The 230,045-nt window shown below is 69.7% G+C and carries 207 protein-coding genes, 4 tRNA genes and 1 other RNA gene (2 of these 212 cut by a window edge); 134 read left to right on the top strand and 78 right to left on the bottom strand.

All coding sequences use genetic code 11. The features are described 5' to 3' along the window. The 3 genes in view from EPO52_RS02825 to EPO52_RS02815 are tightly spaced (each overlapping or abutting the next) and all read right to left on the bottom strand, a layout consistent with a single transcriptional unit that may run on beyond the window. Positions 1-450, bottom strand: partial view of a P-loop NTPase gene (locus EPO52_RS02825; RefSeq protein ID WP_290801589.1) — the 5' end (the start) only. The gene continues 714 nt to the left of window position 1, outside the view; only the first 450 of its 1,164 coding nucleotides appear in the window; its start codon is at positions 448-450; the stop codon falls past the left edge of the window. Continuing rightward, a complete protein-coding gene (locus EPO52_RS02820) occupies positions 437-961 on the bottom strand; it encodes a DUF1003 domain-containing protein (protein ID WP_290801586.1) in 525 nt (174 codons plus the stop codon). The genes EPO52_RS02825 and EPO52_RS02820 overlap by 14 nt, the downstream gene beginning before the upstream one ends. Then, positions 948-2,288 carry a CBS domain-containing protein gene (locus EPO52_RS02815; protein ID WP_290801582.1) on the bottom strand — a complete coding sequence of 447 codons (1,341 nt, stop codon included), beginning with the start codon at positions 2,286-2,288 and terminating at the stop codon, positions 948-950. The genes EPO52_RS02820 and EPO52_RS02815 overlap by 14 nt, the downstream gene beginning before the upstream one ends. 72 nt (positions 2,289-2,360) lie before the next feature. On the opposite strand from EPO52_RS02815, the gene EPO52_RS02810 reads away from it, so the two are divergent. Beyond that, complete coding sequence (locus EPO52_RS02810) at positions 2,361-2,858, top strand: general stress protein (RefSeq protein ID WP_290801580.1); 498 nt, start codon at positions 2,361-2,363, stop codon at positions 2,856-2,858. Between the two features lie 24 nt (positions 2,859-2,882). Here the strand turns inward: EPO52_RS02810 and EPO52_RS02805 are convergent, their stop codons facing one another. Continuing rightward, positions 2,883-4,355 (bottom strand): aminopeptidase P family protein, encoded by a 1,473-nt coding sequence (locus EPO52_RS02805; protein WP_290801578.1) that lies wholly within the window; start codon positions 4,353-4,355, stop codon positions 2,883-2,885. A 67-nt stretch (positions 4,356-4,422) separates the two neighbouring features. On the opposite strand from EPO52_RS02805, the gene EPO52_RS02800 reads away from it, so the two are divergent. Further along, positions 4,423-5,298, top strand: a complete 876-nt coding sequence (locus tag EPO52_RS02800) for a PHP domain-containing protein (protein ID WP_290801576.1) — start codon at positions 4,423-4,425, stop codon at positions 5,296-5,298. A 102-nt stretch (positions 5,299-5,400) separates the two neighbouring features. Here the strand turns inward: EPO52_RS02800 and EPO52_RS02795 are convergent, their stop codons facing one another. Continuing rightward, positions 5,401-6,933 (bottom strand): DEAD/DEAH box helicase, encoded by a 1,533-nt coding sequence (locus tag EPO52_RS02795; protein WP_290801574.1) that lies wholly within the window; start codon positions 6,931-6,933, stop codon positions 5,401-5,403. Positions 6,934-7,119: 186 nt separating this feature from the next. On the opposite strand from EPO52_RS02795, the gene EPO52_RS02790 reads away from it, so the two are divergent. Beyond that, the gene (locus EPO52_RS02790) at positions 7,120-7,842 is read left to right on the top strand and encodes a ferritin-like fold-containing protein (RefSeq protein WP_290801571.1); all 723 of its coding nucleotides are present in this window, start codon (positions 7,120-7,122) and stop codon (positions 7,840-7,842) included. Between the two features lie 64 nt (positions 7,843-7,906). Here EPO52_RS02790 and EPO52_RS02785 read toward each other — a convergent pair whose 3' ends face one another. After that, the gene (locus EPO52_RS02785) at positions 7,907-8,215 is read right to left on the bottom strand and encodes a hypothetical protein (RefSeq protein ID WP_290801569.1); all 309 of its coding nucleotides are present in this window, start codon (positions 8,213-8,215) and stop codon (positions 7,907-7,909) included. Between the two features lie 9 nt (positions 8,216-8,224). After that, entirely contained in the window at positions 8,225-8,449 is a 225-nt protein-coding gene (locus EPO52_RS02780; protein WP_290801566.1) for a DUF3107 domain-containing protein, read from the bottom strand. Between the two features lie 159 nt (positions 8,450-8,608). On the opposite strand from EPO52_RS02780, the gene EPO52_RS02775 reads away from it, so the two are divergent. Continuing rightward, complete coding sequence (locus EPO52_RS02775) at positions 8,609-11,863, top strand: ATP-dependent DNA helicase (RefSeq protein ID WP_290801563.1); 3,255 nt, start codon at positions 8,609-8,611, stop codon at positions 11,861-11,863. After that, positions 11,860-15,288 carry an ATP-dependent DNA helicase gene (locus EPO52_RS02770; RefSeq protein WP_290801560.1) on the top strand — a complete coding sequence of 1,143 codons (3,429 nt, stop codon included), beginning with the start codon at positions 11,860-11,862 and terminating at the stop codon, positions 15,286-15,288. Before EPO52_RS02775 ends, EPO52_RS02770 begins: the two co-directional genes overlap by 4 nt. Before the next feature lie 296 nt (positions 15,289-15,584). Here EPO52_RS02770 and EPO52_RS02765 read toward each other — a convergent pair whose 3' ends face one another. Beyond that, the gene (locus tag EPO52_RS02765) at positions 15,585-16,631 is read right to left on the bottom strand and encodes a phosphotransferase (RefSeq protein WP_290801557.1); all 1,047 of its coding nucleotides are present in this window, start codon (positions 16,629-16,631) and stop codon (positions 15,585-15,587) included. Positions 16,632-16,691: 60 nt separating this feature from the next. Between EPO52_RS02765 and nudC the strand changes: the two genes are divergently transcribed. Then, complete coding sequence (nudC, locus tag EPO52_RS02760) at positions 16,692-17,684, top strand: NAD(+) diphosphatase (RefSeq protein WP_290801554.1); 993 nt, start codon at positions 16,692-16,694, stop codon at positions 17,682-17,684. After that, positions 17,681-19,435, top strand: coding sequence for an ATP-dependent helicase (locus EPO52_RS02755; protein ID WP_290801552.1), 1,755 nt, complete (start codon positions 17,681-17,683; stop codon positions 19,433-19,435). The genes nudC and EPO52_RS02755 overlap by 4 nt, the downstream gene beginning before the upstream one ends. 957 nt (positions 19,436-20,392) lie before the next feature. Here the strand turns inward: EPO52_RS02755 and EPO52_RS02750 are convergent. Next, positions 20,393-21,118, bottom strand: a complete 726-nt coding sequence (locus tag EPO52_RS02750; RefSeq protein ID WP_290801549.1) for an SDR family oxidoreductase — start codon at positions 21,116-21,118, stop codon at positions 20,393-20,395. A gap of 119 nt (positions 21,119-21,237) precedes the next feature. Here EPO52_RS02750 and EPO52_RS02745 point away from each other — a divergent pair, with 119 nt between their 5' ends. Further along, on the top strand, positions 21,238-21,651 hold the full coding sequence (locus tag EPO52_RS02745) for a MerR family transcriptional regulator (RefSeq protein ID WP_290801548.1): 414 nt from the start codon (positions 21,238-21,240) through the stop codon (positions 21,649-21,651). A 260-nt stretch (positions 21,652-21,911) separates the two neighbouring features. Here EPO52_RS02745 and EPO52_RS02740 read toward each other — a convergent pair whose 3' ends face one another. Then, the gene (locus tag EPO52_RS02740; protein ID WP_290801546.1) at positions 21,912-23,261 is read right to left on the bottom strand and encodes a zinc-dependent metalloprotease; all 1,350 of its coding nucleotides are present in this window, start codon (positions 23,259-23,261) and stop codon (positions 21,912-21,914) included. A 193-nt stretch (positions 23,262-23,454) separates the two neighbouring features. Between EPO52_RS02740 and EPO52_RS02735 the strand changes: the two genes are divergently transcribed. Beyond that, positions 23,455-24,597, top strand: a complete 1,143-nt coding sequence (locus tag EPO52_RS02735) for a PDZ domain-containing protein (protein WP_290801543.1) — start codon at positions 23,455-23,457, stop codon at positions 24,595-24,597. Positions 24,598-24,623: 26 nt separating this feature from the next. Here EPO52_RS02735 and EPO52_RS02730 read toward each other — a convergent pair whose 3' ends face one another. Next, a complete protein-coding gene (locus EPO52_RS02730; RefSeq protein ID WP_290801541.1) occupies positions 24,624-26,216 on the bottom strand; it encodes an amidohydrolase in 1,593 nt (530 codons plus the stop codon). Between the two features lie 148 nt (positions 26,217-26,364). On the opposite strand from EPO52_RS02730, the gene EPO52_RS02725 reads away from it, so the two are divergent. The 4 genes from EPO52_RS02725 to EPO52_RS02710 all read left to right on the top strand — a co-directional run bounded on the left by EPO52_RS02725 (position 26,365) and on the right by EPO52_RS02710 (position 33,420). Next, a complete protein-coding gene (locus EPO52_RS02725; protein ID WP_290801539.1) occupies positions 26,365-29,292 on the top strand; it encodes a UPF0182 family protein in 2,928 nt (975 codons plus the stop codon). Positions 29,293-29,391: 99 nt separating this feature from the next. Further along, positions 29,392-29,465 (top strand) — tRNA-Met (locus EPO52_RS02720). 203 nt (positions 29,466-29,668) lie between these two features. Beyond that, positions 29,669-31,870 (top strand): glycosyltransferase family 2 protein, encoded by a 2,202-nt coding sequence (locus tag EPO52_RS02715; RefSeq protein WP_290801536.1) that lies wholly within the window; start codon positions 29,669-29,671, stop codon positions 31,868-31,870. Beyond that, positions 31,867-33,420, top strand: coding sequence for a carbohydrate-binding protein (locus EPO52_RS02710; protein WP_290801533.1), 1,554 nt, complete (start codon positions 31,867-31,869; stop codon positions 33,418-33,420). The genes EPO52_RS02715 and EPO52_RS02710 overlap by 4 nt, the downstream gene beginning before the upstream one ends. On the opposite strand, the gene EPO52_RS02705 is transcribed toward EPO52_RS02710, so the two are convergent. Both EPO52_RS02705 and EPO52_RS02700 read right to left on the bottom strand, forming a co-directional pair. Further along, positions 33,387-35,549, bottom strand: coding sequence for a hypothetical protein (locus EPO52_RS02705; RefSeq protein ID WP_290801531.1), 2,163 nt, complete (start codon positions 35,547-35,549; stop codon positions 33,387-33,389). The genes EPO52_RS02710 and EPO52_RS02705 overlap by 34 nt on opposite strands. 3 nt (positions 35,550-35,552) lie before the next feature. Then, a complete protein-coding gene (locus EPO52_RS02700; protein ID WP_290801528.1) occupies positions 35,553-36,194 on the bottom strand; it encodes a response regulator transcription factor in 642 nt (213 codons plus the stop codon). A 304-nt stretch (positions 36,195-36,498) separates the two neighbouring features. Here EPO52_RS02700 and EPO52_RS02695 point away from each other — a divergent pair. Next, positions 36,499-36,575, top strand: a tRNA-Met gene (locus EPO52_RS02695). 48 nt (positions 36,576-36,623) lie between these two features. On the opposite strand, the gene EPO52_RS02690 is transcribed toward EPO52_RS02695, so the two are convergent. Beyond that, on the bottom strand, positions 36,624-37,484 hold the full coding sequence (locus EPO52_RS02690; protein ID WP_290801525.1) for an NAD(P)H-binding protein: 861 nt from the start codon (positions 37,482-37,484) through the stop codon (positions 36,624-36,626). 86 nt (positions 37,485-37,570) lie between these two features. Between EPO52_RS02690 and EPO52_RS02685 the strand changes: the two genes are divergently transcribed. Next, positions 37,571-38,275, top strand: a complete 705-nt coding sequence (locus EPO52_RS02685) for a TetR/AcrR family transcriptional regulator (RefSeq protein WP_290801523.1) — start codon at positions 37,571-37,573, stop codon at positions 38,273-38,275. Between the two features lie 25 nt (positions 38,276-38,300). On the opposite strand, the gene EPO52_RS02680 is transcribed toward EPO52_RS02685, so the two are convergent. Further along, positions 38,301-38,876: a TetR/AcrR family transcriptional regulator gene (locus EPO52_RS02680; RefSeq protein ID WP_290801521.1), complete on the bottom strand. Its 576-nt coding sequence runs from the start codon at positions 38,874-38,876 to the stop codon at positions 38,301-38,303. Between the two features lie 123 nt (positions 38,877-38,999). Between EPO52_RS02680 and EPO52_RS02675 the strand changes: the two genes are divergently transcribed. Next, entirely contained in the window at positions 39,000-40,193 is a 1,194-nt protein-coding gene (locus tag EPO52_RS02675) for an epoxide hydrolase family protein (RefSeq protein WP_290801518.1), read from the top strand. Positions 40,194-40,242: 49 nt separating this feature from the next. Here the strand turns inward: EPO52_RS02675 and EPO52_RS02670 are convergent, their stop codons facing one another. Beyond that, a complete protein-coding gene (locus EPO52_RS02670) occupies positions 40,243-40,779 on the bottom strand; it encodes a hypothetical protein (RefSeq protein WP_290801515.1) in 537 nt (178 codons plus the stop codon). A 146-nt stretch (positions 40,780-40,925) separates the two neighbouring features. Here EPO52_RS02670 and EPO52_RS02665 point away from each other — a divergent pair, with 146 nt between their 5' ends. Together EPO52_RS02665 and EPO52_RS02660 are read left to right on the top strand one after the other, a co-directional pair. Then, positions 40,926-41,594: a response regulator transcription factor gene (locus tag EPO52_RS02665; protein WP_290801512.1), complete on the top strand. Its 669-nt coding sequence runs from the start codon at positions 40,926-40,928 to the stop codon at positions 41,592-41,594. Further along, positions 41,587-42,669, top strand: coding sequence for an ATP-binding protein (locus tag EPO52_RS02660; RefSeq protein ID WP_290801509.1), 1,083 nt, complete (start codon positions 41,587-41,589; stop codon positions 42,667-42,669). Before EPO52_RS02665 ends, EPO52_RS02660 begins: the two co-directional genes overlap by 8 nt. On the opposite strand, the gene EPO52_RS02655 is transcribed toward EPO52_RS02660, so the two are convergent. From EPO52_RS02655 to EPO52_RS02635, 5 genes are read right to left on the bottom strand one after another with little or no spacing between them, the layout of a single operon-like run. Further along, complete coding sequence (locus EPO52_RS02655; protein WP_290801506.1) at positions 42,629-43,927, bottom strand: HAMP domain-containing sensor histidine kinase; 1,299 nt, start codon at positions 43,925-43,927, stop codon at positions 42,629-42,631. The two genes, EPO52_RS02660 and EPO52_RS02655, sit on opposite strands and share 41 nt — an antisense overlap. Next, positions 43,924-44,592, bottom strand: coding sequence for a response regulator transcription factor (locus EPO52_RS02650; RefSeq protein ID WP_290801503.1), 669 nt, complete (start codon positions 44,590-44,592; stop codon positions 43,924-43,926). The genes EPO52_RS02655 and EPO52_RS02650 overlap by 4 nt, the downstream gene beginning before the upstream one ends. Before the next feature lie 29 nt (positions 44,593-44,621). After that, a complete protein-coding gene (locus EPO52_RS02645) occupies positions 44,622-45,383 on the bottom strand; it encodes an FAD:protein FMN transferase (protein ID WP_290801500.1) in 762 nt (253 codons plus the stop codon). A 2-nt stretch (positions 45,384-45,385) separates the two neighbouring features. Continuing rightward, positions 45,386-45,934 carry an FMN-binding protein gene (locus EPO52_RS02640; RefSeq protein WP_290801497.1) on the bottom strand — a complete coding sequence of 183 codons (549 nt, stop codon included), beginning with the start codon at positions 45,932-45,934 and terminating at the stop codon, positions 45,386-45,388. Beyond that, the gene (locus EPO52_RS02635; protein ID WP_290801494.1) at positions 45,931-47,355 is read right to left on the bottom strand and encodes a ferredoxin reductase family protein; all 1,425 of its coding nucleotides are present in this window, start codon (positions 47,353-47,355) and stop codon (positions 45,931-45,933) included. Before EPO52_RS02635 ends, EPO52_RS02640 begins: the two co-directional genes overlap by 4 nt. A 141-nt stretch (positions 47,356-47,496) precedes the next feature. On the opposite strand from EPO52_RS02635, the gene EPO52_RS02630 reads away from it, so the two are divergent. From EPO52_RS02630 to EPO52_RS02610, 5 genes are all read left to right on the top strand, one after another. Further along, positions 47,497-48,225 carry a VIT family protein gene (locus tag EPO52_RS02630; RefSeq protein WP_290801492.1) on the top strand — a complete coding sequence of 243 codons (729 nt, stop codon included), beginning with the start codon at positions 47,497-47,499 and terminating at the stop codon, positions 48,223-48,225. Positions 48,226-48,249: 24 nt separating this feature from the next. Further along, entirely contained in the window at positions 48,250-48,891 is a 642-nt protein-coding gene (locus EPO52_RS02625; protein WP_290801489.1) for a response regulator transcription factor, read from the top strand. Then, positions 48,888-50,639, top strand: coding sequence for a hypothetical protein (locus EPO52_RS02620; protein WP_290801486.1), 1,752 nt, complete (start codon positions 48,888-48,890; stop codon positions 50,637-50,639). The genes EPO52_RS02625 and EPO52_RS02620 overlap by 4 nt, the downstream gene beginning before the upstream one ends. Before the next feature lie 110 nt (positions 50,640-50,749). Then, a complete protein-coding gene (locus EPO52_RS02615) occupies positions 50,750-51,424 on the top strand; it encodes a GAP family protein (protein WP_290801484.1) in 675 nt (224 codons plus the stop codon). A gap of 25 nt (positions 51,425-51,449) precedes the next feature. Then, positions 51,450-53,015 (top strand): carboxylesterase/lipase family protein, encoded by a 1,566-nt coding sequence (locus EPO52_RS02610; protein ID WP_290801481.1) that lies wholly within the window; start codon positions 51,450-51,452, stop codon positions 53,013-53,015. An 87-nt stretch (positions 53,016-53,102) separates the two neighbouring features. On the opposite strand, the gene EPO52_RS02605 is transcribed toward EPO52_RS02610, so the two are convergent. The 3 genes from EPO52_RS02605 to EPO52_RS02595 form a co-directional block, all read right to left on the bottom strand. After that, on the bottom strand, positions 53,103-54,071 hold the full coding sequence (locus tag EPO52_RS02605) for a septum formation family protein (RefSeq protein ID WP_290801478.1): 969 nt from the start codon (positions 54,069-54,071) through the stop codon (positions 53,103-53,105). 172 nt (positions 54,072-54,243) lie between these two features. Then, positions 54,244-54,633: a hypothetical protein gene (locus EPO52_RS02600; RefSeq protein ID WP_290801475.1), complete on the bottom strand. Its 390-nt coding sequence runs from the start codon at positions 54,631-54,633 to the stop codon at positions 54,244-54,246. 261 nt (positions 54,634-54,894) lie between these two features. Continuing rightward, complete coding sequence (locus EPO52_RS02595) at positions 54,895-55,470, bottom strand: YdeI/OmpD-associated family protein (RefSeq protein WP_290801473.1); 576 nt, start codon at positions 55,468-55,470, stop codon at positions 54,895-54,897. Between the two features lie 128 nt (positions 55,471-55,598). Here EPO52_RS02595 and EPO52_RS02590 point away from each other — a divergent pair, with 128 nt between their 5' ends. Further along, the gene (locus tag EPO52_RS02590; RefSeq protein ID WP_290801470.1) at positions 55,599-56,360 is read left to right on the top strand and encodes a hypothetical protein; all 762 of its coding nucleotides are present in this window, start codon (positions 55,599-55,601) and stop codon (positions 56,358-56,360) included. 3 nt (positions 56,361-56,363) lie between these two features. On the opposite strand, the gene EPO52_RS02585 is transcribed toward EPO52_RS02590, so the two are convergent. Continuing rightward, positions 56,364-57,686, bottom strand: coding sequence for an NAD(P)/FAD-dependent oxidoreductase (locus EPO52_RS02585; RefSeq protein WP_290801468.1), 1,323 nt, complete (start codon positions 57,684-57,686; stop codon positions 56,364-56,366). 419 nt (positions 57,687-58,105) lie between these two features. On the opposite strand from EPO52_RS02585, the gene EPO52_RS02580 reads away from it, so the two are divergent. From EPO52_RS02580 to EPO52_RS02570, 3 genes are all read left to right on the top strand, one after another. Further along, the gene (locus EPO52_RS02580) at positions 58,106-59,434 is read left to right on the top strand and encodes a cysteine desulfurase (protein WP_290801805.1); all 1,329 of its coding nucleotides are present in this window, start codon (positions 58,106-58,108) and stop codon (positions 59,432-59,434) included. After that, complete coding sequence (sufU, locus tag EPO52_RS02575) at positions 59,434-59,877, top strand: Fe-S cluster assembly sulfur transfer protein SufU (protein ID WP_290801466.1); 444 nt, start codon at positions 59,434-59,436, stop codon at positions 59,875-59,877. Before EPO52_RS02580 ends, sufU begins: the two co-directional genes overlap by 1 nt. Positions 59,878-60,034: 157 nt before the next feature. Beyond that, positions 60,035-62,695: a glucosidase gene (locus tag EPO52_RS02570; RefSeq protein WP_290801463.1), complete on the top strand. Its 2,661-nt coding sequence runs from the start codon at positions 60,035-60,037 to the stop codon at positions 62,693-62,695. Here the strand turns inward: EPO52_RS02570 and EPO52_RS02565 are convergent. Together EPO52_RS02565 and EPO52_RS02560 are read right to left on the bottom strand one after the other, a co-directional pair. Further along, complete coding sequence (locus tag EPO52_RS02565) at positions 62,670-63,653, bottom strand: EamA family transporter (RefSeq protein WP_290801461.1); 984 nt, start codon at positions 63,651-63,653, stop codon at positions 62,670-62,672. The genes EPO52_RS02570 and EPO52_RS02565 overlap by 26 nt on opposite strands. A 39-nt stretch (positions 63,654-63,692) precedes the next feature. Continuing rightward, positions 63,693-64,016 (bottom strand): hypothetical protein, encoded by a 324-nt coding sequence (locus EPO52_RS02560; protein ID WP_290801458.1) that lies wholly within the window; start codon positions 64,014-64,016, stop codon positions 63,693-63,695. A gap of 106 nt (positions 64,017-64,122) precedes the next feature. Here EPO52_RS02560 and EPO52_RS02555 point away from each other — a divergent pair, with 106 nt between their 5' ends. Together EPO52_RS02555 and EPO52_RS02550 are read left to right on the top strand one after the other, a co-directional pair. Further along, a complete protein-coding gene (locus tag EPO52_RS02555) occupies positions 64,123-65,805 on the top strand; it encodes a M20/M25/M40 family metallo-hydrolase (protein ID WP_290801455.1) in 1,683 nt (560 codons plus the stop codon). Between the two features lie 50 nt (positions 65,806-65,855). Continuing rightward, positions 65,856-67,409 carry a family 14 glycosylhydrolase gene (locus EPO52_RS02550; RefSeq protein ID WP_290801453.1) on the top strand — a complete coding sequence of 518 codons (1,554 nt, stop codon included), beginning with the start codon at positions 65,856-65,858 and terminating at the stop codon, positions 67,407-67,409. A 48-nt stretch (positions 67,410-67,457) separates the two neighbouring features. Here EPO52_RS02550 and EPO52_RS02545 read toward each other — a convergent pair whose 3' ends face one another. Beyond that, entirely contained in the window at positions 67,458-68,249 is a 792-nt protein-coding gene (locus EPO52_RS02545; protein WP_290801451.1) for a GAP family protein, read from the bottom strand. An 84-nt stretch (positions 68,250-68,333) separates the two neighbouring features. Here EPO52_RS02545 and EPO52_RS02540 point away from each other — a divergent pair, with 84 nt between their 5' ends. From EPO52_RS02540 to EPO52_RS02520, 5 genes are read left to right on the top strand one after another with little or no spacing between them, the layout of a single operon-like run. Beyond that, entirely contained in the window at positions 68,334-69,734 is a 1,401-nt protein-coding gene (locus EPO52_RS02540) for a F390 synthetase-related protein (protein WP_290801448.1), read from the top strand. Further along, positions 69,731-70,825 carry an NAD(P)-dependent oxidoreductase gene (locus EPO52_RS02535; protein WP_290801446.1) on the top strand — a complete coding sequence of 365 codons (1,095 nt, stop codon included), beginning with the start codon at positions 69,731-69,733 and terminating at the stop codon, positions 70,823-70,825. Before EPO52_RS02540 ends, EPO52_RS02535 begins: the two co-directional genes overlap by 4 nt. A gap of 7 nt (positions 70,826-70,832) precedes the next feature. Next, on the top strand, positions 70,833-71,873 hold the full coding sequence (locus EPO52_RS02530) for a 3-oxoacyl-[acyl-carrier-protein] synthase III C-terminal domain-containing protein (RefSeq protein ID WP_290801443.1): 1,041 nt from the start codon (positions 70,833-70,835) through the stop codon (positions 71,871-71,873). Continuing rightward, positions 71,870-73,060, top strand: coding sequence for a cytochrome P450 (locus tag EPO52_RS02525; RefSeq protein WP_290801441.1), 1,191 nt, complete (start codon positions 71,870-71,872; stop codon positions 73,058-73,060). The genes EPO52_RS02530 and EPO52_RS02525 overlap by 4 nt, the downstream gene beginning before the upstream one ends. Positions 73,061-73,089: 29 nt before the next feature. Continuing rightward, positions 73,090-73,938 carry a carbon-nitrogen hydrolase family protein gene (locus EPO52_RS02520; RefSeq protein WP_290801437.1) on the top strand — a complete coding sequence of 283 codons (849 nt, stop codon included), beginning with the start codon at positions 73,090-73,092 and terminating at the stop codon, positions 73,936-73,938. 68 nt (positions 73,939-74,006) lie between these two features. Here EPO52_RS02520 and EPO52_RS02515 read toward each other — a convergent pair whose 3' ends face one another. Further along, positions 74,007-75,203 (bottom strand): pyridoxal phosphate-dependent aminotransferase, encoded by a 1,197-nt coding sequence (locus EPO52_RS02515; RefSeq protein WP_290801799.1) that lies wholly within the window; start codon positions 75,201-75,203, stop codon positions 74,007-74,009. Between the two features lie 195 nt (positions 75,204-75,398). Here EPO52_RS02515 and EPO52_RS02510 point away from each other — a divergent pair, with 195 nt between their 5' ends. Next, positions 75,399-77,168 (top strand): trypsin-like peptidase domain-containing protein, encoded by a 1,770-nt coding sequence (locus EPO52_RS02510; protein ID WP_290801435.1) that lies wholly within the window; start codon positions 75,399-75,401, stop codon positions 77,166-77,168. Between the two features lie 151 nt (positions 77,169-77,319). After that, a complete protein-coding gene (locus EPO52_RS02505; protein ID WP_290801432.1) occupies positions 77,320-78,600 on the top strand; it encodes a CDP-glycerol glycerophosphotransferase family protein in 1,281 nt (426 codons plus the stop codon). A gap of 32 nt (positions 78,601-78,632) precedes the next feature. Here EPO52_RS02505 and EPO52_RS02500 read toward each other — a convergent pair whose 3' ends face one another. Further along, the gene (locus EPO52_RS02500; protein ID WP_290801429.1) at positions 78,633-78,866 is read right to left on the bottom strand and encodes a hypothetical protein; all 234 of its coding nucleotides are present in this window, start codon (positions 78,864-78,866) and stop codon (positions 78,633-78,635) included. Between the two features lie 89 nt (positions 78,867-78,955). Then, on the bottom strand, positions 78,956-79,810 hold the full coding sequence (locus EPO52_RS02495) for a hypothetical protein (protein WP_290801427.1): 855 nt from the start codon (positions 79,808-79,810) through the stop codon (positions 78,956-78,958). A 50-nt stretch (positions 79,811-79,860) separates the two neighbouring features. Here EPO52_RS02495 and EPO52_RS02490 point away from each other — a divergent pair, with 50 nt between their 5' ends. The 3 genes from EPO52_RS02490 to EPO52_RS02480 all read left to right on the top strand — a co-directional run bounded on the left by EPO52_RS02490 (position 79,861) and on the right by EPO52_RS02480 (position 82,264). Continuing rightward, positions 79,861-80,628, top strand: a complete 768-nt coding sequence (locus EPO52_RS02490; RefSeq protein WP_290801425.1) for an acetolactate decarboxylase — start codon at positions 79,861-79,863, stop codon at positions 80,626-80,628. Between the two features lie 9 nt (positions 80,629-80,637). Further along, positions 80,638-81,186, top strand: a complete 549-nt coding sequence (locus EPO52_RS02485) for an MOSC domain-containing protein (protein ID WP_290801423.1) — start codon at positions 80,638-80,640, stop codon at positions 81,184-81,186. Between the two features lie 106 nt (positions 81,187-81,292). Then, a complete protein-coding gene (locus EPO52_RS02480) occupies positions 81,293-82,264 on the top strand; it encodes an LLM class F420-dependent oxidoreductase (RefSeq protein WP_290801422.1) in 972 nt (323 codons plus the stop codon). A 95-nt stretch (positions 82,265-82,359) separates the two neighbouring features. Here EPO52_RS02480 and EPO52_RS02475 read toward each other — a convergent pair whose 3' ends face one another. Continuing rightward, positions 82,360-83,214: an SDR family oxidoreductase gene (locus EPO52_RS02475; protein ID WP_290801419.1), complete on the bottom strand. Its 855-nt coding sequence runs from the start codon at positions 83,212-83,214 to the stop codon at positions 82,360-82,362. A gap of 113 nt (positions 83,215-83,327) precedes the next feature. On the opposite strand from EPO52_RS02475, the gene EPO52_RS02470 reads away from it, so the two are divergent. Next, positions 83,328-83,720, top strand: a complete 393-nt coding sequence (locus EPO52_RS02470) for a helix-turn-helix domain-containing protein (RefSeq protein ID WP_290801415.1) — start codon at positions 83,328-83,330, stop codon at positions 83,718-83,720. A gap of 74 nt (positions 83,721-83,794) precedes the next feature. Here EPO52_RS02470 and EPO52_RS02465 read toward each other — a convergent pair whose 3' ends face one another. Further along, positions 83,795-84,700, bottom strand: coding sequence for an aminodeoxychorismate lyase (locus EPO52_RS02465; protein WP_290801412.1), 906 nt, complete (start codon positions 84,698-84,700; stop codon positions 83,795-83,797). Between the two features lie 109 nt (positions 84,701-84,809). On the opposite strand from EPO52_RS02465, the gene EPO52_RS02460 reads away from it, so the two are divergent. Then, positions 84,810-86,657: a CYTH and CHAD domain-containing protein gene (locus tag EPO52_RS02460; RefSeq protein ID WP_290801410.1), complete on the top strand. Its 1,848-nt coding sequence runs from the start codon at positions 84,810-84,812 to the stop codon at positions 86,655-86,657. A 72-nt stretch (positions 86,658-86,729) separates the two neighbouring features. Next, complete coding sequence (locus tag EPO52_RS02455) at positions 86,730-89,063, top strand: acyltransferase family protein (protein WP_290801407.1); 2,334 nt, start codon at positions 86,730-86,732, stop codon at positions 89,061-89,063. 150 nt (positions 89,064-89,213) lie between these two features. Here EPO52_RS02455 and EPO52_RS02450 read toward each other — a convergent pair whose 3' ends face one another. The 3 genes from EPO52_RS02450 to EPO52_RS02440 are packed head-to-tail and all read right to left on the bottom strand — an operon-like array spanning position 89,214 to position 92,113. Then, positions 89,214-89,837, bottom strand: a complete 624-nt coding sequence (locus tag EPO52_RS02450) for a DUF1992 domain-containing protein (protein WP_290801404.1) — start codon at positions 89,835-89,837, stop codon at positions 89,214-89,216. Positions 89,838-89,885: 48 nt separating this feature from the next. Beyond that, a complete protein-coding gene (locus EPO52_RS02445) occupies positions 89,886-90,665 on the bottom strand; it encodes a 3-hydroxybutyrate dehydrogenase (RefSeq protein ID WP_290801401.1) in 780 nt (259 codons plus the stop codon). After that, positions 90,662-92,113 carry an MFS transporter gene (locus EPO52_RS02440; protein WP_290801398.1) on the bottom strand — a complete coding sequence of 484 codons (1,452 nt, stop codon included), beginning with the start codon at positions 92,111-92,113 and terminating at the stop codon, positions 90,662-90,664. Before EPO52_RS02440 ends, EPO52_RS02445 begins: the two co-directional genes overlap by 4 nt. Positions 92,114-92,214: 101 nt before the next feature. Between EPO52_RS02440 and EPO52_RS02435 the strand changes: the two genes are divergently transcribed. After that, positions 92,215-93,183 carry a LysR family transcriptional regulator gene (locus EPO52_RS02435; protein WP_290801395.1) on the top strand — a complete coding sequence of 323 codons (969 nt, stop codon included), beginning with the start codon at positions 92,215-92,217 and terminating at the stop codon, positions 93,181-93,183. On the opposite strand, the gene EPO52_RS02430 is transcribed toward EPO52_RS02435, so the two are convergent. Continuing rightward, the gene (locus EPO52_RS02430) at positions 93,147-93,818 is read right to left on the bottom strand and encodes an HAD family hydrolase (protein WP_290801392.1); all 672 of its coding nucleotides are present in this window, start codon (positions 93,816-93,818) and stop codon (positions 93,147-93,149) included. The two genes, EPO52_RS02435 and EPO52_RS02430, sit on opposite strands and share 37 nt — an antisense overlap. 62 nt (positions 93,819-93,880) lie before the next feature. On the opposite strand from EPO52_RS02430, the gene EPO52_RS02425 reads away from it, so the two are divergent. The 3 genes from EPO52_RS02425 to EPO52_RS02415 are packed head-to-tail and all read left to right on the top strand — an operon-like array spanning position 93,881 to position 96,740. Further along, the gene (locus tag EPO52_RS02425) at positions 93,881-94,336 is read left to right on the top strand and encodes a DUF3817 domain-containing protein (protein ID WP_290801389.1); all 456 of its coding nucleotides are present in this window, start codon (positions 93,881-93,883) and stop codon (positions 94,334-94,336) included. Positions 94,337-94,390: 54 nt separating this feature from the next. Beyond that, positions 94,391-96,124, top strand: coding sequence for a cation:proton antiporter (locus EPO52_RS02420; protein WP_290801386.1), 1,734 nt, complete (start codon positions 94,391-94,393; stop codon positions 96,122-96,124). Continuing rightward, the gene (locus tag EPO52_RS02415; RefSeq protein ID WP_290801383.1) at positions 96,114-96,740 is read left to right on the top strand and encodes a hypothetical protein; all 627 of its coding nucleotides are present in this window, start codon (positions 96,114-96,116) and stop codon (positions 96,738-96,740) included. Before EPO52_RS02420 ends, EPO52_RS02415 begins: the two co-directional genes overlap by 11 nt. Positions 96,741-97,080: 340 nt before the next feature. On the opposite strand, the gene EPO52_RS02410 is transcribed toward EPO52_RS02415, so the two are convergent. Continuing rightward, entirely contained in the window at positions 97,081-98,358 is a 1,278-nt protein-coding gene (locus EPO52_RS02410; RefSeq protein WP_290801380.1) for a M18 family aminopeptidase, read from the bottom strand. A gap of 122 nt (positions 98,359-98,480) precedes the next feature. Here EPO52_RS02410 and EPO52_RS02405 point away from each other — a divergent pair, with 122 nt between their 5' ends. Then, a complete protein-coding gene (locus tag EPO52_RS02405; protein ID WP_290801378.1) occupies positions 98,481-99,044 on the top strand; it encodes a hypothetical protein in 564 nt (187 codons plus the stop codon). A gap of 73 nt (positions 99,045-99,117) precedes the next feature. Beyond that, positions 99,118-99,831, top strand: a complete 714-nt coding sequence (locus EPO52_RS02400; RefSeq protein ID WP_290801375.1) for a PhzF family phenazine biosynthesis protein — start codon at positions 99,118-99,120, stop codon at positions 99,829-99,831. A 59-nt stretch (positions 99,832-99,890) separates the two neighbouring features. Here the strand turns inward: EPO52_RS02400 and EPO52_RS02395 are convergent, their stop codons facing one another. Next, the gene (locus EPO52_RS02395) at positions 99,891-101,411 is read right to left on the bottom strand and encodes an MFS transporter (RefSeq protein WP_290801373.1); all 1,521 of its coding nucleotides are present in this window, start codon (positions 101,409-101,411) and stop codon (positions 99,891-99,893) included. Between the two features lie 82 nt (positions 101,412-101,493). Between EPO52_RS02395 and EPO52_RS02390 the strand changes: the two genes are divergently transcribed. Beyond that, complete coding sequence (locus tag EPO52_RS02390) at positions 101,494-102,105, top strand: TetR/AcrR family transcriptional regulator (protein WP_290801371.1); 612 nt, start codon at positions 101,494-101,496, stop codon at positions 102,103-102,105. Here the strand turns inward: EPO52_RS02390 and EPO52_RS02385 are convergent. Next, entirely contained in the window at positions 102,102-102,920 is an 819-nt protein-coding gene (locus EPO52_RS02385; protein WP_290801369.1) for an SDR family NAD(P)-dependent oxidoreductase, read from the bottom strand. The genes EPO52_RS02390 and EPO52_RS02385 overlap by 4 nt on opposite strands. Before the next feature lie 102 nt (positions 102,921-103,022). On the opposite strand from EPO52_RS02385, the gene EPO52_RS02380 reads away from it, so the two are divergent. Beyond that, complete coding sequence (locus EPO52_RS02380; RefSeq protein WP_290801366.1) at positions 103,023-106,724, top strand: TM0106 family RecB-like putative nuclease; 3,702 nt, start codon at positions 103,023-103,025, stop codon at positions 106,722-106,724. On the opposite strand, the gene EPO52_RS02375 is transcribed toward EPO52_RS02380, so the two are convergent. Continuing rightward, positions 106,684-106,974, bottom strand: coding sequence for a hypothetical protein (locus EPO52_RS02375; protein WP_290801363.1), 291 nt, complete (start codon positions 106,972-106,974; stop codon positions 106,684-106,686). The two genes, EPO52_RS02380 and EPO52_RS02375, sit on opposite strands and share 41 nt — an antisense overlap. A 40-nt stretch (positions 106,975-107,014) precedes the next feature. On the opposite strand from EPO52_RS02375, the gene EPO52_RS02370 reads away from it, so the two are divergent. From EPO52_RS02370 to EPO52_RS02360, 3 genes are all read left to right on the top strand, one after another. Further along, the gene (locus tag EPO52_RS02370) at positions 107,015-107,503 is read left to right on the top strand and encodes an SRPBCC family protein (RefSeq protein ID WP_290801360.1); all 489 of its coding nucleotides are present in this window, start codon (positions 107,015-107,017) and stop codon (positions 107,501-107,503) included. Next, the gene (locus EPO52_RS02365; protein ID WP_290801356.1) at positions 107,500-110,112 is read left to right on the top strand and encodes an ATP-grasp domain-containing protein; all 2,613 of its coding nucleotides are present in this window, start codon (positions 107,500-107,502) and stop codon (positions 110,110-110,112) included. The genes EPO52_RS02370 and EPO52_RS02365 overlap by 4 nt, the downstream gene beginning before the upstream one ends. A gap of 70 nt (positions 110,113-110,182) precedes the next feature. Beyond that, the gene (locus EPO52_RS02360; RefSeq protein ID WP_290801353.1) at positions 110,183-110,491 is read left to right on the top strand and encodes a helix-turn-helix transcriptional regulator; all 309 of its coding nucleotides are present in this window, start codon (positions 110,183-110,185) and stop codon (positions 110,489-110,491) included. 51 nt (positions 110,492-110,542) lie between these two features. Here EPO52_RS02360 and EPO52_RS02355 read toward each other — a convergent pair whose 3' ends face one another. After that, positions 110,543-110,848: a hypothetical protein gene (locus EPO52_RS02355; RefSeq protein WP_290801352.1), complete on the bottom strand. Its 306-nt coding sequence runs from the start codon at positions 110,846-110,848 to the stop codon at positions 110,543-110,545. A 350-nt stretch (positions 110,849-111,198) separates the two neighbouring features. On the opposite strand from EPO52_RS02355, the gene EPO52_RS02350 reads away from it, so the two are divergent. From EPO52_RS02350 to EPO52_RS02340, 3 genes are read left to right on the top strand one after another with little or no spacing between them, the layout of a single operon-like run. Further along, positions 111,199-112,362, top strand: a complete 1,164-nt coding sequence (locus EPO52_RS02350; RefSeq protein WP_290801350.1) for an ATP-binding cassette domain-containing protein — start codon at positions 111,199-111,201, stop codon at positions 112,360-112,362. Continuing rightward, the gene (locus EPO52_RS02345) at positions 112,338-113,912 is read left to right on the top strand and encodes a hypothetical protein (protein WP_290801348.1); all 1,575 of its coding nucleotides are present in this window, start codon (positions 112,338-112,340) and stop codon (positions 113,910-113,912) included. The genes EPO52_RS02350 and EPO52_RS02345 overlap by 25 nt, the downstream gene beginning before the upstream one ends. 15 nt (positions 113,913-113,927) lie before the next feature. Beyond that, positions 113,928-114,224, top strand: coding sequence for a DUF3039 domain-containing protein (locus EPO52_RS02340; protein ID WP_290801346.1), 297 nt, complete (start codon positions 113,928-113,930; stop codon positions 114,222-114,224). A gap of 45 nt (positions 114,225-114,269) precedes the next feature. Here the strand turns inward: EPO52_RS02340 and EPO52_RS02335 are convergent, their stop codons facing one another. After that, on the bottom strand, positions 114,270-115,583 hold the full coding sequence (locus EPO52_RS02335; RefSeq protein WP_290801343.1) for a nicotinate phosphoribosyltransferase: 1,314 nt from the start codon (positions 115,581-115,583) through the stop codon (positions 114,270-114,272). 63 nt (positions 115,584-115,646) lie between these two features. On the opposite strand from EPO52_RS02335, the gene murI reads away from it, so the two are divergent. From murI to EPO52_RS02315, 4 genes are all read left to right on the top strand, one after another. After that, positions 115,647-116,534, top strand: a complete 888-nt coding sequence (gene murI, locus EPO52_RS02330; RefSeq protein WP_290801340.1) for a glutamate racemase — start codon at positions 115,647-115,649, stop codon at positions 116,532-116,534. Then, a complete protein-coding gene (gene rph, locus EPO52_RS02325; protein WP_290801338.1) occupies positions 116,531-117,280 on the top strand; it encodes a ribonuclease PH in 750 nt (249 codons plus the stop codon). The genes murI and rph overlap by 4 nt, the downstream gene beginning before the upstream one ends. A gap of 8 nt (positions 117,281-117,288) precedes the next feature. Continuing rightward, entirely contained in the window at positions 117,289-117,885 is a 597-nt protein-coding gene (gene rdgB, locus EPO52_RS02320; RefSeq protein ID WP_290801335.1) for an RdgB/HAM1 family non-canonical purine NTP pyrophosphatase, read from the top strand. 136 nt (positions 117,886-118,021) lie between these two features. Beyond that, positions 118,022-118,975: a cation diffusion facilitator family transporter gene (locus tag EPO52_RS02315; RefSeq protein WP_290801795.1), complete on the top strand. Its 954-nt coding sequence runs from the start codon at positions 118,022-118,024 to the stop codon at positions 118,973-118,975. Between the two features lie 88 nt (positions 118,976-119,063). On the opposite strand, the gene EPO52_RS02310 is transcribed toward EPO52_RS02315, so the two are convergent. The 3 genes from EPO52_RS02310 to EPO52_RS02300 form a co-directional block, all read right to left on the bottom strand. Then, on the bottom strand, positions 119,064-119,825 hold the full coding sequence (locus EPO52_RS02310; protein ID WP_290801332.1) for a VTT domain-containing protein: 762 nt from the start codon (positions 119,823-119,825) through the stop codon (positions 119,064-119,066). A 55-nt stretch (positions 119,826-119,880) separates the two neighbouring features. Next, positions 119,881-119,962, bottom strand: a tRNA-Leu gene (locus EPO52_RS02305). A gap of 58 nt (positions 119,963-120,020) precedes the next feature. After that, positions 120,021-121,253, bottom strand: a complete 1,233-nt coding sequence (locus EPO52_RS02300; protein WP_290801330.1) for an MFS transporter — start codon at positions 121,251-121,253, stop codon at positions 120,021-120,023. Positions 121,254-121,327: 74 nt separating this feature from the next. Between EPO52_RS02300 and prfB the strand changes: the two genes are divergently transcribed. From prfB to smpB, 4 genes are all read left to right on the top strand, one after another. After that, entirely contained in the window at positions 121,328-122,437 is a 1,110-nt protein-coding gene (gene prfB / locus EPO52_RS02295) for a peptide chain release factor 2 (RefSeq protein ID WP_290801327.1), read from the top strand. A gap of 122 nt (positions 122,438-122,559) precedes the next feature. Next, entirely contained in the window at positions 122,560-123,657 is a 1,098-nt protein-coding gene (gene ftsE, locus EPO52_RS02290; RefSeq protein ID WP_290801324.1) for a cell division ATP-binding protein FtsE, read from the top strand. Then, positions 123,654-124,568, top strand: a complete 915-nt coding sequence (gene ftsX, locus EPO52_RS02285; protein WP_290801321.1) for a permease-like cell division protein FtsX — start codon at positions 123,654-123,656, stop codon at positions 124,566-124,568. Before ftsE ends, ftsX begins: the two co-directional genes overlap by 4 nt. A gap of 77 nt (positions 124,569-124,645) precedes the next feature. Next, entirely contained in the window at positions 124,646-125,122 is a 477-nt protein-coding gene (gene smpB, locus EPO52_RS02280) for an SsrA-binding protein SmpB (protein WP_290801319.1), read from the top strand. Between the two features lie 549 nt (positions 125,123-125,671). Here the strand turns inward: smpB and EPO52_RS02275 are convergent. Both EPO52_RS02275 and EPO52_RS02270 read right to left on the bottom strand, forming a co-directional pair. After that, positions 125,672-126,616 (bottom strand): SDR family NAD(P)-dependent oxidoreductase, encoded by a 945-nt coding sequence (locus tag EPO52_RS02275; protein ID WP_290801318.1) that lies wholly within the window; start codon positions 126,614-126,616, stop codon positions 125,672-125,674. Then, the gene (locus tag EPO52_RS02270) at positions 126,616-127,293 is read right to left on the bottom strand and encodes an SIMPL domain-containing protein (protein WP_290801315.1); all 678 of its coding nucleotides are present in this window, start codon (positions 127,291-127,293) and stop codon (positions 126,616-126,618) included. The genes EPO52_RS02275 and EPO52_RS02270 overlap by 1 nt, the downstream gene beginning before the upstream one ends. 127 nt (positions 127,294-127,420) lie before the next feature. Between EPO52_RS02270 and ssrA the strand changes: the two genes are divergently transcribed. Next, positions 127,421-127,818: a transfer-messenger RNA gene (gene ssrA / locus EPO52_RS02265) on the top strand. A 46-nt stretch (positions 127,819-127,864) separates the two neighbouring features. On the opposite strand, the gene EPO52_RS02260 is transcribed toward ssrA, so the two are convergent. The 3 genes from EPO52_RS02260 to EPO52_RS02250 are packed head-to-tail and all read right to left on the bottom strand — an operon-like array spanning position 127,865 to position 129,551. Further along, the gene (locus tag EPO52_RS02260; protein ID WP_290801312.1) at positions 127,865-128,356 is read right to left on the bottom strand and encodes a MarR family transcriptional regulator; all 492 of its coding nucleotides are present in this window, start codon (positions 128,354-128,356) and stop codon (positions 127,865-127,867) included. Continuing rightward, the gene (locus EPO52_RS02255) at positions 128,353-129,012 is read right to left on the bottom strand and encodes a histidine phosphatase family protein (protein WP_290801309.1); all 660 of its coding nucleotides are present in this window, start codon (positions 129,010-129,012) and stop codon (positions 128,353-128,355) included. The genes EPO52_RS02260 and EPO52_RS02255 overlap by 4 nt, the downstream gene beginning before the upstream one ends. A 38-nt stretch (positions 129,013-129,050) precedes the next feature. Next, a complete protein-coding gene (locus EPO52_RS02250) occupies positions 129,051-129,551 on the bottom strand; it encodes a septum formation family protein (protein ID WP_290801306.1) in 501 nt (166 codons plus the stop codon). 188 nt (positions 129,552-129,739) lie between these two features. On the opposite strand from EPO52_RS02250, the gene EPO52_RS02245 reads away from it, so the two are divergent. Continuing rightward, entirely contained in the window at positions 129,740-131,239 is a 1,500-nt protein-coding gene (locus EPO52_RS02245; RefSeq protein WP_290801303.1) for a trypsin-like peptidase domain-containing protein, read from the top strand. A gap of 63 nt (positions 131,240-131,302) precedes the next feature. Here EPO52_RS02245 and EPO52_RS02240 read toward each other — a convergent pair whose 3' ends face one another. From EPO52_RS02240 to aroA, 3 genes are read right to left on the bottom strand one after another with little or no spacing between them, the layout of a single operon-like run. Further along, positions 131,303-132,100, bottom strand: coding sequence for an inositol monophosphatase family protein (locus tag EPO52_RS02240; protein WP_290801300.1), 798 nt, complete (start codon positions 132,098-132,100; stop codon positions 131,303-131,305). Next, positions 132,097-133,149, bottom strand: coding sequence for a ribosome small subunit-dependent GTPase A (gene rsgA / locus EPO52_RS02235; protein WP_290801297.1), 1,053 nt, complete (start codon positions 133,147-133,149; stop codon positions 132,097-132,099). Before rsgA ends, EPO52_RS02240 begins: the two co-directional genes overlap by 4 nt. Beyond that, complete coding sequence (aroA, locus tag EPO52_RS02230) at positions 133,146-134,567, bottom strand: 3-phosphoshikimate 1-carboxyvinyltransferase (RefSeq protein WP_290801295.1); 1,422 nt, start codon at positions 134,565-134,567, stop codon at positions 133,146-133,148. The genes rsgA and aroA overlap by 4 nt, the downstream gene beginning before the upstream one ends. Positions 134,568-134,661: 94 nt before the next feature. Between aroA and EPO52_RS02225 the strand changes: the two genes are divergently transcribed. Then, positions 134,662-135,264, top strand: a complete 603-nt coding sequence (locus EPO52_RS02225; RefSeq protein ID WP_290801291.1) for a sigma-70 family RNA polymerase sigma factor — start codon at positions 134,662-134,664, stop codon at positions 135,262-135,264. Further along, positions 135,261-135,500 carry a zf-HC2 domain-containing protein gene (locus tag EPO52_RS02220; protein ID WP_290801289.1) on the top strand — a complete coding sequence of 80 codons (240 nt, stop codon included), beginning with the start codon at positions 135,261-135,263 and terminating at the stop codon, positions 135,498-135,500. The genes EPO52_RS02225 and EPO52_RS02220 overlap by 4 nt, the downstream gene beginning before the upstream one ends. 73 nt (positions 135,501-135,573) lie before the next feature. Here EPO52_RS02220 and EPO52_RS02215 read toward each other — a convergent pair whose 3' ends face one another. Next, entirely contained in the window at positions 135,574-139,380 is a 3,807-nt protein-coding gene (locus tag EPO52_RS02215; RefSeq protein WP_290801287.1) for a multifunctional oxoglutarate decarboxylase/oxoglutarate dehydrogenase thiamine pyrophosphate-binding subunit/dihydrolipoyllysine-residue succinyltransferase subunit, read from the bottom strand. 150 nt (positions 139,381-139,530) lie between these two features. Here EPO52_RS02215 and EPO52_RS02210 point away from each other — a divergent pair, with 150 nt between their 5' ends. The 3 genes from EPO52_RS02210 (at position 139,531) to EPO52_RS02200 (ending at position 143,454) form a co-directional block, all read left to right on the top strand. Then, positions 139,531-140,970 carry a GuaB1 family IMP dehydrogenase-related protein gene (locus tag EPO52_RS02210; protein ID WP_290801286.1) on the top strand — a complete coding sequence of 480 codons (1,440 nt, stop codon included), beginning with the start codon at positions 139,531-139,533 and terminating at the stop codon, positions 140,968-140,970. A gap of 113 nt (positions 140,971-141,083) precedes the next feature. After that, complete coding sequence (locus EPO52_RS02205) at positions 141,084-142,427, top strand: hemolysin family protein (RefSeq protein ID WP_290801284.1); 1,344 nt, start codon at positions 141,084-141,086, stop codon at positions 142,425-142,427. Then, the gene (locus tag EPO52_RS02200) at positions 142,420-143,454 is read left to right on the top strand and encodes a hemolysin family protein (RefSeq protein WP_290801282.1); all 1,035 of its coding nucleotides are present in this window, start codon (positions 142,420-142,422) and stop codon (positions 143,452-143,454) included. Before EPO52_RS02205 ends, EPO52_RS02200 begins: the two co-directional genes overlap by 8 nt. 30 nt (positions 143,455-143,484) lie before the next feature. On the opposite strand, the gene EPO52_RS02195 is transcribed toward EPO52_RS02200, so the two are convergent. Further along, entirely contained in the window at positions 143,485-144,564 is a 1,080-nt protein-coding gene (locus tag EPO52_RS02195; RefSeq protein WP_290801280.1) for an NADH:flavin oxidoreductase/NADH oxidase, read from the bottom strand. A 73-nt stretch (positions 144,565-144,637) separates the two neighbouring features. On the opposite strand from EPO52_RS02195, the gene EPO52_RS02190 reads away from it, so the two are divergent. Then, entirely contained in the window at positions 144,638-145,525 is an 888-nt protein-coding gene (locus tag EPO52_RS02190) for an ADP/ATP-dependent (S)-NAD(P)H-hydrate dehydratase (protein ID WP_290801278.1), read from the top strand. 4 nt (positions 145,526-145,529) lie between these two features. Here EPO52_RS02190 and EPO52_RS02185 read toward each other — a convergent pair whose 3' ends face one another. After that, a complete protein-coding gene (locus tag EPO52_RS02185) occupies positions 145,530-146,216 on the bottom strand; it encodes a YceI family protein (RefSeq protein WP_290801276.1) in 687 nt (228 codons plus the stop codon). Positions 146,217-146,360: 144 nt separating this feature from the next. On the opposite strand from EPO52_RS02185, the gene EPO52_RS02180 reads away from it, so the two are divergent. Continuing rightward, positions 146,361-147,635, top strand: coding sequence for a glycosyltransferase family 87 protein (locus EPO52_RS02180; RefSeq protein WP_290801274.1), 1,275 nt, complete (start codon positions 146,361-146,363; stop codon positions 147,633-147,635). Next, entirely contained in the window at positions 147,592-147,918 is a 327-nt protein-coding gene (locus EPO52_RS02175; RefSeq protein ID WP_290801272.1) for a thiamine-binding protein, read from the top strand. Before EPO52_RS02180 ends, EPO52_RS02175 begins: the two co-directional genes overlap by 44 nt. A gap of 12 nt (positions 147,919-147,930) precedes the next feature. On the opposite strand, the gene EPO52_RS02170 is transcribed toward EPO52_RS02175, so the two are convergent. The 5 genes from EPO52_RS02170 to EPO52_RS02150 form a co-directional block, all read right to left on the bottom strand. Next, the gene (locus EPO52_RS02170) at positions 147,931-148,638 is read right to left on the bottom strand and encodes a response regulator transcription factor (protein WP_290801270.1); all 708 of its coding nucleotides are present in this window, start codon (positions 148,636-148,638) and stop codon (positions 147,931-147,933) included. Positions 148,639-148,662: 24 nt separating this feature from the next. Further along, positions 148,663-149,928 (bottom strand): hypothetical protein, encoded by a 1,266-nt coding sequence (locus EPO52_RS02165; protein WP_290801268.1) that lies wholly within the window; start codon positions 149,926-149,928, stop codon positions 148,663-148,665. Further along, the gene (locus EPO52_RS02160) at positions 149,925-151,088 is read right to left on the bottom strand and encodes an ATP-binding protein (RefSeq protein WP_290801266.1); all 1,164 of its coding nucleotides are present in this window, start codon (positions 151,086-151,088) and stop codon (positions 149,925-149,927) included. The genes EPO52_RS02165 and EPO52_RS02160 overlap by 4 nt, the downstream gene beginning before the upstream one ends. 180 nt (positions 151,089-151,268) lie before the next feature. Continuing rightward, a complete protein-coding gene (locus tag EPO52_RS02155) occupies positions 151,269-152,474 on the bottom strand; it encodes a homoserine O-acetyltransferase (RefSeq protein WP_290801263.1) in 1,206 nt (401 codons plus the stop codon). 135 nt (positions 152,475-152,609) lie between these two features. After that, complete coding sequence (locus EPO52_RS02150; protein WP_290801261.1) at positions 152,610-153,935, bottom strand: bifunctional o-acetylhomoserine/o-acetylserine sulfhydrylase; 1,326 nt, start codon at positions 153,933-153,935, stop codon at positions 152,610-152,612. Positions 153,936-154,112: 177 nt separating this feature from the next. Here EPO52_RS02150 and EPO52_RS02145 point away from each other — a divergent pair, with 177 nt between their 5' ends. Further along, a complete protein-coding gene (locus tag EPO52_RS02145; RefSeq protein WP_290801259.1) occupies positions 154,113-154,883 on the top strand; it encodes an SDR family oxidoreductase in 771 nt (256 codons plus the stop codon). Between the two features lie 12 nt (positions 154,884-154,895). Here the strand turns inward: EPO52_RS02145 and EPO52_RS02140 are convergent, their stop codons facing one another. After that, entirely contained in the window at positions 154,896-156,395 is a 1,500-nt protein-coding gene (locus tag EPO52_RS02140; protein WP_290801256.1) for an MFS transporter, read from the bottom strand. A gap of 75 nt (positions 156,396-156,470) precedes the next feature. Here EPO52_RS02140 and EPO52_RS02135 point away from each other — a divergent pair, with 75 nt between their 5' ends. From EPO52_RS02135 to EPO52_RS02110, 6 genes are read left to right on the top strand one after another with little or no spacing between them, the layout of a single operon-like run. Next, entirely contained in the window at positions 156,471-157,004 is a 534-nt protein-coding gene (locus EPO52_RS02135) for a phosphoribosyltransferase (RefSeq protein WP_290801252.1), read from the top strand. Beyond that, positions 156,959-157,768 (top strand): peptidase S51, encoded by an 810-nt coding sequence (locus tag EPO52_RS02130; protein ID WP_290801250.1) that lies wholly within the window; start codon positions 156,959-156,961, stop codon positions 157,766-157,768. Before EPO52_RS02135 ends, EPO52_RS02130 begins: the two co-directional genes overlap by 46 nt. 2 nt (positions 157,769-157,770) lie before the next feature. Then, complete coding sequence (locus EPO52_RS02125) at positions 157,771-158,463, top strand: uracil-DNA glycosylase (RefSeq protein ID WP_290801247.1); 693 nt, start codon at positions 157,771-157,773, stop codon at positions 158,461-158,463. A gap of 37 nt (positions 158,464-158,500) precedes the next feature. Further along, positions 158,501-159,091: a GNAT family N-acetyltransferase gene (locus EPO52_RS02120; RefSeq protein WP_290801246.1), complete on the top strand. Its 591-nt coding sequence runs from the start codon at positions 158,501-158,503 to the stop codon at positions 159,089-159,091. A 26-nt stretch (positions 159,092-159,117) separates the two neighbouring features. Next, complete coding sequence (locus tag EPO52_RS02115) at positions 159,118-160,545, top strand: amidase (protein ID WP_290801244.1); 1,428 nt, start codon at positions 159,118-159,120, stop codon at positions 160,543-160,545. 45 nt (positions 160,546-160,590) lie between these two features. Then, positions 160,591-161,352, top strand: coding sequence for a creatininase family protein (locus EPO52_RS02110; RefSeq protein ID WP_290801241.1), 762 nt, complete (start codon positions 160,591-160,593; stop codon positions 161,350-161,352). Here the strand turns inward: EPO52_RS02110 and EPO52_RS02105 are convergent, their stop codons facing one another. Next, the gene (locus EPO52_RS02105; protein ID WP_290801239.1) at positions 161,353-161,817 is read right to left on the bottom strand and encodes a PPC domain-containing DNA-binding protein; all 465 of its coding nucleotides are present in this window, start codon (positions 161,815-161,817) and stop codon (positions 161,353-161,355) included. It lies immediately after the preceding gene. A 75-nt stretch (positions 161,818-161,892) separates the two neighbouring features. On the opposite strand from EPO52_RS02105, the gene EPO52_RS02100 reads away from it, so the two are divergent. Further along, positions 161,893-163,086 (top strand): amidohydrolase family protein, encoded by a 1,194-nt coding sequence (locus tag EPO52_RS02100; RefSeq protein WP_290801236.1) that lies wholly within the window; start codon positions 161,893-161,895, stop codon positions 163,084-163,086. Between the two features lie 31 nt (positions 163,087-163,117). Here EPO52_RS02100 and EPO52_RS02095 read toward each other — a convergent pair whose 3' ends face one another. Further along, positions 163,118-163,600 carry a nucleoside deaminase gene (locus EPO52_RS02095; protein WP_290801234.1) on the bottom strand — a complete coding sequence of 161 codons (483 nt, stop codon included), beginning with the start codon at positions 163,598-163,600 and terminating at the stop codon, positions 163,118-163,120. Positions 163,601-163,813: 213 nt separating this feature from the next. Between EPO52_RS02095 and add the strand changes: the two genes are divergently transcribed. The 10 genes from add to EPO52_RS02045 are packed head-to-tail and all read left to right on the top strand — an operon-like array spanning position 163,814 to position 174,452. Then, positions 163,814-164,923 carry an adenosine deaminase gene (gene add / locus EPO52_RS02090; RefSeq protein WP_290801231.1) on the top strand — a complete coding sequence of 370 codons (1,110 nt, stop codon included), beginning with the start codon at positions 163,814-163,816 and terminating at the stop codon, positions 164,921-164,923. Next, positions 164,920-165,609, top strand: coding sequence for a hypothetical protein (locus EPO52_RS02085; protein WP_290801228.1), 690 nt, complete (start codon positions 164,920-164,922; stop codon positions 165,607-165,609). Before add ends, EPO52_RS02085 begins: the two co-directional genes overlap by 4 nt. Before the next feature lie 52 nt (positions 165,610-165,661). Next, positions 165,662-166,690, top strand: a complete 1,029-nt coding sequence (locus tag EPO52_RS02080; protein WP_290801225.1) for a BMP family ABC transporter substrate-binding protein — start codon at positions 165,662-165,664, stop codon at positions 166,688-166,690. After that, entirely contained in the window at positions 166,690-168,216 is a 1,527-nt protein-coding gene (locus EPO52_RS02075; RefSeq protein ID WP_290801223.1) for an ATP-binding cassette domain-containing protein, read from the top strand. Before EPO52_RS02080 ends, EPO52_RS02075 begins: the two co-directional genes overlap by 1 nt. Then, positions 168,213-170,012, top strand: coding sequence for an adenine deaminase C-terminal domain-containing protein (locus EPO52_RS02070; protein WP_290801220.1), 1,800 nt, complete (start codon positions 168,213-168,215; stop codon positions 170,010-170,012). The genes EPO52_RS02075 and EPO52_RS02070 overlap by 4 nt, the downstream gene beginning before the upstream one ends. Continuing rightward, positions 170,009-171,184 (top strand): ABC transporter permease, encoded by a 1,176-nt coding sequence (locus EPO52_RS02065; protein WP_290801217.1) that lies wholly within the window; start codon positions 170,009-170,011, stop codon positions 171,182-171,184. Before EPO52_RS02070 ends, EPO52_RS02065 begins: the two co-directional genes overlap by 4 nt. Next, a complete protein-coding gene (locus EPO52_RS02060; RefSeq protein WP_290801214.1) occupies positions 171,181-172,101 on the top strand; it encodes an ABC transporter permease in 921 nt (306 codons plus the stop codon). Before EPO52_RS02065 ends, EPO52_RS02060 begins: the two co-directional genes overlap by 4 nt. After that, on the top strand, positions 172,098-172,838 hold the full coding sequence (locus EPO52_RS02055; RefSeq protein WP_290801211.1) for a GntR family transcriptional regulator: 741 nt from the start codon (positions 172,098-172,100) through the stop codon (positions 172,836-172,838). The genes EPO52_RS02060 and EPO52_RS02055 overlap by 4 nt, the downstream gene beginning before the upstream one ends. Before the next feature lie 52 nt (positions 172,839-172,890). Continuing rightward, on the top strand, positions 172,891-174,024 hold the full coding sequence (locus tag EPO52_RS02050) for an acyl-CoA dehydrogenase family protein (RefSeq protein ID WP_290801209.1): 1,134 nt from the start codon (positions 172,891-172,893) through the stop codon (positions 174,022-174,024). A 41-nt stretch (positions 174,025-174,065) separates the two neighbouring features. Next, positions 174,066-174,452, top strand: coding sequence for an SIP domain-containing protein (locus EPO52_RS02045; RefSeq protein WP_290801206.1), 387 nt, complete (start codon positions 174,066-174,068; stop codon positions 174,450-174,452). A 97-nt stretch (positions 174,453-174,549) separates the two neighbouring features. On the opposite strand, the gene EPO52_RS02040 is transcribed toward EPO52_RS02045, so the two are convergent. The 5 genes from EPO52_RS02040 to EPO52_RS02020 all read right to left on the bottom strand — a co-directional run bounded on the left by EPO52_RS02040 (position 174,550) and on the right by EPO52_RS02020 (position 180,297). After that, positions 174,550-174,954 carry a Fe-S oxidoreductase gene (locus tag EPO52_RS02040; protein ID WP_363339127.1) on the bottom strand — a complete coding sequence of 135 codons (405 nt, stop codon included), beginning with the start codon at positions 174,952-174,954 and terminating at the stop codon, positions 174,550-174,552. Then, on the bottom strand, positions 174,951-176,393 hold the full coding sequence (locus EPO52_RS02035) for an NAD(P)/FAD-dependent oxidoreductase (RefSeq protein WP_290801203.1): 1,443 nt from the start codon (positions 176,391-176,393) through the stop codon (positions 174,951-174,953). Before EPO52_RS02035 ends, EPO52_RS02040 begins: the two co-directional genes overlap by 4 nt. Positions 176,394-176,463: 70 nt before the next feature. Then, positions 176,464-177,303, bottom strand: a complete 840-nt coding sequence (locus EPO52_RS02030) for an arginase family protein (RefSeq protein ID WP_290801200.1) — start codon at positions 177,301-177,303, stop codon at positions 176,464-176,466. Between the two features lie 13 nt (positions 177,304-177,316). Further along, on the bottom strand, positions 177,317-178,072 hold the full coding sequence (locus EPO52_RS02025) for a PspA/IM30 family protein (RefSeq protein ID WP_290801197.1): 756 nt from the start codon (positions 178,070-178,072) through the stop codon (positions 177,317-177,319). A 134-nt stretch (positions 178,073-178,206) separates the two neighbouring features. Next, positions 178,207-180,297: a TPM domain-containing protein gene (locus EPO52_RS02020; protein ID WP_290801195.1), complete on the bottom strand. Its 2,091-nt coding sequence runs from the start codon at positions 180,295-180,297 to the stop codon at positions 178,207-178,209. 175 nt (positions 180,298-180,472) lie between these two features. Between EPO52_RS02020 and EPO52_RS02015 the strand changes: the two genes are divergently transcribed. Then, entirely contained in the window at positions 180,473-181,258 is a 786-nt protein-coding gene (locus tag EPO52_RS02015) for a gamma-glutamyl-gamma-aminobutyrate hydrolase family protein (protein WP_290801192.1), read from the top strand. 218 nt (positions 181,259-181,476) lie between these two features. Then, positions 181,477-182,802 carry a C40 family peptidase gene (locus tag EPO52_RS02010; RefSeq protein WP_290801189.1) on the top strand — a complete coding sequence of 442 codons (1,326 nt, stop codon included), beginning with the start codon at positions 181,477-181,479 and terminating at the stop codon, positions 182,800-182,802. 16 nt (positions 182,803-182,818) lie between these two features. On the opposite strand, the gene EPO52_RS02005 is transcribed toward EPO52_RS02010, so the two are convergent. The 3 genes from EPO52_RS02005 to EPO52_RS01995 all read right to left on the bottom strand — a co-directional run bounded on the left by EPO52_RS02005 (position 182,819) and on the right by EPO52_RS01995 (position 184,589). After that, complete coding sequence (locus tag EPO52_RS02005) at positions 182,819-183,028, bottom strand: hypothetical protein (protein ID WP_290801187.1); 210 nt, start codon at positions 183,026-183,028, stop codon at positions 182,819-182,821. Positions 183,029-183,173: 145 nt separating this feature from the next. After that, entirely contained in the window at positions 183,174-184,310 is a 1,137-nt protein-coding gene (locus EPO52_RS02000; protein WP_290801184.1) for an ice-binding family protein, read from the bottom strand. Between the two features lie 206 nt (positions 184,311-184,516). Next, positions 184,517-184,589: transfer RNA gene (locus tag EPO52_RS01995), tRNA-Arg, on the bottom strand. A gap of 107 nt (positions 184,590-184,696) precedes the next feature. Between EPO52_RS01995 and EPO52_RS01990 the strand changes: the two genes are divergently transcribed. The 23 genes from EPO52_RS01990 (at position 184,697) to EPO52_RS01880 (ending at position 208,020) form a co-directional block, all read left to right on the top strand. Then, positions 184,697-185,491: a transglutaminase family protein gene (locus EPO52_RS01990; protein ID WP_290801181.1), complete on the top strand. Its 795-nt coding sequence runs from the start codon at positions 184,697-184,699 to the stop codon at positions 185,489-185,491. Between the two features lie 70 nt (positions 185,492-185,561). Further along, positions 185,562-187,217 carry an arginine--tRNA ligase gene (locus tag EPO52_RS01985; RefSeq protein WP_290801178.1) on the top strand — a complete coding sequence of 552 codons (1,656 nt, stop codon included), beginning with the start codon at positions 185,562-185,564 and terminating at the stop codon, positions 187,215-187,217. Between the two features lie 40 nt (positions 187,218-187,257). Continuing rightward, a complete protein-coding gene (locus EPO52_RS01980) occupies positions 187,258-188,037 on the top strand; it encodes a DUF2993 domain-containing protein (RefSeq protein ID WP_290801175.1) in 780 nt (259 codons plus the stop codon). Between the two features lie 131 nt (positions 188,038-188,168). Beyond that, positions 188,169-189,611 (top strand): diaminopimelate decarboxylase, encoded by a 1,443-nt coding sequence (gene lysA / locus EPO52_RS01975; RefSeq protein WP_290801172.1) that lies wholly within the window; start codon positions 188,169-188,171, stop codon positions 189,609-189,611. After that, positions 189,608-190,951: a homoserine dehydrogenase gene (locus tag EPO52_RS01970; RefSeq protein WP_290801169.1), complete on the top strand. Its 1,344-nt coding sequence runs from the start codon at positions 189,608-189,610 to the stop codon at positions 190,949-190,951. Before lysA ends, EPO52_RS01970 begins: the two co-directional genes overlap by 4 nt. Further along, entirely contained in the window at positions 190,951-192,057 is a 1,107-nt protein-coding gene (gene thrC / locus EPO52_RS01965) for a threonine synthase (RefSeq protein ID WP_290801167.1), read from the top strand. The genes EPO52_RS01970 and thrC overlap by 1 nt, the downstream gene beginning before the upstream one ends. Next, on the top strand, positions 192,054-193,004 hold the full coding sequence (thrB, locus tag EPO52_RS01960) for a homoserine kinase (protein WP_290801164.1): 951 nt from the start codon (positions 192,054-192,056) through the stop codon (positions 193,002-193,004). Before thrC ends, thrB begins: the two co-directional genes overlap by 4 nt. 196 nt (positions 193,005-193,200) lie before the next feature. Continuing rightward, positions 193,201-195,471, top strand: a complete 2,271-nt coding sequence (gene rho, locus EPO52_RS01955; protein WP_290801163.1) for a transcription termination factor Rho — start codon at positions 193,201-193,203, stop codon at positions 195,469-195,471. Next, positions 195,471-196,550, top strand: coding sequence for a peptide chain release factor 1 (gene prfA, locus EPO52_RS01950; RefSeq protein WP_290801162.1), 1,080 nt, complete (start codon positions 195,471-195,473; stop codon positions 196,548-196,550). The genes rho and prfA overlap by 1 nt, the downstream gene beginning before the upstream one ends. A gap of 49 nt (positions 196,551-196,599) precedes the next feature. Beyond that, positions 196,600-197,508, top strand: coding sequence for a peptide chain release factor N(5)-glutamine methyltransferase (gene prmC / locus EPO52_RS01945; protein ID WP_290801161.1), 909 nt, complete (start codon positions 196,600-196,602; stop codon positions 197,506-197,508). Positions 197,509-197,587: 79 nt separating this feature from the next. Then, positions 197,588-197,776 (top strand): PLDc N-terminal domain-containing protein, encoded by a 189-nt coding sequence (locus tag EPO52_RS01940; protein ID WP_290801160.1) that lies wholly within the window; start codon positions 197,588-197,590, stop codon positions 197,774-197,776. 58 nt (positions 197,777-197,834) lie between these two features. Further along, positions 197,835-198,497 (top strand): L-threonylcarbamoyladenylate synthase, encoded by a 663-nt coding sequence (locus EPO52_RS01935; protein ID WP_290801159.1) that lies wholly within the window; start codon positions 197,835-197,837, stop codon positions 198,495-198,497. 4 nt (positions 198,498-198,501) lie between these two features. After that, the gene (locus tag EPO52_RS01930) at positions 198,502-199,716 is read left to right on the top strand and encodes an MraY family glycosyltransferase (RefSeq protein WP_290801157.1); all 1,215 of its coding nucleotides are present in this window, start codon (positions 198,502-198,504) and stop codon (positions 199,714-199,716) included. Further along, a complete protein-coding gene (locus EPO52_RS01925; protein WP_290801153.1) occupies positions 199,713-200,183 on the top strand; it encodes a hypothetical protein in 471 nt (156 codons plus the stop codon). The genes EPO52_RS01930 and EPO52_RS01925 overlap by 4 nt, the downstream gene beginning before the upstream one ends. Positions 200,184-200,374: 191 nt before the next feature. Continuing rightward, positions 200,375-201,166, top strand: a complete 792-nt coding sequence (gene atpB / locus EPO52_RS01920) for a F0F1 ATP synthase subunit A (RefSeq protein WP_290801151.1) — start codon at positions 200,375-200,377, stop codon at positions 201,164-201,166. 47 nt (positions 201,167-201,213) lie between these two features. Further along, positions 201,214-201,450, top strand: coding sequence for an ATP synthase F0 subunit C (atpE, locus tag EPO52_RS01915; RefSeq protein ID WP_290801149.1), 237 nt, complete (start codon positions 201,214-201,216; stop codon positions 201,448-201,450). 30 nt (positions 201,451-201,480) lie between these two features. Next, positions 201,481-202,035 carry a F0F1 ATP synthase subunit B gene (locus EPO52_RS01910; RefSeq protein ID WP_290801146.1) on the top strand — a complete coding sequence of 185 codons (555 nt, stop codon included), beginning with the start codon at positions 201,481-201,483 and terminating at the stop codon, positions 202,033-202,035. 3 nt (positions 202,036-202,038) lie between these two features. Continuing rightward, positions 202,039-202,833 (top strand): F0F1 ATP synthase subunit delta, encoded by a 795-nt coding sequence (locus EPO52_RS01905; RefSeq protein ID WP_290801143.1) that lies wholly within the window; start codon positions 202,039-202,041, stop codon positions 202,831-202,833. A gap of 54 nt (positions 202,834-202,887) precedes the next feature. Further along, on the top strand, positions 202,888-204,525 hold the full coding sequence (gene atpA / locus EPO52_RS01900; RefSeq protein ID WP_290801139.1) for a F0F1 ATP synthase subunit alpha: 1,638 nt from the start codon (positions 202,888-202,890) through the stop codon (positions 204,523-204,525). 2 nt (positions 204,526-204,527) lie between these two features. Continuing rightward, the gene (locus EPO52_RS01895; RefSeq protein ID WP_290801137.1) at positions 204,528-205,430 is read left to right on the top strand and encodes a F0F1 ATP synthase subunit gamma; all 903 of its coding nucleotides are present in this window, start codon (positions 204,528-204,530) and stop codon (positions 205,428-205,430) included. 24 nt (positions 205,431-205,454) lie between these two features. Further along, positions 205,455-206,915: a F0F1 ATP synthase subunit beta gene (gene atpD / locus EPO52_RS01890; RefSeq protein ID WP_290801135.1), complete on the top strand. Its 1,461-nt coding sequence runs from the start codon at positions 205,455-205,457 to the stop codon at positions 206,913-206,915. 2 nt (positions 206,916-206,917) lie between these two features. Next, positions 206,918-207,184, top strand: a complete 267-nt coding sequence (locus EPO52_RS01885) for a F0F1 ATP synthase subunit epsilon (protein WP_290801132.1) — start codon at positions 206,918-206,920, stop codon at positions 207,182-207,184. 83 nt (positions 207,185-207,267) lie between these two features. Continuing rightward, complete coding sequence (locus EPO52_RS01880; RefSeq protein ID WP_290801130.1) at positions 207,268-208,020, top strand: peroxide stress protein YaaA; 753 nt, start codon at positions 207,268-207,270, stop codon at positions 208,018-208,020. A gap of 22 nt (positions 208,021-208,042) precedes the next feature. On the opposite strand, the gene EPO52_RS01875 is transcribed toward EPO52_RS01880, so the two are convergent. Further along, positions 208,043-208,558 (bottom strand): methylated-DNA--[protein]-cysteine S-methyltransferase, encoded by a 516-nt coding sequence (locus tag EPO52_RS01875; protein WP_290801129.1) that lies wholly within the window; start codon positions 208,556-208,558, stop codon positions 208,043-208,045. A gap of 149 nt (positions 208,559-208,707) precedes the next feature. Between EPO52_RS01875 and EPO52_RS01870 the strand changes: the two genes are divergently transcribed. From EPO52_RS01870 to rbfA, 5 genes are all read left to right on the top strand, one after another. Beyond that, positions 208,708-210,474, top strand: a complete 1,767-nt coding sequence (locus tag EPO52_RS01870) for a proline--tRNA ligase (protein ID WP_290801126.1) — start codon at positions 208,708-208,710, stop codon at positions 210,472-210,474. A gap of 59 nt (positions 210,475-210,533) precedes the next feature. Then, on the top strand, positions 210,534-211,532 hold the full coding sequence (gene nusA, locus EPO52_RS01865) for a transcription termination factor NusA (RefSeq protein WP_290801123.1): 999 nt from the start codon (positions 210,534-210,536) through the stop codon (positions 211,530-211,532). Positions 211,533-211,585: 53 nt separating this feature from the next. Next, positions 211,586-211,858: a YlxR family protein gene (locus EPO52_RS01860; RefSeq protein WP_290801120.1), complete on the top strand. Its 273-nt coding sequence runs from the start codon at positions 211,586-211,588 to the stop codon at positions 211,856-211,858. 86 nt (positions 211,859-211,944) lie between these two features. Further along, entirely contained in the window at positions 211,945-214,773 is a 2,829-nt protein-coding gene (infB, locus tag EPO52_RS01855; RefSeq protein WP_290801117.1) for a translation initiation factor IF-2, read from the top strand. Positions 214,774-214,912: 139 nt separating this feature from the next. Further along, positions 214,913-215,356: a 30S ribosome-binding factor RbfA gene (rbfA, locus tag EPO52_RS01850; protein WP_290801115.1), complete on the top strand. Its 444-nt coding sequence runs from the start codon at positions 214,913-214,915 to the stop codon at positions 215,354-215,356. 108 nt (positions 215,357-215,464) lie between these two features. Here the strand turns inward: rbfA and EPO52_RS01845 are convergent, their stop codons facing one another. Further along, positions 215,465-216,358, bottom strand: coding sequence for an A/G-specific adenine glycosylase (locus tag EPO52_RS01845; RefSeq protein WP_290801113.1), 894 nt, complete (start codon positions 216,356-216,358; stop codon positions 215,465-215,467). 194 nt (positions 216,359-216,552) lie between these two features. On the opposite strand from EPO52_RS01845, the gene EPO52_RS01840 reads away from it, so the two are divergent. The 11 genes from EPO52_RS01840 (at position 216,553) to EPO52_RS01790 (ending at position 226,992) form a co-directional block, all read left to right on the top strand. After that, a complete protein-coding gene (locus EPO52_RS01840; protein WP_290801110.1) occupies positions 216,553-217,167 on the top strand; it encodes a uridine kinase in 615 nt (204 codons plus the stop codon). A gap of 96 nt (positions 217,168-217,263) precedes the next feature. Further along, positions 217,264-218,268, top strand: a complete 1,005-nt coding sequence (gene truB / locus EPO52_RS01835; protein ID WP_290801106.1) for a tRNA pseudouridine(55) synthase TruB — start codon at positions 217,264-217,266, stop codon at positions 218,266-218,268. Continuing rightward, on the top strand, positions 218,265-218,633 hold the full coding sequence (locus tag EPO52_RS01830) for a hypothetical protein (protein ID WP_290801104.1): 369 nt from the start codon (positions 218,265-218,267) through the stop codon (positions 218,631-218,633). Before truB ends, EPO52_RS01830 begins: the two co-directional genes overlap by 4 nt. Before the next feature lie 25 nt (positions 218,634-218,658). Then, complete coding sequence (locus EPO52_RS01825) at positions 218,659-219,069, top strand: hypothetical protein (RefSeq protein ID WP_290801103.1); 411 nt, start codon at positions 218,659-218,661, stop codon at positions 219,067-219,069. Beyond that, entirely contained in the window at positions 219,066-220,004 is a 939-nt protein-coding gene (locus EPO52_RS01820; RefSeq protein WP_290801100.1) for a bifunctional riboflavin kinase/FAD synthetase, read from the top strand. The genes EPO52_RS01825 and EPO52_RS01820 overlap by 4 nt, the downstream gene beginning before the upstream one ends. Next, on the top strand, positions 219,991-221,286 hold the full coding sequence (locus EPO52_RS01815) for an MFS transporter (RefSeq protein ID WP_290801098.1): 1,296 nt from the start codon (positions 219,991-219,993) through the stop codon (positions 221,284-221,286). The genes EPO52_RS01820 and EPO52_RS01815 overlap by 14 nt, the downstream gene beginning before the upstream one ends. 65 nt (positions 221,287-221,351) lie before the next feature. Continuing rightward, entirely contained in the window at positions 221,352-222,359 is a 1,008-nt protein-coding gene (gene deoC, locus EPO52_RS01810) for a deoxyribose-phosphate aldolase (protein ID WP_290801095.1), read from the top strand. 8 nt (positions 222,360-222,367) lie between these two features. Continuing rightward, positions 222,368-223,810: an aldehyde dehydrogenase family protein gene (locus tag EPO52_RS01805; protein ID WP_290801092.1), complete on the top strand. Its 1,443-nt coding sequence runs from the start codon at positions 222,368-222,370 to the stop codon at positions 223,808-223,810. Beyond that, entirely contained in the window at positions 223,807-224,670 is an 864-nt protein-coding gene (locus EPO52_RS01800; protein WP_290801089.1) for an aldehyde dehydrogenase family protein, read from the top strand. Before EPO52_RS01805 ends, EPO52_RS01800 begins: the two co-directional genes overlap by 4 nt. 151 nt (positions 224,671-224,821) lie before the next feature. After that, complete coding sequence (locus tag EPO52_RS01795; protein WP_290801086.1) at positions 224,822-226,366, top strand: SDR family oxidoreductase; 1,545 nt, start codon at positions 224,822-224,824, stop codon at positions 226,364-226,366. A 32-nt stretch (positions 226,367-226,398) separates the two neighbouring features. Then, the gene (locus tag EPO52_RS01790; protein ID WP_290801083.1) at positions 226,399-226,992 is read left to right on the top strand and encodes a GDSL-type esterase/lipase family protein; all 594 of its coding nucleotides are present in this window, start codon (positions 226,399-226,401) and stop codon (positions 226,990-226,992) included. A 10-nt stretch (positions 226,993-227,002) separates the two neighbouring features. Here the strand turns inward: EPO52_RS01790 and EPO52_RS01785 are convergent, their stop codons facing one another. The 3 genes from EPO52_RS01785 to EPO52_RS01775 are packed head-to-tail and all read right to left on the bottom strand — an operon-like array spanning position 227,003 to position 229,729. Continuing rightward, on the bottom strand, positions 227,003-228,346 hold the full coding sequence (locus EPO52_RS01785; protein WP_290801786.1) for a M20/M25/M40 family metallo-hydrolase: 1,344 nt from the start codon (positions 228,344-228,346) through the stop codon (positions 227,003-227,005). A 13-nt stretch (positions 228,347-228,359) separates the two neighbouring features. Beyond that, entirely contained in the window at positions 228,360-229,313 is a 954-nt protein-coding gene (locus EPO52_RS01780; RefSeq protein ID WP_290801785.1) for a PfkB family carbohydrate kinase, read from the bottom strand. 17 nt (positions 229,314-229,330) lie between these two features. Continuing rightward, positions 229,331-229,729, bottom strand: a complete 399-nt coding sequence (locus tag EPO52_RS01775; RefSeq protein ID WP_290801080.1) for a hypothetical protein — start codon at positions 229,727-229,729, stop codon at positions 229,331-229,333. A 39-nt stretch (positions 229,730-229,768) separates the two neighbouring features. On the opposite strand from EPO52_RS01775, the gene EPO52_RS01770 reads away from it, so the two are divergent. After that, positions 229,769-230,045 carry the 5' portion of a DUF6804 family protein gene (locus EPO52_RS01770; protein WP_290801077.1) on the top strand. The gene runs 59 nt beyond the window's last position, so only the first 277 of its 336 coding nucleotides appear in the window; the start codon lies at positions 229,769-229,771; its stop codon lies off the right edge, out of view.

Genomic DNA, 230,045 nt, shown 5'->3' with positions numbered 1-230,045 from the left:
GGCGTCGACGAGACCCACCGAGAGCCCCCGGGCGGCCAACGCCACGGCGAGATTGGCGGTGAGCGTCGACTTGCCCACCCCGCCCTTGCCGCTCGTGATGGCATAGACCCGGGTGAGCGTTCCCGGCCCGAAGGGCATGACCCGCTGACCGGGCCCGCGGAGCTTCAGCGTGAGCGCCGCCCGCTCGTCCTTCGACATCACCGACACGTCGACCCGCACCGAGGAGACGCCCGGAACGGATGCCGTCGCCTCGCGCACGTCGCGTTCGATGCTCGCGGCGGCAGGGCAGCCCACGATCGTGAGTTTCAGCGCGACATCCGCTGCGCCGGTGTCGGAGACCGAGACCGCACCCACCATGTCGAGGTCGGTGATCGGTTTGCGGATCTCCGGATCGATCACCCGGCTCAGGGCGACCCGGACGGCGTCTGCCCGTACGTCAGTCGCCGGCATCCGGCTTCTTCTCACGGTCGAGCTCGTCGAGCAGAGCGCGCAGCTCGGCGCGGATGAACTCCTTGCTCGCCATGTCCTGCAGCGCGAGCCGCAGGGCCACCACCTCGCGGGCGAGGTACTCGGTGTCGGCGAGGTTGCGCTCGGCGCGCTGCCTGTCCTGCTCGAACTGCACGCGGTCGCGGTCGTCCTGCCGGTTCTGTGCGAGCAGGATGAGCGGCGCGGCGTACGAGGCCTGGAGCGACAGGATGAGAGTCAGCGCGGTGAAGCCGATCGCCGCCGAGTCGAAGCGCAGCGACTCGGGCCCGAGGGTGTTGAAGAGCATCCACACCACGACGAAGAGGCTGAGCCCCACGAGGAACCAGGGCGTGCCCATGGCACGTGCGATGGCCTCGGTGACGCGGCCGAAGCGGTCGCGGCTGACGGGGGCCGGACGACGCGTCAGAACGGTGCTGCGACGGCCCTTCGGGGCGTCGAGCGCGCCACTGTCCTGTCTGCCGTTAAGACGTGCCATTGCCGGTCCTCCTTCCGCGGAATGCTAAGCGCGGTGCTCCGGCCGGAACCCGCGGGGGCGTGCGATCCGGCACCCGCTGGGGGGCGTCGTCATCGCTGTCGTTACTTCGCCAGTCGTCGGGCAGGAGATAGTCGAGGACGTCGTCAATGGTCACCACCCCGACAAGTCGGTGGTTGTCGTCGACAACGGGAACGGAGACAAGGTTGTAGCTGGCCAGGATGCGCGCCACGACAGCCGCCGACGTGTCGGCGCGCACGGGCTCGAGGCCCTGGTCGAGGATGGTGCCGAGTCGCTCGTGCGGGGGGTAGCGCAGCATCCGCTGGAAGTGCACCATGCCGAGGAAGCGGCCGGTGGGCGGCTCGTAGGGCGGAAGGGTGACGCAGATGGCCGCGCCCAGGGCGGGGGCGAGTTCGTGCCGGCGGATGAGCGCGAGCCCCTCGGCCACGGTGGCGTCGGCGGAGACGATGATGGGCTCGGTGGTCATGAGGCCACCGGCGGTGTCGGGGGCGTAGGCGAGCAGCATGCGCACGTCGTCGGCCTCTTCGGGCTGCATGAGTTCGAGCAGGTGCTCGCCCCGCTCGTCGGAGAGCTGCGCGATGAGGTCGGCCGCGTCATCCGGCTGCATCTGGTCGAGCACGTCGGCGGCGCGGTCGTCGTCGAGCTGGGACAGGATCTCGACCTGCTCGCTCTCGGGCATCTCCTCGAGCACGTCGGCGAGACGGTCGTCCGGGAGCTCTTCGGCCACCTCGAGCATGCGGGCCTGCGGGAGGTCGAGCAGGGTGTTGGCGAGGTCGGCGGGCTTCAGGTCGCTGAAGGTGGCGATGAGCTGTTCGGCCGACTGGGCCTGGCCGGCCGCGGTCTTCTCGCGCACGTCGGCCCAGGTGGTGAACACCGTGGCGCCCTTGGCGAAGGGGGAGGAGCTCGTCTTCGGGCGGCGCACGAAGAGCTGGGCCACCGCCCACTCGCCGGGACCGTACTCCTCGATCGCGACGTCTTCGATGGAGGCTTCGCCGGATCCGTCGTTGAACACGACGGTGCGGCCGAGCAGTTCGGCGATGACCCGCACCTCGCCGCCGCGCTGCTCGAAGCGTCGCACGTTGATGAGGCCCGTGGTGATGATCTGGCCGCTCGAGATGCTCGTGACTCGCCCGATCGACACGAACACCCGTCGGCGGCCCGGGATCTCGACGATGAGGCCCACGACGCGCGGTGGATCGCTCTTGCGGTACACCACGAGAACGTCGCGCACCTTGCCCAGGCGGTCGCCCGCGGGGTCGAAGACGGTGCACCCCACCAATCGGGCGACGAAGACTCTGGTGGCACTCACGACTACTAACTTAGACCTTCACTTCAGCCCCGACCCGGAGGGGCGCACAGGCGCGCGTGGAAGAATGGGGCGGTGACTGATCGCCCGCCACAAGCCCGACGCACCTCCTCGCTATTCGCGACCCTGCCCACGGGAGACACGGTGGGAACGTACGAGGGTTATGCGGAAGCCCAGGCCGCGGTCGAACGGCTCGCGCAGAGCGACTTCCCGCTGAAGTCGGTGTCGATCATCGGGAGCGACTTGAAGACCGTCGAGCAGGTCACAGGCAAACGGAGTTACGGGCGGGCGGCCCTCGCAGGAGCGCTCTCCGGCCTCTGGCTCGGGTTGTTCTTCGGGCTGTTGCTCGTGCTGCTCTCGCCGACCACCACCAGCGCGCTCTTCCTCGGCGCGGCCGCGCTCATCGGTGCCGGTTTCGGCTTGTTCTTCAACATCGCCGCGTACAGCATCAACCGTCGGCGCCGCGACTTCACCTCGGTGATGCAGGTGATCGCCACGTCGTACTCGGTGATCGTCGAACCCGAGCACGCCAACCGCGCCCGCAACATCCTCGAGTCGCCCGAAGAGCGCTAGCGGCTGAGCGGGGCGCGGACGCGGCTACGCCTGCAGGCGGGCGTACCAGGCCTCGACCTCGTCGGCCGTGCGGGGGATGCCGGCCGAGAGGTTCTCGGCGCCATCCGCCGTCACCAGGATGTCGTCCTCGATGCGCACGCCGATGCCGCGCATCTCCACCGGCACCGTGAGGTCGTCGGGCTGGAAGTAGAGGCCCGGTTCGATGGTGAACACCATGCCCGGCTCGAGCACGCCGTCGAGGTACATCTCACGGCGGGCCTTCGCGCAGTCGTGCACATCGATGCCGAGGTGGTGGCTCGTGCCGTGCACCATGTAGCGACGGTGCTGCTGGTTGTCGGCCTCGAGCGCCTCCTCGGCGGTGACGGGCAGGAGGCCCCACTCGGCGGTACGTTTCGCGATGACCTGCATGGCCGTCTGGTGGATCTCGCGGAAGCGGATGCCCGGCCGCACGATGGCGAACGCCGCATCCGCCGCCTCGCGCACGGCCTCGTACACCCGGCGCTGCACCTCGGTGAAGGTGCCGTTCACGGGGATCGTGCGGGTGATGTCGGCGGTGTAGAGACTGTCGAGCTCGATACCGGCATCCAGCAGGATGAGGTCGCCGGGTACCACGGGGCCGTCGTTGCGCGTCCAGTGCAGGATGCAGGCGTGCGGGCCCGAGGCGGCGATCGTGTCGTAGCCCACGGTGTTGCCGTCGAGGCGGGCTCGCGTGTTGAACACGCCTTCGACGAGGCGCTCGCCGCGCTCGTGGCGGCTCGAGCGCACGAAGTCGGCCACGACGTCGTCGAAGCCGTGCGCCGTCGCGGCGACGGCCCGGCGCATCTGCTCGATCTCGTAAGCGTCTTTCACGAGGCGCATCTCGGAGAGCACCCGCGCGAGGTCGGCGTCTCCGCCGTCGCCGGCGCCGGCGGGGAGGCTCTCGTCGGCTTCGCGCAGCACGAGAGTGGTGTCGTCGAAGTCGACGGAGTCGAACTCGGCGATGCCACGGGTGGGCAGGGCGAGGTCGCTTGCGACCTGCTCGAGCGAGGGACGGGGGCCGATCCAGAACTCGCCGATCTCGGGGTTGGCGTAGAACTCGTCGGAGTCGCGGCCGGCGCGCTCGCGGAAGTAGAGGGTGGACTCGTGGCCGGCGTCAGAGGGCTCGAGAACCAGGTAGGCGCCGGGCTCCGCATCCGAGGCCCAGCCGGTGAGGTAGGAGAACGCGGAGTGGGCTCGATACGGGTAGTCGGTGTCGTTGGAGCGCTGCTTCGGCGCGCCGGAGGGGATGACGAGGCGCTTGCCGGGGAACTGCTCGCTGAGGCGTGCACGCCGCTCGGCGGCGAATCGCGCCTGCTCGCGAGCGGGCGGAAGAGTGTCGACGCGCTCGGCCCAGCCACTGCCGATGTAGTCGCGGAAGGCATCCGACCCCGGTGTGGTGGAGCGGTTGCTGGTGGCCCTGGGCTCCGGCGTCTCGGTATTCGCGTGGGTGGCGGTGGTCTCTGCGGTCGTCTCAGCCATGCGTCCATTCTCCACCCGTGACCTGGGTGTGCGTCTGCGGGGACAGGCGACTGAGTACGATTGGGGGATGTCTTCCGATCGGCGGTTCACCGGGCCGATCGACCTGCACACCCACAGCCGGGTCTCCGACGGCACGGAGTCGCCTGCGGAGCTTGTGCGGGCTGCCGCCGCAGCCGGTCTCGGCACGGTGGCGCTCACCGATCACGACTCCACCGCAGGGTGGGGCGAGGCCTCCGCCGCGGCCGAGAGCGCCGGGATCACGCTGATCCCCGGGATGGAGCTGAGCACCCGGATCGGGTGGTCGAGCGTGCACCTCTTGGCCTATCTGTTCGATCCCGCGGATGCCGATCTGCTCGACGCCACGGCGCGCATCCGGGAGGCGCGGCTGCTGCGGGCCGAGCAGATGGTGGAACGCATCTCGCGCGACTACGACGTGACCTGGGACGACGTGCTCGCGCAGACCGAACCCGGCGCGACCGTGGGGCGCCCGCACATCGCCGACGCGCTCGTGGCGCGAGGACTCGCGCCCGATCGGAGTGCGGCGTTCGCCGGCATCCTGCACTGGCGGGCCGGCTACTACCAGCCCCACGACGCACCGGAGCCGCTCGAGGCCGTGCGCCTCGTGGTGGCGGCCGGGGGAGTGCCGGTGATCGCGCATCCGGCCACCCGGTCGCGGGCCGACATGCAGTTGGAACCGGTGATCGGGCAACTGGTCGACGCCGGGCTATTCGGGCTCGAGATCGACCACCGCGAGAACACGCCGGAGGGGCGGGTGCGTCTGCAGCATCTCGCGTCGCGCTACGGTCTCGCGCTGACGGGCTCGAGCGACTACCACGGCGCGGGCAAGCCGAACCGTCTGGGCGAGAACACCACGTCGCCCGAGGTGCTCGACGCCCTCATCACGCGTGCGACCGGTTCGAACCCGGTCTACCCGCCGTCGTGACCGTGTAAGTACGCACATAGAGAAGACCGAGCCCGTATATGGCGTCGGTCTTCTCTATTTGCGTACTTACAGCGTCACGCGACTTTAACCGCGGGCCAGTGACTACTCCGCGCGCGGAGCGCGGCGGCGGGTGCGCGAGCGGCGGCGCGGGGCGCTGTTGCCGTCGTGGTGCTCGGAGCCGGCGCCCGTGGAGGTGGACTCCGTCGAGGCGGCCGAAGAGGTGTCTGCGGTGGCCGTCGTGGTCGCGGCACCCTCGGCGGGGCCGGCGGAGTCACCGCGCGAGCGGTTGCGACTGCGGGGCGGGCGGGAGCCGCCCTCTGCGGAGCCACTGCCGGCCTGGCCACCCGAGCGCGAACCGCCCTGGCCGCTCGAACGCGATCCGCCTCGGCCGCCGCGGTCACCGGAGCCGCCCGCCGAGCCGGAGCTCGGGCGTGCCTCTTCCGAGCGGGTGCTCGCCCTGAGGCGCCCGCGGGTGCCCTCGGGGATGTTCAGGTCGGTGAACAGGTGCGGCGACGACGAGTAGGTCTCGGTGGGCTCGGGCTGGCCGAACTCGAGGGCGCGGTTGATGAGGGCCCACTTGTGCAGGTCGTCCCAGTCGACGAACGTGACGGCGATACCCGTCTTGCCGGCGCGGCCCGTACGGCCGGCGCGGTGCAGGTAGGTCTTGTCGTCATCCGGGATGGTGTGGTTGATCACGTGGGTGACGTCGTCGACGTCGATACCGCGCGCCGCGACATCCGTGGCGATCAGGATGTCTTTCTTGCCGGCCTTGAAGGCGGCCATGGCACGTTCGCGCTGCTCCTGGTTGAGGTCGCCGTGCACGGCGGCGGCGTTGAAGCCGCGGTCGTTGAGCTCCTCGACGAGCTTGGCGGCGGCGCGCTTGGTGCGGGTGAACACCACGGTCTTGCCTCGGCCCTCGGCCTGCAGGATGCGGGCGATGACCTCGTCTTTGTCCATGTTGTGGGCGCGGTAGATGAGGTGCTTGATGTTGGCCTGCGTGAGCCCCTCATCGGGATCCGTCGCGCGGATGTGGATGGGCCGGTTCATGAAGCGGCGCGCGAGCGCCACGATCGGGCCGGGCATGGTGGCCGAGAAGAGCATGGTGTGCCGGCCGGCCGGGGTCTGTGCGAAGAGCTTCTCGATGTCGGCGAGGAAGCCGAGGTCGAGCATCTTGTCGGCCTCGTCGAGCACCATCTCCTGCACGGCGCCGAGGTTCAGCAGACGCTGGCCGGCGAGGTCGAGGAGGCGGCCGGGAGTACCGACGACGATCTGCGCGCCGGCCTTGATCTGCTCGATCTGGCCTTCGTAGGCCTTGCCGCCGTAGATCGAGACGATCTTGGTGGGGCGGTTCCCCGCGGCGATCTCGAGGTCTTCGGTGACCTGTACGCACAGTTCGCGCGTGGGCACGACCACGAGCGCCTTGACGCCGGGCTCGGGGTCGAGACCCAGACGCTGGATGAGCGGGAGACCGAAGCCGAAGGTCTTGCCGGTGCCCGTCTTGGCCTGGCCGATGATGTCTTGCCCGTCGAGGGCGAGGGGGATGGTCTGCTCCTGAATGGGGAAGGGTTCGAGAATCCCCTTCGCGGCCAGAGCGTCGACCATGTCCTGGTCGATGTTGAGTTCACTGAAAGTCACTATGGATACCTGTCGTGGTTGCGAGCCGCTGGGGATGAGCACTGCGGTGAGAACTGTGCGGGGCACATGCTGCGATCAGACGCGAGCGGATCCGACGATGGCGTCGGACAGCGGCGATTGCCCCGAGTTTCGTCAGGGCCCGGGTCGAGTTTAGTCGACCGGGACTCACATCTGCGCTCTTATAGGATGAGCGTCGTGTTCGGATTCCTCCGCCGCCCGAAGGTGCGCATCGACATCCCGCGGCTCCGGCCCCGGGAGGACACGGTCTACCCCAAGGTGAACCTGGCCGAATTGACGCCCGAGGTACTTCCCTATCTCGGTCAGGCCGCCTACGTGCAGCTGGCGATCTTCGAAGAGGTCTCGGATGCCATCGCCGCCGCACCGAGCGTGGCCACCAAGCAGGCACTTGCGCCCGCGGCCAGCCAGGCACTCGACAAGCACGAGCGACTCGTGGCCGAGATCCGGCGGCGCGTCGATGATCCTGCCGCGGTGATCGAGCCCTTCACCATCGGGATCGACCGCTATCGCGCCGTCGTGAAAGGCGCCGACTGGTACGAGCAGCTGGCCAGCGTGTACCTCACGGCGGGCATCCTCGACGACTTCTTCAAGCTGCTCGCCGCGGGTCTGCCCGGCGACATCGCGCCGCGCTGCATCACCATCCTCGACGCCGAGACCGGCCGACGGGCCCTCATCGACGTGCTGTCGGATGCCATCGCGGCCGACCCGGTACTGGGCTCGCGTCTGGCGCTGTGGGGCCGGCGTGTCGTGGGTGACACCCTGCTGGTGGCGCGCTCGGCCATCCACCTCACGGGCAACCCGGAATCGGACGAGCAGCGCATCGAGCCCGTGTTCACCGAGATGATCGCGGCGCACACACGGCGCATGGACCAGCTCGGCCTCACCGCCTGAGACCGGCCGGCCGGAGCCGCGACGGAGGCCCGACGCAGCGAGTGGTCGGCTGAGTGGCCGACGGCTACTCGGGGAGCGGCACCCGCCCTGACAGCAGCAGCTCGAGACGCTCGGCGTCGTGTTCTTTGCGCATGCGACCGATCAGGATGTCGGCCACCACGACCACGACGGCCGTGACCACGAGGCTCACCACCCAGATCCATCCACCGTCCCACGCCCAGCCGAGCCAGGTGAGGGCGACCCACACCACGGCCGACACCGCAGCGCCGATGGCGGGGATGAGGATCACACCGTGCCGGTCGCGGTTCGGCAGCAGATAGCGTGCGCCGAGGCCCAGGATGATGCCGCCGAGGGTGATGAACAGGAGTTCCATGAGGGAACGCTAGCCGACGAAGCCGACGCGGCGCGATTCCTCGCTGCCGATCTCGACGTAGGAGAGGGAGGCGACGGGCACGAGGTAGACCTTGCCCTTGTTGTCGGTGAGCGAGACGTGGGTGCCGCCGTCGGTGAGCGCGGCCGCGACGGCCTTCTCGATCTCCGCGGGGGTCTGGCTCGACTCGAAGTTGAGCTCTCGGGGGGAGTTGGCGATGCCGATACGAATGTCCATCAGGTGCCTTTCACATCACGTGACCGGATTGGCGATCACCAGCCCAGATTACGGTACGCGCCGGGGGCATCCGGTCCTTTCCACAGGCCCCGGGCACCAGCCCACAGCGAACACGCCGCGAGACCCGTGGTGTCGGTGCCGACCAGTACCGTGGATGCCGTGACGAACGACGCCCCATCCCCTTCGCACGCCGCTGTGCCCGATCTCGATCCGGCGCAGCGCGAGGCGGTGGAGCGCGCGCCCGGCTCGTCCTTCGCGGTGATCGGGGCGCCGGGCACCGGCAAGACCGTGACCCTGCTCGAACTGGTGGCCCACCGGGTGGCCGAGCACGGCGTCGCCCCCGAGCGGGTGCTCGTGCTCACCCCCACCCGGCAGAGCGCCACGCGGTTGCGCGACCGTATCGCCCTGAGGCTCGGCATCCCGAGCAACGGGCCGCTGGCGCGCACCGCGAACTCGGCCGCGTTCGAGATCGTTCGGCGCAGCACGGCGGCGGCCGCCGCGGCCCGCGGCGACTCGGTGCGGCCGGTGGCGCTCCTCACGGGGGCGGAGCAGGACCACATCGTGGCCGAGATCCTGCAGGGCGAGATCGACGACACGGAGACGGGCGAGGCGCTGTCGCGCTGGCCCGACACGCTGCCCCCCGAGGTGCGGCGGCTGCGGGAGTTCCGCACCGAACTGCGCGAGCTCATGATGCGCGCCACCGAGAACGGCATCTCCGCCGACGCGCTCGGCCGGCTCGGCGTGCAGCACGGGGTGCCGGAGTGGATCGCGGCGAGCGGGTTCATCCGCGACTACGCCGGCGTGCTCGACGCCTTCCCGTCGGCCTCACTCGACTCGGCCGAGCTGCTGGCGGAGGCCCGGCGGGCGCTGCGGTCGGGCGACGTCGAATCGCGGTTCGACCTCGTGGCGGTCGATGACTTCCACGACCTGTCGATCGGCGCCCTCACTCTCGTGCGCGAGTTCGCGCGTCAGGGTGCCGACGTGGTGGCGTTCGGAGATCCGGATGCCGCGACCACCGGTTTCCGCGGCTCCGATGTGCGGGCGCTCGGCCGTCTCGCGCAGGTGCTCGGGGTGCCGACAGGTGCGCCCGTGGTGCTCGGCACCTCCTATCGGCAGCAGGGGCCGCTCCGGGAGTTCACCCAGCGGGTCACCGAGCGCATCGGCGCGGCGGCCGCAGGCCGCCAGCGCGCCACCGCCGACGCGGGTACGTCGGCTGCCGGGGTCGCCGCGGGGCGGGTGCTCACGATCCGGGCCGAGACGCGGGCCGGGGAGGTGGCGACCGTGGCACGGCTGCTGCGCGAGCGCTTCCTGCTGCACGGCACCGACTGGTCGCAGATGATCGTGGTGGTCCGGTCGGGTGCGCTGGTGCCCGCCATGGCACGCGGGCTCGGGCTCGCCGAGGTGCCCACGCGCACGCTCTCTGCCGTGCAGGCACTGCGCGACGACTACGCGGCCCGCCACCTCGCCGAAGGTGTGGCGCTCGCCGTGGGGAGGCAGGAGCCGACACCCGAGGTGCTCTCATCCGTGATCCTGGGGCCGCTCGGCGGGGTCGACGCCGTGGGGCTGCGGCGGTTGCGGCTCGCGCTGCGGCACGAAGAGCTCGCGCACGGCGGATCGCGGCACTCCGACGAACTGCTCGAAGAGGCGGTGCGGGTGCCCGGGTCGCTCGCGGTGATCGATTCCGCGCCCGCCCGCCGGGTCGCTGCGCTCGGCACCACCCTCGCCGCCGTCGCCGAACGGTACCGCGCCGGCGACAGCATCGAGGAACTGCTGTGGGAGCTGTGGCAGCGAACCCACCTCGCGGCCCGGTGGGGCGAGCTCGCGGCGGGCACCGGCATCGTCGCGGATGAGGCCAACCGTCATCTCGACGGCGCCGTCGCGCTCTTCACCGCCGCACGGCGCTCGGTCGAGCGGGAGCCCGATCGGCCCGCCGACCTGTTCCTCGACGAGTTCTTCGGGGTCGAGGTGCCTGAAGACACGCTCTCGCCGCGCTCCCGCTCCGACTCGGTGCTCGTCACGACCCCCACCGGAGCGGTCGGCGCGGAGTGCGCCGTGGTCGTGGTCGCGGGCCTCCAGGAGTCGGTCTGGCCGAACCTCCGGCTGCGCGGCTCGCTGCTGCATGCCCAGCGTCTGAGCGCGCTCGCCGACGCCGGAGGCGCGGGGGCGGATGGCGCCGGGTCACCGCGCGATGCCCCGCTCGGCAGCGGTGCAGGTGCCGACGCCGGAGGTTCCGGCGGTTCCCGTGCGGGCTCCGACGGCGACCGCATCGGCGAGCAGACCCGGGCCGATGTGTTGTCAGACGAGTTGCGGATGTTCGCGCTCGCCGTGTCGCGGTCGAGCGAGCTCACCGTGCTCAGCTGCGTGTCGAACGAAGACGAGCAGCCCTCGCCGTTCTTCGGGCTGGCACCGGATGCCGACCCGGTACCCCCCGTGCGTCATCCGCTCTCCCTCCGCGGGCTCACGGGGCACCTGCGCCGGCGCGTCACGGAGGAGGGCGATGCCCGGGCCGCGGCCGCGCTGGCCCGACTCGCCACCGAGCGGGTGCCCGGAGCCGACCCCGCCGAGTGGTACGGCCTGCTGCCGTCGTCGACCGAGGAGCCCGTCATCGATCCGGATGACGAGGAGGCCGTGGTGCGGGTGTCGCCCTCACGTATCCAGGCCTTCGAGGACTCGCCGCTCATGTGGTTCGTGGATCAGGTGGCGGGCGGCGCGCCCAGTATCGCGGCCGGGATCGGCACCATCGTGCACGCCGTGATGGAGCAGGCGAGCGCCGACCCCGATCGCGACCCGAGTCCGGAGGAGCTGCAGGAGGCCGCCGACGAGCGCTGGCGCGAACTGCGGTTCGAGGCGCCCTGGATCGAGCAGCGCGAGCGGCGTGCTCTCGAGACGAAGCTGCGCGGGCTCTCCGATTACCTGCGGGAGTTCCGGCGGGCCGAGAACTCGGGCAGCAAACAGCTCGTGGGGGCCGAGGCGGTGTTCACCTTCCGGCAGGGCCGCGCGCTCGTGAGTGGGTCGATCGACCGGGTCGAGCGGGATGCCGACGGCTCGCTGCGCGTGATCGACCTGAAGACGGGCAAGTACCCGGTGAGCGAGGGTGACATGCCGGCGCACGCCCAGATGGCCGCGTATCAGGTGGCGCTCATCCGCGACTCGGTCGAGGGGATCGAGCCGGGCGACGTGCTCGGGGGTGCCCAGTTGCTCTACGTGTCGAAGGGAACCAGAGGGTCGACCTTCACGCTGCGCACGCAGCATCCGCTCGACGACGAGGGGCTCGCCGAGATCGAGCGACGTATCGAGACGGTGGCGGAGGGCATGGCGGGCGCGGTGTTCAGAGGCGTGGCCGACCCGGGGGAGCGCGACAACCAGAGCCGCTACGAGTACCGCATCCAGCTGATCAAGGCGGTGTCGGAATGAGCGACGCCCTCTTCGACCTGTCGGCGCTCGACGACCCGGAGGCGTTCGCACCCGTTGGCGCACGGGTGGCGGCGGAGGAGCGCGGCGGGGCTCAGGTGACGGAGGCGGCCCGTGCCGCTGCCACCGCTGCGGAGATCTCCGCCTTCGACATCGCCGACCGGCTCGGGCTGCCGCGCCCCACCGACCAGCAGCGCGCGGTGATCGAGGCTCCGATGGATGCGCGCATCGTCGTGGCGGGTGCCGGCAGCGGCAAGACGGAGACCATGGCGAACCGGGTCGTCTGGCTCGTGGCCAACGGCCTCGTGGGAGTGCCCGAGGTGCTCGGCCTCACCTTCACGCGCAAGGCGGCCGGTGAACTGGCGGTGCGCATCCGCGACCGGCTCGCCCAGCTCGCGGCCTCCGGCCTCGGCGACGTGGTGTTCGATCGTTTCGACGCACCCGAGATCGCCACCTACAACGCCTTCGCGAACAGCATCTTCCGCGAGAACGCCGTCACCATCGGCCGCGAGGGTGAGGCGGCGGTGCTGAGCGAGGCCTCGGCCTGGCAGCTGGCCCGCAAGGTCGTGGTGGCCTCCGGCGACGAGCGCTTGCTGCGCATCGACAAGTCGGTCGACGTCGTCACCTCGGCGGTGCTGCAGGTGAGCCGCGCCCTGAGCGAGAACGTCGTGTCGTCCGGGCCCGTCGCACGGTACGCCGAGCAGTTCGCCCGCATCGCGGAGCTGCCGAAGGCCGCGGCGAAAGACGGCTCGATTCCGCCCGGCGTGTTCGCCTACGTCGAACGCGCCGTGGGCCAGGTGTCGGCGCTGCCGTTGCTGCTCGACCTCGCGGATGCCTACGCCGAGGAGAAGATCCGCCGCGGCTACGTGGAGTTCTCCGACCAGATCGCGCTGGCGCTCGCGATCGTCGAGTCGAACCCGCGCGTCGTCGCCGACTACCGCGAGCGCTATCGCGTGGTGCTGCTCGACGAGTATCAAGACACGAGCGTGGTGCAGACCCGGTTGCTCTCGACGCTCTTCCGTGGTCACGCCGTGATGGCCGTCGGCGACCCGCACCAGTCGATCTACGGATGGCGGGGCGCCAGCGCCGCGAACCTCGCCCGCTTCGGTCGCGACTTCGGCGGGGCAGAAGCTCCGCCTTTCGCCCTTTCGACGAGCTGGCGCAATCCACAGCTGGTGCTCGACGCGGCCAACACCCTCGTGGCGCCGCTCTCGGCCTCCGCGGGGATCGCGGTCGAGAAGCTCGCCGCGCGGCCGGGCGTGGCCCGGGGCGCGCTCGACGTGCGTTTCGAGGAGACCATCATCGACGAGGCGCACTCCGTGGCGGCCTGGTTCGAGGAGCGTCTGGTTCCTGATGCCGACGGGCGCCGCCGTTCCGCGGCCCTGCTCTGCCGCTCGGTGAAGAAGATCGAGCCGTTCACCGCGGCGCTCGAGGCCCGCGGCATCCCGTACCACGTGCTCGGAATCGGCGGTCTGCTCGCTCAACCCGCCATCGCCGACCTCGTGTCGACCCTGCGCGTGCTCTACTACCCGACGGCCGGTCCCGACCTGCTGCGAGTTCTGGCGGGAGCGCGCTGGAGGATCGGACCCAAAGACCTGGTGGCGTTGCGCTCGCTCGCATCGTGGATCGCCGAGCGCGACCATCGTTTCCAGAAGCTGGATCCCGACGTCACAGGGCAGCTGCGCGCATCCGTTGTGGCCGATGAAGACCGCTCGATCGTCGATGCCCTCGATTTCATGGCCACCGCGAAGCCCGAGCACAGCGCGCTGGCGGGGTTCAGTGACATCGGGCGGGAGAGGTTGCGCCGCGCTGCCCTGCAGCTCGCCCACTTGCGCAGCCGTGCCGGTCTCGGCCTGCTCGACTTCGTCGACCTCGTGCAGCAGGAGCTACTGCTCGATGTCGAGGTGCTGGCGAGTCCGCATGCGGCGGAGGGCCGCGCCGGGCTCGATGCCTTCGCCGAGCAGCTCACCTCGTTCCTCGCGCTCGACCCCGCGGCCGGCCTCGGCGAGTTCCTGGCCTGGCTCGAGGAGGCCGAGAAGCGCGACCGCCTCGAGCCACGCAGCGACGAGCCCGAGCCCGGCACGGTGCAGATCCTCACAATCCACGGGGCGAAGGGGCTGGAATGGGATGTGGTGGCCATCCCGCGCATGGTCGAGAAGGAACTGCCGGGGGCCCCGATGTCGACCCAGGGCTGGCTCACGTTCGGCGAGCTGCCCTTCGACTTCCGCGGTGACGCCGCGGAGCTGCCGACACTGCACTGGCGGGGCCTCGACGTGCAGAACGATTTCCGGCCCGCTCTCGACGCCTTCAGCGATGCCAACTCGAACCACTACGCGGCCGAGCAACGGCGGCTGATCTACGTGGCCGTCACTCGCGCCCGAGAGCACCTGCTGCTCGCCGGCTCGTTCTGGACAACCGGGCTCAAGGGTGCCCGAGGCCCGGGCTCGTACCTGCGGGAACTCGAGTCGGCAGGCCTGATCGAGCACGGCGTGCTTCCGGAGGCGCCCCAGGCCGAGGAGAATCCGCTCGCTGAGGCGGAGAGCTGGACGATCTGGCCGCGTGATCCGCTCGGCGGCCGGCGGTCGCGGGTGGCGGCTGCCGCCGCTCTGGTCGAGCGGGCCGACCCGGCAGCGGCCACTCCCTGGGATCACGAGATCGAGCTGCTGCTCGCCGAACGGGCCGCGCGCGACGGCGAGACGCTGCTCGATCTGCCCGCGCGCATCCCGGCCTCCCGCTTCAAGGACTACGTGTCGGAGCCGCAGAAGGTGCTGCGCGGCCTCGCCCGGCCCATGCCGGAGCGGCCCTACCGCCAGACCCGGCTCGGCACCCGGTTCCACAGCTGGGTGGAGGAGCTGTACCGGCGCGGCGGGAGTACCGACCTCGTGCCCGCATCCGCTCTGGGTGACGACGCCCTCGACCGCCTGGACCACGAGACCGACGCCTTCGAAGACTCCTCCTCGCGACCCGTCGATTTTGGCCCTTCCCGTGCCGTCATGGGGCCAGAATCGACGGATCGCGAGGAGCAGATGGGGCTCGAGGAGGCGGAGCAGCGCCGGCTCGACGAACTCATCGCGCTCTTCGGTGCCTCCGACTTCGCGGGGCGGAAGCCCGTGGAGGTGGAGGTGGAGATCCACCTCGTGCTCGCCGGCCGCATCATCATCTGCAAGATCGACGCGATCTTCGCCGAGGGCGACCGCTTCGAGGTGGTGGACTGGAAGACGGGCAAGGCGCCCGTCGATGCCGACGACCTCGAGCTGAAGCAGCTGCAGCTCGCCCTCTACCGGCTCGCCTATGCGCGCTGGAAGGGCATCGACGTCGACCGCGTGGACGCGTCGTTCTACTTCGTGGCCGACGACCGCGTCATCCGGCCCGAGCGGCTCTTCAGCGAGGCCGAACTGGTGGCGCTCATCGAGAGCTCGATGGCCTGACGTCGGCGCCGGCGCGCGACGGGAAGGCCGGGCCGTCGCGCGCGGATCGACTTGCCGCGAAGTGTTGCCCGCGGCGTGGGCTTGCCACAAGTTGTGGCAAGTGGAGCGGGGGGGCTGGGGGTTGCGTGGGCGAGTTGCCGCGAAGTGTGGTTTGCGGGGTGGGGTTGCCACATGTTGTGGCAAGTGGAGTGGGGGCTGGGTGGGTGCGGGGGCGACTTGCCGCAAAGTGTTGCCTGCGGGGTGGGGTTGCCACATGTTGTGGCAAGTGGAGGGCGAGGGCGACTCGAGGGGTGGGGTCAGTCTTCGGCGATGCGGTTCGCGTGTGCCGTGGCCCCGGATGCGGCACCCGGGATCGGCGTGCGATCGAGCATGGCCTCCACGTCTTCGACCGCCATGATCTGGCCGGTATCGGTCGACAACGGGTTCAGGAGGTCGTTCTCGACGGTGGCCCGGAGGCTCGCCAGCATGGCCACCGCGTCGGCCACCACGGAGTCATCGCGGCTGTCGATGCCGTGCAGCAGCCAGCGGGCGATCTCGAGTTCGGCATACAGTCGGGCACGCTTGCGCAACTGGTGGTCGGCGGGCCGGGCGAGAGCGGCTTCATAGCCGTCGTACACGAGGTCGGCGCTCGATGCGCTCGACGCGGAGTTGAGCCAGTACAGGTCGAGGGCGGGATCACCGACGCGCAGGTTCTGCCAGCCGATCACTCCCGTGACCTGGTGATCGATGAGCAGGAACGACTCGGGTGCCAGGGCGCCGTTCACCACGGTGGGCTGGAACTGCCAGAGCGCACTGTCGTCGAGTGCCGTGGCCCAGCGTGTGAGCAGCTCCTTCGGCACCTTGCCGCTGGCTCCGGCGCGATCGGCGAGCTTGCGCGAGGTGACGGCGATCTGGGTGGCCGTGTTCGTGGTGAGCCCCGCATCCGACACCACCGAGGTGGGCAGCGAGTGCACGGCGGCGATGGCGCGCCCGATCGACACGGATGCGCTGTGCTCGCCCCCGACATCGGCCAGCGTCGCCGGGTGCCCCGGGATGAAGTCGTAGACCACGGCTCGGGTCTCGCCCACGGGCGCCTGGCCGACGAAAGAGGGGATGTGGAACGGCAGCCGCGACCGCACACCCGGCGTGAGCGCATTCAGCGCCACGAGGTCGCGCGACTGCTCCGATTCGGCGTCGGAGTCGACCGGCACACGCACGGCGTACTCCTCGCCCGAGCGCAGCGTGACGACGGCCGCGTCGAAGCGGCCGGCCGCGGAATTCGTGAGCGCGCGGGTGGCCACGATGTCGGCTCCGGCGACGGCCGAAGTCGCGAGCGCGGCTAGAGTGAGGTGGGATCTCGCCATACCTCTAGGGTAGGGCGGCTGGTCCCGGCCACGGCTTTCGCCACGCACGATTGAGCAACCATGTCACGCGCCTTTCAGTCCCTCCTGCCGCTTGCGCGGCACCGAATCGACCGCGATCACGCCGCGCGCACCGATCCCGGCCTCCTCGACAGCCACTGGGCCGCCGACGCAGCCCGTGTGCTCGTGCTGCACCGCGGTCAGGCGCTGGCCCGCACCGGCGCGAACCCCACCGGGTGGGACGGCTTCGGTCGCGCACCCGACCTCGTGGTGCGCCCCGAGCTCGCCTCCATCCGCCCCTCCGAGCTGCCCGATGTCGTGGCGGAAGCCCTCGGCGTGCGCCTCTATCTCGGGGTGTCGGCCGAAGGCGATCCGCATTTCGCCATCTCGGTGACGGATGAGCAGGCGCCGGCCTTCGAGACCGCCGACTCCAGCTGGGTGAATCTGCGCATGGTCGCCGCCGACCTCGACGACGCCGCCGCGGGCCTCTTCACCGAATCTCTCGCCATGTTCAACTGGCACGCCACCCACACGCACTGCCCGCGGTGCGGCGCCGAGACGCTGGTGGAGGCCGGCGGCTGGGTGCGGCGCTGCCCGGTGCAGGACATCGAGCTCTTCCCGCGTACGGATGCCGCGGTGATCGTGGGCATCGTCGACCGCGACGACCGCCTGCTGCTCGGTTCGAACGCGCTCTGGGAGAGCAACCGCTATTCACTGCTCGCCGGCTTCGTGGAGCCGGGGGAGTCGCTCGAGGCCGCCGCCATCCGCGAGATCGCGGAGGAGTCGGGTGTGGTGATCGATGACCCCGAGTACCTCGGATCGCAGCCGTGGCCGTTCCCCGCCTCGCTCATGGTGGGCTTCCTCGCCCGGGTCTCCGACGAGCACCCGGTGGAGCTGCAGCCCGACGGCGAGGAGATCCTCGACCTGCGCTGGTTCACCCGCGAGCAGCTCGCCGACCCGGCGAGCGGCGTGCTGCTGCCCGGGAGCTCCTCGATCGCCCGGGCGATCATCGAGCGCTGGTACGGCGGCCCTCTGCCCGAGCCGGAGCGCGCGTGACGGAACCCTCCGCCGACGCCCTGCTCGATGCCCTCGATCCGCAGCAGCGGGTGGCGGCACGATCGCTGCTCGGCCCGGTGTGCATCCTCGCCGGTGCGGGCACCGGCAAGACCCGGGCCATCACGCACCGGATCGCCTACGGGGTCGCCACCGGCGTGTACCCCCCGAACCGGGTGATGGCTCTCACCTTCACCGCCCGCTCGGCGGCCGAACTGCGCACGCGGCTGCGCGGACTCGGGGCGCACGGCGTCGCCGCCCGCACCTTTCATTCGGCAGCCCTCGCACAGCTCAACTACTTCTGGCCGCAGGTGATCGGGGGAGAGGCCCCCAAGATCCTCGACAACAAGGCGCGGGCCATCGCGCACGCCGCCGAGGGGCTGAAGCTGCGGCTCGACACCGCCACTCTGCGCGACCTGGCCGCCGAGATCGAGTGGCGCAAGGTCTCCAACCTCAGCATCGCCGAGTACGAGCTCGCCGCGCGGTCGAGCCGGTCGTTGCCTCAGGGGGTGTCGGTCGAGCAGATGGTGCAGGTGAGCGAGCGCTATGAGCAGCTCAAAGACGAGCGGCGCCAGCTCGACTTCGAAGACGTGCTGCTCGTGACCGCCGGCATGATCGAGGTCGAGCCATCCGTCGCCATCCAGGTGCGCGAGCAGTACCGCTTCTTCACCGTCGACGAGTTCCAGGATGTCTCACCCCTCCAGCATCACCTCCTCCAGCAGTGGCTCGGCGACCGCCGCGACCTCTGTGTGGTGGGCGATGCCAGCCAGACCATCTATTCGTTCGCGGGCGCGAGTGCCGACTACCTGCTCGGCTTCGGGCGGGCGCACCAGAGCGCCACCATCGTGTCTCTCGAGCAGAACTACCGGTCGACGCCCGCGATCGTGGCGGGGGCGAACCGGCTGATGCGGGGGAGGCCCGGAGCCCTGACCCTGCACGCGGCGTCGAGCAGTGCACCGGGCGCGGATGCGCCGGCTGAGGGTGCCCCGGTCGCGCAGCCCGAGCATCCGGACCCCGTCATCACCGCGTACGCCGACGACCAGGCGGAGGCCGCCGGCATCGCCGCCGACATCCGATCGCTCGTCGCGCAGGGGATCGAACCGCAGGACATCGCGGTGCTCTATCGCGTGAACGCGCAGACCGCGCTGCTGGAGCAGGCGCTCACGGCCGCCGGAGTGGCGTATCAGCTGCGCGGCGGTGCACGGTTCTTCGACCAGCCCGAGGTGAAGCGGGCCGTGATGGAGCTGCGGGCGGCATCCGTCTCCATCGTCGATGAGCCGCTGTTCAAGTCGGTGAGCGATGTGCTGCGCACGCGCGGCTGGTCGCAGGAGGCGCCCGAGGGTCTGGGTGCCGTGCGCGACCGGTGGGAGGCGCTGAACGCCCTCATGGGGCTCGCCGAGGGGATGCCGCCCGGCACGACGTTCCGGCAGTTCACCGACGAGCTGCTCGAACGGCAGTCGTCGCACCACGAGCCCACCGTGCGGGCGGTGACGCTCGCCACCCTGCACTCGGCCAAGGGACTCGAGTGGCGGGCCGTGTTCGTGGCCGGGGTGTCGGAGGGTCTGCTGCCGATCAGCCATGCTGCCGGGCTCGAGGGCGTCGACGAGGAGCGGCGGCTGCTGTACGTGGGGCTCACCCGGGCCAAGGAACGGCTCTCGCTCTCGTGGGCGGCCGGTGGGTCGCGGAGGTCGGGAGTTCGCGAGCCGTCGCGTTTCCTGGCGGAGACAGGCATCCGCAGCGCGGGTGGGGACTGACGGGCTCGAGCTCGTCGAGCCACTCGCCGGGTTCGAGGCCTTCGGCCACGGCGAGCCGCGGAAGACGCACCACCCGGGTCGCCCAGCCTCCGCCGGAAGAGCTCAGGATGCGCGCCACGACCGGTGCGAGCACCGCCAGTCCGTGGGCATCGGCTGACGGCGCTCGCCGACGTGCGAGCTGGGCGGCCAGGGCGGGCCAGGCCTCGTCGCGGTCGGTCTGGTGCAGTTCGAGGCAGGTGGCGCACGGGCCTCTGCCGGGAGACACCAGCGGCCCCACACGGATGGTGCGGTCGCCGAACCTCACCAGCAGATGCGGCACGTCGGCCCGCAGCCAGAGGCCCGCCGCCCGTGGTGACACCACGTAGTGCGACAGCACGACCGCGACTCGCTTTCCGGCGCCTGCTCCGGATGTCGCCCTCCACGCCGCACCGGGCTCGAGTGCGTGGCATCCTGTGTCGGCTGCGGGTGAGCGGGCGACGCCGCAGGGTGGCTCGCAGGGCACTTCGGCGCCCACGGACACCCGTGCGCCGAGCGCTCCGAGCAGCGTGTGGAGGGTCGCCGCATCCCGTGGGGGGCCGTCGATGGCGATGGTGTGCCCCGCGAGGGGTGGGGGCACCCGGTCGCACAGTGCGGGACCCACCCGGGCGAGCAGCTCCGCGACCCGCACCGGATTCCAGCCGTGCGACACCACGGCGTCGTCGAGCATCGCGGGCGTGACGCCCGCGCGGAGCAACTCGATCACGATCTCGTCGTCGGGCGAGAGGTCGTCGAGCACGATCACGGGTGGCTCGACACCCACCTGGAGGCAGAACGGCGTGCGCCACACGAGGGGGCGGGTGGGGTCGAGTCGGAGTGCCATCCGGGCATCCTGCCGCATCCGGAACGCTCGACATGAGTTGTCCACAGGCGCAGCACCGAGAATCGCCTGATTCCCTCCCGGCGCGGCTCCAGACCGGCTCAGTCGGTGCCGAGCAGCCCGGCCAACCGCGCGTAGAAGGCGGCGGGGTCACCGGCGAGGGAGGCCTTCACCATCGCGGTCCAATCGTCGACGATCACCTCGATCGCGCCGTCGGCGAGACCGTCGAACGACCGGCGTGGAACCTCACGGGGATCGATCTTCGGGCCGTCGTAGCCGACCGAGATGTCGGTGTCGGCCGCGCCGAGCAGCACGCCCTGCACGAACGTGCCCTGCCCCGCGAGTTCGAGGCGCACCCCGTTCGTCAGGTTCCACTCCGCCGCCTTCGCGGCCGAGTACGAGCCCGAGCCGGGAGTGGAGAACCACGACAGGGCCGACAGCACGTTCACGATCGCGCCGCCGCCGTTCGCCGCCAGCACCGGGCTGAATGCACGGACCATGTCGAGGGTGCCCCAGAAGTGCGTGTCCATCTCGCGGCGCACCTCGGTGAGATCGCCCGTGACGAGGGCGGCGCCCGTGGCGATGCCGGCGTTGTTGACGAGGAGGGTCACATCCGGTGCGGCGGAGGCAGCGGCGACCACCGAGTCGTGGTCGAGAAGATCAAGCCGCAGCGGAACGACCCGGGTGTCGTCGAAGTCGAGCGTCTCGGGCCGGCGCGCCGTGGCGTAGACCCTGCGGGCACCGCGGTCGAGCAGTTCGAGAACGAACTGGCGGCCGATGCCGCGATTGGCTCCGGTGACGAGGGCGATCTGGTCGGTGATGTTCATGACGTCCTTGCTTTTCGTGCGGATTCTGAGCTGCGCGGGTCTCGGAAGCCCCGGCGTCGAGTACTCTAAAACCTCACGTTGACGTCAAAGGCAAGTCGACGGGGAGGGCAGGGAATCGGATGCGCATCGGCGACGTCGCACAGCGAGCCGGGGTCAGCCCGCGGGCGCTCCGCTACTACGAAGAGCAGGGCCTGCTCACCTCGGAGCGCACCCCGAGTGGTCAGCGCGTCTATCCCGACGCGGCCGTGGAGCGGGTGCAGCTCATCCAGCAGCTGTTCACCGCCGGCCTGCCGAGCCGCAGCATCCTGCGGCTGCTGCCCTGCATCGACACCGGCCACGGGTCACCCGAGGCCTTCGAGCTGCTCGCCGCCGAGCGCGACCGCATCACGGCGGCGATGGCCGACCTTGCCTCCGCCCGCGATGCGCTCGACCGCGTCATCGATCTGGCCAACCACCCGACCCCCGAGCACTGCCCGGCCCTTCGCGAACCGGCCTGGGCGCCCTACAAACCCGAGCCTGTCACCGCGCACTGACCGCTGGCGACCAGGTGGGACATCCCCACTCCTGGTACGAAGCTCGCCGAAGACGGCCGAACTTGGCGCCAGAGTCGCAGATCTCCACCTGCGCTTCGGCCCGCGCCGACGGCAGCCGTGCGCCGACCCACCACGATCGGATGCGACATCCGCACCCCTGACGCGAAGCTCGCCTGATACGGCCGAGCTTGGCGCGAGAGGTGCTGATCTCCGCCCGCCTGCCCGGTGCCAGGGCAGCGCCACGCGTCGACGCCGTGCCCCTAGGGTGCGGGCGGCTGCTCGTCGTCGTTCTTCGCGGCTTCCTCGCGCAGCAGTTCGTCGAGCGCCTGGTCCATCTCGTCGGGCTCTGGGGCTCCTGCCTGCAGCCGGGCCACGAACGCGGCGGGGTCGTCGAGGTCGGTCGAGGTGGGCACCACGTCGGGGTGCGACCACAGCTCGTCGCGCTGATCCTGACCCACGGCATCCGTGACGGCCTGCCAGAGCGCCGCGGCGTCGCGGAGGCGCCGCGGCCGCAGTTCGAGGCCGATGAGCGCACCGAACGCCGACTCGGCCGGCCCGCCGGTGGCCCGGCGGCGGCGGACGGTCTCGGCGATCGCGTTCCAGCGCGGCAGCCGGCTCGATGCCTGCGCCGTCACGACGTCGACCCAGCCCTCGATGAGCGCGAGCGTGGTCTCGAGTCGCGCGAGTGCGTGCTCCTGCTGCTCCGTCTTCGGCGGGATGAGAGCACCGCTCGCCATGGCGTTGCGCAGCTCTTCGGGATTCGACGGGTCGAAACTCTCGGCGAGCTCTTCGAGCCGCGAGGTGTCGATCGAGATGCCCTTCGCGAACTCGGTGATCGACGAGATGAGATGCAACCGCAGCCAGCGCGCGTGCCGGAACAGCCGAGCGTGTGCCAACTCGCGGATGGCCAGATAGAGCTGCACCTCCGAGACCGGGATGTCGAGGCCGTCGCCGAACTCGGCCACGTTCTGCGGCACGAGCGCCGCCTGCCCCTCTTCGAGCAGCGGGATGCCGACGTCACCGCCCGACACCACCTCGCGGGAGAGCTGCCCCACGATCTGCCCGAGCTGCATCGCGAAGAGCGTGCCGCCCAGGTTGCGCATGAGCTGCGAGGCGCCGGCGATCATGCCGGCCATCTCCTCGGGTGCCTGGTCGCGCAGAACGTCGGTGAGGGCATCCGAGATGCTGACCGCCACGGGTTCGGCCAGCTGCGTCCACACGGGCACCGTGGCGGTGGCCCACTCGGCGCGGGTGAGCAGGCGCGGGGCGACCGCGGAGTCGGTGAGCGCGGTGACCTCGTCGAGCCACATCGACGCGATGTGCAGAGCCTGGTCGAGCGCGGCGCGGGTCTCGTCGGTGATGCCGAGGCTGCCCTGGCCGGCGATCTCCTCCGCCTTCTGGCGGGCCGCATCCCAGCTCACCCCGTCTCCGGAGGCCTGCATCGCGTTCTGCAGCTGCTGCATGAGCTGCGACACGGCGGCCGGATCGGAGGGCAGCCCGGCGGCGCTCGCGAGCTTCGATGGATCGATGTCGGAATTCCCCGAGAGGAATGCGTTCAGCATGTCGCGGAACTCGTCCTCGGGCTGGTCGCGGTGCTCGTCGCTCACCATGTCTCCTTCGTCGGCAGCGCGCGTGGCGGAGCGGGAGGCTCCCCGGAAGTTCCATGCGGGCTGTCAGATAGTGTTTCTACGCTAACTCCTGGCCCGCCGCCCAGGCTGGGTTTTCGCATAAGCTTGAGCGCTCGGTCGTGCGCCCGTGGCGAACACACACGACCACGCACCGACGCCCGAGCGAGAGGATCCCGTGAGCCTGTTCGAACCCGAGGACGGGCGCCCGCGCACCTCCCGCCGCGTGCGCACCGGCTGGACCCTTCTCGTCTCCGCCCTCGTTCTGGGCCTCGTGATGAGCTTCCTGCCGGCGCCCTACGTCATCGAGCAGCCCGGTCCGGTCTTCAACACCCTCGGCACGCAGCAGCAGGACGGTGAGGATGTGCCGCTCATCGCGATCACGGGCGCCGAGACCTACCCCACGGCCGGAACCCTCGACATGCTCACGGTCTCCGTGCGCGGCAACCGCGAGAACCGGCCCTCCTGGGCCGAGGTGGTCTCGGCCTGGTTCGACTCCAGCAAGGCCGTGCTGCCCATCGACCAGGTGTATCCGCCGAGCGTCACCACCGAGCAGCGCGACCAGCAGAACGCCACCCTCATGGTCGACAGCCAGCAGGAGGCCGTGGCCGCCGCCCTCACCGAACAGGGGATCGCCTTCGGCACCAACGTCACCGTCGCCGGTGTCGACCCGTCGGGCCCCGCGGCGGATTCCCTGCAGGCCGGTGACGTCATCCTCTCGGTGAACGGCGAGACGCCCTCCGACGTCGACTCGCTGAGAGCGGCGCTCGCCGCCAACGGAACGGATGCCCCGGCCACCCTCGTCGTCCGCCGCACCGCCGACGACGGCAGCACCTCCGAGCAGACGTTCTCGATCACCCCCACGATCTCGGCCCAGACGGGCGCCCCCGCTCTCGGTGTGAGCGTGGGCTACAGCTACGACTTCCCGTTCGACGTCGAGATCCAGCTCAACGACGTGGGGGGCCCGAGCGCCGGCATGATGTTCGCGCTCGGCATCATCGACATGCTCACCCCGGGCGAGCTCAACGGAGGCCAGAACGTGGCCGGAACGGGCACGATCGATGCCGCGGGCGACGTCGGACCCATCGGCGGAATCCGGCAGAAGATGTACGGGGCGCGGGATGCGGGGGCCACCTGGTTCCTCGCCCCCGCCTCGAACTGCGACGAGGTCGTCGGCCACGTGCCCGACGGCATCACGGTGTTCGCGGTCTCCACGCTCAGCGACTCGATCACCGCACTCGACACGATCGCGAGCGGCGGCGACACCTCGGCGCTCACCACCTGCGACGCCGTGCAGTCGACCCCCGCGCAGAGCGAGTAGGACTTCATCCGGGAGAGGGCGTCCCACTACCGCAGGCGGGCGCCCTCGATCCAGACGCCGCTCGGTGCGAGGCGCGCGAGCTCGGGCACCGCCAGGGTCGACGGGTCGACGGGCAGCGCCATCAGGTCAGCGCGCGCCCCCACCGTCAGGTCGCCCCAGAGGCTCTCCTCGAAGGCCTGGTAGGCGACCCCGCTCGTGTAGGCCTGGATCGCCTCCTCCAGGGTCAACCGCTCCGCAGGCACCCAGGACGCCGCCCACTCCCCGGGCACCTGCCGGCTGATCGCCACCGCGATCGCCGCCCAGGGCTCGAACGACGAGACCGGCCAGTCCGAACCGAAGGAGATCCTGGCGGTGCGGGCGAGCGTGGCGAACGGATACTGGGCGCGGCCCCGGCGTTCCCCGAGCCGAGGGAGCGTCAGCTCGGTCATCACGGAGTCGGCGCAGGCCCAGAGCGGCTGCACGTTCGCGACCACCCCGAGCCGGGCGAACCGCGGGATGTCCACCGGGTCGATCAGCTGGGCGTGAGCGATGACCGGGCGACGGTCGCGCGCGCCGTTCTGCCGCTCCGCGTACTCGACGGCGTCGAGCGCCGCCCGCACGCCCGCATCCCCGATCGCATGGATGTGCACCTGGAAGCCATGGCCATCGAACGCGCACACGGCACGGGCGAGCTCGCCGGCATCCCAGTTCGGCATGCCGCGGCTGTGCGCGCATCCGACGTACGGCTCGATGACCGCGCCCGTTCCCGCCTCGATCACGCCGTCGGCGAAGAACTTCACGGTGTGGCCGGTCACGCGGCCCGGTGCGCGGCGGCGCAGCTCTGCCCGGCCCGACCGCGCGGCGTCGAGATCACGCCGCCAGCTCGCGGGTGAGGCGAGGAAGGCGAGATTCGCGCGGATCGCGGCGCGACCCGTCTCGGCCGCGGTGGCCCACGCGCTCAGGGCATCCGGCTCGACCCAGGCGTCCTGCACCCAGGTGATGCCCGCCGCGGCCAGGCGCGTGGTGGCGGCCGATATCGCCTGAACCGATGTGGCCGCCGGGATCGGGGGCGCGGCCCGCTCCACCAGGCGCCAGGCACCCCACTCCCGCAGGGTGCCCACTGGCACGCGACTCCGGTCGCGCACGATCTCCCCATCGGGCGGCTCCTGGGTGTCGCGGTCGATCCCCGCCGCCTCCAGGGCACGCGTGTTGACCCAGGCGGTGTGGAAATCGGATGCGCGCAGCCACACCGGCCGGTCGGCGCACACCTCGTCGAGCCACTCCGCCAGGAACACGCCCTCCGGAGCGAGAGTCGGGTCGTATCCGTCGCCGCGCACCCAGGGCTCCAGCGGATGCTCCTCGGCCCAGGCGCGCACCCGCTCCTGCACCTCGCTGATCGAGGCCGCCCCCTGCAGATCCGCCAGCCACGTGTCGAGGCCGCCGTTCAACGGATGCGCGTGGCCGTCGCCGAAGGAGGGGAGGAGCACTCCGCCCTCGAGGTCGACCACCTCGTCCGCGGTGTTCGCCCGCTCCTCCGCGTCGTCGCCGAGCGCGGCGATGAGACCGCCCTCGACCGCCAGGGCCCGCGGTGCGGCGGCTCCGATCCCGATCGAGCCATTGCGGAACACGAGTACCGACATCCGTCCACCTTCCGATCCGCGTCGAGGTTATCCACCAGCGGGCTCACAGCCGCCCGTCCGTAGGATTGCGTTGTCTAAGATTGATGGACATCGCACAGCGTGGTGGACATCGACCCGCGAGCACCGCAGCACAAACGCAGAGGCACACGTGACTTCCCAAACAGCAGAGAAGCCCGCACGACGTTCGAGAGTCACTCTCGCGATCGCCATCGCGATCGTGGTCGTGCTCGCCATACTCTTCTTCGTCTTCTCCACTCTCTACACCGAGATCCTCTGGTACGACCAGCTCGGTTTCCTCAGCGTGCTCACCACGCAGTGGCTGGCCGGTGCGGTGATGTTCTTCATCGGCTTCTTCGCCATGGCCCTTCCCGTGTGGGCCTCCATCGAGATCGCCTTCCGCCGGCGACCCGTGTACGCGAAGCTCAACTCCCAGCTCGACCGCTACCAGCAGGTGATCGAGCCGCTCCGCCGCCTCGCCACCTTCGGGGTGCCCGCGGTGCTCGGCCTCTTCGCCGGTGTGGCCACGGCCTCGCGCTGGCAGCTCACGCTGCAGTACCTCAACCGCACCTCGTTCGGCCAGACCGACCCGCAGTTCAACCTCGACATCTCGTTCTACATCTACGATCTGCCGTTCTGGCAGGGGGTCGTGGGCTTCGCCTCGGCCGTGGTCATCGTCGCGGGTCTGGCGGGCATCGCCACGAGCTACCTCTACGGCGCCATCCGCTTCTCGCAGCGCGAGGTTCGCATCTCGAAGATCGCGCGCATCCAGATGGCCGTCACCGCGGCGCTCTACCTCCTGCTGCAGGCCGTGAGCATCTGGCTCGACCAGTACGCCACGCTCGCCAACAGCTCGGGCATCATCACGGGTGCGTCGTACTCCGATGTGAACGCCACCATCCCGGGCCTGCAGATCCTCGCGGGCATCGCGGCCATCGTGGCCGTGCTCTTCATCGTGGCGGCCGTCATCGGCCGCTGGCGCCTGCCCATCATCGGCACCGCGCTGCTCATCGTCAGCGCCCTCATCCTGGGTTCGCTCGCGCCCTGGGTCGTGCAGCGATTCCAGGTCGACCCGTCCGAGCGCACGCTCGAAGCCGAGTACATCCAGCGCAACATCGACATGACGCGGGATGCCTACGGGGTGGCCGACGTCGAGGAGACGCCCTACCAGGCCACCACCACGGCCGAGCCGGGTGCCCTGCGCAACGACGCCGCGACGACGGCGAACATCCGCATCCTCGACCCCGCGCTGGTCACGAAGTCGTTCCAGCAGCTGCAGCAGTTCCGGCAGTACTACCAGTTCCCCGACCACCTCGACGTCGACCGGTACACCATCGACGGCCAGGTTCAGGATGCGGTGGTCACCGTGCGAGACATCAACATCGACGCGCTCGGCTCCTCGGCCACCTGGTACAACCAGACCGTGGTCTACACCCACGGCTACGGCGTGGTCGCCGCCTACGGCAACCAGCGATCGGCCGACGGTCAGCCCGTGTTCCTCGAGTCGGGCATCCCCTCGGTGGGTTCGCTCGGCGACTTCGAGCCTCGCATCTACTTCGGCGAGAACTCGCCGCCGTACTCGATCGTGGGCGGGCCCGAGGGCTCCTCGAACATCGAGCTCGACTACCCGTCGGGCGAAGACGGCGCCTCCCAGACCTACACCACGTTCGAGGGCGACGGCGGGCCGAAGCTCGACAACGTGTTCAAGCGCCTCGTCTACGCGCTGAAGTTCCAGTCGGAGCAGATCTTCCTCTCCGATGCGGTGAACGACGACTCGCAGATCCTCTACGACCGCGACCCCGCGCAGCGCGTGTCGAAGGTCGCGCCGTACCTCACCATCGACTCCGACCCCTACCCCTCGGTGGTCGACGGCAGAGTGGTGTGGATCGTCGACGGCTACACCACGTCGTCGAACTACCCCTACTCGAAGGTGCAGTCGCTCAAGCAGACCATCGCCGACACCTACACGCCGGCCCCGGCGTACCCGGTCGACGACATCAACTACATCCGCAACTCGGTGAAGGCCACGGTCGACGCCTACGACGGTAAGGTCACGCTCTACGCGTGGGACGACCAAGACCCGATCCTGCAGACCTGGGAGAAGATCTACCCCGCCACGGTCAAGCCGATCAGCGAGATGAGCGGCGAGCTGATGAGCCACGTACGCTACCCGGCCGACCTCTTCAAGGTGCAGCGTTCCATCCTGGGCACCTACCACGTCACCGACTCCGGCTCGTTCTACTCGCAGGAAGACGCGTGGACCACGCCGAACGACCCCACCTCGTCGTCGACCAACCCCACGCTGCAGCCGCCCTACTACCTCACGCTGCAGATGCCGACGCAAGACAATCCGTCGTATTCGCTCTACTCGACGTTCATCCCGCTGTCGCAACAGGGCGAGTCGTCGCGCAACGTGCTCACCGGCTATCTCGCCGTCGACGCGAACGCGGGTGCGGATGCGGGGGAGAAGTCTGCCGACTACGGCAAGTTGAGACTGCTCACCCTGCCGAAGGACGACACGATACCCGGGCCCGGCCAGGTGCAGAACAGCTTCTCGTCCGACCCGTCGGTCTCGGCGGCGCTGAACATCCTGCGACAGGGTGAGAGCCAGGTGATCAGCGGTAACCTGCTGACCCTGCCGGTGGGCGGCGGTCTGCTCTACGTGCAGCCGGTCTATGTGCAATCGCGCGGTGAGACGAGCTTCCCGTTGCTGCAGCGCGTGCTCGTTTCGTTCGGTAACAAGATCGCGTTCGAGAGCACCCTCGACGGTGCACTCGACGCCCTGTTCGGCGGCGACTCCGGTGCCCAGGCCGGCGATGGCGGCGTGCAGCCGGTCGACAACGGCGGCACCACGGGCGGAACAGGAACGACCGATCCGGGAACCGGAACGGATACCGGCACCGGCTCAGGCACGGTTGTTCCCACCGGAGACCCGGCAGTGGTCGCGGCCCTCGCGGCGGCCCAGCAGGCCCTCACCGATCGCGACGCGGCCATGGCCTCGGGTGACTGGACCGCGTACGGCGAGGCCGACCAGCGTCTGAAGGATGCCATCGCTCAGGCGATCGCCGCTTCGAACTAACGGGTGCCGCCCGGCCGTCTCAGCGTGACGAGGCGACCGGGCGGTGTCGCCGTCGTGTGTTTCAGATGCCCGAACCCGTGATAGAGTAAATTCTTGTGCCGCGGGGTGGAGCAGTTCGGTAGCTCGCTGGGCTCATAACCCAGAGGTCGCAGGTTCAAATCCTGTCCCCGCAACAGAAAGTCCCGATCAGAATCTATTTCTGAAGGGCACGAGAATCCGGTTCAGTTTCAGCTGAACCGGATTTGCTCGTTAAGGGCTCAGCGAGAACCACCGATTCTGGTGGCTGTGGCGCCCGCGGCGACCGGCACCCTCAGGCCATTCTGGAGGCGAGCGCCCGATGCAGACCCGGGGGGAGCTCTGCCCGAAGGGAACCACCATGAGTGCGATCGACGATGAGACCACGACGCGGAGGCGGCCGCCCGCCGGCGACCGCGACGTGGCAGCGTCCCCACGCCGCCAGCGCGGAACCGACAGGAGCACGAGCCCTCAGCCGGCTCTGCATCCCGTGCCCTCGGCCTTCCGGATCGCCCGCGCCCGCCTGGCCCCCGCGCTCTGCGTGGTGGTCTGGCTGCTCTATGTGGTGACCATCGTCGTCACCCTCGCCCGTGGCGCTGCCCTGGCCGACGCCGGACAGTTGCTCACGACCATCGTTTTCCTCGTCTCGGTGACCTTCCTCACCCTCTCGGCGTGCATGTACCTGATCGCGCGCGCCGGAGCGCTCCCGCGGTTCGCCCAGCACCGCCGTGCCCGGCGCATCGCACTCGACGAGCAGTTCGCCGAGCGGCAGCCCGCCCTGGTGGCTCTCCTTCCCTCCCGGTCGGAGGATCCGGCGCTCGTGCGCATGTCGCTCTGGTCGGTGGCCCTGCAGGAGTACCCCGGTCTCCGGGTGGTGCTGTTGCTCGATGACGACCCGCATCCGTCCGACCCCGCGGATCAGCGCTCGCTCGAGGAGAGCCGGCGGCTGCCCGACGAGATCATGGCCGAGCTGCGCCCGGTGCGCACCCGCGTGGAGAGGGCTGCCGCATCCGTCGGCTCGAACGAGCTGGGCGCCGTCGAGGCGACCGAGATCGTGATGCGCGAACACGCCGCCGCCGCGCAGTGGCTGCGTGCTCGGGCCTCCATCGCACCCGACCGCACCCACGTGGACGCCTTCTTCCGCGATCAGGTGCTGCAGCGGCTCGCCGCCGACCTCGACGAGACGGCGTCGGCCCTGCACGAGGTGCTCGAGAAGGGGGAGGAACCGCTGACGGTGGCTCGCGCCCGGCAGGTCATGGCTCGACTCGTGAACATCTTCGGGGTCGAGATCGATGTGTTCGAGCGCAAGCTCCACCCCGAGCTCTCGCATGCCCCCAACAAGGCCATGAACCTCAACAGCTACCTCGGTCTGCTGGGCAGGTCGGTTCCGGATGCCGACTACGTGCTCACCCTCGACGCCGACTCGATGCTGCTGCCCGAGTACTGCCTCCGGCTCGTGCACGTGCTCGAGCAGCCCGAGAACTCGCGAGTTGCCGTGGCCCAGACGCCCTACTCGGCGTACCGTGGGGCGCCGAGCCGGCTCGAGCGCCTGGCCGGCGCCACCACCGATCTGCAGCACATCGTGCACCAGGGCCTCACCGCCTTCGACGCCACGTTCTGGGTGGGGGCGAACGCCATCCTGCGGCGCAGCGCGCTCGAGGACATCCGCCGGGAGAGCATCGAGGGCGGCCACCGCATCGTGCGCTTCATCTCCGATCGCACGGCGATCGAAGACACCGAGTCGAGTCTCGACATCGCGCTGCACGGCTGGTCGTTGTTCAACTACCCCGAACGTCTCAGCTACAGCGCCACGCCCCCCGACTTCGGATCCCTCGTCATCCAGCGCCGGCGCTGGGCGGATGGCGGGCTGCTCATCCTGCCGCGACTGCACGAGCTGATCGGGCGCCGCCGCCGCGGGGGCGACCCGATGGGCTGGGGGGAGCGGCTGCTCCGCCTCAACTATCTCGGCTCGATCACCTGGGTGACCCTCGGCCTCCTCGCCGTGCTCACCCTCTACCCCCTGAACGGTCAGCTCGTCACCCTGCTGCTGCTCCTGATCGCGGTACCGTACTTCATCGAGATGGCCTCCGACCTGCGCTATCTCGGGTACAGGCGCCGCGACATGATCGGCATCTACGGCCTCAACCTGCTGCTGCTCGCCGTGAACCTGGCCGGCTCGGTCGCCTCCGTGGTGCAGGCCCTCACCGGCCGCAAGGCCCGCTTCGTGCGCACGCCCAAGGTGAACACACGCACTCCCGCCCCCGCGCTCTACGTTCTGGCCCCGATCGCGATCGTGGCGGGTGCGACGGTGATCGCCGTGCGCGCGGGCTTCGACGGCGCCTGGGGCACCACGGCCTTCGCCGCCTTCACGGCCCTCGCTGCGGCGTGGGGGATCGCGCGGCTGCTCGGCCTCGGCCACGCCCTCGGCGATGTCTGGCTCGGCTGGCTGAACTGGATCTGGGTCGATGTGCCGGAGGCGGTGCAGCCGGCCGCGTCGCTCGCTCCGCGCTGGGCCGTCGTGCTCGACGACGGCCCGCTCGAAGGCCTGGGGGTCGCACGATGAGCCCCGTCTACGCCCGGGCATCGTCGCGGTTCGCCGGGCGGCGGCTCTCCGTGGGCCGGATCGCCGTGACCGTCGTCGGGGTGCTCGCCGTCGCGGGCTCCGTGGCTGCGGCGGCGGTGCTGCCCGCGGTGTCGGATGCGACATCCGGAGCGCCGACGGACGCCCGCTGGTTCGCGAGCTACTACGACGTCACGCTGGAATCCGGCGAGCAGCTGGCGCGAAGCCCGCTCGGCGACTCGGCAGGGGGCGGTGTGCTCGCCTTCGTGGTGGCGGCCGCCGATGACGACTGCACCCCCACCTGGGGCAAGGCGTACACGCTCGACGACTCCGCGAAGACGTTCGAGCTCGACCGGCGGGTGGAGCGGCTGAAGCAGGCCGGCGTGCCTCTGTCGGTCTCGTTCGGCGGAGTCATCAACACCGAGCTCGCCTCGGCCTGCAGCACGGTGCCCGCCCTCACCGACGCCTACCGCACCGTCATGGACCGCTACGGCATCGACGTGATGGACCTCGACATCGAAGGCGACATGCTCACCGATGAGGCCGCCCGCGAGCGCCGGGCCGAGGCCGTGGCCGCGCTGCAGCAGGAGCGCGTCGCCGACGGCGGCGCCCTCGACGTGTGGCTCACCCTCCCGGTCGCGCCGTCGGGCCTGACCGACGACGGTCTCGCCCAGGTCGAGGCGTTCCTCGACGCCGGGGTCGACCTGACCGGTGTCAACGCGATGACGATGAACTACGGCGCCGACGACGCGGTGAGCACATCGATGTCGACCCTCTCCATCGATGCGCTCACCGCGACCGCGTCGCAGTTGCAGGATCTCTGGGGCCGGCTCGGCCGCCCTCTGCCCGCGGGCGGGGTGTGGGCGATGATGGGCGCCACGCCCATGATCGGCGTCAACGATGTGAAGGGCGAGGTGTTCACCCTCGACGATGCGACCGCACTCAACGCGTTCGCCACCGAGAAGGGGATGGCGCGGTTGTCGATGTGGTCGCTGAACCGCGACCAGACCTGCGGGAGCAACTATCCGAACCTCGACCGGGTCTCGACCTCGTGCAGCGGCATCGAGCAGGCCGGGCAGAGCTTCGCCTCAGTCCTCGGCGAGGGGTACACCGGCACGCCCTCGGGCCGCCCTGCCCCCGACGAGGCCGACGCCGTCGAGATCGCCGACGACGCGGCCACGAGCCCCTACCCGATCTGGTCGTCTCAGACCTACTACTCGGCGGGGGTGAAGGTCGTGTGGCAGGGCTCCGTCTACGTCTCCAAGTGGTGGAACGAAGATGGCGCAGAGCCTGACGACCCGCGGCTCGACACCGCCGGATCGGCCTGGACCTATCTCGGACCCGTGCTGGCGAGCGACGTGCCCTTCTCCCTCCCGCAGCTGGCACCGGGCACGTACCCGGAATGGTCGCCGACGGCGCTCTACGACCAAGGCGACCGGGTGATGTACGAGGGCACGGGCTACGAGGCGCGCTGGTGGTCGCAGGGCAAGCAGCCCGATCGGTCGGTGCTCGACCACGACTACTCGCCGTGGAAGCTGCTCACCGCTCCCTGAGCGACACCGGTATCGGGAGCACTCAGCCCGAATTCGACGTGACGGCCGTCGACCGTCACGCTCGCGCATGTCTCCCGGCCGGGAGGCAGAAGCCTGCCCACGGCTCGGTCGCGGGCATCCGCGATCGACTCCGCCATCCACACGAGGATGTCGTCGGCGAGGTGCTCGGGCAGGCTGCCGGTGCTGTCGTCGAGCAGCACCACATCGACGCCGCGGTCGCGGGCGGCCGCGACCACCGACACGAGGGGTTCGCGGGCGAGCGCTCCCGCCCGGAGACCGTCACGCAGTTCGCCCTCCCACGCGGCGTACTCCCGGCGTTCCCCGACGGTGATCTCGCGACCGTCTGCGATGCGTTCGAGCAGGGGTACGACGGTGCGTCCGAGGTCTGCCACCCGCTCCGTGAGCTCGGACCGTGCTGCCCGCGTCCAGCTCTGCCGCTCTGCCGCCGCCACCGTCTCCCGGTGCAGCACCTCGATGCGACGTTGCATCCGCTCGACCACCACGAACAGGGCCGACCCGAGCGCGATCAGCACGACGAGCCGGCTCGTCACCTGCACGATCTCGCCCGGGGCGGCGCCCACGACGATTCCGGCCCCGATGAGCAGAGTCACGGTCGCTGCGCCGCAGATCAGGGCGGCCCGCACGCGGTGCCGCAGGGCGAGCGCCAGGAACACGAAGGCGAACGCCACGACGAACCACATCGCGCCGTAGCTGAACGGCAGGCTCAGCACGCCGGCGATGAGTCCGCCGAACGCGAGAGCGATCGCGGCGCCGGTTCGGCGGGGGGAGGGGACGCGCGTGGGCGACCGGCGCAGCACCTCCGCGGCCACGAGGGCCGTCGTGAGAAGGGCCGCGTTGATCGGCCACGAGCCCGGCACGGCGACGGAGACCATCACCGCGAAGGCGGTCTGGACCAGCACGTACACGACGGTGATCGCGGTGAGTCCGTGGCGGAGCGAATCGCGGTCTCCGGATGAATCGAGCTCGCGTTCCGGCTCGGCCGCGCAACTGAGGCGCACCGTGGTGCCACGCCCCGGAGCCGAGTCGATCTCCGCGCGGCCTCCCGGCACCCGCTCCATCCGGGCCCGGATGCTCTGCCGGATCCCGAGCCGGTCGTCGCCGATCGCGGCGGGGTCGAACCCCGGTCCGTCGTCGGCGATCTCCACCGTGATCGCCGCGCCGGCGACCTGCAATCGCACGGCGAGCGTGCTCCCCGGGGCGTGCAGCCGGCTGTTGCGGAGAGCCTGGCGGGCGGCACCGATGAGAGCATCCTGGCTCACGGCGGCCACCTCCGGCGTGGAGTCGACGCGCGCCTGGAATGCGGCGCCGTGTCGGCGGGCTTCGTCGGCCAAGGCCATCCGCAGCAGGGCGGGCTCGTGCGACTGCTCGCCGACGAGCTCCGACACCATCGACGATGCCTGGCGGGCCTGCTCCGCCAGGAGCTCGCGGGGGATGGGCAGGGTCGAGGCGGCGAGGTTCAGGGTGGCCAGCACCTCGTCGTGCACCAGCGCCGCCGCCCGGGTGCGGGCCGCGAGCCGGCCGCGCGCGGCCGAGTCGCGCTCGACCTCGGCGGTCATCGTGGCGGCGGCGGCATCCAGACCGCGGGCGACGGAGAGGATGTGACCGCCGAGCACGCAGATCACCGCGCCCGTCAGGAGGGCCTGGAGATCGTTGACGACGCCCGTGAGATCGAGACCGCCGTAGGCCGCCCGGAAGCCGAGTCCGGCGGCGACGCCGGCGATCACCGTCGCCCAGGCCAGGCGGCGGCCGCCGGCCACGAGGGCTGCCGCCGCGGCCGGGCCGGAGGCGGACAGCACCCAGGGGATGCGGTCGATGCCCTCGGGCGGAACGGCGATCGGGAAGGTGACCAGGGTGAGCCCGTAGGCCAGGGTGGCGAGGCCTGCCATGACGCGCACTGCGGCATCCGGAAGCCATCGTGCGGTCACGCCGCCGAGCACGGTGATGGCCGCGGCCGACCAGTTGAGCCACACCGCCCAGGCGGGATAGGGTGGCTGCCCGTCTTTGGCCACGAAGGCGAGGTGCACCAGGACGACGATGGTGACCAGGATCGCCGCGTCGATCAGGAAGATACGGCGGGCGGATCGTTCGCCGGCGCCGATGCCGTGCATGAGTCAGTCCCGACGGGGTGCCGGCACGAAGCCGTCTTCGATGCCGCGCTGGTAGAGCTCGACCTTGGTGCCCGCGGGGCGGCCGAGGCGGTGGTAGACCGAGCGGATGCGGCGCAGGTGGTCGTTGACCGTGTTCTCCGAGATGAACAGGCGTTCGGCCACGTCACGGGCGCCCAGACCTGAGGCGTAGAGGCCGAGCACTTCGCGTTCGCGGGCGCTCAGCGGTGCTCCGTCGAGCAGGGGGTCGGTGTCGAGGGCCGACGCCCACTCGGTGGTGGGCACGAGTTCGTGGCGGGCGGCGGCCTGCAGCGCGGCCACGAGCACCTCCTGCGGAGCCGACTTGCGCATGATGCCGAGCACCTCGGCGCGGGAGGCGGCGCGCACGAGGAACGGGTCTTCGCCGGAGGTCAGCACGAGAACATCCGCGCCCCAGTCGCGGATGCGTTGCACGTTGCTGCCCGGGTCGGTGCCGTCGCGCAGACTGAGGTCGAGCACCACCAGATCGGCGTCGCGCATCGGTCGCACCAGATCGGTGACGCTCGTCGCGTACCGGGCGAACTCGAGCCCGTCGGCGGCCTGGATCAGGTTCTGCACCGCGATCGCGACCAATTGATGATCGTCGACCACCGCCACTCTCGCTGACATCGGCCCGCCTTCCCCTGGTGCTCGCCGCCGTTCCCCGTTCTCAAAATAGCGGAGCGCGGGGTGTGCCGACGCATCCGGCGCGCGACTTCGATCCGCGCGCTGTCAAGGGCCTGCGGAAATCGGCCGATGGCGGTTGAGTCGGGTATGACGACTCCTCGCCCCGACAACACGCCCACCCCCGACGAGATCGACCCCGACGAGGGCACCGGTCCCGACGGCACGCCGGTCGAGAACCCCTCGGGATGACGTGCCGCGCCCGCCCGCGGCGAGCTGCCCCGGTCGATGGGGTAAGCTGATGGTACGCCGCGGGGTGGAGCAGTTCGGTAGCTCGCTGGGCTCATAACCCAGAGGTCGCAGGTTCAAATCCTGTCCCCGCAACCAGTAAGCAGAAGGCCCTGACGTGAAGTCAGGGCCTTCTGCCTTTCTCTGTCAGCTCACGTCGATGCCTTCCGGTATCGCCGCCTCGAGTGACGTCGTCGGTCGATCGAGGAGTTCGGTGAGCGAGGGATCGACGATCCCGAGATGACGTTGTCGTGATGCGAGGAAGATGCCGAGTGTCATCGTGACGGCGATCGCGGGTGCTCCCGTTGCCGCGAGGCCGGCCGCGAAGTCCTCGTCGCTGATCTGTTCGTGACGGATGACTCGGCCGAGGCTCCGCCGGCCCGCTTCGGCCAGCTCCGCCATGTCCATCGCCCGGCCGGCGGTCAGATTGATCGCGGGGAGGTCGATGGCCGGATCCAGGAGAAGTGCGGCGATTCCCGGTGCGAGATCCCGGTGCATCGTCCACGACACGGGGGCATCGGCGGGCACCCGGAGGACTCCGGACTCGGCGGCACTCCGCACGAGACGGAGCGGGGTGTCGGCGTAGAAGCCGTTTCGCAGGGCGGTGAAGGCGATCCCGCTGTCGCGGAGCATCACCTCCGTCGCGGCATGTGTCACTGCAGGAGGGAACGGCGACAGTGCGTCGGCGCCCACATGGCTGGTGTAGAACAGTCGACCCACTCCTGCATCGCGCGCAGCCGAGATGGCCACGCGATGGGCAGCGATGGCGGCCTCCCCGTGTCGGGGCGCCGAGACGAGCAGCACGCGGTCCGCTCCATCGAAGGAATGGCCGAGCGACGCCGGATCGTCGAAGTCTCCGCGGCGAACGCGAACTCCCGCCTCGGAGAAGCGGGCCAACTCCTCCGGCCGTGTCGTACTCGCACCGACCTCACTCGCGGGAAGGTGCTCGAGCAACTCGGTGAGGACTGCTCCTCCGAGGCGCCCGGTGGCTCCGCTGACGACGATCATGACAATCAACTCCTTGGTATCGACGCTAACTACTCCTGAGGGAATTCTGGTAGCGACGCTAACACACTCTGCGGTAATCTGACAGCATGACCGAGGTCGCACTTCCTCCCCGTGAGCGCATCCTGCGCGCCGCGATCGAACTTCTCGACGACGGCGGCATCGACGCCGTCTCGACTCGGGCGGTGACGGCCCGCGCCGGCGTGCAGGCCCCCGCCATCTACCGCCTCTTCGGCGACAAGCTCGGGCTGCTCGACGCGGCGGCGGAACAGGTGCAGGCGGAATGGGTTCGAGAGAAGGGGTCGAGGAAGCCTCCTGCCGATCCTGTCGAGGCTCTGCGCAGGGGCTGGGATGACGCGATCCGGTTCGGTCTGGATCACCCGGCCGCCTACCGCGTGGCCCAGTCGCGCACGCACCCGAGCCCGGCGATCCTCGCCGGGCAGGCGATGCTCGCGGAGAAGATCCGCTCCGTCGATCGCGCAGGTCGACTGATCGGAAGCCCGGATCTGGCCGCGGCAGTCTTCCATGCTGCGGCTCGCGGCGTCACACTGACCCTGCTCGACACGCCGATCGCCGATCGCGATCTGAGCATCAGCGCAGTCGCCCGAGAGGCGATCCTCGCTGCGATCACGAGACCCTCCTCGGCCGTTGGGGAGATCACGGTGGCGTCGGCCGCCTCGCAGCTCAAGGCGCTGCTTCCTCAGCCGGCGGTTCTCGAACCTGCTGAAGACCAACTGCTGAGTCTCTGGCTTGATCGACTCGCCCACACGCCCCTGGCCGACCACGCCGACTGAGCCACCGGACGCGATCCGCCGGAGGTCAGGAGCGGGCCTCGGCGAGGGATCGGGCGCGTGGTTCCGGCACCCCGAGCAGGAGAAGGCTCGTCACGATCGGAGCCGAGACCCCGAGGGACCCTGACCCACTCGACAGGTCGCTGTCGGCGATGGTGAACACCGCCGACCAGGCGACCTGGCTGAGGATGCCGGCGGGGAGGTGCCGGCCGAAGGACCCGTCGTCCTGCCCCTGCCGCACCAGGTCGGCCAGCGAATCCTCGACCGGTTCGAGAAGGGCATGGATGTCTTCGCCGAACTCCCCGCGCCGCAGCACCACCAGCACCCGATAGCGGTGCACCAGGGGCCAGAGGCGGGAGATGAAGTCGGCCCACGCCGAGTCGGCCGGTGCGTCGGCCGCGTCACCACGGGCGAGCACGGCGGCGATCTCGTTCACGGCGCGTTCGGTGAGCGCCCGAACGAGGTCGGCGCGGGAGGGGAAGTAGCCGTAGACGGTGCGCCTGACCACGCCGGCGGCCCGAGCGATCTCGCCCATGCCCGCGTCGGGGCTCGTGCCCAGCACCCTGATGGCCACATCGAGGATTCGTTCTCTCGTGTCGGCCACGCCGGACCCTCGGGAATCGCTCTGCATGAATCGATGATTGCACACCGGTGTGCAATCGCATAGTCTGCACACCAGTGTGCAATGGCCGTTGCTCACGTCGATCGATTTCAGGAGTGACCTGCCATGACCTCGTCCATCCGCGCCACACAAGACATCCGTCCGTTCCGGGTCGCCATCCCGGCCTCCGAGATCGATGATCTCGCCGAGCGCCTCATCAGGACCCGCTGGCCCGCCCAGGAGACGGTTCAGGACTGGTCGCAGGGTGTGCGCCTGCAGAATGCACGATCGCTCGTCGACTACTGGCAGCGCGACTACGACTGGCGACGCTTCGAGTCGGAGCTGAACTCCTTCCCCCAGTTCCTGGCCACGATCGATGGGATCGACATCCACTTCATCCACGTCAGATCGGGCAACCCGGGGGCGATGCCGCTCCTCCTCACGCACGGCTGGCCGGGTTCGAACGCCGACTTCCTGACACTGATCGGGCCGCTCACCGACCCTGTCGCACACGGTGGGGCCGTCACCGATTCGTTCGACGTCGTCATCCCGTCGCTCCCCGGATTCGGGTTCTCCGGAAAGCCGACCGAGCAGGGCTGGGACACCGCGCGGATCGCCACCGCGTGGGCGGAACTCATGGGCCGCCTCGGCTACCGCGACTGGGCGGCCCACGGCGGTGACTGGGGTGGAGCGGTCACGACGGCCCTCGGCGCTCTGCGGCCCGACGGACTCCTCGGAATCCACCTGAACACGCCGTACGCCTTCCCGGCTCGGATCCCCGACGAGCTCACCCCCGAGGAGCAGCGCGCGGTCGACGGCTTGGCCCTCTATTCCGGACCGCTTGGTGGATCGAACCATCTCCAGGGCACGAAGCCCCAGACCGTCGGATTCGCGCTGGCGGATTCGCCGGCCGGCCAGGCGGCCTGGATCTACGAGAAGTACCAATCCAAGACCGACAACCGTGGGCTGGCGGAGGACGCCCTCAGCGTCGACGCCATCCTGGACCAGGTGTCGCTCGCCTGGTTCACCAACAGTGCCGCCTCCTCGGCGCGCATCTACTGGGACAACCGGTCGGCCACCATGGCCGGTCCGGCGCTCGCGCTGCCGGTGGCGGTGACCGTGTTCCCCCGGGATATCCCGCTGCTGCCGAGAACCTGGATCGAAGACGCCTACAGCGACCTGATCCACTACGGCGAAGCCGAGAGCGGCGGGCACTTCGCCGCTCTCGAGCAACCGCAGATCCTCGTCGACGGGATCCGAGCCGGCCTGAGAAGCCTCCGTCACCCGTCCGCCCGGAGCGGGGAAGATACGACAGCGTGAACGGGCCCGATCGTCACCGGGATGTGCCGAACGGGCCCGTTCACGGCCGCTACTGCGCGGGGACGGTGACGGCCACCTGGGCGAGATCGCCCAGGAGCGGGCTGCCGTCGGCTGCGCTGGAGCCGGCGCTCACGGTGACGGTGTAGTCGCCGGAGTCGACCGGGATGGTCACGCTGTAGCCGGTGCCGTCATTGCCCGCGGTGATGTCGACCCAGTCGGTGTAATTCACGCCGCCGTTGTGGGCCCGGTTGTCGCCGATGCTGAACACGGCATCGGTGGCGCCGTTGGCGAGATGGATCGAATCCGCGGAGATGGTGTAGGAATCGATCCCCGGGGTGATCGTCAGGCCGTCGACCGTGAGACCCGCGGCGGCGAGCTCCTCGGCGGTCGGCGCAACGGGGCTCTCGTAATCGACCGAAGGCGACGGCGATGCCGACGGCAATTCGGCGGGCGAGGCCGTCGACGAGGCCGAAGGGGCGGGCGTCTCGGAGGTGGCGAACGCGGCGGGCGCCGCGATCCCGGCCGTGATCAGCGCGATCGCGCCGGTCGCGAACGCGGTCGTGATGAGGGTGGTGTTCTTGTTCATGGTGGTTCTCCTTTTCGGGGGCTGGTGATTCGATCCAAGCGACCCGGATGTCGCGGTGGCGCCTGCAGAATCTCTTACGTTTTCCACATGCGCTGTGTGATTGGGTTGGGCAGCCGACCATGAACGGCCTTCCGACAGGAGCAGGTATGAGAGTGCTGATCGCCGAAGACGAGGTGTTCCTCGCCGACGCCATCCAGCGCGGACTCCGTCTCGAAGCGTTCGCGGCGGATGTGGCCGCCGATGGCGCCGAGGCCCTGGAGAAGATCGCCGTGAACGACTACGACGCGATCGTGCTCGACCGCGACCTTCCTCTCGTGCACGGCGACGAGATCTGCCGCCGGCTGGCAGGGCAGCCCGGTGCGCCCCTCATCCTGATGCTCACGGCCGCCTCGACCTTGGCTGACCGGGTCGGAGGGCTGGAACTCGGCGCGGACGACTACCTGGTCAAGCCGTTCGAGTTCGAAGAGCTCGTCGCGCGGCTGCGTGCGCTGCACCGGCGCAACGCGCCCGCCCTCCCGCCCATTCTCGAGCAGGGCGACATCCGGCTCGATCCCTTCCGTCGCGAGGTCTATCGTTCCGGTCGCTTCGTGCGGCTCAGTCGTAAGGAGTTCTCCGTGCTCGCCGTTCTGATGGAAGCGGCGGGCGGCGTGATCAGCGCGGAACGGCTGCTCGAGAAGGCATGGGACGAGAATGCCGACCCGTTCACCAACGCCGTGCGGATGACCGTGTCCAGTCTGCGAAAGCGTCTCGGCGCCCCCGACCCGATCGAGACGGTCGCCGGGGTCGGCTATCGCATGAGGGCCGGTCGTGGCTGAGTCGCAGCGCACCCGGCGGGCCGGGCTGAGCATCCGGAACCGTCTCGCCCTCACCTACACCGCGCTGCTCGTGTGCACGGGGCTGGCCATGATCGCCGCCGTGAACGTCACCGTGCAGGTGATGAACGGCGCCCTGATCGACCTGCTCTACCAGGTGGCGATCGGCACGGTGCTGGTGATCGCCGCCCTCGGGGCCCTGGCGAGCTGGCTGGTGGCGGGGAGGATGCTCCGGCCGCTGCGGCGCCTCAATCAGGTCGTCCGGCAGGTCGATGAGACCTCGCTGGACACGCGCCTGCGGCTGAGCGGACCCGATGACGAGATCCGCTCGCTGGCCGACACCTTCGACATGCTCTTCGCCCAACTGGAGTCGGCCTTCCGCAGCCGGTCGCTGTTCGCGGCCAACGCCTCGCACGAGCTGCGCACCCCCCTCGCGACGATGAAGACGATTCTGCAGGTCGCCCTCCGCGAGTCGGGCGATGCCACGCCCCCGCACACGCGGGAGACGTTCCAGCGCCTCCTCGCCACGGTGGAGTCGATGACGGAGACGACCACCGCTCTGCTCGACCTGGCGCACGGAGGCAGGCCCGAGGTGGTCGAGGAGACCGACCTGGCCGGCATCGTGGCCGAGGAGGCCTCGGCCGTCTCGGATCAGGCGGAGGCGAGAGGTCTCACCGTCACCAGGGCACTCGAGCCCGCATCCGTGCGGGGCGATCCCCGGCTCATCCGGGATCTCGTCGTGAACCTGCTCCGCAACGCCGTCACCCACAACCACGATCACGGGGTCATCGACATCGCCACGGGCACGCTCCCCGATGGACGCGCTCAGCTCGTGGTGCAGAACTCGGGCGACATCCTGCCGGCTGAACGCATCGCCCTCTTGACCGAGCCCTTCTACCGCGCGCGCCTGCGCACCTCCGGTGGTCACGGCCTCGGGCTCACCATCGTGTCGGCGATCGCCGACACCCATCACGCCGAGTTCACCCTCGCCGCACGCCTTCCCGACGGACTCACCGCGACCACAGTCTTCCCGCGGGTCAGCTCGGATCGCTCGGCGCCGGGGCGTCTCGTGGTGTGAGGGGGAAGCTGCACACCACGGCGCCGCCGCTGCGGGACTGGTCGATGGTGACCGTACCGCCGTGCCGCCGGGTGATCTCCGAGACGAGCGCCAAGCCGAGCCCGTAGTGCCGGGTGCCGTTGTCGTCGACGGATGCGGGCTCCGGCGCTCCGCTTCTCGCCACCCTGTCGCGGCGGCCACTGGCGAACCGCTCGAACGCCGTCGCGGCGATGCCCGGATCGAACCCCGGTCCGTCATCGGTGACCGTGAGGAGCGCTCGCGACGCCGTGATCTCCACGGTCACGCCGACGGTCGTGCGCGCGTGGTCGAGAGCGTTCGTGCTGAGCGCGATGACGACGCGCAGGAGCGCGGCCGGTGATCCCGACACCATCGCCGATGCTGACCCGTCGGGACGGGTCAGCGCGATCCCGCGTGCCGCGGCATCGTCGGCGAGGAGCGCGACCGCCCGATCGGCGACCGCCACGAGATCGACCGGCTCCTGGTCCGCGGCGCTCCTCGGGTCGGCCGCGATCAGCAGGTCGTCGAGGATGTCGGTCAGGGCGTTCGCATCGGTGACCACCTCGTCGATGGACGCGGTGACGTCGTCGGGCAGGTCGTCCCGCGCTCGGCGCTTCAGCATCTGGGCGCGGGTGCTGAGCAGGGTGAGCGGGGTGCGGAGCTCGTGGCTGGCATCCGCCACGAAGCGGCGCTGGAGGGCGAGCGCGTCGGCGAGGGGGCGCATGGCGCGCCGGGCCATGAGGTACGACGCGGCGAACGCGAGAACGACCGCGATCGCGCCGCCGAGCAGGAGCGCGGCGGCGAGCCGGCCCAGTTCCTCCGCACCCTCGTGCTGATCGAGGGCGACCTGCACCACGCGGTCGTGATTGCGGTCGCCCGTGGTCGAGGTGGTGAGCAGCGAGTAGGTGCGGCCGTCGACGGTGCGCTCGGAGCGCTGGTCGGCACCACCGGCCGCGACCGCCTGCAGTGCGGCGGTGTCGAGGAGGCCGGCGGGCATCCCGGACGGGGTGATGACCTGCCCACCGGTACGGCCGTCGACGATGGTCACGAAGGTACCGGCCGCCGCATCCTGCCCCGAGTCGATCTGGGTCGCCGCCACCAGTTCGCGCTCGAACGACTCGGTGATGCTGTTGCTCACGATGGCGTAGACGATGACACCGACCACCGCGAGGATCACGAGCACCAGGCTCGTGAACTGCGCCGTGAGCCGCAACGATGGGCCCCGGAGATCTTCGGGGTCGGAGCGTCTCCGCGCGCTCATCGGAGGGGCCCCAGCTGGTATCCGATGCCGCGCACGGTCTTCACGCAGTCACGCCCGAGCTTCTTACGGAGATAGTGCACGTAGGTGTCGACGACGCCGGGGTCGTCGGCGTCGGGGAACACCGCGCCGAGGAGGTCGTCGCGTTCGAAGACCTGGCCGGGCCGCCGCGCCAGACGCTCCAGAAGGCCGCATTCGCGTTCGGAGAGGTCGACCGTGTCGCCGCTCCGGGTGGTCACCGTGCGGCTGCTCGTGTCGAGGGCGCCCTGCGGCAGCGGGAGCGTGGGAACGGTGCTGCGGTGCCGGCGGAGCAGGGCCCGGATGCGGGCGAGCAGCTCGTCGATGTCGAACGGCTTGCCGAGGTAGTCCTCGGCGCCGCGGTCCAGACCTTCCACCCGGTCGGCAGGGTTGCTGAGCGCCGAGAGGATGAGCGCGGGCGCGAGCACGCCGCGGTCGCGGAGCCGGGTGAGAACGTCGAGGCCTTCGAGCACCGGGAGACCCCGATCGAGGATGATGGCGTCGAACTCCTGGGTCAGGCCTTCGTGCAGTGCGCGCTGCCCGTCGCGTGCGAGCACGGTGTCGTACCCCTCCGCATGCAGCAACTGCTCCAGCAGGAGCGCCAAGCGCGCGTCGTCCTCGACGAGGAGGATGCGTGCGGAGTCCGGCATGTTCGCAGTATAGGCAGGCGTGATCGCGCTCATGCGAGGAGCAGTCCCGCGGCGGCCCGGAACCCGGGCGAGGCCGTGATGCCCCCGCGGTCATCGACGGTCAGGGCGTCGACGTCGAAGCCGTCGAGCACGTCGTTCAGCCGATCGGGGCCGCCGGCCAGGATCGCGGTGGCCAGCACATCGGCGGTGACGATGTCGTCGGCCACGACCGACACCTGCCGAAAGCCGTGGTCGGCCGACCGCGGTGCCGGCGCGCGCCAGATGTGCTCACCGCGCTCGGCGCTGCCGGAGGTGGCCAGCGCCCGACGTGTTCCGGCGAGCTGCACCGTGCAGAGCAGGGACTCGCGGTCGTCGGGGTCGACGATGCCGATTCGCGACGACGAGTCGTCGATGGTGCCGCGGACGAGGATGTCGCCGCCCGCGTTCAGCACCCAGGCCGGCACGCCCGCCAGGTCGAGGATGCGGCCCGCCGCCTCGATGGCATCCGCCTTGACGATGCCCGAGAGGTCGAGCACCCCGTCGGGCCGGTGCGGGGTGAAGGCCCCTCCGGTGCGGTTCGACCACTCCAGCGCCGCCGCGTACGTGTCGCGCAGGATGCTGCTGGAGCGGGGCAGGGCGAGCTCGCCCCGAGCGATCCGGCTCAGCTCCGAGTCGGCGCGGTAGAGACTGAACCGGCGATCGAAGCGCGCGAACGTCTCCTCGGCAGCGCGCAGCACGCTCTCGGCCGGAGGAGAGCCGGCGACGCGGATGCTCACGGTGGTCCCCATGGTGTCGAAGACGTGCGCCGTCACCGTCAGAGTCCTGCCTGGTCGAGCGCCGACTGCAGCGAGGTGAGGTAGCCGTCGGTCGTGTACGTCGCTCCCGAGACGTTCTTCACGTTCGCCGACTGGGCCGACAGCACCTCCTGGCGCAGAACCGGGGCGGCACGGTTGCTGATCGACACCGATCGTGAATCCTGGTCGGTGAGCTGGAGTGCCGTGACATCCGTGATCGAGCCGTTCTGCACGGTGATCTCGACCTGCACGTCTCCGTAGCGGGTGCGGGCGGCGGTGCCGGTGAACGTGCCCGAGACCCCGGAGGCCGCGGGTGCAGCGGGCGCCGCGCTCGCCGCGGTCGGCGTCGGCGTCGGCGTCGCAGCAGGTGTGGACGTCGCAGCGGGCGTCGGAGTAGCGGTCGGCGAGGCTGCGGCAGCTTCTCCGCTCACGGTCGACGGGGAGGCCGCCGAAGCATCCGTTCCAGCCACCGCCGTCTGCGTCTGCTGGCCCTGGGCGCCGAGCTGCCAGCCGACCGCGAGAACCGCGGTCGACGACAGGAGGCCAAGGACGACGGCGCGGGCCCTCACCAGTCGAACCTCTCCACGTGGATCTGCGCCTCGGGCAGACCAGCTGCACGCGCGTCCCGGATCACCAGGTCGGCCCACGACTGAGGGCCGCACACGTACAGATCCGATTGGAGCAGGTCGGGCAGCGCCGAGGAGATCGTCACTCCGCGGGAGAGCGCTTCAGCCGACATCCAGGTGGCGAGGCCGGGTGGGCGAGCGCCGAGCATGGTGAAGACGGAGTTGCCGCGCATGCTGCGCAGCGCGCCGATCTCGTTCCACAGGTAGCTCTGGTCGCCGTCGGTGCCGCGGAGGATGACCGTGGCCTCACGAGGGCGCAGCGGCGAGTGCTCGAGCAACGACCGGATCGGGGTGATACCGATCCCCGCCGCGATGACCGCGAGCTTCGGCGCCACCCGGTGCGCGTCGGTGAACACGCCGTAGGGACCCTCGATCGACACCCGGGTGCCGGGTCGGACCCGCCCGATCGCGGCGCTGCCCCGGCCGAGGTCGCGCACCGTGAGGCGTGCCGTCGAAGCGGTCGGCACCGCCGAGAAGGAGATCGGATGCGCGTGCCACCAGGTCGCGCCCGTCCAGAAGCGCCAGATGGCGTACTGCCCGCCCGCCGTCTGCAACCGGTCCAGATCGCGGCCCGTGAGGTAGAGCGACACGACACCGGGCGCCACCTGCTCGACGCCGGCGACCCGGATGTCGTGGCGGGCGCTGCGCAGGGTGGGCACCAGGAAGCGGAACACCCCGATCGAACCGAACGCCAGCAGGTAGAGCCCGATCCAGTAGATGCGCTGCCCGCTGCCGTCGGCGAGCACTCCGCCGGTGCTCAGCTGGTGCGGCACCGCGACCAGCACCGCGAGGTAGCTGAGCAGATGGATGAGGTGCCAGGCCTCGTAGGAGAACCGCCGGCGCACGGCCACCACCGAGGTGACCACCACGGCGATCAGCAGTGCGAGCCCGAGATAGGCGAGCAGCAGATCGGTGCCCTGGAGGAGGCTGATCGTCTCGGCGATCACGTTCGTGCCGTCGCTCAGCGCGTAGCCGAGGGTCAGCAGGGCGCCGTGAGCGAGGATGAGATAGAGCGCGGGCTTCCCCAGCGTGCGGTGGAACGCCATCGCCTTGTCCTGGCCCACCACGCGATCGATCAGCGGGATGCGCGCGGCGAGCACGAGCATCACCAGGATGAGGTCGGTGCCCACCAGGCCGGTCACGATGCCGAGGGCCGTGATGCCGGAGGCGGGATCGGTGATCTGGTTCAGGCCGCCGTAGGCGAGCCACAGGGAGATGGCCAGGGCGACCGACGCCCAGACCGAGGCCACCATCAGATCGGCGGCGCGCATCCGCCGACGGGCGCGGATGCGGCGATCGCGCACGATCATGTCGACCGCACGGCGCGTGTTCAGGCGCAGCGTGGGGGCGGTTCGTGTCGTCATTCTCTGCTCGATTCGGGGGAGTCGGGTGGCGATGGTGTCAACGATCCCGCCGATTTCTTCCAGCATTCTTAGACGTCCCGTTGAGAATGATTAGCCTCACCAACGTTGCCCGTCGGCGCGGCGACGTGTTTGAGTGAGCGCATGTCGACCGACCCGCCTTCTGCAGCCCACCCCGATGAACCCCACCGGGGCGGAATCGCCCAGCGTCTGAACTGGCTCCGGGCCGGTGTGCTCGGGGCGAACGACGGAATCGTGTCGGTCGCGGCGATCGTGGTCGGTGTGGCCGGCGCCACGAGCGACACGGGACCCATCCTCACCGCGGGCGTGGCGGGTCTCGTGGGTGGCGCCATCTCCATGGCGCTCGGCGAGTACGTCTCGGTCAGCAGCCAGAGCGACAGCGAGCACGCCCTGATCGCGAAGGAGCGCCAAGAGCTCCGCGACATGCCCGACGAGGAGCTGGACGAGCTCACGGAGCTCTACCGGGCCCGCGGGCTCAGCGAGCAGACCGCCCGTCAGGTGGCGGTGGAGCTCACCGAGCACGACGCGCTCTCGGCCCATCTCTCGATGGAGCTCAACATCGACGAGGACGACGTCGTGAGCCCGTGGCACGCCGCAGCAGCCTCGGCGGCGGCGTTCACCATCGGCGCGATCCTGCCGATGCTCGCCATCCTCCTTCCGCCGCCCGAATGGCGCATCCCCGTGACCTTCGTGGCCGTGCTCCTGGCCCTCGCCATCACGGGCGCCATCTCCGCGCAGATCGGCGGCAGCTCCCGCACCCGGGCGATCCTCCGCGTGGTGATCGGGGGAGCCCTCGCGCTCGCCGCGACCTACGGCGTGGGCGCCCTGCTCGGCGCATCCGGAGTGGTGTGACCTCGGGAGCCCTATCCTGAGCACGTGACTGATGAGTGGACCCGGCGCGTCATCCTCGTGGAGGATCAGCCGCTCGTTCGGATGCTCGTCGCCGACTCGCTCCGCCGTTCCGGTTTCAAGGTGTCGGAGCACGCCGATGCGCACTCGGCCCTCGAGGCGGCAGACGGCTTCGATGCCGATGTGCTCGTGGCTGACATCGACCTCGGGTCGCGGCCCGACGGGGTGGAGCTGGCCGTCATCCTCCGCGCGCGCCTCCCGCATCTCGGTGTGATGTTCCTCACCAACTACCCGCGCGCCGCATCCGCGCCCCGCCGTGCCGCGGTGGCCGGAGCGCGCTTCGTGTCGAAGGACGCCCTGGACTCCCCGGAGCGTCTGGCCGAGTGGGTCGATGCCGTGGCGCGCGCCGAGCCGGTGGCCACCACCGCAGCACCTCTCGGAGCGTTGGAGACGCTCAGCCGCGGTCAGCTCGAGGTGCTCGCGGCGCTGGCCGAGGGCTTCTCCAACGAGGAGATCTCACGGCGGACGGGTCGCACGCTGCGGGCCGTGGAGCGGATGCTCAGCCGCACGTTCGATCGCCTCGGACTCACCCATCAGCCCGGTCTGAATCCACGGGTGGCCGCGGTGAATCTCTACACCCGAGCGTTCGGACATCCGGTGAACCGATGAGATCGCTCGGTGCGCGCTGGACGAGAGCAGCCGCGAGCGGACAGTTCTTCACCCGGTGGTCGTGGCTCGTGACCCTGCCGTTCGCGGTGACGCTCATGGGCGGCTACGACGATGCCCGCTCGACGCAGGAGCGCGTCGCCGGGGTGGGCATCGCCCTCGCGGTGCACCTCGCCCTGGGCGTGCTGGGAGTGCTCGCCGCCGCGGGGGAGCGGGCGGCGCAATCGCCCCGGGTGAGGATCGGCATCGTGGTGACCGGATTGGCCGTCATCGCGGTCGGGCGGCCGTTCCTGCTCGCCGCGGGGGCGCACGCGGCGGGGGTGCAGCTCTTCGCCGGGCCGCTCGGGGCGCGCGTGGCCACCAATGTGGTGGTGGTGGCCGCGGCTCTCTCGCTCGTGGCGATGATGACCCTCACCGTGCGCACGCACCGCGCCGTGATCGGGCGTCTGCGCCTGGTTCTGGAGGCTCTCGAGGTGCAGAGGTCGCGGGATGCCGGCGACGTCGCCGTGCTGTCGGATCGCGTGCTGGAGGCCACGCGCCGCACTCTCCTCGCCGCGCTGCCTCCCGTCGTGGCCGGCCCGATCGAGCCCGAGCGCGCGGCGCTGCTGCTCAAGGGTTTCGCCGACGAGGTGGTGCGTCCACTCAGTCACCGGCTGTTCGACGACGCCGACCGGGTCGTCCAGCCGCGCGAGCAGGAGCTTCCGCCCGGGCCGACCGGTGCGGTGCCGCGGCTGTTCCCGGCGCGCATCGACCGACCTGCTCCGGTCTGGATCACGGTGGTCGCGTACGCCCTGCTCTGGGTTCCCCATCTCGCCGCCCAGACCTCCCTCGCCACGGCCGGCATCGCGTTCGTGGCGGTGGTCGTCGTGGGGGCGTGCGGCAACGGTCTCGTCGTGACGGCGGGCACCCGGGCCGCATCGGGGTCGGGAGCCGGCAGCGTCACGCTGCTCCCGGTATTCGCAGGGGGCTACCTCCTCGTGGGAGCGGCGATCGGGGTGGCCGCGGGGGTGTCGGCTGCTGCGGGAGGAGCGCCGGTCGAGGCATCCGCCGTCGCGACGGCCGTTCTCGTGAGTGTGGTGGTCTACCCCGTGTTCGCGCTGCTGGTCGCCGCCGTGGGCTCGGGCTTCAGGAGGCTCGCCACGGTGGAGGGTGAGCTGGCGACCGCGATCGACGAGGCCGCCGTTCTGGCCGCGGCGAGCCACAACGCCGCGACGGTCGCCCGCAGACGGGTGGCGCACCTCCTGCACGGCGATGTGCAGGCCGAGTGCGTCGCCGCGGCTCGCGATCTGCGCCGGGTCGAGGTGGTCACCGAAGCCGACTGGGTCGCGGCGCTCGATCGCATCGAATCGGCTCTCGACCTCCCGCGGGGCGAGCCGGATCCGGGCGGAGCGCGACGGTCGGTGGAGACGATGATCGAAGCCTGGCGCTTCAGCCTCGACATCACCTTGACCGCCGACGAGGCGGCCTGGGCCGTGCTCGACACGGATGCATCGCGCCTCGAGCTCGCCGTCGATTCCCTCGCCGAAGGCCTCACCAACACGATCCGGCACGGCACCGAGTCGCGTGCCGAGGTCACCCTCACGGCCGCCGCGACGGGTGCGGGCGTCGTGGTCGAGGTGCTGTCGCAGGGCCGGATCGACCGCCGCGCCGACCACGACGGATACGGGCTCGCGCAACTCGCGGGTCGGGCACGGGCGCTGACGCTGACCCAGAGCGGTTCGGTCGTGCGACTCCGGGTCGAGCTCACCTGACGGGCGGTGTCGTGTTTCCCGAACATCCGGGAGGCGACCGCGTCGGGCACCCGTAGCGTCGCGTCGGCGGACGCGGTCGCGGCCGCCATCCCCGACGGAAGGTTCGCTCCATGGAGCATCTCGAACAGTTGATCCCCATTGCCGCCGGAATCATGATCAGCCCGCTCCCGATCGCCGCGATCATCGCCATCCTGCTCTCTCCACGGGCGAAGGCGAACGGCTTCGCCTACGTGGGCGCCTTCTTCCTCGTGGCGTTCGCCTTCACGGCGGTCGCAGCTCTCACCACCAAGGGCGCCGGGTCGGGCGGCTCCTCCGGCGACGACGTCATCGTGCTCGTTCTCGGCATCGTGCTGACGCTCGGATTCCTCGTGCTCGCGGTGGTCAGCTGGGTCACGCGGCCGAAGGGCGGCGCCGAGGCCACCGCTCCGGGTTGGCTGAATGCCGTCGACAGCCTCAGCGCGGCGAAGGCGTTCGGGCTCGGAGTGGTGATGGCGGTGACCAACGCCAAGAACATCCCGCTGGAGCTGAAGGCCGGAGCGCTCATCGGGGCCACCGATCTCGCGTTGCCGCTGGCCCTCGGGGTCGCGGCGCTCTTCGCGCTGGCCGCCTCGCTCGGGATCCTGCTGCCCACCCTCCTCGCCGCCACCGGCTCGAAGGCTGTCACCCGGGCGCTGGCCGGGCTGAAGGCCGAGCTGATCGCCCACAACGCGATCATCATGACGGCGCTGTTCGCCATCCTCGCGGCTGTGCAGCTCTCGCACGTCGTCGCGGCCCTCGCCAAGTAGACACCCGACTCGAAGGAGCACCGCCATGACCGAACTCGCCCCCGCCGCCCCCGAAGACCGCCTCGTCGTGCGCACATCCGCCGGCCTCATCCAGGGCGGGGAGAAGGACGGCGCCCTGTTCTGGAAGGGCGTGCGGTACGCCGAAGCGCCCACCGGCCCGCTGCGGTGGCGGGCGCCCGTGCCGGTCGCGCCCTGGTCGGGCGTGGCCGACGCGACCTCCTTCGGGCCGGCGGCGCCGCAGATCAGCAATCCCGCCATCCCGCTCGGGCCCGATGTCGTGAAAGACGAGGACTGCCTGAGCCTCAACATCTGGCGCGCTACCTCGAGCAATCGGCCCCTCCCGGTGATGGTCTGGATCCACGGCGGCGCCTACACCTTCGGCTCCTCCTGCCAGCCGCTGTTCGACGCAACCTCGTTCGTGTCGACGGGAGAGGTCGTGGTCGTCTCCCTCAACTACCGCATCGGAGCGTTCGGATTTCTCGATCTCACCTCCGTGGCGACGAAGGAGCATCCCTTCGACTCGAACCTCGCCCTCCGCGACGTGCTGCTCGCCCTGCAGTGGGTGCAGGAAAACATCGCCGCCTTCGGGGGCGACCCGGAGCGCGTGACCGTGTTCGGGGAGTCGGCCGGCGGCGGCCTGGTCACCACGCTGCTGACCGTGCCGAGCGCGGAAGGGCTGTTCCACCGGGCGATCGCCGAGAGCTCGCCCGTCTCATCCGTCTATGACGCGGTTCGGTCGGCGTCGGTGGCGAAGCGGATGCTCGACCAGCTCGGTCTCGGACAGGGCGACGTCGGCCGGCTGCGCGACATCCCTGCGGTCGACATCGTGGCAGCCGGGATGGCGGTGTACGCGGCGGTGCCGTCCGAGGAGCCCGGAACGCTGGCGTTCGCGCCGGTGGTCGACGGGACGCTGGTTCCCGAGCATCCGATCGCCGTGCTGAGTGAAGGCCGCGCGCTGCCCGTGCCCCTCTTGATCGGCACCAACCGCGACGAGGCCGCGCTGTTCAAGTTCATGAAGTCGCCGTTGATGCCGATCACCGAACAGAGCATCACCGCCATGCTCACCGAGATCGCGCGGGAGAGCCCTTCGATCGAGATGCCCTCGCGCGACGAGATCCTCGCCGCGTACGCCGGTCTGAGAACCCACGCGATCGGGCTCGGCATCGCCCGCGATGTCGGGTTCAGGATGCCGACCCTTTGGGCGGCGGAGGGACACGCCGGGGTGGCCCCCGTGTGGCTCTACCGCTTCGACCAGGCCACGCCGATGCTCAAGCTCGTGGGGATCGGGGCGACGCACGCGACCGAACTGCCCTACGTCTGGGGCAATCTCGACACCGACCCGAAGGACATCACCTTCAAGCTGGGGGGCAAGAAGACCGGGCGAGCGGTGGCGGAGCGTCTTCAGGCCCGTTGGCGCGCCTTCGCGACCGCAGGGGCGCCACACGGCGGCGACGGCGACGTGGTCTGGGAGCCGTTCGTTCCGTCGGGCGCGCGGAGCACTCTCGTGATCGACCGCCATGACGAGCTCGTGTCCGATCTCGACGGCGACCTCCGGGCAGCGTGGGGGGATGCGGTGCTCACGTTCTCGTGAGCGAGCGGGGCCGGCGGCGGGTCGGCTCCGCTCCGGCTCCGCTTCGGGTCCGCTTCGGGTCCGCTCGGCTCCGTGGGCGACGAGAGGTCAGCGCTGGGCGCCGGCGAGGGAGGCTTCGATCGGGGCGACGGGGTCGCTCGCGACGCAGAGGGCCGTGTGGTCGCCGGCCGTCCAGGCCTGCTCTCCGGGGAGCTGCTCGCTCAGCTGAAGTGTGCTGCCCTCGAGGGGGTGGCCGATGAAGCCGGCGAATGCCGCTGTGCACGCGGGCGGCGCCGCCGCGGTGAACCAGGTCGTGTCGGGGTAGCCGGGGGAGGGATAGCCCGGGAGCAGCACCTGCGCGAAGGCCTCGGCCCCGTGCGGCTGATCGCACGGCACGATCGTGAGGGTGACGCTGGAGGCATCGAGCATGCAGTCGCCGACGTGCACGACGAGAGGATCCGCCGCCGTACTCGGAGCGGACCACCCGCCGGGCACCTGATTCGCGACCACGACCACCGCCACGGCGGCCACGAGGAGCGACGCCGAGATCGCGATCGACGATCTCGGTCCGAGCGGTCGCCGCCCGGTCGTACGCAGCAGCACGGGCAGGATGCCGGCCGCGGCGAAGAGCAGGCCCAGCAGAAGCGTCACCGCATTGGCGCGGAACACTTCACCCGTCGCGATGTGGGTCTGCCCGAACCAGCTCCAGAACGCGGGGGAGACGGATGCCGCGAGCGGCGACGTGACATCGGTCCAGGGGGCGGCGGAGTAGGCGGTGGCCGTGGCCCACACCGCGCCGGCTGCGATGCAGACGAGCACCCCGGCCACGACGACCGCCGAGATCACCCGCGCCCCGCGTGCGGAGATCAGCCCGCCGCATCCGCGCCGGAAGAGCCACACGGCGGCGACCGCGTAGAGATAGGTCACCAGGGTGGAGATGAAGCCGATGCTCTCGAGCAGCAGCCAGCACGCGAGCGCGACAGGGAGGGCGAGGAGCGACAGCCACACCCCTCGGCTGAGCGACCCTCCCGATCTCCGGCGCGCGCCTCGGCCCGTGATCGGGATCTCCTGTGGCATCCAGTCCCTCGGCCCGCGTCCCGACATCGTTCCCCCGTGTCCCGATCCCGCTCGACACGGCGGGCTGCGCGAATCTTCCAGACGCCCGCTAACGGGGGTTGAACATCAGGTGAGCAGGCGGGGACCACCACCCACCGGAGCCCGAGGAGGGGAGTCCCCGCGCCGGGAGGGCTCAGAACGGGTGGTAGACCTGGAAGGACGTCGGGGTGCAGGTATACGTCGCGCCGTCGAGTTCGTGCACACCGGTGCCGAGGCGCGCGCACGTCTGGGCCGCGTCGACGAGCGTCGGGATGGCGGAGCCCAGGATGATCAGCCCGATACCGACGCCGACTCCTGCGATGATGACGCCCGCCAGGGCGAAACCGTTCCTGAAGCCGCGCCGTCGAGACTTCACGAGGGCGACGATGCTGATGACGAGTCCCGCGATGTTCAGAATCGCGATCAGCGAGAGAGCGAACCCGACCACGCCGAGCGTGAAATAGGGGCTCCTGGGTGGCGCCGGCGGCGTGGGTGCGGGCTGTGGCTGTTCCGGCGCGCGGGTGAGTTCATCGTTGTTCGTCATGTGTCCCCCTGGAGCATTCACTGTAGTGCTTCGCACCCGGTCGGCCGCACGCGGGCCGTGCTCTCCGACGGGCGGCCGCTCGAGAGCCGCTCGTTCCGGCGGGCGCGCGGAGCACTCTCGGGATCGGAAGACGAGCGTCGCCGACGAAGCCGAGGCGGCCGAGTTGCATGGTCTCGGGATCTTCGAGTGCGAGGATCGCGCCATGGGCGACTTCGTGAGCTGGTATTCGAAGCGGCGGTCGTCCGCCGACGGCGACAGGCCCTAGGAGGGCGGGAGCAGCTTGCCGCTTCTCGAGAGGTCCGGGTCGGTGCAGGAGGACAGGTCGAAGCAGCAGGGGCGGCGGGATCCGCGGTCGAGCTTCGAGATGCCGACCTCGATGCGGCGGTCGCGGGTGGCGGGGCTCCGGGTCGACGTGATCCATCGCACCCACTCCCAGCGGGCCATCGATGTGATGTCGCTCCAGGTGGCAGAGGCGGTCGGTGCCTGATCCAGAGCTGAACGGAAGTCAGCCGGAACCTCGGGTTCGGGCCACGACTCGGCGGGCGCGAACTCGATCGTCACGGCGCGCGAGGCGGTGGTGACATCCGCTTCCGTGGTCGCGGCGTGCGGGGTGGCTCCCAGCCGCTCGATGTCGACCCAGTGCCCGCGCAGCCCATCCGGTTCGATCACGGCCACGAAATCACGCCCGTCGACCCGGCCCTCGATCGCCACCTGACCCCGCGACGGAAGCTGAGCACTCACCTCGGCCGGCAACCGTGCGATGCGTCGCCCGGCGAGGCTCTCCACCGTCGCGTCGAAACGGGTCACGGATGCCGCGCGGCCGGACTGCTCTGCCATGGCCGCGATACTACCCGCGGTCGCGCTGCGCGTGCGATCGAGGCGGCCCACGACCCGGCCTGGGCCGCTTCCCTCCGTGTGCCCGCTCTACAGTGGTGGAAGACGAGGTGGTACGAGGGAGTGATGGCATGAGCACGGTCGATCCTGTCGAAGCGCGGGCACAGCGGGAGCGCGCGCGCATCGGGTCTCCGGGCGCCGTGGTCGGAATCGTGATCGGCCTGGTGATGATCGCTCTCGGTGCCGCGCTCGAGGTGCGCGCCCTCTACGGCTTCGCCGAATTCGACGCGCTGGGCGACAGCGACGGGCCGCCGCTGGCCGTGTTCGGCATGATCGTGGGGCTCCCGCTGATGATCATCGGGTTCTTCGTGCACACCGGGGCCACCAGGCGCTTCACCGGCACCCTTCTCAGCGCACCCGGGGTCGGGCCGCTGTCGATCCTGTTCGTCGGCTTCGCGGGCGGGGCATGGTGGGGAGCGTCGTCGGTGTCGACCACGGGCATCCTGTGGCTCATCCCGATCGGCGTGACCGCGCTCGCACTGCTGCTCCTCGTGATCGGCATTTCGAACCGGATGCGCCGGCGGAGCCGGAACGGCGTGCTCGCCCACCTGGCGACCCACGGTCGCATCGTGGCGGCCGAGATCGTCGAGATCCCCGAGATCGATCCGTCATCAGGCGGCCTGATCGGCCCGATCACGGTGACGTTCCACGACGCCGACGGGACGGCCCGGTGGGTCACGAAGACCGGCCAGTGGAAGCGGCGCGACCTCCCGAAGACCGGGGACGCCGCGAGCGTGCTGTTCGATCCCGGGGCTCCGGATGACACCTCCCGCATCTGGGTGGCACCCGTCGGGTCGACGTCGGCAGCCGATTTCAGCCGCTGGCACTCGTAACGGTCAGGCCCAGAGCTCCTCGATCGGGATCGCGCGGCCGAGCACGTTCGACGCAGCCCGGTGCCCGGAGCAGAGGGCCGCGGTGACGGTGGCCGGGTCATCCGTCCACGTCGCCTCTCCCGCGAGGTGGAGCACACCGCCGACCGGGGTGGCGAGGACATCATGGTCGTCCGTCGTCGATCCGAGCGTCATGTAGGCGTAGGAACCGCGGGCGAACGGGTCATCCTGCCAGGCCGTGATGTGCACATGGGTGGGCTCCTCGACGCGGTCGCCGTAGAGGCGGCGCAGCTGCGCGAGCACCGAGTCGACGGTGCGCGCCTGCTCCCAGTCACGGGTCGCGATCGCCGCGGGCCCGGCGGCGAACGTGAGCAGCGTGGGCGTGCCGTGCAGATCGGTGAGGTCGTACCAGGAGTGCCACCACGCGGCTTCGGGGCCCTGCTGGCGGATGGCGTAGACGTCGTCGGTCCAGAATTTCGTGGGGAAACGCAGGAACACCTTCTCGAAGGCGTTCATCTCCAGCCGGCCGAGCGCCCCCGCCACCGGGTCGGGAAGCGACGGCTCGATCACGAAGTCGCCCGACTTCAGAACCCCCACCGGCACGGTGACCACGACGGAGTCGGCCGACAGGATGCCACGGCCGGTGGTGACGGTGACGCCCCCGTCCGACCAGGCCACGTGCGACACCACGTGCCCGAGCCGTACGTCGAGACCCTCGGCCAGCGCCGTGGCGAGGCGGTCGTACCCGTCGGGGAACACCACTTCGTCGCCGTCGATCGAGTCGTCGTCGAGGCCGTGGGCCGCCAGATCCTCGATCCAGGCGCCGTACTGCTCCTCCGACCGGTGCTCGAGGTACTCGCGCACGCGCTGGGTGCGCTCACCGTCCCAGTGCTGCGCCGCGAGCGCCTGTTCGGTGACGTCGCGGTAGGAGGCATCCGGAGCCGACTCGGCGATCACGCCCAGGAGCGTCGCATCGACCGCGTGGATGTCGGCGGCGAACAGCCGGGCGGCGGCATCCGCGAGGCGAGCGCCGTCGGGGCCGAAGTACGCGATGGGGCGGCTGTCGGGCTGATAGCCGCCGACGGTGAACTCGACCGTGCGCAGCCCGAAGGCCGCGGCGGCGTCGGCGACGGGGCTGTCGACGATGCCGTGGATCCAGGAGGCGCCGAGGTCGGTGACGAGTCCGTCGCCGCGATCGGTGGAGACGCGGCCGCCCACGCGATCGCGCGCCTCGAGCACGACCACGTGCCTTCCCGCCCTGGCCAGCAGGCGAGCGGTGCTGAGGCCTGCGATCCCCGCGCCGACCACGATCGTGTCCCAGCGTTCCATCGCCGACCTCCTCCGCTCCGAGTGCTGCCCCCAGCCTAGGAGTCGGGGGCCGCCACGAGCGCCGCACGGTGCCCGCGATTTATGGGAGTGGGAGTCCCATTCGATTTTCACTAAGGTCGGACAGCCGGTGTGCGGCGGCCCGCGTCATTCGGGTTGGCCAGGGCCGCCACACACCGGTGTCAGCGCCCGTCGCCGGCTCCGGACCCTGCCGACCATCCGCTCGCGGAGCAGAACGCACGCACCGGATGCGGGTTTCCCCACGAATTCGGGCAGGCTCGCCCGTATCGGGCGAGGTCGGCGCGATTCGTGGCGAACTCCGCGGGGCGGGCGGGGCGGGCGGGGCGGCGAACGCCGACCCCGGCACTCACGGCAGGAATGCGGGTGCAGCCGGTACGCTTGTAAGCCTTGTGACGATCGATCTGAATGCTCCGACCTCCACCCGGGAACCCGACACCCGCGCCCTCGATGACGCCGCGGTCGCGCGCATCCGGGCCGACTTCCCGATCCTCGCGCGGGAGGTGAACGGGCATCCGCTCGTGTACCTCGACTCCGGCGCCACCTCGCAGAAACCGCAGAGCGTGATCGACGTCGAGCGCGCCTACTACGACACCGTGAACGCCGCCGTGCACCGCGGCGCACACACCCTCGCGGGCGAAGCCACCGAGCTCTTCGAGAACGCCCGCGCGACCGTGGCGCGCTTCGTGGGCGCGGCCGACGACGAGATCGTCTGGACCTCCAACGCCACCGAGGGCCTCAACCTCCTCGCCTACTCGATGTCGAACGCCTCGCTCGGCCGCGGCGGGGAGGATGCTGCGCGCTTCCGTCTCGGGCCGGGCGACGAGATCGTGGTGACCGAGCTCGAGCACCACGCCAACCTCGTGCCGTGGCAGGAACTCGCGTTCCGCACGGGTGCCACACTGCGCGTGATCGGCCTCGACGACGAGGGCCGCATCCGTCTCGATGAGGGCCCGGATGCCGCCGCGAACGTCATCGGCGCCCGCACCCGCCTCGTGGCCTTCACCCACGTCTCCAACGTGCTCGGCGCCGTGAACCCCGTCGAGCGCCTCGTCGATCTGGCGCACGCCGTCGGAGCCCTCGTGGTGCTCGACGCCTGCCAGTCGGCGCCGCACCTGCCGCTCGACCTGCACGCCCTCGACGTCGACTTCGCCGTGTTCTCGGGTCACAAGATGCTCGCGCCCACGGGCATCGGCGTGCTCTACGGCCGCTCCGAGCTGCTCAATGCGCTGCCGCCGTTCCTCACCGGCGGGTCGATGATCACCACCGTGGGCCTCACCGAATCCGAGTTCCTCCCCGCCCCCATGCGCTTCGAAGCCGGAACGCAGCGCGTGTCGCAGGCCATTGCACTCGCCACCGCGTGCGACTACCTCGACGCCATCGGCATGCACCGCATCGAGGCCTGGGAGGCCGCTCTCGGCCAGCGTCTGTACGAGGGCCTCGCCGGCATCCCCGGCGTGCGCATCCTCGGACCGGCTCCGGATGCCCGAACCGAGCGCGTGGGTCTCGCCAGCTTCGTGGTCGACGGCATCCACTCCCACGACGTGGGCCAGTTCCTCGACGATCGCGGCATCGCCGTGCGCGTGGGCCACCACTGCGCCCAACCGGTGCACCGCCGCTACGGCATCACCGCCACCACCCGCGCGAGCGCGTATCTCTACACCACCACCGCCGAGGTCGACGCCGCCATCGAGGCCGTCGCCGACTCCCGATCCTTCTTCCGGGTCGCCTGATGGCGTCGCGCGAGCTGGAGGGGATGTATCAGCAGGTCATCCTCGACCACGCGAAGGAGAAGCACGGCTTCGGGTTGCGGGAGGGCGCATCCGGTTCGTCGCACCAGATCAACCCCACCTGCGGCGACGAGGTCACCCTGCGGGTGCACCGTGCGGCGGATGACTCGCTCGCGTCGATCTCGTGGGAGGGGCAGGGCTGCTCGATCTCCACGGCCTCGGCGTCGCTGCTCAGCGACCTCATCGACGAGCTGCCGGAGGCCGAGGTGCGGCGGCGCATCGACGCGTTCCGCGAGCTGATGCAGTCGAAGGGCACGATCGACGGCGACGACGAGCTGCTCGGCGACGCCGTGGCGCTCGGCGGGGTCTCGCGGTACATCACGCGCATCAAGTGCGCCATGCTCCCGTGGGTGGCCCTGGAGCACGCGCTGGCCACGCCGGCGTAGCGGCGGAGCATCGGCGGAGTTCGGCCGCGGATTCGACGGAGTTCATCGGCGGATTCGGTGCGTGAGTCCGTCGTTCGCCGTAGGGGCCCAAGAAGTCCGTCGTTTCCGCACGGCACCCTGGCGGTGGGGCTCCATCCGGCGGCCCTAGGATCGCAGCATGGTCTCCGAGACACCCCCGCCTGCGCCGCCGGGCGCCGAACGACGACGGCTCGCCGAGGCGGATGCGCGGGGTGCGGCTCCTGAGGCCTCCTGGCGCGACTGGGGCCCCTACCTCGCCGAACGTGCCTGGGGAACCGTTCGGGAGGACTACAGCGCCGACGGCGACGCCTGGCGCTCCTTCCCCCACGACCACGCCCGCTCCCGCACCTACCGCTGGAACGAAGACGGCATGGCCGGCTTCTGCGACCAGCGGCAGAGCTGGTGCCTCGGCCTCGCGCTCTGGAACGGCGTCGACCCCATCCTGAAAGAACGGATGTTCGGCCTCTCCGGCCCCGAGGGCAACCACGGCGAAGACGTCAAGGAGTACTGGTGGTACCTCGACGGCACCCCCACGCACTCCTGGCAGCGCTGGCGCTACCACTACCCGCAGGCCGAATTCCCCTACGACGATCTGCTCGAGACCAATGAGGGCCGCGGAAAAGACGAGGGCGAATACGAACTGGTCGACACCGGAGTCTTCGACGACGGCCGGTACTGGGTGGTCACGGTCGACTACGCGAAGGCCGGGCCGCACGACCTCGTGATGCAGATCACGGTCGAGAACGCGGGGCCGGATGAGGCCACCATCCAGGTGCTCCCGAGCTTCTGGTTCCGCAACGTGTGGTCGTGGGATGCTCCCACCGACGTGGTGCGCAAGCCCGTCATCCGCAGCACGGCCCCCTCGGAGCTGACGGCGTACCGGCCTGACGCCGAAGAGCTGGTGCTGCGCATCGACGGGCTCGACGCGACCGCCCTGTTCTGCGAGAACGAGACGAACACCGAGCGGCTCTTCGACGAGCCCACCACGTCGCCGTACCCCAAAGACGGCATCAACGACTTCGTGGTGTCGGGCGCGCCCACCGTGAACCCGGCCGGCGAGGGTACGAAGGCGGCGTTCCAGCAGGTGCTGACCGTGCCCGCGGGGGAGAGCCGCGTCATCCGTCTGCGTCTGAGCGAGGCGCGGGAGGCGGGCCCGGCCAGCACCGCGTTCGACGATGCCGCTTCGGTGCTGGCGCGTCGTGAGGCCGAGGCCGACGAGTTCTACGCCCACGTCATCCCTGCCGCGGCGGGGGAGCAGGATGCGCGGATCGCCCGCCAGGCGTTCGCCGGCCTCACCTGGGCCAAGCAGTTCTACCACTTCGACGTGCGCCGCTGGCTGGCGGGCGACCCGAGCTCGCCGCCGCCGCCCGAGGGGCGCCGGGCCATCCGCAACGGCGACTGGCGGCACCTCTCGAGCCACGACGTCATCCTGATGCCCGACCCGTGGGAGTATCCGTGGTTCGCCGCGTGGGATCTCGCGTTCCACTGCGTCACCATGGCGCACATCGACCCGGAGTTCGCGAAGGCGCAGCTGGTGCTGATGTTGCGCGAGTGGTACATGCATCCGAATGGCCAGTTGCCCGCCTACGAGTGGAACTTCGGCGACGTCAACCCGCCGATCGAGGCGTGGGCGGCGCTGCGCGTGTTCGAGATCGACGGCAGTCGCGACCACCACTTCCTCGGCCGGGTGTTCCACAAGCTGCTGATGAACTTCACCTGGTGGACGAACAACAAAGACCACGGCGACAACAACCTCTTCGAGGGCGGCTTCATGGGCCTCGACAACATCGCGCCGCTCGACCGGTCCACCCTGCCGCCCGAGGTGGGGGTGCTCGAGCAGGCCGATGCCACGGCCTGGATGGCCACCTACGCCCTGCACCTGCTCGACATGGCGCTGCTGCTCACCCGGCACGACCCCGCCTACGAGGACGTCGCCACCAAGTTCTTCGAGCACTTCCTCGTGATCGCGGGCTCGGCCAACGACGCCGGGCTCTGGGACGAGGAGGACGCGTTCTACTACGACATGCTGCACCTCGCCGACGGCACCACGATCCCGATGCGGGTGCGCTCGCTGGTGGGGCTCGTGCCGGTGACCTCGGCGCTCGTGTTCGCACGCTCGCACATGGGGGCGCTCGAGGAGTTCGTGGCGCGGGGTGCCGCGTTCCTCGCGCGGTACCCGGCCTATGCGACGTCGGTGCACATCCGGAGCCGCACCGATGAGGTGAAGAGCCTGCTCGCGCTGGTGACGCCGGAGCGGCTGGAGCGCATCCTCGGCAAGGTGCTCGCCGATGAGCGGATGCTGTCGCCCTACGGTATCCGCAGCATCTCCGCCTGGCACCGCGAGCATCCGTTCCGGGTGCAGGTGAACGGCGTGGAGGCGGTGGTGGACTACGAACCGGGGGAGTCGACATCCGGGCTCTTCGGCGGCAACTCGAACTGGCGGGGTCCGGTGTGGTTCCCTCTGAACACCCTCATCATCGAGTCGTTGCGGGGCTACGACGAGAGCCTCGGCGAGACGCACCTGGTGGAATACCCGGCCGGATCAGGGCAGACGCACACGTTCGGTGAGATCGCCGACGATCTCTCCGACCGGCTGATCTCGCTGTTCCGCTCCGACGGAGTCGCGCCGCGGCCGGCGGATGCCCGCTACCCCCTGCTCTCCACCGACCCGCGCTGGCGCGACAACATCGCCTTCTACGAGTACTTCCACGGCGACACCGGGCAGGGGCTCGGCGCCTCGCACCAGACGGGGTGGACGGCGCTCGTGGCGCACCTCATCGTGACGCAGCGCCGCCGCTGAGGCGGGCAACCGGCCGTAGGGGGCGCCGCGGGGCGGCCAGAACGACGAGGCCGACCGCGAGAACGGCGAGGCCCACGGCTGCCATCGCCGTGAGGGTCTCGCCGAGCACGAGGGTGCCCAGCAGAGTGGCGGTGAGCGGCTCGGTGAGGGTGAGGGTCGACACCGTCGAGGCCGGGAGGCGGGCGAGGCCCCAGCCGAACAGCAGGTAGGCGACGGTGGTGGTGATCACGCCGAGCCAGAGGGCCAGAGCGAGGCCCGGACCGGTGAACAGCCAGCGGGTGTCGGTGGCGAGCAGGAGCGGGATGCTGAGCAGCGCGGCCAGGCCGAACACCGAGCCCATGGTGCCGCTCGCCGTCCAGCCGCGTTCTAGGAGCGCTTTGCTGGCCAGGGTGTACACCGCGTAGGAGGCGCCGGCCCCGATCGAGGCGGCGAGACCGGGGAGGCTGATGGCGGAGGCAGTGCCCGCGGCCGCGTCCGCCGCCCCCGGCGCCAGCACACCGCTGATCAGCGCGACGCCCACCATGGCGATGGCCGTCGCCACGAGCCACACCGCACCGGGGAAGCGGCGCCGGATGGCCCAGTCGATCACCCCTGTGATGACGGGTGCCGACCCGAGAGCGACGACGGTGCCCACCGCAACCCCGTTCACGCTCACACCGAGAAAGAACAGCGGCTGATAGGCAACCACCCCGAGTGCGCCGACGACGATCGGCCACCCGCCGAGACGCCGGAATCCGTACCGAGGAGCACGTTCTGGCGCGGAGTAGGACGTCTCGGCGGAGGAACGGGCGGCGCGGAGGCGCAGCGCCAGTGCTGTCAGCGCCAGGAGGCCGCCGCCGATGAGGATCCGCGCCGCGCCGACGGAGCCCGCCGACGCGTCGACCGGACCGAAGGCCTGCGCGGTACCCGTGGTACCGAAGCACACGGCGGCGAGCACGACGGCGAGATAGGGCAGCATCCGGTAATTGTTACACAATCTGGATCCGTTCGAGCAGGATCAGGGTGCGACGACCGTCACTCCGATGATCACGACGCACCCGAGCGCCACCGCGGTGAGGGCCCCGAACGCGATCGCCATCAGGATGAGCCGCAGCCGCACCGTGCGCACGAGCAGCCGCACCTCCACCATCGCCACGTAGAGCAGGAGGATCGCGACGATGCCCCAGAGCGCGATTCCGCTCGAGTTCACCTGCTGAAGCGACCAGAGCAGCACCACGGTGATGGCCGTCGTGAGTGCGCCGATCACGAGCCAGACCGTGCCGCTCGAGGTGGTGAGCGAGGCCTGGTTGCGCATCTTGGTGGGATCGTCTGGATCGGTCATCGTGGAGCCCGAGCCTACGCGTGTTTCCATCGCGTTACCTCTTGCAGAATGACCCCCCGATGGGGGTAGTCTTCCACAAACGTTCACGCGACAAGGGGAGCACCACGTGCACAGAAGTCATCGGAGACTCGCAGGATTCGGCATCGGAACGGGGGTGATGCTGGCTGCGATCGTCGGTGGCGGCACGCAGGCCGCCTTCGCCGTCGATCCCGACGATCTCGAGAGCCGGGTCACCGTGGCCGGCGTCATGAACCACCTCGAGGCCCTCCAGTCGATCGCGGATGCCAACGCCGGCAACCGCGCCATCGGTACTCCGGGCTACGAGGCCAGCGGCGAGTACATCGAGAGCGTGCTCGAAGCGGCCGGCTACTCTCCGGTGCGGCAGGACTTCCAGGCCACCACGCAGGCGATCGACGAGTACGAGATCACGCTCCTCGGCGTCACCACCGACAGCGACAGCGTCGACCCCGCTCCGGCCCGCGTGCCCATGGAGGGCACCACCGAGACAGACCCCGCCGGCATCGTCGGCGCCGAGCTCGTCGCGCCCACGACGGCCACCGGATGCTCCGCGGCCGACTGGGCGGGCGCCGACGCCACGGGCAAGGTGGCGGTGGTGAGCCGCGGCATCTGCGCCTTCTCCGAGAAGTCTCTCGCGGCCGCGGATGCCGGCGCGATCGCCCTGCTCGTCTACAACAACGAAGACGGGCCGCTCAACGGCACCCTGGGCGAGCAGCTGCCCGAGTACATCCCGTCGATCGGCATCACGCAGGCCGAGGGCGCAGCCGTGCTGGCCGACCTCGCCTCACCGACCCCGCAGACGGTCGACCTGCTGGTGCAGGAGACCACCACCACGGTCGACACCTTCAACATCATCGCCGAGACGCCGAACTCCACGGTGAAGGACAACGTGGTGATGCTCGGCGCCCACCTCGACTCGGTTCCCGAGGGGCCCGGCATCAACGACAACGGCAGCGGGTCGGCCGCGATCCTGGAGACGGCCGTGCAGCTGGCCGCATCCGGAACCATCAACAACACCGTGCGGTTCGCCTGGTGGGGTGCCGAGGAGGTCGGCCTCGTGGGCTCGACGCACTACGTCGACGACCTCGTGGAGAACGACCCCGCCGCGCTCGACGAGATCGCCACGTATCTGAACTTCGACATGGTGGGTTCGCCGAACTACGTGATCAGCGTCTACGACGCGAACGAGTCGAGCTTCCCGGCCCCGGTCGAGGTGCCCGAGGGTTCGATCGCCACGGAGGCGGCACTCACCGACTACTTCGACTCGATCGGCCAGCCGTGGATCGACACGGCCTTCGACGGCCGCAGCGACTACGACGCGTTCATCGCGAACGATGTGCCGGCATCCGGGCTCTTCACCGGTGCGGATGACGTCAAGACGGCGGAGCAGGTCAGCCTGTTCGGCGGCACGGCGGGCATCACCCACGACCCGAACTACCACCAGGCGGGTGACGACATCGAGAACATCAGCCCCGAGGCGTTGCGCATCTCGCTCGGCGCGATCGCGTCGGTGACGGCGTCGCTCGCCAATGACACGTCCGCGATCAACGGTGTGGTTCCGCCGGTCACCGAGGTTCCGCCGACGACGACTCCGTCCGTGGTGGAGCCCGCGGCAGACGGCACCGCCGCGCTGGCGGCGACCGGTGCGGACGACGCGCTGGCGCTGGCGCCCCTTGGTCTGCTGGTGATGGCGACCGGCGTCGTGCTGGTCGGCGTGCGGATGCGGGCAGGCGCACGGGCGGCCACCGCCCGCACCGACTCCCGGGAGTAGGTGCAAAGTACTCAGGCAGGGCGGTGGCCCGGCGAACCTACCGTGGGTGAATGGCTATCAGAACCACCCTCACCCGCGGCGGTCTCGCCCTCGCGGCCACCGCCCTCCTGGCTGCCGGCCTCACGGCAGCACCCCCCACCGCACCGCCGGCCCAGGCCGCGTCGGGCGCCGCCCAGACGGTCAACGTCATGGCGCCGCTCTGGATCTCCGACTGGGCCACCGACGGCCCCGAGTGGCGATCGTTCGTCTCCTCGCTCTCCGTCGCCGAGTCGCAGGGCGTCGATGCCGTGGCGATGGACGTGTGGTGGGGCAAGGCCGAACCCACCCGCGACGGCTACGACTGGGGCTACTACGACAAGGCGTTCAAGGCCATCACGGATGCCGGGCTCGACCTGGTTCCCCTGATGTCGTTCCACCGCTGCGGCGACAACGTGTCCGACGACTGCTGGATCCCGTTGCCCGACTGGGTGTGGGAGCCCGAGCAGATCTGCGGCATCGCCGGCTGCGCCGCGCCCGTGCCGGTCGAGGACTACTGGGTGAGCGAGTACGGCAACACCGACTACGAATCGCCCTCGCCCTGGGGCGTGGGCGCTCAGCGCACCCTCGACGACATGCGCGACTTCATGAACGCGTTCGAGACGCACTACAGCGCCGGTGCCACCGACTACCGCAGCCGCATCCAGGAGATCACGATCAGCGGGGGCCCGGCGGGCGAGCTGCGCTACCCCTCGTACGCCAAGCACGACTCGAAGGTGGCGGGAGACCCCGCGGGTTACCCGAACCGCGGCACCTTCCAGAGCTACGGGCCCGCCGCCGTGCGCGCCTTCGCCGACTGGGCCGTCGCGCGCTACGGCTCGGTGGCCGGGGTGGGCACCGCCTGGGGCATCCCGGGCCTCACCTACAGCATGATCTCGCCGCCCACCGACCACGAGCGGTTCATCACCTCGGGGTCTTACAAGTCGATCGCCTACGGTCGCGACTTCACGCGCTGGTACAGCGAGAGCCTGCTCCAGCACGGGCGCGACGTGATGCTGCAGGCCATCAAGGCGTTCGACGGTGCGTTCGCATCGGTGCCGCTCGGCATCAAGATCCCCGGGGTGCACTGGCAGACCATGACGTCGAGCCCCATGCAGCGGGTTCCCGAGATCGCGGCCGGCCTCGTGCACACCGATCAGGCCTACACCAGTGCCTCCACGGGCCACGGCTACGACGGTGTCATGGCGATGGTGCACGACCTCGACGTGCACGGCGACGGTGGCGTGTCACCCACCCACCACATCAACCTGCACTTCACGGCGCTCGAGATGCCCGACGGCCGGGAGTGGGACGACGGCAAGCACGCGTACTCGGATGCCGCCTCGCTCGTGTCGTGGGTGGCGAATTCGGCCGCTCGCGCCGGCGTGACGCTGAAGGGTGAGAACGCGCTGCACGAGAACCTCACCAGCACGGGGTCGTCGACGACCGTCGGGTGGTCGCACATCCGCGACGCCTTCAGCGGCACGCCGTCGCCCTATGCGGGCCTCACGGTGCTGCGCATTCCGGATGTCACGGGAACGGGTGTCGGGCGCACCGAGTTCGAGCGCTTCATCCGCGACTTCCATTGAGCGGGTGCTGAACACCCGCCTCTCGGTCGGCGCCTGGCCTGCTTCGTGTCAGTAGTGGGCCAGGCCGCTGCCGACGATCACGGTGCCGAGCATGAGCAGAACGACCGTGGTGACGGTGGAGCTGTTGCGCTCGATCCAGATGCGGGCCCCCTCGAGCGGGCGGCGCATCCGCGTCGGATCGGCGAGGGCGAAGATGATGGGGGCGGCGAGCGTGGAGATGCCGAGCACCACGAAGATGATGATGGCCACCACGGTCTCGGTGGGGGTCACGCTGCCGGCGCCGATCGCCACGCCCGCGGCGATGGTGAGCACCAGGTTCTTCGGGCGGAACATCAGGGCGAAGCCGACCCCGAACGACGGAATGGGGCCGAGCGAGGTGACCCGGGTCATCCAGGCCGGGGGAGCCGAGGTCTCGAAGTCGTCGGCTTCGAGCACGAGGGCGACACCGTCGGCGGAGATGACGCGGGTGGCCGGCTCCGAGCCGTGCTCTCCCGCGGTCGCGGCCGCCGCCGGCGCCGCCGTGGTCGCGCCGCGCTCGGCACGTCGCCGGCTGCGCCGCCACCGCACTGCGGCCAGCACGAGCAGGGCCAGACCGAGTGCGACCTCGATCGAGGCGACCAGCGGACTCTGCTGCGACTCGGGTGCCGGAGGCAGCAGGGAGGCCACCGCGGTGAACAGCACGGTGAGCCCCGCGAGGCCGATGGTGGCACCGATGAGATAGGTGAGGCTCGACCAGCGCCCCCGCGGCGAGAGCAGGATCAGCACCATCACGATGATCGGCACCGAACTCAGGGCGACGCCGATGGCGATCGGCAGGATGTGTCCGATGATCGCCGCCATAGCGACATTCTAGGAGGGCGGGGCAGCGGGTGCCGCGAGCCGGGTTCGCGACCCGGGCGAACGGTCGACGCGTATCCTGTCGGGGTGGGACGCTCGAGAGGGGAAGGCGCGCTCGTCGCGCTGCTGCTCGCGCGGTTCGTGCGGGCGCGATGGGGGTATCGGTTCCGTAGCCGGCAGCAGCTCGACCGGTGGCGCCGGCGGCGGCTCGGCGCCTTCCTGGCACGCATCCACCGGGCACCGTTCTATCGCGACGTCGCCCGCTCGACGCCGCTCGGCGACTTGCCCGTGACCGACAAGGGCGTTCTGCTCGAGCACTTCGACGAGCTCAACACCCGCGGCGTGCGGTTGGCCGATGCGCTCGGGGTGGCACTCGAAGCCGAGCGCACGCGCGACTTCACGCCCACGATCGACGGCGATCTTGCCGTGGGACTCTCGAGCGGAACCTCGGGCCGGCGGGCGGCCTTCCTCGTGAGCCCGCGGGAGCGCATGCTGTGGGCTGGAACCGTTCTCGGCCGGTTGCTCGATGGCGCCTCCGTGCGGCAGCTGCTGAATCCGCTGCGGCCGCCGGTGCGCATCGCGTTCTTCCTCCGTGCCGGGGGCTCGCTCTACGAGAGCGTGGCGAGCAGCCGCATCCGGTTCTCCTTCTTCGACCTGACCGAGCCCGTCGACGGGCACCTGGCCCGGCTCGCCGACGAGGCGCGCCGGTCGCGCGGGCCCGAGGTGCTGGTGGCCCCGGCGTCGGTGCTGGCGGCTCTCGCGCGGCTCAGTCGCGCCCCGGATGCCCCGAACGGCAGTGCACGGATCGCACCCCGCCTCGTGATCTCGGTCGCAGAGGTGCTCGACGACGAGCAGCGTCGCGCCGTGCGCGAGGCCTGGGGGGTTCCCACGCGCGAGGTCTATCAGGCCACGGAAGGACTGCTCGCGCTCAGCTGTGCGTACGGCGCTCTGCACCTCCTCGAAGAGACCGTCTGGTTCGAGACCTCCTGGCTCGATGCCGCCCGCACGCGTTTTGTCCCGCTTGTCACCGACCTCGAGCGGCGAACCCAGATCATCGCCCGCTATCGCCTCGACGATGTGCTCCGTCTTCCGTCGCCCGCCGCCTCCGGCGCCGGCGGCGGCACAGCGAAGCGGTGCGGGTGCGGGCGGTTCACGACCGTGATCGCAGCGGTCGACGGGCGGGCGGATGCGGTTCTGCGGCTGCGGGGAGCAGACGGGCGTGAACTCGTCGATGTGTTCCCCGATGCCGTGCGGCAGGCCGTCGCGACGGCGCGTTCGAACCACGGGGACTGGCGCATCCGCCAGACGGGCCTCGACGTGCGGGTGGCGCTCGAGGGGGCCTCGCGCGCCGATGAGCGGGCCGTGACCGAGTCGCTCCAGGCGCTGTTCGCGCGCTACGGATGCTCCGCCACCGTGCTCCACGACCCCTGGTTCGCCCCCGAGCCCGGCGTGAAGGTGCGCCGCATCGTGCGCGAGGAGCCATCGTGAGCGAGCCCGGTGCCGCCGAGGCACAGCGCCGGGTGCTCGTGACGGGCGCATCCGGATTCGTCGGGGGAGCGCTGCTCGCGCGGCTCCGCCACGATCCGCGCTACGACGCGCTGGGCATCGGCCGCCGTGCCCTCGACCTCCCCGACTACCGCTCCCTCGACCTCGCCCCACCGCGAGACGTCACTTCTCGTGCCGAGAACCGCTCTTCGGCGGGGAACATGACGCCTCGAGAAACTGCCGGGGCTGCGGAGCTCCTGCGCGGGCTGTGGGGCGGGGCGGCACCCCACGTGATCGTGCACGCGGCCGCGCGCAGCTCGCCCTGGGGCACGAAGGCGGAGTTCGAGCGGGAGAACGTGGAGGCCACGCGCACGGTGCTGCGCTACGCCGAGACGTTCGAGGTTCGGCCCCGGATCGTGCTGGTATCGACCGCGTCGGTGCTCTACACCGCCACTGATCAGGTCGATGCCGTCGGCGACGCCCCCGCACGAGCGCCCTTCGCCGGCGGTTACGCCGCCTCGAAGGCCGCCGCCGAGGAGGTCGTGCGCGGGTACGACGGGCCCTGGGTGATCCTCCGGCCCCGGGCGGTCTTCGGGGCGGGCGACACCGCGCTCTTCCCGCGGCTCGCGGCGGCGGCGCAGGCCGGGCGGCTGCCGCGCATCCGGCCACCCAGGCATGCTCCTCGGCCGCTGCTGAGCGACCTGGTGCACATCGACACCCTCGTCGAGTACCTCGTGCGGGCGCTGGAGACGCCGGGCATCGAGGGTGCGACGATGACGGTGACCGGCGGGCAGCCCGTCGATCTGCAGGCGACGGTGTTCCGCCTGTTCGAGCGGGCGGGCATCCCGGAGCCGGTGCGCACGCTGCCGCGCGGGGCCGTGCTCGCCGCGGCCACGATCCTCGAGACCGTGTGGAGACTCGCCCGGCGCCCGGGCGAACCTCCTCTCACCCGATACTCCGTGGTGGCCTACGCCTTCGCGAAGACCTTCGACGGCGAACCACTGAGGCGGATGCTCGGAGAACCCGCCGTCCCGCTGGCCCACGCGATCGATGAATTCGCCCGCTCGCTCGGGCCCACGCGGCTAGGATCCTAGAACGCGTATGACTTCAGCCCTTCCCGTGCGTTCCCGCATCGCCGCCGTCGCGACCTACCTGCCGCCCACCACGCGCAGCGCCGGGGAGACGGAGCAGCGCCTCCGCTGCGGCAACCCGCACCTTCATCTCGCGACCGGCCTCGTCGCGCGGCTCACCGGCGTGCAGAGGGTGCACGTACGGCCCGACGGCTGGCAGACCTCCGACCTCGCCGCCGAGGCGGCACGCGAGGCTCTCGAGCGGTCGCCGGGATCCGTCGACCTGCTCATCTTCGCCTCCGCCAGTCAGGACATGATCGAGCCCGCCACGAGCCATATCGTGGCGGCGAAACTCGGCCTCGACTGCCCGGTGATGGACGTCAAGAACGCCTGCAACAGCATCCTGAACGCGCTCCAGGTGGCGGATGCGCTCATCGCCACGGGCCAGTACAACCGCGTCCTCGTGGCGGGCGGTGAGGAGCCGTCGCACGCCGTGCGGTGGGCGCTCGCCGATCAGGCGCAGTTCCAGCGCTCGTTCGCGGGATACACGATGAGCGATGCGGGGGCGGCAGTGGTGCTCGAGCGCGTCGAGGCGGCCGACGCCACGAGCGGGCGGATGCCCGGTCCCGGCATCCTCGGCAGCCGCTTCATCGCGCGCTCCGAGCACTGGGCGATCGGTACGCTCGGCACCGGCGGGTCGGTCGACCCCCATGCCGAGAACGGCAGCTATTTCGACATGGACGGCGCCGCCCTCCAGCGCGCCTTCACCGACCTCGGTGTCGGCCTCGTCGACCAGACCATCGGTGCTCTCGGCTTCACCCTCGACGAACTCGACTTCATCGCGATCCACCAGGTGGCGCTCGCGTACCACGAGACCATCGTCGACGTTCTGGGCATCGACCCCGCCCGCACCCTCGTCACGATCGCCGAACACGGCAACCTCGCCTCCGTCACCCTCCCGCTCCAGCTGCAGCTGGCCCAGGATCGCGGCCTCGTGGGCCCCGGCAGCCTGGTGGCCCTCGTGGGTCTCGCGGGCGGCATCTCCCTCGGCGCGATGGTGGTGCGGCTGTGAGCTCCTCGGTGCAGCCGCGGCCGGCGCCGCGTGCCGGAGGGGAGCGGCGCTGGGAGGAGCGGGTGCAGCGCACCGCTCATCCGGTGGCCTACCCGCTGCTCGCGAGCATCCGACGGCCCGTGCTGCGGGTTCCGCGGGTGGGCGTGGTGGTGACGGATGCGGCCCTCCTCCGCGGGGTGCTGCTCGACACCGAGGCGTTCCGCAAGACGGGCCCCGGCTCGCCGGCCGACCTCTGGACACCCGTTCTCGGCCCGTCGGTGCTGCTCAACATGGAGGGCATCGACCACCTCGCCCTGCGTCGCCGCCTCGCTCCTCTGTTCTCGCCCGCGTTCGTGGCAGCCCTGACCGACGAAGCCCTGGGCGATGCCGTCGACGGCCTGACCCGGCGACTCCAGGCGGGGGAGCGGGTCGACCTCGTGCGCGAGGTGCGCGAGTACGCCGGCCGGGTCATCTCGCGGCTCGTCGGCCTCGACCGTGCCGTCATCGGCGAGGAGCTCTTCGCCCGCGTCAGCGCCATCACGGGCTTCGTGCGGCTCTCCCGTCCGCGCTTCACGGAGCGCCAGGTGCGAGCAGCCCGACGGGTGCTCGACGAACTCACCCGGCATGCCCGGCGCGCCTACCGCGTCGGAGACGCCACCACCGTTCCCGGCCGCATGAGCGAACTCGGCCTGAGCGAGGACGAGGCCATGGGCGCGGTCGGCGCCTTCGTGCTCACCGGCACCGAGACCCTCGTCTCGTACCTCCCGCGCATGGTCGCCCTCCTGGCCGACACCGGCTGGCTCGCCGCGGTCGCTGCCGACCGCCGGATGCTCGACCCGGCCATCGCAGAGGGCCTGCGGGTCACCACGCCCTCCCCGGTGATGCTGAGGAGTGTCGAGCGTGATGCGACGATCGGCACGGTGCGCGTGCATCCGGGCGACCGGGTCGTGCTGGCGACCTTCCTGGCCGACCGGGCCGCGGGATCGTTCGACCCCGTGGCCAACCCGGCCGCCTCGCTGAAGCAGCTGTGGTTCGGCGCGGGAGCGCACTTCTGCCTGGGTGCCCCGCTCGCGATGGCGCAGATCACCCGCGTACTGGGGGCGGTGCTGGATGCCGAGCAGCAGCATCCGCTCGCTGTCGGGGAGCGGCGGGCCCAACGGGGTGCGCTCATCCCGGGCTACTCCCGCCTGGTGCTGGCGCGCCGGTAGAGTCGGATGATGCACGCCGCGAGAGTCTCATGAGCCCGCACGACGACGCCGAGCCCGGCGAGAACCTCGGCCCCGGTTTCGGAGTGGCCGTCGCCCAGTTCGCCCCCGGTGCCGACACCGGTGCGAACATCGACACCATCGCGCGCCTCGCTGCGGTGGCCCGCGACCGCGGTGCCTCGCTGGTGGTCTTCCCGGAGTACTCCTCGTACTTCGTCGATCCCCTCGGCCCCGCACTCGTGGAGCACGCCGAGGCCCTCGACGGCCCCTTCGTCACGGCGCTCACCGAGATCGCCGCCGATCTCGACGTGCACCTCATCGCCGGTCTCGTGGCCACGGCCGGCGATCCGGCGAAGTTCGCCAACGTGCTCGTCGCCGTCTCGCCGGTCGACGGGCTGATCGCCAGCTACAGCAAGCTGCATCTCTACGACGCGTTCGGTGCCCGCGAGAGCGACTGGGTCGAGGCCGGCACGATCGGCGCGCCCGAGACGTTCTCGATCGAGGGCGTGACGATCGGTCTGCAGACCTGCTACGACATCCGCTTCCCCGAGGTCACGCGCCGGCTGGTCGACGCCGGCGCCGACCTCGTGGCCGTGCCCGCGGAGTGGGTGCGCGGGCCGCTCAAGGAGCACCACTGGCGCAGCCTCGTCACGGCCCGGGCGCTCGAGAACACGATCTACGTGGCGGCGGCCGACCAGACGCCGCCGATCGGCGTCGGCGCGAGCCTCGTGGTCGACCCGATGGGCGTCACGATCGCGTCGCTCGGCGAACGCGAAGACGTCGCGGTGGCCTGGGTCGATCCGCGCCGCATCGACGAGGTACGCCGCGTGAATCCGGCGCTGGCGCTGCGCCGGTTCGACGTGACCATCCGAACGGTATGAGAGAAGGGGGCGGCATCGACACAGTGTCGATGCCGCCCCTGAATCTCATACGATTCGGCGACGACGCCTCAGCGGCCGAGCCGCGCCAGCTGCGCCGAGGCGCGCTCGAGCACATCGACCTTCTTGCAGAAGGCGAAGCGCACGAGGCTCGAGTACTCCGCGGCCAGCTCGTCGTGGCAGAAGGCGCTGATGGGCACGCCCACCACGCCGGCGAGCGACGGCAGCTCGCGGCAGAGTGTCTTGGCGTCGCGGTAGCCGAGCGGGGCCGCGTCCGCCACCACGAAGTACGTGCCGCGCGGGATGGTGACGCCGAAGCCGGCCTTCACAAGACCGTGCGCGAGCAGGTCCCGCTTGGCCTTCAGAGTGGCGGCGATGCCGGTGAAGTAGGAGTCGGGAAGGGCGAGCCCCACGGCGATCGCCGGCTGGAACGGCGCTCCGTTGACGTAGGTGAGGAACTGCTTCACGGCCAGGATGGCGGTGACGAGTGCCGGGGTCGACACGATCCAGCCGATCTTCCAGCCCGTGGTGCTGAAGGTCTTGCCGGCCGAGGAGATCGTGACCGTGCGCTCGCGGGCGCCCGGCAGAGTCGCCACGGGCACGTGCGGGGTGTCGAAGGTGAGGTGCTCGTAGACCTCGTCGGTGACGATCACGGCATCGTGCTGATGTGCGAGCTCGACGATGAGCTCGAGCGTCTCGGTCGGCAGCACGGTTCCCGTGGGATTGTGCGGGTTGTTGATCAGGATGAGCCGGGTCCGATCCGTGACGGCGGCACGCAGCTCGTCGTGGTCGGGCAGCAGGTCGGGTCCGCGGAGCGGCACCGTCGTGTGCACTCCTCGGGCGAGTGCGATCACGCCGCCGTAGGCGTCGTAGAAGGGCTCGAGCGTCACGACCTCGTCGCCCTCGTCGACGAGCGCGAGGATGGTCGCCGCCAGGGCCTCGGTGGCGCCCGCGGTGACGAGCACCTCCCGGTCGGGGTCGACCCGCAGCCCGTAGAAGCGCTGCTGGTGCGCCGCGATCGCCTCGCGCAACACGGGCATGCCGGTGCCCGGCGGATACTGGTTCACGCCGTCGGCGATGGCGCGGCGGGCGGCGTCGAGCACCTCGGCCGGCCCGTCTTCGTCGGGGAAGCCCTGGCCGAGGTTGATGGCCCCGGTCGAATGGGCCAGCGCGCTCATCTCGGCGAAGATGGTGGATGCGATGCTGCCGTCGGCCGCGAGTAGTCCGGCGCCGCGTGCGGTGCGCTGCCAGGATCCGCTGATGCTCATGGTCTCCTCGATCTGTGTGGCCTCCTTCATCGGGGTCCGCAGACCAATCTAGTGCCGTGCACGGATCCGGCGATCCGGCCGAGGGCCGCTCACATGGCCGAGTCATATCCAGGCGGCAGTCTGCATACAGCCGGTCCATAGACAACCCTCAGCTTGGGTGAGGATGCTAGCGAGTGCTTGGAAGGAGCACCACCGATGTCAGAGAGCACCGAGAACCCCGAAGGCATTCCGGCCACCACGCCCGAGAACGAGACCGACGCGGCACAGCAGCCCGTCGCCTCCGCGGCGTACGGCGAAACGCCTGCCGCCCCCGAGACCACCCCGGCCGCCGAGAGCGCCGCACCCGCGGCGACCACGCCGGCCTACCCGCACCACGACGACACGACGGCGGTCGTCCCCCCGATCGTGCCCGTGATCGCGGCACCCGAGGCCCCCGCCGCCCAGGCCCCGGTCGAGCACTACACGTCGGCGCAGACGCCGGTGCCGGCCCAGCCCGCGCAGCACAACCCCACGGCTCCCACCACCCCGGTGCAGCCCTACGGTCAGCAGCCGACCACCCCCTACTACGCGCAGCAGCAGCCCACCGCCAACTACGGTCAGGGCTCCTTCGGCACCCCGGCCGCGGCAGCGGCACCCTACGGCGCCGTGCCCGACCCGAACTTCAACTCCGCGATGTACGCCGCCTCCGGCGCCTACTCGAACCAGCCCCCGAAGGCGCCCAAGAAGCGTCGCGGCGGGGTAGCGCTCGTCGCAGCTCTGGCGATCGGTGCGCTCATCGGTGGCGCATCCGGTGCCGGTGTCACGGCGTGGGTCGTGAGCCAGAACGGCGGATCGAGCACCACCAGCGCCTCGAGCCCCACCAGCATCACGGTGAACAACCCCGACAACGCGAACCTCATCACCGCGGTCGCCGCCAAGGCCTCGCCTTCGGTGGTCACCATCTCGGTGTCGAGCGACCAGGCCGCGGGAACGGGTTCGGGCGTCATCCTCAGCTCGGACGGCTACGTGGTCACCAACACCCACGTCGTCACCCTCGACGGCGCCACGGCCAGCCCCTCCATCACCGTGCAGAGCAACGACGGCAAGATCTACCAGGCCACCGTGGTCGGAACCGACCCGGTCGCCGACCTCGCCGTGATCAAGCTGACGGATGCCTCGGGCCTCACGCCCATCGAGTTCGGCGACTCGTCGAACCTCAACGTGGGTGACGTCGCGATCGCCATCGGCGCCCCGCTCGGTCTCTCCGGCACCGTCACCAACGGCATCGTCAGTGCGCTGAACCGCAGCATCACGGTGGCCTCCTCGGCCGCGCCCGACGACACCGAGACGAACCCCACGCCCGACAACGGCGACGGCAACGGCGGCAACCAGGGTCCGTACGACTTCTGGAACTTCGACATCCCGGGTCAGGGCGGCGAGAGCCAGACGCAGACCCCCACCACCCAGCAGTCGTCGATCTCGCTCTCGGTCATCCAGACCGACGCGGCCATCAACCCCGGCAACTCGGGCGGTGCGCTGCTCGACAACGAGGGCAAGCTCATCGGTATCAACGTGGCGATCGCGAGCGCCGGCTCCTCCTCGAGCAGCAGCTCGCAGTCGGGCAACATCGGTGTGGGCTTCTCGATCCCCGCGAACCTGGTGAAGCGCGTCACCGACGAGATCATCGCCACCGGAACCGCCACGCACGGCCTGCTCGGCGCCACCGTGGGCGACGCGGCTTCGCAGACCGGCAGCACCACCGCCGGTGCCCTCATCCAGGAGGTCACCTCGGGCGGAGCCGCCGAGAAGGCCGGCCTCCAGGCGGGCGACGTGGTCACCGAGTTCAACGGGCTCCCCGTCACCGACTCGATCGACCTCACCGCGCTCGTGCGCACGCAGCCGGCGGGCGGCGAGGCGAAGCTCACGTACACCCGTGGCGGCTCCTCCAAGACCGTCGACGTGACGCTGGGCGAGCTCGCGAAGTAAGGAATCCCCCACGAGGCCGGTGGCCCGTCGTCGCAGATCAGCGGCGCGGCCACCGGCTTCTGTGCGTTCAGAAGGTCACGATTGCCTAAAGAACTCCCGAGGAGACCCTGTTCGGCGCGGTCGGCGTTCGCGCGCTGGCTAGCGTTGAGCCGTGGCCGCATCGAACGATCTGAAGCAGTGCTGGGGCGCGATGCGCGCTCTGCTCGCCGCTCGTTCAGCACGCACCCGTCTCGACCGGCAGCTCGCCGCGCGCGCACCGCTTCCGCGCCGGCGGTTCGAGATCGCCGTGCACTTCGCCGATGGTGCCGAGAACCTCTACCAGCTGCGCCGTTGGTATGCGCCGCTGGCCGAGCTCGCGAAGACGCATCCTGTCGTCATTCTGAGCCGCACCCCGGATGCCACGAGCGCCCTGCTCGACGAGGCCCCCGTTCCGGTGGCCGATGTGAGCCGGGTGGCCGATCTCGAGGCGTTCCTCCTCGACCACGAGCTGCCGATCGTGCTCTACGTGAATCAGAACGCCCGCAACTTCCACCTCATGCGCTACGGGCGCCGCTGGCACGTGTTCATCAACCACGGTGAGAGCGACACCCTCTCCATGACCACCAACCAGATCAAGGCCTACGACTACAGCCTGGTGGCCGGCGACGCGGCGATCGCGCGGCTGCAGCGCGTGCTGTGGGACTACGACCTCGAGCGCCGCGCCATCCCGATCGGCCGGCCGCAGGCCGACCACTACACTCGCGGCACGCCGTTCCCGGCCGACGGGCGCTCGCTCGTGCTCTACGCGCCCACCTGGGAGGGGGAGCGGTCCACAGCCGCCTACGGCTCGATCGCCAGCCACGGAACCGCCCTGGTGCGCGACCTGCTCGCCTCGCCCGCACACCGTCTCATCTACCGCCCCCATCCCCGAAGCGGCACCGTCGACCAGGGCTACGCGGCAGCCAACCGCGAGATCATCGCTCAGATCGCGGCGGCGAACCGCGCCGACCCCACGGCGCACCACCTGCACGACACGGGCACCGAACTGGGCTGGCAGCTCGCCGCCGCCGATGTGGCCATCGTCGATGTCTCGGCCATGGTCTACGACCGGCTGGCCACCGGCAAGCCGGTGCTCGTCACGCGGCCGGTGAATCCGGATGCTCCGATCGAGACCACGGGCTACCTCTCCGACTGCGAATGGCTGGGCGTCGAGGAGGCGTCGCAGGTGCGGTCACGGCTCGAGCAGCTCTCGCGCGATTCGGCCGCGGGTGTGCGTCTCGGCCGCTGGGTGTCGCACTACTTCGGCGACACCAGGCCGGGTGCCGCCACGCGTCGCTTCCACGCCGCGATCGAGACGCTGCTCGCCGAATGGCGGCGCAACGTGATGCTGCACGCCCATGACGAGCCGGTCGACGTTCGCGAACTGGTGGCAGAACTCGACGAGCGCGACTGAGTGCCCGCACCCGCGAGGGTGACGTGCAGCTCTCAGCTGTTGCTCGAGCGCGCCACGGCGTACTTCGCCACGATCACGGTGATGCCCGCGATGAGGAGGAAGACGGCCGCGGTGACGAGCATCGGGGTGAAGTCATAGCCCGTCTGTGCGAGCGTCGGCTCGGACACCGGCTGACCGTCGGGGGAGGTCGCCGCGAACGCCGCGGCCCCGCCGAGACCGAGCAGCACGAGAGTGGATGTGACGACGGCGATGATGCGAACTCTCACCTGATCCCCCCTCTGTCTGCAACCGGTGCGGAAGCTGATACGCCCCGACTCAGCCCTCAGGATACCATCAGGTTGCAGAACGGCGTGATTCAGATGCGGATGTCGGCGGGCGCGCCGGTGCCCGCATCCCATGGTCCGGGCGCTTCCGTCGTGCCGGTGATCGCCTTGCGGCGTGAGGGGAGAAGCCTCCGCTTCCCCGCCGTGGAGGCCTCCACCTCCCGATCATCCTTCGCTCGGCGCGGCCCGCGCACGGCCTTGGGCGGCTTCACGGTGATCGCGAGCTCCTCCGGGTAGGTGAACGGCGCCGGGCCGAATGCGGTGCGTGCGCTCTGGATCACCGTGCGCCCGAGCACGAGGTTGCCCACGCCGCCGATCGCCGCGCCGATTCCGAACGGGATGGCCCGGCCCAGGATGTTGGCCCCCTGACCCGTGGCGAAGCGCCGGACGAAGTGGTTCTTGAGCTGGTCGGCGACGGGGCCCACCACGAACTGCGGCAGGCTCGAGGTCACCACCTGGCCCCAGTAGGCGTTGCGGGTCGACCCGCCGGTGGCCTGTCCGGCGATCTGCTTGAGCAGGTCGCTGCCCGCCTTGCCCATGAGCAGCGTCATCACGAGTGCTCGTGACCGGTCGGGGTCGGTCACGGCGATGCCGTGCAGCTCGGTCACCGACTGGGCGAACAGAGTGGTGGTCTCGAGGAAGCCGGCGGTCTCCACGGCGCTCAGCCCGAGCGATATGCCGGTGCCGACGAACGGCAGCACCGCGCTGGCGCCCACGGCGGCACCGCCGGTGGTCACCGCGGCCACGTAACGCCGCTCCAGGATGACCAGCAGCTCCTGGGGCGAGGCATCCGGATGCAGGCGGCGGATGCCGCGCAGGTGCGCGAGCACCACGGGTCGATGGATGCTGAGGAGGCGATCGACATTGCGATCGAGACGCGAGGACATATCTCTACTCTGGTGCGTTCTGCTGAAGAGTGCGCGAGAATGAGGCCACCATGCGCCCGAGATCCCGTTCCGAGAAGGTCATCGAGCAGTTCTCCATCGTCGACGCGCTGGTGGCCGGGCTCTTCGACGGCGAGTTCAGCGTGGCCCAGGTGGCCCGGCGCGGCTCGTTGGGGCTCGGCTGCGGCGACCACATGGACGGCGAACTCGTGGTGCTCGACGGAGTGTTCCGCCTCTTCCACGGCGACGGCCGGATGACGGTGCTCGAGCCCCGCGACACCCTCGCGTTCGCCGAGGTGGTCGAATTCGTGCCGGAGCGCAGCGACCTGCTCGAGGCGGTGCCCTCACTCGACGCGCTGGTGACGGATGTCGCGGAGCGCGTGCTGAGCCCGAACCTGTTCCACGCGGTGCGCTTCACGGCGCACTTCGGGCGGATCAGCCTGCGCGAGGCGAAGCGCCAGTCGAAGCCGTACCTCCCGCTCGCCCTGGCGGTGCACGACCAGCGGGAGAACACCCTGCACGACGTCACGGGCACCCTGCTGGGCTTCGTGGCACCGCAGGTGTTCCAGGGCATCAGCGTCGCGGGCCCGCACTTCCACTTCGTCGACGAGACCGGCGAGCTGGGCGGGCACGTGCTCGAACTCGGCCAGGCCACGGGGGAGCTCGCCCTCGAGAGCTTCACCGCCCTGACCGTACGGCTCCCGCACTCCGAGGCCTACCTGAACGCCGATCTCGAGCTCGACGACGTCGACGCGGCCATCCGCCATGCCGAGTCCGACCATCAGCGTCTGCTCGCGACAGACGGAGACGACACCCCGTAGCCTGGAGTGATGGAGTTCGTCTACGACGTGGAGATCGTGCACCTGCTCGTCTCGGCGGTGCATCGGTACGAGGGCCGGCCATCCGATGGCCCGCTGCCGGCACCCGTGGGGGAGTCGGAGTCGCGCGAGCGCGTCGAGGTGCGCACCTCCCTCGGCATCGTGGGCGACCGGCACTTCGGGCACCACGCCCACCGCACGGCGGCGGTGACGGTGATGGCGGAGGAGTCGCTGGACTACGTGCGCGAGGTGCTCGAGGCCGAGGAGCCCCTCGACCCCGCCGCGACCCGGCGCAACATCGTCCTGCGCGGTGTGGATGTCGACCGGCTGCGCGGAGCGCAGTTCTCGCTCGACACCGGTGCCGGTGCCGTGCACTTCCAGGCCCACCGGCCGGCGAATCCGTGCGCCTGGATGGACGTGGTGCTCGCTCCGGGTGCGCACAAGGCGTTGCGGGGGCGCGGCGGGATGCGCTGCGAGCCTCTCAGTGACGGCATCCTGACCCTCGGTGCGGCCGTGCTCCGCAGCACCGTCGATCTCGCCCGCCAGCCCACCCTCGTCTGAGCGGGCCGGCGCGTGGCCCGACCACGCTCGCGCCGCAACCCCCGTGCGCGAGCCGGTCGCCCGTGCCAGCGTCGACAGCGACGACGTTCGACGACGGGAGACCACAATGACGCGATTCGGCTACACCCTCATGACGGAGCAGAGCGGACCGAAGGAGTTGGTGCGCTACGCGGTCGCGGCGGAGGAGGCCGGCTTCGACTTCGAGGTGTCGAGCGACCACTATTCGCCGTGGCTCACCGAGCAGGGCCATGCCCCCTACGCGTGGACGGTGCTCGGCGCCGTCGCCCAGGCCACCGAGCGGGTGGAGCTCGCGACGTACGTCACCTGCCCGACCGTGCGGTACCACCCCGCCGTGGTCGCTCAGAAGGCGGCGACACTGCAGATCCTCTCCGAGGGCCGCTTCATCCTCGGGCTCGGGTCGGGCGAGAACCTCAACGAGCATGTCGTGGGGGAGGGCTGGCCGGCGGTCGCGGCCCGTCAGGACATGCTCGAGGAGGCCGTGACGATCATCCGGGAGCTGCACACCGGCGAGCTGGTGACCTGGGAGGGCGACTACTTCCGCGTCGATTCGGCCCGCATCTGGGATGTGCCCGACGGTGGCGTGCCCATCGGTCTCGCCGTGTCGGGTGAGAAGTCGGTGGCGCGTTTCGCGCCGCTCGGCGACCACCTCATCGCGGTGGAGCCCGATGGCGCTCTCGTGAAGGGCTGGGCATCGGCATCGCCGTCGGGCGCCGCCGCGCGCTCGATCGGGCAGATCCCGATCTGCTGGGGCCCCGACAAGGAGGCCGCGATCGCGAAGGCGCACGAGCAGTTCCGCTGGTTCGGCGGCGGCTGGTCGGTGAACGCCGACCTGCCCACGCCCGCGGGGTTCGAGGCCGCCAGCCAGTTCGTGCGCCCGGACGATGTGGCCGGCTCGATCGCCTGCGGCCCCGATCTCGACGAGATCGCCGAGAGCGTGCGGCCGTATCTCGAGGCGGGCTTCACCGACGTCGCGCTGGTGCAGGTCGGTGACGAGGGCCAGGACCGCTTCCTGGCCGAGGCCGCCGGCCCGTTGCTCGAGAGGCTCCGCGCGCTCTGATCGCGGAACGACATAAGAAAACGGCCCTTCATCGACATTATGTGGATGAAGGGCCGTTTTCTTCTGCGGTTCGGCGCGTCAGCGCCGCTCCCGGGTCAGACCTGGGTGCGGAAGTAGTCGACCAGAGTCGTGGTGGGGTGGCCGATCAGGCGGTTCAGCTCGCCCGAGGTCTCGGCGAGCGTGCCGTCGGCGATGTTCTGGTTGAGGGCCACGACGAAACCGACGGTACCTGCATCCAGCCCTGCGGCGGTGAGGGCGGCGCTCTCCTCGTCCGCGGTGAGCGGCTGGAACACGATCTCACGGCCGAGGGCGTCGGATGCGGCCGCCGCGAACTCGGTGCCGTTCCAGGCGGTGTCGCCGGAGAGCTCGTAGACCGCGCCGATGTGGCCCTCGGTGGTGACCACGGCGGCGATCGCCTCGGCGTAGTCGGTGCGGGCCGCGCTCGCGACCCGGCCCTCGCCGGTGCTCGCCGCGTAGACGCCCGAGGCGGCCGCCTGCGCGAAGGTGGCGCCGTAGTTCTCGTTGTACCAGTTGTTGCGCAGGATGGTGGCAGGCAGCCCCGACACGGCGATGGCCTCTTCGGTCGCTTTGTGGTCGGGTGCCAGAACCAGCGCGGAGGTGGTCGCCTTCGGAGCGCTCGTGTACACGAAGTGCGTCACACCGGCACGGACGGCGGCATCGATGGCGTTGCTGTGCTGCGGGGCACGGCGGCCGGGCTCGCTGGAGGAGACGAGCACGACGGTGTCGGCACCGGCGAAGGCCGCGTCGAGGGTGGCCGGCTCGTCGAAGTCGATCGTGGCCGTGCGCACGCCGTTCGCGGCCAGCTCGGCCAGTCGCTCGGTGTTGCGGCCGGCGGCGACGATGTCGGACGCCGCGACGCCGCGGGCGAGGAGGTGGTCGATGGTGAGGCGGCCGAGGTGTCCGGTTGCTCCGGTGACGACGATGGTCATGATCTGCGATCCCTTTCCGTGGCCCGCACTCGCGGGCCGTTCGAAGGGGTGAACCACCGCCCGGTGTCTATCCTTCCCAATCAGTGGTACCCACTTTTTGGTAAGCTAGGGAGATGAGCGACAGCATCTGGCAGGCCATCCACGCGGAACCCGCGAGCGGCAACCCGTTCTCCTCGAACTGCCCGAGCCGGGTGGTGCTCGACCACGTCACGAGCAAGTGGGGTGTGCTCGTGCTCGCGGCGCTCGCCGAGAGCCCCCGCCGGTGGGGTGAGCTGCACCGCTACATCGAGGGAATCAGCGAGAAGATGCTCGCCCAGACGCTGCGTGCGCTCGAGGGCGACGGGTTCGTGCTGCGGGAATCGGCGGGCACCGTGCCGCCGAGGGTCGACTACAGTCTCACCCCGCTCGGCCGCGAACTCGCCGACCTGCTGGTGCCGCTGGTGCGGTGGGTCGGAGACAACGTCGGGCGCACAGCGGGAGCCGAGGCGCTGGGGCGCACCGCCTGAGGGGCAGGCAGACGGGTGGCACGCCAGCACGCCAGCCCGCCGGCTCGCGGGGTGAGCCCTGCCCGTCCCGTCGCTCAGTGCGTCGTCGCCAGGTGGGCGTTCAGCCGCCGCGTCAGGGCGAAGTCCGCCTCGAGCGGTCGACCGTCGAGCTCGATCACCGGCACGGCCTGACGCACGCTCGAGAGCAGCCACACCGCGTCGGCGCGGGCCAGCTCGCTCGCGCGCAGGCGGGGTGCATCCGTGTCGAAGCCCTCGGCCGAGAAGAACTCGAAGGCGCGCCGCTGGGTGGTGCCGGGCAGGATGCCGAGTTCCGCCGACGGTGTGCTGAAGCGGTCGCCCTCGCGCAGCAGCACGCTCGCGGTGGGCGCCTCCAGGACGAAGCCGTCGGAGCTGATGAAGATCACGTCGTCGGCACCGCGCCGGCCCGCTTCGCGGAGGGCGGCGGTGTTGAGCGCGTAGGAGAGCGTCTTGGCCCCTTGCAGCAGCCACGGCGAGGTAGTGGCGACGTCGTGCCGGTACCCGCGGTCGAGGGTGACCACGCGGATGCCGTTCTCGCGCTGAGCGGTGAAGTCACGCGCCACCTGCACCACGATCCAGCCCGTCGGCCGGCCGTCTCCCTCGATGCCCCGGGTCAACACGAGTTTGGCGGCCAGATTCGCGCCGGTGGAGGCATCCGGATGCGCGGCGACGGCGGCCTCGAAGGCTCGCGACCACACGGTGCGGTCGGGATCGGGTAGATCGAGCGCTCGCGCGGAGGCGGCGAACCGGTCGAGGTGCGCTTCGATGGCGGGTGCCACGCCGGCGATCACCGAGACGCTCTCGAAGATCCCGTCCCCGCGGGTGACGCCGAGGTCGAGCACGCTGATGTGGGGGAGACCGGGATCGGCGAGGGCGAAGCCCGCGCCATCCGCTCCCGGTCCGCTCGACGGAACTGTCGCGCCCGACGGGCGGGTGACCAGCACGAGAACGGGGGATGACACGGTTCACAGTGTGCTCCCGCTGTGCTCGGGTCGTGGGCGAACGCGCCGACCGTCCCTGAATTCCCGGCCGGGGGCGGCAGGGCGACCTCCGACAGGGGAGGATCGACGTATGAGCCAGACGCACCCGGACGAGTCCCACACGACCCAGGTCGAGATCGAGCGCAAGTACGCGGTCGACACCGAGCACCTGCCCGACCTGGTAGGGGTCGGTGACGCCGTGGGAGTGCACATCGTGGCGGCCGAGGCGCACGAGCCCTTCGTGCTCGAGGCGGTCTACTTCGACACGGCCGACCTCGCCTTGGCGCGCGCGAAGATCGCGCTGCGTCGCCGGGTGGGCGGCCACGACGAGGGCTGGCACGTGAAGCTTCCGGCGGTCGAAGGCCGCACCGAGCTGCAGTGGCCGCTCGAGGCAGATCCGGGTCAGGATGCTGGTTCCGCGGACGGGGTTCCGGCGGCGGTTCGCGCCGCCGTGCTCGTGCACGTGCGCGACCGGGCGCTCTCGCCGCTCGCCGCCGTGCGCACCAGCCGGTCGATCGTCGAACTGCTCGACGCCGACGGCCGTGTCGTCGTGGAGATCGCCGACGACACGGTGACCGGCACGGACTCCCGTGAGGGCAGCGTGCGACTGTGGCGCGAGTGGGAGGCCGAGCTCGGGCCGGGCGCGCCCGCGACGGCCGACGGCCGCGCCGCGGTGCTCGATGCGGTTGAAAAGCGACTGTTCGCGGCCGGGGCCACGGTGTCGCCGAGTGTCTCGAAGCTCGCACAGGCGCTCGGGCGCACCGGGCTCGGCCGCACACCGGATGCGGCGAGAGGTGCGGGGGAGGGCGCATCCACGGATGCCGGGGCGGAGGTCTCACCGGTGGTAGGAGCGAAGGCCGCCGCATCCGCCGCATCCGCGAATGCCGCGAAGAAAGGCACGAACGGCACGAAGGGCGTGAAGGGCGTGAAGGGCGCCGCAGAGGAGGCCAAGGGTGCGGAGAAGAGCGCCAAGCGTGCGGAGAAGGGCGCCAAGGCATCGAAGGCCACGAAGAAGGCTGCATCCGTTCCTCCCGCCGATGCTGATGCCGATGCCGCCGACGTCGTGCTCGCCGGCCTGCGCGATCTGGGCGAACAGCTCGTGGCCCTCGACCCCGCGGTGCGCGCCGATGCGCCCGATGCGGTGCACCGGCAACGCACCACCGTTCGTCGGCTGCGGAACGTGCTGGCGGGCCACAAGCACCTCTTCGCGCCGAGCGCGCTGCAGGAGGTGCGGGCGTCGCTCGCTCGGTTCGGCGGCATCCTCGGCGAGGTGCGCGACCTCGAGGTGCGCGCCGAGTGGGCGGAGGCGGCGCTCGACGCGGTGCGCGACGACCGCGGCGTCGACGACCCGGCGGCGCGCGATCGGCTGGTTGCGGCCACCCGTGCCGAGCACGATGCAGCGCATGAGCGGCTGCTCGAGTGGATGTCGAACGCGCCGTATTTTCGGCTGCTCGACGCGGTGGAGGGCCTGACCCCGTCGGGCGGCGCCCCCGACTCCGCCCGGCGCGAATCGAAGGCGGTGCTGCTGCGTGCGGCGAGGAAGGCCGAGCGCCTGTCGGTGAGCCGGAGTCGCGCCGCAGCCGTCTTCGGCAGCGACCCGGTGGTGACGGCCCGGGCCGAGGCGGCCGTGCACGAGTCGCGCAAGTCGGCCCGTCGGCTGCGGCACCTCGCCGAGTTCGCCACCGGTGCCCCGGATGCGCCGCTCGGTGTCGCGGCCGGCCTCCTCGGCGACGCCGCGGAACGGTTGCAGGATGCTCTGGGCGAGCACCGTGACGCGCGGCTCTTCGGCGAGTACGTGCTGCTCATCGCGCCGCGTGCGGAAGCCGCGGGTGAGAGCTCGTTCGTGTACGGCGTGCTCTATCAGCGTTCGCTCGAGCGATCGCGCGCCGCGCTCGCCACTGCCGCCCGGGCGCGGAAGGCCCTCCGCGCCGCCAGCTGAGCGCGCCCCATCGCGCGCAGAGAGCGCTCTCAGAGCCGGTAGGCTCGTGTCGCTGAACACCCGGGGAGCACCGTGACCACCATCACCCAGACCACGCCGCCCACCGCGCCCACAGACGGTGCGGCGGCGTCGCCGAACCGCACCCGCGCCGACATCCAGGGCCTCCGAGCGCTCGCCGTCACGGCCGTCATCCTGGGCCACGTGGTCGGCTGGCCGAGCGGTGGCTTCGTGGGGGTCGACGTGTTCTTCGTCATCTCCGGCTTCCTCATCACCGGTCTCCTGCTGCGCGATGGCGAGACCCACGGCTCGGTCTCGCTGCGCCGCTTCTACGGTCGACGGATGCGCCGCATCGCGCCCGCCGCCGTGACCGTGCTCGTGGCGACCGTGGTGGGGGCCTACTTCCTCTTCAACCAGCCGCGCTTCTGGTCCACCGTGGGCGACGCCGTCTACTCGTTCTTCTTCGTGGTCAACTGGCACTTCGCGGCCCAGGGCACCGACTACTTCCACGCCGCCGATGCGGTGTCGCCGTTGCAGCACTTCTGGTCGCTGTCGGTGGAGGAGCAGTTCTACCTGGTGTGGCCGTGGATCGTGGTGATCGTGGTCGCCCTCGTGCTCCGCGGCACGCGGGCGGTCGCAGCGGGAACGGATGCCGCCGCGGCCGACGCCGCGGCCGCGCGGGCCCGGCGCATCCGTCTCCGGGTGCTCGTGGGCGTTCTGCTCGGCGCGATCTCGCTGGCCTCGTTCGCGTTCGCCGTGCTGCAGACCGAGTCGACGCCCACGGTCGCCTACTTCTCCACGCTCACCCGGGTGTGGGAGCTCGGCGTCGGAGGGCTGATCGCGGTCGGTGCGCCGTTGTTCGCGCGACTGCCCCTGGCGCTGCGGGTGCTCGGCGGGTGGGCCGGACTCGTGGGGGTCGTGGCATCCTTCTTCCTGATCGACGACGCCATGCCGTTCCCAGGGCCCTGGGCGGCGCTGCCGGTGCTCGCGACGGCCATGGTGATCCTGGCGGGCGTCGGCGGTGCGCAGAGACATCTGTTCCCGATCGTGAACCCGGTGACGAGCTACATCGGCGGCCTGTCGTACTCGCTCTACCTCTGGCACTTCCCCGTGCTCGTGTTCGTGCTGATGCTGCTGCCGGCCGGACTCGAGGTGAACCTGGTCATCCTCGGTCTGGCGTTCGCGATCGCCCTCGTGACGTACTACCTGATCGAGCAGCCCCTGCATCGGTCGCCCTGGCTCGAGCCTCGGGGGCGCGGGCCGGCGGATGCGCACGGATCAGCGGATCCCGCTGATCCGTCGGCCGCCGCCCAGGTGCGGGAGGCCCGACGTGAACAGCGTCGTGAGGAGTGGCAGGACTGGCGCGACCGGTTCGGGGCCCAGTTCATCCTCTCGTCGATCGGCGCGATCGTGATCGTGGTGGTGGTGGCTGTCACCGTGCAGCTCTCGGTGCGGGGCAGCGGTCCCTTCGATCTCGCTCTGCCCTCGGGGCCGGCGGCCGGCGACATCCTCGGCGGAAGCGGATCGCCCGACGGCACGGCGGTCGACCCTTCGGCGACGAACCCCGAAGACCAGCTGCAAGCCGACCTCTGGGCGGCCGCGGGCGCCACGGAGTGGCCATCCGATCTCTCGCCGTCGATGGACACCGCCATCGCGCAGAACTCGAGCCGCAACCCGGCCAATGCCTGCTTCGAGGTCGGTGCGACCCCGGATGAGGGCAGCTGCACCTGGGGGAGCGGCGACGCACCGAACCACCTCTACCTCGTGGGCGACTCGACGGCGCTCGCCTACGCGCCGGCCTTCAAATGGCTCGCCGAGAACAGCGGCGGGGCCTGGAAGGTCACTGCGATCGGCCTGTACGGGTGCCGGTTCACCGACGTGCTCGTTCAGAACGGCGGCGCCGGCGTGATGGACTCCTGCCCGCAGCGCAAGAACGACGTGGCGGCCATGATCGCGGCGGATGCTCCGCAGCTCGTGGTGGTGTCGAACGCGTTCGCTCTCGGGCAGACCGACACCGGCCGCCCGCTCTCGGCCACCGATCTGGTGGCGTCGACCGTCGCGGAGACGGCGGAGTACGGGGTGCCCGGCCACATCGTGTACCTCGCGCCGCCGCCGCTCGGCGCCGATCTCGGCACCTGCTACTCGCCGGTGACGAGCCCCCAGGATTGCAACACCGGGGTCGACCAGGCCTGGACCGACTTCGAGGCGGCCACGACGGCGGCTCTCGCGGCATCCGGAACCGGCGACCATTACATCAGCTCCCTGCCGTTCAGCTGCGCCCAGGGCTACTGCCCGGCGTTCGCGGGCACCCGGCCCACGAAGTACGACACGGTGCACATGACGCCGGAGTACTCGGAGCACATCGCCCCAGCCTTGCGCTGGGAGCTGGCGGCCCAGGGGCTCATGTAGCCGACCGCCGGCTCGGGACTCGCCGATCCCGGTAGCGCGGTGGAATGGTCGTGCGCCGTTCCGGGTGACCGCCCATCCACTTGACGCGAACTGTGGGATCGGAGTGCGACTTGCCACATGTTGTGGCAAGTCGATGTGGGTGCGGGCGGGTCAGCGGGTCGCGCGCCGGGCGCGGCGGCGTTCGCGCCAGGGGAGGGCGGCGAGCTCGGCCTCGGCCCGCTCCCGTTCGGCGCGCGCCGCCGCCTGGCGGGAGTCACGACGCGCACGCCACGCCTCGACCTCCGTGTCGATGTCCCGGGTCGGGGTGACCACGGGTGGCCCGCCCTGCAGCTGGCGGCGCGCCTCGACCACGCGCCGGTTGAAGTCGGTGAGACGCTCGCGCACGGCGTGCTCGGTGGGCAGGGCGTCGAGCTGCTGCTCGAGCTCGGCGTGCTCGGTGCGCAGGGTCAGCGCCGGCGGGCCGAGCCCGGTGAGGCGTTCGCGCTCGATCTTGCGGCGGATCCACCAGTCGGGGTCATAGGTGCCGCCGAGGCCCGTGAGCGGTTTACCCGCGCCCGGAAGGTCGTCGAAGTCGCCGCGGCGCATCGCCTGCTGGATCTGGATCTCCACGAACTGCGCGCGCTGATCCATCGTGGTCTGGCCGGCGTCGGCCTCGGTGTCTGCGGAACGAGATGACGCTCCCGCACCCTCGGGGTCGAGCTCGGCCGCGAACTTCTCCACCTGATACCGCGCCACGTTCAGCCGCGAGTCACGCCGATCCTTGTTCTCCGCCACCCTTCCAGCCTAGACAGAGCCGCCCATCCCGCAACCGGTCGAGTCGGCTCAGTGCGCCGACCATCCGCCGTCCATCGTGTAGCTCGCCCCGGTGACCATCGCGGCGTCGTCCGACGTCAGCCACCCCACGAGCGACGCCACCTCGCGCGGCTCGACGAGCCGCTTGATCACGCTCTCGGTGAGCAGGATCTTCGACAGCACCTCCTCCTCGGGGATGCCGTGCAGCTCCGCCTGATCGGCCAGCTGCTTCTCCACCAGCGCGGTGCGCACGTATCCGGGGTTCACGCAGTTGCTCGTCACCCCGTGCGCGCCGCCCTCGAGCGCGGTGGCCTTCGACAGCCCCTCGAGACCGTGCTTCGCCGTGACATAGGCGCTCTTGAACACGGATGCGCGCAACCCGTGCACCGACGAGACGTTCACGATGCGGCCGAAGCCCCGCGCGTACATGCCCGGCAGCGCGGCCCGCACGAGCAGGAACGGCGCCTCCACCATCACGGCGAGGATCGTGCGGAACATCGCCGGATCGAAGTCCTCGATGGGGCTGACGTGCTGGATGCCCGCGTTGTTGACGAGGATGTCGATGTCTCCGAGTCGGGCTGCGAGCGATGCATCCGAGAGCGCCGCCGAGTCGGCGAGATCGATGCTCCACGGGGTGCCGCCCACCTCCCGCGCGAGGGACTCCGCCCCGCGGGCATCGCGATCCGCCACGGTGACATCGGCGCCGCGGGCCGCGAGATCGCGCACCACGGCGGCGCCGATGCCGGCCGCACCCCCGGTGACGAGGGCGCGGCGGCCACGGAGCGTCAGGGAGCGCTCCGGGGCGGTCACGATCGCACGCCGGACGGGTCGGTGGTGGAACCGGTAGCGGAGGAGCCGGCGGGAGCCAGCTCGAATCGCCGCGCATCCTCGGCGTCGATCGCCCGCAGTGAGGCTCCCCGGGTCTCGCGCAGCGTCACCACTGCGACCAGCGTCACCACGCAGGCGGCCACGATGTAGAGCGCCACGGGGATCCAGGAGTCGAAGCGCTGCAGCAGCGCGGAGGCGATGATCGGCGCGAGCGACCCCGCCACGATCGACGTCACCTGGTAGCCGAGGGAGACACCGGAGTAGCGCATCCGGGTGGGGAAGAGTTCGGCCATGATGGCCGGCTGGCCCGCGTACATGAGAGCGTGGAAGCAGAGGCCGATGGTGACGGCCAGCACGATCAGCACCGGGTTCAGGGTGTCGAACATCGGGAAGGCGAAGAACGCCCAGGTGGCGCCGAGCACGGCGCCCGCGAAGTACACGGGCTTGCGGCCGATGCGGTCGCAGAGCCTTCCCACCTGTGGGATGACGGCGAAATGCACCGCGTGGGCGATGAGCAGTGCCAGCAGGAGCTGGCTGGTGTTGTACTGGTGCACCGTCACGAGATACACGATCGAGAAGCTCACGATGATGTAGTAGAGGATGTTCTCCGCGAAGCGCAGGCCCATCGCCTTCAGAACGCCCTTGGGGTAGCGGCGCACCACCTCGAACACCCCGTAGCTCACGGCCTTCTCGGCCTCGACCTTCGCCCGCGCCTCGAGGAAGATCGGCGCCTCGCTGACGTGCTTGCGGATGTAGTAGCCCACCAGCACGATCACGGCCGAGAGCCAGAACGCGACGCGCCAGCCCCAGCCGAGGAACTGGTCGGCCGGCAGGATGGTCGACATCGTGAGCAGCACGAGGGTGGCGAGCAGGTTGCCCACCGGCACCGCCGCCTGCGGCCAGCTCGACCAGAAGCCGCGCGACCGGTCGGGGCTCTGCTCCGCCACCAGCAGCACCGCCCCGCCCCACTCGCCGCCGAGGGCGAAGCCCTGGATGAAGCGCAGCGCCACGAGCAGCGCGGGCGCCCAGTAGCCGACGGTGTCGAAGCCGGGCAGACAGCCGATGAGGAAGGTGGCGACACCGATCATGATGATGGTCACCTGCAGGGTGTGCTTGCGGCCGAAGCGGTCACCGATCTGGCCGAACACGATGCCGCCGAGCGGGCGAGCGATGAAGCCCACCGCATAGGTGAGGAACGCGGCGATGATGCCGTCGAGCTGGCTGCCCGCGTTCGGGAAGAACACGGTGCCGAACACCAGGCTCGCCGCGGTGGCGTAGAGGAAGAACTCGTACCACTCGACGACCGTGCCCACCATGGAGGCGGCGACGATGCGCTTGAGGCCGGATGGCGCCTTCGCGCCGTTCGGCTCTGCTGTGCTCCCGGGGCTCCCGGATGTGCTCGCGGTGCGGACTCGATCATTCACGCTCATGGCGGCTCCTCGTTCGTCGTCGTTGACAGCACCGAGTATTCGTGCACATTCCCGCGCTCGCAATGAGCAATCGAGCGCACCGCCTGTGCATAATTGCAGATATGTCGACCGATCCGCAGGATCTCCTGGTTCTCCTCGCCGTGGCGCGCGGGGGCCGTTTCACGACCGCGGGGGAGGCGCTCGGCCTCAACCACACCACGGTGGCCCGGCGCATCGCGGCGCTCGAGACGGCACTCGGCGGCCGTGTGCTCGCGCGCGCCGCCGGAGGCTGGGAGCTCACCGACCTCGGCCGCCGTGCGGCCCGGGCCGCGGAGGGTGTCGAGCAGGCGGTGGCGGTGCTCGAGGCCTCGGACGAGGCATCCGCAGCGCTCAGCGGCGTGGTGCGGATGTCGGCCACCGATGGTTTCAGCGCCTACATCGCCGCTCCCGCGGTGGCGGCGCTGCAGCGGGCGAATCCACTGCTGCAGGTGGAGCTCGTCACCGTCACCCGGCGCGCGTTGCAGCAGCGCTCCGGGCTCGACATCGAGGTGGTGGTGGGCCGCCCGCAGGTGCACCGCGCCGAGGCGTTCGAACTCGGCCACTACGTTCTCGGCATGTACGCGTCGAAGGACTACCTCGCGGAGCACGGTGTGCCTTCGGGCCTCGAGGAGCTGGTGGAGCATCCGCTGGTGTACTTCGTCGACTCGATGCTGCAGGTCGACGACCTGGATGCGCCGCGGCGGCTGGTGCCGACCATGCGCGACTCGCTCTCGTCGACCAACGTGTTCGTGCACGTCGAGGCGACGCGGGCCGGTGCGGGCATCGGTTTCCTGCCGTGCTTCGTGGCCGACCGCCATCCCGATCTCGTGCGCGTGCTGCCCGAGACGATCGCCGAGCGGCTGCCCTATTGGATGGTGCTCCGCCCCGATTCGCTCGACCGCCCCGCCGTGGCGGCCGTGGTGCGTGCGCTGCGCGACCGCACCGTGGCGATGTCGGCCGAGCTGCTCGGGAGGGGCGGAGTGGACTCGCGCGCCGCCCAGGACCGGGAGGGTCGTCAGCCGGCGGCGTCGTCGAGCCGCACGATCGCCTGAAGGGCGGCCGTGACGTCCGGCGCACGGACGGTGGGCTGCCAGGGCTCGGGCCACGGCCGGCCGTGCTCGACCCAGGCGGTGCGGAGTCCGGCGGCCCGGCCGCCGACCATGTCGGCCGCGACGTCGTCGCCCACCATCCACGCGTCGGATGCGGCGGCACCGCCGAGGCGCAGGCCTTCCGCGAAGATCCTGAGATCGGGCTTCTTCACGCCGAACTGCTCCGAGATCACGACGCCCGCCGCGGCGTGGTCGACGCCGGTGCGGCGGAGCTTGAGGCTCTGCTGCCGCGTCGGCCCGTTGCTGACGATCACGAAGCGGTGCCCGTCGTCGACGAGCCGCGCGAGCTGATCCCGGATGCCCGGATAGGGCTCGACGAGTTCGACGTGTTCGTAGACCAGCCGATCGACGAGGGCGTCGATCGCGGGCTGCGAGCCGGGGAGGCCGAGTCGTTCCGAGATCGCCCCGGCCAGCTGGGGCCGCGGCGTGTATCCGTTGCGGTCGGCACGGATGATCCAGTCGGCGATCGCCTCGTCGGAGCCCTGGCCGCTGTGCTCGCGGGCGAAGGATTGAGCCCAGGAGGCGAACGCCGCCGCCCGATCGACGAGCGTGTTGTCGAGGTCGATGAGGAGCAGCACTCCTCGAGTCTAGGCAGAGGGGGCGGGGAACCCGGAGGAGGGGTTCGCTAGGCTGGTTCGCGATGTCTCCGCGCACCGTGTTCCGAGTCCTGTCCATCGCAGAAGCCGTCACCTGGAGCGCCCTGATCGCCGCCATGGTCGCCCGGTACGTCTTCTCGGCCGAGGTGCCGTTCTTCTTCGCCGTCGGCCTTGCCCACGGTGTGGTGTTCATCGCCTTCGTGGTGGGCTGTGTCGTGGTGGGTCTCAACCAGCGCTGGCGGTGGCTCACGATCGTGGTGGCCGCCCTCACGGCGGTGCCGCCGTACGGCACGGTTGTCACCGACCTGGTGCTCGAGCGCCGACGGATGCTGCAGGGCGGATGGCGTCGCGAGGCCGGCGACGACCCACGTGACGCGCATCCGATCGACCGGCTGCTGCGCTTCTTCCTGCGCCGTGCGTGGCTGTTCGTGGTACTCCTCGTGGTCGTCGTGGGCCTTCTCACGACGGTGGCCCTCGTGGCGGGCCCACCCGTCGGCTGACCGTCCGGAGGCCTCCGGGTCGGCCGGCTCCAGTCGCACGAATAAACTTGCGTGATGGAGCTGGGCATCTACGGGGTGATCGCCGTCGCGGTGATCGTGGGTGTCGCCGCGTTCTCGAAGAAGCTCGGGGTGGCCGCTCCCATCATCCTGGTGCTGGTGGGCGTCGGTCTGTCGTACCTGCCGGGTGTGCCCGACATCGAGGTTCCGCACGAGATCATCCTCGACGGACTGCTTCCGCCCATCCTGTACGCGGCCGCGATCAGCGTGCCGATCGTCGACTTCCGCCGCAATCTGGCCCCGATCGCCAGCCTCTCGGTGGTGCTCGTGGTGGTCACCGCCTTCGCCACCGGATTCCTGCTCTACACGATGCTGCCCGATCTGAACTTCGCGGCGGCGGTGGCGCTCGGCGCCATCATCAGCCCTCCGGATGCGGTGGCCGCCACCTCCATCGGCCGTCGCCTCGGTCTTCCGCCACGCCTGCTGACGCTGCTCGAGGGCGAGGGGCTCGTCAACGACGCCACGGCCCTGGTGCTGCTGCGCTCCGCCGTCGCGGCCGCGGCCGGCGCGCTCGCATCGCCCTGGGCCGGCGTGCTCGACTTCTTCTACGCCGTCGTGGTCGCGGTGCTGATCGGCCTGGCCGCCGGATTCGTGACCGTCTTCGTGCGCTCGAAGCTCAACGACTCGGTGCTCGACACGGCGCTGTCACTGGCGGTGCCGTTCGTGGCGTTCATGCCGGCCGAAGCGGTGGGGGCATCCGGAATCCTCGCGGTCGTGGTGGCAGGGCTCTACACCGGCCACGCGAGTCCGATGAAGTTCTCGCCGCAGTCGAGGATCAGCGATCGCATCAACTGGCGCACCATCCAGTTCCTGCTCGAGAACGGCGTGTTCCTGCTGATCGGTCTCGAGATCCGCACGCTCATCGACGACGTCGACCCGAGCGTGCTCGGAGTCTGGACCTCGGTCGGCATCGGGCTGGTGGCCACCCTCGCCCTCATGGCCATCCGGTATCTCTGGATCGGGCCGCTCGTCTACGGCCTGGCGCGGCGCGAGCGGCGGCACGAGAAGAGCACCTACCGGGCGTTGCTCGCGCTCTACTACTTCCGAAGTCATCCGGTCGCGAACCCCCGGCAGGCACGGGTGCGCGACCGCCTCGAGCGCGACTACGAGCGGCGGCGGGCCGACCTCGAGCAGCTGCGACAAGACAGGATCGACTGGCGCGGCGGCATCGTGCTCGGCTGGGCCGGCATGCGCGGGGTGGTCACGCTCGCCGCGGCGCAGTCGCTGCCGAACGACACTCCCTATCGACCGCAGCTCATCCTGATCGCGTTCACGGTGGCGGTGGTGAGCATCGTGATCCAGGGCGGAACGCTGCCCTGGCTCATCCGGCTGCTGCGGGTCGAGGGGATCGACGCCGACGAAGACCGGCGCGAACTGGCGACGCTGCTCGAGACCATCAGCTCGGCGGGCATGGAGGCTCTCGACGAGCGGGCCACCGAGGCGCCCGAGACCGATCCGGTGGATCCCGACGTCATCGAGCGGGTACGCCAGTCGTCGTTCCTGCGCACCGAGGCCGCGTGGGAGCGCACGCGCGGTTCTCGGTCGACCGACGAGAAGCCGCACCAGCTGTTCCGCGAGCTGCGGCTCGTGGTGGTGGCGGCGGAGCGCGAACGGCTGCTCGAGCTGCGGGCGCAGGGCACCTTCCCGTCACGTGTGCTCGCGGAGGCGCAGGCGCTGCTCGACCTCGAGGAGACACGGCTGCGGCGACGGCCCGGAACGGGTGACCACTGAGATGAGCGGTGTGAACGACGGCGGGGGCGCGGGCGGCCAGAGGGAATCCGACCGGGGCGGATCCCTCCAGCACTTCCGGTTGCTTCCGCGACGCAAGCTCCCGAAGCTGCCGGGGAAGGACGAGCCCTGGGGTGGCCTGCTGAAACCCGCCACCCTCATCTCCATCGGCATCGCCGTCGTGCTCGTGGCGGCCGTGTGGATCGGCATCGCCACCGCGAGGCCCTCCACGCCCACGACTCTCGACGGGGTCACCGCGGAGGTGACGGCGCAGATGGACGACCTCACGGCGACGCTGCCCGCGCCGCCCGTGTCGACCACCGACACACCGGTCGTTCAGGAATGCCCGGATGGCTCGGCGGAGCAGCAGTACTCGCTCGAGCGGGTGATGGTGCCGGCCGACGGCTTCGTGCCGACATCCTGGGCCCAGGCGGCACGCGAGCACTTCGAGGCCCTCGGCTGGACCGTGCGCAGTGACACCTTCGGTGAGCGCGGCGGCATCACGATGACACTGGTGGGGCGCAATCTCGTGCCGCTGGCGGTCACCATCGACCCGGCCGACACCGGCACCACGATCACGGTGCAGAGCGACTCGCGCTGCACCGACAGCGCCGGCTGAGTCCGCGGGGCCTCGAGCTGCCCCCGCCTGCCCCGGCCGCGGGCTGGGTTCGGCTTGCCACAAGTTGTGGCAACCCGCCTGCTCCGGCCCGCGGGCTGGGTTCGGCTTGCCAGAAGTTGTGGCTTGGGGCCCTGGCTTGCCACAAGTTGTGGCAACCCGCCTTCTCCGGCCCGCGGGCTGGGTTCGGCTTGCCAGAAGTTGTGGCTTGGCGCCCTGGCTTGCCACAAGTTGTGGCAACCCGCCGGGGCCCCAGGCCTGGGCCCGGGCTCGACTTGCCAGAAGTTGTGGCTTGGCGCCCTGGGTTGCCACAACTTGTGGCAAGTCGATGCGGGCGGGGCTCCTAGGGCTCCGGGGTGAAGAAGGCGGCGATGGCGGCGGAGAGGGCCACGAGGTCGTCGACATGGGCGAGCTCGCGCGCGGAGTGCATCGAGAGCAGGGGCGCACCCACATCCAGGGTGCGGATGCCCAGCCGGGTGGCGGTGAGCGGCCCGATGGTCGACCCGCACGGGATCGCGTTGTTCGACACGAACTCCTGATAGGTCACGCCCGCCTGCGCGCAGGCCCGCGCCCAGAGGGCGGCGCCGTGCGCATCGGTGGTGTACCGCTGGTTCGCGTTGATCTTCAGCAGCGGTCCGCCACCCGCGACAGGCCGGTTCGCCGGATCGTGACGCTCGGGGTAGTTCGGATGCACCGCGTGACCGGCATCCGACGAGAGGCACCAGGATGCGGCGAGAGCGCGCGACCGCTCCTCGAGCCCGGCACCGAGCGAGACGCCGATGCGGGTGAGTACATCGTCGAGAAAGGGGCCGCTGGCACCCGAGCGCGACTCCGACCCCAGCTCCTCGTGATCGAAGGCGGCGAACACCACGATGTGCCCGGACGCCGCAGGCGCGTCGACGAGTGCCCGAAGCCCGGCGTGCACCGAGCTGAGGTTGTCCATGCGCCCTGCGGCATACAGGTCGTCGCCGAGGCCGAAGCGGGCGGGAGCCTGCGTGTCGGCGGTGAGGATGTCGTAGCCCGCGACATCCTCCCCGCTCGCCAGCCCGGCGTGCTCGGCGAGGATGCCCACCAGGTCGTTCTGGCCCACCTCACCCACCCCGAACACGGGCGCGGTGTGGCGCTGCTTGTCGAGGGTGAGTCCGGCGTTCACCTCGCGGTCGAGGTGGATGGCCAGCTGCGGGATGCGCAGGAACGGCCCGGTGCGCACCAGCCGTTCGGTGCCGTTGCGGGTCACGACACGCCCGGCCAGCTCCAGCTCGCGGTCGAGCCACGAGTTGAGCAGCGGGCCGCCGTAGACCTCGACGCCGGCCTGCAGCCAGCCGGCCGAGCCCACGGTCGGCTTCGGCTTCAGCTTGAAACCGGGGGAGTCGGTGTGCGAACCGAGGATGCGGAACGGCGTGAGCGGGCCGGCATCCGTCGGCACCACCCAGGCGATCACCGCGCCGTCGCGCACCACCACGTAGCGGCCCGGCTCCGAGGGCCACTCATCGGCCTCGACCACCGAGGAGTAGCCCTCCTCGTTCAGCCTGCGCCGCACCTCGTCGGCCGCGTGATACGACGACGGGGAGGCCCGGATGAAGTCGCTGAAGTCGTCGATGTATGCACTCGTGTCGGCCATGACCCCATCCAACCACTGCCTCGGGTGCCGAGCGGCAGGGGCGTTCGGAGGCGACGGTCGGATTCGTGCAGTAGCGTCGAAAGCGGTGCCGACGGCGCCGTGACGACGAGGGGATCCCGGGTATGCCGGCGGGTAGACGATCAGGCGGCGGCCGTACCGCGCGCGCTGCGATGACGGGTGCGGCGATCGCGATCGGGCTGGGGCTCGTTCTGGCCGGATGCTCGTCGAACCCCACCAACGCCCTGGCGAAGCTCGCTCACCTCGATGCCGGCACACTGCTCGTGTCGGGCGATGTGCCCCCGGATGTGCCGGGCGTCGACTCCGATCTGCTCACCACCTCGCTGCGGCTCCTCACCGAACACGAGGGCCTCGAATTCTGGGTGGGTGTGACCCGCGACAACCAGGTGTGCTTCATCGCCGAACCCGCGGGCGCCGGCGCGGCGGTCGCCGGTGCGGATGCGGCAGCGAGCAGTACGGCCCCCGACACACTCTCCACCGCCAGCACGGGTGCGGTCACGGGTTCGAGCGATGGAACCCTGGCCACCTGCCTCGACGCCCAGCGCTTCGGCCTGCACGGCGCCTACCTCGAGCTGCCCTCGGGCGAGCGGGCATGGCTGCACACCGAGTACATGACGGTGTCGCCCGGCTGGACCGAGATCTCGGCCAACATCGCGCTCAGAGGCTGAGTCTTCGCCCCTGATGCCACCGGCGCCCGATCGGCCTCTCGTGCGGCCGGGCGGGCTGGTGCAGACTCGGGGGATGACGACATCCGATTCCATCCCCGTCGACGTGGTGACCGTCTTCACCGATGCCGAGGGGCAGTACGGGAATCCGCTCGGTCTGCTGCGCTCGTCGGCGGCGACCCGCGGGCGTGAGCAGGCCATCGCGACCGCGTTGGGCTTCAGTGAGACGGTGTTGGTCGACGAGATCGTCGAGGGGCAGGAGCGCTCCGCCGCCATCCGCATCTTCACCCCGGCCGCCGAGCTGCCCTTCGCCGGTCATCCGTGCGTCGGCACGGCCTGGTGGCTGGCGGAGCAGGGCTCGCCGATTCGCCGGCTGCGGGTCGCCGCCGGCGATGTCGAGGTGCGCTACGACGGCGACATCACCTGGGTCACCGGCCGCGCATCCTGGGCTCCCGAGTTCGAGTGGCACCAGCTCGACCGGCCGGCCGACGTCGAGGCCCTCGACGCCACGGCCTTCATCGAGGGCGCGCACTACGCGTGGGCGTGGATCGACGAGACGGCGGGGCACCTGCGCTCACGGATGTTCGCACCGGCGATGAGCATCACCGAAGACGAGGCGACCGGCGCCGCCGCGGTGCGCATCACCGACCTGCTGCAGCGCGACCTCGTGATCGATCAGGGCGAGGGATCGCGTCTGCTCACCCGGCGGCGCGACGACGGCTGGATCGCGGTGGGCGGCCGCACCGAGCGCAGCGAGCCGCGCATCCTGGAGCTGGCCGAGCGCGAGTGACGCCCATGCTGAGACGCCCCGCGCCACGAAGGGCGCGGGGCGTCTCGTCGGGATGTCGGTCAGTGGCCCATCGCGGGAGCCGGAGCATCCTGCATCTCGGCGGTACCGCCTGAGGCGGATGGGTCGTGCGAAAGAGACAGCCCCTGGCCCCGCCGGCGGAACAGGAGCGCCGAGAGAACCGCACCGAAGGCGAAGAACCCGGCACCCCACCAGTAGGCGGTGGTATAGCTGTGCACGGCGGCGTCGGCCATCACCTCGGGCGTGGTGGGCAGGTTCGCGGCCACGAAGTCGGTGAGTGCGGTGGCCGCCAGCGTGTTGAGCAGCGCGGTGCCGATCGATCCACCCACCTGCTGGCTGGTGTTCACCATGGCCGAGGCCACGCCGGCGAACTGCCGGTCGACACCCAGGGTGGCGGTCTGCATCGAGGCCGGCATGATCGAGCCCATGCCCAAGCCCATGATCATGAGCGGCGGCAGGATGTCGGCCGCGTAGGTGCTGTCGAGGTTCAGGTGGGTGAGGTAGATCATGCCGCTCATCGCCACGAGCATGCCGAACGGCACCATGATCTTGGGGCCGAAGCGCGGCACGAAGATGTTCGTCGAGAGCTGCGCGGCGAGCACGAGCATGCCGATCATCGGGAGGAACGACAGTCCGGTCTGGATGGGTGAATAGCCCAGGGACGCCTGAAGGTAGTAGGTCACGAACAGGAAGATGCCGAACATCCCCGCTCCGGCGATGAGCACCGAGCTGTAGGCGGCACCGCGGTTGCGGTCGAGCACGATCGCGAGGGGGAGCAACGGATGCGCCGCCCGGCGCTGCCAGAGCACGAACACCACGAGCAGAACCCCGGATGCCGCGAGGAAGCCCCAGGTGAGCGGCGAGTCCCAGCCATCCGTCTCCGCGTTCGAGAAGCCGTAGACGAGGGAGAAGAGGGCGCCGGAGACGAGCAGGGTGCCGGGGACATCGAGCTTCGGGCGGGGACCGGTGCGCTTCAGGGTGGTGACGAACAGGGCGGCGCCGATGATGGCCACCACCGCGATGAACACGTTGATGTAGAGGTTCCAGCGCCAGTCGAACGCTTCGGTGAGAACGCCGCCGAGCAGCAGGCCGATCGCACCGCCGGCACCGGCGATCGCACCGAACACGCCGAAGGCCCGGGCGCGCTCCTTGGGGATGGTGAAGGTCGTGGTGAGCACGGCGAGGGCCGTGGGGGCGAGCAGGGCACCGAACGCACCTTGCAGCGCGCGAGCCGCCACGAGGGTGCCGAAGCTGTCGGCGGCACCACCGAGGGCGGATGCCACGGCGAAGCCGACGAGGCCGATGATGAACGAGCGCTTGCGCCCGATGAGGTCGGAGAGGCGGCCGCCGAGCAGCAGCAGGCTGCCGAAGGCGAGGGAGTAGGCGGTGATGATCCACTGGCGGTCGCCGTCGGAGAAGCCGAGGTCGGCTTGCGCGGCGGGCAGTGCGATGTTCACCACGGTGGCGTCGAGAACCACCATGAGCTGGGCGAGTGCGACGGTGGTGAGTGTCCACCAGCGACGGGATGATGCCACCGCGACGGTGGACGAAGTCTGGGTCATGCCGAGAACTATATACGGAACTCAACAGTTTCGGATACGATGAGTTCAGTTAAAGATTTCCGCCCTCGAAAGGAGAGCCGCAATGACGCAGCTCGATGCAGCATCCCCTCGTCTCGGCCGGCGGCGCGACCACTCCCGCGACCCCGAGATCTTGAACGCGGCACTCGAGGTTCTCGCCGAGGAGGGCTACGACGGCATGACCGTCGACATGGTGGCCGCGCGGGCGAAGGCCGGCAAGGCCACCCTCTACCGCCGTTGGCCCTCGAAGGGCGAACTGGTGATCGACGCCGTCGTCTGCATGAAGCGCGGCGACATCGATCTCGGCAATCTGCCCGACACGGGCACGCTGCGGGGCGATCTGGTGGCCATGATCAAGCCGCGCACCATCGAGGAGAGCGAGCGCAAGCTGCAGGTGATGGCCGGTCTGATGTCTGCCGTCGCCCGGTCGCCCGAACTCGCCGAGGCCATCAACCGCGCCATCATCGAGCCGCGTGCCGAGGTGAACCGGATTCTGCTGCGCCGTGCGATCGACCGGGGCGAGATCGCGGCCGACATCGACATCGAGACGCTGTCGATGATCACCCCGTCGATGGCGGCCTACCGCACTCTGGTGCTGAAGCGGCCGGTCGATCGCGAGTTCCTCATCACCATGATCGACAACGTGGTGCTGCCGGCCGTCGGGCTGCGGCGCTAGGCGACCATCTGCTCGCTGAGCCGCCAGAGCTCGGCGGCCTTCGCTGCATCGCCGGCATCCTTCGACTCCTTGCCCGGCTTGCGCCTGGCGTAGTAGCCCCCGCTCGTCCAGCCCTCGCCCTCCGGCGCGGTGGCCAGCCACACGAGGGTGTCTGCACCCTTCGCGGGGCTCGCGATGAAGCGGTTGAGCACCGTGCCGTAGAGCAGGCGCAGGCCGCTCTTCGAGCCGCGGGCGAAGCCGGTGGCCACGACGCCCGGGTGGAACGCCGTCGCACTGATGCCCTGAGCGTGGAACCGGCGGTGCAGCTCCCGCGTGAACAGGATGTTCGCGAGCTTCGCGTTGCCGTAAGCGCGCTCGGCGCGGTAGCTCGTGCGTGCGTCGAGATCGGCGAGGTCGAGCGCGCTGTACAGGCGGTGGGCCACGCTCGAGGTCTGGATGATGCGCGCCCGGCTCTCGATCAGTCTCGGCAGCAGCAGGGAGGTGAGCAGGAACGGGGCGAGGTGATTCACCTGGAACGTGAGCTCGTGCCCGTCGACCGTCTCGGTGCGATCACCCATGAGGCCCCCGGCATTGTTGGCCAGGACGTCGACCGCCGGGTAGCGGTCGAGCAGCGTCGAGGCGAGCTCGCGGACGTCGTCGAGCCGCGAGAAGTCGGCGAGCAGATGATCGGCGCCGATCGACTCGGCCACGGCGCGGGTCTTTTCGGGGGAGCGGCCGACCACCACCACGCGGTCGCCGCCTGCCGCGAGTGCGCGGGCTGCGGCCGCTCCGATGCCGTCGCTCGCGCCCGTGATCACCACTGTTCTCGAAGCCATGCGCTCACCCTATGCCGATCCAGCGGCCCCGATGTCGGCGCCGCCCCATAGCCTGTGAGGGCGGCAGCGTCGGTTGCCCACGACTCGAGAGGGAGGTGCCGGATGATCGTGATCGATGCCGCGCCGGGCACCGCGCCCCTGGTGCTCTACAGCGCCACCGACCTCACCGCCGCCGCCACGTGCGAGTTCGGTTTGGTGCGCAAGCTCGACGCCAAGCTCGGGCGGTGCGATCCGGTCGACGACCTGCCCGACGCCATGCTCGAGCGAACCGCGCGCCTCGGCGACGACCATGAGCTGCGCACTCTCGAGAGCTACCGGGAGCGTTTCGGGGCCTACTCCGGCGGGGCTGCGGGCGTGGCCGAGATGGAGCGGCCCGAACGGCCGACGCCCGAGCTGCTGGCGCGCCAGCAGAGCGCGACGGTCGAGGCGCTGCGGGCCGGTGCCGACGTGGTGTTCCAGGGTGTCTTCTTCGACGGCAGGTTCCTGGGGTACGCCGACTTCCTGGTGAAGGCCGGTTCGACAGCAGATCGGCAGCCCGTCTACGAGGTCTACGACACGAAGCTCGCGCGCCGCGCCAAGGTCACCGCGCTGCTGCAGGTGGCCGCCTACGCCGATCAGCTGCAGCGACTCGGCGTGCCGGTGGGGGAGAGCGTGCACCTCCTGCTGGGTGACGGCAGCACCTCGACGCACCTGCTCGCCGACATCCTGCCCGTTTACCGCGACCGGCGGATGCGCCTCGAAGAGCTGCTCGACGAGAGGGTCGACGCCCCGCTGGCGCAGTGGGGAGATCCACGCTATGCGGCGTGCGGTCGATGCGCCGTCTGTGCACCGGAGGTCGCTGCGAGCGGTGACCTGTTCCAGGTGGGCGGCATGCGCGCGAACCAGAGGCTCACGCTGCGCGACGCGGGCATCACCACCATCGAGCAGCTGGCGGTGTGGGGTGTGGTGTCGACGGGCGACGTGCCCGGCATCGGGCCCGCGACCCTCGAGACCCTGCGCGATCAAGCACGCATGCAACTCGCCGGCCGCGACGGTCGTCTCACCTATCGGGTGCACGACGCCGCCGTGCTGGCCGGGTTGCCGCAACCCGATCCCGGCGACCTCTTCTTCGATTTCGAGGGCGATCCGCTCTATACCGAGAACGCGGGCCCCGATTGGGGGCTCGACTACCTCTTCGGTGTGGTCGAGCACGCCGAATCGGGCGACGGCACGGTGTTCCGGCCCTTCTGGGCGCACTCGTACGCCGAGGAGAAGCAGGCGCTGATCGACTTCTTGGCCTACGTCACCGAACGCCGCCGGAGGTATCCCGGCCTTCACATCTACCATTACGCCGACTACGAGCGGGCACATCTGCGTTCTCTCGCCGCACGGCACGGAGTGGGCGAGGGCGAGCTCGACGATCTGCTGCGCGACGAGGTGCTCGTCGATCTCTACCCGATGGTGAAGCGCAGCATCCGGGTGAGCTCCCCCTCGTACAGTCTCAAGAAGCTCGAGCCGCTCTACATGGGCGACCAGTTGCGGAGCAGCGAGGTCACGAACGGCGCCGACTCCATCACGGCGTACGTGGAGTACACCGAGCTGCGCGACAGGGGCCGCACGGATGCCTCGGCCGCAGCCGCGGCGGTGGCCCTGCTCGGCGAGATCGCCGACTACAACGAGTACGACTGCATCTCGACCCTGCGCCTGCGCAACTGGTTGCTCGAGCGCGGGCGGGAGAACGGCGTGGTGCCCGCACCGCCGCAGCGACTCGACGAGGAGGTCTCACGTGACTTCGAGGAGAGTGCGTTGCATCGCGCTCTCGTGGAGTGGGCGGAGCGTCTCGAGGGGCAGAACGGGGGAGACCTCGCCGAGTCCGGTCGGCAGGCCGTGGCATTGGCCGCCGCGGCGATCGACTACCACCGCCGGGAGAACAAGTCGTTCTGGTGGGAGCACTACGACCGCCTCATGCAGCCCGTCGAGGAGTGGGCCGACACCCGCGACGTGCTCGTCGTGACGCACGCCGTGGTGGAGCGCGACTGGCACCGCGAGGAGGGGCAGCGCGTCGACCGGCGCCTCACCCGGTTGACGGGTGCTCTCGCTCCCGGGAGCAAGCTCGAGGAGGGTGCGGCGGGCCGCTTCTTCGTCTACGACGAGCCGGCCGCGGGCTCGCCCGTGCTCCCGCCGAGCACGCGGGCCAGTGCTTCGCAGCGGGCCGCGCACCCGCGCACGAAGCTCGTCGAGGTGCGTGAACTGCCGAACGGCAGCACCCACTACGTCTTCGAGGAGGTCGTGGCGAAAGGGGGCGATCACTACTCACAGCTGCCCATCGCGGTCACCCCGTCCGCGCCGCCGCCCACCCGGGCTCAGCAGTCGGCGATCGCGGAGTGGGGGCAGACCCTGCTCGACTCCCTGCCGGCCCTGCTGCCGGATGCCGCGGTCGACCTCCTCCGCCGCATCCCGCCGCGACGCCGCGACGGCGGCGTTCTCGAGCCCTTCGGTCGCACCCTCTCCGCCTCCGCCGCCGTCTCGGGCGCGCGTGACTCCTCGGCGCGCGATGCGCCGGTCGCGGGGGAGCGAACGGCAGCCCCCCGACCCTCGGCGGAGGTGATCCGCGACGCGCTGCTCGCGCTCGACGACTCGTATCTCGCGGTTCAAGGCCCGCCCGGTACGGGCAAGACGTTCACGGGTGCCCGTGTCGTCTCCGATCTCGTGCGCGAACACGGGTGGGCGGTGGGCGTCGTGGCCCAATCGCACGCCGTGGTCGAGCACATGCTCGGCGCCATCGTGCGGGCCGGTGTCGATCCCGCCCACGTCGGCAAGAACACCGGCGAATCCGACGCGCCCTTCACCGTTCTCGGCAAGGACGGCCTGGCCCCGTTCCTCCGCTCGGCGCGCGCGGCCGGGCACGGGGTCGTGATCGGCGGCACGGCGTGGGATCTCTCGAATCCCACGCGCATCGGCCGGCGCGAACTCGATCTGCTCGTCATCGACGAGGCCGGTCAGTTCTCGCTCGCCAACACCATCGCCGTGAGCGTCGCCGCCCGCAACCTGCTGCTGCTCGGCGACCCGCAGCAGCTTCCGCAGGTGACGCAGGGCACGCATCCCGAGCCCGTCGACCACTCGGCCCTGGGGTGGCTCGTGGCCGGCCACGATGTCATCCCGCCCGAGCTCGGGTACTTCCTCGACGTGAGCTGGCGTATGCATCCCGACGTCTGCGCCCCGGTCAGCGCGCTGTCGTACCACGGCGAGCTCCGCTCCAAGCTGCCCGAGACCACGCTGCGCTCGCTCGACGGCGTGGCCCCGGGCCTGCACCTGCACCCCGTGGCTCACCACGGCAACTCCACCTCATCGACCGAGGAGGCCGACCGCGTGGTGCAGATCGTCGCAGACCTGCTCGGTCGCGGCTGGACGGATGCGGCCCGCGCCGCACCGGGCGTCGCGGCCGAGCGCGCCCTCGGTGCCGCCGACCTGATCGTCGTGGCGCCGTACAACGCCCAGGTCGAGCTGCTGCGCGCCGCCCTCGACGGCGCCGGCTTCGCGGGCATCTCGGTGGGCACGGTCGACAAGTTCCAGGGCAGGGAGGCACCCGTGGCGATCGTGTCGTTGGCCGCATCCGCTGCTCTCGACGTGCCACGCGGCATCGAGTTCCTGCTCATGAAGAACAGACTGAATGTGGCGCTGTCACGCGCCGAGTGGGCGGCCTATCTGGTGTTCTCGCCGGCGCTCACCGAGCACCTTCCCGCGAACGCGGCCGAACTCGCGATGCTGTCGGGTTTCCTCCGGCTCACGCGAGAGGTTCCCACCGCCCCTGAACCGAGCGGGTGACCTGCCAGGCGATCGGCTCGGCCGACACCCGGGTGCCGTCGATGCCCTGCTCGGCGATGAGGAAGGCGGCCTCGTCGTGATCGGCGGTGAAGCGAACCGTCACGCGGGGCGAGCCCTGCACGATCGCGATGTCGGATGCCTCCACCGTGGTGAAGTCGGCGATGGCCTGGGTGAGAGTGGGCAGCACCTCTTCGGGCTTGACGCCGAGCTCGAGGGTTCCGACGATCATGGTCACGCGATACGAGGGCATGGCCCAAGCGTAGGGGAACCCGGCGCGCTAGGTTGGGCGGATGGAGCTCGTCGAATTCACCGTGACGGGGGAGACGACGGCCTCGGCCGGTGAGGCATTCGACCGCGTGGTGCCGCGCGACGACAGCACCCTGTTCCTCCGCTATCTCGTGCTGCCGGGAGTTGTGGGCATCACCGATGCCACGGGTGCGTGGGATACGCCGGGTCGCCGGCGCACCGTGCACCTCTCCGACGGCAGCAGTTTTCGCGAGGAGATCGTGCAGTTCGACCGCCCGGGTGAGCAGGGGCCCGTCGGAGCCTTCCGCTACCGCATCACGGGGTACACGAAGCTGCTCGCCCGACTGGTGTCGGACGCCGAAGCCGACTGGTACTACGAACCGAGCGCGGGCGGGTCGCGCATCCGGTGGCGGTACGGATTCCGTCCGTTGCGCGGACGATCGTTCGTCGTGCGATGGCTGATCGGCCCGATCTGGTCGTCGTACATGCGCCGCAGCATGGTGCGGTGCGTCGCAGTGGCCGAGGGCGCGTGACGGCTGCCATCGTTCTCACCGGGGCGCGGGCGCCCGCCACGCTCGATCTCGCCCGGCGCTTCGCCGACGAGGGGTACCGGGTGATCGTGGCCGACAGCGAGCCGACGGCCACGGCGCGTTCCCGGGCCGTGCACAAGGCCTACCGCGTGCCGTCCGCACGATTCGAACCGCGGGAGTTCGCGCGGGCCGTCGCGGGGATCGCCGATCGGCACGCCGCGCAGCTCGTGGTGCCGACGTGCGAGGAGATCTTCTGGCTCGCGGCGGTGGCCGACGAGGCCCACGAGGTGGGTGAGGCGCGGCTCACGCGCTTGCGCGACATCCTGTTCGCCCCGTCGCTGAGCACGCTCCGCCGCCTGCACGACAAAGGGGAGTTCGTGGAGGTGCTGGGCGAACTGGGCATCGCGCGTCCGGAGACGGAGGTGATGGAGTCCGCGGTCGCCTGGCGGCACCGGTCGCGCGCGCGGGAGCGCAGGGGAGCGCCTGCGGTGGTGGTGAAGCCCGCGTTCTCCCGCTTCGGCACGCGCACGCGCGTGGTCGCTCCGGATGCCCCCCTCCCGTCGGTCGGCCGGGTCACCCGGGCGGAGCGCTGGCTCGTTCAGGAACGCATCGAGGGGGAGGAGTTCTGCACGTTCGCCGTCGCCGTGGACGGTGCCCTCACCGCGTTCGTGGCGTACCGCCCGGTGTGGCGGGCCGGATCCGGCGCCGGGGTGGCCTTCGACCGGCTCGCCCCCGATGCGCTCCCGGCCGTCGCCGCCCGCGAGATCTGCGAGCGGATCGCCTCCTCGATGCGCCTCACCGGCCAGTTCGGTCTCGATCTCATGCAGACCGCGACGGATGTCGTGGTGCTCGAGTGCAACCCGCGCCTGACGAGCGGGGTTCATCTCTTCGCGCCGCCGGACGGCCTGGCGGCCGCCTATGCGGATGCCTTTGAGGCCGCCGCCCGCGGTACCGCGGCTAGGCCGTCGACCCGTGACGTGGTTCTCGAGCGCGCCGGCTCGGCTCGCCCGGTCGCCGAGGCGAGCCGGGCCTCGGCGCGCCTCGCCCTGCCGCACGCCCTGTACGCCCCTGCAGGAATGCGCGCGCCGCGCGACGTCGTCCGCTTCGTGCGGCAGCTCTCCGCTCCGGATGCCCTGCGCCCACCCGCCGACCGGATTCCGGTGGGGGCCCTGGTGCGCTCGGTCGGCGTGCGTGCGGCGGTGGCCCGGCGTGCGGGCCGCGACCTCCTCGGTGGTTCGACCTACGACATCGAGTGGAACGGCGAGCCTCTTCCGCGTTCGACGCCCCCGCCAGCGGGCGGAGGCGCCGCCGCCGCGCTCGTGAGCGAGCTCGAGCGGGTCGGCCTCTCGGCAGCCGTCGAGAATGTCGACTCCGACCTCACCGTTCTCGCCACCGCCTGTCTGGGTGCGCACGAGCTCCCCCTCACCATCTCGCATGCCGCCACCCCGCCACCCACCGTGCGGGGCGTCACTCCGATGCCCGCCGCCCAGGGCGCCGGGACACCGCAGAACACGCACGGCGTCGCTTCGGCACCCGCCGAGAGCGGCGCCGCCCGACCGTCCGCCGCGCAGGCCGACACCTCTCCACCCGCCCCCGACGGCGGCTCTCCGCATCCCTCGGCCGCGGGCGGTGCCACCCCGCATCGCTCCGGTCCCACTCCGCAGAGCTATGTCGTCTCGCCGGTGAGTCATTATGTGCTCTATGCCCGCGAGGAGCTCGGCGAGATCCGCTCGCCCTCGATGCGTCGAGCCGCGTCCGCGCTGATCACCGGCCTCGGCCTCGTGCTGCGATGGAGTCGCGCCGATGACGTGGTGTTCGTCGGCAACGCGCTGGTCTCCACGAACCTGCTGCCCGAACTCCCGCTGTCCGACGTCCAGCGACTCACTCGCACGCTCGTGTCGCAGCATCCGTGTGCGGCCATCGGCTGGCGAAGCGTGCACGGCCGCGGCAGCAACTCGCCCGAGGTGCTGAGGCGCGCCGGCTACCGACTGATTCCCTCGCGCAGCATTCTCTTCACCTCGACCCGCGGCACCGATTGGCTGCGACCACGCGACACGATGCGTGACCGCCGCCTGCTCGAGGCGTCGGGCTACCGTGTCGTTGCCGCGGTGATCGACCCCGCCACGGGGCGGTCCGACGCCGCCACCCGCGACCGCATCGCCGAGCTCTACCGGATGCTCTACCTCGACAAGTACTCCCTGCTCAACCCGGCGTACACGGCCGAATTCATCGGTGCCGCACAGGCGGCCGGGCTGCTGCGCTTCGTTCTGCTCGTGCGCGACGGCCGCATCGATGGCGCATTCGGCTACTCCCTGGTCGACGGGCTGCTCGCGGCCCCGGTGCTCGGCTACGACACGGCGATGCCCGCCGAGATCGGCCTGTACCGGATGCTGAGCTACCTGATCGCCCGCACGGCCCACGAACACGACTCCGACGTGCACGGCTCGAGCGGTGTCGCCGACTTCAAGCGCAATCGCGGGGCCGAGAACGAAGTGGAGTTCACGGCCGTGTTCGTGCGGCACCTGCCTCTGCGTCGCCGGCTGGGCTGGTGGCTGCTGCAGCTCGTGGTGAACGCGATCGCGCTGCCCCTGATTCGACGCGACGGGTTCTGAAACATGCGGTACCAACGCGTGCGGTTCGCGCGCTCTGGTTGCCGGCGCGTGGGGCCGGTAGGCATGAGGTGTGAGTTCACTGCAGTCGGATGCCGCCGTTTTGCTCGGCGTGCGAATCCGCGAAGAGCGCCAGCGCTTCGCCATCAACCAGATGGAACTCGCCGACCTCGCCGGCCTTCACTTCACCAACCTCGGCAAGATCGAGCGCGGTCAGGCCAACCCGTCGCTGCACACCATCCTCCGGATCGCGGGTGCCCTCAACCTCAACCCGGCCGTGCTGCTCGACGGGATGACCGCCGACATGCTGCCCGACCGTCCGCACAAGGTGACGGTGGCCGACCTCATCCGGGCCCGCGAAAAGGGTGACGCGGACAGCTGAGCTCGCGGAGCGGGCGGCCACGACGCCGAGGCGGCTCACCCTCGAACACGCTCAGAAGCTCACCCGCCAGAGGAACTCGTCGCCGTTCGGGCGGAACCAGCGGATGATGAGCACCGCCGACACCGGCAGTGACTCTCCGCGGATGCGCAGGCTCACCTCCTGGCCGGGAGCGAGCAGGAGCGGAGCGGTGGCGCGCATGAGACCCGCGCCGAGCAGGCTGAACGACAGCCCACGGAGCGGCTCCTGGCTGATGTTCGTCAGCCGGTAGGTGTTCGGGGCGCCACGCCGATCGAGGCGGAGCGGCACGGGGTAGGCGACGGATTCGGTTTCGTACTGAGTGATGTGACTGCTTGCCATGCCGACAGGATGTTCCGCACCACTGACGAACAGGCCCTCCCGCGGCACCATCCGCCCCTCATGTGGATAACTCCGCTGCCGTCGGCCCCCTGTGAGGGAGTAGACGTGGGCGATCTGTGTATCTTTTCTGTTTCATGATGCGGATGCGGCGGCCGGAAGATGCGAGACTAGATGCTTCGCGGATGTGGGGGTCCGGTGCAGGGCGGCAGAGGGATTGATAGGTTGGTGCGGTGAGCTCAGAGTCAGACACTCCAGACGCAGGGGGAGCAGTTTCTGGCGGCGCTCGGACGCCCCGCCGGGCGCCTGCGAAGTCCGCCACGGCCGCCGCGTCGGCCACCGGCCGCCCGCCGGTGAAACGTCCTATCGCGGCCGCTCGCAAGCCCGCCACCGGTGCGGCGAAGACTTCTGCGGCGCGCAAGCCCTCCTCGCCGGCCCGCCCGGCAGCGGCGGCGAAGGAGACCGAGCTCGCTCCCTCGGCGACGGATGACGCGGTGACCTCGCCCGAAACCGCACCGGTGGCCCCGAAGCGCCCCGCCGCGCCCCGCAAGCCCGCTGTTCGCCGCCCCGCCACCGCCGCAGCCGCCCCCACGGATGCTCCTTCCGCCGGCCCGGCAGCCACCGACCCGCAGGCCGCCGATTCCACGACAGGCGAGCAGCCCGCCCCCAAGCGCCCGGCCCGCACTCCCCGCACTCCGGCCAGACCCCGCACGATCGCCTCGGTACCGCCGTCGGTCGTGCGCGACCTCGACCCCTCCGACATCGTTCTCTCGATCACGGGTCTCACGAAGAAGTTCGGCAGCACCATCGCCGTGGGCGGCGTCGACCTCGACGTGCCGAAGGGCTCCTTCTACGGCATCGTGGGGCCGAATGGCGCCGGCAAGACCACGACCCTCTCGATGGTCACCGGTCTTCTCCGGCCCGACGGCGGCTCGATCACGGTGCTCGATCAGGATGTCTGGCGCGACCCCACCGCGGCGAAACGCCTCATCGGCGTGCTGCCCGACCGCCTGCGTGTCTTCGATCGCCTCACCGGCCGTCAGCTGCTGCACTACGCCGGCACGCTCCGCGGACTCGACTCCGCCACGGTCTCCCGCCGCAGCGACGACCTCGCCACGGCCTTCGGCCTCGAAGACGCGCTCGGCCGCCTGGTCTCCGACTACTCCGCCGGCATGACGAAGAAGATCGCCCTCGCCTGCTCGATGATCCACTCCCCGCGCCTGCTGGTGCTCGACGAGCCCTTCGAGTCGGTCGACCCGGTGTCGGCCGCGAACGTGGTCGAGATCCTCGAGAAGTACGTGGCCGGCGGTGGCACGGTGGTTCTGTCGAGCCACAGCATGGACATGATCCAGCGCGTCTGCGATCGGGTCGCCATCATCGTCGAAGGACGGGTGCTAGCGAAGGGCACGGTCGACGAGGTTCGCCTCGGTGGCACCCTCGAACAACGATTCGTCGAACTCGCGGGTGGCCGCAAGACCGCGGAAGGCATGGAATGGTTGCTGAGTTCCTCCGACTGAAGTTCCGGCTGCTCGGCAACGCCACGAAGCGCAGCACGTCGTCGCTGATCGGCCTCTTCATCGCCTTGGCCTACGCCGTGATCATGGCGGTGGTGCTGATCTGGGTTCTCACGGGCCTGAACGACGACGATCCCGACTTCGTGCGCAACGTCGTGGTGATCAGCGGATCCTTCGTCACCGCCGGCTTCCTCCTCGTGCCCGTGATCTTCTCTGTCCCCGACCGGATGGATCCGCGCGCGTTCGCTCTCTACGGCGTCAGCGACGGCCGCATCGCCTCCGGTCTCGCCGTCACCGCGATCTTCAGCGTTCCGTCGCTCGTGATCATCGCCGTGAGCCTGTCGACCGTGGTCACGTGGTCGCGGTCTCCCGGCATCGCCTTCATCGCGGTGGTCGCCGCGGTGCTGGGAGCTGTCACCTGCGTACTGGGCGCCCGGCTCTCCCTCTCGATCGCGGCATTCGTGTTCGACACCCGCCGCGCGCGTGAGATCGGCGCCGTCGTGGGTGTGCTCGCCCTGTTCGCCGTGGTTCCCGGCATCCTCCTCCTCATGCTCACCCAGTGGGGACGCGATGGGGGCGGCTTCTTCTCGGCGCTCGAGTCGATCCTCGGCTGGACCCCGTTCGGTGCCGCCTGGGCGGCGCCCGCCGACGCGGCGAACGGCGAGTGGGTCGTCTCCGTCTTGAAGCTGCTCATCGCGGCCGCCACGCTCGCTCTCATCTGGCTGGCCTGGCGCGGTCTGGTGTCACTCATGCTGGTCACCCCCGGCCGTCAGGAGCTCGCCCGCGAGCAGTCGGGGCTGGGCTGGTTCGGCCGCACCCCCACCACCCCCACCGGTGCCGTCGCGGCCCGCTCGCTCACCTATTGGGGGCGTGACGCCCGCTACTACGCGCAGCTCGCGATCGTGCCGTTCGTGCCCCTGCTCACCGTGATCGTGTTCGCCTTCGTGGGAGTGCCCGCGCAATACGCCGCACTGCTGCCGGTGCCGCTCATGTGCGTGTTCCTCGGCTGGGCCGTGCACAACGACGTGGCCTTCGACAACACCGCCATCTGGCTGCACGTGGTGGCCGGCCGTCTGGGCGTCGCCGATCGCATCGGCCGCATGATCCCGATCGTGCTGATCGCGATCCCGCTCATCGGCATCGGCTCCTTCCTCAGCATCCTGTTCGCCGGAACTCCGGATGCGCTCCCCGCCGTTCTCGGCGTGAGCACCTGCCTCGTGCTCACGGGCCTCGGGTTGGGCAGCATCTTCTCCGCCCGGTTCCCCTACGCGGCCACCCGCCCGGGCGACAGCGCATTCACCCAGCCGCAGTCGACCGGCGCCACGAGCGTGCTCGCTCAGACCTTCTCGCTGCTCGGCACCTTGGTGTTCTCGGCGCCCTCGGTCATCCTCGCCGTGATGGGCGTGTTCGGCGGCGACATCGGCTACCTCTGGGCGTCGCTCTGGACGGGTCTCGCCGTGGGAGGCGTCGTGCTCATCGGCGGCATCGCCTGGGGAGCGCACCTGTTCAACGTGCGAGGCCCTGAGATCCTGGCCGCGGCCCAGCGCAACTGATCTAGAATCGTCGTCATGGTCACACCCCCCGCCGCGCGCACCTCTGAACCGGGAGACATCCCCGACGGCGGAGGCGGCACGATCACGCTCGACCGGGAGCTCGAAGAGCTCCTGGGTACCGAGAACATCGATCCCGGAGATCACGAGCGCTTCTCGCACTACGTCGAGAAAGACAAGATCCTCGAGTCCGCCATGACGGGCAAGCCGGTCAAGGCCCTCTGCGGCAAGAAATGGACGCCCGGGCGCGACCCCGAGAAGTTCCCCATCTGCCCCACCTGCAAAGAGATCTACGAGCGCCTACTCGACGAGTAGCGGCGCGGCATCCGTCGTCGGTCAGGGGCCGGTCGTGTGGCGGCCTCAGGCGGGTCGCTGAGCGAACACGGTGGGCACCACCGGGTCGCCGGCGGCAAGACGGAATGCCTGCTCGGGCAATTCCCGCAGCGCGTCGGCGCGATGCTGGCGTGCGGCTTCCACGCCTCGAACGCCCAGGTTCCCCTCGAGGGGCACCCCGTCGACCATGAGCGGCACGTGCAGGGCCCGGCCGCGGGCATCCGCCGGCGCATCCTGGCCAACGAAGACGGTCTCCGAGACCGCGGTTCCGGATGCGTCGAGCAGCCGAACCGGATGCTTGCGCCCCCCGTGGGTAGCCTTGTCGGCCGACTTCTTGGCCACCGAGACCCACCGGCCCTCGGCGTCGTGGCGGGCCACGAGCTTGTAGACCATGCCGGCGGCCGGGTATCCGGAGCCCGTGACCACCGAGGTGCCGACCCCGTAGGCGTCGACCGGCACGGCCGCCAGCGCCGCGATCGTGTACTCGTCGAGGTCGTTGGTGACGGTGATGGTGGTGTTCGGATTGCCCAGCTCGTCGAGCTGGCGCCGGACGGCCGCCACGAGGGTGAGCAGGTCGCCGGAGTCGAGGCGGACGGCGCCGAGTTCGGTGCCGGCCACCCGCACGGCGGTCTCCACACCGGCGGCCACGTCGTAGGTGTCGACGAGCAGCGTGGTGCCGGGGCCGAGCGCGTCGACCTGGGCGCGGAAGGCCTCCTCCTCGGAGTCGTGCAGCATCGTGAAGGCGTGCGCGGCCGTGCCCATCGTGGGGATGCCCCAGGTGCGACCGGCCTCGAGATTCGACGTGGCGCCGAACCCGGCGATGTAGGCCGCGCGGGCGGCGGCGATCGCCGAGCGCTCGCCCGTGCGGCGCGATCCCATCTCCGCCAGGGGCCTGCCGCGCGCGGCCGACACCATGCGCGCCGCAGCGCTCGCCACCGACGAGTCGTAGTTGAGCACGCTCAGGATGAGGGTCTCGAGCAGCACGCCTTCGGCGAAGCTCGACTCCACCACGAGCAGCGGCGAATCGGGGAAGTAGATCTCTCCCTCTCGGTAGCCCGTGATGGTTCCCGAGAAGCGGTAGTCGGCGAGCCAGTCGAGGGTGCGTGCACTCGCCACCGTGTTCGACCGCAGGAACTCGAGCTCCTCGTCGCCGAACCGGAACCGCTGCACGAGCTCGAGCAGCCGACCGGTGCCGGCCACCACGCCGTAACGGCGACCACGGGGGAGGGAACGGGCGAACGCCTCGAAGACGCTCGGCCGGTCGTGCGTTCCGGCCCGGATGGCGGCATCCACCATCGTGATCTCGTAGCGGTCGGTGAGCAGGGCGGTCGACGCGGTCACGCTCCGAGTCTAGGCCGCGGCCGTCGAAGAGACCCCCATCCGGGCGGGCTAGGCTGTTGTGTCGTGAGTGATGCGCCGATTGGGATCTTCGATTCCGGAGTGGGCGGCCTGACCGTCGCCCGATCGGTGCGCGACCAGCTGCCGCGCGAGTCCATCCTCTACGTGGGCGACACGGCCCACTCGCCCTACGGCCCCCGGCCTCTCGCCGAGGTGCGCCGCTTCGCCCTCGAGGTGCTCGACGACCTCGTGGCCCAAGACGTGAAGATGCTCGTCATCGCCTGCAACACGGCGTCGGCCGCCATGCTGCGGGATGCCCGGGAGCGCTACAGCGTTCCCGTGGTCGAGGTCATCCAGCCGGCGGTTCGTACCGCCGTCACCGTCACCCGCAACAACCGTGTCGGTGTCATCGGCACCACCGCCACCATCATGTCGCGGGCCTACAACGACGCGTTCGCGGCAGCACCGCACCTCGAGCTGTTCACCCAGGCCTGCCCGGAGTTCGTGGAGTACGTCGAGGCGGGCGACACCACGAGCCGCGAACTCGTGGCCCTGGCCGAGCAGTACCTCACGCCGCTCGTCGAACAGGGCATCGACACCCTCGTGCTCGGCTGCACGCACTACCCCTTCCTCAAGGGCGCCATCTCCTACGTGGTGGGCGACGGCGTGCGGCTCGTGTCGAGCGACACCGAGACCGCGAACGACGTCTACCGCACGCTCGTGCGCGCGGGCATCGAGCGCACCGCGCCCGGCCGCGCGAGCTACCGCTACGAGGCCACCGGCGGCAGCGCGGCCGAGTTCCTGCGCCTGGCGGAGCAGTTCCTCGGCCCGGAGGTCTCCTCGGTCGAGCTCGTGGAGACCGGCACCATCCCGGTCACCCGGCCGGCACCCTCATCCGTTTCCCTCCCGTCGTCCCAGGGCGGCATCACCGATCCCACAAGGAGCACCCCGTGACCGATTCCCCCCTGATCCGCAAAGACGGTCGCACGGCCGACCAGCTGCGCCCTGTCACCATCGAGCGCGGGTGGAGCGACCAGGCCGAGGGATCGGCGCTCATCTCCTTCGGCAAGACCAAGGTGCTCTGCACCGCCTCGTTCACGAACGGCGTTCCGCGCTGGAAGTCGGGTTCGGGCAAGGGCTGGGTGACCGCCGAGTACTCGATGCTGCCGCGCTCCACGAACGACCGCATGGACCGTGAGTCGGTCAAGGGCCGCATCGGCGGCCGCACCCACGAGATCTCCCGGCTCATCGGCCGCTCGCTGCGCGCCGTGGTCGACATGAAGGCACTCGGCGAGAACACCATCGTGATCGACTGCGACGTGCTGCAGGCGGATGGCGGCACCCGCACGGCCGCCATCACGGGCGCCTACGTGGCCCTCGCCGACTCGCTCGAGTGGGCTCGCCAGAAGAAGTTCATCGGGCAGCGGTCGCAGCCCCTGCTCGACAGCGTGTCGGCGGTGTCGGTGGGCATCATCGACGGAGCCCCGATGCTCGACCTCGCCTATGTCGAAGACGTTCGGGCCGAGACCGACATGAACGTGGTGGTCACCGGCCGCGGGCTCTTCGTGGAGGTGCAGGGCACCGCCGAGGGCGCGCCGTTCGACCGCACCGAGCTCAACTCGCTGCTCGACCTCGCACTGCTCGGCACCACCGAGCTCACCGCGCTGCAGACCGCGGTGCTCGCGGCCGCGGGGGAGTAGGCATCCGGATGCAGGTCGTCCTCGCCACCCACAACGCGCACAAGGTCGTGGAGTTCCAGAGCATCCTCGGCGCGGCACTGCCCGAGCTCGAGATCGTGGCCTACGACGGCCCCGAGCCGATCGAGGACGGCACGAGCTTCGCCGAGAACGCGCTCATCAAGGCGCGGGCTGCCGCGGCTCACACCGGTCTCCCCGCGTTGGCCGACGATTCCGGCATCTGCGTCGACGTGCTCGGCGGTGCGCCCGGCATCTTCTCGGCGCGTTGGGCCGGTCACGGCAAGGGGGCGCAGGCGAATCTCGATCTGCTCCTCGATCAGCTCGCCGACATGGCCGTCGAGCACCGCTCGGCGCGCTTCGTCTGCCACATCGCGATCGTGGTGCCGCAGACGGGCTTCGAACAGGTGGTCGAGGGATGGTGGCCCGGGAGCATCGCCATCGCTCCGCGGGGCCACGGCGGGCACGGCTATGACCCGATCTTCATGCCCGAGGGCCACGACGTCACGGCGGCCGAACTGACCCCTGCCGAGAAGAACGCCATCAGCCATCGCGCGCGTGCCTTCGAGGCCGCCATCCCCGTGCTGAGAATGAGCGTCATTCCCAACTAGCGCGAGCGGTGGCCGGGTCCGGTCGCGGGCGGCTAGCGTTGAGGTGATGAGTACGACACCCGGCGAGCACGACGCGCACGACCACGGCACGAGCGCGCGCTGCGGGCCGGAGCCGGAGCACGAGCGCACGACGTCGATGACGCCGGGCGCCGCATCCGAGGCCGCCGCTGCGACGGGGGGTCACGGCGGTCACGACCACGGCTCGGGCGCCAACCGCACCCGGCTCTCGATCGCCATCGCGATCGTGGCCACGGTGCTGGTGGTCGAGGCCGCCGGCGCCTTCTTCACCGGATCGCTCTCGCTGTTCGCCGACGCCGGCCACATGCTCTCCGATCTCATCGGCCTGACCATCGCCCTGGTGGCCACGGTCGTCGCGGCCCGCCCCGCCAACGACCGGCACACCTACGGCTACCAGCGGGCGGAGGTGTTCGGGGCCCTTGCCAACAGCCTCATCCTGATCGTGGTGGCGGCGTTCGTGACCTTCGAGGCCGTGAGCCGCCTGATCTCGTCAGAACCCGGTGAGGTGAAGGCCGGCTTCATGCTGATCGTCGCCGGCATCGGCCTCGTGGCGAACTTCGTCTCGCTCCTCATCCTGCGCGGCGGCGCGAAGACCTCGATCAACATGCGGGGGGCCTACCTCGAGGTGCTGGGCGACCTGCTCGGTTCGATCGCCGTCATCCTCGCCGCGGTCGTCATCCTCCTCACCGGCTTCGAGAAGGCGGATGCGATCGCGTCCCTGCTGATCGCCGCCATGATCGTGCCGCGCGCCATCTCGCTGCTGCGCGACGTGGTGGGGGTGCTCAGTCAGTCGACGCCGTCCGATCTCGACGTGCAGGGCATCCGCACGCACATCCTCGACGAACCGGGTGTGGTCGATGTGCACGATGTGCACGTGTGGGCCATCACCTCGGGCCGGTACGTCTTCTCGGCGCACGTCGTGGTGACGCGGGAGGTGTTCGAAGCCGGTGCGACGGGTCCGCTCCTCGATGCGCTCGGCGGATGCCTCACCCGCCACTTCGACGTGGAACACTCCACGTTCCAGCTCGAGCCGGCCGAGCACGCGCGCCACGAGGAGAACCACCACTCCTGACCCGGAGCCCGGTGTGCGCGCTCGTTCTGACGGGGTGCTCTCGTCATGACCGGCGCGACGCGTCAGAAAGGGCGCGCCGACGTGACCGCTAGGGACGGTTGTCGACGTCTCCGCCGAAGACCTCGGGCTCGAGGGTGAGCTTCTCGGCGGCACCGGTGATCTCCACCTGTTCGGCGTCGCCCTCCGCCGCGTGCTTCTTGGCCTTGCTGCGCTCGCGCAGGTAGTGGATGACCGTCGGGATGATGGTGATCAGCACCACGGCGATCAGCACGATGTCGAGGTACTTCTCGGTGAATTCCCGCACGATGGGGATCTGGCCGAGCGAGAAGCCGAGGAGCACGATGCCCGACCCCCAGATCAGGGCGCCGATCGCGTTGTAGAGCGAGTACTTGCGGTAGTTCATGTGACCGACGCCGGCCGCGATGGGGGCGAAGGTGCGCACGATCGGAACGAAGCGCGCCATGATCACGGCGAGGGCGCCGAAGCGCTCGAAGAAAGCATTGGTGCGCTCGACGTTGCGCACGCTGAACAGTCCGGATTCCTTGCGCTCGAACACCCGCGGGCCGAGCTTGTGGCCGATGAGGTAACCCACCTCACCGCCGAGGAACGCCGCGAGGGAGATGGCGAGGCACACCCACCAGATGTCGACGCCGAACTTGCCGGAGACCGCGAGCACGCCGGTGAAGAACAGAAGGGTGTCGCCGGGCAGGAGGAAGCCCACGAGCAGGCCGGTCTCGGCGAACACGATGGCGCACACCACGAGCAACGCGACGGGACCGAACACTCCACCGAGCAGCGTGTTGGGGTCGAGCCACGGAATGAGGGCGGCGGGTACAGCGGCGGTGATCAAGGGTTCTCCAGTCGTCGGGGCGGTGCATCCGCCCGGCGGCATCACAGGTCGAGAGTACGGGAGAAGGGACTTGAACCCTCACGCTCGAAAGCACAGGAACCTAAATCCTGCGTGTCTGCCAATTCCACCACTCCCGCAAACGCACTTCCAGTGTAGACGGTGAGTCCCGAGCAGCCTCTCAGGACTGACGACTCCTCAGGGCCGACGCGGGTGAGGAACGTAGCGCGGGATGGTGCGGACCAGGATGCCGGCACCCAGAAGTCCCACCACGCCCACCAGCGCGGTGGCCACCGGCAGTGAGCCGGCAAGCACGATGGCCGAGACCACGAGCGGGGCGAGCGCCGCCCCGCCGTCGGCCGTGAACCGGAATGCGCCGAGGAAGGGCGCAGGGTTCTCCTTCGGCGCGAGATCGGCGGAGAGCGTCATGATGATGCCGCTGCCCACGCCGTTCGCCACACCCATCCAGATGGCGATCACCACGAACCAGGCGGTGGCCGAACCGAGGTCGTGCGTGAACGACAGGGTGATCAACGCGAGGCCCATCCCCACCATCGACGGAACGACGCTCCAGAGCCGGCCGAACCGGTCCATGATGGCCCCGCTCGTGTAGAACAGGGCGAAGTCGGCGGCCGCGCCGATGCCGATCACGAGCGCGGTGGTTCCGGCCGGCAGCCCGATGCTCACGGCCCAGAGCGGCAGGATGGCCAGGCGACTCGCCCGCAGCGCTCCCACGATGGCGGCACCGCTGCCGACGCGCACGAGAGCCCCGCGGTTGTCCCAGATGGTGCGGAAGAGACCCACCGATTCGGCACGCACCAGTCGCTCGCCGGCATCCGGATGCTCCCGCTTCGCGATGAGGTCGGGCATGGCGAGCAGCACCACGGCCACGGTCACCGCACAGGCGATGTGCACCAGGAAGGCCGACCGCTCCGACCCCGAGAGGGCGATCACGGCGGCGCCGAGGAACGGACCCACGAACCAGCCGCCGCGGAAGGCGCCCCCGAGCGTCGACAGTGCACGGGCCCGGATGCGCACCGGCACGAAGGTGGTCATGAAGGCCTGGCGGGCGAGCGCGAACACCGCGGCGGCCAGTCCGAGAGCGAAGATCGAGACGCCGAACAGGCCGGCGCTCGATGAGAAGAAGGCGACGGCCATCGCCACGATCGACAGGCACGCCGAGCCGATCATCGCCGTGCGCTCGCCGATCTTCGCCACGAGCCATCCGCTCGGGATGTCACCGGCCAGCTGGCCGACGACGATCATGGCGGCGATGAGGCCGGCGCCGGCGAGATCGGTGCCGAGCGAGATCGCCACCGCGGGTATGACGGGGATGACCGCCCCCTCACCCACACCGAAGAGGAACGCGGGGAGCAGGGCGGGGACGGCGATCGATCGGAAGCGGAATCCGTCGGTCGCCGTGGTGGTCATTGCAACTACTTTACGCTCGCTAAGCATCCCGTCCCACCGGTCGGGCCGGGCCGGGCAACTAGACTGGGCTCATAATGCTCGACTTGGACCTTTCAGAACAGATCGCACAGTTGCGAGCCACCTTCGGCGACATCCGCTCGGTCGTCGACGTCGACGGCCTCAAGGCCGAGATCGCCCGGCTGAGCGAGGAGGCCGGCGTTCCCGATCTCTGGGACGACACGGAGAAGGCACAGAAGGTCACCAGCGCCCTCAGCCACCGGCAGGGCGAGCTGGCGAAGATCGAGTCGATCGACAGCCGTCTCGACGATCTCGAGGTGCTCATCGAGCTCGCCAATGAAGCGGGCGACGAGGAGTCGGCCGAGGAGGCCAGGGTCGAGCTCGTGTCGCTGCAGAAGGTCCTGGGCGATCTCGAGGTGCAGACCCTCCTGAACGGCGAGTTCGACGCGCGCCCCGCGGTGATCACGATCCGTGCCGGCGCGGGCGGGGTGGATGCGGCCGACTTCGCCGAGATGCTGATGCGCATGTACCTGCGCTGGGCGGAGCAGCACAACTACTCGGCCACGGTCATGGATACGAGCTATGCCGAAGAAGCGGGCATCAAGTCGGCCACCTTCGAGATCGACGCCCCCTACGCCTTCGGCACGCTGAGCGTCGAGGCCGGCACCCATCGCCTGGTTCGCATGAGCCCCTTCGGTGCGGCGGGCAAGCGGCAGACGAGCTTCGCCGCGGTCGAGGTCATCCCGTTGATCGAAGAGGCCGGTGTGATCGAGATCCCGGAGAGCGACATCCGTGTCGACGTCTTCCGGTCGAGCGGCCCGGGCGGCCAGTCGGTCAACACCACCGACTCCGCCGTGCGCATCACGCACATCCCCACGGGCACCGTGGTGTCGATGCAGAACGAGAAGAGCCAGATCCAGAACCGGGCCGCGGCGCTACGCGTGCTGCAGTCGCGCCTCATGATCATCCAGCGTGAGCAGGAAGCGGCGCAGAAGAAGGAGCTGGCGGGGAACATCACCGCGAGCTGGGGCGACCAGATGCGCAGTTACGTGCTCGCGCCCTACCAGATGGTGAAAGACCTCCGCACCGAGTTCGAGGTCAACAATCCGTCGGCGGTGTTCGATGGTGACCTCGACGGCTTCATCGCCGCGGGCATCCGCTGGCGCAAGCGCAAGATCGAGGACTGACCCCGCGTCCACGGCTCGGTTTCACCTTCGACCAGAGGTCGAATCGTGTGGATTCTATGAATCGGCGTGTCTCGCGCGTCGCGCCTGGGATTCGCCGGATGCCTGCTTAGGCTCATCACGTCATGATTCGGTTTGATCGCGTAACCAAGACCTACCGGGGCACCAAGCGGCCTGCTCTGAACTCGATCGACCTCGAAATCCTGCGCGGGGAGTTCGTCTTCCTCGTGGGTGCCTCGGGGTCGGGCAAGTCGAGCTTCCTCCGGCTGATCCTCAAGGAGGATCGACCCACGAGCGGCAACATCCACGTTCTCGGGCAAGACCTGAATGCCATCTCCAACCGCAAGGTGCCCTACTTCCGGCGCAACCTCGGAGTGGTGTTCCAAGACTTCCGCCTGCTGCCCGGCAAGAACGTCTTCGACAACGTCGCCTTCACCCTGCAGGTGATCGGCAAGTCGCGGGGCTTCATCCAGGAGGCCGTGCCCGACGTGCTGCAGATGGTGGGTCTCGCCGAGAAGGCGGGCCGCCTGCCGCACGAGCTCTCCGGCGGTGAGCAGCAGCGCGTCGCCATCGCCCGCGCGGTGGTGAACAAGCCCGCCATCCTGCTCGCCGACGAGCCCACCGGTAACCTCGACCCCTCCACCTCGGCCGGCATCATGACCGTGCTCGAGCGCATCAACGCGGGCGGCACCACGGTGGTCATGGCCACCCACGACAACGCCATCGTCGACCACATGAAGCGCCGCGTGATCGAGCTGGTGTCCGGCCAGATCGTGCGCGACGAAGACCAGGGCGGCTACGGCATGACCGCCGAGATCGCCCTTCAAGACTCCGGCCTCACCGCCGAGATCGCGCTGTCGGAGGGCCTCGCCCGGCCCGTGGGTCCCGCCCAGCCGCATCCGCAGCGCCACACCGCGCCGGTGCAGCGGATCCCCGCTCCCGAGACGGCATCCGTTCCCGTCCAGGAACCGGTGCGCGAACCGGTCACGGTGCCGCCGCAGCAGGCTGCTCAACCGCAGACCTATTCCCCGCCGCAGTACTCGCCGCCTTCCCAGAGCCCGGCTCCCGCGCAGGCTCTTCCGCCCATGCCGGTCAACCCGCCGCAGCCCGAGCCGAGCGACCCGGCCACGGAGTCGCTCAGCCTCGCTGAGAAGCTCGGCCTGCGTGCTCCCGGGGCGCCCGCCGCCCGGCCCGACGACCAGAACGTGGGGCCCACGACGTGAGATTCGCACTGATCCTCGGCGAGGTCGGAACTGGTCTTCGCCGCAACGTCTCGATGGTGATCTCCGTCGTGCTCGTCACCTTCATCTCGCTCACCTTCGTGGGCGCCGCCATCCTGCTCCAGATGCAGATCGGCCAGATGAAGAACTTCTGGTACGACAAGGCGCAGGTGGCCATCTACATGTGCACCGCCACCTCCACGGGGGCGAACTGCGCGGGGGGTGAGGCCAGCCAGGAGCAGATCGACGCCGTGCAGGCACAGCTCGATTCGCCCACGCTCTCGCCGTTCATCGACCAGTACTACTTCGAGAACCACGAGCAGGCCTTCGAGAACTTCCAGAAGCAGTTCGCGGGCAACGCGGTCACCGAGTACGTGACCGCCGACCTGTTGAACCAGACCTTCTGGGTGAACCTGAAAGACCCGGAGCGCTCCGACGTGCTGAGCGAGAGCCTCTCGGGACTCGCCGGGGTCGACAGCGTCACCGACCAGCGCAGCTACCTCGAGCAGATCTTCTCGATCCTCGCCGCCGCGAGCTACACGGCCATCGGCATCGCGGCCCTCATGCTCGTCGCTGCCGTTCTGCTGATCGCCACCACCATCCGGCTCTCCGCGTTCTCGCGCAGAAGGGAGCTCGGCATCATGCGGCTGGTGGGCGCCTCGAACAGGTTCATCCAGACCCCGTTCATCCTCGAGGGCATCATCGCCTCATTGATCGGATCCGTGCTGTCCGGCGTCGCCATCTGGGCGATCGTGCGGTTCTTCGTGCAGGGCTATCTGGCGAAGGCTCTGCCGTTCACCTCGTTCGTGAGCGATGCGGACGCGTTCGTCGTGATCCCCATCCTGATCGTGGTGGGAGCGCTGCTCGCGGCACTGTCGGCCAAGTTCGCCATCACCCGGTACCTCAAGGTCTAGAATGGTGGGCTGCCGGATTTCGCCGGCCGCCCGCTGATCGAGAAATCGACACGGATCGAAGAACCGAGGAGGCCGTCGTGCCACGCGAACGCGGAGAGAAGGTCGTCGCGACCAATCGCAAGGCGCGCCACGACTACACCGTCGAAGACACCTATGAGGCGGGCCTCGTGCTCACCGGTACCGAGGTGAAGTCCCTGCGCGAGGGCCGGGCGTCGCTCGTCGACGGCTATGCCTTCATCGACGGGGGAGAGGCGTGGCTCGACGCCGTGCACATCCCCGAGTACAACCAGGGCACGTGGAACAACCACCCGCCCCGGCGCAAGCGCAAGCTGCTGCTGCACAAGGAGCAGATCCTCAAGATCCACAACAAGACCAAAGAGGGCGGCTACACCCTCGTTCCGCTGAAGCTCTACTTCAGCGACGGCCGCGCCAAAGTGGAGATCGCGGTGGCCAAGGGCAAGCGCGAGTACGACAAGCGCCAGGCCCTCCGCGAACGCCAAGACCGCCGCGAGGCCGACCGCGCGATGTCGAGCCGCCGCAACCTGGGCGACTGAGCCGGTCTCCTGAGCCAGCTGCCGCAGGTGGCTGTGCCGCTTCGCGGCGCAGCCGTCTGCGGGTCGCGCCGGTCCCTGCCCGGCGCTCCGCGACATGTTCGCGTGCCGTCGCTCGCGCGGCGGCGCGCTCACCTTGGGTCGTCGAAAAGGGCCCGCAGCTTTCACCCGCGCGACGTGGTTCTGGCAATGAAACCGACGCGACTGGTCGATACGGTCGTGTCCATCCCTCTGGAACCGAGCGAGCACAGCTCGCTTACCCTGTGTCGTCGAGTAGGGCTCGCCGTTTTCACGGCCACAACCTCGTCCCGGCGGTGAAACCGGCGCGTCCCCACCGTGCAACTCTGCAAATAAGAACGACCGACCCCGTATACGGCCCTGGTCTGCCTTATTTGCATAGTTACCCGGTCACGCGACCGAAAACCGGGGGCCGTACCCGCTCACCCAGGGCTGCACAGCCGCCGGGCGGCGCCGCGCAGCGACGCCGAACGACGGACTGCGCAGCAGGTCGCCCGCGCCGCAGAAGCGGCGGCGCGGCAACAAGCACAGCCGTCAGGGGTAGCTCACGCCCGTCAGCGACCCGGCCTGCGCCCAGAGGGCTGCTGCGATCTGCGGGTCCCGGGCGTAGGTCTTCGCGTCGACCACGGTCGGACCGCCCTTCAGCTGCCGCCAGCCTGAGGGGCCCCAGTACTGGCCGCCCGCCGCATCCGGCGACGTCAGGGCGGCAGCCAGGGGCCACGCGCCCGCATCCTTGCCCTGGGCGATGGCGCTGTATCCCGCTCGGGTGAGCCCGTTGCCCCTCTTCGGAGCGGGGAGGATGTCGCGATGCGGCGCGAGCTGGTCGACGGCGAACCCCGGATGCGCCACCAGACTCGACACACTCGACCCGGCCGCGCGCAGCCGGCGATCGAGCTCGAAGGCGAACGTCATGACGGCGAGCTTCGACCGCCCGTAGGTGCGGAACTCCCGGAACCGCCCCGACGTCGCCTGCAGGTCGTCGAGGTCGAGACGGAAGAATTCGTGGCTGATGCTGCCGAGGCTCACGACGCGGGCGCCGCCCGGCACACCCCGGCCCGTCTGTGTCTCGAGCGCCGGTAGCAGCCGGCCGAGCAAGGCGAAGTGACCGAGGAAGTTGGTGCCGATCATCGTCTCGAAACCATCGGCCGTGGTCGAGCGGCCGTGCGTCGACAGGATGCCCGCGTTCGCCAGGATGCCGTCGATGCGGGGGAGGGCCGCCAGTTCGTCGGCCGCCTCGGCGACGGAGGCGAGGTCGGCGAGGTCGAGTCGCACGAAGCGAGCGTCGGTGCGCGAAGAGTGCTGGGCGAGCGAGGCGAGAGCGGCGTCACCCTTGGCCGGTGTGCGTGCCGCGATCACGATGGTGGCACCCGCCTGGGCGAGCTGCTCGCTCGCCCAATAGCCCAGTCCGCCCGTTCCGCCTGTGACGACGTAGCAGCGTCCGGCGAGGTCGGGCAGCGTCGGGGGAGTGCGGCCGGCCATCAGGCGGCGACACTCGGCGCGCTGAAACGCGCGTGCACGGATGCGTCGACCTCGATGGCGCTGGGCCGCAGCTCCATGCCGCCGCCGCTCGGTGCCGACTTGGCCATGGCCATCATCATGGGGGCGCGCGCCTGAGGGGATGACGGATCGTCGAGGAGGCCCGCATCCGAGATCGACACCGGTACGGGCTCGCCGAGACCGAGTGCCGCCGCATACTCGCGCGCCTTGGTCACCGCGTCCGTCACGGCGCCGTGCCGGGCGGCCGACTCGAGCTCGGTGCGGGTGGCCTCGGAGAGCATCCAGTCGATGCCGTCGACGGCGATGCCCTCTCGGATGGCGACGACGTCGATCCACTCCGACAGGGCCTCGAAGTCGTCGAACTGGGCATCGACGAACACGGCGCTGTGGAACTCGACGGGCAGGCGCGTGCCATCCTGACTCCACGGTCGCTGACCCCAGACCCGGATGTCTTCGGAGTGCCAGGAGATCACAGGCCCGTCCTGCTCGTCGAGGAGCGAGTCGAGCGAGCCGGTGAGCGACTCGTGGGCGGCGCGAGTGGCGGCCAGCACACTGTCGCGTTTCGAGCCCTCGAATCCGACGCCGATGCGCACCTGGGCACGCTCGGGATCGTGGCGGAGCCGTTCGTGACCGGCCACAGTGATGATGATCTCAGGCATGCTCCCCACGATATTCCATCGCGCCGGTACGCGAGGCCCGCGATCTGTCGTATGCTAGAGGGCTGCCTCGGGCTTCGGTCCGAGTCGGCGATTGGTAACTCAACAGCGTGTGACAACGGCCCAGCACGGGGATGATCGGTTTCGACATCGCCTGCGAAACTGCGAGAAGCGGGTCGAGGATGCGGGGTTATCTCGTTAACGCCCTCCGCAAAATATAAGTGCCAATTCAAACAGCACTGTTGCGGCCAAGAAGGCCACCTTCGCTCTTGCAGCGTAGGTCTTCCTTCTAGCTAAATAGCAACTGTCGGTCCGGGAATGCTCTCTACCCGGGTTCCGGCATTATCTAGAGAGATTGCTGCGTGTTCGTGCCTCAGGGGCACGCGGGACTTGAACTGTGGCTGGGCTCGTCGACCTAGATGCCTGTAGCAAAGGTCGGAGCCGATGAGAACGTCTCAACAGGCTACGCCCGTAGAAGGCGCAGAATCACAGCGATGGACGGGGGTTCAATTCCCCCCATCTCCACCACCGGCCGTTGTCACACGCTGTTGCCCCGCCGGGGCCGAGCTCGACTTCAGAGGAGCCCGGCCGGCAGATCGTACGGTGGGCGCCGCAGGTTCGGGTCTCGAGCGCGCAGGCGCGAGAGGAACGCCGCCACCGCCGGCATCTCATCGGCCACCAGTTCCACCGCGAATTCGTCGCGAACGGTCTGCAGCACGAGGGCCGTGGCCCGGTCGAACAGGCGGATGCCCTCGCGGGTCACGCTGATCAGCGCCACGCGTCCGTCGCTCTGCGACCGGCTGCGCTCGACGAGACCGGCCGTCACCATGCCGCGGATGAGATTGCTCGCCGATCCGCTGCTGTAGAGCAGAGTGCGCGAGAGATCGCCCACCGACAGGCCGTCGTTCTGGGCATTCAGGTTGTAGAGCACGTCGTACTGCGCCCAGGTGAGCCCCGTCGTCGCGCGCAGGCCCTTCTCCACTTCGTGCATCACGCGCGTGTAACCCAGCACGAAGTCGGCCCAGACACCGAACTGGGCCCTGTCGAGCGGAGCCTGCTCGCTCATCGGATCGGTTCACCGGTGGGATCGGGCGCGGAGATGTCTTCGAGGGCCAGGCCGCCGACCGGCGTACCCTGCCAGCTCGTGGCGAGCCAGCCGGTTGCGGGCGATCCCTCGAGCACCACGATGCCGGTGTTCTCGAGGTGCTGGCCCTTGGAGAACTCGGCGTCGATGTTGCGCGACGACCACGAGGCCCAGGTGCGGATGGCCGCTCCGTGACTGAAGACCGCCACGGTGCCGTCGCCGTAGCGGTCGGCGATGTTCGCGATGGCGCCGTCATAGCGGGCGTGGAACTCGGTTCCGTTCTCGCCGCCCGGGATGCGCGCGGAGAAGTCGTGCCACCAGGAGAAGATCGTGCTCATGTAGGTGCGGATCGACTCCTCATCCGTGCGGCCCTCGAGGTCGCCCGCCGTGATCTCGCGCAGGCCGTCCATGATGATGGGCCGCAGGCCGAGCTTGTCGGCGAGGGGCTGGGCCGTGAGGTGGGTTCGCAGCATCGACGAGACCACGATGGCATCGATCGACTCGCCCTCGAGTGCGGCAGGCACGGCGGCCGCCTGTTCGAGGCCGAGCTCGGTGAGCCCGGGGCCGGGCACCACCGTGCCGATCGCCCCGTGGACGTTGTCGATGGTCTGGCCGTGCCGGATCAGGAGGAGTCGCATCCGCACCAGTGTAAGCCAGCGGATGCGGCAGAGCCGCCCTACTTCGCGATGCCCTTCAGGGTGCCGGTGACCTTGCCGTTCGGGTCGCCGATGAGGCACGAGACGAGACGGTCGTTGCCATCCGTCCACGAGCCCTCGGTCGGCGTGAAGTAGGTGTAGCCGTAGACCGAGTTGTCGTAGGAGATCCCGACGAACTGCTCGAAGGCGGTGAGGCACTCGGCATCGGCCTGCGTGTCGATGGCGTCGGCGCCGGGGAACTCGTCGCCCGAGATCTCGAAGTCGGAGTAGACCTCGAAGTCGTGCTCGTCGGCGCAGTCGACGAGGGGGACCTCGCTGACCTCCGTGCCCTCGGTGTCGTTCAGGCACTGGCCGACACTCAGCGAGAAGACATCGGTGTCGGTCTGGGTGATCTCCTCGCCCGTCTGCGAGTCGGTGGCGGGAGGTGCCGAGCTCGGGAAGAGCGCGGTGCAGCCGGAGAGCGTGAGGCCGAGCGCGAGCGCGGCGGCGATGCCGACACGGGAGAGGGGCGAAGTCGCCATGGTGGGCTCCGATTCGTAGGGATCGTGTTCCTGTGAAGACGCTGTGCGGCTTCGCGTGACCATTATGGGGGACATCCAAAGTCCTGGTCAATTTCAGAAAGCTGACAGATCGTCGACTATGGCTAGAATCGGAGAACATGAGAGTTACCCATCAATCCGATCGGACCAGAACGACTATGAATCGACAGTTGGCAACGAAGGCGGTCGCGGCCGCATCCGTCTTCCTGGTCACCGGCACCCTGGCGGGCTGCTCCGGTGGCGGCTCGGGCGGCGTCGGCTTCGACGGGGTGCAGTCGGCCACCATCCAGATCGAGTCGGACGGCACGTTCGCCGACCCGGAGAACGGCGCGAGCGAGGAGCAGGCGGGCCTCGGCTCCGGCTTCTTCATCTCCGCCGACGGGCTCGCGCTCACGAACAACCACGTGGTGGTCGGGGCGGGCACGGTGAAGGTGAAGGTCGGCGGTGACTCCGCCGAGCACGACGCGCAGATCCTCGGTTCCTCCGAGTGCCTCGATCTGGCGGTGATCAAGGTCGATGGCGGCGGCTTCCCCTTCCTCACCTGGCAGAAGGGCGACATCCCCACCGGTGAACAGGTCTACGCGGCCGGTTTCCCGCTCGGCGACCCCGAGTTCACCCTCACGCAGGGCATCGTCTCGAAGAACGACACGCCTGGCCAGTCGGCCTGGGCCTCGCTCGATCACGTGATCGAGCACGATGCGAAGATCCGCCCCGGCAACTCGGGCGGTCCGCTCGTGAACAAAGACGGCCAGGTCGTGGGCATCAACTACGCCAGCGTCGCGGAGCTCGACTCCAACTTCGCCATCCATCGCGACGAGGCGCAGAAGGTCATCGACCAGTTGATCGCCGGCGACGACGTGCTGAGCCTCGGGGTCAATGCGCAGGCGCTGCCGCTCGACGACCAGGGCCAGGCGATCGGGGTCTGGGTGAGTTCGGTGGCGGCGGGGTCGCCGGCCGACAAGGCGGGCATCCTGCCGGGCGATGTGCTGCTCCGCATGGCGGGCAAGTCGCTCGCCGCCGACGGCACGCTCGAGGAGTACTGCGACGTCATCAAGACGCAGGGCGCCGACGGCACCATCGACGTCGACGTCTACCGCCCCTCCGAAGACGCCTTCTACCGCGGGCAGTTCAACGGCAAGGCTCTCGAGGCGGTCACCGTGCCCGGTGTGGGGGCGTCATCCGCCGGTGGCGCCGACGACCGCCGATACACCACCGTCACCGACGACACCGGCGTGGTGAGCGTCGATGTGCCGGTCGACTGGGCCGATGTCGACGGAGCCTCCTTCACGGATGCGGCGGGACACCAGTTCCTCGATGTGCGCGCGAGCACGAATCTGCAGGCGTTCTCGGAGTCGTGGGGCACCTCGGGAGTCACGGTCTCGGTGGCGGATACCGCGCCCGATCTCACGGCCGAGTCGATCTTCGGCTCGTTCGCGTCGCTCACCGCACAGTGCACGCCGCAGAAGACGGATGCCTACTCCGATGGGGTCTATGAGGGCCAGTACCAGTACTTCACGGCCTGTGGCGGAGTGAGCGACTACGTGATCGTGGCCGCGCAGCCCGCCGACGGCAATTCCGTCATCGTGGTCACCGTGGCCATCGCCGATCCGGCTGATCTGCCCGCGATCGAGCACATCATGGGCAGCTTCGCGGTGGTGTTCCCGGGCTGAGCGAGCTGGGGAGTCGGGCGGCGGGCCGGCCGGTCTGCCACCCGATGGCGGGGGTGCTCGCGGTCAGCGGATGATCGCGAGCACCTCGTCGTGCAGGAGGCCGTTCGTGGCCAGAGCGCTCCCGCCCCACGGGCCCGCATCCCCGGCGGCCGACGTGAACCGTCCGCCCGACTCCTCGATGATCGGCACGAGAGCAGCCATGTCGTACGGCTGCAGGTCGAATTCGGCCGCGATCTCGAGCTGGCCCTCGGCCACCATCATGTACGACCACATCTCGCCGTAGGCGCGGGTGCGCCAGACGGCACGCGCCAGGGCGGTGAGCTCGGGCAGCCTGCCCTCCTCGTCCCAGCCTTTGAAACTGTTGTAGCTCAGAGAGGCGTCGCCGAGCGAGGCGATCCCGGATGCGCGGATCGCGCGCGGCGCATCCGTTCCCCCGTCGAGCGCGTCGGTGGTGAACGCGCCCAGGCCGGTGGCTCCCCACCAGCGCCGTCCCAGCGCGGGGGAGCTCACGACGCCCACGACAGGCACGCCATCGACGGCCAGGGCGATCAGCGTGGCCCACACGGGCACGCCGCGCATGAAGTTGGCCGTGCCGTCGATGGGATCGATGATCCACTGGCGCGCCGAATCGCCCTGCACGCCGAACTCCTCGCCGTAGACGGAGTCGCCCGGGCGGCTGCGCTCGATCTCGCCGCGGATCGCCTCCTCGACGGCGCGGTCGGCATCCGTCACCGGAGTGCGATCGGGCTTCGTGGTCACATGCAGGTCGCCGGCCCGGAACCGCTCACGCGAGATGGCATCGGCGCGGTCAGCGAGGAGGAGGGCGAGGGCGAGATCGTCGTGGAGGGAGTGGTCGGTCACGTTCCCAGGCTAGCGTCGAGCAGTTTGCGGAGCGACTCGATGCGCGCCTTGCCGCTCTCGCCGAGCTCACCGGCCTCGACCCGGTCGATGATCTCCCAGTCGTGCGCCTCGGTGAGCGGGATGCCGCCCGGCGGCTCGCCCTCGGGCACCCGCGCGGTGGCGGCGAAGGATCGGAGGATGTTGGCCGAATCCACGTGCCCCAGCCCGAACGAGCGCACGCCGGGCGTGTCGATGATCCACCCGGTTCGGCCATCGGAGGCGTGCAGGCGCAGGCAGATCGTGGAGGAGGAGGTGTGGCGACCGCGCCCCGTGACGGTGTTGACGACACCGATGGCGCGATCCGCGCCCGGGACGAGTGCGTTCACGAGCGTCGACTTGCCCACCCCCGAGTGCCCGACCGTGACGGTCGTGCGGCCCACCAGGATCTCGGTGAGCTCTTCGAGCGGGACGTCGTCGCGCGAGAGGGTGATGATGCGCAGGTCGAGGCAGTCGAACTCGGCCAGCAGTGGCGAGGGATCGGCGAGGTCGGTCTTGGTGATGCACAGGATGGGTTCGATGCCGGCGTCGAACGCCGCCACGAGATAGCGGTCGATCAACCGGGCGCGCGGCTCGGGATTCGCTGCGGCCACCACGATGAGCATCTGCTCGGCGTTCGCCACGATCACCCGCTCGACGGCGTCGGAGTCGTCGGCGCTGCGCCGCAGCAGGGTGCTGCGCTCGTGCACCCGCACGACGCGGGCGAGGGTTCCCGGATCGCCCGACGTGTCGCCGACGAGATCGACCCAGTCGCCCGTCACGATCGGCGTGCGGCCGAGCTCGCGCGCGCGGGATGCCGTGATCTGCCGTTCCTCGGGGGTGTCCTGGTAGACGAGCACCGAGAAGCGACCGCGATCGACGGTCATGATGCGGCCGGCGAGCGCGTCTTTGTGCTCGGGGCGGGTCTTCGTGCGCGGCCGGTTGCCCTTCGGGTTCGGCCTGACCCGGATCGACGACTCGTCGAAGTCGTCGTCGTCTTCGTCGGCGTCATCGGCGTCGGACCACCAGCTCATAGGCCCGCCGACGTTCCGGTCGACGGCGCGGCGGCTCCCGCGCCCCCCTCGGTCACGCCCAGCATCCGCTTCCAGAGCGCGGGGAACTGGGGCAGAGTCTTCGCGGTGGTGCCGATGTCATCGATCAGCACGCCATCGATCGCGAGGCCGATGATGGCGCCGGCGGTGGCCATCCTGTGGTCTTCGTAGCTCGACCAGATACCCCCGTGCAGCGGGCGCGGCGTGATGGCCAACCCGTCATCGAGCTCCACCACCTCGCCGCCCAGGTTGTTGATCTCGGTGGCCAGCGCGGCGAGACGGTCGGTCTCGTGGTGCCGGATGTGACCGATGCCCGTGATCTCGCTCGGCTCCGTGGCGAGTGCCGCGAGTGCGACCACCGCGGGGGCGAGTTCGCCGCCGGTGGAGAGGTCGATGGAGATTCCGCGGATGGCGCCGTCGGCGGGGCCGGTGACGGTGAGGCGGTCGCCGTCGCGCGCGACGGTGGCACCGAACAGGGGGAGGATGTCGGCGAGATCGGCGCCGACCTGGGTCGTCGCATCCGGCCACCCGGTGATGGTGACGCGGCCGCCGGCCACCAGGGCTGCGGCGAGGAAGGGGGCGGCATTCGAGAGGTCGGGCTCGATGGCCACCTTGCTGCCGGCGATGGGGCCGGGGCGCACAGACCAGCGGCCGGGCTCGTCGGAACGGGCGTCGACGCCGCGCGCCTGGAGGGCCGCGAGGGTCATGTCGATGTGGGGCTGGCTGGGGAGGCGTGTGCCCTCGTGCTGCAGCTCGAGGCCCTCGTCGAAGCGTGCTGCGGTGAGCAGCAAGCCGCTGACGAACTGGCTGGAGGCCGAGGCGTCGATGGTGAGCGCGCCGCCCGCGACACGCCCTGAGCCGTGCACGGTGAAGGGCAGCGCGGCGCGGCCGTCGTCGCTCAGATCGACGCCCAGTGCGCGCAGCGACGAGATGGTGGTGGCCATCGGGCGGCGCCGGGCGCCCTCGTCGCCGTCGAACGTGGTGGGCCCGAGGGCGAGCGCGGCCACGGGCGGGAGGAAGCGCATGACCGTGCCGGCGAGCCCGCAGTCGATGGTGGTGCTGCCGAGCAGCTCGTCGGCCGGGGTGATGGCGAGGTCGGGGCCGAAGTCGCCACGGCCGTCGCCGGCGTCGACCGGCGTGATGGTGGTGCCGAGGGAGCGGAGCGCCTCCACCATGAGGTCGCTGTCGCGGGAATGCAGAGGAGCTCGCAGCAGCGACGGGGAGTTGGCGAGGGCCGAGAGAACGAGCTCGCGATTGGTGAGCGATTTCGACCCCGGGAGCGAGACGACGGCGTTCAGGGGCACGCTGGCGCGCGGCGCCGGCCAGTGCTCATCGGTGCTCACCGGCGCGTCGTCGCCGTAGGGGTTGAACTGCGGCGTGGAATATCTCGAAACAGGCATCGGTTATCAGAGTAGTCGGCTGAAGAATCCCTTGGAGGAACCCCGTTTGACGACAGCAGAACTGCTCGCACCGCCGGTCGTAGACTGGGCGACGATGAGCACTCCCACACCTGATCCCCGCGCGCTTTTCGAAGAGCAGGCCATTCCGTTCCTCGATCAGCTCTACGGTGCTGCCCTGCGCATGACGCGCAATCCGAGTGACGCCCAAGACCTGGTGCAGGAGACGTTCGTGAAGGCGTACGCCGCCTTCGCGCAGTTCGAGCAGGGCACCAATCTCAAGGCGTGGCTGTACCGCATCCTCACGAACACCTTCATCAACACCTACCGCAAGAAGCAGCGCGACCCCTACCAGGGGTCGACGAGCGACATGGAGGACTGGCAGCTCGGGTCGGCCGAATCGGCCACCGCAGCGCTGTCGAGCCGCTCCGCCGAAGCCGAGGCCATCGACCACCTCCCCGACAGCGACGTCAAAGAGGCCCTTCAGTCGATCCCCGAGGACTTCCGTCTGGCCGTGTACCTGGCCGACGTCGAGGGCTTCTCCTACCAGGAGATCGCCGACATCATGAAGACCCCCGTCGGAACCGTCATGAGCCGCCTGCACCGTGGCCGGCGACTCCTGCGCGGCCTTCTCACCGACTACGCGCGGGAGCGGGGCCTCGCGCTCACGCCCGCCACCTCCAAGGAGACGAAGAAATGAGCGACTGCGGCTGCAACAAGGCCCGTGCCGAACTCGAAGAGTATCTGCGCAACGAGATCTGCAAGACGGATGCGGCCGACATCCGGGCGCATCTGGAGACGTGCGAGGGCTGCCAGTCGGAGCTCCACATCGGCATCGTGCTCACGCAGACCGTGCAGCGCGCCTGCAAGGAGACCGCGCCGGAGGAAGTGCGTGAGCAGCTTCTCCTGACTCTCCGCACCCTCCAGTCGCACTAGACCTCCTCGCGACTCGCCAAAAAACGGCCCAACCGAGTCGATTAGGGCCGTTTTTTGGCGAGTCGCGAGGAGGTCAGCTCAGGGCTTTGGCGAGGAGTTCGGCCTGCTCCTGGGCGTGGCGCTTGGCGCTGCCGGCGGCCGGGGAGGCCGCGGCCGGGCGGGAGACCACCGAGATGGTGCGGCCGTTGAGGCGGCTCGCCAGTTCGGTGCAGATGAAGGGCCAGGCGCCCTGGTTCTGCGGCTCGTCCTGCACCCACACGAGGTCGGCGTTCGGATAGCCCGCGACGATCGAGTTGATCTCCTCGAGGGGGAGCGGATAGAACTGCTCGACGCGCACCAGTGCGATGCTCTCATCCGGGTTCTTCTGCAGCTCCGAGGCGAGGTCGTAGTGGATCTTGCCCGAGTGCAGCAGCACCCGCTTCACCGCCGCCTTGTCGGTGATGCGCACGTCGTCGATCACCGGCTCGAAGCGACCCGACGTGAGGTCGTCGACCGAGCTGGTGGCACCGCGCAGCCGCAACATCGCCTTCGGTGTGAACACGATGAGCGGCTTGCGGGGCCGGGCGTAGGCCTGGCGGCGCAGCAGGTGGAAATAGGATGCGGGCGTCGAGGGTCGTGCGACCGTCATGTTGTCTTCGGCGCACATCTGCAGGTAGCGCTCGATGCGGGCCGAGGAGTGATCGGGGCCCTGGCCCTCGTAGCCGTGCGGCAGCAGCAGCACGAGCGACGAACGCTGGCCCCACTTCTGCTCGGCCGAGGTGATGAACTCGTCGATGATGGTCTGCGCGCCGTTGGCGAAGTCGCCGAACTGGGCCTCCCACAGCACGAGCGCATCCGCCCGCTCCACCGAGTAGCCGTACTCGAAGCCCATGGCCGCGTACTCCGACAGCAGGGAGTCGTAGATCCAGAACCGGGCCTGGTTGTCGGCGAGGTTCGCGAGGGGCAGCCATTCCTGGCCGTTCTCCCGGTCGTGCAGAACCGCGTGACGCTGCACGAACGTGCCGCGGCGGGCATCCTGACCCGCGAGACGCACGGGCGTGCCTTCGACGAGCAGCGAACCGAGCGCCATCAGCTCGCCGAAGGCCCAGTCGATGCCGCCGTTGCGGCTCATGTCGACACGCTTGGTGAGCAGCTGCTGCAGCTTCGGGTGCACGGTGAATCCGGCGGGCTTGTTGTCGAACGCGTCACCGATCAGATGGATGGTGGACAGGGGCACGGCGGTCTCGAACGGCGTGGTGGTGCTGTCGTCGCGCTGCGACTCGGGGCGTTCCAGATCGGAGACGGCCTGCGTGTCGTCGGTGATGATCGGGATCGAGGAGGTCTGCGCGGCGTGCGTCTCGGCGAAGGCGCGCTCCAGCCGGTCTTGGAAGTCGCGGTGGACGCCCTCGTACTCCTCCTCGGTGATGTCGCCGCGGCCGAGGAGCGCCTCGGTGTAGAGCTTGCGCACCGAGCGCTTGGCCTCGATGAGGTTGTACATGAGCGGCTGGGTCATCGACGGGTCGTCGCCCTCGTTGTGCCCACGGCGGCGGTAGCAGATGAGGTCGATGAACACGTCGCGGTGGAACTGCTGACGGTATTCGAACGCCAGCTGCGCCACCCGCACGACCGACTCGGGGTCGTCGCCGTTCACGTGGAAGATGGGGGCCTGGATGGTCTTCGCCACATCGGTTGAGTACACCGAGGAGCGCGACTCCGTCGGGGGAGTCGTGAAGCCCACCTGGTTGTTGATGTTGACGTGGATGGTGCCGCCCGTGCGGTAGCCGCGCAGCTGCGACATCTGCAGGGTCTCGACCACGACGCCCTGGCCGGCGAGGGCCGCATCGCCGTGGATGAGGATGGGCAGCGTCGAGAACGTGCCGATCGGCTTCCTGTCCTGCTTCGCCCGCACGATGCCCTCGAGCACGCCGTCGGCGGCCTCGAGGTGCGAGGGGTTCGCAGCGAGGTAGACCGGGATCTCCTTGCCGTCGCTCGCCGTGAAGGTGCCCTCGGTGCCGAGGTGGTACTTCACGTCGCCCGAGCCCTGCACGGTGCGCGGGTCTTGCGTCCCCTCGAACTCGCGGAAGATCTGGCCGTACGTCTTGCCCGCGATGTTCGTGAGCACGTTGAGGCGGCCGCGGTGCGCCATGCCGATGGCGACCTCGTCGAGCCCCTCCTCGGCAGCACCCTGGATGATGGCGTCGAGCAGCGCGATGGTGCTCTCGCCGCCCTCCAGCGAGAAGCGCTTCTGGCCGACGTACTTGGTCTGCAGGAAGGTCTCGAAGGCCTCGGCCTCGTTGAGCTTCTCGAGGATGCGCATCTGCTCGTCGTGGCCGGGCTTCGCGTACGGGCGCTCGACCTTGTCCTGGATCCAGCGGCGCTGCGCCGGGTCTTGCACGTGCATGTACTCGATGCCGATCTTGCGGCAGTAGGAGTCGCGCAGAACGCCCAGGATGTCGCGGAGGTACGACGCCCGGGTGAGACCGAACTCGCCGGTGACGAACTCGCGGTCGAGGTCCCAGAAGGTCAGCCCGTGCGACGCGATGTCGAGGTCGGGGTGCGAGCGCTGGCGGTACTCCAGCGGATCGATGTCGGCCATCAGGTGGCCGCGCACACGGAACGCGTTGATGAGCTCCTGCACGCGGGCCGTCTTGTCGATGGCGGATGCGAGGTCGACATCGATGTCGGCGGCCCAGCGGATGGGCTCATAGGGGATGCGGAGCTCCGCGAAGATGTTCTCGTAGAAGCCGCGTTCGCCGAGCAGCAGCTCGTGCACCTTCTTGAGGAACTCGCCCGAACCCGCGCCCTGGATGACGCGGTGGTCGTAGGTGGAGGTGAGGGTGATGATCTTGCCGATGCCGAGGTTCGACAGCACCTTCTGCGAGGAGCCCTGGAACTCGGCCGGGTACTCGAGGGCGCCGGCGCCGATGATGGCTCCCTGGCCCTTCATGAGTCGCGGCACGGAGTGCACCGTGCCGATGCCGCCGGGGTTCGTGAGGGAGATCGTGGCGCCCTGGAAGTCGGCGGCCGTGAGCTTGTTGGCGCGGGCGCGCTTCACGAGGTCTTCGTAGGCCGAGAGGAACTCGTTGAAGTCCATGGTGTCGGCGCGCTTGATGCCGGGCACCAGGAGGGCGCGGGAGCCGTCGGGCTTCGGGATGTCGATGGCGATGCCGAGACCGACGTGGGCGGGCGCGACCACGGAGGGCTTGCCGTCGACCTCGTCGTAGTACACGTTCTGGCTCGGGAACTCCTTGAGCGCCTGGATGAGCGCCCAGCCGATGAGGTGGGTGAACGACACCTTGCCGCCGCGCGAGCGGCGGAGGTGGTTGTTGATGACGATGCGGTTGTCGATCATCAGCTTCGCCGGGATCGAGCGCACGCTCGTAGCGGTGGGGACGCTGAGACTCGCGTCCATGTTGGTGGCGAGCGACTTGGCCATGCCACGGAGGGGGGAGACGACATCCTTCTCCGCCGCGTCGGCGTCGGCGGAGTCGGCCGGAGCCGACTGGCGGGTGGGGGCCTCCGCCGGGATCGGCTGGGGGCGCGCCTCGATGCTCGTGGTCTTCGCGACCGGCTGCGTCGCCGGGCGGGGGTCGGCGGGGGCGGCCGCCGGGGTGAGGGCGGAGGCGGTGGCCTCGGACGCCGCAGCGGGGGCGGCGACAGACGGGGCCGGGGTGGCTGCGACGGGCTCGGCGGTCGCGGACGATGCCGCCATGGCCGGGGCGGCGGCGCCTCCGGAGGCCACATGCGATCGATAGCTCTCGAGAACCGGCCACCAGGACTTGTCGACCGAGTCTTTGTCGGCGAGGTACTGCTCGTACAGCTCGTCGACGAGCCACTCGTTCGCGCCGAATTCTCCTGATGCGCCGTCTTCGGTGCTCGTACCCGTCAATTGGCTAGCCAAAGCCGATCGCCCACTTCCCGTTTGCCTCGTGTCTTCGGCACGTGTCGGTGTCTGCTGCGCTGCTTGTTCACGCGTGGACACGTGCAGAGTCAAGCCTAAACCTACCGAGCCGGGCATCCGCTCACAGCGGCCGGGACTAGCGTTGTTCACATGGAGTTCTCTGGAGATCCCGGTCGTCACGATCTGACCTATTCCGACGTGTTCCTCATCCCGTCCCGATCGGCGGTGACCTCGCGCCTCGACGTGTCGCTGGCGCCCACCGACGGCACCGGGGCGACGATCCCGATCGTGTCGGCCAACATGAACTCGGTCACCGGGCCCCGGCTCGCCGCGAGCCTCGCCCGCCGGGGTGGTCTCGGGGTGCTGCCGCAGGACATGCATCTGCAGGACCTCGCCACGGCCATCCGCTGGGTGAAGGACCAGCCGGTCGAGTTCGACACGCCCTTCGACTTCCGCCCCGAGCAGTCGGTGGAGGAGGCGCTCCGCCAGGTGCCGGCCGTGGCCGGCCAGGGGCTCGTGCTGCACGACTCCGACGGGGTGTACCTCGGCTGCATCGCCGCGTCGCGGCTCGCGACCGCGCTGCCGGATGCCCAGCTCGGCGATCTCGTGCACGGTGCGCTGACCGCGCTCTCGGCCGACGACATCGACGGCCCGCGCGAGGCCTTCGACGCCATGGTCGAGGCCGACATCGATTTCGCCCCCGTCCTGCGGCACGGCGCCGTGATCGGCACGCTCAGCCGCACGAGCGCTCTGCGCGCCACCATCTACCGGCCCGCCGTCGATGCGAACGGCCGTCTCAGGGTCGCCGCCGCGGTGGGCATCAACGGTGAGGTGGTGGAGAAGGCGCGCGCGCTCGTGCAGGCCGGCGTCGACGTTCTCGTGGTCGACACCGCGCACGGCCACCAGGAGGGCATGCTGCGCGCCCTCACGGCGCTGAAGGCGGCGAAGCTCGGTGTGCCGATCGCGGCGGGCAACGTCGTGACCGCGCGGGCCGTCGGCGACCTCGTGGCTGCGGGAGCCGACATCCTGAAGGTGGGAGTGGGCCCGGGCGCGATGTGCACCACCCGCATGATGACGGCGGTGGGCCGCCCGCAGTTCTCCGCCGTGCTCGAGACGGCGGAGGCGGCCCGTGCCCTCGGCGCCCATGTCTGGGCCGATGGCGGCGTGCGGTACCCGCGCGATGTGGCGCTCGCGCTGGCGGCCGGGGCGTCATCCGTGATGATCGGCTCGTGGTTCGCCGGCACCATCGAGGCGCCGGGCACCTTGTCGGCGGATGCGGATGGCCGGCTCTACAAGGAGAGCTGGGGCATGGCCTCCACGAAAGCGGTGCAGGAGCGCTTCGGCCGCCTGAGCGCCTACGACCTGGCACGCAAGACGTTGTTCGCCGAGGGCATCTCGTCGAGCAAGATCTACCTCGACCCGCTGCGCCCGTCGATCGAGGACCTGCTCGACATGATCACGTCGGGAGTGCGCAGCTCGTTCACCTACGCGGGGGCGGCCACGCTGGCCGAGTTCCACGACCGCGCCCTGGTCGGAACGCAGTCGGCGTCGGGCTACGAAGAGGGGAAGGCGCTGCCCGTCAGCTGGTGACCGCGGCTATAGTGGACGGACAATGGACGACCCCCCTTCTGCCCATCCGTCGCCGATCGTGAACGGTTCATCCCTCTTCCTTGCCGGAGCCCTCCGTGGTCTTTGAGTGGGTCATGCTGGGAGTCGGGCTCGTGCTCACGATCGGCACCGGTTTCTTCGTCGCCTCCGAGTTCTCGCTGGTCAATCTCGACCGCTCCGACCTCGAGGCGCGCCAGCAGCGCGGGGAGAAGGGCCTTCAGCCCGCCATCACGGCGCTGCGGCACACCTCCACGCACCTCTCGAGCGCGCAGCTCGGGATCACGCTGACGACGCTGCTCACCGGATACACGATGGAGCCGGCCATCTCGAGCCTGCTGCGCGACCCGATGCTCGCCGTGGGCATCCCCGAGGGGGCTGTGCCGCCCATCAGCGCCACCATCGGCATCGTGTTCGCCACGCTGCTCTCGATGATCATCGGCGAGCTCGTGCCGAAGAACTTCGCCCTCGCGCTGCCGCTGAAGACGGCGCGCATCGTGGTGCCGTTCCAGCTCGTGTTCACGGCGGTGTTCAAGCCCGCCGTGCGGCTGCTCAACGGCAGCGCCAACGGCCTGCTCCGGCTCGTCGGTATCGAGCCGAAGGAGGAGCTCTCGGGCGCGCGGACCGCGGAGGAGCTCTCATCGCTCGTGCGCCGCTCGGCGATGGAGGGCAGCCTCGACGTCGACACGGCCACGCTGCTGAACCGAACGCTGCTCTTCTCGTCGCACGATGCCTCCGACGTGATGACTCCGCGGCCCCGCGTGGCGAGTGTGAAGCGCACGGAGTCCACGGCATCCGTTCTCGAGCTCGCCCGCACCACCGGTCACTCCCGGTTCCCCGTGATCGACGACGACATCGACGACGTGGTGGGGCTCGTGCACGTGAAGCAGGCCATGTCGATCCCGCGCGACCGGCGGGCCGACGTGCCCGTGGTGGCGATCATGACCGAGACGGTCCGGGTACCCGAGACGATGACCCTCGACGTGCTGCTCGGCGAGCTGCGCGGCCGGGGCTACCAGATGGCCGTGGTGATGGACGAGTACGGCGGAACCGCCGGGGTCGTGACCCTGGAAGACCTAGTGGAGGAGCTCGTGGGCGAGCTCGTCGACGAGCACGACCGCACCCGCGCGGGTGTCGTGCAGTCGCGTGGCGACACCACGTTCCCCGGAATGCTGCGACCCGATGAGCTCGCCGATCAGGCGGGCATCCGGGTTCCGGAAGACGGACCCTACGAGACCGTGGCCGGCTTCGTGATGAGCGAGCTCGGGCGACTGCCCGTCGTGGGCGACGTGGTGGTGCTGCCGGATGGCGCGCTGCGCGTGGAGCGGCTCGACGGCCGCCGGATCGACCGGCTCCGCTTCATCCCCGCCCCGTCGGACTCGACGGTGGGCGCCGCGCCCCGCAACGATCTGCCCGACGACGAGGGGGTGCGCGATGTCTGATTGGCTCGGAATCGTGTGGCTCGTGCTGCTGCTCGCGGGCAACGCCTTCTTCGTGGCCGCGGAGTTCGCGGTGATCTCCGCGCGCCGTTCGCAGATCGAGCCGCTGGCGGAGCAGGGCAAGGCGAGCGCCAAGACCGCTCTCTTCGCCATGGAGCACGCGACGCTCATGCTCGCCACGACGCAGCTCGGCATCACCGTGTGCTCGCTGCTCATCCTGAACGTGTCGGAACCCGCCATCCATCACCTGCTGGAAGGCCCGCTCCATCTGACGGGTCTCCCCGAGGAGGCCACGGGCACGATCGCGTTCATCATCACGCTGCTGCTCGTGTCGTTCCTTCACGTCGTGCTCGGCGAGATGGTGCCGAAGAACATCTCGTTCTCGATGCCCGACCGGGCCGTCCTGATGCTCGCGACGCCGCTCGTGGGCATCGCCCGCGTGTTCCGTTTCGTGATCGTGGCGCTGAACGCCACCGCGAACGGGGTTCTGCGGTTGTTCCGGGTGGAGCCGAAGAGCGAGGCCGCGAGTGCGTTCACGCTCGACGAGGTGTCGACCATCGTGGCCCAGTCCACCAAGGAGGGCGTGCTCTCCGACCGCACCGGCACCCTCTCGGCGGCGTTCGAGTTCACCACCAAGACGGTCGCCGAGGTCGCGGTCCCGCTGTCGTCGCTCGTGAGTCTCCCGGCGGACGCGACGCCGGCCGATGTCGAGCGCGCCGTGGCCAAGCACGGTTTCTCGCGCTACGTCGTGCTCGACGCCGAGGGGCAGCCGGCCGGCTACGTGCACCTGAAAGACGTGATCGACCTCGACGACGACGAGTTCGACGAGCCGATCCCCGCGAAGCGCATCCGGCACCTTCCGTCGCTCTTCGAGAAGACCGAGCTGGAGGATGCGCTGGCCTCGATGCGCAAGTCGGGAGCGCACCTCGCCCGCTCGTTCACCGAGCAGGGCGCCACCACGGGCGTGCTGTTTCTCGAGGACATCATCGAGGAGCTGGTGGGCGAGGTTCAGGATGCGACCCGGCGCTGACCGGGCCGCTCGCGTCACCCGCCTCGCCGACTACAGCCGGGCCCGGAGGTACTGCGCAGGCCAGTAGTCGATCTCGGCGCCGAGCTCGTGCGCGGCGCGAAGGGCGAAGTGCGGGTCGCGCAGCAGTTCGCGGGCGAGCATGACGGCGTCGGCGCGACCCGAGGCCACCACGTCCTCCGCCTCCTGCGGCGTGGTGATGAGCCCGACCGCGGAGACCGCGACATCCGCGGCCGCCTTCACCTCGGCGGCCAAGGGCACCTGGTAGAGCGGGCCGACGGGAATGCTCGCCCGCGGCACGTTGCCGCCGCTCGAGATGTCGTAGAAGTCGGCGCCCGCCTGCTGCGCCCAGGCGGCCACGGTGGCGGTCTGCCCGGCATCCCAGCCGTCATCGGTCCAGTCGGTGGCGGAGAACCGCACGAGGAGCGGGAGGTCGTCGCCGATCTCGGCGCGCACGGCCGCGACCACCTCGAGCAGGAGACGAGCCCGGTTCTCGAGCGACCCACCGTAGGCGTCGGTGCGGGTGTTCGACAGCGGCGACAGGAACTGGTGCACCAGGTAGCCGTGGGCGGCGTGGATCTCGATCACCCGGAAACCGGCCTCCACGGCTCTCCGTGCAGCGGCTCTGAAGCTGCTCACCAGGTCGCCGATCTCGTCGGTGCTGAGCGCGCGGCCCGGCGCGTAGTCGCCGAACGGCGCCTCGGTGGGCGCGACCGTGCCCCAGCCGCCCTTATCGGCGGGCACGCTGCCGCGCTGGGGGCTCCAGGGGCGGTAGGTGGATGCCTTGCGGCCCGCGTGAGCCAGCTGGATGCCCGGTACGGCGCCCTGCGCACTGATGAAGGCGGTGATGCGCCGGAAGGCGTCGCGCTGCGCATCGTTCCAGATTCCGAGGTCTTCGGGCGAGATCCGTCCCTCGGGAGTCACCGCCGTGGCCTCCGTGAGCACGAGCCCGGCACCACCGGTGGCGAAGGAACCGAGGTGCACGAGATGCCAGTCGCCCGGCATCCCGTCGTGCTGCTCGGCGGAGTACTGGCACATGGGCGCCACCCAGATGCGGTTGCGCACGGTGACGCCACGAAGCGTCAGAGGTTCGAAGAGAGCGGATGCGGGCATCCTTCGATTATCGCCGCACACCGAGACCGCCCTGTCACGGGGCGTCGCGGGGCAACGGTCCTATCGTGGGAGCATGCAGGAGAACGCGGCGCCGTGGCGCGAATGGACCGAGTTCGACGCCGCGCGATGCATCGCGGTGCCGGGAGCGGATGACGACAAGTACAGCCGCGGCGTGCTGGGTGTGGTCACCGGGTCGCGTGCCTATCCGGGTGCCGCCGTGCTCGGGGTGGAGGCTGCATCGCGTGCAGGTCTCGGCATGATCCGCTATCTCGGCCCCGGTCGCGCCTCGGACATGGTCCTGCGGGCGCGCCCCGAGGTGGTGACGGCCCCGGGCCGGGTGCAGGCGTGGCTCGCGGGTTCGGGCATGGATCCGGATGACCGCAGCGAACGCTCCCGCGCGCGCCTCGCCCTCGTCACGGGCGGGGATCGCCCCGTGGTGCTCGACGCGGGAGCCCTCGACCTCGTCGACCGGATCAGCGCGCCCGCCGTGCTCACCCCGCATGCGGGCGAGCTCGTGACGCTCCTCGGCCGGTTCGGCATCGAGGTCGATCGCGCCGCGGTGAACGCCGATCCGGCGCACTGGGCCGAGCACGCTGCCGACCGCACCGGCACGGTGGTGCTGCTGAAGGGCCGCGTCACGCACGTGTGCGCCCCGGCCACAGGAGGGGAGCGCCGTGCCCTCACCATCGGGGCGCCCTCGAGCTGGGCCGCCACCGCGGGCTCGGGCGACGTGCTCGGCGGAATCGTCGGAGCCCTGGTGGCCACGCACTCCGAGGAGGTGCTGCAGGATGCGACACGGCTCGTCGATCTCGCCGCGACCGGAGCCTACATCCATGCCTGGGCCGCCGCGGAGGCCGCCGCGAGTGGACCGATCACGGCGCTCGACATCGCCCGGGCAACCGGGGGAGTGGTGCGTCGTCTCGTAGGCGGGATGGAGCGCGGCCCCCGGATCGAGGACTGACCGCTCAGTCGGACGGCGTGGCCACCAGGTCGACGTCGATGTACGCGACCCCCGTGTCGCCGGGCACCCCGAGGTCGGCGAGGGAGATGCCGTACGACGCGAGGTCGACCGGAATGGTCGCCGACATCGTGCCGGTGCCTCCGCCGAACGAGAGCTGCGCATCCGCATCGACCTGATTGCTGATGCCGCGCAGGGTGAGCACGCCCACCACCGGCACCGTGACGGTGCTTCCGGCCTCGCCGAGGGCCACGGGCTGCGTGAGCACGAACGAGGCCGTGGTGTTCTCCCCGGTGGCGGCCACGAGTGCCTGCAGGAGGGAGTCACGCACCCCGTCGCCGCTCGAGAGCGTGGCGAGGTCGAGCATGAACTCGGCATCCGTGACCCGGTCGTCGCTCAGCGCGATGGCACCCGACACCTGGTTCGTGCTGCCGCTCACGGTGATGCGGCCGGCGAGGTCGGTGCGATAGGCGACCGTCGACGACGGGTCGAGCGTCCAGTTCGTGGTGTCCGATCCTGTGGCCGAGGCGGTGGCCTCCGGAGCGGCGAAGACGGTGGGAACCACCTGCTGCACGAGCGCGCTCGGATCGAGGTTCACGCTGCGCGCCACGATCGGAACGGCCACGACGGCCACGGCACCGATGGCGGCGACGCCGGCCAGCAGGGCGACCGTGATCTTGACAGTTCTGTACACGCAGGGCTTCCGGATCGAAGGGACGTCCAAGTACATCAAGTGAAACCGGCCAAGGGCTGAGAGCGGGCGGAGTGACACCTGGGTCTCGGCCTCCGCGGCCCGGGGTCACCGCGCATTCAGACAGCTCCCCATAGGATGGCCGTCGTGCTGACACGCGTGCGACGACTGGGTGCCATGCCCGTCGTTCTCTGGTGCGCTTTCCTTCTGACCCACCTCTGGCTGGGCTGGATCGGACTGAACCACCCCAATCTCCCCTTCGGTGACGTCACGAACGTCTATCTCCCCTGGGTGCAGCAGTCGCTCGACGGCTACCGGCTCGGCATCGACGGGCCCTGGGTGTACCCCATCCTCGCGTTCCTGCCGATGCTCGCCTCGCTCGTGCTCGGCCCCGGCCTCTACGGCGTGGGCTGGATGATCATGGTCACCATCGCGAACGCTGCGGTCTTCGCCTATCTGATCACCCGCAACCGGCCCGGCACCGCGGGCAACGAGCTGCGACTGATCGCCGCCTGGTGGTGGCTGGCCTTCCTGCTGCTGATCGGCCCCGTCGCCGTGGGCCGCATCGACATCTTCACGGTCGACCTCGTGATCGGTGGACTGCTCGTCATCAGCAACCGCCCGGTCGTCGCTGGCGTGCTGCTCGGCCTGGCCACCTGGGTGAAGGTGTGGCCGGCCGCGCTCATCGCCGCGGCGTTCATCGCCATCCGCCGCCGGATGCGCTTCGCGCTCGGCGCCGTGGTCACGCTCGTCGGCGTCGCCCTCGGGGCCCTGGCCTTTGGCGCCGGTCTCAACGCGTTCAGCTTCGTGACCGAGCAGACCGGCCGCGGCATGCAGGTGGAGGCCCCGATCTCCACCATCTGGATGTGGCTCGCCTTCTTCGGCGACCGAACCCGGGTGTACTACTCCACCGACATCCTCACCTTCCAGGTCACGGGTCCCGGCAGCGACCTCGCGGCCACGCTCATGACTCCGCTTCTCGTGGTGGCCGTCGCGGCCATCCTGGTGCTGGCGTTCTTCGTGGTGCGCACGGGTGCGGCGTCCACCGTGGTGCTGCCCCCGTTGGCGCTCGCGATGGTGACCGTGCTGATGGTGTTCAACAAGGTGGGGTCGCCGCAGTTCATGGTGTGGCTCTCGGCCCCGATCATCCTCGGGATCGTGACGCAGGGCCGCCGGTTCTTCCTGCCCGCCATGATCGCGTTCGTGATGGGGGCGCTCACCCAGATCATCTACCCGATCGCGTACGACTGGGTGCTCGGGCTCGACCCCGTGATGCTCGGTGTGCTCACCCTCCGCAACCTGCTCACCGTGTGCCTGCTCGGCATCGCCATCGTGATGCTGTGGCAGAGTAGGAAGACATCGAGAGAGGTGGACAGCGATGCTCGTGGCCTTTTCCGTGGCGCCTTCCGGGGGGTCTCCTGAGCAGGGTGATCCGGATGGCGCGAGCCTCCATCACGCCGTAGCCGCCGCCGTCGAGGTGGTGCGGTCATCAGGTCTCCCGAACTCCACCGACTCGATGTTCACCACCATCGAGGGGGAGTGGGACGAGGTGTTCGACGTCGTCAAGCGAGCCACCGAGGCCGTGCAGGCCTACGGGCCGCGTGTCTCGCTCGTGTTGAAGGCCGACATCCGGCCCGGGCACTCGGGTGAACTCACCGGCAAGGTGGAGCGGCTCGAAAAGGCGCTCGGCGAACGCGGCGAATAGGGGGCGCGAGCGTCAGCTCGGCAGCACGTCGTCTTCGAAGTCGTCGGCCGTCTGGTTCGCCAGGTACTCATCACGCGGGAGCAGTCCGTCTTGGATCGCGCGCTTGCGCAGCGCCACCTTGGTGCCGACATCGATGCCCACCAGGCGGTACTTCTCACGGATGCGCTTGAGATACGACTTCGCCGTCTCCTCGGAGATGTCGAGGGCCTTCGCCACCTGCTTCACCGGCTCGCCGCCCCCGTAGAGCGCCATCACGCGGCGCTCCTGGGCGGAGAGCCGGGGGGCCGACTCGAGGTCGTCGGCCGCCAGGGCGAGGTCGAGCTCGGTGGAGATGAAGCTGTCTCCCACGGCGGCGGCGCGGATGGCCTCCACGATCATGTCGGCCTCCTCGCTCTTCACGAGGTAGCCGAGCGCACCGGCCGCGATGGCCTCGCGCACCACGACGGGCTCGGAGTAGGTGCTCATGAGCACCGTCTTCACGCCCGCCGACTTGAGCGCGCGCAGCTTCACGGAGACGGGGAGGTTGTCTTTGAGGTCGAGGTCGAGCAGCACGACATCGACGGGGAACTCGGGATGGGTGAGCAGTTCCGGCCAGGTGGTGACGGCGGCCACCATGCTGATGTCGTCGGCGGCGCCGCGGATCCACTCGGTGAGGGCTCCCAACAGCATGCGGTGATCGTCGACGATGGCCAGACGGATCGGATCGCGCGTGATGGTCACAGAGGAGCTCCTAAGTTCTTCCCGTCAGCGCGAGGCATCCGGGACGACAACGTGGGCGTCGACACCGACCCGCAGAGAGCCAGTTCTGGCATCCACCGAGTACTGCCCTACCCGCGACAGTGCCGACCAGACGGCCGGTTCGATCCGCCGGCGAGTGACGCCTGCAATCGAAACGGCTATCGGGAGCACCATTCTATCGTCAGGTCCGCCGCCGTTCGCGGAACTCGGCCGACCGATCGACACCTCGATGAGCGGATTGACCCGACCTGATTCGTCGACGATGAGCCAGATGGCCGAGAGCAGCCCGTCGCGCTGCACCGGAGCGAGATACCCCGCGAGACCGTCGGGGTCGGTGAGGGTGACCACGGCGCTGAGGTAGGCCGACTCGGTGACGGCGTGGTGCAGCCAGGTCTCGCGTCTGCCGGCGATCAGCATGCGCCGCAGATCGGTGGCGAGCCCGGATGCGGTGGCCGACAGGTCGCGGTCGAGCGGCAGGTCGACGCGGCCGGTGTGCACATCCTGCAGGAGCTCCTCAGCGGCGAGGTCGAGCCGGGCCAGTTCGGTGGAGGCGAGCAGGCCGATGCCGTAACGGGGTGCCCCGATGGTGCTCTCGGCCACGGTGCGGTCGAGCTCGCGCTGCACCAGCTCGCCGAAGGAGCGCACCACGATCACCCCGGCGAGGGTGGGCACGACCGAGAGCACGAGCTGGGCGATGCCGACCGACAGGCTGCCTGGCGTCGAGCCCTCGCTGGCGATGAGGGCGGCGAGAATGGCGCTCGTGAGCACGATCACGGCGATCACGGTGTTCGACACGGGCCGGAAGGTGACGCAGGCGAGCAGTGTCGCGCCGATGCCCACGCCCACCGTGAGGTAGCTGGCGGTGTCGGCGGCGAGCCAGGTGGCGGCCTGGTCGAGGGTCAGGGCGACGGCATCGGCACCGAGCACCGTCGCGAAGGCCCACCCCGGGAGGCTGCCGCGGTGACGCCTGGCCACCAGCACGGCGAGGGCGAAGGCCGCGATCACGAGCACCCAGGCGGCGGCCGAGATCACCCGCTGGTCGTTGTACTGCCAGGTCCAGCCGAACGACACGAGCCCGCGGCCGATCAGCAGCACGCCCACGATCACCGCTCCGATGCCGAGGTAGCCGATGCCGAGGCGCGAGTCGCGGGCGATGTTCTGGCGCACCTCGTCGACCGCGCGCGGACCGATGCGCCGGGCGCGGATGAGCTGGGTGAGCATGCCGTCGGATGGTTCGCGAAGCCGTGTGCGGTCGCGGGGGTGCTCGCTCATTTCGGCACCTCCAGCACGACCGTGGTTCCGGATCCCGGTGAGGAGAAGAGCCGCACCTTGCCCCCGACGTCGCGGATGCGTGCCATCACGGATTCGGCGATGCCGAGACGGCCGACGTCGACGGAGTCGAGATCGAAGCCGATGCCCGCATCCGTCACCATGGCGCGCACGGTCAGGTCGTCTTCGGTGATCGTGACGTCGGCGGAGCCCACCTCCGCGTGCCGGCGCACGTTCTCGAGGCACTCGGAGAGCGAGAGCAGGAAGGCATCGAGCACATGGCTCGGCAGCAGGATCTGGCCACTGCCGTGCCAGGCGACCTGCAGCCCCATCCTGCCGAAGCGCTGCTTCACCGATTCGAGGGTGTGGCCGAGGTCGCTCGTCTCGACCGGCTCGAGCGTGTAGCCGCCTGACGACCGGGGCATGGGGGTGCCGCCGAGACGCAGCTGGCGGAGCAGGCGCGCGTCTTCGCCCGCCTGGTTGCGCAGGGCATCCGGATTCACGCCGATGCCGGAGTGGGCGAGGAGCGTGAGTGTGGCGAGCACCGTGTCGTGCAGCAGTCGGGCGCCCTGCCGGCGCTGCGCCTCGATCTCGCTCGCCTGGCGCTCGAGGGCGTGGGCGCGGCCCAGCCGGCTCATTCCGGCGAAGGCGCGGCGGAGGCTTGCCGACAGCCAGGTGGCGGTGACGAAGAGGCACACCCACCCCACCACGATCGACGCGATCACGAAGGCGGCGCGGCCGCTCGCCCAGGTGGCGGCGGTGGCGAGGGTCACGACGGGGATGTAAGCGGGCAGCACGAGCCACAGCAGCCGGGAGCTCGCGGCGATCGAGGCGATCAGCGAGGGGATGGCGGTGGAGGCGAAGAAGGTGATCGCGGTCGTGGTGGGGATGTCGGATACCGCCACTCCGGGGAGGAGAAAGCTCCCCAGGGCCGCGAGGCTCACGAGATACGTGATGGCCGGCCAGATGGGGGAGCGTGCGTTCCCCACCACGTAGAAGGAGGCGCCCGTGAACGCCATGAGGAGCACTCCGGGGAGGATGACCTGCAGGGATCCGATGTTCGGAACCACCAGGCTCACGAGTGCCGAGGCGGTGAACAGCATGCCGAGATTGCGGCTCGTGCGAGTGAGGAGCTTGCGTCGTTCGCGGGCGGTGCGCGGCACATCTCGAAGCATACAGGCGGGGTGCGGGCGCGGAGCTCGCCGTTGTCCCTCGAATTGGGGCGAGTGCAAGTCGACAGGTGTCGGTAATCTGGATTCAGATCCAGGGGGGAATTGGCCGGGGAGTCGTTGGCAAGGCGACTTCCCGGCCGCTTTTACGTTCGGCGCCGCTACGGATGCGCCTCAGGTGGCGAGAAGCCGCGAGATCTCGCGGCCCACGATGTCGAATTCGATGAGGAACCCGTCGTGGCCGAACTTCGACGCGATCACCACGGGTCGGTCGCCGTCGATGTTGCCCGGCAGGTGCTCGGCGATCAACTCCTGGTCGGCCACCGGGAAGAGCCGGTCGCTGTCGATGCCCAGCACGAGGGCCTTCGCGGTGACCGACTGCAGTGCGGCCACCACTCCGGCTCGCCCGCGGCCGAGATCGTGCGAACTCATCGCCTCCACGAGCGTGATGTAGGTGTTGGCGTCGAAGCGCCGGGTGAACTTGTTGCCGTGGAAATCGAGGTACGACTCCACGGCGAAGCGTCCGCCGCCGCCGAGGGGGTCGAGGCCGCTCTGCCAGCTGCGCTGGAATCGGTCGTTGAGCTCCGACGGGCTGCGGTAGTTGAGCAGCGCCATGCGGCGGGCGAGGGCGAGCCCCTGGTGCGGGCCCTCGCCATCGGGCGCGTCGTAGTAGTCGCCACCGTGGAAGGCCGGGTCGGCCCGGATGGCCTGGATCTGAACCGAGTTGAGCGCGATCTGATCGGCCGAGCTGATCGCGGGCGCGGCGATCACCGCGATGCGCTCGGTCTCGCCGGGATACTGCACCGCCCATTCGAGCACCTGCATGCCGCCCATCGATCCGCCGACCACGGCGTACCAGCGATCGATGCCGAGCTCTTCGGCGAGGGCGTGATGGGCGCGCACCTGGTCGCCGATCGTGGTGAACGGGAAGCGGGCACCCCACTCCGCGCCGTCCGGGGCGATGGATGAGGGCCCTGTGCTGCCCTGACACCCGCCCAGCATGTTCGGGGCCACGACGAACCAGCGGTCGGTGTCGATGGGGAGCCCCGGCCCGACCAGGCCGGGCCACCATCCGTCGGTCGGCTGGCCGGGCTCGGCGGGATGGTTGAGGTTCGCGTCGCCCGTGAGGGCGTGGAACACCAGGATCGCATTGTCCCGGCCGGGGGAGAGCTCGCCATAGGTTTCGTAGGCGATGCGCGCGCGGGGCACGGTCTCACCGCTCGCGAAGGTGAAGTCGCCGATCTCGGCGAACCGTCGCCGCGCGACGGGGTCGCCTTCGCGCCAGGCGCCCGATGCCGGCGGCTTGCCCAGCACCGAGCGGATCTGAGCCTCGGTGATGAAACCGGAGGGGACCGTGTCCTCGTTCGTCTGCCAATCCATGAGACCTCAATCCTGGCCGAGTCGGGGCCCGGGCATCTGTTTGTTACGCCCCCGGAGCGCGCATCAACCGCGAGACGTCAAAATCCGTCCCAAAACGTGAGTCTTGGAACGGATTCTGACGTCTCGAAGGGGGGACTAGACCGCGTTGGAGGCCACCGTCTCCCGCGCCGCCGCGAGGCCCTGCTCCAGGTCGGCCTTCAGGTCGTCGATGTTCTCGAGGCCCACCGACAGCCGCACGAGACCGGGGGTGACACCGGTGGTGAGCTGCTGCTCGGGGGTGAGCTGCGAGTGGGTGGTCGACGCCGGGTGGATGACGAGCGAACGCACGTCGCCGATGTTCGCCAGGTGGCTGAAGACCGAGAGGCTCTCCACGAAGGTGCGCCCCGCATCGACGCCGCCCTTGAGCTCGAACGACAGCACGGCGCCGACGCCCTTGGGGGCGTACTTGTTGGCGGCCGCGTACCACGGGCTCGACGGGAGACCCGCGTAGTACACCGTGGCGACGTCGTCGTGGGCATCCAGCCACTCCGCGATCTCCTGGGCGTTCTGAACGTGACGCTCGACGCGCAGCGACAGCGTCTCGATGCCCTGGATGAGCTGCCAGGCGCTGGCCGGCGCGATCGCCGCCCCGAGGTCGCGGAGGAGCTGCACGCGCGCCTTGATGACGTAGGCGATGGGGTCGCCGAGGGCTCCGGTGTAGCTCACCCCGTGGTACGACGGGTCGGGCTCGGTGAGGCCCGGGAACTTCTCGACGTTCTTCGACCACTCGAACTTCCCGCCGTCGACGATGATTCCGCCGATGACCGTGCCGTGACCGCCGAGGAACTTGGTGGCGGAGTGCACCACGATGTCGGCGCCGTGCTCGATGGGGCGGATGAGGTACGGGGTGGCGATGGTGTTGTCGACGATCAGCGGCACGCCGTTCTCGTGGGCAACGCCCGACACGAGCTCGATGTCGAGGATGTTGATCTTCGGGTTGCCGATGGTCTCGGCGAAGAAGAGCTTGGTGTTCGGGCGCACCGCGCGCTGCCACTCGGCCGCGTCGTCCTGATTCTCGACGAAGGTGGTCTCGATGCCGAGCTTGGCGAGGGTGTACTTGAAGAGGTTGTAGGTACCGCCGTAGATCGACGACGACGACACGATGTGGTCGCCGGCCTGCGCGATGTTCAGCACGGCGAAGGTCTCGGCCGCCTGGCCCGAGGCCACCAGCAGCGCTGCTGTCCCGCCCTCGAGCGCCGCGACGCGCTGCTCCACCACGTCCTGCGTGGGGTTGTGGATGCGGGTGTAGATGTTGCCGAACTCGGCGAGGGCGAAGAGGTTCTTCGCGTGGTCGGCGCTGTTGAACACGTACGACGTTGTCTGGTAGATCGGCGTCGCCCGAGCGTTCGTGGTGGGGTCGGGCTGAGCGCCGGTGTGGATCTGCTTGGTCTCGAACTTCCAGTTCGCCGCGTTGTCGGTCATGGACTTCTTCCTCAAAGTCGTAGGGGAAAGGGTTTAGGACTGGGGGAAGCGTACGAGCCGCGCCATCGGCGGGTCAACGGACCCCGACTCGGGGCGTAATCTTCGCGCGCCCGACGCGACTAGCGTTGAGGGTGCGAAGAGGCCGAGGAGGTCTCGGTCGTGGAAGGACGGACGCGGATGAAGCGCGCAGTGGTGACGGGGGCCAGCTCGGGAATCGGGGCGGCGACGGTGAGACACCTCCGCCGGAACGGCTGGGAGGTCGTCGCGGTGGCCCGGCGCGAAGACCGCCTGCGTGCCCTGGCCGAGGAGACGGGCGCCGAGTACTTCGTAGCCGATCTGACGCAGGAGGCCGACATCCTGGCGCTCCGCGACAACCTCGAGGCCACGGGTGGTGTCTCGACCCTCGTCAACAACGCCGGTGGCGCACGGGGGCTCGATTCCGTCGAGGGCGGCTCGGCCGACGACTGGCGCTGGATGTACGAGATCAACGTCGTCGCCGTGCAGCGGGTCATCGCCGCTCTGCTTCCGCTGCTCCGCGCATCCGTGGTTCCCGGGGCCGTCGCCGACATCATGACCGTCTCCTCGATCGCCGGCCACATCGCCTACGAGGGCGGCGGCGGCTACAACGCGGCCAAGTTCGCCGTGCACGCGATGGTCGACGTGCTGCGCCTGGAGCTCTCGGGCGAACCGATCCGGGTGCTCGAGATCGCACCCGGCATGGTGATGACCGAGGAGTTCTCGCTCAACCGCTTCGGGGGCGACCAGGCCAAGGCCGACGCGGTGTACGCGAACGTGCCCGATCCGCTCTCCGCCGACGATGTCGCCGCCACCATCGTGTCGACGCTCGAGCTGCCGCCGCACGTGAGCCTCGACCTCGTGGTGATCAAGCCGGTCGCGCAGTCGGCCGCCTACAAGGTGGCCAGGGGCGAGCTGCGCGTCAAGGAGTGAGGCTCGGCGCGCTCAGGGAGTGAGCCTCTGTTCGGCCACCACCGGCGCCGTCTCGTCGGCGAAGGCCAGCTTCGGCACGAAGAACAGCAGCACCCCGGCCACCAGTGCGCCGCCGGCGCAGATCGACCACACCACGAGGTAACCGGAGAGGCTCGAGGCCGTGGACGTGACGGCTGTGGAGGCGCCCTGGAACAGCACCACCGCGAAGATCGCGGAGGCGAACGAGCCTCCGATGGTCTTCGTGGTGTTCGTGAGCGCGGCCGCGATGCCGGTCTGGCCCTGTGGTGCGGCGGCGGCGGCCGCCGCCGGCATCGCCCCCACGAGCGCTCCCGATCCGACACCCGCGATGAACATGTTCACGAACACCTGCCAGGTCTCGGCGTGGAAGGGCAGGAAGAGGGCATAGCCGAGCGCCACGAGGAAGGTGGCCCCGATCAGGGTCACCCGCGGGCTGAGAGCCCGCGACACGATGGGGAACAGGATGGCGCCCACGATCATCGACAAGAGGTACACCCCGATCAGGATGCTGCGCGAGCCCGCGCTCAGACCGAGCCCGTAGCCGTTCACCGGATCGGTGCCGGCGAACGTGCTGAGCGGGGCCTGCGCGCCGAGCAGGCTGATGCCGACGAGCCCGGCGGTGAGCTGCACCGGCCACATGTTCGGCTGCCGGAGCACCCGCAGGTCGATCGCGGGATCGGGCTGCCGGAGTTCATACAGCCCGAACGGCAGGAACGTGAGCACGCCGAGAGCGATGAGCGCCCACACCCACCAGGTCTCGGGCCCGTTGAGCCGCAGGAACGTGAGACCGCTCGTGATGAGCAGCAACCCGATCGTGAGCATCGTGAAGCCCCCGAAGTCGAGCGTGCGCTTGCCCGGCATCGGCGTCGACTCCGGCACCCCGAACAGCACCGCGAAGAACACCAGCGTCACCGCGATGGCCGGGATCATCAGCGTGACCTGCACATTGCCGCCGAGGCCCGTGAAGATCGCGCCGCCCGCGAGGGCGCCGATGATGGCACCCGCCTCGAGCGCCACGACCAGCAGACCGGCGGCCCGGCGAGTCTCCGACGCGGCCCGGCCGGTGCGACGGCCTCGGTCGAAGATCAGCGCGATCTCGAGCGGCAGCCACACCACGTAGAAGCCCTGCAGTGCCCAGGCGATGAGGAAGCTGGTGAAGTCGTTCGCGGCCACCAGCCACCAGCTGGCGCCGGCAGTGAGCACGGTGGCGAGCAGCAGCATCCGCTTGTGGCCCACCATGTCGCCGAGCTTGGCGAGAACGGGCACCACGATCGCGGAGAGCAGCAGCTGCGCCGCCTCGAACCAGTTGAAGTCGGCGTCGCGGATGCCGAGGTGCTTCACCAGATCGGAGATGAGGGGCACGTAGTAGCCCTGCAGGATGCCGCTCGTGAGCTCCACAAGGGCGAGGAAGCCGATGAGGGTCGCGGTGACCCCCACGGCGCTGCCGCGGAAGGCCGAGACGGTGACGGGCGGCGGGCCGGACGGGGTTGCCATGAACGGATGCTAGCCCCTCATCCGTGCGGTCGTACCCGTTTCATCGCGACACGCCCCGTCCGGTAGCGTTGGCTCATGAATTCCGCGGCGAACGACCTTGAGACCACCCCTGACGAGGCGGCACAGCCCGAGCGCGAGGTGCTCGGCTGGCTCGAGTTCGGCGACGCCACCCGCGTGCTCGCCCGCGACATCGTCGAGTCGGGGTTCGAGCCCGACTTCGTGATCGCCATCGCCCGCGGCGGCCTCATCCCGGGCGGTGCGCTCGCCTACGCGCTCGGTGTGAAGAGCTGCGGCAGCCTCAACGTGGAGTTCTACTCCGACATCGAGGAGACCCTGCCCGAGCCCATCATCCTGCCGCCGCTGCTCGACAACGAGCCGCTGATCGGCAAGAACGTGCTGCTGGTCGACGACGTGGCCGACTCCGGCCGCACCCTCGCCCTCGTGGTGGAGCTGCTCGAGAAGGTCAACATCACCGTCAAGTCGGCCACCCTCTTCATCAAGCCGCGCTCGGTCATCGCGCCCGACTTCCACTGGAAGACCACCGACCGCTGGATCGTGTTCCCGTGGTCGGCGCACCCGCCCGTCTCGAGCGAGCTCGCGAGCGCCTGATGAGCATCCACCTGGTGGGCGGCGGCTGGCCCGTCGAAGACGAGGGCGCGGTCTACAAGCCCTTCTTCGAGGAGGTGGCCGCGCACGCCGAGGCCGCCGGCAAGCTCGAGGGCGGCCGGCTCGCGATCGTGCTCGTGCGCGACGGGGATGCGCCGGAGAAGTTCGCCGAGCTCGTCACCGCCTACGAGCAGCTCGGCAAGATCGAGCCCGTCGCGGTGCTCTCACCCGAGAACGCGCCCATCGACCCCGCGGTGTTCGCGGATGCCGACGGGATCGTGGTGTGGGGCGGACTGACCCCGGCCTACCGCACGTCGCTCGAGCCGGCGTTCGGAGAGCTCAGGCGCCTGGTGGCATCCGGCGTTCCCTACCTCGGCTTCTCCGCCGGTGCCGCGATCACCGCCGAGAACGCCATCGTGGGAGGGTGGAAGATCGATTCGGTCGAGATCGGTCTCGAAGACGCCTCGGAAGACCTCGAACAGCTCACCGTCGCTCCCGGCATCGGGCTGATCGATCTCGCGGTCGACGTGCACGCCGCGCAGTGGGGCTCCGTATCGCGGCTCATCGCCGCCACCGAGTCGGGTCTCGTCGACGGGGGAGTCGCCATCGACGAGCACACCGCGCTCATCGTGGGCGACGGTCCGCTGCGGGTCGTGGGGCGCGGCAGCGTGTGGAAGGTCACGCCCGATTCCGGCAGCGTGCGCGTCTCGACGGCGGGAGCCGATCCCGAGCCGTCGGTTGCCGCATCCGTTCCTCTCGAAGCCTGACCGTGCCGGGGCTCGCCCTGCCGCAGCTCGCGGAGAACGGCCTGATCGACCCGGGCTGGGCGGAGGCGCTCGCGCCTGTCGCCGGCACGATCGCGTCGCTCGGCGACTTCCTGCGCGCCGAGACCGAGGCCGGGCGGGGCTATCTGCCGGCCGGTCGGCACGTGCTGCGTGCCTTCCGCACCCCCCTCGCGGATGCGCGGGTGCTGATCGTGGGCCAGGATCCGTATCCCACGCCCGGGCACCCGATCGGGCTCTCGTTCGCGGTCGAGCGGCACGTGCGGCCGATCCCGCGGAGCCTGTCGAACATCTACCGCGAGCTGAACGACGACCTCGGCATCGCGCCCGCGGCGCACGGCGACCTGTCGTCGTGGAGCGAGAACGGCGTGATGCTGCTCAACAGGGTGCTCACGGTGCAACCGGGGGAGTCGGGATCGCATCGCGGCAAGGGATGGGAAGAGGTGACGGAGCACGCCATCCGGGTGCTCGCCGCGCGAGGAGGGCCGCTCGTCGCGATCCTGTGGGGCCGGGATGCGGCACAGCTCGCGCCGATGCTCGGCAGCGTGCCTTTCGTCACCTCGCCGCATCCGAGCCCCTTGTCGGCCAGTCGCGGATTCTTCGGCTCGAAGCCCTTCAGCCGCGCGAACTCGCTGCTCGCCGAACAGGGTGCGGAGCCGGTCGACTGGACGGTCGCCTGAGACTTCTCGCCCGAGGCCGTTCGCATAGGCTTGTCGCATGTTGGAAGAGGAGTATCAGCCCCGGCGCAAGCTGCCGTCGAGGCTGCGGCCGGCGAGCACCGAGAAGCCCCCGCTCGAAGTGCCGTTCGAGTTCACCCTGCGTGACGCCGTGGAGACCGATCTGCCGTACATCCGAGAGATCTACAACCACTACGTGGCCAATACCGTGGTCACGTTCGACGAAGACGCCATGACACTCAAGGAGTGGCGGCACAAGTTCGCCTGGACGCAGAAGCAGAACTACCCGTTCCTCGTGGCCGTGTCGCCCAGCGGTACCCTGCTCGGGTTCGCCTACGTCTCGGCCTGGAAGCAGAAGGCCGCCTACCGGCGCACCGTGGAGGACTCGATCTACCTCGGGCCCGCTGCCACCGGCAAGGGCCTCGGCAAGGTGCTGCTCGGTGAGCTGCTCACACGCTCGAAGGCCGCCGGCATCAAGGAGGTGCTCGCGGTGATCGCCGATCAAGGGGCGGATGCCTCCATCCGGCTGCACGAGAGCTACGGCTTCAAAGAGGTGGGGCGTCTCGGCCGCGTGGGCTTCAAGTTCGGGCACTGGCTCGGCACCGTGCTGCTCCAGAAGTCGCTCAAGTGACCCTCCGGCCTCGATAGGGTCGAGACATGGCCGAGATCCATGAACTGAGCGCACTCGAGCAGTACCGGCAGCTGCAGCGGGGTGATCTGGGAGTGCTCGAGGTGGTCGACCACTACCTGGAGCGCATCGATCGGCTCGACGCGTCGCTCGGAGCGTTCCACACCGTCACCGCGGATGCGGCCCGCGAGCGGGCGCGCGCCCTCGACTCCTCCGACGACCGAACGGCGGTGCTCTGGGGCCTGCCCTCTGCCGACAAAGACCTGGTACGCCGCGCCGGAGTGCGCACCACCTTCGGCTCGCGGCTCTTCGAGGAGTTCGTGCCCGACGAGACCGACGAACTCGCCGCCCAGCTCGATGCGGCCGGCACGGTGAGCCTCGGCAAGACGGCCACTCCGGAGTTCGGCCTGCCGAGCTACACCGAGAACCTGGTGGCGCCGCCCGCGCGCGACCCCTACGACACCACTCGGGGCGCCGGCGGCTCGTCGGGTGGCGCCGCGGTCGCCGTGGCCGCGGGTCTGCTGCCCTTCGCCCCGGGGTCCGATGGCGGCGGCTCGATCCGCATCCCGGCCGCCGCGTGCGGTCTCGTGGGGCTCAAGCCCTCGCGGGGTCTGGTGCCCGCGGGTTCGGGCCTGGATGCGCTGGCCGGGCTGCCCGTGGCCGGCCCTCTCGCGCGTTCGGCGGTGGATGCCGCCCTGCTCCTCGATGGCATGATCGCGCGCCGGGGCGACCGCATCCTGCACCACCACACTCTGCGCGCACCGACCGATGGCGACGGCCTGTTCCTCGGCGCGGCGGTGCGCGGCGAGGGCCGTTTCCAGATCGGCGTCACCACGAGCAGCCCCTGGGAGACCGCGTACGAGATCGTGCTGGATCCGGATGCCACGGAGGCCCTGTCGATCGCCCGTGACGGCCTCGTGGCACTCGGGCACGGCATGGAGGAGTTCGCGCTCGAACCCGCCCCCGACTACGCCGAGGCCTTCCGCGTGATCTGGCAGGTGGGTGCCTCGCAGATCCCCGCCGACCACACGAACCAGCACCTCTTGGAGCCGCTCACGCAGTGGCTCATGCACCGGGGCCGTGCCATCCCGGCGTCGGAACTCGCCCGCGCGCTGGCGACGCTCACGGCCTACGAGCGTTCGCTCATCCGGCAGCTCGACCGGTTCGATGCCGTTCTGACGCCCACCCTGGCGCAGACGCCGCGGCCGCTCGGCTGGTACGACAAGGACGACGGCGAACGCAACTTCGCGCAGCAGGTGCAGTACACGCCGTTCACCTCGTTCGTGAACGTGAGCGGCCTGCCGGCGATCACCCTGCCGGTGCACCGCACGGAGGAGGGCCTTCCGATGGGCGCGCAACTGATCGGCCGCCCCGGGGGCGAGGCCACCCTGCTCTCCCTCGCCCGCCAGCTCGAACGCCGCCTGCGCTGGGACCAGGTGCATCCGCCCCAGTGGTGAGCAGCGGGTACCGATGACGCCCGCGCCGATCGGTATCGTGAGCACATGACCCTCCTCAGACTCGCCGATGCGAGCTGGACCGATGTGCGCGACCACGTCGCCTCGGCCGGCACCCTGGCCTTCCTCCCGTTCGGTGCGCTCGAGCAGCACGGCCCGCACCTCCCGCTGTCGACCGACACCATCCAGTGCACCGGCATCGCCGAGCGGCTCGCCGAGCACTACTCCGGCCTGCTGCTCCCACCGGTCTCCTACGGTCAGACCTGGGACAACGGCGGATTCCCCGGAACGGTGTCGCTGAAGGCGTCGACGGTCACCGCCATCTGCACCGACATCGCCGAGTCGGTGTGGTCGTTCGGCGTCTCCACTCTCGTGATCGTCAACGGCGACTACGGCAACCGGGCGCCCGTGCACGCCGCAGCGCGAGCGCTGGCGGAGGACGGCGACGTCCTCGTGCTCGACTACCCGGGTCTCGTGGAGGTGGGCGACGCGGTCAAGGAGACGCCCTGGGCGGCGCCCGGTCTCTGCCACGCCGACGAGCTGGAGACCTCGATGGTGCTCGCGCTCGAACCGCGCCTGGTGCATCCGGAGCGGTACGAGGCCGCCTATCCCGAGCTGCCGGCCGACTTCGGCACCCGGCCGATCAGATTCGACACGCTGTCGCCGAGCGGGGTGTTCGGTGACCCACGCCCGTCGACCGCCGCGAAGGGCGAGACGATCATCTCGTTCGTGGTCGAGCGCGCGATCGAGGAGATCGAGTCGCACCTCGGCCGGGAGCACACCGGCCCATCGGCGCCGGGCTCCTCGTGATCAGCCTGCCGTGCAGTCGAAGACGAGCGTTGCGAGCCCCCGGGCCCGATCGTTCGGCTGTCGGGAGAGCGCGGGGGAGAGGATCTCGGTGATCATCACCTCGGTGGGATATTGCACCGTGCCGCGGAGCACGTGCCCCGCCGTGGCTCGCGCCGAGTCGCCCTTCGCCCCCACCGAGGCGTGCAGGTGCACCTGAGGCCCTTCCGGCCCGCGGGTCACCGTGCCGGAGCCGATTCCCTCGCAGTTGCGCACCAGGGAGGCTGACTGCATGGGCGCGTCCTCGTCGAGAGGAGGCTCCTCGGCGCCGATGAACTCGAGCTCGGTGAACGCACCGAGGAAGACGGGGATGGCGGCGTTCTCGATGCCGAATCGCAGGCACGCTTCTCCCAGCGCCTCTAGTACCGTGTCTCCGGGTTCCAGAACGGCCAGCACGGTGCGACCTGTTTCGGCGACGGCCGCGATCATGAGCATCCTCCCGGGCGGGAATCGGCCGCCGACGGATATCGTAGTCGTCGATCACGACTTGCGAACAGGAGCGTCATGACCCGCACTCTCGACGGAATCACGGTGTGGAACGGTCACGAGGAGCGCGGCCCCGTGCGCCTCGGCTGGTCGGGCGACCGCATCGACGGCATGGCTCCGGCCGACGACCGCTTCCCCGGCCTCGCCGTCATCCCCGGTCTCATCGACACGCACGTGCACCTGGACACGAGTGCTCTCGACGGTGCCGGCGCGGGCGACGCCTGGCCACTCGTCACCCCCGACGCGGAGAAGGCGGTGCACGTCATCGCTCACGCCCTCCGTTTCGCGGCCTTCGGCGTGACGACGATGCGCGACCTCGCGGCATCGCCGGTGCAGGTGGCGGTCGGCCGAGCGTTCGACCAGGGCGTGCTCGATGGCCCTCGACTGCTCGCCAGCGGACCCGTGGGGATGACCGCCGGACACGGCGATCTCTTCACCCCGCCCCGGTTCCGTGATCGCCCGCCCGTGGCGGACTCGCCCGACGAGTGCCGCCGCCTCGTGCGGCAGTGGGCTCGGGAGGGCGCCACGGGGATCAAGATCTACACCAGCGGGGGAATCCTCTCGATGGGCGACCAGGTCGGCTGGCGCAACCAGACCCGCGCCGAGATCGCGGCGACCGTCGATGAGGCCCACGCCCTGCGGATGCTCGTGGCAGCTCACGCCCACAGCGAAGAGGGGATCGACATCGCCCTGGAGGAGGGCGTCGACTCCATCGAGCACGCCACCGGGATCGTGCCGCGCCAGTTCGATGCGCTCGTGGCCGCCGGTATCCCGATCGCCCCGACGCTGCTGATCAACGATCTCGTCGCGGCGGGTGGAGGCGGCATCCGGCCCGAGGCGAGCGAGAAGGCCCGGGAGGCCGTCGCGGGGCGGGATCCGGCGTTCCTCGCTGCGGGCCGGGCGGGCGTGCGCTTCGTGCTCGGCACCGACGCGAACGGGCGGTTCGTGCGCCACGGTGGCCAGCTCGACGAACTCCGTGCGATGAAGACCGCCTTCGGCTGGTCCGACGAGCGCACCCTCGTCTCCGCCACCTCCGATGCGGCCGACAGTCTCGGCCTCGGTGATCGGCTCGGCCGGCTCGACGACGGCTTCGCGGCCGACTTCGTGGTGGTGCGCGGTCGGCCCTGGCGCGACCTCGCCGAGCTGACCCCGGAGAACATCGTCGCGGTCGTCAGCCGCGGAACGGTGCTGGCCGGACAGCTTCCCGGCTGAACGCTCCCGGAGACGCCTCTCGAGGGCTCGCTCAGTTCCAGAAGTCGAGGTGTGCCACGGCCGCCTCGTCCTCGAGGTGCGGACCGGAGACGGCGATCGTGCGTTGCCCCCGGGCGAACACCTCGCGGCAGGGCAGGGAGAAGGTGGGGTTCTCGGGGTGATCGCCGGTCAGTTCGAGGAGACGGTGCTCGGAGAGGGCGTAGACCACGCGATCGACCCCGGTCCAGTAGACGGCTCCTGAGCACATGGCGCAGGGCTCGGCGCTGGTGAAGAGCGTGCTGCCGGTCATCCCCTCCGCTCCGAGCGCACGGAAAGCGGCCGCGACGGCGCGCATCTCGGCGTGCTGGGTCGGGTCGCCCTCCGGAGGCAGCGAGTTGTTGCCGCAGGCGGCCACGACGGTGCCGGCCGCATCGACGACGATCGCACCGAACGGATGCCGGCCCTCGGCACGCGACTGCTCCGCGACTCGGATGCTCTCCCGGAGGAAGGCCGCATCTGCGGTTTCGAGAGCCATCGTTGCGTGATCGTCCATAGCGTCCTCTCACATGTGCACAAGCTGTGCCGAATATGACCTCAGATTGTCATGAAACACCGGAAATGCGTCGATGTGTTACGGCCCCGTTACCGTCGTGGAACAACTTGCGCTCAACTTGTTCACAAGTAGTCGGCTCGGGTTAGCCTGCTCTCGCGCCACGGTCCGTGTGCGCATCCCCACGGAAAGGTCGCCATGCCCGCGCACGTCCCTGCTGAGGTCCGAGTCGACGAACAGGACATCCGGCTGCTTCCGAAAGCCGAGGTGCACGTGCACCTCGAGGGGACGTTCGCGCTCGTCGACCTCCTCCGGCTGGCGAAGGAGAACGACGTGCTGCTCCCCGGACCTGCCGCCACCATCTTCGACGTCAGCACCCACGACGCCTTCGCGATGCCGGAGGTGACGACCGGGGGCACCGGCCGGGGAGTGGGCGGCGCCGGCCTCACCGGTTTCCTGCGGTTCCTGGACTGGCAGTGCGGACTCGTGCGCACGCCGGAGCAGGCCGCGCGCATCGCCTATGCGTTCGCCGCCCGGCAGACGGCCTCGGGCATCCGCTACTCCGACGTGATCGTCAACCCCACCCACTGGAGCGCTTGGCGCGGGCGGGAGATCGCGCTCATGGAGGCCCTCGCGGCGGGGTTCGACGAGGCCGAGCAGGACGGCCTGTGCGCGACCGGCATCGCCTACTCGCTGCTGCGCACCCAGACCGCCGTGGAGGCTGAGGACGTCGTGCGCGACCTCGTGCAGCACCGGCCCCGCCGGGTGGTGGCGTTGAGCGTCGACGGCGACGAGAAGACGAGCGGCCGCACCGGTGAGAAGTTCCGCGCGGCGTTCCGTGCGGCCGAGGCCGCCGGCCTGCACCGCACCGTGCACGCGGGCGAGTCCAGCGGGCCGGAAGGGGTGTGGGACGCCCTCGACCACCTGCACGCCGAACGCATCGACCACGGCGTCCGCTCGATCGAGGACGAGGTGCTCGTGCGGCGCCTCACCGACGAGGGCATCCCCCTGGATCTGTGCCCGCGGTCGAACATCACGCTCGGGGTCTACCCCGACTGGGCCTCGCATCCGCTGCCCCGCCTCGTGGAGGCCGGAGTGCGGGTGACGATCAACACCGACGATCCCGCCCCCTTGGCCTGCACCCTCGACGAGGACTGGGCCGTCGCCGCGACGGTCTTCGGGTACGACCTCACCGACCTGGCCGGATTCGCCGCGGAATCGATCCGGGCGTCGTTCGCCGATGACGACCTCAAGCGAGACCTCCTGGCCGAGCTCGCCCGGGTGGCGGAACCGGAGGCGGTGCCGTGATCGATCTCGCACTTCCTCGCGCCGGGGTTCTGGCCCTCTGCTCGATCGCGGCCGTGACGATGCTGACGACCGTTCTGATCGCGGTCGCGGACAGCGCGGACGCCGGAGCCGGCAGCCCATCGCCCTCGGCGTCCTCCCCGGCATCCGACGGCGATCCGATCGCCCTCGCGCCGATCGTCGCCGCGTGGCCCGATGGGTACTCGGTCACCGGCACGAAGTCGGAGCCCCTGTACGTCGAGCACATCACCTCGCTGCGGAACGGCGATCGCTACACGCTCACCATCGACGTCGAGTCGCAGGGCGAGAGCGCGCTGGGCGTTCAGCACGGCGCGGTGCTGCTCGAGGCCGACGGGCGCATCCGCTGGATCGACGGATGCACGAAACCCGCGGGCGAGTGCGCCGACGATCCGGGACTGCGCGGCTTTCTCGCGCAAGCGGCGCTCCTCGGGGCGCTGCAGCGGGGGGTGCTCGCCGCCGACTCATCCGGCACCGCGCGCACCCTGCACGGCCATCCCGTCGTGTGCGTTCCCGACCGATGGCTGTATCCCGACTCGCCGCCCACCATCGATGGGCTCGACCCCTGTTTCTCCATCGCGACCGGAGCCCTCCTCGGGCACTGGTCGACCCCCAGCTCGGCTTTCGTCGGTCCGACCCTCGCAGACGGACTCGTCGACCAGCCGAGCTGATCACCGCACCACCTCCTGCACCATCCCTGCACCTCCACCCGAAAGGAACACCATGAGAAGAAGAAGCGGAGCGCTCCTCACCGGAGCGGTTCTCACCACCGTCGCCGCCCTCGGCCTCGCCGGCTGCAGCTCGAGCGCGGGCACCACCACAGCAACCGACGACGCCACCCCGGCCGCGCAGGTCATCAAGGTGGGCGCGCTCACCCCGGGTAACACCAACGACGGCGCCTTCAACCAGTCGCTCGCCGACGCGCTGCAGAAGCTGCAGGACGAAGGGCTCATCGAGTACGAGCTGCGCGACCAGATGTCCGATCCCGCGAAGAGCGAGCCGGTCGTCGCCGACTTCGCCAGTCAGGGCTACGACCTGATCATCGGTCACGGTATCGAGCTGGGCGATGCGATCTTCTCGGTCGCCGATCAGTTCCCCGACGTGAAGTTCACCGCATCCGGTGGCCCCGACATCCTGGAGAAGTACACCGACAACGTCGAGACCTGGACCTACGACACCCCCCAGGTCGGCTACCTCTCCGGATACATCGCCGGGCTCACCGGAGCGACCCCCATCGGTCGCGTCGAGAGCATGGAACTCGACTTCATCAAGGCGACCGACTCGTACTTCCAGCAGGGTGTGACGGCGGCGAATCCCTCCGCCACGCTGCTTCCCGTCGTGTATGCGGGCAGCTTCGACGACGCGCAGGCGGCGGCCGCGGCCACCACAGGACTCGCCGGTCAGGGCGCGCAGCTCGTGTACACCACGGGTGACGGAATCGCGGCAGGCGTGGGGTCGGGGGCAGCCGAATCCGGCGTGCTGACCGTCGGGGTCTCCTCGGCGGCCGGTGAGGCCGCACTGGCCAACAACGTGTCGACCGTGAACCTCGACATGTACCCCATCGTCAAGGCCTGGGTCGAGGAGGTCGCCGCAGGCAAGTTCGGCGGCAAGGGCGTGACGTCGACCGTGCAGAACGGCGGCATCGTCTACGAGCCCATCAACACGGTCGGTGGCAAGGTTCCGGCGGATGTCGCGACCAAGGTCGACGAGCTCATCGCCGGCATCGACGACGGATCTGTCACGATCGGCTGATGACTGTTTCTCCCCAGGAGATGGACCGCGTCGTCGAGGCGCGGTCCATCTCCAAGAGCTTCGGGCCGGTGGCCGCGCTGCGCGACGTGTCGATGGTCGTGAGGCCGGGGGCCGTGCACGCCCTCGTGGGCGAGAACGGCGCCGGCAAATCGACCCTCGCCAAGGTGCTCGCCGGCATCGAACGACCCTCGTCCGGCACCATGACCCTCGATGGCGCCGTCTACGCACCGCGCGACCGGAGCGAGGCGAAACGACGTGGCATCAACATGGTGCCGCAGCAGTTGAGTCTCGTGGGGGAGCTGAGTCTCGTCGAGAACTACCTCCTCGTGGGGCCGCGGCGCCTGGCGAACCGGCGATCGGCGCGGGCGCTGCTCGCCGAGACCCTCTCCCGCGCACGGGTCGAGGTCGACCTCGACGTGCCCACCGCCTCGCTCACCCAGGCGCATCGGCAGCTGGGCGAGATCGTGGTGGCACTCGCTGAGGGTGCTCACACGCTCATCCTCGATGAACCCACGGCGAGCCTCGGCCCGCTCGAGGTGGGCGGCCTGTTCGAGCATCTCCGGGCGCTCTGCGACCTCGGCACGGCCGTCGTGCTCATCACCCACCGCCTCGACGAGGTGCGTCAGGTGGCCGATGACCTGACGGTGCTCTCGCACGGAGAAGGGGTGCACAACGGCTCGGCTGCCGGGCTGGCCTCCGGCGAGATCGCCCGGTTGATGGTGGGCGAGCTGCCGCCGCCTGTCGCTCGGGTGCCGCGTGCCCTCGGAGGCGTCGTGCTCTCGGCGCGCGGTCTCGTCGCCGGTTCGACCCGTGACACACGGCTCGACGACGTCGACCTCGAGGTGCGATCGGGCGAGATCCTGGGCATCGCCGGGGTGGCCGGCAGCGGACAGAACCTCCTGCTCGACGTGCTCGGTGGCTTCGTGGAGCCGGAGCAGGGGACGGTGACTCTCGACGGTGGCGCACCCGGCGCATCCGCCGTGGCGCTGCTGAACGCCGGACTCGCCTGGATCCCCGAGGAGCGTTCCGAGGCGCTGGTACCTGGTCTCTCCCTGCGCGACAACCTGAACCTGTACTCGACCGCGGTCGGGGCGGTGTCGACCGAGCGCACTCTTCCGCACATCACCGCGGACCTCCAGGCATTCGACGTGCGTCCCGCTCGCCCCGAGCTCGCGGCCGCCGGCCTGTCGGGAGGAAACCAGCAGAAGCTGCTCGCCGCCCGCGAGCTGGGTGCCCTGCCCGAGCCCCGCGCCGTGCTGGCCTACGGCCCCACCCAGGGGCTCGACCAGCGCGCGGCCCAGGCCATCCGCGGTCGACTGATCGATCAGGCCGCAGCGGGCGCCGCCGTGGTGGTCGCCTCTCATGACCTCGAGGAGGTGCTCGCGGTGGCCGACCGAATCGTGGTGATGTTCGGGGGTCGGGTGGTCGCCGACCTCCCCGCTGCCGACGCCACCACCGACCGCATCGGCCGGGCGATGGCCGGGCTCGCCGACGACACGCCCCCCGCCGACAAGGACCTCCCATGACCGACAAGACCGAGCTGTACCCCACCGCGGCCGAACTCGGCCGGCTCCGCGCCGTGGCGGTCGGCACCGAACGGCCCGATCTCGTGATCCGCGGCGGCCTGGTGCAGTCGCCGGGCACCGAGGAGTGGCTCGAGCGCGACATCCTCATCGCCGGACGGCACATCGCCGCACTCACTCCGTGGGGGCACGTCACCGACGCGGGCGAGGAGATCGACGCATCCGGATGTCACGTGGTGCCGACCTTCATCGACGCGCACCTGCACATCGAATACACCAACCTCACCCCGGGCGAACTCGGCCGCCTGAGCGTGGCACGCGGAACCGGAACCGTGCTCACCGACCCGAACGGTGCCGCGAACGTGTGGGGTGCTCGGGGCATGGACCAGCTGCTCACCACCTCGACGCCGCTGCACATCTTCCAGCAGGTGTCGCCGAAGACTCCTGGTTCTCCGCACCTCGAGCGCGGCGGCGCCGTGATCCCCGAAGCCGAGGTGCGCGGTCGCCTCTGGGATGCCGTGACCACCAACCTCGGCGAGGGCAACCCCTTCGACTACGGGGAGGAGTCGACCGGGCGGTTCCGGGAGGCACTCGTGGCAGGGCGACGCATCACGGGTCACACGGCCGCGCAGACGAACGAGTCGCTCTGGGGCTACCTCGCTGCGGGAGTGGGAGACGACCACAACTCGTCCACCATCGACGAGGTGCTCGAGAGGGTGCGGCTGGGCGCGATGATCACGGTGATGGGGGCCTCGCTCACCGACAACACCATTCCGATCTTCAGCGATCTCGACCGGGTCGCCCCCGCTCTTCGGAATCTCTGCTTCTGCGCCGACGACAAGCACGTGCTCGATCTGCACACCGAGGGTCACATCGATCACCACGTGCGGCAGGCGATCCGCTTCGGGGTCGACCCGCAGCTGGCCTACCGCATGGCCACGACCCAGCCGGCCGCCTACTACCGGCTCGACCAGGTGCTCGGTGTGCTGGCCCCGTCGCGCCTGGCCGACCTGCAGCTCATCCCCGATCTCTCCGACGTCAGGCCCTCGGTCGTGGTGATGGAAGGAGCCGTCGTGGCTCGCGACGGGGTGTCGCTGTTCGCCAACACCGATGTGCTGCCCGACTGGATGCACGACACGGTTCGACTGCCCGACACCCTCGATCCCGAGATGTTCGCGCTGCGGGCTACGGGCGGGACCGCCCGGGTGCGGGCGATGGAGATGTACAAGGGCTACTTCAAGCGCGCCTTCGAAGCCGAGCTCGACGTGGTCGACGGCCTCGTGCAGAGCGACACCGTGAACGACGTGCTCAAGATCGCCGTGGTCGACCGCCACCACGGCGACGCGCTCACGGGGCTCGGCTTCGTGAAGGGCTTCGGCCTCACCCGCGGTGCCATCGCGATCACCATGAACTGCCCCAACATGAACATCGCGGTGGTCGGCGTCGACGACGCATCGATGCGGCACGCGGTGGACGAGCTCCGCTCGATGCAGGGCGGCTTCGTCACCGTCGCCGACGGGGAGGTCGTCGGGCGAGTGCCGTTGCCCGTCGGTGGGATGATGAGCGCCGCACCCTTCGAGGAGACAGCGGAGGCGCTCCGCCGGGGCCACGAGGCAACCCACGCGCTCGGCTGCACCATCCCCTCGCCGTACATCATCCTCTCGTTCGTGGGGCTGTACGTGATCCCCGATCTCGGCATCACGGAACTCGGACTCATCGACGCCACCTCGCAGTCGTTCGTCGATGTGCTGCTGCCCGGCCCGGTCGACCGCTGCGGACACGAGGGGGAGGGCTCGTGAGATCGCTCGACCGGCAACGCTGGCTGCTCACCGCCTCCGTGGTGGCTGCCGTGCTGGTGGTGGCCGGTGCGCTCATCCTGTTCGCCGGCGCCGACCCGCTCGTCGGCCTCCAGGGGCTGGTGGAAGGGGTGTCGAGCTCGCCCTACCGCGTGGGTGAGGTGCTCGTCGGCGCCGTGCCGATCGGCATCGTGGCGCTGACCCTCATTCCGGCCCTGCGCGCAGGGGTGTTCTCGGTGGGAGCGGAGGGCCAGATCATCGTGGGGGCGATCACCGCCACGGGAGCAGTGTTCGCCATCGACCAGCTGTTCGGGGGAGCGGCGCCGAGTGTCGTGCTCTGGCCCGTCGGTCTCCTCGCAGGGGCCGCCGGCGGCGGGGCGATGGCCCTCCTCCCCGCCTTCCTCGCGGTGCGCTGGCGCGTCAACGAGATCCTCAGCACCCTGCTGCTCAACTACCTCGCGGCCGGATTCCTCGGCTGGACCCTGCGCACCTGGCTCGCCACCCCGGAGGAGACGGCCACCCCGCAGAGCGCGAAGCTCCCCGAGGCCGCAGCGCTGCCCGCGCTCATCCCCGGCACGCGCGCCCACTGGGGCATCCTTCTCGTCATCGTCATCGCGGTGCTCGTGTTCCTGTGGAACCGCTCGGCGGCGAGCACGCGGCTGACGGTGTTCGCGACCCGGCCGAAGCTCGCCCTGCGTCTCGGGGCGACCCGGTCGCGCACCGTCTACTCGACCATGCTGGTCTCGGGCCTCGGCGCGGGAGTGGTGGGCTGGATCCAGGTGGCCGGAGTGAACGATCGGCTCCTCAACTCCGTCTCGGGCGGGGTCGGCTTCTCGGGCATCGCCGTCGCGCTCCTCGGCGGCCTGGCTCCCATCGGCATCGTGCTGGCCGCGCTGTTCTTCTCGGCGCTCGCCGCGGGCGCGGTGGGAATGCAGTCGGCGACGGGCACGGTTCCCGCCTCGATCGCCGAGGTGATCAAGGGCGTGCTGCTCATCGGCGTCGCCTGCATCGCCGCCTACCAGCGCAACCCCGCCGCCGTCGTGCGGCCGGTGGGAACGAAGGATGCGGCCGACGAGCCGGTGGTGCTCTCCGCCGAGCCGCCCGGCACAGCCGGCGACCACGAGACGACGATCGGCACCCTGGCCGAGGCCGAGAACGAAGGAGGGCGCCCGTGACCGTCGAACTCTGGGTGGCCATCCTGGCCGGTACCCTCGCGCTCGCCGCTCCACTCGTCTTCGCGGGGATCGGTGAGGGCTTCGTGGAACGGGCCGGCCGCATCAACCTCGGGATCGAGGGGATGATGATCATGGGCGCCCTCGCGGGCGTCTGGGGCGCCAGCCTCGGGGGGCCGCTGGTCGGACTCCTCGCCGGCATCGCCGTGGGACTCGTGATGGCCGTGGCGATGAACCTCGTGGTGTACCGCTTGCACGCCAACGAGATCGTCGTGGGCCTGGGCGTGACGATGCTGGGGCTCGGTCTCAGCACCTACCTCTTCCAGCTCTGGGTGCCGAGCGGGCAGACCAACGTCACCGTGCCCACCGTTCCCCGCACGGGACTCGGACCGCTGGCCGACATCCCGGTGATCGGGCCCGTGCTGTTCGGGCAGAGCCCACTCGTCTATCTCGCGGCGCTGCTGCTCCTCGTCGCCTGGGCCGTCATGCGGTTCACCCGGTTCGGCCTCGCCGTGCAGGCGGTGGGAACCGACCCGGCCTCGGCCGCTCTTCGCGGGGTGCGGGTGGAGCGCACCGGCGCATCCGCTCTGCTGATCGGGGGAGCGCTGGCCGGGCTCGGCGGCGCCGTCATCACGATCGGCACGATCGGATCGTTCACCCCCGACATCACCGCCGGTCGCGGCTACATCGCCCTGGCCATCGTGATCATGGGGCGCAGCCGCCCGGTCGGCATCGCGCTCGGCGCCCTGCTCTTCGCCTTCCTGCAGAGTTTCGCGCTGCTGTCGCAATCCACCGCGCTGACGCTCCCGAGCGAGGTGTACCAGTCGATACCGTATCTGGTGACCCTTGTGGTGCTCGTGATCACCTCACGCCGGCAACTGCGGAGGCTCTATCGCAGCACGAAGGTGAGTTCGACATGACCGATGAAGACCAGAGGGTGCTCGCGGGAGTGCTGCGTTTCGTGCGCGATGCCGCCGTATCCGGATCGACCCTGCCGGGCGAGGTGGAACTGGCCGAGCGGATCGGCTGCACCCGCAAGCAGGTGCGCGACGTGCTCGCCTCGCTCGAGCAGCAGGGCGTTGTGCTGCGCAGACAGGGCGCGGCCACCGAGGTCGATCCGGTCGCCACCCGCATGAGCGTGCGGTTCGAAGACCAGCTGGAATACAGCGTGCTGCTGCGCCAGCTCGGCTACGAGAGCAGCGTCGAGGTGCTGGAGATCTCCGATGTGCTCGTGCCGAAGGAGAGTGCCGGACTCCTGATGGTGGAGCCCGGCCGACCCGCCGCCCGGATCGTCAAGCGCTGGCGTGCCGACGGGGCCGTGGCCATGCTGGCCTTCAGCACCATGCCCCTGCCCTTCCCCCGTGACGACGTCGATCTCGGCGACTCGATCTACACGGCCGCCAAGAGGGTGTGGGGCGAGGCTGTCGCCTGGGAGGTGGCGACCCCCTCGGCCGAGGTGCTCAGCGAGGCGGATGCGGTGCTGTTCGAGCATCCGGTCGGCACGCCGGTGCTGACTCTCGACATCGTCGGCATCGGGCTGAGCGGCCGGCGGCTGTTCCATGCCCGTGAGCTGCACGACCCCAAGACCGTCTCGTATTCGATGATGCGCACCATCCGGCCCCCGCAGGTCTTCTCGACCGCGCGGTACCAGTTCTGACACCCATCCGCTCCACCCGAACCGCCCGACCGCTCGCGAAAGGACCGCCTTCATGCTCACACGACCCTCCCCGGTACAGGTTCCCGACCAGGAACTCGCCTGGATCGAGACGGCGAAGGCGCTCGCCGCGCAGCTGAGCCAGACGGTCGAGGCGGATGACGTGTCGGGTGAGCTTCCGGTGGAGCACCTGCGGGCGGTTGCGGAGAGCGGTCTCGATGCGGCATTCCTGCCCGTGGAGTTCGGTGGCGAGGCGCTGTCGTACGCCACGCTCTCGCAGGTGGTGCGCCTCTTCGCCGCAGCGCATCCGGCGGTCGCGGCGGTGTGGCTCATGCACATCGGGGCGGCGCACGCCCTCGTCACTCTGTCGCCGCCCTCGAGCGCGGCCTACTTCGCGGAGCGGCTGCGTTCGGGGGCACGGTTCTCGAACGCCCTCTCCGAGCCTGCCGGGGGCAACTTCTTCCTCTCTTCGCAGCAGGATCTCGAGCCGGCCGAGAATGGCTGGACCCTCACCGGGCGCAAGCTCTTCGTCTCGGGAGCAGAGATCGCCGACCATTTCTTCCTCAACGCCCGCGTCGACGGCGGCCCGGGCTTCTTCGGTGTCGACCGCGACGAGACGCTCTCCTTCCCGCCGATCGATCAGACCATCGGGATGCGGGCCACCCGGAGCCGCACGATCGTGTTCGATGGAACCCACCTCGCGGCCTCGAGGCGCTGCGGTGCGCCGCCCGTCGACTACTCGAATCTCATCTCGGTCGGCTTCGCCTCGCTGTCGATCGGAATCGCCGAATCGGCGATCGACGCGCTGACGGTGTCGGCAAACGCGAAGAAGGGGCCGGCGGCCGAACGGCTGGCCGATGCCTCCTGGGTGAAGTCGGAGACCGCGATGGTGTGGGCCGAGCTCCGCGCGGCGCGTCTGCTCGCCGAGCAGACCGCGTGGCTCGCCGACCGACGGGATCCGCACGCGATGGCCGCCGCGACCGAGTCGAAGATGCTCGCCAACGAGGTGGCGAAGAAGGCGGCGGCGCTCGCGCTCAAGGTGGGCGGCGGCGGCGCCTACCTCGCCCGGTCGCCCATCCAGCGCATCTTCCGGGACGCCCAGGCCGGGGCTCTGATGGCGTACTCGGTGCCGTTCAGCCAGGAGCTCGTCGGAGGGTGGGTTCTCTCCGAGGCACCTGTCAGCGTATAGGTGTGGCAATCCTAAGTAAGGCATGCCTATACTGATGTCAAATGTATGTGATCGCTTCCGACTCGACCGTCGTCTCTCGTGCCGCAGGCCGTGTGCTCATCGCCGGTACCGAGGCCAACCTCGATGAGGTGCGGGCCGTCGTCGCCACCCTGGGCGACCGGGCGCGCGGTCAAATCTTCGTCGAGGTTCCCGACGCCGGTCACATCGATCCCATCGCCACGCCCGAGCGCGTCACCGTGACGTGGCTCACCCGCGACACCCGTTCCGGCGAGATGGGCACGGGCCTCGCCTGTGCCCCCGGCCAGGCTCTGGGCCGCGCCATCCGCGCCTGGGTCGGCGAGATGTCGACCGGGGTCTCCGAGATCGATGGCGACGACGTGTGCGTGTGGATCGGCCGCGACGTGCCGAACGACTACGTCCTGGTCTGAGCCGATGGCTCGCCCTTCGGGCGAAGCGTGCGCGCGACGTGCCACGAAGTGTTGTCGTGGCACGTCAGTTGCCACAACTTGTGGCAAGTCGAACGACTCAGCGGCGCGGTAGGTAGTTGCCGTCTTCGAGGCCGGCCTCGATCTCGAAGTGGTTGCTCAGGGGGTTCTGCCCGGCCAGCGCGTAGAGCAGCGGGAACATCATCCCGTACCGCATCCACTGCTGACGATGAATCGCCTCGTGCCGCAGCACGTGGGCCGCATCGTTCGTGTCGGTGAGGTACACCCCACCCACGCAGGTCCCCCCGCGCCGGAAGGCCCACGTCGGCAGCCGGGTGAACACGAACAGGCCGTCGACCCGGCGGGGGAGCCGCCGGCTGAAGAGCAGACCCACGCCGAGTCCCACCGCCGTGGCGTAGAGGTAACCGGCGAGAGCGAGCGGCGGGAAGTACAGGATGCTCCGCACCCTGGCCATCACCGGCCCCCCGTAGCGGGTCTCCGTCATGCGCTGTCGCGTCCGTACGTCTCGAGCAGCCGCAACCACACCTCGCTGATGGTCGGATACGACGGAACCGCGTGCCACAGCCGTTTCAGCGGCACCTCGCCCACCACCGCGATGGTGGCCGAGTGCACGAGCTCCTGCACATCCGGTCCGACGAAGGTGGCGCCGAGCAGCACCGAACGGTCTTCATCGACGACCATGCGGGCGGTCCCCGTGTAGCCGTCGATGTGCACGCTCGCCCCGGCGACGTTGCCGATCTCATAGTCGACCACGCGCGTGCGGTAGCCTGCCTTCTCGGCCGCGGCCGCGGTCAGCCCCACGGAGGCGACCGGAGGGTCGGTGAAAGTCACCTGCGGCACGGCCTCGTTGTCGGCGGTGGCCACGTGACGGCCCCAGGCCACGTCGTCGACCGGCTTTCCCGTGGCGCGCGCGGCGATCACGTCGCCCGCCGCCCGCGCCTGGTACTTGCCCTGATGGGTGAGCAGCGCCCGGTGGTTCACATCGCCCGTGGCGTAGAGCCAGTCGCCCTCGAGGGGCGCGCCATCGACCAGCACACGCAGGGAGTCATCCGTCTCCAGCCACCGGTCGGGCTCGAGGCCGATGGCCTCGAGGCCCAGGTCTCCGGTGCGCGGATGCCGCCCGGTGGCCACGAGGATCTCCTCCGACTCCACGACCGAGCCGTCGGCGAGGGTCGTGCGCACGACACCGTCGTCGCCCCGCGAGACCGAGGCCGGCGACGTGTTGAGTCGCAGGTCGACGCCGAGCTCCTTCAACGACGACGCCACGAGCTCGCCCGCGAACGGCTCCTGGGTGGCCAGCAGAGCACCTCGTGAGATCAGGGTGACGGATGTGCCGAAGCCCGCGTAGGCGGTCGCCATCTCGCAGGCCACCACGCCCCCGCCCACGATGGTGAGCCGGGCGGGTGCCGTGCGCGCGCTGGTGGCCTCCCGGCTCGTCCACGGCGTCGCCTCGGCGAGCCCCGGGATGTCGGGCAGCAGAGCGGTCGACCCGGTCGAGACCACGATCGCGTGCCGGGCACGCAGCGGCGAGGTGCTGCCGTCGGCGGCACGGATGCTGAGCTCCTTCACCCCGGTGAAGGTCGCGTGTCCGCGCACCAGGTCGATGCCGGCGCCGCTCACCCAGTCGGCCTGGCCCGAGTCGTCCCAGTTGCTCGTGAACGAGTTGCGGCGCTCGAAGACGGCGGCCACGTCGATGTCACCGGTGACGGCCTGTCGGGCGCCGCCGACGTTCTTCGCGGCACGTACGACCTCCCCGGCGCGCAAGAGCGCCTTCGAGGGCATGCAGGCCCAGTAGGAGCACTCACCGCCCACGAGTTCGGCTTCGACGAGGGCAACGGTGAGACCGCCCTGCACTCCGCGGTCGGCGACGTTCTCGCCCACTGCGCCGGCGCCGATGACGATGAGGTCGTATTCGGTGGTCATTGCTGCTCCTCAGATCTACGGATGCTCTCATCCTCCACCGAGGAGGCGGAGGGCGCTCGTCGCGCGTCGGTCAGCGCACCAGCGCCGAGACGATTCGCAGGATGGTGGAGAGGTCGCCTGCCGCGGCATCCGGCTCCGATGGTGCGAACTCGGTGATCGCCGCGCCGGCCAGGGGGAACTCGGCGCGGAGGGCGGAGATGGCGGCGGTGAGCCGGCCGACCTCCAGGCCGAAGGGCTCGGGGAAGGCGACCCCGTCGATCTCGCTCGGGTCGAGCACGTCGAGGTCGACGTGCAGGTAGAGCGAGCGGGCGCCGGTGGCGCGCACCGCCGCCACGAGAGCGGATGGATCGCCGAGCTGGGCCGGCGCGAACACCGGCAGGCCGGCCTCGTCGATGTAGGCGGCCTCCGCGTCGTCGAGCGCCCGGGTGCCCGCCAGCACGACGCGCGCGGGGTCGATCACGGGGGAGGCCGCCAGTTCGGGCGGTCCGCCCCCCAGCAGCGTGCGCAGGACCATCCCGTGGAACGCCCCCGACGGCGACGATCCGGGGGTGTTGAGGTCGCCGTGGGCGTCGAACCACACGACGGCCAGACCGCCCTCGCCCGCCGAGGAGGCCGCAGCGGCGGCATGACGGATGCTCGCGAACTCCACGCCGCAGTCTCCACCGATCACGATCGGAGTGCCGGGCGTCTCCGCCAGAGCGAGCCCGATCGCCTCTGCCGCGGTCGAGATCGACGAGAACCGGTGCACCCCCGTGTCCAGGGATTCACCGGCTCCCGTCGGCATCTCGACCACGCGCGTGCTCGCGGAGGGCAGATCGCCGCGGATGGCCTCCGCGCCATCGATCAGTCGCATGGCCCGGGTGGACCCGGAGCCCTGCCACTGCGGAACGACGACGAAGCTCGCACTCACGACAGGGACGCGCCTATTCGCCGCTCGTGACCGCGGGCGTGACCGGTGCGGCCGACGAGCCGGACTTCAGCGCGGCCAGCCGGGCCTCGACCTCGGTGAGCTCGCCCAGGTCGTCGAGGCTCTCGAACTGCGAGTCGAGGCTGGAGGCGTTCAGCTCCTCCTGGCCGCGCACCCGGGCCTCCTCGCGGCGGATCTTGTCCTCGAACCGGCCGAGGTCGCTCGACGGGTCGAGCACGTTGATGTTCTTCAGCGCATCCTGAACCTGACCCTGCGCCTCGGCGGTCTTGGCGCGGGCCACCAAGTTGTCGCGCTTCGTCTTCAGCTGGCTGAGCTTCTCCTTCATCGAGGCGAGACCGGCCTTGAGCTTCTCGACCGACTCGGTCTGCGAGGCGATCGACGGCTCGGCGTCCTTCGCCTCCTTCTCGGAGCCGAGCTGGCGGGTGAGCGCCACCTTGGCGAGGGCGTCGAACTTGTCGGCATCGACCGTGTTGCCCGCTGCGCGGTACTTGTCGGCCTGCGTGCTGGCGGCGAGGGCCTTGCGGCCCCAGTCCTCGGCGGCGGCGACATCTGCGCGGTGGTCGTCCTCCAGCAGACGGAGGTTTCCGATGGTCTGCGCGATGGCGCTCTCCGCATCGGCGATGTTCGAGGTGAAGTCACGCACCAGCTGGTCGATCATGAGCTGGGGGTCTTCCGCCTGGTCGATCAGTGCGTTGATGTTCGCTTTCGCGAGCTGGGCGATACGTCCGAAGATGGACTGCTTGTTCGACATCGTTGTTCTCCTTGCTCAGTCCGGTGCACGTGCGACCGGGGTGGTTGCGGGTGGTTCGTGGTTCGTGTCGTGACGACGGGTGCGTGCGGGTCAGATCGTCGTCGTGGGGAGGCATCCCGTGGATCTCGTCGTGATCAGAATCGGCCTCCGCCCCCGCGCCGGCCGCCGCCGCCGCTGAATCCGCCGCCGCTCGACCGCCGCGAGCCGCCACCGCCGCCGCGGCTTCCGCCGCCCCAGCCGGAGGAGCCGCCGCCGAACCCGCCCAGGCCGCCGAACCCGCCCGAGGAGCGGCCCGCGCCCCCGCCGCCGAGGAGCCCGCCGATGATGCCGCCGAGCAGGGCGCCGCTGAAGTCGCTGCCGCCTCCTCCGCCCCCGGAACCCTGCATCGGCCCCGACTGCGCCCAGCTCACGTCCTGCTGGGCGGAGGCGGATGCGCGGGCCGCCAGTTGCGACGCACTCGTGGCCTCCCGCAACGACGTCTCCGGATCGCTCGACGCGATCGAGAGAGCGAGGTCGAGGTGCCGCTGCGCCTCGGAGAGCCGGGTGCGGGCATCCGCCCCCACCGCGCCGCGCCGGGTCTGCAGGTAGCTCTGGGTGGCCTGGATCTCGCTCTGCGCAGTGGTGATGGCACGGTCGCGCTGCGCCACGAGACGGGCCAGGCGTTCTTCTTCGCCGCGCACCGTGGCCAGGGCCTGGTCGAGCGGGGCGTCTGCCTGGTCGAGCGCGGTCTTCGCGTTCAACGGGTCGCGCCCGCCGATGCTCCTCGCCCGCTGAACTTCTACGCCCAGTGCGGCGGCGAGCGGCGCGAGACCGGCCGCCGCCGGGTTGCCGGCGGCCTGCAGGCGCTGCACGTCGGCCAGATCCTGCTCGGCATCGGCGAGCGAGGCCGCGAGGGCGGTGGATGCGGCCGCGAGGTCGTGCTCGAGGGTGGCAACGGCTCCGGTGACCGTCTGTGCCTGCGCCACCGCTTGACGGGCGTTGCGGATGCGCAGCGCGGCCTGAGCGGTGTCGCCCGCGGCGATCGCGGCGGAGGCCGCCCCCAGCTCGTTCTCGGCGAACGTGCGCAGGCTGTCGGACTGCTCGACGCTGCCGCTCACCGTCAGGAGTGCGGGGGCGTCGTAGTTCTGGCCGAGTCGCACGAGGCGCTCACGCGCATCCGTGCCACTGCCGGCGAGAGCAGCGAGTTCTGCCTTGGCGGTCTCGAGTGCGGGTGCAGGGTCGCGCTCCACGTCGCGCAGCGCGGTGAAGGCCTCGGCCTGGTCGTCGAGACGGTCGGCGGCCTGGTCGCAGATCGCGATGATCTGCTCCGACCAGGCGCGTCGCTCCTCGTCGGTGTCGGGCACCGCATCGTCGAGCTTCTGCTTGAGCGCGAAAGCCTGCGAGAGCGAGGACTTCACCTCGTCGAGAACCGTCGAGAACGTCTGTGTGGCCTCGGCACCGAACTGCGCCACGGCGAAGCCGAGTTCCTGGGTGCTGGTGGTCACGGCGTCGTCGAGGTCGATCAGTACGGCGCCCACCCGCTGGTCGAGCTCTTTCTGCGTCGGCCCGGCTTCCGCGGCCGTCTTGTTGACACCCGCGTCGATCTTCCGGCGCCGGCGCAGGAGGAAGACCGCGAGCACCACCGCCACGGCCACGATGATGAGGATGGCGATGAGCCAGATGAAGCCGCCCACTCCCACGAGCGCGCTGTCGGTCGTGCCGCTGCTGCCGAGCTCCCGGCCGATACCCTGGGCCGCTCCGATCGCGGCGCCGGCCCAGTCGTTGTCGCGGAGCGCGGGAACGATGTCGTCGTTCTCGATGGTGGTCAGCTGGCTGTCGCTCAGTGCGAAGTCGGAGTCGACCGAGAGCTGGTACACGCGGTCGTCCGTCGCCACGGCGAGCAGCACGTCGTTGGTGCCGAACTGGTTGGTCTGTGCCACCTCGTTCGCCCAGGCCTGCCGGTCGGAGGGGTTCGTGAACGAGTCGGTGTACACCACGAAGAGGTTGACGCCGTGTTCGGTGGCGAGGCTGTCGAGCGCATCCTGCACCCGGGCCTGGTCGCCTCCCAGCACTCCCGACTCATCGACGATGTACCGGCCGTCGAGCGACACGGGGTCTCCGGCGAAGGCGGGTGCGGCCGGGGCGACGGCGATGACGCCCAGCACGGCGGCGGACAGGACGACGGCGGCGCTGACGAGTCTGGTTCTGAGGCTCGCCGCGCGGCGAGTGCGATGCGGGTGTCTCATTGCTCTGAAGTTTAGGAGGGCTGGTGAGGAATCGTCCATCGATCTGGGGGTTCTCCTCAGGAATCCCGAGCGCTTGCCGAACGGCGGCCGGATGTGCCAGGCCGAACCGCCCGTATGTTTCACTTCGTTACCCGTGCGGATGCGCGCCGACAGGCGGACGAAGAGGATGGTCTCTGTGCAGCCCGCCAACCGCCTCAGCGTCGTCATCGTGACGGAGTCGCGGCCGCACGCCCTCGACTACCAGGCGTACTCGTCGCTGCTCGTGTCGCGCGCCGTCCAGGCGGCCACCGGCGCCGGCTGGGCCGTCGATCTGGTGGCTGCCGGTGACCTCGGCACGGTCGAGACGCTGCGTCGCACCGACGGTTCCGCCGCCCTCGTGGTGCTCGGCGGCGAAGACATCGCGCCGGAGTTCTACGGAGCGGCCCGCGGCTACCGCGCCGAAGGCGCCCACGTCGAGACCGCCGACGAGGCTCAGATCGCCCTGGTTCAGCGCGCGGCCGACCGTGGCACCGCCGTTCTCGGCATCTGCCGCGGGCACCAGATCATCGATGTCGCTCTCGGCGGCACGCTCCTGCAGGATCTCGGTGAGACCCACGACCACCGCAACGACGGTGTGCCGATCACCTCGGTGATGTCCGACCACTCGGTGGCGATCCAGGCAGGCAGCCGCATCCTCGGCCGCTTCGCGCCGTCGCTCCTCACGCGCAGCGCCCACCACCAGGCCGTCGACCTGCTCGGTGGCGGCCTCCGGGTCGCCGCGCACGCCCACGACGGACTCGTCGAGGCGATCGAGCACGAGTCGCTTCCCCTGCTCGGGGTGCAGTGGCACCCCGAAGACCCCGGTGCGGTGCGTGGCCAGTTCGCGGCGCTGCTCGGCGCGGTGACGGATGCCGCGGGCATCTCGGCAGCCGGCTGTTCCGTGGCTGCCGAGCGCCCGCGCGCCGCATCCATCGCCGCCTGAGCGATCCCACACCGCCCTGCAGGCGCCGCTGCTCCAGGAGGAGAGTGGGCCCCGACCTCTCGATGGGGGCATCCGTGGATCGCGGACTATAAACCCGCCCTTTCGGATTTCGCTGTCACAAACATCGGCGAGTTGCTAATGTGGTCAGCGTTGTTGCTGTTACGCGTGTGACTGGAGTGATTCGGTTTCGGGCGTCACTCGAATGGTCAGGGGAAATCATGCGGGCACTCTCCGCTGTCGGAACGGTTCGACGTCGCACGATCGCGGGCGTCGCACTGGCCTCGGCCGGGGTGCTCGCCGCCACCCTTCTCATCACCTCGCCCGCCGCCGCCACCGACTATCCGTCGTGGAACGACGTCGTCGCCGCCAAGGCGAACGAAGCGACGAAGCAGAGCCAGATCTCCGAGTTGCAGGGCCTGATCAGCGGTCTGCAAGCACAGGTCGATGCCGCACAGGCGGTTGCGCAGCAGGCCTGGGACGCCGACCAGACGGCGCAGAACGCCCTCGCCGACGGCACACGCAGATCCGACGAGCTCGCGGCGCAGGCCGAGGCCGCGGCCACGCAGTCCGAGGCCTCCAACAAGCGTGCAGCGGCGCTCGCGGCGCAGTTCGCCCGCACCGCCGGCTCCGACCTCACCTCGCAGCTCGTGATCTCCGGGAGCGACAGCAGTGACCTGCTGTACCAGCTCGGTGCGATGTCGAAGCTCAGCGAGACCAGCCAGACCGTGTTCCAGAAGGCCGAGCAGGATGCCAACACGGCGTCGTCGCTCAGCGACCAGGCGGGTGTGGCGAAGGCCGAGCTCGAGAAGCTCGCGGCGGCCGCAGCGGCATCCCTTCAGTCGGCGGTCGACGCGCAGAAGGCCGTGCAGAGCGCGCTCATCGAGCAGGAGAACCACCAGGCCGAGCTGACGGTTCAGCTCGCCGCCCTGCAGGAGAACACGATCACCACCGAGGCCGACTACCAGGCCGGCGTCGAAGCAGAGCGCGTGCGCAAGGTCGCAGCGGAGCAGGCGGCAGCCGCGGCGGCTGCGGCGGCGGCGGCCGCAGCGACACCCTCGGCGGGATCCGGCGGCTCCTCGAGCGGGGGATCCTCCAGCAGCTCCGGGGGCGGCTCGTCGAGCGGCGGCTCGAGCGGCGGATCATCCGGTGGGGGTGGATCCTCGGGCGGCGGCGGAATCGTGGTCTCCCCACCCAGCCAGTCGTACAGCGGCCAGGCCGTTGTGGACTACGCCGAGCAGTTCGTGGGCGTCGTGCCCTACGGCTGGGGCGCAGACCCCAACGACAGCTTCGGCTGCGACGGCCTCACGCAATACGTCTTCAAGCAGTTCGGCATCTACCTGCCCCGCACGGTCAGCAACCAGGCCGCGATGGGTGTGCGGGTCTCCGCGCAGAACGCCCAGGCGGGCGACCTGGTGGTGTGGCCGGGCCAGCACATCGGCATCTACGACGGGCGCGGTGGCGTCATCCATTCGCCCGACTGGGGCCGGTATGTCACCCACGCCACGGGGCTGTGGGGCAGCTACTACTTCGTCCGCCTGGTCTGATCGGGCCGGGAACGGCTCAGCTGACCGCGTGGTCGGCGTACGACGTGACCGACTCGATCGTTCCGTCGGCGTTGCGCACGATGTGGTCGCAGCGCCGTGATCGCGCCCAGGTGCGGCCCTCGGCTATGGCCTGGGTGCGGATGACGTGCACCGACAGGTCGGTCTCTTCGTCCTGCATCCTGTTGTGCCACATGTTGTGGCTGCGGTAGGTCTCGACAGCACTCATTCTCGGATCCTTCATCATCGACGGATGTCACGGATGGGTAGTCCGCGTGGGACCACATTTTAGAGGTTCCCGCGCTGAAGATGTGCCGGATCACGATGATTTCTCGGGATGTGCCGCGTGAGTCCCGAGAGTGCCGAGGGCCCGGCTACGACCGGATGATGCGGTGTCGCCGGCGAATCGTGAGCAGCGTCACGGCCGCACCGAGTGCGAGCAGTGCGGATGCCCCTCCCACGAGTGCGGGGGTGTCGGCCGAGCCGGTGGCGGCGAGCGTCGTGCCCGTGGTGGTGCGCACGGTGGTGTCGCCCGGCGTGAGGGGTGTGGGGCTCGTCGTCGGGGTCGGTGCCGGTGCGATGGTGATCGTGTAATCGATCGAGACGTCGGGCGACGTTCCATTGGTCACCGTCAGGGTGAAGGTCGTGGTGCCCTCTCCCGTCGGTGTGCCGGTGATCTCGCCCGTGACATCGTCGATGCTGAGTCCGGGCGGCAATGAACCGGAGGTCACGATGTAGTGCGGTGCCGGGCTGCCGGTGGCGGTGACGGTGTGCGTGTACGGGGTGCCGGCGACACCGCTCGGCGGAGCCTCGGAGGTGATGGCCGGGGCGGTGTCGCCGTCGGCGGATCGGCCGCCGCACGCATTCGACACCGTGACGCGGTTGTTGTCAAGAGTCACCGCGGCGACGCGGGCGAGAAGCCGTCCGTCGACCCGGGCGCCGGTGGTCGCGGTGATGGAGGCCTGGGCCATGATCGTCCCGACGAAGTTCGAGTCGGTGCCGAGCTCGGCGGAACTGCCGATCTGCCAGAACACGTTGCAGGCGCTGGCGCCGCCGCTGAGCGTGATCCGCGAGTCGGCGGCGGTGGTGAGGCCCTCGGTTGCCTGGAAGACCCAAACCGATTCGGCCGTTCCGGCGAGGGTGAGTTCGCCGGTGATCCCGAGATTCAGACCTCGGTACACACCTGGGGTCAGTGACAGGCCACCGAGTTCGGCATACGTTCCCGGCATCGGAGTGAGACCCGCGGCCACCCCATAGGCGGTGGTGAGGTCGGCCTGCGCCTGGGCAGGCTCGGTGGCGGGTGGTGCGTATGTGGTCCCGTTCACGATTCCCGGGGGGAATCCGGTGATGGAGGTGCCGGGGCTCACACCGAGGTCGCCGTTCAGCACCGAACTCCCGGTGTTGGTCACGGCCGCGGCCCCGAGCACGCTGTAGCTGGTCGCGGTGCCGAGGTCGATCGGGCCGCCGTCAGCCGGCGGAATCGCCTGCGCGGCCGATGCGGAGACTGCCACCAGGCCCGCGGCCAAGCCGAGAGTGACTACAACCGTCGTGGTTTTTCGAGAACTCGTGCGTCGCATGTGCCTGCTCCACCCCATTGGAGGGGCACACCCACCGGGGACAGTCATCCCCGCGTACCTCTGCTGTCTCCAGGTCTACCACCGAGTGGATTCGTCGCAAAGGGGCTTAAGTCCATTTATCGGACGCGATCAGACGAGTGTGCCCCCAGTAGGATTTGAACCTACGGCCTTCTGCTCCGGAGGCAGACGCTCTATCCCCTGAGCTATGGGGGCCCGGGGTGCGTGTCAAGGGTAGCAGGGATGCGCGGCGCAGCCGGTCACGATGCCGTCTGTTTCACGCGGGTGATGCGCACCGCTCGGATCGTGACAGGATCGATCCCATGCAGCGATCCGTCACCGCTTACATCGACGCCCGAATCGACCAGGCCACATCGGTGGTGTTCTCCATCGCCGCGACGAGGGGGCCGGAATTCAGCCGCGAACGCGTCGAGTACGCGATCAACGGGAAGCAGATCGAACCGCTCGAGATCCTCGATCTGCACGGCACACGGCTGCACCGGTTCGACGTGCCCGTCGGCCGCTTCACGGCGGTGTACGAGGCCGTGGTCGAGGGCAAGGCCGATCCGGCGCCCGTCGATGACGTCGACCTCATCCGCTACCTCCGTCCGAGCCGCTACTGCGAGTCCGACACCCTCGCGCCCACGGCGCTGGGGGAGTTCCGAGGTCTCTTCGGCAAAGACCTCCTCGAGGCCATCAGCTCCTGGGTGGGCTCCGAGCTCAGCTACGTTCCCGGTTCGTCGGCGCCCACCGACGGAGCTGTGCAGACCCTTCTTCTGCGCCAGGGCGTCTGCCGCGACTACGCACATCTCGTGATCGCACTCCTCCGGGCTCTCGACGTGCCGGCGCGCCTTGCGGCGGTGTACGCGCCGGGGCTGTCACCCATGGACTTCCACGCCGTGGCCGAGGCCTACGTCGACGGCGCCTGGAACGTGGTCGACGCCACCACGCTCGCGCCCCGGGAGAGCCTCCTCCGCATCGCCACGGGCCGGGATGCGGCCGACACGGCGTTCCTCACGAACCATGGCGGCCTGCTCACGCTCGACCACCTCGAGGTCTCCGCGGTGGTCGACGTGCTGCCGAACGACGACCTGTCGGTGCTGGTGCCGCTGCGCTGACGCGAAGCGGGCCGGCTGCCGCTGCGCCACGGCGGGGTGCCACCGCCCCGGAGCGGTAGAATCGTTCGCCGTGACTCCCGAAGCCCTCTCCGCGCACCTTTTCGCCATCGTCTCCGACCGGCTCGCCTCCGTCGAGGGCATCTCGATCACCGAGAGCGACGCCGCGCTGGAGCGCCCTCGCAACCGCGACCACGGCGACTGGGCCTCGAACATCGCCATGAAGCTCGCCAAGCGGCTGGGCCTCAGCCCGCGCGACTTCGCCCTCGAGCTGGCCCCCGCCATCGAGGCCATCGAGGGTGTCGCCGCGGTGGATGTCGCGGGTCCCGGGTTCATCAACATCACCCTCGAGACCGCCGCCGCGGCCGAGATCGCCCGTACGATCGTCGACGCCGCCGAGAACTACGGCCACAACGAGGTGCTGGCGGGCCACGTCATCAACATGGAGTTCGTGTCGGCGAACCCGACCGGCCCGCTGCACATCGGTCACACCCGCTGGGCCGCTCTCGGCGACTCGATCGCGCGCGTGCTGCGCGCATCCGGGGCCCAGGTCACCGCCGAGTACTACATCAACGACGCGGGCAGCCAGATGGATGTGTTCGGTCTCTCCGTGCTCGCCGCGGCCAAGGGTCTGCCCACTCCCGAGAAGGGCTACCCCGGGCCCTACATCGGCGAACTCGCCGAGCGCGTCGTCGCCGCGGTGCCCGATCTGCTCGAGAAGCCCGACGACGAAGCCGTCGCCATCGCCCGCGACCTGGCCTACGAGCTCCAGCTGGCCGAGATCAAGCAGTCGCTCGAGAACTTCCACGTGCACTTCGACGTGTTCTTCTCCGAGCGGGCTCTTCATGCTCCGGATGCCGCCACCGGGCTCACCGCCATCGACGACGCCGAGGCGCGCCTACGTGCCCAGGGTCATGTCTACGAGGCCGACGATGCCGTCTGGGTGCGCACCACCGACTTCGGCGACGACAAAGACCGGGTGCTCACCCGCGGCAACGGCATCGTCACCTATTTCGCCGCCGACGCGGCCTATTACCTCTCGAAGAAAGACCGCGGTTTCGGCGAGAAGATCTATCTCCTCGGTGCCGACCACCACGGCTACGTGGGGCGCCTCAAGGCTCTCGCGGCCGCGGCCGGCGACGATCCCGCCACCCTCTCGGTGCTCATCGGGCAGCTCGTGAACCTGAACGGTGCCAAGCTCTCGAAGCGCGCCGGCAACATCATCGAGCTCGACGATCTGCTCTCCTGGCTGGGTGCCGATGCGCTGCGCTACTGGCTGGCCCGCTACCCGGCCGACTCGCCGCTCGCACTCGACGGGGAGAAGCTGCGCTCACGCACCAACGACAACCCCGTGTTCTACGTGCAGTACGCGCACGCCCGCACCCGTTCGGTGGCCCGCAACGCCGCCGAGGCCGGCGTCACGCGCGCCGACTTCGAGCCCGCGCTGCTCGTGCATCCCACCGAGACGGCGCTCATCGGCGCGCTGCAGGAGTTCCCGCGCATCGTGGCCCACTCGGCCGAGCTGCGCGAGCCGCACCGCATCGCCCGCTACCTCGAGGAGCTGGCCGGCTTCTACCACCGCTGGTACGACGCGTGCCGCGTGCTGCCCTTCGGCGACGAGGAGCTCGCGCCGATCCACGGCACGCGGCTCTGGCTCAACGACGCCACGGGTCAGGTCATCCGCAACGGGCTCGACCTGCTCGGGGTGTCGGCGCCCGACCGCATGTAGCACCCCTGTCGCGGGCGGGGGAGCATGCCACTATGGAGGCATGACCGCGCCCTATCCCGTCGCCGCCCCCGTCGAGCCGCCCAAGAAGCGCTCGCTCCGCTGGCTGTGGTGGCTGATCGGCATCGTCGTGGTGCTGGCCGTGGTGGTCGTGATCGCGGATGTCGCCACGCGCGCCTACGCCGAGAGCCGGGCGTCGGCCGAGATCGCGTCGTCGCTTCCCGACAACGTGCAGGGCGACATCGACGTCACGATCGGAGGAGCGTCGTTCCTGGCCCAGGTGGTGACCGGTCGCATCAGCGAGGTCACGCTCGACGCCCCCGATCTCACGGTGAGCGGCGTGCCGGTGTCGGCGCACGTGGTGGCCGACGGCGTGCCCACCGATCTGAGCCAGCCGATCGACCAGGTGCACGCCACTCTCACGCTCGACCAGGACGCGGTCGACAAGGTCATCTCGATTCCCGGCGGGTCGGGTCTCGTGCTCGGCGACGGCCAGGTCTCCTACGACGGAAGCCTGTCGGTTCTGGGGTTCACCGTCGGCTATCACGTCACCGGTGAGGTCACCGCATCCGGTACCGACGTCATGATCCAGCCCGGAGCGGCCACGCTCGACCAGGGTGCGGGCAGCCTCAACCTCGATCTCGACCAATTGCTCGGAGGCGTCACCAACAAGCCCATCACCGTCTGCGTGGCGAACTACCTGCCGCAGGGCGCACAGATCGAGTCGCTCACGGTCACCGAAGGGCAGGCCAGCGTGAACCTCACCGCACGCGGGTTCGTGGCGAACGAGCAGAGCTTCAGCACCATGGGCACCTGCGGCTGAGCGGCAGCGCTGGGCGGCTCTACCGCTAAGATCGTCGGTAGATCCGAGTGTTCATGCCTCGGAGTCGGCTTCAGGGACCAAGCCAGGTCCGCTCGCCCCTTGTGCCATCCAGACACCTAAGGGATCCGTCCATGACCTCCAGCCCGCTCGCGCCCGACTGGCTCGCGCACCCCCACGACGCGGATGCGCTGCCGTCGCCGATCTGGCCCGCCGGCGCCGCTCGCACCGAATCGGGTGAGATCGCCTTCGCGGGCGTCCCGGCCTCCGATCTCGCGGCACGCTTCGGCACGCCCCTCTACGTCATCGACGAGACGGATGCGCGCACCCGCGCCCGGGGCATCCGCACCGCCTTCCAGACCGAGGCCGCCCGGGTCGGCACGAGCTGCACCGTCTACTACGCCGGCAAGGCCTTCCTCAGCATCGAGGTGGCGCGCTGGATGGCCGAGGAGGGGCTCTCGGTCGACGTCTGCAGCGGCGGTGAGCTCGCGGTGGCCCTTGCCGCGGGGGTCGACCCCGCGCACATCGGCCTGCACGGCAACAACAAGTCGCTCGCCGAGATCGACCGCGCCGTGGCCGTCGGCGTCGGCGTGATCGTGATCGACAGCGCCATCGAGGTCGAGCGGGTGGCCGAAGCCGCGCAGCGGCACGGCCGCATCCAGGATGTGCGCCTGCGTGTGAACAGCGGGGTGCACGCCCACACCCACGACTTCCTCGCCACGGCGCACGAAGACCAGAAGTTCGGTGTGAGGCTCGACCAGGGCGCCGAGTACGTCGCCGCCATCCGCGCGCACGACTCGCTCGCGTTCCGTGGCCTGCACTGCCACATCGGCTCGCAGATCTTCGGCTCCGACGGCTTCGCCGAATCGGCCGCCCGCCTGCTCGAGCTGCACGCCCGGCTGCTCGAGGGCGGCGCGGTGCCCGAGCTGAACCTGGGCGGCGGCTTCGGCATCGCCTACACCACGGCCGACGATCCCACGCCGGCTCCCGAGCTCGCCGCCGTGATCGTGGATGCGGTCGCGGCCGAGTGTGCCCGGCTCGGCATCCCGGTGCCCGGTCTCGCCTTCGAGCCCGGCCGCTCGATCATCGGCACGGCGGGTGTCACCCTCTACGAGGTGGGCACGGTCAAAGACGTGCTGGTGAGCATCCCGGGCGAGGGAGCGGATGCGCACCCCACCGACTCGGTGCGCCGCTACGTCAGCGTCGACGGCGGCATGAGCGACAACGCCCGGCCCGCCCTCTACGGCTCCGACTACTCCGTTCGCCTTGCGTCGCGCGCCTCGGCCGCCGACCCGGCCCTCGTGCGCGTGGCCGGCAAGCACTGCGAAAGCGGTGACATCGTGGTGTACGCCGACTACCTGCCGGGCGACGTGCAGCCCGGCGACCTGCTCGCGGTGCCCGCCACCGGCGCTTACTGCTGGTCGCTGGCGAGCAACTACAACTACCTCGGCCGCCCCGCGGTCGTCGCCGTGCAGAACGGTGAGGCACGCGTGATCGTGCGCCGCGAGACCGAGCACGACCTCCTCGCACGCGATGCCGCGTACGTCGGCCCAGACTCCCTTGGAACCCTCTCATGATCGAATACCGCAATCTCAGGATCGCCCTCCTCGGCGCCGGCAGCGTCGGATCCCAGGTGGCGCGGCTGCTGCTCGAGAACCGCGACGAACTGGCAGCCCGCGTGGGTGCCGGCCTCGACCTCATCGGGGTCGCCGTGCGTGACATCGACGCCCCGCGCGACACCGCCATCCCGCGCGAGCTGCTCACCACGGATGCCTCGACGCTCATCCAGTCGGCCGACATCGTGATCGAGTTGATGGGCGGCATCGAGCCGGCCCGTCAGTACATCCAGCTCGCGATCGCCTCAGGCGCCGACGTCGTCACGGGCAACAAAGCGCTGCTCGCCACCCACGGCCCAGAGCTCTTCGACGCCGCCGACCGGGTGGGCGCGCAGCTCTACTACGAGGCGGCCGCCGGTGGGGCCATCCCCATCATCCGTCCGCTCCGCGACAGTCTCGCGGGAGATCGCGTCGACCGTGTGATGGGCATCGTGAACGGCACCACGAACTTCATCCTCGACCGCATGGACGTCGAGGGCGACACGTTCGAGAACGCCCTCGCCGTGGCCACCGAGCTCGGCTACGCCGAGGCCGACCCCACCGCCGATGTCGAAGGGTTCGATGCCGCGCAGAAGGCCGCGATCCTCGCCTCGCTCGCGTTCCACACCGCCGTGCCGGTGGAGTCGGTGCACCGCGAGGGCATGACCACGGTCACCGCCGCGCAGATCGACTCCGCGCAGAAGGCCGGCTACGTCGTGAAGCTGCTCGCCATCTGCGAGCGGTTGGTCGACCCGGAGACGGGCATCGAGGGGGTCGTGGCGCGCGTTCATCCCGCACTCATCAGCCGGATGCATCCGCTCGCCGCGGTGCACGGGGCCAAGAACGCGGTGTTCGTGCAGGCCGAGGCCGCGGGTGACCTGATGTTCTACGGGGCCGGCGCCGGGGGAGTGGAGACGGCCTCCGCGGTTCTCGGCGACCTCGTGTCGGCCGCGCGCCGGCACGTCGCGGGCGGCCCGGGCACGGGGGAGTCGACGCACGCGAACCTGCCGATCCTCGGCATCGGCGCCGTGATCACCCGCTACCAGTTGACCCTCATCGTCACCGACAAACCGGGTGTGCTGGCGCAGATCGCCGGCCTGTTCAGCGAGCACGGTGTCTCCGTGGAGGCCGTGCAGCAGACGGTCGCCACCGCCTCTGCGGCCGGGTCGGCATCGGAGTCGGATGCACTCACCGCTACCCTTGTCATTGTCACCCACGAAGCCACCGAAGCCGCCCTCGCGGCCACGGTGGCGGCTGTTTCGGCGAACGACGCCGTCGTTCGGGTCGAATCAGTCCTACGAGTTGAAGGAGAAACGCCCTAGTGGCCGACAGCACCCCCCGTATCCCGTCCCGCCAGTGGCGCGGGGTCCTTCACGAGTACGCCGACCGTCTCGACATCACCGACGCCACCCCGGTGGTCACGCTCGGTGAGGGCGGCACCCCCCTCATCCCGGCGCCGGCGCTCTCCGCCCGCACGGGTGCGAAGGTGTACATCAAGTTCGAGGGCATGAACCCCACGGGTTCGTTCAAAGACCGCGGCATGACGATGGCCATCTCGAAAGCCGTCGAGCACGGCGCGAAGGCCGTCATCTGCGCCTCCACCGGCAACACGTCGGCCTCGGCCGCCGCCTACGCCACGCACGCCGGCATCACCGCCGCCGTGCTGGTGCCCGAAGGCAAGATCGCGATGGGCAAGCTCAGCCAGGCCATCGCGCACAACGCCCAGCTCATCCAGGTGCAGGGCAACTTCGACGACTGCCTCGACCTCGCGCGCGACCTCTCGGCGAACTACCCGGTGCACCTCGTGAACTCGGTGAACCCCGATCGCATCAACGGCCAGAAGACGGCCGCCTACGAGGTGGTCGAGGTGCTGCAGGACGCGCCCGACTTCCACCTGCTGCCCGTCGGCAACGCGGGCAACTACACCGCCTACTCCCGCGGCTACGCCGAAGAGCTGGAGCGGGGCGTCGTCACGAAGCTGCCTCGCATGTTCGGCTTCCAGGCCGAGGGTTCCGCGCCCATCGTGCTCGGCCACGTGGTGAAGAACCCCGACACCATCGCCAGCGCGATCCGCATCGGCAACCCGGCCTCCTGGGAGCTCGCTCTCGCCGCGCGCGAGTCGACCGACGGCTACTTCGGTGCGATCAGCGACGAGAACATCCTCGCCGCACACCGCATCCTCTCGGCCGAGGTCGGCATCTTCGTGGAGCCGGCCTCCGCCATCGGCGTCGCAGGCCTGCTCGAGCGCTCCGACGCCGGGGTCATCCCCGCGGGCGCCACCGTGGTCATCACGGTCACGGGTCACGGTCTGAAAGACCCGCAGTGGGCTCTCCGCGGCGAAGACGGGGGAGAGGTCAAGCCCACCGTCGTGTCGGTCGACTCCGCCGAGATCGCCGGCGTGCTCGGCCTCCAGAAAGCTGCTTCGTGAGCCTCGGCGCCATCCCCGTGGGCCGCTCGGTCACCGTGCGCGTTCCCGCGACCACGGCGAACCTCGGTCCCGGCTTCGACACACTGGGCCTCGCACTCGCCCTCTACGACCAGCTAACCGTCACCGTCCGCGACGAGCCGGGTGCGTTCGTCGACGTCGACGGCGTGGGTGCCGGCGAGGTGCCGACGGATGAGAGCAACCTCGTCGTGCGGGCCATCGCCCACACCTTCGCCGCCTACGGGCAGGAGCTGCCCGGCCTGCACCTCGAGGCCCACAACGTGATTCCGCACGGTCGGGGGCTCGGGTCATCCGGAGCGGCCATCGTGTCGGGCATCATGGCGGCCAAGGGGCTGCTCGAGGGCATCGTCGAGATCGACTCGCTCGGGCTGCTCGCCCGGGCGACCGAGCTCGAGGGGCACCCCGACAACGTGGCGCCGGCGCTCTTCGGTGGCCTCACCATCGCCTGGGTCACTCCCGAGGGGCCGCAGTTCAAGAAGCTGATCGTGCACCGCGGCGTCTCGCCCTTGGTGCTCGTGCCGCAGGAGACCATGTCGACCGCGCTCGCGCGCAGCCTGCAGCCCGAGTCGGTGCCGCACGCCGACGCCATCTTCAATGTGTCGCGCTCAACGCTGCTCATCGCGGCGCTCATCCAGAGCCCCGAGCTGCTGCTCGCGGCCACGGAGGACAAGCTGCACCAGAGCTACCGGGCGAGTGCGATGCCCGAGACCGACCGGCTCATCCAGGCGCTGCGTGCCGAGGGCTTCCCGGCCGTCGTGTCGGGTGCCGGGCCGAGCATCCTGGTGCTCTGCAGCGACCCCGGTCAGCGGCTCGCCGCCGCCGAACTCGTGGCCTCCCAGGCCGCGACACCCTGGGAGTCGCTGATTCTGGCCGTGGACTTCAAAGGTGCTACAGTTGAAGAGCACCCGGACGAAACCGGCTCTCTGTAGCCGAAGGGTCTGCTGTTATCAAAAAGCATAGGCCCCGCCCCGGCGCATTCCTCTAACTCATTTCCTGCCGCGTGCAGAGACGTACCCCGGCCATGCATCAGTCATTCGTTGATCTGGTGCATCCGAGTGCGTTCCCGTTCGCGGACAGTTCTCTGCCTGGCTTTTCGTAGCCGACAGGGGAAGGACACCCATCTCCGTGACTGACGTCAACACCCGCGCCGACCTTTCGACATTGAAGGTCTCCGAACTCCAGGCGATCGCCACCGGGCTCGGCATGGTCGGCGCCTCCAAGCTCCGCAAGGGCGACCTCGTCGAGGCCATCCGCCTGGTGCAGGACGGCGCGACCGAACTGCCCGAGGGTTCGCCCATCACCATCCAGCCCGTCGCCGATGCGACGACGCTCGACTTCGACTCCGTGATCGCACCGGAGGCTGCCGCGGCGACCTCCGACGAGGTCGCCCCCGCAGAGGCTCCGGCCGCTGCGGAGCCGGTCGAGCCCGCCGCCGAGGTGCTCGACGGCCCCATCATCCCCGACGAGCTCCTCCGTCAGGCGCCGGCCGCGGCCGCAGCGCCCAAGGAGCAGATCGTCATCGAGCTGCCCGAAGGCCCCGTCTCGCCCAAGCGCCGCACCTCGCGCCGCGTCACCTCGGTCGACGGCGGTCGTGCCATCGAGCGCCAGAACGCCGGCAGCACCGACAGTGCCGCCGCCACGTCGGGCGACGCCGAGCAGGGTCAGCGCACCGGATCGGGCCGAGGCCGTGGCGAGCGCGTCTCCGCCGCCGGCCACCTCAACCAGGCCGACGAGAGCATCGACACCCTGGTGCCCGCCGAGGCCGACACCAGCGCCAACGTCTCCGAGGAGTCGAACGACAGCGGCGAGGGCGAGCAGAACGAGCGCCCCGAGGGCGGTCGCGGCCGCAACCGCAACCGTCGTGGCCGGGGCAACAACGCCAACGGGAACGCCGCCAACCAGGACGGCCAGAACGGCAACCAGAACCAGGGCGGCCAGAACCAGGGCAACCAGAACGGCAACGGAAACGCCGGCCAGAACGGCGGCAACGGTGGCCAGAACAACGGCAACCGCAACCAGAACGCCGGTCAGCAGGCCTCTGCAGCCGACCGCACCGAGTCGAAGCAGGAGCAGGACGACCGCCAGAACGACCGCGGCGGTGCCGACCGAGCAGGGCTCGACGGCGACCGCAACGACCGTGGCGCCCGCAACCGCTACCGTGACCGCAAGCGCCGTGGCCAGACCGGCGGCGACGAGATCGAGCCCGAGATCTCCGAAGACGACGTGCTCATCCCGGTGGCCGGCATCCTCGACATCCTCGACAACTACGCCTTCGTGCGCACGAGCGGCTACCTCCCCGGCAACAGCGACGTCTACGTCTCGCTCGGCCAGGTGAAGAAGTACAACCTGCGCAAGGGCGACGCGGTGGTGGGCAGCATCCGCCAGCCGCGTGAGGGCGACTCGAACGGCCGCCAGAAGTACAACGCGATCGTGCGCATCGAGTCGATCAACGGCCTGCCCGTCGACGAGGCGCAGAACCGCGTCGAATTCGGCAAGCTCACGCCGCTGTACCCCCAGGAGCGCCTGCGCCTCGAGACCGAGCCGGGCAAGCTCACGCAGCGCATCATCGACCTGGTGGCTCCCATCGGCAAGGGCCAGCGCGGCCTCATCGTGGCGCCGCCGAAGGCCGGCAAGACCATCGTGCTGCAGCAGATCGCCAACGCCATCTCCACGAACAACCCCGAGGTGCACCTCATGGTGGTTCTGGTCGACGAGCGGCCCGAAGAGGTCACCGACATGCAGCGCACGGTGAAGGGCGAGGTCATCGCCTCCACCTTCGACCGCCCTGCCGAAGACCACACCACGGTCGCCGAACTCGCCATCGAGCGCGCCAAGCGCCTCGTGGAGCTCGGTCACGACGTGGTGGTGCTGCTCGACTCGATCACCCGCCTCGGCCGCGCCTACAACCTGGCGTCGCCCGCATCCGGTCGCATCCTCTCCGGTGGTGTCGACGCCTCGGCGCTCTACCCGCCGAAGCGCTTCTTCGGCGCCGCGCGCAACATCGAGAACGGCGGATCGCTCACGATCCTCGCCACCGCGCTCGTGGAGACCGGTTCGAAGATGGACGAGGTGATCTTCGAGGAGTTCAAGGGCACCGGCAACTCCGAGCTGCGTCTGTCGCGTCAGCTCGCCGACAAGCGCATCTTCCCGGCGGTCGACGTGAACGCGTCGAGCACCCGCCGTGAAGAACTGCTGATGGGCGCCGACGAGACCAAGATCACCTGGAAGCTGCGTCGTGCCCTCGCCGGTGTCGACCAGCAGCAGGCTCTGGAGATCGTGCTCAGCCGCCTGAAGGAGACCTCGTCGAACGTCGAGTTCCTCATGCAGGTGCAGAAGTCGATGCCGGCTCCCACCCAGAGCGGACACAACGGACACACCGGCCACAAGGCCGAGTGATGTTCGAGTCCGTCCAGACTCTGCTGGTCGAGCACGACGACCTCCAGCAGCAGTTGTCCGATCCCGAGCTCCACGGCGATCCGGCGCGCTCCAAGCGCGTCAACCGCCGGTATGCCGAGCTCAGCCGGATCGTGGCGGCGCACGCCGCGTGGCAGCAGAACGTCGACGACCTCGAAGCCGCTCGCGAGCTGGCTGCCGACGACGCGAGTTTCGCCGAGGAGGTGCCCGCCCTCGAGGCGAGCCTCGCCGAGGCGGAGGAGACCCTGCGGCGTCTGCTCATCCCACGCGACCCGGACGACGCGCGCGACGTGATCATGGAGATCAAGGGCGGCGAGGGCGGTGCCGAGAGCATGCTCTTCGTGGCCGATCTGCTCCGCATGTACCTGCACTACGCCGAGTCGAAGGGCTGGAAGACCGAGCTCCTCGAGCGCACCGAGAGCGACCTGGGCGGCTACAAAGACGTGCAGATCGCGGTCAAGGGCAAGTCGTCGGATCCTGCCGAGGGCGTCTGGGCGCATCTGAAGTACGAGGGCGGCGTGCACCGCGTGCAGCGCGTGCCGGCCACCGAGTCGCAGGGCCGCATCCACACCTCCGCCGCCGGCGTTCTCGTCTTCCCCGAGGTCGACGAGCCCGAAGAGGTCGAGATCAACCCCAACGACCTCAAGATCGACGTGTTCCGCTCATCAGGCCCCGGCGGCCAGTCGGTGAACACCACCGACTCCGCGGTTCGCATCACGCACCTGCCCACGGGCATCGTGGTGTCGATGCAGAACGAGAAGAGCCAGCTGCAGAACCGTGAGGCGGGCATGCGCGTGCTGCGCGCCCGCATCCTGGCCAAACAGCAGGAGGAGCTCGATGCCGAGGCGTCGGCTGCTCGTAAGAGCCAGATCCGTTCGGTCGACCGTTCGGAGCGCATCCGCACCTACAACTATCCCGAGAACCGCATCGCCGATCACCGTACCGGCTACAAGGCGTACAACCTCGACCAGGTGATGGACGGCGCGCTCGAGCCGATCATCCAGTCGGCCATCTCGGCCGACGAGGAGAGCCGCCTCGCCGCCGTCGGTACCGACTCCTAGCCGTATCCGCCGGCCGCCACCCACAGCCGGCGGGGAGAGCCCGAACACCATGTCATCATCCTCGAACGCCGCCACCCTCGCCGCCGACCGCCCCGTCACCGTGCGGTCGCTCTTCGAGCGGTCGGTGAGCATCCTGGCGTCGGCCGGCGTCACCGACCCCCAGGTCGACGCCGAACTGCTGATCGGTCACGTTCTCGGCGCCTCCCGGGGCCGGGTGCAGTCGCTCACGGTGACGGATGCGCCGATCGGCGTCGAAGACACGGTCGCCGTAATCGAGGCGGTCGAGCGCCGCGCCGCCCGCGAGCCGTTGCAGCACATCACCGGTCGCGCCTGGTTCCGGTCGCTCGAGCTCGCCGTGGGGCAGGGTGTCTTCGTGCCGCGGCCCGAGACCGAGTTCGTGGCGGGCCTCGGCATCGACGCGCTGCGTGCCGTCGTGCCGACTCCGGATGCGCGCCCCCGCGCCGTCGACCTCGGCACCGGCAGCGGCGCCATCGCGCTCGCCCTGGCCACCGAGGTGCCGCACGCCGAGGTCACGGCCGTCGAGAACTCCACCGCGGCCTTCGTGTGGGCGAAGGAGAATTTCCGCACGGTCGGCGCCGAGAACGCCCGACTCGTGTTCATCGACCTGGCCGACGCCCTGCCCGAGCTCGACGGATCGGTTGACGTCGTGGTCTCCAACCCCCCGTACATCCCGGCCGGCGCCATCCCGCGCGATCCCGAGGTGCGCCTCTTCGACCCCGAGCACGCGCTCTACGGCGGGGCCGACGGGTTCGACGTGGTGCGTCATGTCTCCGCGACGGCGCGTCGCCTGCTGCGCCCGGGCGGCACGCTCGTGGTCGAGCACGGCGATCTGCAGGGCCCGGGGATGCGCGAACTCCTCACGGCCGACGGCTGGCACGCCGTGGCCACCCACCGCGACCTCACGGGCCGCGATCGCGCCACCACCGCCATCCGCTGAGGCCCGCGGGAGGCGGACATCCGCCCGATATGCTCGGAGGGCTGCATCCTTCCACCACCCGAATCGCCCTGGAGGCATCATGGAACCGATCTCATTCACCTTCGGCGTCGTCGGCCTCATCATCTTCATCGTCACCGTCGTGTCGATCGTGCGGAACCCCAACCACGGGGGAGTGGGCAAGTTCGTCTGGATCCTCGTCGCATTCTTCCTCTCGATCATCGGCTCGATCCTCTGGCTGATCTTCGGGCGTGGGCGCGTCAACAAGTAGTCCGTTCACGGCCGGGCGGCAGGCTCGCACTGTCGAGCCCGGCTATCATGGGGTCGAGATGGCTGCCATTTACGACTGCTCTGCGCCGACGGAGCTTCTCACCGGAATGCGCCTCGCCCGGTCTGCGATCGGCCGGGGCGACTTGGTCGTCGTCCCTACCGACACGGTCTACGGCCTCGCGGCCGATGCGTTCTCGCCGCGTGCGGTGCAGCGCCTCCTCGATGCGAAGGGTCGCACGCGGCAGTCGCCTCCTCCCGTTCTCATCCCGTCGACGGCCACGCTCGAGGCATTGGCCACCGACATCCCCGATGCGGCCCGTTCCCTCGTGGAGGAATTCTGGCCGGGCGGACTCACGCTGATCCTGCAGGCCACCCCGTCGCTCGCCTGGGACCTCGGCGACACCGGCGGAACGGTCGCGCTCCGGATGCCCGCCGACGACCTGGCTCTCGAGCTCCTCGCCGACACCGGCCCCCTCGCCGTCTCCAGCGCCAACCTCACGGGCGAGCCCGCGGCCATGACCGCCGCGAACGCCGTGGCCATGCTGGGAGACAGCGTCTCGGTCTACCTCGACGGAGGTCCGCGCACCGGCGGGCTGGCCTCCACGATCGTCGACGCCACCGACCATTCGGGCCTCCTGCGCATCGTGCGACAGGGTGCCGTGAGTGCCGAGAGCCTGCGCGCGATCGTGGGCGACTCCCTCCACGCGGAATCCGGCGCCTAGCGCCATGCGGTTCTATCTCCTCGTCGCGGCCGTGTCGGCCGTGGTCACGTTCGTCCTCGCCTGGGTGATCTTCAAGCTCAGCCACCGCTACCGGCTCTACCCGAAGATCCGCGAACGCGACGTGCACACCCGACCCACGCCGCGTCTCGGCGGCATCGCGATGTTCATCGGCGTGGTGATCGCCATCCTGGTGGCCTCGCAGATCAGCTGGTTCGATCTGGTGTTCTCGGAGCCCGGCAAGCTCTGGGCCATCATGGGCGCCGCGCTCATCATCGTGCTGATCGGCGTGGCCGACGACATCTGGGACCTCGACTGGCTCACGAAGCTCGCCGGTCAGATCATCGCGGCATTCCTCCTCGCCTGGCAGGGCGTGCAGATCGTGTCGCTGCCGATCGGAGGCCTCACCATCGGATCGAGCGGCATGTCGCTCGTCATCACGATCCTCGCCGTGGTGCTCGTGATGAACGCCATCAACTTCATCGACGGCCTCGACGGCCTCGTGGCGGGCGTCGCGCTCATCGCCAACGGCGTGTTCTTCCTGTACAGCTACCTGCTCGCGCAAGACACCTCGCCCACCGACTACTTCAACCTCGCCTCGCTCATCACAGCCGTGCTGATCGGGGCGTGCGCGGGTTTCCTTCCGCTCAACTTCCACCCCGCGAAGCTCTTCATGGGCGACGCGGGCGCGCTGCTGGTCGGACTTCTCATGGCCACGAGCGCCATCGCGGTCACGGGCCAGGTGGATCCCGCTCAGCTCGGCCGTTCGCAGCTGTTCCCGGCGTTCCTGCCGATCCTGCTGCCCTTCGCCATCCTCATCATCCCGCTGCTCGACTTCGGCCTCGCCATCTTCCGCCGCCTGCGGGCGGGAAAGAGCCCGTTCAGTGCCGACCGCAAGCACCTGCACCACCGCCTGCTCGACATGGGGCACAGCCACCTCGGCGCGGTGCTGATCTTCTACGGCTGGACGGCCGTGTTCTCGGTCGGCTGCCTGCTGCTCTTCGTGCTGCAGCCCTACTGGCTGGCCTTCCCTTTCCTCGGCGTGGGCATCCTGGTCTGCGCCGCCATCACCCTCTTCCCCCTCACCCGCACCAAGCGGCGTGAGATCATGGCGCAGTCCGCGGATGCGGGCACCCTCGAGGCCCGGGTCACCGCCGTCGACGACCCGCTCGACGCTGCCGCCGAAGACGACCTCGACGACATCAAGGAGAACCAGACGTGACCGAGCCAGCGATCCGCGGCAATTACCCGAAGCCCTCGTCGAACCAGGTGTTCTCCACGATCCTCAAGTTCGACATCATCATCGCCGTCGTCATCGCCGTCGTGGGCGGCGTCATCGGCTACCTCGTCGCTGGGGGGAGCGGTCTCGCCAGCGCACTCATCGGCACCGCGATGGTGCTGGTGTTCGGTGGCATCACCGTGGTGAGCATCCTGGTGGCCAACCGGTACACCGCCTCGCCGATCTACCCCACGCTCTTCTTCGCGGTGGTGCTCGGCACCTGGATCCTCAAGTTCGTGCTCTTCATCGTGCTGATGCTCGTGCTGCGTGGCCAGCCGTGGACGAACGACATCGTGCTGTTCGTCAGCATCGTCGCTGCCATACTCGGCACGCTGACGGTCGACGTGATCGTGATCGCGCGTTCCCGGATGGCGTACGCCTCCGACGTGCAGCTCCCGAGCGGTGAGTGAGCCCCTCTCGATTAGTCAGGATGCCCTAAAAGTTGATAGGGTTGACACGATCGTTCCGCCGTCCTGACGCGCTTCTCGCGCTGTGAGACAGCAAAAACCCCACCGTTCGTCGTCGCGAGAGCTTTGACCAGTTCCACGCCCCGAAACAGGAGATAGCGCTGATAGCTAACGCTGTGAACCTGCTAGCCCCAATGGCAACCTCCGATGATGGTGGTTTCCACGGTCCGTCGATTGATGAGTTCTTCCCGGACGCAATCTTCTTCGCTGGCACGCCGTTCGAAATCAACCGGATCATCCTCATCCGCTTCATCGCGATGCTGGCGATCGTGCTCATCTTCTGGATCGGCACCCGCCGCATGCGCATGGTGCCGGGTCGCTTCCAGAGCGTCGTCGAGATGGGGCTCGACTTCACTCGGGTCAACATCGCCGAAGACCTCCTGGGCAAGAAAGACGGTCGCCGGTTCCTGCCGCTGATCACCACAGTCTTCTTCGTGGTGCTCTTCGCGAACCTCACGGGAATCATCCCGTTCATGAACATCTCGTCGAACGCCATCATCGGCATGCCGCTGGTGCTCGCGGTGGTCGCGTGGCTCGCGTTCATGTACGCCGGCATCAAGAAGCATCCGGGAGCGTTCTTCAAGAACGCGCTGTTCCCGCCCGGAGTGCCCAAGGCGCTCTACATCATCGTGACGCCGATCGAGTTCGTCTCCACTTTCGTGCTTCGGCCCATCACGCTGACACTGCGACTCCTGATGAACATGCTCGTGGGCCACCTCCTGCTCGTGCTGTTCTTCTCGGCCACGCAGTTCTTCTTCTTCACCGCTACTCAGACCAGCATCTTCTACGGTCTTTTCGGAGTCGGCACACTGGCGTTCGGCTTCGTGTTCACGCTCTTCGAGGTCCTCGTGGCCGTGCTGCAGGCCTACGTCTTCGCACTCCTCACCACGGTCTACATCCAGCTCGCGCTGGCTGACGAACACTAAACGGCGCCAGGCACCCGCCTGCTCCACCATCACGAAAGGGAACAACAATGGCAGACACAGCCATCCTCGCCGAGGTCACCGGTAGCATCGCCACGGTCGGATACGGCCTCGCCGCAATCGGTCCGGCCATCGGCGTGGGCATCGTCGTCGGCAAGACCATCGAGGGCGTCGCCCGTCAGCCCGAGCTGGCCGGCCGTCTTCAGGTCCTCATGTACATCGGTATCGCGTTCACCGAGGCGCTCGCGTTCATCGGTATCGCCACCGGCTTCATCTTCGGCTACTAAACCCTCTTTCACACTAAGGAAGGAGGCGTCATGCTTCAGTCGATAGTCATCGCGGCAACCGAGGGCGAGTCGCGCAACCCGCTGCTCCCCGAGTCGTACGACATCATCTGGTCGGCAGTCTGCTTCGTCGTCATCCTGTTCTTCTTCTGGAGGCTCGTCCTCCCGCGCATGAAGAAGATGCTCGACGAGCGGTCCGCCGCCATCGAGGGCAACATCGAGAAGGCGGATGTCGCGCAGCGCGAAGCCGAGGCTGCTCTCGAGCAGTACACGGCCCAGCTCGCCGAGGCTCGCGCCGAGGCCGCGAAGATCCGCGAGCAGGCTCGCGTCGATGCCCAGCGCATCGGCTCCGAGATCCAGGCTCAGGCTCAGACCGACGCCGAGCGCACCAAGGCCAACGCCCAGGTCGCGATCGAGGCGGAGCGCCAGTCGGCGCTCGTGTCGCTGCGGTCCGAAGTCGGTTCGCTCGCCATCGACCTCGCCTCCGGCGTGGTGGGCGAGTCGCTCTCCGACGACCAGAAGGCCACGGCCCTCGTCGACCGGTTCCTGGCCGATCTCGAGGCGTCCGACACGGCAGGAAAGAAGTAACACATGGGAAGCGCGACCAGAGTTGCCCTCGGATCCGCCAAGGCTCGCCTGACGAGCCTCGGATCCCAGGTCGATCTGGCCACGGGAGAAGAGCTCTTCGCCGCTGGTCGGATCATCGGTGATTCGTCACACCTGCTCGGAGCCCTCTCCGATCCCGGAGCCGACGACGCCGCGAAGGTGGCGCTCGTGAAGGCCCTCTTCGGGCCGGCCTACAGCCCCACCACGGTGGAGCTGCTGACCGGCATCGCCGAGAGCCGCTGGTCGAGCCACTCCGACCTGCTCGCAGGCATCGAGGAGATCGGCATCCGTGCTTCCGCCGGTTCCGCCGGTTCCACCACGGTGGCGGCCGAGCTGTTCGAGTTCGCACGGGCGGTCACCACCGATGCCGACCTCGAGCTCGCGCTCGGGTCGAAGCTCGGTTCGGTCGACCAGAAGCGCGCCCTCGTCGAGCGACTGCTCGGCGGGCGTGCCGATGCGGCCACCGTCGCCATCGTGCGTCAGCTCGTCACGCAGCCCCGCGGTCGCCGCATCGGAGAGCTGCTGCGCTATGCGTCGTCGATCGTCGCCGACCAGGCCGGCGCATCCGTCGCCACGGTCAGCACCGCGGTCGCCCTGGGCGCTGCCCAGCGCGAGCGCATCGAGAAGGCGCTCACGTCGCGGTACGGCAAGCCGATCCAGGTCAACCAGGTCATCGACCCGGCACTGGTCGGGGGAGTGCGCATCCAGATCGGTGACGACGTCATCGATGGAAGCGTCGCGACGCGCATCAATGAATTGAGACTTCAGCTCGCTGGCTAATCGGCGTGCACGAGAACACACTGGGGCTAGTACCCCACCAGAAAAGGGAAAACGATGGCTGAACTTACGATCCGCCCGGATGAGATCCGCGATGCCCTCAAGGACTTCGTCGCGGCCTACGACCCCACCAAGGCCGCGACCACCGAGGTCGGCTACGTGATCGACGCCGCTGACGGCATCGCCCATGTCGAGGGCCTCCCGGGTGTCATGGCGAACGAGCTGATCCGCTTCGCGGACGGCACGCTGGGTCTCGCGCAGAACCTCGACGAAGACGAGATCGGCGTGATCGTGCTCGGTGAGTTCACCGGCATCGAAGAGGGCCAGGAAGTCACCCGCACCGGCGAGGTGCTCTCGGTTCCGGTGGGCGACGCCTACCTCGGCCGCGTGGTCGACCCGCTCGGCAACCCGATCGACGGTCTCGGCGAGATCGCCGCGGAGGCCCGTCGCGAGCTCGAGCTCCAGGCGCCCGGCGTCATGGCGCGTAAGAGCGTGCACGAGCCCATGCAGACCGGCATCAAGGCCATCGACGCCATGATCCCGATCGGTCGCGGCCAGCGTCAGCTCATCATCGGCGACCGCCAGACCGGTAAGACGGCCATCGCGATCGACACGATCATCAACCAGAAGGCCAACTGGGAGTCGGGCGACGAGAACAAGCAGGTTCGCTGCATCTACGTCGCGATCGGCCAGAAGGGTTCCACCATCGCCTCGGTGAAGGGTGCCCTCGAAGACGCCGGCGCGATGGAGTACACCACCATCGTGGCGTCGCCCGCATCCGACCCCGCCGGCTTCAAGTACCTCGCCCCTTACACCGGTTCGGCCATCGGCCAGCACTGGATGTACGGCGGCAAGCACGTGCTCATCATCTTCGACGACCTGTCGAAGCAGGCCGAGGCCTACCGTGCCGTCTCGCTGCTCCTCCGTCGTCCGCCGGGACGCGAGGCGTACCCCGGCGACGTGTTCTACTTGCACTCCCGTCTGCTCGAGCGTTGCGCCAAGCTCTCCGACGAGCTCGGCGCTGGCTCGATGACCGGCCTGCCGATCATCGAGACCAAGGCGAACGACGTCTCGGCCTACATCCCCACGAACGTGATCTCGATCACCGACGGCCAGATCTTCCTGCAGTCCGACCTCTTCAACGCCAACCAGCGTCCCGCGGTCGACGTGGGTATCTCGGTCTCCCGCGTCGGCGGCGACGCGCAGGTGAAGTCGATCAAGTCGGTCTCCGGAACGCTCAAGCTCGAATTGGCCCAGTACCGCTCGCTCGAGGCCTTCGCGATGTTCGCCTCCGACCTGGATGCGGCCTCCCGCCGTCAGCTCGCTCGTGGCGCCCGTCTCACCGAGCTCCTCAAGCAGCCGCAGTACTCGCCGTTCCCCGTCGAGCAGCAGGTCGTCTCGATCTGGGCCGGCACGAAGGGCAAGCTCGACGAGGTGCCGGTCGAAGACATCCTGCGCTTCGAGGCGGAGCTGCTCGAGTACGTCGGCCGAACCACCGAGATCCTCACCACCCTGCGCGAGACCAACAAGCTCGACGATGACACCATCGCCGCGCTCGACAAGGCGGTCGACGACTTCAAGCTCGAGTTCCAGACGGGCGAGGGCAAGCCGCTCGCCTCGGTGGGCAAGGAGCAGTTCGACGCCACCGCCAAGGAAGACGTCGGCCAGGAGAAGATCGTCAAGGGTCGCCGCTGACCATGGGTGCTCAACTACGGGGCTACCGGTCGAAGATCAAGTCGGCCCAGACGACCAAGAAGATCACGAGGGCCATGGAGTTGATCTCCGCCTCGCGCATCCAGAAGGCCCAGCAGAGGGTCGCCGCTTCGGCGCCCTACTCGAAGGCCATCACGCGCGCGGTCTCGGCCGTGGCGACGTACTCCAACGTCGACCACCCGCTCACCAGCGAGCGTGAGAAGCTCGACACCGCGGCCATCGTCATCTTCACCTCCGACCGCGGTCTCGCGGGCGCCTTCTCGTCGTCGATCCTCAAGGAAGCGGAGCAGCTCGCCGAGTTGCTGCGCAGCGAAGGCAAGAAGGTCGTCTACTACCTCGTGGGCCGTAAGGCCGTCGGCTACTTCAGCTTCCGCAAGCGCGACAGCGTGAAGGCCTGGACGGGTTCGACCGACCAGCCGGTGTTCGAAACCGCGAAGGAGATCGGCGACGCGGTCGTCGAGGCCTACAACCTGGATGACCAGGAGGGCGGCGTCGACGAGATCCACCTCGTGTACAACCGCTTCGTGAGCATGGTGTCGCAGGTTCCCGAGGTCGTTCGTCTGCTTCCGCTGGAGATCGTCGAGGGCGATGCTCCCGAGGCGTCGTCGAGCGATGTCTACCCGCTGTACGAGTTCGAGCCCGACGCCGAGACCGTTCTCGATGCGCTCCTCCCGATCTACGTCGAGAGCCGCATCTGGAACGCGATGCTGCAGTCGGCCGCGGCCGAGCACGCCGCACGCCAAAAGGCCATGAAGTCGGCCAGCGACAACGCCGACAACCTGATCCGTGACTACACGCGCCTCGCGAACAACGCGCGTCAGAGCGAGATCACGCAGCAGATTTCCGAGATCGTGGGTGGGGCCGACGCACTGGCCTCCGCCAAGTAGTTACCAAAGAAGAGAGATAGCACAATGACTGACACTGCTACCGCGCCAGTCCAGGCGGAGACGCCCAGCGGCGTCGGCCGGGTTGCGCGCGTCACCGGCCCCGTGGTCGACATCGAGTTCCCGCACGACTCGATCCCGGAGGTCTACAACGCGCTGAAGACCACGATCGCCTTCGGTGGTCGCGAGACGGTCATCACCCTCGAGGTCGCCCAGCACCTCGGCGACGACCTCGTGCGCGCCATCGCCCTGAACCCGACCGACGGCCTCGTGCGCGGCCAGATCGTCACCGACACCGGCGCCGCCATCTCGGTTCCCGTCGGCGACGTCACCAAGGGCAAGGTCTTCAACGTCATCGGCGAGGTGCTCAACGCCGAGCCCGGCGAGACCATCGAGATCACCGAGCGGTGGCCCATCCACCGCCGGCCCCCGGCGTTCGACCAGCTCGAGTCGAAGACCAACCTCTTCGAGACCGGCATCAAGTCGATCGACCTCCTCACCCCGTACGTGCAGGGTGGAAAGATCGGCCTCTTCGGTGGTGCGGGCGTCGGCAAGACGGTGCTCATCCAGGAGATGATCCAGCGTGTGGCTCAGGACCACGGTGGTGTGTCGGTGTTCGCCGGTGTCGGCGAGCGCACCCGTGAGGGCAACGACCTCATCCACGAGATGGAGGAGGCGGGCGTGTTCGACAAGACCGCCCTCGTCTTCGGCCAGATGGACGAGCCCCCGGGAACGCGTCTCCGCGTCGCCCTTTCGGCGCTGACCATGGCGGAGTACTTCCGCGATGTGCAGAACCAGGACGTGCTGCTCTTCATCGACAACATCTTCCGCTTCACCCAGGCGGGTTCCGAGGTGTCGACCCTTCTCGGCCGTATGCCGTCGGCCGTGGGCTACCAGCCGAACCTCGCCGACGAGATGGGCGTTCTGCAGGAGCGCATCACCTCGACGCGTGGTCACTCGATCACCTCGCTGCAGGCGATCTACGTGCCCGCCGACGACTACACCGACCCCGCACCGGCCACCACCTTCGCGCACCTGGATGCCACCACCGAGCTGTCGCGTGAGATCGCGTCGAAGGGCCTCTACCCGGCCATCGACCCGCTCACCTCCACCTCGCGCATCATGGACCCGCGTTACTTGGGTGCTGACCACTACCGCGTGGCCACGAATGTCAAGCAGATCCTCCAGAAGAACAAGGAACTGCAGGAGATCATCGCCATCCTCGGTGTCGACGAGCTCTCCGAGGAAGACAAGATCACCGTGTCGCGCGCGCGTCGTATCCAGCAGTTCCTCTCGCAGAACACCTACATGGCGAAGAAGTTCACCGGTGTCGAGGGTTCGACGGTTCCGCTGAAGGACACGATCGAGTCGTTCGACGCGATCACCAAGGGCGAGTTCGACAACGTGGCCGAGCAGGCCTTCTTCAACGTCGGTGGCATCAACGACGTCGAAGAGAAGTGGGCTCAGATCCAGAAGGAGAACGGCTGATCATGGCGAATCCTCTCTCGGTCAGCGTCGTCTCGGCAGATCACCAGATCTGGGCGGGCGAAGCGTCGATGGTGGTCGCCAAGACGGTCGAGGGTGAGATCGGCATCCTGGCCGGTCACGAGCCCCTGCTCGCGATCCTCGCCGCCGGCGAGGTGCGCGTGAACACCACGAGCGGTGAGCGCCTGATCGCGCGCGCCGACGACGGGTTCCTCTCGGTTGAGAACGACACCGTCACCATCGTGGCCCGTGACGCCGAGCTGATCTCCTAAGCAGTCTCTGAACGCCGCATCCGCTCCTCGGGGCAGGGTGCGGCGTTCTTCTTTTGCCTCGTGTCCATCGGAAAGGAGTTCGGGTGCTGATCCTGTTGCCTCCTTCGGAGACGAAGCGCGAGGGTGGGGACGGTGCTCCGCTCGAATACGCCGCGCTCGCGTACCCGAAGCTGACGTCCACCCGACGTGCCCTCGTGCGGCGCGTCTCGTCTCTCGCGCGTACGCCCGACGAGATGATGCGGCGGTTCAAGCTCGGGCCGAAGCTCGCGTTCGAGGTGGAGCGCAACCGGCAGCTCACGAAGGCTCCCACCATGCCCGCCATCGACCGGTACACGGGGGTGCTCTACGAAGCTCTGGATGCGCCGTCTCTGCCCGCTGCCGCCCGGGCGTTCGCGCTCGAACACGTGCGCATCCACTCCGCCCTGTTCGGGCTGCTCGGTGCGGGCGACGCGATCCCGGCGTACCGTCTGTCGCACGACTCGCGCCTCGACGCGCCCGGAGTGAAGGCCACCTGGTCGGACGTGGTGTCGAAACAGATCGCCGCGCACGCGGGGGAGCTGATCCTCGACCTGCGTTCCGAGGCATACGTGCACCTGGGCCCGGTGCCCTCGGTCGCGACGGCGAACGGTTTCTTCGTGCGGGTCGTGACAGCGGGCCCGGATGGCGCGATGCGCGCGCTCAACCACTTCAACAAGAAGGGCAAGGGCGAGCTCGTGCGCGCGCTCGTGGAGAACGGGGTGGACTTCGCCACGGTCGACGCGCTGATCGCCTGGGGTGCCGGTGCCGGCATCCGCCTGTCGCTGTCTGCAGACGGGGAGCTCCTGCTCGAGGTGTGAGCGGCGTCAGGTTCGGCCCCGGTCAGGTGCTGTGCGGGATGCCCTCGTGGGTGAGCAGCCAGGCCTTGGTGCGGATGCCTTCGCCCCAGCTCCAGCCCGTGGCGTTACCGGTGGCCGAGAGCACCCGGTGGCAGCCGACGAGCAGAGGAGTCGGGTTGAGCGCGATGGCGCGGCCGACCGCGCGGCCCGATCCGGCACGCCCCACGGCTCGTGCGATCGCCCCGTACGTCGTGCTGCTGCCCCAGGGGACCGCGGCCAGTTGATGCCAGACCGCACGCTGGAACGTCGTGCCGTGCTGCTCGACCGGAACGGTGAACTTCTTGCGCCAGCCCTCGAAGTAGTCGAGCAGCTGGGCCACCGCCTCATCTGCCACCGCCGTCGAGTCGAACGCGAGACCGTCGTGGGGGAGCACACCGCGGTGCTCGATGGCGACCGCGGTGATCGACTCCCCATCGCTCGCCACCTCCAGCCGCCCGATCGGAGTGACGCAGCGCTGGAGGTACGGAGACGCGGCACGGAGCTGTGTGAGGGTGTCCATGATCGCGACGCTAGTGCCGGCCGGTGGTGACCGTGGTGCGCCTGCGGCGGTCTGTGGAGGGGGTGCCGACATCCGTCGTCGGTGCAGGAGTAGTCTCGGGCCTGTGGAGAACGTCGGGCACGATCGCCGGGGCTGACTAAACTCGATGCGTGCCTACTCGCTTGACCACGTACTTTCTCCGAACCCTCCGCGAAGACCCCTCCGACGCCGAGGTCGCCAGCCACGTGCTGCTCGTGCGCGCGGGCTACATCCGGCGCCAGGCGCCCGGCATCTTCGCCTGGCTGCCGCTCGGCCTGCGGGTGAAGGCGAAGATCGAGGCCGTCATCCGCGAGGAGATGGCGAACGCGGGTGCCTTCGAGGTGCACTTCCCCGCCCTGCTGCCCAAGGAGCCCTACGAGGTGAGCGGTCGCTACACCGAGTACGGCCCCGGCATGTTCCGGCTCAACGACCGCAAAGACGCCGGCTACGTGCTCGCTCCGACGCACGAAGAGGTGTTCACGCTGCTCGTGAAAGACCTCTACAACAGCTACAAAGACCTCCCGCTGTCGATCTACCAGATCCAGGACAAATACCGCGACGAGGCTCGTCCCCGCGCCGGCCTCCTGCGCGGCCGCGAGTTCACCATGAAAGACGCGTACTCCTTCGACTACACGGATGCGGGGCTCGACGCCTCCTACCAGTCGCAGCGCGACGCCTACGAACGCATCTTCACCCGCCTCGGTCTCGAGTACGTGATCGTGAAGGCGGATGCGGGCGCCATGGGCGGCTCCAAGAGCGAGGAGTTCCTGCATCCCACGCCCGTCGGTGAAGACACCTTCGTGCGCTCGGCCGGCGGCTACGCGGCCAACGTCGAGGCGTTCACCACCGTCGCGCCTGCAGCCGTGCCGTTCGACGGGCTGCCCGCGGCAGAGGTGTTCGACACCCCCGAGACACCCACCATCCAGACACTCGTCGACGCGGCGAACGCCGATCACCCCCGGCCCGACGGCCGCGACTGGACGGCTGCCGACACGCTCAAGAACGTCGTGCTCGCCCTCACGCAGCTCGACGGTTCGCGCGAGATCGTGGTGGTGGGCCTGCCCGGCGACCGTGAGGTCGACGGCAAGCGCGCCGAGGTGGCGTTCGCCCCCGCCATCGAGGTGGAGCCCGCCACCGAAGCCGACTTCGCGAAGCACCCCGGGCTCGTCAAGGGCTACATCGGCCCGTGGTCGCCCGAGGGCGCGGTGCTCGGCGACGAGTCCCGCACCGGCATCCGGTACCTGCTCGACCCCCGGGTGTCCGACGGCACGGAGTGGATCACCGGCGCGAACGTGCACGGCAAGCACGTGTTCGGTCTCGTGGCCGGTCGCGATTTCATGGCAGACGGAGTGGTGGAGGTGGCCGACGTGCGCGCCGGCGATCCTGCTCCGGATGGCTCGGGGCCCGTCGAACTGGCGCGTGGCATGGAGATCGGCCACGTCTTCCAGCTCGGCCGCAAGTACGCCGAGGCGCTCGGTCTCAAGGTGCTCGACGAGAACGGCAAGCTCGTCACCGTCACGATGGGCTCCTACGGCATCGGCGTCACGCGCATCCTCGCCATCATCGCCGAGCTCAACAACGACGAGAAGGGGCTCATCTGGCCCCCCTCGGTGGCCCCGTTCGACGTGCACGTGATCGCCACGGGCAAAGACCCCGCGATCTATCAGGCCGCCGAAGCCGTGGTGTCCGACCTCGAGGCCGCGGGAATCGACGTGCTCTTCGACGATCGGCCCAAGGTGTCGCCCGGCGTGAAGTTCGGTGACGCCGAGCTCATCGGCATCCCGCGCATCGTGATCGTGGGCCGCGGGGTCGCCGACGGCGTCGTGGAACTGTGGGATCGCAGAAGCGGAGAGCGAACGCAGGTCGCTCTGGATGCCGTCGCCGCCAGCTTCGGGTAGTCTTTTCGTTTGACTGCCGGAGTTCTCGGCATCGTAGATCTGAACAGAGGAGGCCGGAAGTGGACATCGACCTCAGCGTCTTACGCCTCTTGGAGCGTGAACGAGAGATTCCCTTCGAGGAACTCGTGGGCATCATCGAGCAGGCCATCCTGACGGCTTTCCTGAAGCACACCGACCGTCCGGCAACCGCCGAAGACGGCACCCCCGCGGCGCGCGTGCACCTCGACCGCAAGACGGGGCACATCGGCATCTTCGTGCCGGAGTACGACGAAGACGACGTGTTGATCGGCGAGGCCGAGGAGAATCCGAGCGACTTCGGGCGCATCGCCGCCTTCGCCGCGAAGCAGGTCATCAACCAGCGCCTCCGCGACATCGGCGACGACAAGGTTCTCGGCGAATTCAAGGGGCGCGAGGGCGACATCGTCGCCGGCGTCATCCAGCAGGGCCCGAATCCCAAGATGATCCACGTCGACCTGGGCACGATCGAGGCGATCATGCCTCCGGAGGAGCAGGTTCCCGGCGAGGAATACGCTCACGGATCGCGCATCCGCGTGTACGTCACGAGTGTGGCCAAGGGCACCAAGGGTCCGCAGATCACAGTGTCGCGCACGCATCCCTCGCTCGTGCGCAAGCTCTTCGCCCTCGAAGTGCCGGAGATCGCGTCCGGTGTCGTCGAGATCGTCTCGCTCGCCCGCGAGGCCGGCCACCGCACCAAGATCGCGGTGCGTGCCACCGAGCCCGGCGTGAACGCCAAGGGAGCCTGCATCGGAGAGCTGGGGCAGCGCGTGCGCGCCGTCACCTCCGAACTCGGCAACGAGAAGATCGACATCGTCGACTACTCCGAAGACCTGCCGACGTTCGTGGCGAATGCGCTCTCGCCGGCCAAGGTGTCGAGCGCCTTCGTGATCGATCCCGCGCTGAAGGCCGTGCGCGCCCTCGTACCCGACTACCAGCTTTCGCTCGCCATCGGCAAAGAAGGGCAGAACGCCCGTCTTGCGGCGAAGCTGACCGGCGCCAAGATCGACATCCAGCCGGATTCGATCCTCGAAGACGACTGATCCGGGCCGTCCCCGAGCGCGCGTCCATCGCCCGCCCGGGAATATGGAGTAGCATGGAACCCGTTAGAACGTGCGTCGGATGTCGTGCGCGCGCCACACGATCCTCGTTACTGAGAGTCGTTTCCAGGAATATAGTTCCTCAGGGACAAGTTCTGGTCGTCGACGAGACGGCCACTCTTCCCGGGCGTGGCGCATGGTTGCATCCCTCACTCGAGTGCTTTCACACCGCGGTCACGCGGCGAGCATTCGGGCGTGCGCTCCGTGCTGAGGGAACCCTCGACACGACGACATTAGAGAACAGGCTGAACGGCACCGTGAACCCATGAGTGACAACTGATGAGCGGCTCGAAATGAGACCCGTCCGTTTATAACGGCCTGCCCTGTCCTGGGGTAGGCCCCAGACAGGAGAATTGTGGCTGCAAAACCACGTGTACATGAAGTCGCCGCCGAACTCGGCGTCGACAGCAAGGTCGCCCTGGCGACCCTCAAAGAGATGGGCCAGTTCGTCAAGGGCCCCTCGTCGAGCATCGAACCCCCGGTGGCTCGTCGGCTGAAGGAAGCCCTGATCAAGGCGGGTGCCGCCGCGACCGGCGGCGCCGCTCCGGCTTCCCCCGCACCGACCGGTGCCACCAAGAGCAACGGTCCGCGCCCTGGCGTGCGTCCGGCCGCGCCCAAGCCCGCAGCCGCTCCGGCACCCGCCGAGGCGACGCCGGCTCCCGCGGCCGAGGCGCCTGCGGCGCCGAGCGCACCTGCTCCGGCTCCGGCAGCCACGGCGGCGCCGAGCGCTGCCCCGGCTGCTGCGGAGACCGCTGCTCCGGCCGCGCCTTCCGCATCGACTCCCGCCCCGGCTTCGGATGCGGCATCCGACGCAGCACCCCGCCCCGGCGGACCGCGTCCCGGCATCCCGCGCCCCGGCAACAACCCGTTCGCGAGCCAGCAGGGCATGCAGCGCCCCGGCGCTCCCCGTCCGGGTAACAACCCGTTCGCGAGCCAGCAGGGCATGCAGCGCGGTGGCGCCGGAGGCGGTGCAGGAACCGGTGGCAACACCGGCATCCCGCGCCCTGGTGCCCCGCGACCCGGGGCCCCTCGTCCCGGCGCTCCCCGTCCTGGTGCTCCTCGCCCCGGCGGCCCCGGCGGTTTCCGCCCGGGTGGCGCGGGTGGCGCAGGCGGCTTCCGTCCGGGCGCGGCCCAGGGCGGCGGCGCACGCCCCGCTCCCGGCACGCCCGGTTACCGTCCGGGTGGAGCACCCGGCGGTGGATTCGCTCCGCGCCCCGGTGCGGGCGGTCGTGGCCGTGGCCCCGGCGGTGGAACCGCCGGTGCGTTCGGTCGCGGTGGCGGCAAGAGCAAGGCCCGCAAGTCGAAGCGCACGAAGAGGGCTGAGTTCGAGCTACGCGAGGCCCCGTCGCTGGGTGGCGTGAGCGTACCCCGTGGCGACGGCACCACCATCGTGCGGCTGCGCCGCGGCGCATCCATCACCGACTTCGCCGACAAGATCGACGCGAGCCCCGGAAACCTCGTGACGGTGCTGTTCCACCTCGGTGAGATGGCGACCGCCACGGAGTCGCTCGACGAGGCCACCTTCCAGGTGCTCGGCGAAGAGCTCGGCTACAAGATCATGGTCGTCTCCCCGGAAGAGGAAGACCGCGAGCTGCTCGAGGGCTTCGACATCGACCTCGACCAGGAGCTGGAAGACGAGACCGACGAAGACCTGGAGATCCGTCCCCCGGTCGTCACCGTCATGGGTCACGTCGACCACGGTAAGACCCGCCTGCTCGACGCGATCCGCAACGCCAACGTCATCGAGGGCGAAGCGGGTGGCATCACCCAGCACATCGGTGCCTACCAGGTGGTCACCGAGCACGAGGGCCGCGAGCGTCCGATCACCTTCATCGACACCCCGGGTCACGAGGCGTTCACCGCCATGCGTGCACGTGGTGCTCAGGTGACCGACATCGCCATCCTCGTGGTGGCGGCCGACGACGGCATCATGCCGCAGACGATCGAGGCCTTGAACCACGCCCAGGCGGCCAATGTGCCGATCGTGGTCGCGGTCAACAAGATCGACAAGCCCGATGCCAACCCGGCCAAGGTGCGCCAGCAGCTCACCGAGTACAACCTCGTGGCCGAGGAATACGGCGGAGACGTCATGTTCGTCGACGTGTCGGCTCGCAACGACATCGGCATCCAGGACCTGCTCGACGCAGTGCTCCTCACGGCCGACGCCGGTCTCGACCTGCGCGCGAACCCGAACAAGGATGCACGTGGTGTGGCCATCGAGGCGAAGCTCGACAAGGGGCGCGGTGCTGTTGCCACCGTGCTCATCCAGTCGGGTACGCTCCGCGTCGGCGACGCGATCGTGGCCGGAACCGCTTACGGGCGTGTTCGTGCCATGGTCGACGAGAACGGCGACACCGTCACCGAGGCCACCCCGTCGCGGCCGGTTCAGGTGCAGGGTCTCTCGACCGTGCCCCGCGCCGGTGACACCTTCCTCGTCACCGAGGAAGACCGCACCGCTCGTCAGATCGCCGAGAAGCGTGAAGCCGCCGAGCGTAACGCCTCGCTGGCCAAGGCTCGCAAGCGCATCTCGCTCGAAGACTTCACCCGTGCCCTCGAAGAAGGCAAGGTCGAAGCCCTCAACCTCATCATCAAGGGTGACGTCTCCGGTGCCGTCGAGGCACTCGAGGAGTCGCTGCTCAAGATCGAGGTCGACGACAGCGTTCAGCTGCGCATCATCCACCGCGGTGTGGGTGCCGTCACCGAGTCCGACGTCAACCTGGCAACGGTCGACAACGCGATCATCATCGGGTTCAACGTGCGGCCCGACACGAAGGCGCGCGAGCGTGCTGCCCGAGAAGGTGTGGACATCCGCTTCTACTCGGTCATCTACAACGCGCTCGACGACATCGAGTCGTCGCTCAAGGGCATGCTCAAGCCCGAGTTCGAAGAGGTGCAGTCGGGTGTGGCCGAGATCCGCGAGATCTTCCGTTCCTCCAAGTTCGGAAACATCGCGGGTGTCATCGTGCGGTCGGGAACGATCACGCGAAACGCCAAGGCACGCGTCATCCGCGAGGGTGTCGTCGTGGGCGACAACCTGGCCATCGAGTCGCTGCGTCGCTTCAAAGACGACGTCACCGAGGTTCGCACGGACTTCGAGGCCGGTATCGGTCTCGGCAAGTTCAACGACATCCAGATCGGCGATGAGATCGAGACCATCGAGATGAAGGAGAAGCCGCGGGTGTAGCTCGTGGTTCGGGGCCCGGTGGGTCTCGGTTCTCGCCAGACGCTTAGGATTGGGCTCCGCCCAAAGGCGCGACAGACGAGAACCGAGACCCACCGGGCCCCTCCGGTTTACACTCGTGGCAAGTAAAGGGAGATAGATAATGGCTGATCCGGCTCGGGCTGCCAAGATGGCGGACCGTATCAAGGTGATCGTGGCCAAGACGCTCGAGCGTGGGTTGAAAGACCCCCGCCTCGGCTTCGTGACGATCACGGATGTTCGTGTGACAGGAGACCTGCAGCACGCGTCGATCTTCTACACCGTGTACGGCGACGAGCAGGAACGCGCCGATTCGGCCGCGGCGCTCAAGTCGGCCACCGGCATGCTGCGGAGCGAGGTGGGGAAGAACATCACCGCTCGGCTCACGCCATCGCTGGAGTTCATCGCCGATGCTCTGCCTGAGAACGCCAAGATGCTCGAAGGGCTTCTGGCCGAGGCCCGTGCGCGGGATGAGGCCGTGGAGAGCCAGGCTCGCACCGCGTCGTATGCGGGTGAAGCTGATCCTTACGTGAAGCCTCGGGTCATCTCGGAGGATGACGAAGACTGAGGCTGACGACGTGGATGAGGGGCGGTTGTGCGCCCTGGCCCAAGGGTTGAGCGGAGCTCAAAGGCGGCCAGGACACACAACCGCCCCTCTTCCACGTCTGCGTTGTGGCTAGGGGAGGGCGAAGGTGTCGTCGTCGGTGGCGACTATCAGGCCGTCCTTGAGGAGGCCCTCCAGTGCTCGTCCGTAGCGGGCCGCGTCGTCGGGGAGCGCTTCGGCGAGCTTCGCCGCCTGGACTGGATGGGGCGTGGCGCGCAACACGCGCAGCAACGCGCCCCTGGCCTGGCGGTCTGAACCCTCGTACTTCTTCTGCGTGGGGCGGCGGGCGACTTCGGTTTCGGGGTAGCCTTCTGCGCGCCAGGCACACTGCGTTGCGACCGGACAGAGGTCGCACTTCGGGGACTTCGCGGTGCAGATGAGCGCGCCGAGTTCCATCATGCCGGCGTTGAAGCGGGCGGCGTCGGCGTCGTCCTCCGGGAGGAGTGCCGTCATGGCGGGGAGGTCGCGCTTGGCGTTGGGGGAGGGCGCATCCGGGAGGCCGTCGATGGCCCGGGCGATCACACGGCGGATGTTCGTGTCGACCACCGGGTGGCGGGCTCCGAAGGCGAAGACGGCCACGGCTCGTGCGGTGTAGTCGCCGACCCCGGGGAGCGCGAGCAGAGCCTCGACATCGTTCGGAACGGCGCCGCCGTGGCGCTCGGTGATGGCCACGGCGCACGCGTGCAGGTTGAGGGCCCGGCGCGGATAGCCGAGCGACTGCCAGGCGCGCACGGCCTCGCCGGCGGGCTCACAGGCGAGATCGGCCGGCTCCGGCCAGCGGATGAGCCATTCCTCGAGCCTCGGGATGACCCGCACCACCGGCGTCTGCTGCAACATGAACTCGCTCACGAGCGTGCCCCAGGCGGGGAACCCGGGCCGGCGCCACGGAAGATCCCGCGCGTGCACCGCGAACCACGCGTTGACGGCGCGGGCGAACTCGACCTCGTGGGTGGGGTGTTCGGGCATCCTTCAACCCTAAAGGCCCGTCGCCGTGCACGATCCGCGTCCGTCGGAGCGACCGCCGAATGCCCGCGAACGACGGAGTATTCGGCTGTGCACCGAGAACGACGGACTGTCGCACCGATTGCGGCCGGAATCTCCGTCGTTCCAACCTACGGGGCGAGCTCGGGTGGGCGCGGTGGCGGACGTAGAATCGGGGGATGGTGATTGCGGCGACCCCGGCCAGTGACTTCGCGGATGCGCTCACAAGGGAGATTCGGCATAACTACGCGCTGGGGCGCGTGATCGTGGGCGTCGACGGCGTGGAGGCGACATCCGGGTTCGCCGACGATCTGGCCGAGGCGTTCCGCCGCTCGGGAGTGCACACGGTGCGGGCCTCGATGGATGACTTCCAGCGTCCGCGCGCGGCGCGCTTTCTGCGTGGCGTGGCCTCCCCGGAGGGCTATTACTTCGACCGCTACGCGCTCGACACGCTCAAGCGGGTTCTCATCGAGCCGTTCCGCCTTGCGGGGAGCGCGGGGTTCCAGACCGCGTCGTTCGACGCTGCACGTGATGTGGAACGCGAGTCGAGCTGGCTCACGGCGCCTGCCGACGCGGTGCTCATCCTCGATGGCCCCTTCCTGCAGCGACCCGGGATGCGCGGACTCTTCGACTTCACCGCGTACCTCGAGACGCGGCAATTCGGTCTGCCCGCCGAGGTCGTGGGCGCCGACCAGCTCTACCAGGCCGAGGCCGGGCCGCGGTTCGGGGCCAGCGCCATCATCGACGTGAACGACCCAGCGCATCCTCGTCGCGTCTTCGCCGACTCCTGCTGACCCGCCCATCCGTCAGCTGTGGCCCTTCGTCGGGTGTCTTGGGGCGCGAACTGGCGGATGGCGGCTGGGGCGGTGGTGCCTGTTAGCGTTGCAGGCGTGAAATCAGCGCCCTCCACGGTCAGTGGCATCCTGCTCGTCGACAAGCCCGCCGGCTTCACGAGTCACGATGCCGTCGCCCGCACCCGTCGCCTCGCGGGCACCCGCAAGGTCGGCCACGCGGGCACCCTCGACCCCATGGCCACCGGCCTGCTGGTGATCGGGGTGAACAGTTCGACGCGGCTGCTCACCTACGTCGTCGGACTCGACAAGGAGTACTTCGCCACCGTGCGACTGGGCGCAGCGACCACCACGGATGACGCCGAGGGCGAGTTCGTCGGGGAGGGCGCAGACGCCGCATCCGTCGACGCCCTCACCTCAGGGCGCCTGGAGTCGGCCTTCGCCGAGCAGCGCGGCACGATCGTGCAGGTGCCCAGTTCGGTGAGCGCCATCAAGGTCGATGGCAAGCGCGCCTACGCCCTGGTGCGCTCGGGCGAAGAGGTGCAGCTCGCGGGCCGCACGGTGACGATCAGTGAACTCGAGCTGCTCGGCCCGGCCCGGCCCGCAACCGAGGGTGATCGTCGCTTCGTCGACCAGGATGTGCGCGTGGTCTGCAGCTCGGGCACCTACATCCGCGCCATCGCCCGTGACGTGGGCGCCCTGCTCCGCGTGGGGGGCCACTTGACGAGCCTCCGGCGCACCCGCATCGGCCCGTTCGCGGTGGCCGAGGCCGCCACCCCCGACGACCTTGCCACTCGGCTCGAGGCCGGCGAGTCCCTCCCGCTGCTGCCGCCCGCGGATGTGGCCCGCCGCCTCTTCCCGGTGCTCGAGGTCGATCGCGACCGGGGTATCGCCCTCGGGCACGGGCAGCGCATCGACGTCACCCGCGCGGAGGCGGATGCGGCCGGAGACGGGCTCCTCGCCGCCATCACCGCCGACGAACGACTGCTCGGTCTCGTGGCCGTGACCAAGGGCACGGGCAAGAGCGTCGTGAACTTCCCGCCCGACGACCCCCAGACCACCGACCCCGCCGGACAGCCCGACACCGAGGAGCCCCCCGCATGATCGAGTGGTTCACCGTCATCCAGGTCGTGGTGGCCCTCGCCGCCGGCATGCTCGCCATCGTGCTCGGCCTCGCCGGCCGCAAGCCCAACGACCTCACGATGGGTGCCACCGCGCTGGTGGAACTGCTGCTCATCATCCAGCTCGTCGTGGCCATCGTGTCGCCGGCAGTCGGCAACGAACCCTCCGGCAGCCTGCTCGAGTTCTACATCTACCTCATCTCCGCGGTGCTGCTCCCGATCGCCGGTGGCTTCTGGGCGCTGATCGAACGCAGTCGCTGGAGCACGGTCATCCTCGGCGCCGTCTGCCTCGCGGTGGCGGTGATGGTGTACCGGATGAACGCGATCTGGTTCGTGCAGGGAAGCTGATCGCGTGCCATAAACTCGTACTGCCATGGCCAACGACACTCTCGCTCAACCCGTCAGGAGCCGAGCCCGCGGCATCGGCAGGGTTCTCATCATCGTCTACGCGATCCTCGCTCTTGCGGCCACCGGCCGCTCGGTGTACGAGATCATCGCCAAGTTCGACCAGGCCCCCTTCGCCTACACGCTCTCGGCCGTGGCCGCCGTGGTCTACATCGTTGCCACCATCGCGCTGATCGCCCCCGGTGCGGCCTGGTACCGCGTGGCGTGGATCACCATCACTTTCGAGCTCGTGGGGGTGCTCACGGTCGGCACCCTCAGCCTCTTCCTGCCGGAGCTGTTCGCGAAGGCATCCGTGTGGTCGTGGTACGGCATGGGCTACCTCTTCATCCCTCTCGTGCTGCCCGTGCTCGGCATGCTCTGGCTGCGGCGCACCCGATGAAGACCTACCACGCCCTGACCGAGGTGCCCGCCGATCTCGGGCCGTCGGCGGTGACCATCGGCAAGTTCGATGGCGTTCACGCGGGTCATCGAGCGGTGCTCGACGAACTGAACGCGGTCGCCCGGGCCCGTGGCCTCACCTCGGTCGTGATCACCTTCGACCGGCATCCCCTCGCACAGCTCGATCCCGCCGCGCGTCCCGACGCCCTCGTGAGCATCGAGCAGCGTCTGGAGCTCCTCGAGAGCGCCGGGGTCGATGTGACGCTGCTCCTGCCCTTCGACAAGGCACTGGCCTCGATGCCGCCGCGCGAGTTCGCGGAGTACGTGCTGAAGGAGATCTGCGGCACCACGGTCGTGATGGTGGGTGACGACTTCCGGTTCGGCGCCAAGGGCGAGGGAACGATCGACACGTTGCGTGCGCACGGGCAGGAGCTCGGCTTCGATGTGGATGTCATCCCCGAGGTGAAGCCCGGCCTCGCCCGGAAGGTGTCGTCGACCTGGGTGCGCGAGCTGCTGGCTTCCGGCGACGTGGAACGGGCCAGTGAACTCCTCGGCCGCAGCCCGTCGGTGCGCGGCATCGTCGTGCACGGGGCCGCTCGCGGGCGTGAGCTCGGGTTTCCCACTGCGAACCTCTCCGCCGAGTCGGAGGGGCTCATCCCGGCCGACGGCGTCTACGCGGGATGGCTCACCGACGGGGGCGTGCGGTATCCGGCGGCCATCTCGGTGGGGAGCAATCCCACCTTCGCGGGCGTGCCGCCGAAGCAGGTCGAGGCCTACGTGATCGATGAGGACATCGACCTCTACGACCACGTCGTCGAGGTGGCCTTCGTGGCGCGCATCCGCGGTCAGGTGAAGTTCACCGGTGTCGAACCGCTGATCGTGCAGATGAACGACGACGTCGACGCCGCCAGAACCCTTCTTCGTGACCTCGCCTGAGGCGGCAGAGTCCGCGCCGGCCCCGCTCTGGCGAGGGCGGGCGCTGGCTCTCGTGGCGATCGTGCTCGTGGCGCTCAACCTGCGCACCGCCGTGGCGGCGCTCTCGCCGATCTTCGATCAGATCGGTGAGGATGTCAGCCTCGGCAGTATCGGCATCGGCTTCCTCGGCACGCTCCCGCTGATCTGCTTCGCGGTGGTGGGCCTCATCGCCCCGGCTCTGCATCGACGATTCGGGCTCGAGCCGGTGGTGGTCGCGGCGCTGCTGGCCATCGTGCTGGGCGACGTGCTGCGGGGCCTCGCCGTGTCGTATCCGATGCTCGCGATCGGCAGCGCAGTCACCTTCGCGGGCATGGGGGTGGCGAACATCCTGCTGCCACCGCTCGTGAAGGCGTACTTCCCCGATCGCATCGGGCTGCTCACCTCGGTGTACGCCACCACCCTGGCGCTCGGTGCCACCGTCCCGCCCCTCGTCGCGGTTCCCGTCGCCGATTCGCTCGGCTGGCGGGTATCGGTGGGGATGTGGGCGGTTCTCGCCCTCGTGGCCGTGACGCCGATGCTGATGCTCGCGGCGAGGGCCAGGCGCGTGGCGCAGGACGCGCGGGATGCGCGGGATGCTCGGGATGCGCGTCGCGACCGCGATGCCGCCGAGACCGGGGGCGACGACGATCTCGACGAGCCGCAGGCCGCCGCCCGCGGCCGGGTGCGGCGATCTCCGCTCGCCTGGTCGCTCATGCTGATGTTCGCGATGACGGCCTTCAACACCTACGCGCTGTTCGCGTGGTTGCCGAGCATCCTGATCGACATCGCGGATGCCACGCCCGCCCAGGCAGGGCTGCTGCTGTCGCTCTACTCCGTCATGGGTCTCCCGGCGTCGCTGCTCATCCCGGTGCTCGCGGTGCGGTTGCGCAATGTCGGTGTGCTGATCTGGACGGGCGTGGTGCTGTTCATCCTCGGGTACGGAGGGCTGCTCCTCCTTCCTGACCAGGGAACGTGGCTCTGGGTCATCCTGGCCGGCCTCGGCCCGCTGCTCTTCCCGCTCGCCCTCGTTCTCATCAATCTGCGCACCCGAACGCATCCGGGCGCCGTGGCTCTCAGCTCGTTCGTGCAGAGTTTCGGCTACGCCGTGGGAGCGTTGGGCCCGCTCCTCGTGGGAGTGCTGCACCAGGCGACGGGTGCCTGGTCGGCCCCTCTCCTGCTGCTGCTCGGCACCGCGATCGTGATGGCCGTGGCGGGGATCGTGGTGGCCCGACCCCGAATGCTCGAAGACCAATGGCACAATTGATCGATGCGCGGAGTTCGAACGATCTGTTCGCCCGCCGAAGGCGACGAGAGAAGTACGGAGACGTCGTGACCATAGACAGAGCGGTCAGCCCCGCCCAGCGAGCACTCGAGCTGCTGGGAGATGACCTCACCGAATCAACCCTGAAGCGCTATCTCGACGGCATCCCCGGCGTCGACGCCGTCGGACTCGAGCAGCGCGCCGCCGCACTCGGCACCCGCAGCATCAAGACCTCGTCGAAGGTCTGGGCGCTCGACCGCATCATCGAGCTGATCGACCTCACCACACTCGAAGGCGCCGACACGCCCGGCAAGGTGCGCTCGCTCGTGGCGAAGGCGCTCACGCCCGACCCCGCCGACCTCACGACGCCGCGCGTCGCCGCCGTGTGCGTCTACGGCGACATGGTGCCCTACGCCGTGGAAGCCCTGGGTTCCGCCCACGCGGCCGGCACGGATGAGGGCATCAACGTGGCGGCCGTGGCCACCGCGTTCCCCTCGGGGCGGGCCTCGCTCGACGTGAAGCTGGCCGACACGGCGGATGCCGTGGCCGCGGGCGCCGACGAGATCGACATGGTGATCGACCGCGGTGCGTTCCTCTCCGGCCGCTACGGGCTGGTGTTCGATCAGATCGTGGCCGTGAAGGAGGCCTGCCGTCGCGCCGACGGCAGCTACGCCCACCTCAAGGTCATCCTCGAGACCGGCGAGCTGAACACTTACGACAACGTGCGCCGGGCATCCTGGCTCTCGATCCTCGCGGGTGGCGACTTCATCAAGACGTCCACCGGCAAGGTGGCTCCGGCCGCCACGCTTCCCGTGACGCTGCTCATGCTCGAAGTGGTGCGCGACTGGCACCGGCTCACCGGCGAGAAGATCGGTGTGAAGCCGGCCGGCGGCATCCGTTCGTCGAAGGATGCGATCAAGTACCTCGTGACGGTCGCCGAGACCGTGGGGGAGGAGTGGCTGCAGCCGCACCTCTTCCGCTTCGGGGCATCGAGCCTTCTCAACGACGTTCTGCTGCAGCGGCAGAAACTCTCGACCGGACAGTACTCCGGCGCCGACTACGTGACGATCGACTAGGAGATCCCATGTCATTCCTCGATTACGCACCGGCCCCCGAGTCGACCGCGATCCTCGACCTGAAGCCCGAGTACGGCCTGTTCATCGGCGGCGAATTCGTCGCCGCCGGTGGGGAGTCGTTCACCACGATCTCGCCCGCCACCGAGAAGCCGATCGCACGCATCGCGCACGCCGACAGCTCAGACGTCGACCGTGCCGTCGCGGCCGCCCGCAAGGCCTACGAGAAGACCTGGTCGAAGCTCTCGGGCCGTGACCGTGGCAAGTACCTGTTCCGCATCGCGCGGCTCGTGCAGGAGCGCGCCCGCGAGCTGGCCGTGGCCGAATCGCTCGACAACGGCAAGCCGATCAAGGAGAGCCGCGACGTCGACGTGCCGCTCGTGGCCGCCTGGTTCTTCTACTACGCCGGCTGGGCCGACAAGCTCGACTACGCCGGACTCGGGGCGAACCCGCGCTCGCTCGGTGTCGCCGCGCAGGTCATCCCGTGGAACTTCCCGCTGCTGATGCTGGCGTGGAAGATCGCTCCCGCCCTGGCCGCCGGCAACACGGTGGTGCTGAAGCCGGCCGAGACCACGCCGCTCACGGCATTGCTGTTCGCCGAGATCCTGCAGCAGGCCGATCTGCCCGCGGGCGTGGTGAACATCATCACCGGAGCCGGCGAGACCGGGCGCGCGCTCGTGAACCACCCCGATGTGAACAAGGTGGCCTTCACAGGGTCGACCGCCGTGGGACGTGAGATCGCGCGCTCCACCGCAGGCACGGGCAAGAAGCTCACCCTCGAGCTCGGGGGCAAGGCCGCGAACATCGTGTTCGACGATGCGCCGATCGACCAGGCCATCGAGGGCATCGTGAACGGCATCTTCTTCAACCAGGGTCACGTGTGCTGCGCGGGGTCACGGCTGCTCGTGCAGGAGTCGATCCACGACGACGTCGTCGAGCGCCTCAAGTCGCGCCTGTCGACGCTGCGGGTGGGCGATCCGCTCGACAAGAACACGGATGTCGGGGCCATCAACTCCGCGGAGCAGCTGGCGCGCATCCGGGAGCTGTCCGACATCGGAGAGGCCGAGGGTGCGGAGCGTTGGAGCCCCGAATGCTCTCTGCCTGCCGACGGGTTCTGGTTCGCCCCGACGATCTTCACGAACGTGTCGACCTCGCACCGCATCGCGCGCGAGGAGATCTTCGGGCCGGTGCTGTCGGTGCTCACGTTCCGCACGCCGGCTGAGGCCATCGCCAAGGCGAACAACACGCCCTACGGGCTCTCGGCGGGCATCTGGAGCGACAAGGGGTCGCGCATCCTGGCCGTGGCCGACAAGCTGCGTGCCGGGGTCATCTGGGCCAACACGTTCAACCGTTTCGACCCCACGTCGCCGTTCGGCGGCTACAAGGAGTCGGGCTACGGCCGCGAGGGCGGCCGCCACGGCCTCGCCGCGTATTTGAAAGGAGGCGACCTGTGAGCAACCACATCGCTGTGCCGAAGACCTACAAGCTGTTCGTGAACGGAGCGTTCCCGCGCAGTGAGTCCGGGCGCGTCTACGAGGTGCTGTCGCCGAAGGGAGTGTTCCTCGCGAACGCCGCGAAGGCGTCGCGGAAGGATGCGCGTGACGCCGTCGTGGCGGCCCGTGCGGCCGTCTCGGGCTGGTCGGGCGCCACGGCCTACAACCGCGGGCAGGTGCTCTACCGGGTGGCCGAGGTGCTCGAGGGGCGCCGCGCGCAGTTCGAGGACGAGATCGTGCAGGCCGAGGGTGTCTCGGCATCCGCTGCCCGTGCCCAGGTCGATGCGGCCATCGACCGGTGGGTCTGGTACGCCGGGTGGACCGACAAGTACGCCCAGGTGGCCGGTAACGCGAATCCCGTGGCCGGGCCGTACTTCAACCTCTCGGTGCCGGAGCCCACGGGTGTGGTGGCGATCGTGGCCCCGCAGGATTCGTCGCTGCTCGGCTTCGTGAGCGCCGTGGCGCCGGCGCTGGTGACGGGCAATGCGGTCGTGGTGATCGCCAGCGAGCAGTATCCGCTCTCGGCCATCACGCTCGGCGAGGTGCTCGCCACGAGCGATCTGCCGAAGGGCGTCGTGAATGTGCTCACGGGCTCGCCGGCCGAGATGGCACCGTGGCTCGCGGGCCACGCCGATGTGAACGCGCTCGACCTCGTGGGCGCGGGCGCCCTCGACTGGATCGACCTCGAGATCGCCGCTGCCGAGACCCTGAAGCGCGTGCTGCCCCCGGAGGAGGGCCCGGATGCGGCGTCCCCCACGTTGTCGCGCATCGCGGCCTTCACCGAGACCAAGACGGTCTGGCACACGAAGGCCCTCCTCTAACCCCGCTCCCTCCTCGCGACTCGCCAAAATCCGCCCTAAAACCCGCATTTTGGGGCGGATTTTGGCGAGTCGCGAGGAGTTTCGCTGAGTGGGAGCCGCGCATCCGGGATGGGACGGGCGGCGGGTCGCTAGGCGGACTAGCGTTCAGGGCATGGCTGATACGAAACGTCTTGCGCTCGTGACCGGGGCGACCGGGTACATCGGAGGGCGGCTCGTGCCGCGGCTGCTGGCTGCCGGGTTCGGGGTGCGGGTGCTCGTGCGCAGTCCCGAGAAGCTGCGCGACGTGCCGTGGGCGGGAGACGTCGACATCGTCGAGGGCGACCTCGACGACCGGGAGTCGATCGCCGGCGCCTGCGAGGGAGTCGACGTGTTCTACTACCTCGTTCACTCGATGGGCGGCAAGAAGGACTTCGAGGAGCCCGAGAAGCAGGCCGCACAGAACGTCGCGGCGGCCGCCGCCCAGGCAGGGGTGAAGCGGATCGTGTACCTCGGCGGGCTGCATCCGCTCACCGGTGATCTCTCGCCTCACCTGCGGTCACGGGTGGCCGTGGGCCGCATCCTGCTCGACTCGGGCGTACCGACGGCCGCGTTGCAGGCCGGAGTCGTGATCGGATCGGGATCCACGTCGTTCGAGATGATCCGCCACCTCACCGATGTGCTGCCGTACATGCCCGCCCCGAAGTGGGTGCGCAACCGCATCCAGCCGATCGCCGTGCGCGACGTGCTCTATTACCTCGTGAACTGCGCCGATCTGCCCGACGACGTCAACCGCACCTTCGACATCGGCGGCCCCGATGTGCTGCGCTACGGCCAGATGATGAACGGCTACGCGCTCGAAGCCGGCCTCAAGCAGCGCCCGATCGCGTCGCTTCCCGTACTGACGCCCTGGCTCGCCTCGCAGTGGGTCAACCTGGTGACCCCGATCCCGCGGGCGATCGCCACGCCCATCATCGCGAGCCTGCAGTTCGACTGCGTGACGCACGAACACGACATCCGCGACTTCATCCCCGACCCCGAGGGCGGACTCACCCGCTACCGCAAGGCCGTGCGGCTGGCCCTCGAGAAGATGAAGTCGGGGGAGGTCGAGACGAGCTGGCAGGATGCGCTGGTCGACGGCGCCGTGAGCGACCCCCTCCCGAGCGACCCCGACTGGGCCGGCCACACCGTCTACCTCGACGTGAAGCGACGCGAGACGGATGCGAGCCCCGCCGATCTCTGGGCCGTGATCGAAGGCATCGGCGGCGACAACGGCTGGTATTCGTTCCCCCTCGCCTGGGCCGTTCGCGGCTGGATGGACAAGATCGTGGGCGGGGTGGGCCTGCGCCGAGGCCGCCGGAACGCGAAGCGGCTGAACATCGGCGACGCCCTCGACTTCTGGCGGGTGGAGGCCATCGATCGCGGTGAGTTCCTGCGGCTGCGCGCCGAGATGCGGGTGCCGGGACGCGCCTGGCTCGAGATGCGTGCCACCCCCCGGGAAGGCGGCGGCTCGGTCTACGACCAGCGTGCGATCTTCTTCCCCATGGGCCTCGGCGGGCGGCTCTACTGGTTCGCCATCCTGCCGTTCCACGGGGTCATCTTCAATGGCATGGCCAACCGCATCACGGCCACTGCACTGGCCTCGGAGGAGGAGCGGGCCTCCGACTCCTCGCGGGCCGCCGATGCTCCCTCCGAAGCCGTCTCCGGGCAAGCCGCGTAAGCTTGATCTCGATCCACCACCTGGAGGTGAAGATGACCGCACTACCCAAGACAGTGTTCGTGGGAGACAGCCTCACCGAGTCCGGCCGCTGGCAGGAGTGGTTCCCCGAGGTCGAGGCCGTGAACCTCGGCGTCGGTGGCGACACCACCGACGGCCTCATCGACCGGCTCGACACCGTGGCCGCCGAAGACCCCGACACGGTCGTGCTGTTGATCGGCACGAACGACGTGGCCAACCGGCGTGCCGTCGAGCACGTCGTGCGCAACATCGAGACCATCCTCGCCGGCATCAGAGCGGCATCTCCGGATGCGCGCATCCTCGTGCAGTCGGTTCTGCCGCGCGGCCGGGAGTACGCGGAGTTCGTCAAGGAGATCAACCGCCACGTCTGGCAGTTCGCCGCCACCGTGCGGGCGCACTACCTCGACCTGTGGCCGGTGATGGCCCAGGAAGACGGCGAACTCAATCCCGCCTACACCGAAGACCGCCTGCACCTCAACGAGGCCGGCTACGAGGCGTGGATCTCCGAGCTCGCCCCCGCCCTGGAGCGCGTGCACGACCTGCCCCCGTCGAGCCGCCCCATCCGCCTGCCCGAACTCGGCATCGTGAACCAGACGGCGGGCACCTAGCGCGGAGAGGTCAGAGGTGGCGCAGCAGGCCCTCGAAGAAGCGGATGCCGGTGAAGAACGTCTTCACGTGCATCCGCTCGTTCTTGGCGTGCAGCGTGGCCCGCTCCTCGGACGACATCTCGAACGGGCTGAAACGGTACACCGTGCGGCTCACCGCCGAGAAGTGCCGGGAGTCGGTGGCGCCCGTCTGCACGTACGGCGTGACGACGGCCGTGGGATAGGCCGTGGTCACCGAGTCGGCGAGCATCCGCCACACCGGACCCTCGGTCTGCGACACCCGCGCGGGCTCGTTGGCCTGCAGCACGTCGACCCGCACGAGCGGATCGGCGATGGCGCGCTCGAGGTGACGGCGGGTGGCCTCCACCGTCGAGCCGATCGCGATGCGCACGTTCACCACGGCCTGAGCCCGTTCGGCGAGGGCGTTCGCGGCCAGCCCTGCAGACAGCTGCGTGACGGCCGTCGTGGTGCGCACCATGGCCGCGGTCTCGGCGCTCATCCGCGAGAACACGGCGACGAGCAGCGGCCGGAAGAGGGACGTGCGGGTGAACACGAAGCGCAGCGGTCCGCGGCCGTGCGAACCGACCGTGCGGATCATCGTGGCCGTCACGTCGTTCAGCCGGGCCGGAAACGGCTTCGCAGCCACCCGGGTGATGGCGCGCGCGAGCCGATCGGTGGCGGTCACCCGTGGGGGAGTCGAGGCGTGCCCGCCCTCCTGCTCCACCGTGAGAGTGAAGTTCGTGATGCCCTTCTCGCTGACGCCCACTACCGCGATCGGCACATCGACCGTGGGGAACAGGTTCTCGACCACCGCTCCGCCCTCGTCGAGAACGAGACCGATGGTCACACCGCGCGCCACGAGCAGCTCGACCGCCGCCGCGGCCCCCGTGCCGTTCGTCTCCTCGTCGTGGCCGAACAGCAGGTACACATCGTGCTCGGGCGCGACACCCGCGGCGATCGACCGCTCCGTCGCCTCGAGGATGCTCACCGCCGAGCCCTTGTTGTCGAGCGTGCCACGGCCCCAGAGCACCCGGTCGTCGCCTTCACCGGTCACCACGGCGGCGAACGGCGGATGCTCCCACCCCTCATCGGTCGCCGGCACGACGTCGTAGTGCGCCATGAGCACCGACGCCGCACCGTCCGACGTGCCCGGCCAGCGGAAGAGCAGGCTGTGACCTCCCACGAACTCCCGGTCGAGCGCGTCGTGCAGGAGAGGGTAGAGCTCTTCGAGTGCGGATGCGAAGAGGTCGAACGCGGCCCAGTCGGCGGTGGCGGCATCCGGATTCGACATCGTCGGAATGCGGATGAGCTGCCGCAGGTTCTCGAGCGCGGCGGCATCGGCGGGGGAGTCGTCCATCACACGGTTCAATCTAGGAAACGAGGCCGTGCGCGGGCTGCGGGCGTGCCCCGAGCTGAGTGATTGCCCGGGCTGCCGCGGCCGTTCCGGCGACGGCTGCGGAGCGCAGCCGGTCGGCGTCGACCGCGCGGGAGATGGAGGCGGAGTCCCGATCGACGACCGGCCCGCTCGCGAGCAGTTCGCTGACGAACGCGGCGCTGAACGAGTCACCGGCGCCCGTGGTGTCGACGGGGTCGACGAGCCGGGCCTCGACGTGAACGGGATCCTGCCCGCGCACGCCGGCGAGCACGCCGCCGCGCCCGAGAGTGAGGGCCACGAGCTCGTAGTGCTCGAGGAGCGCCGCCAGCACGTCGCCGGGCTCTGAGGCTCCGGTGAGCACCCGGCCCTCATCGAGGTTCGGGATGCAGAGGTGGGCGCCTCGGGTGGCGGCGAGGAGGGCGGCCGGCCCATGGTCGACCAGGAAGCCGGCCGAGCCGGGATTGAACGACACGGATGTTCCCCGGCTGCGCGCATCCCGGATCACCTCGAGGAAGTCGTCGGCCGACGACTCGCCCGACTCGCGGAACACGGAGTAGCCGGTGAAGTGCAGGTGGCTGCCGGGTGCGAACAATGCCCGATCGACGTCGCGCGGGCCGGTGAGCACATTCGCCCCGGTATCCGTGAGCATCGTGCGCGAGCGCTCGTCGTCGAGGATCACGATGATGGTGCCGGTGGGCAGCTCGTCGGAGCCCGTGAGATGAGCCCGGACTCCGGATACGGCCAGCTCTTCGCTGTGCCGGCCGACGTCGGCCATGGCCACGTGACCGAAGAAGTCGACGGGGCGACCCGAGAGGGCGAACCAGGCGGCCGCGTTGGCCGCCGATCCACCGGATCGTCGCTCGATGCGCGCACGGGTATCGGTGTCGGGCCGGATCGGCCCGGCCGGTGCCACGATGACGTCGTCGATCACATCGCCGAAGACGACGATGCCAGGAGCTCCGGTGTTCAGTGGAGGCGCGCCTTGAGAGCGGCGACCGGGTCGGCGCTCGTGAGCACCCCCGGGCCGAACCGCAGCATCGTGATGGTCTGCGAGACCGGGCCGGACCCGGCGCTCAGGCGCGTGGCGATGGTGGCGCGCTCCCAGGTGAGGATGGCCTCCTGCGCGAGCTGGACGGTGAGACCGAGGGGCTGGGTGTTGCCCGAGCGGACGTCGGGCAGCGAGTATCCGCCGAGGCCTGCCAGGGTCGAGTAGACCTCCGACACGTCTTTCTGGGGGAGCGGTACGGCACCCTGGCCCACGAACACCGCAGTGAAGAGGCGGGCGGCGAGCTCGACCGGATCCGCGGTCCAGAGGCCCTCGGGGCCGGCGAACGGGGGATTCGATGCAGCCGTCGGATATGTCATGGGATCACCCTATCCAGCGCCGCGTAGGATTGGCGAGACATGACTACGCGACAGACCGAACCGGCCTTCACCCGACCCGCTCTGGCGCCCGGGCTCCTCGGCGCCATCGCTCTGATGGCCTTCATCGCGGTGGTCGACACCGACTGGTTCACGATCGCCCGCTACGTGGTGGCGATTCTGGCCCTCATCATGTGCGTGTTCGCCGGGCAGGCGAAGCAGTGGTGGTGGATCCCGCCGCTCGCGGCCATCGCCGTTCTCTGGAATCCGGTGCTGCCCATCGACCTGCCGCTCATCGCGTGGCAGATCGCCCATGTGG

Origin of the sequence: Herbiconiux sp. (genome assembly GCF_004297105.1) — a bacterium.
Taxonomy (GTDB): Bacteria; Actinomycetota; Actinomycetes; order Actinomycetales; family Microbacteriaceae; genus Herbiconiux.
This window is presented reverse-complemented; position numbering and strand designations above follow the sequence as displayed.

Coding starts and splice junctions, on each gene's coding strand:
- EPO52_RS02340 (WP_290801346.1), top strand. CDS start 113,928: ATGGTCACACCCCCCGCCGCGCGCACCTCTGAACCGGGAGACATCCCC.
- EPO52_RS02190 (WP_290801278.1), top strand. CDS start 144,638: ATGCAGGAGAACGCGGCGCCGTGGCGCGAATGGACCGAGTTCGACGCC.
- EPO52_RS02630 (WP_290801492.1), top strand. CDS start 47,497: ATGTCGACCGACCCGCCTTCTGCAGCCCACCCCGATGAACCCCACCGG.
- EPO52_RS02690 (WP_290801525.1), bottom strand. CDS start 37,484: ATGATCGTCGTCAGCGGAGCCACCGGGCGCCTCGGAGGAGCAGTCCTC.
- EPO52_RS02770 (WP_290801560.1), top strand. CDS start 11,860: ATGAGCGACGCCCTCTTCGACCTGTCGGCGCTCGACGACCCGGAGGCG.
- EPO52_RS02425 (WP_290801389.1), top strand. CDS start 93,881: ATGTCTCCGCGCACCGTGTTCCGAGTCCTGTCCATCGCAGAAGCCGTC.
- rsgA (WP_290801297.1), bottom strand. CDS start 133,149: ATGAGCTGGTGGTCCGACGCCGATGACGCCGACGAAGACGACGACGAC.
- EPO52_RS02790 (WP_290801571.1), top strand. CDS start 7,120: ATGAGCGTCGTGTTCGGATTCCTCCGCCGCCCGAAGGTGCGCATCGAC.
- EPO52_RS02045 (WP_290801206.1), top strand. CDS start 174,066: ATGTATGTGATCGCTTCCGACTCGACCGTCGTCTCTCGTGCCGCAGGC.
- EPO52_RS02635 (WP_290801494.1), bottom strand. CDS start 47,355: ATGACGACACGAACCGCCCCCACGCTGCGCCTGAACACGCGCCGTGCG.
- EPO52_RS02210 (WP_290801286.1), top strand. CDS start 139,531: ATGGAGTTCTCTGGAGATCCCGGTCGTCACGATCTGACCTATTCCGAC.
- EPO52_RS02745 (WP_290801548.1), top strand. CDS start 21,238: ATGCGCATCGGCGACGTCGCACAGCGAGCCGGGGTCAGCCCGCGGGCG.
- EPO52_RS02740 (WP_290801546.1), bottom strand. CDS start 23,261: ATGGTGAGCGACGAGCACCGCGACCAGCCCGAGGACGAGTTCCGCGAC.
- EPO52_RS02095 (WP_290801234.1), bottom strand. CDS start 163,600: ATGGCTCTCGAAACCGCAGATGCGGCCTTCCTCCGGGAGAGCATCCGA.
- EPO52_RS02515 (WP_290801799.1), bottom strand. CDS start 75,203: ATGAGCATCAGCGGATCCTGGCAGCGCACCGCACGCGGCGCCGGACTA.
- EPO52_RS02785 (WP_290801569.1), bottom strand. CDS start 8,215: ATGGAACTCCTGTTCATCACCCTCGGCGGCATCATCCTGGGCCTCGGC.
- EPO52_RS02440 (WP_290801398.1), bottom strand. CDS start 92,113: ATGAGCGTGAATGATCGAGTCCGCACCGCGAGCACATCCGGGAGCCCC.
- add (WP_290801231.1), top strand. CDS start 163,814: ATGCCCGCGCACGTCCCTGCTGAGGTCCGAGTCGACGAACAGGACATC.
- EPO52_RS02355 (WP_290801352.1), bottom strand. CDS start 110,848: ATGGCAAGCAGTCACATCACTCAGTACGAAACCGAATCCGTCGCCTAC.
- EPO52_RS02420 (WP_290801386.1), top strand. CDS start 94,391: ATGGAGCTGGGCATCTACGGGGTGATCGCCGTCGCGGTGATCGTGGGT.
- EPO52_RS02475 (WP_290801419.1), bottom strand. CDS start 83,214: ATGACCATCGTCGTCACCGGAGCAACCGGACACCTCGGCCGCCTCACC.
- EPO52_RS02135 (WP_290801252.1), top strand. CDS start 156,471: ATGAATTCCGCGGCGAACGACCTTGAGACCACCCCTGACGAGGCGGCA.
- EPO52_RS02005 (WP_290801187.1), bottom strand. CDS start 183,028: ATGAGTGCTGTCGAGACCTACCGCAGCCACAACATGTGGCACAACAGG.
- EPO52_RS01860 (WP_290801120.1), top strand. CDS start 211,586: ATGGAACCCGTTAGAACGTGCGTCGGATGTCGTGCGCGCGCCACACGA.
- EPO52_RS02145 (WP_290801259.1), top strand. CDS start 154,113: ATGAAGCGCGCAGTGGTGACGGGGGCCAGCTCGGGAATCGGGGCGGCG.
- prfA (WP_290801162.1), top strand. CDS start 195,471: ATGTTCGAGTCCGTCCAGACTCTGCTGGTCGAGCACGACGACCTCCAG.
- EPO52_RS02220 (WP_290801289.1), top strand. CDS start 135,261: ATGAGCGACTGCGGCTGCAACAAGGCCCGTGCCGAACTCGAAGAGTAT.
- rdgB (WP_290801335.1), top strand. CDS start 117,289: ATGCAGGTCGTCCTCGCCACCCACAACGCGCACAAGGTCGTGGAGTTC.
- EPO52_RS02025 (WP_290801197.1), bottom strand. CDS start 178,072: ATGTCGAACAAGCAGTCCATCTTCGGACGTATCGCCCAGCTCGCGAAA.
- EPO52_RS02550 (WP_290801453.1), top strand. CDS start 65,856: ATGGCTATCAGAACCACCCTCACCCGCGGCGGTCTCGCCCTCGCGGCC.
- EPO52_RS02665 (WP_290801512.1), top strand. CDS start 40,926: ATGAGAGTGCTGATCGCCGAAGACGAGGTGTTCCTCGCCGACGCCATC.
- EPO52_RS02530 (WP_290801443.1), top strand. CDS start 70,833: ATGACTTCAGCCCTTCCCGTGCGTTCCCGCATCGCCGCCGTCGCGACC.
- EPO52_RS01905 (WP_290801143.1), top strand. CDS start 202,039: ATGGGAAGCGCGACCAGAGTTGCCCTCGGATCCGCCAAGGCTCGCCTG.
- EPO52_RS02110 (WP_290801241.1), top strand. CDS start 160,591: ATGACCCTCCTCAGACTCGCCGATGCGAGCTGGACCGATGTGCGCGAC.
- EPO52_RS01895 (WP_290801137.1), top strand. CDS start 204,528: ATGGGTGCTCAACTACGGGGCTACCGGTCGAAGATCAAGTCGGCCCAG.
- EPO52_RS02075 (WP_290801223.1), top strand. CDS start 166,690: ATGACTGTTTCTCCCCAGGAGATGGACCGCGTCGTCGAGGCGCGGTCC.
- EPO52_RS02705 (WP_290801531.1), bottom strand. CDS start 35,549: ATGCACGGCATCGGCGCCGGCGAACGATCCGCCCGCCGTATCTTCCTG.
- EPO52_RS02385 (WP_290801369.1), bottom strand. CDS start 102,920: ATGGCTTCGAGAACAGTGGTGATCACGGGCGCGAGCGACGGCATCGGA.
- EPO52_RS02620 (WP_290801486.1), top strand. CDS start 48,888: ATGAGATCGCTCGGTGCGCGCTGGACGAGAGCAGCCGCGAGCGGACAG.
- EPO52_RS02480 (WP_290801422.1), top strand. CDS start 81,293: ATGACGCGATTCGGCTACACCCTCATGACGGAGCAGAGCGGACCGAAG.
- EPO52_RS02205 (WP_290801284.1), top strand. CDS start 141,084: ATGCTGGGAGTCGGGCTCGTGCTCACGATCGGCACCGGTTTCTTCGTC.
- EPO52_RS02655 (WP_290801506.1), bottom strand. CDS start 43,927: ATGAGCGCGCGGAGACGCTCCGACCCCGAAGATCTCCGGGGCCCATCG.
- EPO52_RS02495 (WP_290801427.1), bottom strand. CDS start 79,810: ATGTCCTCGCGTCTCGATCGCAATGTCGATCGCCTCCTCAGCATCCAT.
- EPO52_RS02685 (WP_290801523.1), top strand. CDS start 37,571: ATGACCGAGGTCGCACTTCCTCCCCGTGAGCGCATCCTGCGCGCCGCG.
- EPO52_RS01845 (WP_290801113.1), bottom strand. CDS start 216,358: ATGCCCGAACACCCCACCCACGAGGTCGAGTTCGCCCGCGCCGTCAAC.
- EPO52_RS02605 (WP_290801478.1), bottom strand. CDS start 54,071: ATGCCACAGGAGATCCCGATCACGGGCCGAGGCGCGCGCCGGAGATCG.
- EPO52_RS02155 (WP_290801263.1), bottom strand. CDS start 152,474: ATGGATTGGCAGACGAACGAGGACACGGTCCCCTCCGGTTTCATCACC.
- EPO52_RS02700 (WP_290801528.1), bottom strand. CDS start 36,194: ATGTCAGCGAGAGTGGCGGTGGTCGACGATCATCAATTGGTCGCGATC.
- EPO52_RS02730 (WP_290801541.1), bottom strand. CDS start 26,216: ATGTCGGTACTCGTGTTCCGCAATGGCTCGATCGGGATCGGAGCCGCC.
- sufU (WP_290801466.1), top strand. CDS start 59,434: ATGGCGTCGCGCGAGCTGGAGGGGATGTATCAGCAGGTCATCCTCGAC.
- prfB (WP_290801327.1), top strand. CDS start 121,328: ATGCTCGACTTGGACCTTTCAGAACAGATCGCACAGTTGCGAGCCACC.
- EPO52_RS01790 (WP_290801083.1), top strand. CDS start 226,399: ATGACCGCACTACCCAAGACAGTGTTCGTGGGAGACAGCCTCACCGAG.
- EPO52_RS02275 (WP_290801318.1), bottom strand. CDS start 126,616: ATGGCCGGCCGCACTCCCCCGACGCTGCCCGACCTCGCCGGACGCTGC.
- EPO52_RS01990 (WP_290801181.1), top strand. CDS start 184,697: ATGCAGCGATCCGTCACCGCTTACATCGACGCCCGAATCGACCAGGCC.
- EPO52_RS01840 (WP_290801110.1), top strand. CDS start 216,553: ATGGTGATTGCGGCGACCCCGGCCAGTGACTTCGCGGATGCGCTCACA.
- EPO52_RS02820 (WP_290801586.1), bottom strand. CDS start 961: ATGGCACGTCTTAACGGCAGACAGGACAGTGGCGCGCTCGACGCCCCG.
- EPO52_RS02520 (WP_290801437.1), top strand. CDS start 73,090: ATGAGCCCGCACGACGACGCCGAGCCCGGCGAGAACCTCGGCCCCGGT.
- EPO52_RS02225 (WP_290801291.1), top strand. CDS start 134,662: ATGAGCACTCCCACACCTGATCCCCGCGCGCTTTTCGAAGAGCAGGCC.
- EPO52_RS02080 (WP_290801225.1), top strand. CDS start 165,662: ATGAGAAGAAGAAGCGGAGCGCTCCTCACCGGAGCGGTTCTCACCACC.
- EPO52_RS02070 (WP_290801220.1), top strand. CDS start 168,213: ATGACCGACAAGACCGAGCTGTACCCCACCGCGGCCGAACTCGGCCGG.
- EPO52_RS02300 (WP_290801330.1), bottom strand. CDS start 121,253: ATGACCACCACGGCGACCGACGGATTCCGCTTCCGATCGATCGCCGTC.
- EPO52_RS02585 (WP_290801468.1), bottom strand. CDS start 57,686: ATGGAACGCTGGGACACGATCGTGGTCGGCGCGGGGATCGCAGGCCTC.
- EPO52_RS02460 (WP_290801410.1), top strand. CDS start 84,810: ATGAGCCAGACGCACCCGGACGAGTCCCACACGACCCAGGTCGAGATC.
- EPO52_RS02750 (WP_290801549.1), bottom strand. CDS start 21,118: ATGAACATCACCGACCAGATCGCCCTCGTCACCGGAGCCAATCGCGGC.
- EPO52_RS02055 (WP_290801211.1), top strand. CDS start 172,098: ATGACCGATGAAGACCAGAGGGTGCTCGCGGGAGTGCTGCGTTTCGTG.
- EPO52_RS02715 (WP_290801536.1), top strand. CDS start 29,669: ATGAGTGCGATCGACGATGAGACCACGACGCGGAGGCGGCCGCCCGCC.
- EPO52_RS02175 (WP_290801272.1), top strand. CDS start 147,592: ATGCTCGTGGCCTTTTCCGTGGCGCCTTCCGGGGGGTCTCCTGAGCAG.
- EPO52_RS01930 (WP_290801157.1), top strand. CDS start 198,502: ATGCGGTTCTATCTCCTCGTCGCGGCCGTGTCGGCCGTGGTCACGTTC.
- EPO52_RS02675 (WP_290801518.1), top strand. CDS start 39,000: ATGACCTCGTCCATCCGCGCCACACAAGACATCCGTCCGTTCCGGGTC.
- EPO52_RS02270 (WP_290801315.1), bottom strand. CDS start 127,293: ATGCCTGAGATCATCATCACTGTGGCCGGTCACGAACGGCTCCGCCAC.
- EPO52_RS02040 (WP_363339127.1), bottom strand. CDS start 174,954: ATGACGGAGACCCGCTACGGGGGGCCGGTGATGGCCAGGGTGCGGAGC.
- EPO52_RS01775 (WP_290801080.1), bottom strand. CDS start 229,729: ATGACATATCCGACGGCTGCATCGAATCCCCCGTTCGCCGGCCCCGAG.
- EPO52_RS02165 (WP_290801268.1), bottom strand. CDS start 149,928: ATGAGCGAGCACCCCCGCGACCGCACACGGCTTCGCGAACCATCCGAC.
- prmC (WP_290801161.1), top strand. CDS start 196,600: ATGTCATCATCCTCGAACGCCGCCACCCTCGCCGCCGACCGCCCCGTC.
- EPO52_RS02050 (WP_290801209.1), top strand. CDS start 172,891: ATGCTCACACGACCCTCCCCGGTACAGGTTCCCGACCAGGAACTCGCC.
- EPO52_RS02780 (WP_290801566.1), bottom strand. CDS start 8,449: ATGGACATTCGTATCGGCATCGCCAACTCCCCCCGAGAGCTCAACTTC.
- EPO52_RS02120 (WP_290801246.1), top strand. CDS start 158,501: ATGTTGGAAGAGGAGTATCAGCCCCGGCGCAAGCTGCCGTCGAGGCTG.
- EPO52_RS02150 (WP_290801261.1), bottom strand. CDS start 153,935: ATGACCGACAACGCGGCGAACTGGAAGTTCGAGACCAAGCAGATCCAC.
- atpB (WP_290801151.1), top strand. CDS start 200,375: ATGGCAACCTCCGATGATGGTGGTTTCCACGGTCCGTCGATTGATGAG.
- EPO52_RS02600 (WP_290801475.1), bottom strand. CDS start 54,633: ATGACGAACAACGATGAACTCACCCGCGCGCCGGAACAGCCACAGCCC.
- EPO52_RS02510 (WP_290801435.1), top strand. CDS start 75,399: ATGTCAGAGAGCACCGAGAACCCCGAAGGCATTCCGGCCACCACGCCC.
- EPO52_RS02405 (WP_290801378.1), top strand. CDS start 98,481: ATGCCGGCGGGTAGACGATCAGGCGGCGGCCGTACCGCGCGCGCTGCG.
- EPO52_RS02010 (WP_290801189.1), top strand. CDS start 181,477: ATGCGGGCACTCTCCGCTGTCGGAACGGTTCGACGTCGCACGATCGCG.
- EPO52_RS02315 (WP_290801795.1), top strand. CDS start 118,022: ATGACGCCGGGCGCCGCATCCGAGGCCGCCGCTGCGACGGGGGGTCAC.
- EPO52_RS02100 (WP_290801236.1), top strand. CDS start 161,893: ATGACCCGCACTCTCGACGGAATCACGGTGTGGAACGGTCACGAGGAG.
- EPO52_RS01830 (WP_290801104.1), top strand. CDS start 218,265: ATGATCGAGTGGTTCACCGTCATCCAGGTCGTGGTGGCCCTCGCCGCC.
- EPO52_RS02400 (WP_290801375.1), top strand. CDS start 99,118: ATGACGACATCCGATTCCATCCCCGTCGACGTGGTGACCGTCTTCACC.
- EPO52_RS02380 (WP_290801366.1), top strand. CDS start 103,023: ATGATCGTGATCGATGCCGCGCCGGGCACCGCGCCCCTGGTGCTCTAC.
- ftsE (WP_290801324.1), top strand. CDS start 122,560: ATGATTCGGTTTGATCGCGTAACCAAGACCTACCGGGGCACCAAGCGG.
- EPO52_RS01820 (WP_290801100.1), top strand. CDS start 219,066: ATGAAGACCTACCACGCCCTGACCGAGGTGCCCGCCGATCTCGGGCCG.
- nudC (WP_290801554.1), top strand. CDS start 16,692: ATGTCACGCGCCTTTCAGTCCCTCCTGCCGCTTGCGCGGCACCGAATC.
- EPO52_RS01935 (WP_290801159.1), top strand. CDS start 197,835: ATGGCTGCCATTTACGACTGCTCTGCGCCGACGGAGCTTCTCACCGGA.
- EPO52_RS02470 (WP_290801415.1), top strand. CDS start 83,328: ATGAGCGACAGCATCTGGCAGGCCATCCACGCGGAACCCGCGAGCGGC.
- EPO52_RS02765 (WP_290801557.1), bottom strand. CDS start 16,631: ATGGCGAGATCCCACCTCACTCTAGCCGCGCTCGCGACTTCGGCCGTC.
- EPO52_RS02375 (WP_290801363.1), bottom strand. CDS start 106,974: ATGCCCTCGTATCGCGTGACCATGATCGTCGGAACCCTCGAGCTCGGC.
- EPO52_RS01980 (WP_290801175.1), top strand. CDS start 187,258: ATGACCGCGCCCTATCCCGTCGCCGCCCCCGTCGAGCCGCCCAAGAAG.
- EPO52_RS02345 (WP_290801348.1), top strand. CDS start 112,338: ATGGTTGCTGAGTTCCTCCGACTGAAGTTCCGGCTGCTCGGCAACGCC.
- EPO52_RS02570 (WP_290801463.1), top strand. CDS start 60,035: ATGGTCTCCGAGACACCCCCGCCTGCGCCGCCGGGCGCCGAACGACGA.
- EPO52_RS02140 (WP_290801256.1), bottom strand. CDS start 156,395: ATGGCAACCCCGTCCGGCCCGCCGCCCGTCACCGTCTCGGCCTTCCGC.
- EPO52_RS02545 (WP_290801451.1), bottom strand. CDS start 68,249: ATGGCGGCGATCATCGGACACATCCTGCCGATCGCCATCGGCGTCGCC.
- EPO52_RS02250 (WP_290801306.1), bottom strand. CDS start 129,551: ATGGCGACTTCGCCCCTCTCCCGTGTCGGCATCGCCGCCGCGCTCGCG.
- EPO52_RS02200 (WP_290801282.1), top strand. CDS start 142,420: ATGTCTGATTGGCTCGGAATCGTGTGGCTCGTGCTGCTGCTCGCGGGC.
- EPO52_RS02490 (WP_290801425.1), top strand. CDS start 79,861: ATGCGCCCGAGATCCCGTTCCGAGAAGGTCATCGAGCAGTTCTCCATC.
- EPO52_RS02670 (WP_290801515.1), bottom strand. CDS start 40,779: ATGAACAAGAACACCACCCTCATCACGACCGCGTTCGCGACCGGCGCG.
- atpD (WP_290801135.1), top strand. CDS start 205,455: ATGACTGACACTGCTACCGCGCCAGTCCAGGCGGAGACGCCCAGCGGC.
- EPO52_RS01910 (WP_290801146.1), top strand. CDS start 201,481: ATGCTTCAGTCGATAGTCATCGCGGCAACCGAGGGCGAGTCGCGCAAC.
- EPO52_RS01805 (WP_290801092.1), top strand. CDS start 222,368: ATGTCATTCCTCGATTACGCACCGGCCCCCGAGTCGACCGCGATCCTC.
- EPO52_RS02590 (WP_290801470.1), top strand. CDS start 55,599: ATGAGCACGGTCGATCCTGTCGAAGCGCGGGCACAGCGGGAGCGCGCG.
- EPO52_RS02435 (WP_290801395.1), top strand. CDS start 92,215: ATGTCGACCGATCCGCAGGATCTCCTGGTTCTCCTCGCCGTGGCGCGC.
- EPO52_RS02255 (WP_290801309.1), bottom strand. CDS start 129,012: ATGCGACTCCTCCTGATCCGGCACGGCCAGACCATCGACAACGTCCAC.
- EPO52_RS02370 (WP_290801360.1), top strand. CDS start 107,015: ATGGAGCTCGTCGAATTCACCGTGACGGGGGAGACGACGGCCTCGGCC.
- EPO52_RS02115 (WP_290801244.1), top strand. CDS start 159,118: ATGGCCGAGATCCATGAACTGAGCGCACTCGAGCAGTACCGGCAGCTG.
- rbfA (WP_290801115.1), top strand. CDS start 214,913: ATGGCTGATCCGGCTCGGGCTGCCAAGATGGCGGACCGTATCAAGGTG.
- EPO52_RS01795 (WP_290801086.1), top strand. CDS start 224,822: ATGGCTGATACGAAACGTCTTGCGCTCGTGACCGGGGCGACCGGGTAC.
- EPO52_RS02105 (WP_290801239.1), bottom strand. CDS start 161,817: ATGATCGCGGCCGTCGCCGAAACAGGTCGCACCGTGCTGGCCGTTCTG.
- EPO52_RS02565 (WP_290801461.1), bottom strand. CDS start 63,653: ATGCTGCCCTATCTCGCCGTCGTGCTCGCCGCCGTGTGCTTCGGTACC.
- EPO52_RS01885 (WP_290801132.1), top strand. CDS start 206,918: ATGGCGAATCCTCTCTCGGTCAGCGTCGTCTCGGCAGATCACCAGATC.
- EPO52_RS01970 (WP_290801169.1), top strand. CDS start 189,608: ATGATCGAATACCGCAATCTCAGGATCGCCCTCCTCGGCGCCGGCAGC.
- EPO52_RS01940 (WP_290801160.1), top strand. CDS start 197,588: ATGGAACCGATCTCATTCACCTTCGGCGTCGTCGGCCTCATCATCTTC.
- EPO52_RS02020 (WP_290801195.1), bottom strand. CDS start 180,297: ATGAGACACCCGCATCGCACTCGCCGCGCGGCGAGCCTCAGAACCAGA.
- EPO52_RS02800 (WP_290801576.1), top strand. CDS start 4,423: ATGTCTTCCGATCGGCGGTTCACCGGGCCGATCGACCTGCACACCCAC.
- EPO52_RS01825 (WP_290801103.1), top strand. CDS start 218,659: ATGGCCAACGACACTCTCGCTCAACCCGTCAGGAGCCGAGCCCGCGGC.
- atpE (WP_290801149.1), top strand. CDS start 201,214: ATGGCAGACACAGCCATCCTCGCCGAGGTCACCGGTAGCATCGCCACG.
- EPO52_RS02560 (WP_290801458.1), bottom strand. CDS start 64,016: ATGACCGATCCAGACGATCCCACCAAGATGCGCAACCAGGCCTCGCTC.
- EPO52_RS02610 (WP_290801481.1), top strand. CDS start 51,450: ATGACCGAACTCGCCCCCGCCGCCCCCGAAGACCGCCTCGTCGTGCGC.
- EPO52_RS02195 (WP_290801280.1), bottom strand. CDS start 144,564: ATGCCCGCATCCGCTCTCTTCGAACCTCTGACGCTTCGTGGCGTCACC.
- EPO52_RS02260 (WP_290801312.1), bottom strand. CDS start 128,356: ATGAGCGAGCAGGCTCCGCTCGACAGGGCCCAGTTCGGTGTCTGGGCC.
- EPO52_RS02485 (WP_290801423.1), top strand. CDS start 80,638: ATGGAGTTCGTCTACGACGTGGAGATCGTGCACCTGCTCGTCTCGGCG.
- EPO52_RS02805 (WP_290801578.1), bottom strand. CDS start 4,355: ATGGCTGAGACGACCGCAGAGACCACCGCCACCCACGCGAATACCGAG.
- EPO52_RS02410 (WP_290801380.1), bottom strand. CDS start 98,358: ATGGCCGACACGAGTGCATACATCGACGACTTCAGCGACTTCATCCGG.
- EPO52_RS02650 (WP_290801503.1), bottom strand. CDS start 44,592: ATGCCGGACTCCGCACGCATCCTCCTCGTCGAGGACGACGCGCGCTTG.
- EPO52_RS02395 (WP_290801373.1), bottom strand. CDS start 101,411: ATGACCCAGACTTCGTCCACCGTCGCGGTGGCATCATCCCGTCGCTGG.
- lysA (WP_290801172.1), top strand. CDS start 188,169: ATGACCTCCAGCCCGCTCGCGCCCGACTGGCTCGCGCACCCCCACGAC.
- EPO52_RS01875 (WP_290801129.1), bottom strand. CDS start 208,558: ATGGACACCCTCACACAGCTCCGTGCCGCGTCTCCGTACCTCCAGCGC.
- EPO52_RS02615 (WP_290801484.1), top strand. CDS start 50,750: ATGGAGCATCTCGAACAGTTGATCCCCATTGCCGCCGGAATCATGATC.
- EPO52_RS01785 (WP_290801786.1), bottom strand. CDS start 228,346: ATGGACGACTCCCCCGCCGATGCCGCCGCGCTCGAGAACCTGCGGCAG.
- EPO52_RS02710 (WP_290801533.1), top strand. CDS start 31,867: ATGAGCCCCGTCTACGCCCGGGCATCGTCGCGGTTCGCCGGGCGGCGG.
- EPO52_RS02390 (WP_290801371.1), top strand. CDS start 101,494: ATGACGCAGCTCGATGCAGCATCCCCTCGTCTCGGCCGGCGGCGCGAC.
- atpA (WP_290801139.1), top strand. CDS start 202,888: ATGGCTGAACTTACGATCCGCCCGGATGAGATCCGCGATGCCCTCAAG.
- EPO52_RS02595 (WP_290801473.1), bottom strand. CDS start 55,470: ATGGCAGAGCAGTCCGGCCGCGCGGCATCCGTGACCCGTTTCGACGCG.
- aroA (WP_290801295.1), bottom strand. CDS start 134,567: ATGCCTGTTTCGAGATATTCCACGCCGCAGTTCAACCCCTACGGCGAC.
- EPO52_RS02035 (WP_290801203.1), bottom strand. CDS start 176,393: ATGACCACCGAATACGACCTCATCGTCATCGGCGCCGGCGCAGTGGGC.